We start from the raw sequence: 224,754 nt of genomic DNA on the forward strand, positions 1-224,754 counted from the left end.
GGAAAACGACCGAAGACACTGCACTAAATTCAAACCAGGCTGATAAAACCGCGACACACCACAGGGGCGGCACGCCACGGCACTTTCAACCAATAAATAATTGGTATCAACAAACTTGGCACACTATTGAGTTCTCAAACAACAGGAGCACCCGGCACCAGGACGACCCTCTCAGGCCCTCCATCGCTCCGGAGCAACTTTTCTAACTTACCCGCGCCGGCAGTCCTTGTCAAACTGCCCTGTCCGTTCCTCCCGTTGGCGAGTGCCTTCGGTCGGTTCCGGAGGGGCGGCCTTACCGCCCTGCGCGGCTTTAAACTCTAGCACCGGTCGGCGCGGATGTAAATTCCACTGCCGTTCATCTTTCCGCCACCCGGGGCCGACCACCGACCGACGGCTTCAGGTACACCACCCCCAGCGGGGGCACCCGCAGGGTCGCCGAAGCGGGGCTGTCCTTCCAGCCGCCTTCCACGGCTGTGACGGCACCACCGTTGACGACTCCGGATCCGCCGTATTCGGCCGCGTCGGTGTTCAAGGCCTCGTCCCATTCGCCCGCCCACGGCATGCCGAGCCGGAATCCTTCGTGCGGGGCGCCGGAGAAGTTGGCCACGCAGACCAGCGGGTTTCCCTGCTGGTCCCAGCGGATGAAGGACAGCGTGTTGTGCGCGCCGTCGTTCTCATCGATCCACTGGAAGCCGGCCGGCTCATTGTCGCGCTCGTACAAAGCCGGCGTGGAGCGGTAAATCCCGTTGAGGTTGCGGACCAGGTGCTGCAGCCCCTTGTGCGGAACGTTTTCGGAGAGCCACCAGTCCAACCCATGCTGTTCGGACCATTCGGACTCCTGGCCGAACTCGGTTCCCATGAAAATCAGCTGCTTGCCCGGATGCGCCCATTGGAATGCCAGGTAGGCGCGCAGATTGGCCAGCTGCTGCCAGCGATCGCCCGGCATCTTGCGCAGCATCGACCCCTTACCGTGGACCACTTCGTCATGGCTGATCGGCAGCAGGAAGTTCTCCGTGTAGGCATAGACCATCGAGAAGGTGGCCTTGCCGTGGTGGTACATCCGGTTGACCGGGTCCTCGGCGATGTATTCCAGGGTGTCGTGCATCCAGCCCATGTTCCACTTCAGCCCGAAGCCGAGGCCGCCCGCGCTGGTCGGGCGGGTCACGCCGTCGAACGCGGTGGACTCTTCCGCGATCATGACGATGCCCGGCACCCGCTTGTACGCGGTGGCGTTGACCTCCTGCAGGAAGGAAATGGCCTCCAGGTTTTCGCGGCCGCCATGGATGTTGGGGAACCACTCCCCCTCCTTGCGCGAGTAGTCGCGGTACAGCATGGAGGCCACCGCATCCACGCGGAGTCCGTCGATGTGGAATTCCTCCAGCCAGTACAGCGCGTTCGCGACCAGGAAGTTGCGCACCTCGCGGCGGCCGAAGTCAAAGATCAGCGTGCCCCAATCCGGGTGCTCGCCCAGCCGGGGGTCGCCGTGTTCATACAGCGGCTGGCCATCAAACCGGGCCAGCGCCCACTCGTCCTTGGGGAAGTGCGCCGGCACCCAGTCCAGGATGACGCCGATGCCGGCCTGGTGCAATCGGTCCACCAGGTACTTGAAGTCGTCCGGGTGCCCGAATCGCGAGGTCGGCGCGTAATAGGAGGTGACCTGGTAGCCCCACGATCCTCCGAACGGATGCTCGGCCACGGGCATGAACTCCACGTGCGTGAAGCCCTGCCAACTGACGTATTCGGCGAGCTGGTCGGCCAGCTGCCGGTAGTCCAGCCCCAGCCGCCACGACCCCAGGTGCACCTCGTATACGCTCATCGGCCCGTTGTGCGGGTCGCGGGCGGCACGCCGCTCCATCCATTCCTGGTCGCCGAAGCGGTAGTGCGATTCGACCACGCGGGAACCGGTCAACGGGGAGACCTCGGTCCAGCGGGCCATCGGGTCGGCCTTCTCCCGCCACTGGCCGTCCTGGCCCAGCAACTCGTACTTGTAGACGGCACCCGCCTCGACGCCGGGAATGAACAGTTCCCACACGCCGGATCCGCCCATCGAGCGCATCGCGTGCCGGGCGCCATCCCAGTGGTTGAAGTCGCCCTTGACCCGGACGGCCCGGGCATTCGGCGCCCAGACTGCGAAGCTGGCCCCGGACGTGTCGCCCAGCGCGGAGTTATAGCGCCGCACGTGGGAACCGAGCGCGCTCCAGAGGGTCTCATGCCGGCCCTCACCGATCAGGTGCAGGTCGATTTCGCCCAGGCTGGGCAGATAGTGGTATGGGTCGTCGCTGATGGCGGGTGCACCGCCGTCGTACGCTACCTCGAGGCGGTAATCCGGAACGCGTCCCGGATCGTCGGCCGGAAAGACCGCCACCCAGATGCCCTCGTGCTCGTGTTCCATCGGCACGCGCAGGGACGGCGTGATCACGGTGACGGAATCGGCCAGCGGGCGCCGGGTGCGGACCGTGACGTGTCCGTGGTCGTCCAGGTGGGCGCCGAGGACGGCGTGCGGCTGGTGGTAGGACCCGTGCGCGACGGCGGAGAGCACCTCCTGCTCGACATGCACCGGGGTGCCGGATCGGCTGCCCGCCGGCGATGCCGGCCCGGGCCGGGACGGCTCCGTGGCGGTGGAGTGCACGGGACGGGCCCGCCGACCGGAACCGGTGGCCGCGCCGGAGGTGTTGGCGGCGGCGGTGGTTCCGGCCGCGGCTGCGCCGGCGGCGGCGAAAGTCCCGCCGTTGCCCGCGGCCTGGTCCCGGTTGCCGGCTCCGGGCCGGTTGCCGGTGCCCGCGGCAACCTTGTCCTTGTTGCCGGTCCCGACCGGGGTGCCGGCTCCCGCCAGCGGTGCCAGCGCCTCGCGGACCCCGCGGACCGGCACCTGCACCCAGCGCGGGCGGTTGCGCTGTTCGTACACGACTTCGTAGAGGGCCTTGTCCAGGAGCAGCGCCCGGAAGAGCGTGGACGACGTGTCCACCGGCTCGCCCGTCCCTTCCCGGTAGCCGTCCAGGAACGCGGAGCTGGCCTGCGCCGCCCAGTTGTCGGCGGCGGCGCCGGCTGCATCGTCGGGCTCCGCGAGCCGGGCAACGCCGGCGGCGTAATCGAACGAGCGCAGCATCCCCACCACATCGCGCAGCGGCACGTCGTCGGTGCCGCGCTCCCCCATGGGCCGCAGCGGCTCGCCCTCGAAGTCAAGCACCACCCAGCCCCGCTGTGCCGAGAACAGCACCTGGCCCAAGTGGTAGTCGCCGTGGATCCGCTGCAGCTCCGGCAGCTCAGTCACCTGGTCCAGCCGGTCCAGCAGTTCCTGCACCGCGTCGTCCAGGGGCCCCACGGACGCACCCGCCTGGGCCCAGCCCCAGCGGATCCGTTCCGCCAGCGCGGTCTTGAAAGCGTCGACGGCCTTGGCATCCGCCGGGTAGGCGCCGGCCGCGTCGCGCAGGCTGCGGTGGATCCGTCCGGTGACGGCTCCAAGCTCGCGGGCCTGGGAGCTGAAGTCCGTGCCGTCCAGGGCGGAGCCCGACGCGGTGCGCCAGGCATCCTGGCTGTCCGGAATGAATTCCCGCAGCACGCTCAGGTGGCCGGTATCCCACAGGCGGTCGCTGCCGTCGTTGTCCTGTCCGGGAGTGTGCCACCCGCCGGTGACCCACCCGTAGGTGACCGGGACTTCACGGCATCCGGCCTCCGTGAGCAGCACGCCGACTTCGACGTCCGGATTGGTGCCGGCTTCCAACACCCGGAAGAACTTCACGATCAGCGGGCCTTGGTCGGACTCCACCACCACCGAAGTGTTCGACTGCTCACCCAGCAGCACGGAGGCCTGCAGCCCGGTGGTGAACTCCGGCCAGGATTCGAACCCGGCCCCGGCGTGGCCCCGGGTATGCCCGTCGCCGGTCACCAGCTGCCGCCGCATCAGCTCCAGCCAGGCGGCCACGAACACCGGGTCGTGGGCGCCGTCGTAGATCCAGCGCTCCCCGGAATCGCCCGCAGCACCGCCGGCCGCTTCCGCGGCGGCGCCCGCGCGGTCGTCCGCCCCGGCGGTCTCGCCCTCGTGGCTGGTTGCCGCCCAGGTGTCCTCGGTGCCCTGCTGCGCGCGCCCCAGCAGGGCCGCCTCACCACCGGCCATGGGCTCCCGGCGGTAGCTCAGCGGCACGTTGACCACGTGGACTGCGTCGGCGGTGTGCACGGCCACGATGTGCACTTCCAGTCCCACCGCTCCGGCCGGGTCCTGCAACCGGATGCCGCCCAGCCGGTGCAGGACCGACTCTTGGCCCTTGGCGGGGAACCAGCGCTGGACGGGCAGCCACTGGTGCAGCAGTTCGGGAAGGCTCGGCGTGATTTCAGGCATGTGTTGCCACCTCTGTTCCTTCAGTCGCGGGTTTGATGACTGGGAGTGTCTCGGTCTGTGGAGATGCCAGGTTGGACGCGGCCGAACGCAGCCGCAACCAGAAGAAGTCGTGGCTGCCCAGCGTCAGCGTGAGCTGGCCGGCGTCGTCAAAGGCGGGGAACGGGACGCCTCCGAACGTGTCGCGCAGACCGCGGCCAGCGAATTCGGGCAGCCGCAGCGGTGCCGCCACGGGGTGCTGGGACAGGTTGAACACGCACAGCAGCACCTCTTTCTCCAGGCCCTCGGCATTGCCCTCCGGCACTTCCCGCAAAAAGGCCAGCACCGATTCCGAGTCCACCGGCACGTTCCGGTAGGTACCCAGGCCGAAGGCGGGATGGGCCTTGCGGACCGCGAGCATCTGGCGCACCCAGTGCAGCAGCGAGCTGTTGTGCGCCAACTGCGCCTCAACGTTGACGTAGTTGTAGTGGTAGACCAGCGACTGCACCACCGGCAGGTACAGCTTGCCGGGGTCCGCGGTGGAGAACCCGGCGTTGCGGTCGGGGTTCCACTGCATCGGCGTGCGGGAGGCATCGCGGTCTTCGAGCCAGATGTTGTCGCCCATGCCGATCTCGTCCCCGTAATAAAGGAACGGGCTGCCCGGCAGCGACAGCAGCAGCGCGTGAATCAGTTCGATCTCGGCGCGCGAGTTGTCCAGCAGCGGGGCCAGGCGGCGGCGGATTCCGATGTTGGACCGCATCCGGGAATCCGGTGCGTACCAGCCGAACATCGCCTCACGCTCTTCGCGGGTGACCATTTCCAGTGTCAGTTCGTCGTGGTTGCGCAGGAAGGTTCCCCACTGCGCTCCGGCCGGGATGGCAGGTGTTTGCTCCATGGTGGCAATGATCGGGGCGGCCTTTTGGTCCCGGAGGGCGTAATACAGCCGGGGCATGATCGGGAAGTGGAAGGCCATATGGCATTCGGGGCGCAGCCCGCCGTCGCCGTCCGGCTGGCCGAAGTATTCCACCACCTCGTGCGGCAGCTGGTTGGCTTCGGCGATGATCACGCGGCCGGGGTATTCCGTGTCCACCAGTGCGCGCAGGTCCTGCAGGAAGGCGTGCGTGGCGGGCAGGTTTTCGCAGTTGGTCCCGTCTTCCTCGAACAGGTACGGGATGGCGTCCGCGCGAAAACCGTCAATCCCCTGGTCCAGCCAGAACCGTACGACGTCGAACAGTGCCTCGATCACCCTGGGGTTTTCGAAGTTCAGGTCCGGCTGGTGGCTGAAGAAGCGGTGCCAGTAGAACTGACGGCGGATCGGGTCGAACGCCCAGTTGGAATCCTCGCTGTCCACGAAGATGATCCGCGCGTCCTGGTATTTCTCGTCGGTGTCGGACCAGACATAGAAGTCTCCGTACGGCCCCTCCGGGTCCCGCCGGGACTGTTCGAACCAGTCGTGCTTGTCCGACGTGTGGTTTATCGGCAGGTCGATGATCACCCGGACTCCGCGGGCATGTGCCTCGGCCACCAGGCGCTTGAAGTCGCCGATGGTGCCGAACTCGTCCAGCACGTCGAAGTAGTTCGCGACGTCGTATCCACCGTCGCGCAACGGGGAGGTGAAGAACGGCGGAATCCACAGGCAGTCGACGCCCAGCCACTGCAGGTAGTCGAGCTTGTCGATCAGCCCGGAGAAGTCTCCGGATCCGTCCCCGTTGGAGTCCGCGAAGCCCCGCAACAGCACCTCGTAAAACACTGCCTTGCGGTACCAGTGCGGGTCATGCGGCAGCCCCGGAGCGTGCAGCTGGAAGGGGCTGGCCATCAGCGGTTCCTTCGGATGTGCAGGATGTGGGCGGGTTCCACGTGTGCGTCCAGCCGCACATAGTTGTGTTCGCCCCAGCGCCAGCTCTGCCCGCTGAGCAGGTCGTCCACCCAGAACGTGCCGTCGTCGTTGAAGTCCTCGTCCCGCAGCCCCAGCGCCGCCAGATCCAGCGAGACCGTCGACTCGCGCGCGCTGTGCGGGTCCACGTTGACGACGACGATGATCGTGTCCCGCCCGCCGCCGTGGCCTTGGGGCAGGTGCGCCTTGTGCTTGGAGTACACCACCGTGGCCGGGTCGGTGCTGCGGTGCACGGTGAGGTTGCCCAGGTCCCCCAGCGCCGGGTGGGCCCGCCGGATGGTGTTCAGCCGGGTCAGGTACGGCGCGAGCGAGCGTCCCTCGGCCTCCGCGGCGGCGAAGTCGCGGGCCTTGTACTCGTACTTTTCGTTGTCGATGTATTCCTCGGCGCCCGGCCGGGCCACGTGCTCGTACAGTTCGAAACCGGCGTACACGCCCCAGAGCGGGCTGGCCGTGGCCGCCAGCACCGCCCGGACCTTGAACGCGGCGGGGCCGCCGTACTGCAGGTACTCGGTGAGGATGTCAGGGGTGTTGACGAAGAAGTTTGGCCGGAAGAACGGTGCCGTCTCGTGGCTGACTTCGGTGAAATACTCTTCGATCTCTTCCTTGGTGTTGCGCCAGGTGAAGTAGCTGTAGGACTGCTGGAAGCCGGCGCGGCCCAGCGCGTGCATCATGGCCGGGCGGGTGAAAGCCTCGGCCAGGAAGACCACCTCCGGGTGGTCGCGGTTCACCGTTCCGATCAGCCATTCCCAGAACCACAAGGGCTTGGTGTGCGGGTTGTCCACCCGGAAGATTTTGACTCCGTGCGAGATCCACAGCTTCACGATCCGCAGGACCTCTTCGGAAAGGCCGCGCGGGTCGTTATCGAAATTCAGCGGATAGATGTCCTGGTATTTCTTCGGCGGATTCTCCGCGTAGGCAATCGTGCCGTCGGCACGGGTGGTGAACCATTCGGGATGCTCGGTGGCCCACGGGTGGTCCGGGGCGGCCTGCAGGGCCAGGTCCAGGGCCACCTCCATGCCGAGCGCCTCGGCAGCGGCCACAAAGGCGTCGAACTGCTCGAATCCGCCCAGGTCGGGGTGGATGGCGTCGTGCCCGCCGTCCTTGGATCCGATGGCCCAGGGCGATCCGGGGTCGCCGGGACCGGCGGTCAGCGTGTTGTTCGGCCCCTTGCGGTTGACCTCGCCGATCGGGTGGATCGGCGGCAGGTACACCACGTCGAAGCCCATGGCGGCAACGGCCGGAAGCCGCTCGGCCGCCGTCGTAAAGTCGCCGGACGTCCAGGTCCCGTCCGCCGGGTTGTAGTGTGCACCCTCGGAGCGCGGGAAGAATTCGTACCAGGCGCCGCGGCCGGCCCGTTCACGCTCCACCAGGATGGGGTACTGCTTCGAGGGGCTGACCAGGCTGCGGATCGGGTGGCTGTTCACGGCGTCCAGCACGGCGTTCGAGGTTCCGGCGGCCAAACGTTCCTGCACGGCGAGCGATTCGTCGCCGAGCGCGGCGGCAGCATCGCGCAACACCTGCGCATTGCCTTCCGGCCGCCCGCCCTGCCCAGCGGCCTGGTCCAGCAGCAGCCGGCCCTCGGCGAGCATGAGTTCCACGTCCACGCCGGCGGCAATCTTCACCTCGGCGTTGTGCCGCCAGGTGGCGTAATTGTCTCCCCAGCCTTCGACGTGGAAGGTCCACAGGCCGGTGCCGGTGGGCCGGAGCGTGCCGTGCCAGCGGTCGGTGCCGGGCGCGCCCGGCGAGAGTCTTGCCCGCTGGACGGGCTGGCCGTCCGGGTCGAACAACACCGCGGTGGCGCCGATCTTGTCGTGCCCCTCGCGGAAGACGGTAGCGGCTACCTCTATGTCCTCGCCCGGGATCGCCTTGGCCGGAAACTCGCCGCCGCCGACGACGGGCCAGACGTCGACAACCGGTATCCGGCCAAACTTCAGGCGCGCGGCTGGCTGGGTTGTACTGTGCTCCTGCATCGAAGTCGTCACAAGACAGACGTTAGCGAGATTCCTTCCCGATTGCGAAGGACCCTTACCCCTTGCGACCGTGTTGACGGCCAGTTCGGCGGGCATTCACCCGCCGGCCATCACCGGCGCAGGGATGTGCGCTAGCCTAGGCCGGGTGAAGGCAATCCGCAGATTTACTGTCCGAACTGTCCTCCCCGAGAGCATTGCTCCGTTGGCCCGCTTGGCGGGCAACCTCCGCTGGTCCTGGCACCGGCCCACCCAGCAGCTGTTTGAACAGCTGGATCCGCAGGCCTGGGCCGAGGTGCGCGAGGATCCCGTCGCCCTGCTGGGCTCCTTCACCCGGGAACGGCTGCGCGCGCTGGCCGACGACCGGGACGTGGTGGCGCGGGTGCGCGAGCTGGACGCCGACCTGGAGCAGTATCTGGCCGAGGACCGCTGGTACCAGACGCTGGGAGCGGACGCACCGGCGTCGATCGCTTACTTCTCCCCCGAGTACGGCGTCTCCCATGTGCTTCCGCAGTACTCCGGCGGCCTGGGCATCCTGGCCGGCGACCATCTGAAGGCCGCCTCCGATCTGGGCGTGCCGCTGGTGGGCGTGGGCCTGCTCTACGCCGCCGGCTACTTCATGCAGTCGCTGAGCCGCGATGCCTGGCAGCAGGAGACCTACCCCGTGCTGGACCCGGACGGTTTGCCGTTGACGCTGCTGCGCGAGGCGGACGGGCAGCCGGCCCAGGTCACGCTGCCGCTGCCGAACGGGCGCAGGCTCGGCGCCTACATCTGGCGCGCCGACGTGGGCCGGGTGCCGCTGCTGCTGCTGGATTCCAACATCCCGGGCAACGACGAGGCCGCCCGCGGCATCACCGACCGGCTGTACGGCGGAGGCGGCGACCACCGCCTGCAGCAGGAGCTGCTGCTGGGCATGGGCGGTGTGAAGGCGCTGCGCATCCACCAGCGGCTCACCGGTGCCCCGGCCCCGGAGGTCTACCACACCAACGAAGGGCACGCGGGCTTCCTGGGGATCGAACGCATCCAGGAGCTGGCGGCCGCCGGGTTGACGTGGGACGAGGCATTGGCGGCAGGCCGCGCCAACACCGTGTTCACCACGCACACGCCGGTGCCCGCGGGCATCGACCGGTTCGACAAGGCACAGATCCAGCACTTCTTCAGTGCGGGCCTGGCCCCGGATGTACCCACCGCCAAGATCCTGGAACTCGGGGACGAGAATTACGACGGCGGAGATCCGTCCAAGTTCAATATGGCCGTGATGGGCCTGCGGCTGGCGCAGCGGGCCAACGGCGTGGCCAAGCTGCACGGTGTGGTCTCCCGCGGCATGTTCTCGGGGCTCTGGCCGGGCTTCGACCAGGAGGAAGTGCCGATCAGCTCGGTCACCAACGGCGTGCATGTGCCGACCTGGGTGGATCCCCGGATCGCGGAGTTCGCGCGGTCGGCGTTCGGCGACGAGACGGTCATCGCCCGCCAGTGGGACCGCGTTTACGACGTGTCCGACGAGGACATCTGGGCGCTGCGCCGGAGCCTGCGGACGGCCCTGATCGAGGATGTCCGCCGCCGGCTGCGTGCCTCCTGGAAGAAGCGGGGGGCCGCGGATGCGGAGCTGGCGTGGACCGACGCCGTGCTGGACCCGGACGTACTGACCATCGGTTTCGCCCGCCGGGTGCCGACCTACAAGCGGCTGACCCTGATGCTGCGCGATCCGGCCCGGCTCAAGGCGTTGCTGCTGCACCCGGAACGGCCGGTCCAGCTGGTCATCGCGGGCAAGTCCCACCCGGCGGACGAACAGGGCAAGCGGATGATCCAGGACCTGGTCCGCTTCACCGACGACCCCGAGGTGCGGCACCGGATCGTGTTCCTGCCCAACTACGACATCGCCATGGCGCGCACGCTCTTCCCGGGCTGCGATGTTTGGCTGAACAACCCCCTGCGCCCGCTGGAGGCCTGCGGGACGTCCGGCATGAAGGCCGCGATCAACGGCGGACTGAATCTCTCCGTGCTGGACGGCTGGTGGGACGAGATGTACGACGGCGACAACGGCTGGGCGATTCCGACGGCGAACCCTTCCACCGGCCCCCGGACGGCCGACATGTTCACCCCCGACGAGCGCGACGATATTGAAGCCGCCGCACTCTACGACCTCATTGAGCACCACGTGGCACCCCGTTTCTATGCCGCCGAGGTCTCCGAAGGCGCAGGCGCTGCCGGGCCGTCCGAGCCGGTGGCGAACGATACCGTCCCGCACCAGTGGATCGCGATGATCAAACACACGCTGGCCAATCTGGGACCGGCGGTTTCCGCCGAACGGATGCTGCACGACTACGTGGAGCAGCTCTACCGTCCGGCCTGGGCATCCGGCAGGACGGCCCGGGCGGACGATTTTGCGGCGGCGAAGGAACTGGCGGCATGGACCAGCCGGGTCCACGCCGCTTGGGACGACGTGTCGGTGGAGCACGTGGACTCGATGGGCATCACGGACGAGCCGCAGATCGGCGAGTCGCTGACGGTCAATGCCTACGTCCGGCTCGGATCCCTGGCGCCGGACAGCGTCACCGTCCAGGTGGTGCACGGCCAGGTCACCGAAAACGACGACCTCGCGCAGACCTCCAGCGACGAACTGGCCGTCAGCGACCAGTTGGGCGACGGCCGTTATCTCTTCACCGGCCCGGTGACCATCGACCGGTCCGGGTCGTTCGGGTACAGCGTGCGGGTGCTGCCCAAGCACCCGGCGCTGGCGAACCAGGCCGAACTCGGTTTGGTTTCCAACGCCACCGGCTGAGCCACGCCAACGTCGCCCCCGACGCCGCTCGCGTCCGCCGCCGGCGCGAGCGGCGTTCGGGGAGGGCCGCGGAACGGCTGAAACGTCACTATCCGGCAGTTTGTTTAATTCCGCTAAAGACCGCACGTTCATGCCGATTTCGAGCGGAAATAAGCGCCTTCGTACGTCCTTCTGTGTGTCTCACCCCTTTATTATCAGCATGCTGACTAATAGCATGAGGGTGTTCCGTCCGAACGGACTACGAAGGAGGCGAACATGGGCACGAGCACCGACCGGGAGGCACCACCGCCGGACCACGAGGACAAGCCGCAGCAGCCGCAGCAGGTAAAGAAGGCTTCGTGGAAGTACATCCTCCGCAAGACCATTCGGGAATTTTCCGATGACAACTGCACCGATCTTGCGGCGGCACTGACGTACTACGCAGTGCTGTCCCTGTTCCCCGGCCTGCTGGCGTTGGTTTCCATCCTGGGGCTCGTTGGACAGGCGGAACAGACCACCAACGCCATGATGAGCATGCTCGGGCAGGTAGCACCGGCCCAGGCAGTGGAGGTCATCCAACAGCCAATCCAACAACTGGCCAGCGCCCCGGGAGCCGGGCTCGCGTTCGTCGTCGGCCTGGTCGGTGCCCTCTGGTCGGCCTCCGGCTACGTCAACGCCTTCGCCCGGGCCATGAACCGGATTTACGAGGTCGAGGAAGGCCGGCCGTTCTGGGTACTTCGCCCGGTGATGCTGCTGATCACCGTCGTGGTGCTGCTGCTGGCCGTGCTGACGCTGCTGATGCTGGTGGTGTCCGGCCCGATTGCGGAGGCGATCGGATCGGTGATCGGACTCGGCGAGGCGGCGGTGACCGCCTGGAACATCGCCAAATGGCCGGTCGTCGTCATCTTCGCCGTGGTGATCGTGGCCGTGTTGTACTACGCGACGCCCAACGTGAAGCAGCCAAAGTTCCGCTGGATGAGCCTTGGCGCCCTCCTGGCGCTGATTGTGCTGGCCCTGGCGACCCTTGGCTTCGCCTTCTACGTAGCCAACTTCGGCAACTACAACGCGACCTACGGAGCCATCGGCGGCGTGATCGTCCTGCTGCTGTGGTTCTGGCTGGCGAACCTCGCCCTGCTGTTCGGCGCGGAGTTTGATGCCGAGACGGAACGCGGCCGCGAACTGCAGGCCGGCATGGCTGCCGAAGAAAACATCCAACTGCCGGTCCGCGATAGCCGCAAGATCGACAAGAAGGCTGAGAAGGAAGAGGAGGACATTACACGGGGGCGCGATCTGCGCCGCAAGTTCGCGCATTCCGAGGAGGAATCCCGTGACAGTAGTTGATCAAGATCAGGACTGACAGGAAGAACCCGACAAGGAAAAGGAATTGCCATGACCACGAATCCACATTCCGGCAGTTACGACGAGGGCGCTCCCGTTTACCCGACAGGGGGCACGGCCGTCCCGCCACCCTCGAATCCCCCGTCCACCGGCCAGTCCAAGAGCGAGACAGCCAAGACCGAGGCGAGGGAAGTGGGGCGCGAAGGAGCCGAAGCGGGCCAGCAGGTTGCCGAGACTGCCAAGGACGAGGTTAAGCACGTAGCGCACGAAGCCAAGGAAAAGGCCCGCAACCTGATGTCAGAAATGGGCGATGGCATTCACAGCCAGGCCAACACGCAGCAGCAGCGCGTGGCTTCGGGGCTGCGGTCGATCGGGGAGGAGCTCAACTCCATGGCCCACAACTCCGAGCAGTCCGGGCCGGCGACCCGGTTGGTCGGCCAGGTGGCAGGCCGAGCCGACTCCGTCGCGGGGTGGCTGGAGAACCGCGATCCGGGATCGCTGCTCGACGAGGTCAAGCGTTTTGCCCGGCGCCGTCCCGGTGCCTTCCTTGCGATCGCGGCAGGAGCCGGCGTCCTGGCCGGGCGGCTGACCAAGGGGCTCACCGCCGACAGCGGATCAGCCAGCGGCTCCATGACGGGCAGGCAAGTGGGCACGCACCGTGCCACCACCGGTTCGGTCTATGGCACGGCCGGGGCCGGCAGCTATGAAGCCCAAAGCGCCGAAGGTTTTGCGGCGCCCGGGGCGCAGACTGGTTCCGCCCTCGGCGGTGCACCGGCACAGCCTGAAACCACCTACCCCGTGGGCGAACCGCCCGTCGGGGGCCGCGGCACCGCGATCCCGGAGCGGAACCCCTATGAGGACGGAGGGACTCGATGAGTCACCAGCAAGTGCCCGGTGCGGATTCCGGCGAACCTACGCGGGTGCCCGGCCAGGATGCCGCCCAACCTACCCGGGCGGAAATTAAGGCCGAAAACGAATCCTTGGGCGACCTGCTCAGCCAGGTGAGCACGGACATCTCCGTCCTGATGCGCCAGGAACTGGAGCTGGCGAAGGCCGAGCTCAAGGAGACCGGCACCAAGGCCGGCAAGGGGGCAGGCATGCTGGGTGGAGCCGGCGTGGCCGGCCACTTCGTCCTCCTGTTCCTGTCCCTGGCCCTGTGGGCGCTCATCGCCGACGGGATCGGGTGGGCCTGGTCCGGCCTGATTGTGGCAGTCCTCTGGGCCATCATCGCTGCCATTCTCTATTCGCTCGGCCGCAAGCAGCTGAAGACGGTCGAAGGGATGCCCCAGACCACCGAGTCAGTAAAGCAGATTCCGGAAACATTGAAGCCAAGTGAGGAAGCGCTATGAGCCAGTCACCCGAAGAAATCCGAGCCGACATCGAACGCACCCGCGCCCGGCTGGGCACGGACGTCGACGCCGTGGCGGAGAAAGCGTCGCCGTCGAACATCGTCCACCGGCAGACGGACAGAGTGAAGGATTCCGTGGGCCGCGTCAAGGATAAGATCATGGGCGCCGCTGACGACGCCACCGGCGGCACCCGCTCCATGATGCACGACGCCGGCGAAATGGCCAGCGACGCCCCGCACCAGCTCGCCCGCAAGACCGAGGGCAACCCGGTAGCAGCCGGCCTGATCGCCTTCGGCGCCGGCTGGTTGCTGTCCTCGCTGTTCCCGGCCAGCCGGGTGGAGCAGCAGGCAGCCGACAAGGTCAAGGAACAGGCCGAACCGGTGGTGCAGGAAGTCAAGGACTCCGCCCGCCAGGTGGCCCAGGACATGAAGGAGCCGGCCCGCGAGGCAGCCGAAGACCTGAAGTCTTCGGCCCAGGACTCGGCGGGCAGGGTGAAGTCCGAAGGAACGTCCGCCGCCGAGGATGTGAAGCAGCGGGCACAGGAGGCCCGCGGCAACGTGCAGGATCCGCCCCGGCAGATCTAGGCCCTTCGTCCACGCTGCCTGACGGCCAGCATGCCGGCGCCGGGAGAGCCCTTGAGGCACTCCCGGCGCCGGCGCGTTTGCCTAGGAGCGGTAGATGGAGATGGTGCTCGCGCCAGCCACATCCATGTCGCCGCTGCGGACCTTGGCGCCGTGCCGGTGTTCCCCGTCGTGGGACGTGGTGTAGAGCAGCTCGAAGAGGTGCTTCCCGCCGCGGTGTTTGCCGAAGTCCTGCAGCGACTGCGGGGTGGGCATCACGATTTTCTGCGGCTGGCCTCCGCCGTTGATCACCACCAGTCCGTCGATCATGCCCTGGGGCGACCCCATCAGCAGCTGGACCAGGCGGCAGTCCGGGTTGTTCCAATCATCCGGGGTCATCGGTTCGCCGTCGGCGTTGAACCAGAGCAGGTAGGAACTTTCCGTCCGTGCCGGGTAGTTGTACGGCTGGTGCGCCAGGAAGGACCGGCGGAGTTGGATGAGCCGGCGGGTGGCATCGAACATCCGGTGTTCGCGCTCGTCCAGCTGCCAGTCGGTCCAGGCCAGCTCGTTGTCCTGGCAGTATGCGTTGTTGTTTCCCTGCTGGCTGCGGCCGATCTCGTCGCCGGCGCAGATCATGGGCACCCCGAGCGACAGCAACAGGGTAGCCATCAGGTTCCGGGCGCTCCGGTCCCTGGCGTCGAGGACCTGGCTGTCCCCCGTGTGCCCTTCGATGCCGTGGTTATAGCTGCGGTTATGGTCGTGGCCGTCGCGGTTTTCTTCGCCGTTGCCTTCGTTGTGCTTGCGGTCGTACGACGTCAGGTCGGCCAGTGTGAAGCCGTCATGGGCGGTCACGAAGTTCAGCGAGGCCAGCGCGGTGCGGCCGGAGCCGGCGAACAGTTCGGTGGATCCGGCGAGGCAGCCGGCCAGCCTCGCCACCGTCCCGGCCTGCCGGCCCGCCGCCAGCGCGGCTTGGTCCGCCAGCCAGAAATCGCGGACGGTATCGCGGAAGCGGTCGTTCCAGTCGGTCCACCCTGGCGGGAAGTGCCCCGTCTGCCAGCCGCCGTCGCCCACGTCCCACGGTTCCGAGATCAGCTTGGCTCCCGACAGCACCGAATCGGCGCCGACGGCCACCAGGAACGGGTGGCGGGGATTGAAATGGTTGTTTCCGTCGCGGGCCAGCGACACCGCCAGGTCGAAGCGGAAGCCGTCGATGTGGAACTCCTCCACCCAGTAACGGAGCGAATCGAGGGCCAACTGGATCACGCGCGGCTCGTTGAAGTTCATCGTGTTGCCGCAGCCGGTGGTGTCCAGGTAGTTCCCGTGGCCGTCGTGCCGGTAGTAAACGTGGTCCGCCAGCCCGCGGAAGGAGTAGGTGTCCTGGTCTTTGCCGCCCTCGGCCGTGTGGTTGTAGACCACGTCCAGGATCACCTCGAGGCCGGCGGCGTGCAGCTGCTTGACCATGGTGCGGAACTCGTCCTGCACCGCCCGCGGCCCGTCGGCCTGGGCGGCAGCGGTGGCGTACCCCGGCCAGAGGGCGAAGAAGCCGAGCGTGTTGTAGCCCCAGTAGTTGGCCAGTCCAAGGTTTTGCAGGTGCGGTTCGTCCAGGTGGTAGTGCACCGGCAGCAGCTCCACCGTGGTGATCCCCAGCTCCAGCAGGTACTGGATCATCACCGGGTGGGCAAGGCCGGCGTAGGTACCGCGCAGTTCCTCCGGGATGTCGGGGTGCAGCATCGTCTGGCCCTTGACGTGGCACTCGTAGACCACCGTGTCCCGCCACGGCACGTGCGGGCGGGCGTCGTTCCCCCAGTCGAAACCGCCGGTGACGTACACCGAGCGTAGGACGCCGCCGTCGTCGTCGATGGCACGGCCGTAGGGGTCCAGCAGCAGCTGCCCGGACGCGGGCAGCTCTTCGCCGTGCGGCCAGAAGGCGTACCGGCTGCCGGCCTCCAGACCCTTGACCGTCCCGTGGTGGACGCCGTCGGTGAGTGCCGTCAGCTCGGCGCGCTGCCAGGCGCCTGCAGCGTCCTCGAAGTGCACGTCCATGGTCCCGAACCCCGGGGCGAAGACCGCCACATTCACCGCTCCGGGAATCGGCGGCATGCCCGGGGCGGTGTCGCTGACGCCAAGCGGGAAGGCACGCGAAAGCTGCGCCTGGCGCGCGGGCGGCTCAGGGGAAAGGCTCTTGGCGTGACGGGCCAAAACGGTCCACCTGCTCCTAGCGCGCGCGCTGCCGCGAGATTTCGTACAGGCTGATGCCCACGGCCATGGAGGCGTTGAGCGACTCCATGGCCGAGTCGATCGGGATGGAGACGATCTGGTCGCAGTGTTCGCGGACCAGCCGGGACAGGCCCTTGCCCTCGGAGCCCACCACCAGGCACACCGGCTCGGTGGCCAGCGACAGGTCCGGCAGCGAAACGTCGCCGTCGCCGTCCAGACCGAGCACGAAGATGCCCAGCTGCTGGAATGCCTTGAGCGTATTGGTCAGGTTGCCCGCCTTGGCCACCGGCACGCGCACCGCCGCGCCGGCGCTGGTCTTCCACGCGGAGGCCGTCATCCCGACCGAGCGGCGCTCGGGCACGATCACGCCGTGGCCGCTGAAGGCCGAGGCGGAACGGATGATGGCACCGAGGTTGCGCGGGTCGGTAATGCCGTCCAAGGCAACGAACAGCGGGGCGTTGTTGATGTAGCCCTTCTTGAACTTGGCCATCGTGTCCTCGGCCAGCTCCAGGGCGTCCTGGTAGTCGTACGGCGGGATCTGCAGCACCAGGCCCTGGTGGACGGCGTCATCGGTCATCCGGTCCAGTTCCGGCTTGTGCGATTCGAGCACCGGAATGCCGCGTTCGGCGGCGATCTTCAGGGATTCCCTGACGCGGTCGTCCATCTCGATCCGGACTCCGACGTGCAGTGCCTTGGCGGGGACGCCGGCGCGCAGGGCTTCCACCACGGAGTTGCGTCCGGTCACCATCTCGCCGGCGGACTTGCCGCGGCGGGGGGCCGTGCCGCGCTGGCCGCCCGGGCGCTTGGCGGCCGAGCGTTCGGAGAGCTGCTTGGTGCGGTACGCCTTGTGGTACGGGCGGTCTTCGGCCTTCGGGGTCGGCCCCTTGCCTTCGAGCGCTTTGCGCCCGTGTCCGCCGGTTCCGGCGGTGGGTCCCTTTTTGGACTTGCGCACCGCTCCGGGGCGAGGTTTGTTGGCCATCGAAAAACTACCTTTGTGTTGGGGAAGATACGTTCCCACGTGCGGCACACCGGCTGTGCGCGGCAAGCCCGACGGGAATCGTCTGCTTTAAAGGGTACCGCCCCACGGTGCGGGCTGCCGTCAGCCGAGACTCCAGCTGGCGCCCTCGGGCGAATCCTCCACCACGATCCCGGCGGCCGCCAGGGTGTCGCGGATGGCATCGGCGCGGGCCCAGTCCTTGGCCTCGCGGGCCAGCCGGCGTTCCTCCAGCTGGGCGCCCACCAGCACGTCCAACGCCTGGTGGGCCGCGGGGTCCGCGCCGCCGCTGCTCCAGTGCGGATCCAGCGGATTGATGTACAGCACGTCGGTCATCGCCATGACCTGGTGCAGCGCGCGGGTGGCCGCCTCCTTGTCCCTGGTGTCCAGCGCGGTGTTGCCGGCACGGACCGTATCGTGGACCACGGCCAGCGCCTGCGGCACGTTCAGGTCGTCGTCCATGGCCGCGGCAAAGGCCTCCGGCACGCGTTCCGTCACCACGAACCCGAACTGCTCGCCGTAGAGGAACTTCAGCGCCCGCTGCAGGAACCCCTCGATCCGCTCCACCGCGGAACCGGCCTCCGCCAGCGACCCGGGGTTGTAGTCGAGCGCGGACCGGTACTGCGCCTGGCCCAGGTAGTAGCGGACCACCAGCGGCCTGGCGTCCTGAAGCATTTGCGCCGGGGTGATGATGTTGCCGATGGACTTGGACATCTTCTCGCCCTCGAAGGTGACCATGCCGTTGTGCATCCAGAAGTTGGCGAAACCGTGCCCGGCGGCCCGTGACTGCGCCACCTCGTTCTCGTGGTGCGGGAACCGCAGGTCCAGCCCGCCGCCGTGGATGTCGAATTCGGTGCCCAGATACTTGGTGACCATGGCCGAGCACTCCAGATGCCAGCCCGGCCGGCCTGCTCCCCACGGGCTGGACCAACTGGCGGTCTCCGGCTCGCCGTCCTTGTGCCCCTTCCAGAGCGCGAAGTCGCGCGGGTCCTTCTTGCCGCGCGGGCCGGCGTCGGGCGCCGCCTGCATGTCCTCGATCCGCTGATGCGTCAGCGAGCCGTATTCCGGCCACGAGCGCACATCGAAGTAGACGTCGCCGGAATCGTCCAGCGCCGGGTAGGCGTGGCCGCGGTCGATCAGCTGCTGGATCAGGCGGTGCATTTCCGGGATGTGGCCGGTGGCACGCGGTTCGTAGGTGGGCCGTTCCACGCCCAGGATGTCGTAGGCCTTGGCGAATTCCTGCTCGTAGCGGTAGGCCAGCGCCCACCACGGCTCGTTCGGCACCGGCACCATCGGGTCTTCGGCCGCATCGGGGCGGAAGGATTCGGCGGACTTGACCAGGATCTTGTCGTCGATGTCCGTCACGTTGCGCACCACCGTGACGTCATAGCCGCTGTAGCGCAGCCAGCGGGTGAGCTGGTCGAACGCGATGGCCGAGCGGATATGGCCGACGTGCGGGTCGCCCTGCACCGTGGCTCCGCAGTAGTAGAGCCCGACCTTGCCCGGGGCCAGCGGGACGAAGTCGCGTACTTGCGCGGTGGCGGTGTCATAGAATCTCAGGCTCACCGCTCTAGCCTAGCGGCGGCCGCCGTGCCGGTGCGAACCGCTGCACGTGCGCAGCGCACTCCGTTTGGGGCACCTGCTCCGGTTATTTTACGGAGCAGGCACCCGAAGTGGAGCGCGGCGCAGCAACTCGGCCTAACCACTCGGTCCATCGGCGGCACACCCGCATGCGGGGCAGGGCAAGCTCGGGCGCTGCCCTCTCCTAGCGCATGGGAACGACGACGGCGGTGGCCACCGCCGCGATCCCCTCGCCGCGGCCGGTGAATCCCAGCCCGTCGCTGGTGGTCGCCGAAACACTGACCGGCGCCCCGGCCGCCTCGCTGAGCACCGCCTCGGATTCGGGCCGGCGCGGCCCGAACTTGGGGCGGTTGCAGACCAGCTGGACCGCGATATTGCCGATCTCGAACCCCGCCTCGCGGACGATCCGGGCGGCTTCGGACAGCAGCCGGACACCGGAGGCGTCCGCATACTCCGGACGGTCGGTGCCGAAGTGCGTGCCCAGGTCCCCGATGCCGGCCGCGGAGAACAGCGAGTCCGCGGCGGCGTGCGCGGCAGCGTCGCCGTCGGAATGACCGGCCAGGCCCCGTTCCCCCTCCCACAGCAGGCCGCCCAGCCACAGCGGCTGCGGGTCGGATTCCGGGGCGAAAGCGTGGACGTCCACGCCGATTCCGGTGCGCGGGAGGGGATACGGGAATTCGGGCACGGTCAGCCTTCCAGGACGGGTCGGGGCTGGCCGGCGGCCAGCAGGGCCTCCGCCACGGCCAGATCCAGCGGCGTAGTGATCTTCAGGGCCCGCGCGGAGCCCGGCACCAGCATCACTTCGATGCCGTGGCGCTCCATCAACAGGGCTTCGTCGGTAATGGCCGCGGCCTCCTCGGGGGCCATGCCGGCCAGGCTCCGGTGCGCCCGGGCCAGGGTTGCCGCGTCGAACCCTTGCGGCGTCTGGACGGCGCGCAGCTGGGCGCGGTCCACGGTTGCGGCTACTTTCTCCGGCGCGATCGCGGCCTCGGCACCGGTGCTCGGCGCCGCCGTCTTGATGGTGTCCACCACCGGCACCACAGGAACGACGGCGCGCGCGCCGGCCGCCAGCGCGGCGGCTACCCGCTCGAAAACCTCGGGCGGGGTGAGTGCCCGGGCCGCGTCGTGCACCAGGACGCCGGACATGCCGTCGCCCAGCCCGCGGAGCGCGGCGGCGACCGAGGCGGCGCGGGTGGCACCGCCGTCGACCGTGGAGACAAGAACGTCGGGGTACTCCGCGGCGAAGCCGGCGCAGAGCTGCCGCAGGGCGGTGTCGCCGGAGGGGACGGCTACACAGATCCGTGACGCGATGCCGGCCGCCAGCACGCCCCGGAGGGCGTGGACGAGGATCGGTTCGCCGGCCAGCGGGACCTGGGCCTTGGGCAGGCCGTAGCCGAGGCGGGTGCCCGAGCCCGCCGCCACGATGATCACGCCCAAAGACGTGTTTGCTGTGCTCACTCCTTTAGCCTACTGGGCCACGGCCGGGCGGTTCGGCCACGAAAAAGCGGCCGGCATCCAGTGCTGGATGCCGGCCGCTTGAAGCGCAATCAGGAGGCGAGAACCTCGTCGAGGACCTCGGCAGCCCTGTCTTCGTCGGTCTTCTCTGCCAGGGCGAGTTCGGAAATCAGGATCTGGCGCGCCTTGGCCAGCATCCGCTTCTCGCCCGCGGAAAGGCCACGGTCGTGGTCCCGGCGCCACAGGTCGCGGACAACTTCCGCTACCTTGATGACATCGCCGGAGGCCAGCTTTTCCAGGTTCGCCTTGTAACGGCGGGACCAGTTGGTCGGTTCTTCGGTGAACTCGGCACGGAGCACATCGAACACATGCTCGAGGCCTTCCTTGCCCACCACATCGCGGACGCCGACCAAATCCACGTTCTCTGCTGGAACTTCAATAGTCAGATCGCCCTGGGCAACCCGGAGCTTGAGATACATCTTCTCTTCACCTTTGATGGTGCGCATTTTGATCTCTTCGATCTTTGCTGCACCGTGGTGAGGGTAAACAACCGTCTCGCCGACCTCAAATACCATCTGTAGTATCCCCTTTCCCGACCTCTAGTTTATCACGGATGGTTTGGGCACTTCCGCGAGTTTGCGGGCCTGGACGCCCGTCGGCACGCTAGAATGCCCCGTTTTGACCCCTTGACGGATCCCGGATTTGGTGCTTCGTCCGCGGCTTCTTACGGGCGTCGAATCCAACTTTTGACCGGTTTGCGGATAGGCTAGGCGAGGCAAGCTGCCGAGATCTGCAGCACCGCACCTGATTTTGACTGAGGAGTTTCCGCCGTGAAGATTGCGCCGAAGAACCGCGTGCAGCGCACCCTTGTAGCAGGCGCCGCCGCGCTCACCCTGCTCGCATCGACCGGATGCGGCGCAATCAACGAACAGGCCACCACCAAGTCCTACTCCGCCAGCGACGGCATCGTGGCCAACGTCGGCTCGATCGGACTGCGCAACCTGTTGGTCGTCGCAGAGTCTGCCGACGCCCCCGCCCGTATCCTCGGCACCGCCTTCAACACCTCGGACTCTCCCGTGCAGTTGGCCCTGACCGGCCCCGGCAGCACCGCCACCGTCACCGTCCCGGCAGACGGGAAGGTAATTTTCGAAGAGGACGAGAACGAGACCATCGTCGGCAGCCCGGGTGCCGCTCCCGGCGCCCTGGTGGACATCACCGTCCGCGTGAACAACGAGTCCGCCGACGTGCTGGTGCCGGTCCTCGACGGTACGCTCCCGGAGTACCGGGACTTCGTTCCGTCCGCTGAGCCCGTCGAAACCGCGGCGCCGACCGAGACCGCCGCTCCGACAGACGGCGCCACCGAAGAGCCGACCGAAGAGGCCGGCGCCTAACCGACCGTCGCTTCACAAGAGGCCGGGCCGCTTCCCGTTCAGGAAGCGGCCCGGCCTTTTGCTGTGGTGGCGCCCTCGGTTTACGGTTCGAACTTGTAGCCCAGCCCGCGCACGGTGACCAGGTAGCGCGGCGCTGAGGGATCGGGTTCGATCTTGCTGCGCAGCCGCTTCACGTGCACGTCCAGGGTTTTCGTGTCGCCCACGTAGTCGGACCCCCACACCCGGTCGATCAGTTGCCCGCGCGTCAGTACCCGGCCGGAGTTCCGCAGCAACATCTCCAGCAGTTCGAACTCCTTCAGCGGCAGCGACACCGGTTCGCCGTCCACGCTGACCACGTGCCGTTCCACATCCATTCGCACCGGTCCGGCGGAGACGGCGTTCGGCACCAGTTCTTCCGGTTCGCCCTGGCGGCGCAGTACCGCACGGACCCGGGCCACCAGCTCGCGCGAGGAGTAGGGCTTGGTGACGTAGTCGTCGGCACCGAGCTCGAGTCCCACCACCTTGTCGATCTCCGAGTCCTTGGCGGTGAGCATAATGACCGGAACCGCCGAGCGCTGCCGCAGCTGCCGGCACACTTCCGTTCCGGACTGTCCCGGCAGCATCAGGTCCAACAGGACCAGGTCCGCGCCGGCCCGGTCGAACGCCACAATGGCGTCCAGCCCGTTGTCCACCACCTCAACTTCGAAGCCCTCTTTGCCCAACAGATAGCTCAACGGATCGCTCAGCGATTCTTCATCTTCGACGACCAGAATGCGGGTCAAGCACCGACTCCTTGTTCATGCGCCACACCGGCGCCCTTCGTACGCGGCTCCACGGATTCTGTGGTGCCGCCGTCTTCCTGCTCCATTTCCGGCAGCCGCACGGTGAAGGTGGAGCCCTGTCCGGGCTGCGACCACACCGATACTTCCCCGCCGTGCTGGGAGATGACGTGTTTAACAATGCTCAGGCCCAGGCCTGTTCCTCCGGTCTGCCGCGAGCGGGCATCGTCGATCCGGTAGAACCGTTCGAAGATGCGGTCTTGTTGGTCGGCGGTGATGCCCGGTCCCTGGTCGGTCACCGAGACGGTGGCCAGTCCCTCCCGCACCCGCAGCCCGACCCCCACCTTGCTGCGTTCGGGCGCGTAGCGGATCGCGTTGTCGATCAGGTTCCGAAAGGCGGTGGTCAGCAGTTCGTAATCGCCGAAGACCGGCGCGTCGACCTTCCCGCCCACCGACAGTTCTACGTGGCGGCTTTCGGCCATCAGCTTGTTGCGGTCTACGGCCTCGGCCACCACGGCGTTCAGGTCCACTTCGGTGCCGCCCTGCACCACGTCCGCGCCCTGCAGCCGGCTCAACTCGATGATGTCCTGCACCAGGGCGCCCAGCCGGCGCGATTCCTTGTGCATGCGGCCGGCGAAGCGGCGCACTGCTTCCTCGTCGTCGGCGGCGTCGTCGATGGCCTCGGCCAGCAGCGAGATTGCTCCGACCGGCGTCTTCAACTCGTGGGACACGTTCGCCACGAAGTCGTTGCGCATCGCTTCGGTGCGGGTTATTTCCGTCCGGTCATCGGCCAGCAGCAGGATGTATTCCTCGCCGATCGGCGCCACGCGCACCTGGACCACAATGGTGCCCTGGCCCAGCGGACCGCGCGGCAGCTCCAGCTGCCGCTCCTCGATCACGCCATCGCGGCGCACCCGGGCGGTCAGGTCGAGCAATTCGGAATGCACCATCGTGTGTCCGCGGACCAAGCCGAAGGCGTAGGCGGCCGGGCTGGCCCGGACCACGCCGTCGATCGCGTCCACGACCACGTAGGCGCGGCCGACGACGGACAGCACCTCGGCGGCACCGTCCGGCAGCGTCGGTTCGTCCACGTCCTGCAGGCGCCGCCGCTGACGATCGCTCAGGCCGAAGGCGAGCACACCGAAGCTGCCCAGCACCAAGCCAACGAGCCCTGCCAGCAAGCCGAATATCAGTGGATCCACGCCTCTAGCTTAGGCGCAGCCAGCCACGGCCGTAGGCCGTTCCAGTAGCAATCGCCCCTCCGTTCAACTAACGTTCACTTGAGGTGGCGTAATAGTTAACCGCGGGCTGAGACGGTATGAAGCCAGTGGGATGCTAGGACCCCTATGCTCCACGTACACAAGCGAAAGGACGCCAGTGCGCAAGGTTTTCCAGGCCGAGCTCCATCAAGTCGGAGAGCAGCTGGTAGAGATTTCCCGGTTGGTCACCGAGGCGATGCAGAAGGCAACCACGGCGCTCGAAACCGCCGACATCGATTTGGCCCAGGAAGTCATTGCCGCCGACGCCCGGATCGATTTCCTCCAGACGGACCTGGACGAGCGTTCCATCGACATCCTGGCGCTGCAGGGGCCGGTCGCCTCGGACCTGCGGATGATTGTCGGCGCCCTGCGGATGAGCGCCTCGCTGGAGCGGATGGGCGACCTCGCCCGGCACATCGCGCAGCTGGTCCGGCTGCGGTATCCCGACCTCGTGATCCCCGCCTCGCTGCGCGACACGTTCCGGGAGTTCGCCGAGAAGGACATCGCGATCTCGGAGAAGCTGACCGAGCTGCTCGAGACCCGCGACCTTGACCTCGCGGCCCAGATCGACACCTACAATTCCCGCATCAATGAGCTCCATGCCGGCGTCTTCAAGGCGATTGCCGATCCGGCGTGGAACTCCTCCGCGCCGACCACCGTGGACGTCTCGCTGGCGAGCCGTTACTTCGAGCGGTTCGCCGACCACGGGGTCTCCGTGTCCCGCAAGGTGACGTACCTGGTCACCGGTGAGTGGCGCCCCAACGGTCAGTCTGTGTGACGCAAGAACCTCAGCAGGAAGGCCGGCTCCCCGCGGGGGCCGGCCTTCCTGCTTAAGCGTGTGCCTACTTCTTGCCCTGGTTCGCCACGGCCTGGATGGCTTTCGCCGCGGCGGCGGCGTCCAGGTAGGTGCCGCCGGCGGTGACGGGCTTCAGGTTCCCGTCCAGCTCGTACACGAGCGGGATGCCGGTGGGGATGTTCAGCCCGGCGATGTCTTCGTCGCTGATGCCGTCCAGGTGCTTGACCAGTGCCCGCAGCGAGTTGCCGTGCGCGGCCACCAGCACGGTCTTGCCCGCCTTGAGGTCCACGGAGATGTCCGATTCCCAGTAGGGCAGGAAGCGCTCCAGCACGTCCTTGAGGCATTCGGTCCGCGGGACGGCGTCGCCCAGGTCGGCGTAGCGCGGGTCGTTGGCCTGCGACCACTCGCTGGCATCGTCCAGGGCGGGCGGCGGCGTGTCGTAGGACCGGCGCCAGACCATGAACTGTTCCTCGCCGAACTCGCTGCGGATCTGCGCCTTGTCCTTGCCCTGCAGGGCGCCGTAGTGGCGCTCGTTCAGCCGCCAGCTGCGCTTGACGTCGATCCAGCTGCGGTCGGCGGCCTCCAGCGCGAGGTTGGCCGTGACAATGGCCCGCTTCAGCCGGGAGGTGTACAGGACGTCGGGAAGCAGATTGTGCTCGACCAGCAGTTCGCCGCCGCGGTGCGCTTCCTTGCGTCCCAAGTCGGTCAGCGGGACGTCGACCCAGCCGGTGAACAGGTTCTTTTCGTTCCAGTCGCTCTGCCCGTGGCGCAACAGGACCAGCGTGTATTTCGAGGTGGAAGTCATGGCTGCCATCCTAGCGGAGCACCGCGTGGCGCCGGCGGCGCCGGCAGGACATTACGCAGCCAAACAGGGGACAGCCCGGAAATTCCTGCGCGTGAGCTTGGGCACACTCGGCCCGAAGCGGCCGGTGCGGGGCCGCCGTGCCCTTATTCTTTTTTCTCGTGCCCCAGACCACCGCGACCGCAACCCGGCCAGTCCGTCGGCCCATCGGCACGGTCACCCGCGGCACCACGAATCCCAATCGGCTGCGCCGCATGGACCGCTGGCTGGCCGGTCCCGCGGTCAGCTGCCTCCGCCGGTCCGCGGACCCGCTGGTCATCGACCTGGGCTACGGGGCGGCGCCAACCACCGCCGTCGAACTCCACCACCGCCTCTCCCGGGTGCGCCTCGATATCGAGGTAATCGGGATCGAAATAGAGCCGGCACGCGTCGCCTCGGCCAAACCGTTGGAGCGGCCGGGCCTGACCTTTCGGCAGGGCGGCTTCGAAATTCCGGTGGCGGGCCGGCGGCCCGCGGTGGTCCGCGCGTTCAATGTGCTGCGGCAGTACCCGGAATCCGAGTATGGCGCGGCGTGGGACACGGTGCGGGGACGGCTGGCGGCGGGCGGGTTGTTCATCGACGGCACCTGCGATGAGATCGGCCGCCGCGCCACGTGGATCGCGGTGGCGCCGGAAGGGCCGCTCTCGCTGAGCATCTCGCTGCGCTTCGGCGCGTTCTCCCGGCCCTCGGACGTGGCCGAGCGGCTGCCCAAGGCGCTGATCCACCACAATGTTCCCGGCGAGCGGGTGCACCGCTACCTGCAGGCGCTGGACCGGGCCTGGGCGGACGCGGCTCCGCTGGCTTCGTTCGGAACCCGGCAGCGCTGGCTGGCCATGTGCCATGCAATGCACGACGCCGGATGGCCGCTTCTCGACGGGCCGTCGCGATGGCGGCTGGGGGAAGTCACCGTGGCGTGGCACGCCGTCGCGCCCGCTCGCTGAGCGACGCCGAGCCTACCAGGGGTAGGCCGACCCGCCGCCCTTGACCTCGATCAGGGCGGGCTTGACGTCCGCCAGGTACACGCCGGCAGCGGCAACGGCGGCCAGCTGGAAAATCATCCACGTGCCCAGGCCGCCCGCGCCCAGCGCAGCCAGGGCACCGACCGCGGTGGAGGCTGCCAGCACGCCGACCCAGAAGCCCTTGGTCTTCTTGAACGCGGCCTGGAAATAGTCGGCCTTGCGGCCCACGCAATCCGCCAGCGCCCATATCTCGATAACCAGGGCGATCAGTCCCAGGACCGTATATAGCCAGTATTGGATGTCGTAGGCGAGTAGCACGGGTTAAGCCTAACCGGTGGGGGTGCGTTTCGGCAGTCTCATACGTCCGCCGCGGCGAGTGCCTGGTCCAAGTCCGCCCAGAGGTCCGCGGGGTTCTCGATTCCCACGGACAGCCGCAGCAGGTTCTCCGGGACGCTCTCGGGTTCGTTGACATGGCGGCGGCGCCGCTCGATCAGCGATTCCACGCCGCCCAGCGAGGTCGCCGGCAGCCACAGCCGGAGCCCGTCAATGACCTTGTCCGCGGCCGCCGCCCCGCCCTTGACCTGAATCGCGATGATGGAGCCGAAGCCGTCCATCTGGGCGGCGGCACGGGCGTGCCCCGGATCTTCCGGCAGGCCCGGGTAACGGACGGCCTCCACGGCCGGGTGCCGCTGCAGTTTCCGGGCCAGCTCGCCGGCGGTGGCCTGGGAGCGCTCCACCCGCAGCGCCATGGTCCGCACCCCGCGCAGTGCCAGCCATGTCTCGAACGGTCCGGCGATGGCGCCGCGCAGCGACCGGTGCACGAGCAGCTTGGAGCGCAGTTCCTCGTCGGACGTCACGAGGGCGCCAAGCACCACGTCGGAGTGGCCGGCCAGGTACTTGGTCACCGAATGCACGACGACGTCGACCCCCGCCGCCAGCGGACGCTGGCCCAGGGGCGTGGAGAAGGTGTTGTCCGCGACCACCAGGGCACCGGCCGCGTGTGCGGCGCGGGCCAGCACCTCCACCTCGGCGATCTCAAGCATCGGGTTGGTCGGGCTTTCCAGCCAGAGCATGTCGGCGCCGCCCAACTGTGCCGTCACGGCAGCGGTGTCCGCGATGTCCACCGTGCGCAACTGCACTTCGCCGCGTGCGGCCAGCTGCTCGGCGATGGCCAGGCTGCCCTGGTAGCTGTGCCGCGGCATCACCAGCACGCCGCCCGGCGGGATCAGCGACAGCGCCGCGGAAACGGCAGCGAGCCCGGACGCGAAGACCAGTCCGGGCCGGGACGCGCCTTCCAACTCGGCCAGGGTCTGTTCGAACGGGTCCCAGGTCGGGTTGGAGTAGCGCCCATAGGCGCGGTCCCCCTGCACCACTTCGCCCCGGCCAAAGAACGTGGAGGACAACACCAGCGGCGGATTGACCGGTGCGTCGTGGTCGCGTGGCGGCCGTCCGGAAGAAACCACAACGGTGTCCGGAGCAAGATGCTCGGCATGCTGGCGGCCGTGGGAGAAGGCGTCGGTCATGACAGCACACTAGTACCGCCGCCATCCACACGCTAACTGTGACCGTCCCGCGTGCACGGGCGATTCCAGCTAGGCTAATCAGGTGAGTTCCGACCGCCAGCCCGCCGCCGCCCGCGGCCTCTTTATCGCATTCGAAGGCGGGGACGGGGCCGGAAAATCAACCCAGGCCGCCGCCGTCGAACAACGCTTGCAGGAGCTGGGCCGGACGGTGCTCCGCACCCGCGAACCCGGCGGCACGCCCGTGGGCGAAAAGCTGCGCGCGCTGGTGCTCGCACACGGCAACGGCGAGATCGATGCCCGCACCGAGGCCCTGATCTTCTCGGCCTCCCGGGCCGCCCACGTCGAACAGGTCATCCGGCCCGCACTGGAGCGCGGCGAGGTAGTGGTTTGCGACCGGTTCATCGACTCCTCGGTGGCGTACCAGGGTGCCGGCCGCGGCCTCGGCCTGGCGGCGGTTCGGGAGCTCAACCTGTGGGCCACGGACCGGCTGCTGCCCGACCTGACCGTGCTGCTGGACGTTGCCCCGCAGCAGGGCCGCGAGCGGCGGACGGCCGGAGATGCCGCCGAGGACCGGCTGGAGTCCGAATCCGACGACTTCCACTCACGGATCCGGGACGCGTTCTTGGAACTGGCCAGCGCTGCCCCGGAGAAGTACCTGGTCCTGGACGCCGCCGCCGGCCGCGAAGAGCTGACCGGGGCCATCATGGCCCGGGTGCGGGAGCTGTTGGCATGAGCGTCTGGTCCGACCTGCCCGGCCAGACCGCGGTGATCGAACAGCTCAGCCGGGCGGCCGCCGCCGAACGCCCCGCGCACGCCTGGCTGTTCACCGGTCCCCCCGGCTCCGGCCGCAGCAACGCCGCCAAGTCCTTCGCCGCTGCGCTGCTGTGCGACCATGCGGATCCGGCCGAACGCGGCTGCGGAGCCTGCCATGCCTGCCGCACCGTGCTGGCCGGTTCCAATGCGGACGCCACCCTCGTGGCTACCGAAAACGTGACGTTCTCCATCCAGGAGATGCGCGACCTTGTCGGCAAGGCACAGGACAAGCCGTCGTCGGGCCGCTGGCGCGTGATCATCATCGAGGACGCGGACCGGATGACCGAGCGCACCACCAACGTGTTGCTCAAGGCCATCGAGGAACCGCCGCCGCGGACCATCTGGATCCTGTGCACCCCCAGCCCGGCGGACGTCCTGGTGACCATCCGCTCGCGGTGCCGCCCGGTGAGCCTGCGCATTCCACCGCCCGACGACGTCGCCGCCCTCCTGATCCGACGGGACGGTGCGGATCCCGAGCTGGCAGGCTTCGCCGCCCGGGTCTCGCAGAGCCACATCGGCGTGGCCCGCCGCCTGGCCACGGACGCCGATGCCCGCCACCGCCGCGACACGATTGTGCGGTTGCCGCTGCGGCTGCGCGGCGTGGCCGATGCCGTCACGGCCGCCGGCGAGCTGGTGGAAATCTCCAATGCCGACGCCGCGGCCGCCTCCGAACAGCGCAACGAGGCCGAGCGCGAAGCGCTGCTGATCGCGCTCGGGGCACCCGAGAAGGGCGCCATGCCGCCGGCCATCCGCAGCCAGCTCAAGCGGCTGGAGGAAGACCAGAAACGCCGCGCCAAGCGCAGTGTCAGCGACTCGCTGGACCGGGTGATGATCGACCTGAGCACGTTCTTCCGCGACGTGCTCACCCTCCAGCTGGGCACCGGCACCGAGCTGGTCAACGAATACCTGCGCCCGGACTTGACCGCGTATGCGGAACGATCCACCCCCGAACAGACGTTGGGCAGGATGGACGCCATTGCCCAGGCCAGGCAGCGCCTGGGCACCAACGTTGCCCCCGTCCTGGCCATGGAAGCCATGGCCGTCAGCCTGCTCTGAGTCCGCCCCGGACCCGCACGCAGCACTATCCAGGAGCCGCCCGCATGCCCCGCACCCGCCCCAGGCACCCCGCTTCCACAGCGCGCCGTTCCGCAGCAGCGGTGCTGGCCGCCGTCGTCCTCCTGCTGGGCTCCGGCTGTTCGGTGATCGCCCCGGAACAGGAGCGCGAGCCCGCGGACCCGGCGCAGGTCACCAACGGCGTGGCCGAAGAACTGATGCCGTTCTACACGCAGGACGTTGACTGGCAGCCGTGCGAGAACGGTTTGGAGTGCGCGGACGTCGACGTGCCGCTGGACTACTCGGATGCCGGCGGCGAACGAATCCAGATTGCCACCATCCGCAGCGACGCCGGCGGTTCGGCGCAGGGGTCGATCCTGGTCAATCCGGGCGGACCCGGCGGTTCCGGCTACGACCTGCTGCGCGACGGCCTCCAGACGATGTTTTCCGAGCAGCTGCGGAGCGAGTACGACCTGGTCGGCTTCGATCCGCGCGGCGTCCAGCGCTCGGCGCCGGTGACCTGCCAGACCGACGCCGAACGCGACGAGGCCCGGCAGGCGGAGTACGACCGCGACTCGGCCGAGGACCTCCAGCGGGCGATCGACGATGCGGCCGAACTCGCCGCCCAGTGCGCGGAGAAGACCGGCGAGGTCCTGGGCCATGTGGACACCGTCAGCGCCGCCAAGGACATGGACATTATCCGGGCCGTCGTCGGCGACGAAAAGCTGAACTACCTGGGCTTCTCCTACGGCACGTTCCTGGGCGCCACCTACGCCGGGCTGTTTCCGGAGCGGACCGGCCGGATGGTGCTGGACGGTGCGCTGGATCCCTCGCTGAGCAACGAACAAATCACGCTGGGCCAGGCGGCCGCCTTCGAGGACACCATCCACGCCTACGCGGAGTCCTGCCTGGAGAAGGACGGCTGCCCGATGAGCGGCAGCGTGGACGACGCCGTGGCCCAGCTGCGCGACCTGATCCGCTCGGTCGAGGAGAGCCCGCTCACCGCATCCGACGGCCGCCTGGTCCCGGTCGGCACCTTTGTCTCCGGCCTGCTGGTGCCGCTGTACGACGACGCCAGCTGGCCGATCCTCACCCAGGCGCTGACCAGCGCGTTCCAGGGCGATCCCAGCACCGTGCTGCTGCTGGCGGACAGCAGCGCCGGACGCGATACCGACGGCCGCTACACCAGCAACAGCACGTTCGCCTTCATGGCGGTCAACTGCCTGGATTACCCGATGGAGACCGACTTGGCCGCCATGCGCGAGGACGCCAAGGAACTGGAGCAGGCCTCCCCCACCCTCGGCCGCTACCTGGCCTACGGCGGGGCGAACTGCAAGCACTGGCCGTACGAGCCGACCGGTGAACGCGCCCCGATCCACGCCGAGGGGGCCGCGCCGATGCTGGTGATCGGCACCACCGGCGACCCGGCCACCCCCTACGAGTGGGCCGAATCGATGGCCGAGGGCCTGGCGTCGGCCACGCTGCTGACCTACGAGGGCGAAGGCCACACGGCGTATGGGCGCGGCAACACCTGCATCCGCGATGCGGTGGACAGCTACTTCGCCGACGGCACGATGCCGGCCGAGGGCACCGTCTGCTCCTGAGCCACCGCGGGCCGGTCGTTTTGACCGGCCCGCCACGGCTCCCATATAGTTGTTCTTCGTGGATTCGGCCCGGAAACGGTGAAGATCCCGGCCTCCTTAGCTCAGTCGGTAGAGCGTTTCACTCGTAATGAAAAGGTCGCCAGTTCGATTCTGGCAGGGGGCTCTACTGAAAACCCCTAGAATACGCGCGATTCTAGGGGTTTTTCATGTCTAGCGCAGGGGGTCGGATTCTCCGGAAATCCCGCTTTGGAGGCCACTTTCTCCAGCTTGATGTCACTTTCTCGTCACCTGACACTGATGTCAGCCCAATGGGTCATGGGGCTACTCCTACATGGCGGTCTCGATGAGCTGTTCGCCGAGGGGGAGGTTTGCTCCGCACGTAGGAAGAACGTTGATGTGCCCTGACACCCCAAGCCCGATGCCGTCGTTCTTGTCCGCTGTAACTCGCGCCGTCGTTGCAGGGTCTTTTACCGCAACGTCGTAGGCTGCCATGTCCAGCCCCATGTCTTCGGCGTATCCGCGAACGTCGCTGCCTTGGCTTCCTGGCTGTGTGATCACTCCGTCTGTGTTTCGAACATGCGGTGGTACATCTCCTCGAACTTTCCCGGCGCACAGCGCCTCCTGCCCCCGTATCTGGTCCTACTCCAGAAGCAGAGAGAGACGGGCGCCAGCCCGTCCCGTTCCTGCGCCGTCTACTAGGAAAGCGTTAGCCGATGCCGCTACTTACGGACCAGCCATCTACCCGGCGGTGGTGGTCGTCCATCTGGACAAGAACGGCGATCGGTCTTGCGTTAGTTCCTGCATACGTGCTCCTCTTACACCGGTTCGCATATCTGTCTGAGAACGCCATCCTGACGGATTCCCAGACGATCGGTGCTGCGGTGGGTGACGTTGCGCTGTGGGGGGCAGCTACGATGACAGGCTTCGGACTGTTCGGGGTCCTGGCCACGCTCTACTTCCGCAACGGACGCGCCGTTGTACCCGCCTGGGCGCTCGTACTATTGATGCTGCTTGTCCTGCCGGCAATCTGGCTCAATGCAGCACTGATGCAAACTGCGATGACTCTTCACGACGCCCCCGTCCACCCATCGGTTGGGACATGGGTGACCCATATGTATCTACCCGTGACGCTACTCGTCACAATCGTGACGCTGGTCCAACGGATGACGCAGCAGCCGGAACATCGGCGGTGGCGTTGGACGGCGTTGACGCTCGGCGTGGGTCCCGTCCTGGCAACCACCATCCTGCAGATAGTCGTGATAGCTGCGGAATTTGGATGACGGGTGCCGACCTTTGTTGGACCGGCAGCAGTCGGGAACCGGGTTACTGACCGACAGCGGCGTCCTGCGTCCTGATCTCGCTTTCGGGCATGCCCATCGCGCGCATTTCCGCCGGCGACACCACGATACTGTTCTCCGCGCCGATCATGTTCCGCTTATCCAGATCGGCGCGCCCACAACCATTCCTGCCGTCAACAGCAAAACAGTGGTCAGTCCGACCGATGATCTCTTCAAGCTGAACCCCCAACATCAGGCCCCGCTGATGTGAGCGGGGCGACTATTATCAACGTCAGACTACGGCAGAGAGCGCTATAAGCTCTTCCAGCAGCCCGTCCTGCTCTATCTCTGGAGGGCGCGCCGCAGCGTGACCGAGTCCAACACTGACTCCGGATACAGAGAAGGACGGGCACGCCAGCCCGTCCCATTCCTGCGCCGGCTCCTCGGCGTTAGAGGAACAGCCGGCCGGCCACTCAAATGGTGGCCGCAGGCGCTCTGCTTGTTTGGGCACGGATTGCCGTGACCAGCCTGCGCTGATGGCCCCGGGAGCGTCCTTCCGGGTGAAGCGTCCGGTAGCGGGTCATACAGGCAAGCCCCCGACTTGGCCCGGTCAGCCCGCTTCCGCCTGCCGGCAAGAGCGCCGACCAAAGACTGACGCCGATGTGGTTCATGCTCGGCGACAAGGCCGCCAAACGCCAGAGGTTAGGACAGATTGCCTACGAATAAAGCAATGCCAAGCCCAATGCAAAACAGTCCGAATAAGACACAGGCGGCGGTCAGAAGTTTCCTTACGCTTTCACCGTGTTTCTTCATGATGCTGAGTTCGACGAGAACCAGCACCTGAAACTTCGCCACGAACCGCCTAAATATGATCAGCCCCAGGCCAACAAAAATTATGAGGATAGCATTTACGATAGCCATTTACTGCCTAACTGCCATTTTCTGTCAGCCATGGACTTCACCGCTAATAGCCTCCGATGCCATCGTTGCGCAAATCTTGGTCGGCCGCACCTCCGTTGCAGCATCATGTCCCGGCAAGTCTGCCTCCCGCCAAGGACCAAATTATGAGCACCAAACCAGCGGCAACGAACACAAGTCCAAAAACAGATGCGTATATGACTTGTAATCGCTCGTATCGTTTCGCATTACGGTCAGGGAAGAGTGCTGAAAAAATTCTCGCAGCGTGTCTAGATAGGAATTTTCGCAATGCCAAGGCAATGACTCCAAGGAGAGAGATCCATACCCCGAAGAGCATTGTGGGTTCCATCGTTCTCCTCTATTAGGATATCTGTGAATACTTAGTGTGCATCAGTGAACATCCGCCTCCCAATCCTCCATACAAGTCTGGGGTGTAATACCTATTCATCTCCGAGGGCACGCCGCAGCGTGACCGACTCCAGCACCGCCTTCACGGTGGATGCGTGCCACGCCTTGCCCGTGGGTGTGGTGATGCCTTCGGAGGTGAGAGCTTCCGCGATCTTCCGAAGGGGTAAACCGCGCTCGCGGGACTGAGACGCTGGAAAAGGTTCAACCCAGCCAGAACCCGTGGTTAGCCGATAGGCCCGAAGACAGGCACGCAGCGCCTCCTGCGCCTGCCTCTCATCCGGCTCCAGATACAGAGAAGGCGGTTTCAACCCGCCATTCCTGCGTCGACTGCTTGCTGTTAGAGGAACTGGCAGCCGGCCACCCGAACAGTGGCCGGCCGCCCCCCGGTTGCGCGGATCCTTACGGTGCTGAATTGACCACGGAGGTCTTGACTGAAGTCCAGCTTGAAACGGTCCCGGCGGGGAAACCGGGGTAGTCCTTCAGCAGTACATCCTGTTCTCCAATCACCAGCCCCGAAGTCGGGTCGATGATGATGTCCGTCCTCGCGACTCCATCGGGAGAGGGGATGCCGATTGCGATGCCGGTCCTGTCGTCGACTGTTGCAGTCTTGTCCCCCACGGTCACGCCGGGGATAAGGGCAGCTGCCTTGTACAGGGCGGCGCGCAGGTCGGCAGGGACGACTCCGGTGCGCAGGCCGTCCGCGATCGTGACAAATGCCCCGTGTTCCGGTGATTTACCGGAACCGTCCGTCCGCTCGTAGATGACGTCCAGCAGAGCCTTAGGATCCCGGGGCAGACTGTCGGCTTCCGCGAGGGGAGTGCCTTTCAGGACTTCTGGCTCGTTTTCGTAGAAGGCTCCTCCTGGTGCACGCAGAGTCCCGACCATCTGGGCCTGCACTTCCGCCGGCCGTGCTTTCGCTAGCTCGACTGCCGCAGCCTTGGCGTCTTCGCTGGAGGACCCAACCGGGACTGGGTCTTCACGATTCCAGACCCACTCCCCCTCCCTGTCTGCCGGAACATAAACCTGCCCGCCGGTCATCTCCTGCCAGGAAATATCACTTCCATCGGCGGCTTGCTGGCCTCCCCATGTGATGGATGTCGTTTCGATTTTCAGGTACTGGCCGGGTCCCACCACCGGGTCGGAGGTCCGAATGGTTGCTGCCGCTGCATCGTTCAGCACCTCGGCAGCCTCGGCGGTTGCCCCGCCGTGGATGCCAGGGGCAAGGGCGTCGGCGGCCACAAAGGCTCCAACGAGCAGGGCGGCAGCTGCTGAGCCGAGGGCAACACGCCGCGATAGGCTCCGGGATCGCGGAGCATCGGACCTGATCGGTTGACCCTTGTCGACGCCTATGTCCTTCATCAGTTTGTTCCGCCCCCGTGCCAGTGTGGCTTGCGGCGCCGAGCCGACCTCGCTACGCATTGCGCGCAGCAGCGTTAATTCGTCCATGATCGTTCTCCGTTTCTTCAAGTTGTTCCGGCAGGGCGTCGCGCAGCGTCTTGCGTGCGCGGTTCAGACGGGAGCGCACGGTCCCTACAGGGACGTCCATCGCATCGGCAATGCCTTCGTACGTCAGGTCAGCCCAGGCATAGAGCAGCAAGGTCTCCCGGTCGATGGCCGGCATGCGTTTCAGGATCAGCGCAATGCGGCCTGTGGCGACCGTGGCGTCGACCTGCGCGGAAATGCGGTCGGCGCTGTCGTCCGTTGCTTCCCGGGCGGCGGACTTTGCCAGGACTTTCAGTGTCCGGGCCTCGGCACGGTGGTGCCGGCGCAGGAGGTTCGTTGCGATGCCAAACAGCCAAGGCCGCGCATCTTCTCTGGCGTGATCGAAGGTATCCAGCCGTTCGAACGCGACCAGGAAAGTTTCCGATGTGACATCATCGGCCACGAAGTCTCCGGCGCGTCTGGCGGCATACCTGTAAATGATTGACGCGTGTCTGTCGTACAGCTCCCCAAAATCTGCGGGGCTGTCCCGAGACCGCCTGATGATGTCGCTGTCTGTGTTCACACTATGTATTGCCCGCTGGCCGAAAGAGGGTTCACGGACCCTCCCCTTCTTCCCGCCCAAAGGATCTCCATCGAAGCGTACCGGCGGTGGACCAGCCCCTATAGCTGGCACGCGGCAGGGGGACCGGCTCCAACGCTGCCTTTACGGTGGATGCCTGCCACGCCCTGCCCGTAGCAGTCTGGATGCCTTCCGCTGTCAGAGCTTAAACGTCTTCCGGAGGACAGACCGCGCTCGCGGTCGGCGTGGATGCGCAGCATGACCTCCTCCGGCAGGACGGCAGTCCTGCCCATGCCTTCCCCTTGGGCTGGTTTCTCTTAGGAGCTACAGGTTGCCACAGTCCGCAGGCAGGCCGCGCACCTTCAGCGGAGCGGACATGGGCTAAGCCGCTATCTACCGATCCCAGCGTGGGGCCTGCACGGCAAGCCGAAGGGGAAGCGCCTTGGCTGCCAACGTGACGCAACCTGGAACCCCCTGACGCGCAGAGGCTTTATATGCGCCCATGTGACGTTGCGCCGGCGCAGTCGCTAACCTCACCAAGTCCCCTACAACCGGCATCATATGTGCGCCCGCCGGCGCTCACATCAGACGGCCATCCAACTGCATCCGCTCCTGCTGAAGTAGAATCGGACGGACTTAGAAGGGGATTCCATTTGGCTGTCGCATTCAGGAAGTATGTTCGGATCAGTCCCGTAGATCCGGCTGAGATAGCAGCAATCCGCCTTGAGAGGGAACTGCCAAAGTTGTTCCCAGGTGGAGATTCTTTCCACGAGTGGAAGCGTGGCGGATACGGCGAATGGTGTCTTAAAGACAGCTCTGGCAGCGAGACCAAGGGCAGGTCGGTACGTGGTGTCTTCCAGGAATTTAGGGATCAGCATCTCGAGCCACACACGCGCTACGGATATAAGCGCGGAGATGCGGGCGTGTTTGGTGAAACGTCCTTTACTGTCTATATCTATTTCCTGATCGACGATGGAGCCCTGAGCCTCCGGATTAGCGGGAAGGACCGGATAACCGTTGATGGGGTCAAAGCCATCTGTGAACGGATCAAGGCTGAGCCTGAGGCACCGTCGACGGAAGACTTCTCTATCGCCCCCCGCGAAAAGCCTTCGTGGTGGTCGCGCATGATGACAGATCATGTGCCCGCATTGGTGATTGTAATCTTTGGTGCTGTCGTGGCGGCTGTGATCGTCAGTTGGATTACCTGATCCGAACGTCCCCACTATTTTTGCAAGCCGAAAGGACGGGCAGAAGCCCGTCCTTTTCTATTCCCCTGCAGAGTCAAGCTAGATGCTGCGAAGCTCCGTAATCTTGGTAGCCCACCAAGGCGCCGATCATTTCCCGACCAGTGCCCACTGAGCAGAGCGCGAAGCCGTCGCGCTGTTCATTCAGCTTCCCCGGCATCATCGCCAGCACTCCAACAACGAGTTCCAGCCATTCATCCAAGGATGCCGTGATTTCGCCGCTGCCCTGATTTTCTTCTGCAACTGCGTCTCCCCGGTGGGTCACAGTGCGCTTATTAGTTTGTTCGGATTATGCCATCGTGTGATTCATGTCCCTTGCGGTACCTGCCGAAGTGTCGCCCCTTCAGGACAGCACCAGCGTCTCATTGCAACCTGCGATCGCCTCAAGACTGTCCCCTCCGCCGAACTTCAGTCCTACGCCCTCGCCTTGAGTTCGTTTATCCGGCGGTAGAGCGTCGCTCTACCCATGCCCATGTTTCGGGCCACTTGGACTGCTGACTCTCCAGCGTCGACTAGCCGCATGGCGTGCCGGAAGAAGTCTTGACGAGCATTGCCCCGACCGTTTCGCTGCGACCGGGCGGGTGTTCCTGGCCGGTTCGCTGCTGGCGGGATGGGCGCTCTCCGCTGTTGCGGCACCCACGGGCACGCTGGCCGTGGCAGTGCTGACGGCTCCTGGCCGGTTTCGTACTGCTTGAACGTTTTCAAGGAAGAACTGCCCTCCAGCGGGGGTTCCAGGTTCGGCTGGTTCAGCGCAGGCCTGGCCTGCTGGCGCTCGTCACGGTTCTGGAGGCATGACGGGCGGGGCTGCTGCGTCGGTGACCGCCCGGAGGAGCTGCCGGCGTTCCGTTTGGGTGTAGGTGCCGGCTTCGATGGCTTCGCGTATCTGAGCAAGCTGCTCGCGGATAGCCGACCGGTACCGGCCTTCCTGGTCGCACCATGAGACTTCCTTGAGCAGTTCCACGATCCGTTGGGCCACGGCCGGATCCTTTATCCCGTACAGCCTCGGCTGCCCCACCGCCAGGTTTAGGAGGTCTTCGAACGACGGCAGCGCTAACTCCACCCGGACCCTACCGCTATCATCGGTGAGCCTTCGAGGAGAAAGGTTCCGGGCAGCCAGTCGGCACAGCAGCGCAGACAGATGGCCCAGAGCGTGCACTGCGGTGGTGGGATCATTGATGCCCGGCGAGAGCGCGCGGGCGGCCACGTCGACGAGCTGGCGGAAACCGAAGCCGACGTCTTGGACGCTGGTGCGTTCGAAACCGGTGGTGACGGCAGCATTAACCTGCTGCAGCAGCCGCTCAGTGGCCTCGGCAGTGAGCTTCTTGGCCGGCTCCAGCGGCCATGCCCTCGCGAGCGGGACGCCCTCAATCAGGGAACTGCCGGGTGGGCAGTCTATTCTGAGTACTGCGCCGGCGGCCGTTGCGGCCGCTACCAAGGCTGCTTCGTCCACGGCTGTGAGAAAACCTGAGGACACGGCTCGAACGTGCACGGGTGAGCCTTCCATCCCCGGGTGCGGTGGCCGATCACGACGGTCCTCGGGGAAAACTCGGTCCAAGGTCGCCCTGGTCTCGGAGTGCACTGTCCGCATCATGGTTTCGACCCGGATTTCGCGTGTGAGATGCGCCAGGAAAAGCACCAGGGCCAAGACGCTGGCGACGGCCAGGACGAAGGCTACGGTAACGGAAATATCGGGGACGAAGGAACCGCTCTCCTGCCCTCCTGTCCTGACGCTTCTGAGCACAGTGAGGGCGAAGACGAACGTGGCCAGAAACAGGGCCAAGGTCGCGTGGACGAAGCGGTCACGGGTGAAGGTGCGCAGCAAGCGAGGTGAAAACTGGCTGCTGGCCAGCTGGAGCGTGACGACGGTGAGTGAAAACGTCAGCGACGTGACCGTGATCAGAGATCCCGCAATCGTCTCCAACAACGACCGTGCCGCTTCGGGACCGCCCCCAAACAGCAGCCCGGCCACGGACCGCGGCATGTCATCGTCTAGGGCCGCGTCCATAACGGGGAGCGCCACCCCCAAGCCCACGGCAGCGCCAACAGACAGAGCGGGCAGCGGCCAGAGCTGCGTGCGGTAGGCGTCCCACACCTGCAGCGCCCGCTGACCCACGGGTCTTACCCGTCACCCGGTGAGGTGAGGACCCATGTGCCCCTGCACCGAGTATGCGGACCCGGCGCACCGAGCCAAGAGCCTAGGGTCTTCGGCCCCAAAAGCAGTCCCGGAATGACCATGGATTCCCCCCTCAGCGAGTCGGCCCTCGCATCGTACTGCATCGCTTCCTGTCTGACACGCCGGCTGAGACTGACAAGAAAGCAATCGCCCGGCTACGGAAACAGCGCCTATCTGAACCGCGCCCCCGGTGGGCGCACTGTGCGAGGATCGTACATGATGTGGTGCTGGACAGGTCATGGATACAACGCCGTCGGGCCGGCAGGGACAATGGGTAAGGGTCGCGGAAGCGGTTCCGGTCGCGGCAGGGCAAAGCGGACGGCGCCCCCTGTTCCGTGGCTTGAGCGGCTCGTTGGCATCCTGACCGTATGGTTCGTTTTCTGTTACAGGTGGGGCCGAAGCCCCGGCTGTAACCGCCCCCGGGGTGGCAGGACGGCCGGCGCAGGCACCGGACACCTTGCCGGTTTCCTAGCCGCCGCCAAGGAGGGCCGGGGCCGTGGGTGAAGAACGTCAGCCCAAGCCCCGGAGTGAACAGCTCGGCCGTGCCGAAGCGCTGGCCGCGCGGCTCGACCGGCCTATGGGCATTCTGGGCGTGTTATTCCTGTTCATCGTGCTGGCCCAGCTACTGGCGACTGACCCGGTACTGCTTGCGGTCCTGGGCACGGCGGGATGGCTTTTCTGGGCGGTCTTCGTGGCCGAGTTTCTCCTGCGGGCGTTCGTTGCAGGCTTTCAGTGGAGTTTTTGGAAACGCAACTGGTGGCAGGTCATCTTTCTGCTGGTTCCTTTCCTGCGCTTCTTCCGGGCACTGCAGGCTTTGCGGATCTGGCGCGTGGCACGGTTGTCCCGTGTTGGCGGAATCCTTTCCGCCGGTGTGCGCGGTTCACGCTCGGCCGGGCGCTTGCTGTCAAACCGGATCGGGTGGCTGGCTGCGGTCACTGCGGTCGTCGTCCTGGTATCCAGCCAGCTCCTTTACATCAGCGGCTCCTACGGCAGCTACGCCGACGCGCTGCACGACGCGGCGATGTCGACAATCACCGGCACCCGCTTGGGTGCTGATGATGCCTTTGCCCGCCTGCTGCAGGTTTTTCTGGCCATCTACTCGGTCGCCGTTTTTGCGACACTCGCCGGCTCCGTCGGCGCCTACTTCCTGCGCGGCGATAATGAACCCCGGAACGGGCGGGAACAAACCGGAGTGACCGGCGATCCCCAACGCCTTGACGGCCCTGGTACCCCCACCGGCCCAGATACGGGAAATAATTGACGCCGCCGAGCCGATAGCTGCGTGAAAATCAGCGACCAGCCTCTCGCGGTTTCGTCATGTTGCTAAAGTGAGATCGTTACCCGCCATAGGGGCACGGGGGCGATTAAGAGCGGGGTCATGCCGCAGCGAGGGTGCGGGGGCACAATTCCCAGGTGCGGACCGGAACAGAAAACGCGATGTCTTTCTCCGCGGAGGGGCCATGGGCAGATTCACCCGGAAGTCGGGGCCACATCCATGGGTCGTGATCGGGGCAGCTCTCCTGTTGATCCTCATCGGCTTCGGGACTTACCTCTGGATTCACTACTTCGCTCCCATTGTGGACCAGCTGTACCCGGGACTGTGAGCAGAGGCCGACCCACAGCGCCGGCGCCGGTCAGTGCTTCAGGCCGGCCAGCACGCGCTCGGCATCGGCCAGGTCCGAGAGAACGACGGCGGCGCGGCGGCGCACGTTCTCGACGCCGGCTTCGTAGCCTTGGCTGCCGCCGAGCCTGACCATCGCGGCGGCCTGGGCGGCCGCCGCCAGGGAGTTGCCGGCCCTGGAGAGGCTGCGGTGGACATCTGACAGGGCACCGCCGGGGATGTCCAACCCGTCGGTGGGATGCAGCGACTGGGCGGTCGTGCAGCAGGTGCGCACCCGGGGCAGGAGGCCGGCGAGCTGGTCGGCTATCGGCAGCAGCTCGCCGTAAAGGCCGTCGTCCTCCACGCCCTCGAGGACCTGGTGGTAACGCTCCAGGGCACGCCGGAAGCGGTCGTGCGCGCGGCGCCAAATTCCCTTGCCGAGTTCCTTATCCTCCCGGCGGGCCTGCCGGGCAGCACCGAAGAGCGCCACCGGTCCTACAGGTACTGTCCGGGCCCGGTGTGCCGTTCGCCGCCCTGCACCGAGCCGGCATTCTCCCCCTCGGCTCCGGTGGCCCGGCGCGGTTCTCCGTCGTCGCCAATCACGACGCCGGGCGCGATCATGGTGCCGGGCGGCAGCTGGCGCATTTGCATGCGGGCCGCCATCTGCTGGTTGAGGGCCTGCTGCGCCGCGATCGCGGTCTGGATGCCGTGGAAGAGGCCTTCCAGCCAGCCGACCAGCTGCGCCTGGGCGATGCGCAGCTCGGCGTCCGACGGCGTGGAGTTGTCGGTGAACGGCAGGTTGATCCGGTGCAGTTCCTCGATCAGCTCAGGTGCCAGCCCGTCCTCAAGCTCCTTGACGGACCGCTCGTGGATTTCGGCCAGGCGGACGCGGGCGGCGTCGTCGAGCGGGGCGCTGCGCACTTCCTCGAGCAGTTGGCGGACCATGGTGCCGATCCGCATGACCTTGGCCGGTTCATCGACCAGATCGGCCAGCGCGGAATTGCCGCGGCCGGATCGCCGCGCAGCGGGACCGGGCTCCGGGTTCACGGGCTCTCCGGCGGCCGGGCTGTGGCCGCTGGGCAGCGCGGGGAGGATGACCGGTTCTGCGGGCTGCGGCGTCTGCTCTTCGCTCATGTTTTCATCTTGCCAGAGACGACCAGCGGGCGCAGATCATATCCAGCCCCCGGTCAGCAGCAGCGTCCCTGCGGGTTGTTCTCCTGCCGGTCCGTTTTGTCCCGCCAGAACTCGCGCTCGCTCATCGGCTCCGTGCCGGGATGTGCCCGCCGGTGGTGCCGAAGATAGTCCTGGTAGGCATGCTCGCCCATGACGCCTTGGAAGTACCAGGCGAACCTCTGCCAGCCGCTGCGGGCCCGGGGCCAGATGACGCCGGACATCAGTGGCCCGCCTTGGCGCGCCCGGTGTCCGCTGGCAGTTCGTTCCATTGCCTTTCCAGTTCCTTCTCCGGCCGGGTGGCCAGGAGACCGGACGGCGCGTAGATGGAGGAGACGACCGCCGGGTCCTCGTGCGAGGGTTCTCCGCCCAGCCGCCAGGACTTGTAAGTGGCGATGAGGGCGGTGGCGATGACGATGATGGTCAGCACCACGAACACGATGGACAGCGTGCCCTGCACCGCGGTGTTGCGGACCACCGCCTCCATTTCTGCCACCGAGGCGGCGTTCCCCAGGCTCGTTTCGCCGGCCGCCAGGGCCTCGCGGTGGGCGATGTGGTTGGCCCAGTAGCCCACCTTCACATCCGAGCTGAAGATCTTCAGGATCGAGGCCCAGATGGTGATGACGGCGGCGAAGGCCAGCGGCAGCCCGATGATCCACAGATACTTGAACGCCCCGCGCTTGGCCGCGATGGCCAGGCAGACCGCGAGCGCGATGGCCGCCAGCAGTTGGTTGGCGATGCCGAAGAGCGGGAAGAACGTGTTGATGCCGCCCAGCGGATCGGTGACGCCCAGGATCAGGATGTATCCCCAGCCCGCCACCATAATGGCCGTGCAGATCCAGACGCCGGGACGCCAGGACATGTTCTTGAACTTCGGCAGGACGTTGCCGACGGTGTCCTGCAGCATGAAGCGGGCCACGCGGGTACCGGCGTCGACCGCGGTGAGGATGAACAGCGCCTCGAACATGATGGCGAAGTGGTACCAAAAGCCCATCATCCCGATGCCGCCGATCAGTCCCTGCATGATGTGTGCCAGGCCGACGGCGAGGGTGGGCGCGCCGCCGGTGCGCGATACCACCGATTCCTCGCCGACGTTGCTGGCCAGGTCGGTGAGCATGTCCGGTGTCAGGTTGACGCCGGCCAGGCCCAGGCCGTTGACGAAGGCCACCGCGCCTTCCACAGTGCCGCCGGTGGCCGCTGCCGAAGCGTTCATCGCGAAGTAGATACCGCGGTCGATCGAGATGGCCGCGACCAGCGCCATGATGGCCACGAAGGACTCCATCAGCATTCCGCCGTAGCCGATGAAGCGGGTCTGCTTCTCCTTCTGCACCATCTTCGGCGTGGTTCCCGAGGAGATCAGCGCGTGGAATCCCGAGAGTGCGCCGCAGGCAATGGTCACGAAGAGGAAGGGAAACAGCGACCCTGCCACCACGGGTGCGTCTTCACGGCCGGCGAACTCGCTGAACGCCGGCACGTTGATCTCCGGGCGCACCAGCACGATGGCCAGCGCCAGCATCAGGATGGTGCCGATCTTCATGAACGTGGAGAGGTAGTCGCGCGGGGCCAGCAGCAGCCACACCGGCAGTACCGCCGCGATGAAGCCGTAGATGATGATGCCCCAGGCGATGGTGGTCCTGTCCAGCGTGAAGACCGCCGCGCCCCACTCGGTGTCCGCGATCATACCGCCGCCGATGATGGCGGCGATCAGCAGCACGAAGCCGATGAGGGAGACCTCGCTGACCTTGCCCGGCCGGAGGAAACGCACGTAGATGCCCATGAAGATGGCGATGGGGATGGTCATCGCCACCGAGAAGACGCCCCATGGCGATTCGCCCAGGGCGTTCACCACGACCAGGGCCAGGATCGCCACGATGATGATCATGATGGTCAGCGTGGCGATCAGGGCCGCCGTGCCGCCGATGACACCGAGTTCCTCGCGGGCCATCTGGCCCAGCGAACGGCCGCCCCGGCGCATGGAGAAGAACAGCACCAGGTAGTCCTGGACCGCACCGGCCAGGATCACGCCGACGATGATCCACAGGGTGCCCGGCAGGTAGCCCATCTGCGCCGCAAGGATGGGTCCGACCAGCGGGCCGGCGCCCGCAATGGCGGCGAAGTGGTGCCCGTAGAGCACGCGGCGGTCCGTCGCGACAAAGTCTTTACCGTCCGCGTTGTACTCCGCCGGCGTCGCCCTCAGGTCGTTGGGGCGGGTGAGCTTGTTCTCGATGAACTTGGAGTAGAACCGGTAGGCGATGAAATACGTGCAGACGGCCGCGAAGACGAACCAGATCGCGTTAATGGTTTCTCCCCGCGAAAAGGCAAGGATGCTCCAACTAACGGCCCCCAGCAGGGCGATGGCCACCCAGATCACGATCTTGGTCGGGGTCCACCTCCGGGCATCGGCCTCCGCGGCCGGATCCAGCGCTACCGGCGGCAGGGTCGGATCCTGCACCAGCACGTCGGATGTGGGACCATTCCTCCCGGATTGCCCGGGCCGGGGTCCGCTGAAATTCCCGCTCATGATGCTCCCCTCATCGAAGGCCGATCGTTTGTACGCAGCACCGTAGCAGCGACGCCCGTGGGAGGGAACGGTAAAGCCGGTTTCAGGAGGCAGTGAGCAGGATCTTGCCCGTGTGTTCGCCTGAATCGAAGTACTCGTGGGCCGCCGCCGCCTCCGACAGCGGGAACGTGCGGTGCACCTGGGGTTTGACGTCGCCGGAGACGACCAGCGGCCAGACATGCTCGGCGACCGCCCGCACGATGGCAGCTTTCTCCTCCGCCGGCCTCGCCCGCAGGGTGGTGCCGATGACCGCCCCGCGTTTGGCCATCAACTGGCCAAGGTTCAGCTCGGCCTTGGCCCCGCCCAGCAGCCCGATCACCACCAGCCGCCCGGAGGTGGCGAGCGCGTCCACGTTCCGCTGCAGGTACTTGGCGCCCACTACGTCCAGGATGACGTCGGCGCCCCGGCCTCCGGTGGCGTCCTTAATCCGCTCCACGAAGTCTTCCTCGCGGTAGTTGATCAGCACCTCGGCACCCAGGGCACGCGCGACGTCGAGCTTCTCCTGGCTGCCGGCGGTCACCGCGGGAATCGCGCCGAAAGCGGCAACCAGCTGTACGGCCATGGTGCCGATGCCGCCGGCGCCGCCGTGGATCAGCACCGTTTCCCCGGCCTGCACGCCCGCGGTCATGAAGAGATTGGAAAAGACGGTGGCCGCCACTTCCGGCAGGGCCGCGGCCGTCACCACGTCGGTCCCCCGCGGGACCGGCAGCACCTGGCCTGCCGGAACCACCACCTGCTCGGCGTAGCCACCGCCGGCCAGGAGGGCGCACACTTCGTCGCCCACCCGTAGGCCGCCGACGCCTGCACCGACCGCGGCTACCCGGCCCGATACTTCCAAGCCCGGGATCTCGGATGCGCCCGGCGGCGGCGGATAGACGCCGAGCCGCTGCTGGACGTCGGCGCGGTTCACGCCTGCGGCAGCTACGTCGATGACCACCTCGCCCTCGGCCGGTTGCGGGGCTTCGGTGTCCCGCACGCTCATGACCTCGGGTCCGCCTGCTCCGTCGTAGAAAACCGCCTTCATACCAGCCTTTCGCCTTGTCCGGACATCAAAACCCCCGGTGCTGCGCGCTTTGCCCGGGTAGACCCCTCCGTGTCAGACTACAAGGTGAGGAAGGTTGTCCGAGCGGCCGAAGGAGCTGGTCTTGAAAACCAGTAGGCGGTAACCCCGTCTCATGGGTTCAAATCCCATACCTTCCGCTTCGCAGCAGGTGTCTTGGCCGCATGGCCCGGGCACCTGCTGCATTTGTGCTCCCACGCCTGCTGCAGTCCCAGGTTCTTCGCACCGCATGTTCCGGTCGCCGGCCATCCGGCGTCAAGTATTCTGACCCGGCGCTCCCCCGGTATACCCTCGGCTAGGAGCCGTTCGCACTAAAGCTTGAGGAGTCCCCCGTGCCCAGCCAGCCAGCACCTGTCCGCCGCCCGCTCAAGGCGGCCGCCGCCGTCGTCCTCGTGGCGTTGCTCAGTGGCTGTGGCGGTGGAACGGAGGAACCGCCGCGGGACGAATCCGGTGCCGTGACCGAAGCCGCCGCCGCCGGCGCCTACGCCATCAAGGTGGGCGACTGCCTGAACAACCCGGACACCGACCGCCTGACCGAGGTGGAGTTCGTGCCGTGCGACCAGGCCCACGAACTGGAGGCGTTTGCCGCCAGCAACCTGCCCGAGGGCGATTTTCCCGGCGACGAGGAAGTGGCGGCCAAGGCCGAGGAGTTCTGCGTGGCCGAGTTCGAGGCCTTCGCCGGCATCCCCTACGACGATTCGGCCCTGGAACTGACCTACCTGAACCCGACCGAAGCCAGCTGGACCGGCGAGCAGGACCGGGAGCTGCTGTGCCTGCTGGGCGAGGAAGGCTCGAAGCCCGTCACCGGCACGCTCAAGGACGCCCGGCGGTAGCTGCCCGGCGCTAGCCCCAGGCCCTTCCTGTCAAGGGTGGGGGGCGTTCCGCCCGCCCATTTAAACGTTCTTTCTCAGAAGTCTTCCGCTGCTGATGGCCCTCGGGTAACCTCCCGTTCATCCATGCCCGCTGGACTGGGGGCGGTGCGCCCTGTGCACCGTGCAACCAGCTGTGCCGCAGCCCTTCCCTGCGGTGCGAGGATCATCACTTCCACCTGAGAGATAGGGCCACATGGCTACTTCATCACCGAGGACCGCGCTGGCAGCGGTCCTGACGGCAGGCTTGGTGGCGGCGCCTTTCGCCGCGATGCCTGCGCACGCGGCCGACCCGGTCGAGCTTAACCTGCTGAGCATCAACGATTTCCACGGCCGGATTGACGCGAACACCGTCAAGTTTGCCGGCACGGTGGAACAGCTCCGCGCGCAGAACCCCGAGGGGACGCTGTTCACGTCCGCCGGCGACAACATCGGCGCCTCCGTCTTCGCGTCCTCCACACAGCAGGACCAGCCGACCATCGACGTGCTCAACGCCCTGGAATTGGCGACGACGGCGGTGGGCAACCACGAGTTCGACGGCGGCTTCGCCGACCTGACCGACCGTGTGGCTGCCGCGTCCGACTACCCGCAGCTGGGCGCCAACGTGTACCGGGCCGGCACCACGGAACCGGCCCTGCCCGAGTACGAGCTGGTCACGGTCAACGGCGTGGACGTCGGCGTGGTCGGGGTGGTCACGGAAGAAACCTCCTCGCTGGTGTCCCCGGGCGGGATCGCGGACCTGGAGTTCGGCGACCCGGTGGACGCAGTCAACCGGGTGGCGGCCCGGCTGACCGACGGCGAAGGCGACGAAGCCGACGTCATCATCGCGTCCTTCCACGAGGGAGCGAACACCAACACCGATCTGGGCGGCGCGGCAGGCGCCAGCGCGGTGTTCAATCGGATCGTCAACGAGACCAGCCCGGACGTGGACGTCATTTTCAACGGCCACACCCACCAGGCCTACAGCTTCGACGCCCCGGTCCCGGGAGCGGAGGGCAAGACCCGGCCCGTGGTGCAGACCGGCTCCTACGGCGAGAACATCGGCCAGGTGCAGCTGAGCTATGACGCCGGAACGGATCAGGTCGTGGCGCACACCGGAGCCGTGGTGCCGCGGACCAAGACCTCGGACGGTGACCTGGTGGCCGCCTACCCGCGGGTGGCCGAGGTCTCGTCGATTGTCCAGGCCGCACTCGAGCACGCCGCGGAGATCGGCGCCCAGCCGGTTGGCTCCGTCACCGCCGACATCACCACCGCGTTCCTTCCCGACGGGCCGGATGCGGGCACGGAGCCGGACCGCGATGACCGCGCCTCCGAATCGACGCTGGGCAACCTGGTGGCGGACTCGCTGCTGGCGTCGCTCTCCTCCGCCGAACGCGGCGGCGCGGAGATCGGCGTGGTGAACCCCGGCGGCCTGCGCAACGAGCTCTACTACGCGCCCGACGGCACGGTCACCTACGCCGAGGCCAACGCGGTGCTGCCCTTCCTGAACAACCTGTGGACCACCACGCTGACCGGCGCGCAGGTCAAGACCATGCTGGAGCAGCAGTGGCAGCGCACCGGCGCCGGTGACGTGCCGAGCCGCGCCTACCTGCAGCTTGGCCTGAGCAAAAACGTCAACTACACCTACGACCCGGCCCTGCCCGAAGGCGAGCGCATCACCGGCGTCTGGGTCAACGGCGAACCGCTGGACCCGGAGCGCGGCTACCGCGTGGGCACCTTCAGCTTCCTGGCCCAGGGCGGCGACAATTTCCACATCTTTAACGACGGGACGGACACCCGCGACTCGGGCCTGGTGGACCGCGACGCGTGGATCGCCTACCTCCGGGGCAACAGCCCGCTCTCCCCGGACTTCGCCCGCCGCAGCGTGCAGCTCACCGGCGCGCCGGAAGCCGTCGGCCCCGGCCAGCAGGTCAGCGTGCAGGTAACCAAGCTGGACCTCACGTCGCTGGGCGCCCCCGTGACCGCCCAGGTGTCGCTGGCCTACGTCGACGCCTCAGGCACCAGGACCGCGCTGGGCACCTTCCCGGTGGCCGACGGCGCTGCCTCCGTCGAGTTCAGCGCACCCTCGGCGCTGGACGGCGGCTACTTCGAACTGACCGCGGACGCGTCCGGAACCACTTTCCGGCTGCCGGCCGTCCTCGCTGCCGGTGGCACCGGCGCCGACCATGTGGTCATCAACGAGGCCTATTTGTCCGGCGGCAGCGCCGGTGCGGCCTACCGGAACAAGTTCGTGGAGTTGTACAACCCCACGGACGCGGACATCAGCCTCGACGGCTGGTCGCTGCAGTACCGCTCGGCCACCGGCTCCGGAAACCCCAGTGCCGTGGCAGAGCTGTCCGGCAGCATCCAGGCCGGCGGACACTATCTGGTGCAGGCCAACTCCAACGGCAGCATCGGCGAAGAACTGCCGGCCCCTGACCTGGTGACCGGCATGGCCCCGTCCGGCACGAGAGGCACGCTGGTGCTGTCGAACCAGGCCGGTGCTGTGGCGGACCTGGGCACCGGCTCGGTCGTCGACCGCGCCAACGTGGTGGACCTGCTGGGCTACGGCACCTCGAACACCTTCGAAACCGAAGCGGCCCAGTCGCCGGACAACAACCAGGACGTCCGGTCGCTGAACCGCGCCGGGGGAACGGACACCGACAACAACTCCGCGGACTTCAGCCTCAGCGAAGACATCACCCCGCAGGGCACCGGCGGGGGTGACGGCAGCGGTGATCCCGAACCGCAGCCGCAGTCCGTGGCCATCGCCGACATCCAAGGCACCGGCACCCAGTCCCCGCTGGCCGGCAAGACCGTGACCACCCGGGGCGTGGTCACCGCCGCCTACGCCACGGGCGGCTTTGACGGCTACTACATCCAGACGGAAGGCACCGGCGGCGACACCGACGCAGCAGCCCGGACGGCGTCCGATGCCGTCTTCGTCTACTCCCCGGCCACGGTCGGCCAGGTGAAGGCTGGCGACTTCGTGGAGGTCACGGGCAAGGTCAGCGAGTTCCACGGCCTGACCGAGCTCACGGTGGCCGCCGACGGACTCAAGCTGCTCACAGAGGCAGCCGCCGCTCCGAAGGCGGCCGCCATCGGTTGGCCCGCCACCGACGAGGAGCGCGAGAAGTTCGAGGGCATGCTGCTGGCCCCCCAGGGCGGCTTCACCGTCACCGACAACTACTCCCTGAACCAGTACGGTGAAATCGGCCTGGCCGCCGGGAACTCCCCGCTGGTGCAGCCGACCGCCGTCGGGACCTACGGATCGGACGCCTTCTGGGCCGAAACCGAGAAGAACGCCGCCCTGGCCGTCACGCTGGACGACGGCTCAAGCGTCAACTACCTGGGCGCCGACGCCAATAAGGACATCCCGCTGCCCTACCTCTCCGCCGACGATCCGGTCCGGGTGGGATCCCCCGCCGAGTTCACCACCAGCGTGGTGCTGGACTACCGCTTTAACCTGTGGCGGCTCCAGCCGCTGGGCCACCTGACGGTGGAGAACGCCGGAACCGTCCAGCCGGCGTCGTTCCAGAACACCCGCACCACCTCCCCGGAGAAGGTGCGCGGGGACGTGAAGGTCGCGTCGTTCAACGTGCTGAACTACTTCACCACCACGGGAGACCAACTGGCGGACTGCAATGCCTACCTGGACCGCGACGGCAACCCGATCACGGCCCGCAACTGCGACGCCCGCGGCGCCTGGGACGCGGAGAACCTGCAACGCCAGCAGGCCAAGATCGTTGCCGCCATCAACGCCCTGGACGCGGACATCGTGGCGCTGGAGGAAATCGAGAACTCCGCCCGATTCGGCAAGGACCGCGATGCGGCCCTTGCCGCGCTGACCGACGCACTGAACGAAGAGCTGGGCGACACCCGCCACCACGGAAAACACACCGGCCAGGGCAAGCATGGCGGCTGGGACTACGTCCGCTCGCCGAAGGATCTACCGGCCCTGGCGGATGAAGACTTCATCCGCACCGCGTTCATCTACCGGAAGGACGCGGTGAAGACGGTCAAGGAGTCGGTGATCCACAACGACACCGAGGCCTTCGCCAACGCCCGCAAGCCGTTGGCCCAGGCCTTCAAGGCCAAGAACGGCGCCTCGGATACCTTCATCGTGATCGCCAACCACTTCAAGTCCAAGGGTTCGGGCCCCAACTCGGGCGAGAACGCCGACCACGGCCAGGGCGCCTGGAACGCTGCCCGCACCGCGCAGGCGCACTCCCTGGTGGGCTTCGCGGACCGGCTGCAGGAACAGTTCCGGACCGACAAGGTGCTGCTGACCGGCGACTTCAACGCCTACGCGAAGGAGGACCCGATCAGGGTCCTGACCGACGCCGGGTACGTCGACCAGGGCGCCAAGACAGGCGAGCACAGCTACAGCTTCGGAGGCATGGTCGGCTCGCTGGACTACATCTTCGCCTCGCCAGCGGCGGACGCGAAGGTCAAGGGCGCCGACATCTGGAACATCAACTCGGTGGAGTCGATCGCGCTGGAGTACAGCCGGTACAACTACAACGCCACCGACTTCTATGCGCCGGATCCCTACCGGGCCAGCGACCACGACCCGATCATCGTGGGCCTGGACATGGGCAAGACAAAGGACGGCGGCAACGCCCGTTAGAAACGACCGCGTGGGCCGCTCCCCACCGGGGAGCGGCCCACGCGCCGGCTACGCCCGTTAGAAGCCAGAGCGTAGGCCCTCCCCCAACCGGGGAGGGCCTACGCGCGTCCATGGCCGGGTTAGGACCCCGGAACCCCGCTGGCGACGACGTCGGTGCTCGCCTGCGCCGGGTCGGCCAGGCTCCTGTTGTCTGCCGCGGCCAGGATGGCGCGCGCTATCCGGTCCGCATCCTGCAGCGTGCGGCCGCCGGTGTCGCCCGGCGCCCCCGCCTCGGCGGCGATCGACGTGCCCCACTGGACCGAGGACAGCTGCAGTCCGATCACATACAGGCTGCGGGCCGGCTGGCCGTTCCGGTTCAGCGGACGGTAGGGCGGCAGCGTCACGTCCAGGCCCGACGCGGTCACGGGCTGTCCGTTGGGCCCGATCATCAGCTTCGGCCGGACCAGGCCGTCCTCGAGCATCCGTCGCAGCAGCGGAGACCGGTTGTGGGCCACCCGGTTGGCCGGCATCATCGCCTCCACCAGGTACGCGCCGGTGTACTCGGCGCCGTCGATCCACGGAGACGTCACCCGGAACCGGCCGCTGTCCGGGTCCACCTCGTAAACCGGTTCCGGCCCGGCGAACCGGACGATGCCGGCCCGTGCCAGGGCGGCCAGCTGCTCGATGCGCTGGGCAGGAGGTCCGCTCGCCAGCCCTTCGACCAGCGGTTCGAACCAGCCGCGCAGTTCGGCCAGCCAGGATTCCTCGGTAATGCCGCCGTCGGCCACGATCTTCTTCAACAGCGACCGCCCGGCGTTGAGCGCCCCGATGGCCATCTTGAGCGGATCGTCGGTACCGCGGGCAGAGCCCTCCGCATCGGCATCCAGATAGTCCAGCACCGCGTGCTGGCAGTCCGCGGCGGAGGCGAACTTCCGCCCGTTGAACGGCTTGGCCAGGGCCTCCACATCCAGCAGCCGGTGCCCGGCGACCCGTTCGGCGAGGTAGGCCCCCGCCCGCATCTGCAGGGTGCGGCTGCCCGGCTCCGTTTTCTCCGCCAGCAGCTGCCCCAGTCCGGCCAGCAGCTCCTCGGGCGGCACGCTCAGGCACTCCGGTTCCACCCGCGCGAGCGTGGAGTAGTAGGCCCAGTAGACGTCGCGGTGCAGCATCGGCCACAGGTCGTGGTCGAAGCCCGGCTGCACGCCGGCTTCGGCGTACAGGCGGGCCGCCTGCGTGGTGAAATGCCGCAGCTCCACACCGGCCGGAATATACGTGTCGATCCTGGCCTTCGCCCGGTACGGCGTGCCGCGCCGGGAGCCGGCCACCAGCCGCGGTTCCTGACCCGAAGGTACGTAGCGCAACGGCTCGGTGTCCGTCGCCGGGAGGAACTGCCCGCCGCGGCCCTCGGTGACCTGCACCATCAGGTCGAAGAAGTTCAGCCCCATGCCGCGCACCAGCACCGTGCGGCCGGGCGGGAGCCGATCCCAGTCCACGTCGGCCGGCACATTGGGCGGCAGGTAGTTCAGGCCGTGCCGGGCCGCGGCATCCTGAAGCTGTTGCTGCTCAGGATTCAGCGCCGCGGGGACGTGACCCAAGGCCAGCACCACGGCATCCGCCGCCACGGTGGCACCGTCGGTCAGCTCCAGCTGCCATTCGCCGTCGTGCTCGTTGAGACCGGTGGCCTCCGCCGGATGAACGGTGAGGGAGAAGTCCGCCCCGGTCCGGGCGGCCAACTGCGCGAAGGTCCAGGTCAGGTAGCGCCCGTAGAGCGCCCGGCTGGGAAAATCGGCCGGCCCCAGCGCCGCGGCTTCCTCGCGGTCCTCCTGCGGCACCTCGGGAAGGCCGCCGGCCGCCACGGCGGAGCGCCAGGCCTCGAAGGTCATCCCCGCCACCGGATCGGGGCCCACCTGCCCGGTCCCCGGAGCGGGCACCACCGTGGGGAACAGGCAGGGCGTGTTCATCAGGAACAACCGGGACTGGCCCGGCTGCCAGACATGCCCGGCGCCGGGCGGGTAGGGATCGACCAGGTGGATCCGCAGCGGCGCCCCGCCGTGTGCCCGGTGGTTGGACAGCAACCGCTCCAGCACGGAGGTGCCCCGAGGGCCGGCGCCCACGATCGCCACACGGTAACTGACCGGATTGTCCATGCCGTCTAGCCTACGGGTTGGCAGCCGGCTCCCCGTGGCGGCATGCCTAGGATGGGTCCATGGCCCAAGACACCCAGCATCTGCCCCAGGACGAGTTCATCTGGCTCGAGGACATTTACGGCGCCTTGCCACTGGAGTGGGTGAAGGCGCAGAACCAACGCACCGAGGCGAAGCTCGTGGACGACTCGTTCACAGCGCTGGAAGCCGGCATCCTGGAGGTCCTGGACGCGGAGGACCGGATCCCGGCCGTCACCAAGCGCGGCCCCCACTACTACAACTTTTGGCGCGACAAGGCCAACCCCCGCGGCCTGCTGCGCCGCACGAGCTGGGAGAGCTACCTGACCGATTCCCCGGACTGGGAGGTGCTGCTGGACGTTGATGCGCTGGCCGCTGCCGAGGGCATCGACTGGGTCTATGCCGGCTCTTCCTTCCTGCGTCCGGCCGACGGCACCAGCTACCGGCGCGCCATGCTGCGGCTCTCGCCCGACGGCGGCGACGCGGTTCGGCTGCGCGAGTTCGACGTCGAGGACCGCGCCTTCGTGCCCGGCGGCTTCGACATTCCGGTGGCCAAGAGCTACGTCTCCTGGCTGGACGAGGACCGCATCCTGCTGGGCACCGACTTCGGCCCCGGCTCGCTGACCACTTCCTCCTACCCGCGGACCAGCCGCATCCTGCGCCGCGGCCAGGCTCCGGAGGCTGCCACGGAGTACTTCGACGTCCCCCGGGACCACATGCTGGCCCAGGTGGGCCACGACTCCACCCCCGGCTTCGAACGGGACGTGGCGGTGGACGTGATCGATTTTTTCAACTACCGCACCTACCTGCGGCGCGACGGCGAGTGGCTGCCCATCAACGTTCCCACGGACGTGAACGTGGATCTCCACCGCCAGTGGCTGTTGCTGCGGCCGCGTGGCGACTGGGAGCTGGACGGCACCGTCCACCCGGCCGGCTCCCTGCTCGCCGCCGACCTGGAGGCGTTCCTGGCCGGCGACCGTTCCCTGCAGGTCCTCTTCGCCCCCGATGCGGCGACCTCGTTGCAGTCCTGGAGCTGGACCAGGAACTACCTGCTGCTCAACCTGCTGCAGGACGTCTCGTCCCGGATCCTGGTGCTGGATCCCGCCGCGCAGTGGGCCGCCTCCGAACTCCGGGACTGCCCGCCGCTGCACGCAGTGGATGCTTCCGGAGTGGACGACGACGAATCCGACGACTACTGGCTGGTGGCCACCGGCTACCTCACGCCGTCGACCCTCTCGCGCGGCACCATCGGCGGGCCGGCGCTGGAAGTCAAGGCATCGCCGTCGTACTTTGACGCCTCCGCCTACGAGGTCCAGCAGCACTTCGCCACCTCCAAGGACGGCACGCAGGTCCCCTACTTCCAGGTGGGCCCCAAGGATCTTGAGTACGACGGCGGCAACCCGGTGCTGCTCTCGGGTTACGGCGGGTTCGAAGTGGCCAGGACCCCCGGCTACAGCGGCACGGTGGGACGGGCCTGGCTGGAACAGCGCACCCCGGACGGCCGCGGCGGCGTGTACGTAGTGGCCAACATCCGCGGCGGCGGCGAGTACGGCCCGGGCTGGCACCGGGCGGCGCTGCAGGCCAACAGGCACCGCGCCTACGAGGACTTCGCCGCGGTGGCGCAGGACCTGACGGATCGCGGGGTCACCCGCCGGGAGCGGCTGGGCTGCGCCGGTGGCTCGAACGGCGGCCTGCTGGTGGGAAACATGTTGACGAGCTACCCGCACCTCTTTGGCGCAGTGTCGTGCGGGGTGCCGCTGCTGGACATGGCCCGCTACACCAAACTCTCCGCCGGCTACTCCTGGATTGCGGAGTACGGGGACCCCGAGGACCCGGCGCAGTGGGAGTTCATCCGCACGTTCTCGCCCTACCACCTGCTCCAGCCGGGCACCGAGTACCCCGACGCTCTCATCTGGACCGCAACCTCGGACGACCGGGTGGGCCCGGTGCAGGCCCGGAAAATGGCCGCGCGGATGCAGGAGCTCGGGGTCCGGAACGTCTGGTTCCACGAAGCCCTCGAGGGCGGCCACGCCGGCGCCAGCGACAACAAGCAGACGGCCCGGTTGCAGGCACTCTCGCACGCGTTCCTATGGCGCGCGCTGGCCGGCTAGCCCGTTCGCGGTTTTGCTCTTGGCCCCGGATTCTGGGTAGTCTTGTGTGGCTAGCAATAGCGTATGGAGACGTGCCAGAGCGGCCGAATGGACTTCACTGCTAATGAAGGGTCGGGGTTAAACTCGACCGGGGGTTCAAATCCCCCCGTCTCCGCGTCAACTCCCCCGGGAAACCGGGGGAGTTTTTGCGTCTCCTCGTCCTCGGCGTCACCGCGTCCATGGGCCCGTCCGAGGGCCTCGCCGTCCACATCGCGGGCGTTCTAAGGCCGCGCGGGCCCGAACCAGCGGGCCAGCGCGGCCACCAGCCCCCGCTGGGTCCCGTCTCCCGTCCACGCCACATGCCCGTCGGGCCGGATCAACGCCGCCGCAGGAGCGCTGACCGAACCGATCACCGGAAGCTCCCACCCGCCGTCGTGCGTGGCTTCCACCAGCTGCACCCGGTCCGCCCACGGCCCCGGCTCGATGCTGCCCGGCACGCCGAGGTTGAGCAGCACCCCGCGGGCTTCATGCAGGAGGGTGAACACGCGCAGCGGGCCGTTGGCGGTGACGACGTCGAGATCGGGCATGCGGCGCCCGAGCAGCGGATGCCCCTCGCCGAGGTCGTAGCGGACGTCCAGGCCGGAGATGAGTCCGCCCAGCCGCTTCCGGGCCTCGTCGATCGTCAGCAGGCCCGCCACCGTGTCGGCCAACGCGCCGAGGCGCGGGTCGGCCCGCTGCATCAGCGACTGCGCCATCGTGTGCTTGAGGGCGCGGGCCCCCGCGGGGTGCCGCTCGGCGTGATAAGTGCCCAGCAGGCTGTCCGGCGCCATGCCCCTGACCACCAGGGCGAGCTTCCAGGGTGGGCTCGGCCGCCGGCCCCAGTTGCTTCTCGGTCACAACCACCCGCACCGTCCGCCCGTCCTCCATCAGGTGCAGCCCGTGGACCCCCACCTCGTCGATGCGCATGCCCGCCGGCGTCTCCTCTGTCACCTCCACTTCGGCGATCAGGCTGCTTTTCGTCGCGTCCCAGCCGGGGAACCCGATGCCGGCCGCCTTCCGGACGGCGCTTCGTCCGCCGTCGGCGCCGACCAGATACAGCGCGCGCATCGGCCCGTCGTCGGCAAAATGCACGTCGAGCCCGCCGTCGACCTGGGCGAAGCCGGCCACCTCGACCCCGCGATGCACCGGCACACCCAGCTCCTCGATCCAGCCGGCCAGGATCCGCTCGATATGGTTTTGCCACAGGCCGAGCGTGTAGGGGTGCCGGGTGGGAAAGTCGCCCACGTCCAGCCTCGTGCTCCCGAAGAACGCGGCCTGGACGGGCTGGCCCTCGGCGAGGAAACGGTCGGCGATCCCGCGCTGATCGAGGATCTCGATGGTCCGCGAGTGGAAGCCGCCCGCACGAGAGCCCACCAGCTCCGGCGTCGGGCGGCGCTCCACAATGGCCGCATCCACACCCGCCAGCGCCAGCTCACCGGCCAGCATCATCCCCGTCGGGCCGCCGCCGGCAACGATGACTTCGCCCATCACATCCCCCGCCTCTCCGAGCCATTTCCGTGCGCCTCCTTGGGGACACGTCCGAGCCAGTTTGAGGCATGACGGTGGCCTTGCAGCAAGCCCCCTGCTGCGCGCTACATTGGAAGTGGCGGGGAACATGCAGTGTCTGCAGTCACGGCCGTCGTCCGGCCGGCTCAGCCGATTAGGCCGCCCCGTGTTTCCTGGCCCGCCCGCGGCCGGCCCCGCCCGTCAGGCGAAGCCGAAGACCGGCGGGAAGACCACGACGACGACGGCGGCCCAGGCACCATAGACCGGCAGGTACCCCGTCTGCCAGCGCTCAAGCGCGGCGAAGGGGCGCCGCCCGCGCAGGAACCCGACGGTAAGCCACGCTGCCCTCACGAGGTGCACCAACAGCAGCAGGTTCAGGCCGAGCGCGGCGACCTTGTTGGGGCTGGTACCGAATTCGGCGATCCGGGTCAGCATCGCCGTCAGCATGACCGCGTCGACCGCGACCGCGGCGGCGACGAGGACCAATTGCAGGCCGTCGAACAGGCCCGGCGGCGCCAGCGCCTCGCGGGCGGAGATCGCGTACAGCAGCAGGGCCAGGACGAGCACGAGGATCGCGTTCATGAGGATGAGCAGTCCCCGGTCGACGTCCACCAGGCCGCCGGCCGCCGTGAGCACTGCCAGCAGCGCCAGCAGCATCACAATGGTCAGGGGCGTGAAGACGCGGGTGAGCACCGGGGCGATGTTCTCAACAACGTTCTGCTTGGCCTCGACCAGCCAGGCTGCTACGACCAGCGCACCCGGAACGGCGAACGGCAGTATCCAGGCCTCCATCGCCGGCTCGAAGTCGACGCCGACAGCCTGCAGCGCCCCGAATGTGAGCCCAATCAGCACAGCCCCGCCGAGGGCCAGCAGCGTGAAGTAGATCGCGAGTTCCCCGGTGAACCGGACAAAGTCCATGCGCCGGTTGTGGTCCCGCCACCTGCCGCCAACGTACGCCACGCCCGCCAGCAGCCACAGGACGACCGGGGCGTGCAGCACGGCGAGCACCTCGGTGGAACCGGCGGCCGCGAACGGGTAGGCATTGAGCAGCACCGCCAGCGCGGCAAACGGGAGGAGCAGCGCCGCCGCCATGGACACCGTCAACCGGCGTTTCCAGGCGAAATACGCGGCAAGGAACGGGAAGACGAGGAGGCCGAGGTTCCGCGCCAGGGCCGCGCCATCGAGCCACACGGTGCCTGCCTTGACGGCCGCCCCTGCCCCAACGGCGAGCGCGAGGACCACAGCAAGCTCCCGCCACGGCGGCGCTGCGGTGTCGGAGTCCTGCGGGACGAGCACCAGCTGCTTCCACAGCCGGTCGGAGTGCTCGCGGGCGAACTCGCGCGAGACCGCATCCAGGTTGCCCAGGCGCTTGATCGCTACGAGGAAGGCCTCCTCGTCGTCCAGTCCTGATGCTTGCCGGTCGGCGATTTGTCCGCGCAGGTGGTCCTCCAGTTCATCGAGGTCCGCGGGTGAAATCGCCTGGCGCCGCCGGACGTACCCGCGCCACCGGTCTATCTGTGCTTCCAACTCGGCATGGGGTTCCATCAGGCCCACCCTTCGACCGGAGCGGCGGGCGGCGGCACCGCCTGCCACACCCGCCGCAGCGTCTCGGCGACAACCGTCCACTGTTGCTGCCGTTCGGCGAGCGCCTCGCGTCCTTGGGCCGTGAGCGCATAGTGTTTGCGCCGCCGCCCGGCCTCCGAGAGGCCCCACGAGGACGACACATACCCGAACCGCTCGAGTCGGTGCAGCAGCGGGTAGAGCATGCCGTCCGTCCACTCCAGCCCCCCGTCGGACAGTTCGCTCACGCGTTTGCTGATCGCGTAGCCGTACAGTTCGCCCTCCGCCAATATCCCCAGCACCAGCGGGGTGGCCGAAGCGGCGACCAGGTCCTTATCAATGCGCACCGGGCCTCCTCATACCTAGATCTGCAAGGTATAACCCTAGCAGTTCTAGGTATCAGGTCCGCGGAGTCGGCGGGAAGCTCAGGCCTTGAGGGCTAAAACGAAGGGCAGGACAGCTTCGGCCCCGGCCAGGCGGAGCGCGCGTCCGGCCACGGTGAGGGTCCAGCGGCTGTCGGCGACGTCGTCGACCAGCAGCACGGGGCCGCGGTTCTCTGCCAACCAGGCGTCACCGCCCTCGGGGACCTGGAACTGGTCCCACACGTCGGCCACCCGGAAGGCGCTGTTGCCGCCGGGTCCGCTGCGGGGTCCGCCGTGCGGGACGGTGAGCTCGCCCAGGTACGGCAGCCTGCCGATCTCGGACAGGCCGCGGGCCAGCGACTGCACCAGCAGTGGCCTGCTGCGCGAGGGAACGCTGACGATGCCGACCGGGCGCTGCGCCCAACCCCATTGCGCCAGCACCTGGACGCAGGCCTGCAACATGACAGGATCCACTTCGCGGTCCGGCGCCCCGTCCGAGAAGACTTCGCGCAGCTTTCCGCCCCAGCCCAGATCCGTCAGGCGTGCCAGGGCACGGCCGCTGCCAGTGGCCTCCGCCGGCGGGATCTTTCCCTTGACCGGCACGCCCAGCTTGTTCATGCCGCTTGGCCACATGGCCCGTGGCTCCAGTTCGACGCCGGCACGCTGCAGGGCGGCGCCCGCGCTTTCGGTGGCCTCGGCCGCGATGCTGTCCGAGTACCACGGTCCGGCGCAGTTGTCGCAGCGTCCGCAGGGCGCGGCGGCGGGATCGTCCAGGGCCTTGGCCAGGAATTCCATCCGGCAGCCGGAGGTGTTCTCGTAGTCCAGCATGGCGTTCTGTTCGGCCACCCGGGCCTGCGAAATGCGCCCGTAGCGCTCGGCGTCGTAGCTCCAGGGCTGGCCGGTTCCCTCCCAGCCGCCGCTGACCTTGCGCACGGCGCCGTCCACGGACAGGACCTTCAGTAAGAGTTCCAGCGGGGACCGTTTCAGGTTCACCAGCGTTTCCAGTGCCGCCGTGGACAGCACCGTCCCCGGGGCGGCGAGCTCCCGCAGCACGGCCGTGGCCGTCCCCTCGTTCGGCATCGACGCCGTGGCAAAGTACTCCCAGATGTCCCGGTCTTCGGTACCCGGCAGGAGCAGTACGTCGGCGTTCGGAGTTCCGCGGCCCGCGCGCCCCACCTGCTGGTAGTAGGCGACCGGGGAACTCGGCGCACCCAAGTGCACCACAAAGCCCAGGTCCGGCTTGTCGAAGCCCATGCCGAGGGCGCTGGTGGCCACCAGCGCCTTGACCCGGTTCTCCTTCAGCGCCGCCTCCGCCTGTTCCCGCTCGGCCGGGTCGGTGCGGCCGGTGTAGGCGGCCACTTCGTGGCCGGCCTCCCGGAGCAGCCGGGCGGTGTCCTCGGCGGCGGAAACCGTGAGGGCGTAGATGATTCCGCTGCCGGGCAGGTCGTCCAGGTGGGTGAGCAGCCATCCGAGCCGGGCGCGCGGGCTGGCCAGGCGGAGCACTCCCAACCGCAGGGAGGCACGGGCGAGCGGCCCCCTGATGGTGAGCACTCCGCCGTCGTGCCCGGTGGCAGCATGCACGCCGAGCTGCTCCTCGATGTCGTGGACCACGCGGGAATTGGCGGTGGCCGTGGTGGCCAGCACCGGGACCCGGTCGGGCAGCTGGGCGATCAGGTCCCGGATCCGCCGGTAGTCCGGGCGGAAATCGTGGCCCCAGTCGGAAATGCAGTGCGCCTCGTCGACCACCAGCAGGCCTGAGCTTTGCACCAGCTGCGGAAGCTGTTCGTCGCGGAAGCGCGGATTGTTCAGCCGCTCGGGCGAGACCAGCAGCACGTCCACCGTGTTGGCGGCCAGCTGCTCCTGGATCTGGCCCCATTCCAGCTGGTTCGCCGAGTTGATCGCCGCGGCCCGGACACCCGCGCGTTCGGCCGCCGCCACCTGGTCCCGCATGAGCGCGAGCAGCGGCGAGACGATCAGGGTGGGGCCGGCGCCGCGGCGGCGCAGCAGCAGGCTCGCCACGAAGTACACCGCCGACTTTCCCCAACCGGTACGCTGCACCACCAACGCCCGGCGTCCGCCGGAGACCAGCGCCTCGACGGCCTCGAACTGGCCCTCGTGGAACTCCGCTGTGTCGTTGCCCACCAGGGCACGGAGCAACGCGGTGGCCTCCCCGCGCAGCCCGCCGTCGTCCTGCCCCGGACCCGCCGTTCCCGTCGTCGCCGCGTCCATTGTCCCGTCGATCAGCTCAGCCATGCTGCCCAGTATTGCAGCCGCTGCCGACAACCTGGCCCTTTTCCACAGCGGCCCCTTATAAGCTGGTGAAGTGAGCAGCATAGATCTCGGCCTGTCCTTCAAGGCCTACGACGTCCGCGGGATCGTGGGCGAAACCATTACGGCGGCGACCGTCGAGGCGACCGGTGCCGCGTTCGTGGACGTGTTGTCCCTGGCCGGGCAGACCGTGCTGGTGGGCGGCGACATGCGTCCGTCCTCGCCTGAGTTCGCCGCCGCGTTCGCCCACGGCGCGGCCGGCCGCGGGGCCAACATCCGCATGCTGGGGCTGATCTCCACCGACGAGCTCTACTACGCCTGCGGGTCCTTGGACGCCGCCGGGGTGGTGTTCACCGCCAGCCACAACCCCGCGCAGTACAACGGCCTGAAGATGGCCAAGACCGGGGCGGTCCCGGTCTCCTCCGATACCGGCATGTTCGACATCCGCGACCTGGCGCAGAAGTACCTCGAGACCGGCATCCCCGACGGCACCGAACCCGGGACCATCAGCGAAACCAACGTGCTGGCCGGTTACGCCTCCTACCTGCGCTCCCTGGTGGACCTGGCCGGCATCCGTCCGCTGAAGGTAGTGGTGGACGCCGGGAACGGCATGGCCGGCATGACCACCCCCGCCGTGCTGGGCGACACCCTGCTGCCGGCGCTGCCGCTTCAGGTCGTGCCGCTGTATTTTGAGCTGGACGGAACCTTCCCCAACCATCCGGCCAACCCCTTGGAACCGGAAAACCTGGTGGACCTGCAGGCCGCGGTCATCGAGCACGGGGCGGACATCGGCCTGGCCTTCGACGGCGACGCCGACCGGTGCTTCGTGATCGATGACACCGGGGCGGTGGTCTCCCCCTCGGCGATCACCGCGCTGGTCGCCCGGCGGGAAATCGCCCGCGCCCGGGCCGCCGGCGAAGAAAGCCCGGCGGTGATCCACAACCTGATCACCTCCCGCGCGGTGCCCGAAACCATCACCGCCGCCGGCGGACGCCCGGTGCGCACCAGGGTGGGGCACTCGTTCATCAAGGCGCACATGGCGGAGGAGAAGGCCGTGTTCGGCGGCGAACACTCCGCCCACTACTACTTCCGCGACTTCTACAACGCCGACACCGGCATGCTCGCCGCCATGCACGTGCTCGCCGCCCTCGGCGAGCAGGAGTCGCCGCTGTCCGAACTGGCAGCCGAATACGACCCGTACCACGCAACCGGCGAACTGAACTCCCAGGTCGAAGACAAGGACGCCGCCATCGCCCGCGTGCTGGCCGACTTCGCCCCCGCCCTCGCGTCCGATCCCGCCGCGGCCGGAACGGACACCACCGCCGGTAACTGCCCGGCCGCCTATGCGGGCACCGGGGTAAGCGTGGACCGGCTCGACGGCACCACCGTGGTCGCCGACGACGGCTCCTGGTGGTTCAATCTGCGCCCCTCCAACACCGAACCCTTCCTGCGGCTGAACGCCGAAGCCACCAACCCCGGCCTCCTCGACACCCTCCGCGGCCACGTCCTGGCCCGCGTCCGGGACGCAGGATGAGTGCCTCGTGGCGGGACGGCATCCCCGCGGAGATACTGGCCGATATCGACACCCTGTTCGGAACGGGGCTCGGGGTGGCGCAGGAACAGTTGACCGAGCATGGGGCGTTCCTGCCCGCGGCCCTGGTCACCACGCACGACGGCGGACTGCGGCTCGTGGTCGTCTCCCCCGACGACCTGGACGCCGAGGCAGCCGAGGTCAACGTGGACGGCATGATTGAGGACCTGTACGCCACCCTGCGCCAGGATCGCGCCGATTTCCGCGCCATCGCCGTCATCAGCGACATCTTCCTGCCCGAAGAGGACGCCGACGCGATCCAGATTGCCGTGGAGCACTCGGCCGGCATCGCAGTCTCGGCCATCCAGCCCTATCATCACGACGACGACGGCACCTGGAGCTACCCGGACCCCTTCGTGGACCCGCAGGAACGCCTCGTGTGGCCCGATCAGGAACCCGACGAAGGAGCCGAGCCGCCCCGGGGCTGATCGGCCGGACCGTTCCCGGCGCACCGTGGCCAATTCCGGTCCGGGCAGGCCACTAAAATAGGCAGCATGCGTATCAATGCCTTCTCGGACGTGTGCCTGCGTGCACTGATGCTGCTTTCCGCGGCGCCGGAAGGCGAACTGATGACCACACAGGCCATCGCGGACGGCGTAGGCACCCCCTACAACCACGTCAGCAAGGCGGTGCTGAAGCTGCGCTCGCTCGGACTGGTCGACGCAGTGCGCGGCCGCTCCGGCGGCATCCGGATCAGCGCAGCCGGACGGCTGGCGACGGTGGGCGGGCTGCTGCGGACCCTCGACGCGCGGGAGGACCTGGTGGATTGCGAGTCCGCCAGCGGCGACTGCCCGATGAACAACAACTGCGCGCTGCGCGGAGCGCTGCGCCGGGCCCGCGAGGCCTTTTACCGCGAACTGGATCCCCTCGTCGTGTCTACGTTGCCACACCGGTCGCAGATGGAGCCCGTCTTCATGGCGTTGCTCACGCGCCGTCCGGCGTGATCCACGCCGGGCCGCGCCACCTTTGACCACTGCGGCGGTCGGTGGCCTCCGGGAACCGCCAGCCCGCGTCCCCGTGGAGCGGCCTGCCCGCCGGCTGCCCCTTGACCCGTCTCGCCTCAGCCGGTCTGGCGTCCCGAGAGCTTGTCGCGCAGCCGGTCCACCATGCCGACGCCGGGTCCCACGGTCTTGTGGAACAGCTCGGAGTGCGGGGCGCTGGGATGAGGCCTGGTCGGCGCGACCTTCTTGGCGCTCTGGACCTTTTCACCCAGATCGACGAGCTTGTCCTGGGGAATGTGGGCGCGCAGCTTCGGGAACTGATCAGTCTCTTCGTCGTTTGCGTGGTGGCGCAGCTGTCCTGCCAGTTCCCTGACCAGCTCCATGAAGGTCGGATCGGAAGAGTCGACGTCCTCCATCCGCTTCATGAGCCGAACGATTTCGTCGTGCTCCTTCTTGTCGTGCTCAACCTCTTCCTTGCCGTTCGGCACGTGTTCTTCAATCACGGGGTAAACAAGCATCTCTTCGGCGACGGCGTGGCGCATAACCTCGGCAATGACGGTATCGGCCAGGTCCCGGCGCTGGCCGGGGTCTGCGGTCTGCTCGATCTGGCTGAGCAGTTCGATCATTTCGCGGTGATCGGTCGTGAGGATATCGATGACATCCCCGCCCTGAGTATCGGCCATGGAACGCCCTCCTTTGGGTCGTTGCTCCTGAGCGTGCGTGGGAGGCCTCAACATACCAATGAGCGGCACCCGAATCCACGGTCCGAAGCGCTTTCGGGGTGCTGGAGCGCGAAATCATGGCGGCCGGTCTAGACCGGATGCCCGCGGGGCCATCCGGGGTCGAAGATCGGCCGTTAAGCGGATGAGGCCCCCGCGCAGCTGCGCGGGGGCCTCATCTCGGGAGCCTGTGCTGGCGTCCCTCCTTCAGTCAATCAGGCGAAGCGGACCTGGAGCTGCTTGAGTTCGGCATCCAGTTCCTCGGGCAGGGAATCGCCGAACTGTGCGTACCATTCCTCGATGCCCTTGAGCTCTTCCTTCCACTCCTCCGGATCCACCTTGACGGCTTCTTCCACCTGCTCTCGGGTCATGTCCAACCCGGTCAGGTCGATCGAATCGCCGGTCGGGATGTAGCCGATCGGGGTTTCCGTGGCGTCCGCGGTGCCCTCGATGCGTTCGATGGCCCACTTGAGCACCCGGGAGTTCTCCCCGAAGCCGGGCCAAGCGAAGCCGCCGTCGGCATTGCGGCGGAACCAGTTGACCAGGAAGACCTTGGGCAGGCGGTCCGGGTTGGCCTTTCCCTCGATGGTGCCCCAGTGCTTGAGGTAGTCGCCGGCGTTGTAGCCGATGAACGGAAGCATGGCCATCGGGTCGCGGCGGACCACACCGACGGCGCCGGAGGCTGCCGCGGTGGTCTCGGACGACAGGGTGGAGCCCATGAAGATGCCGTTGGTCCAGGAGCGGGCCTGGGTAACCAGCGGGATGGTGGTCTTGCGGCGGCCGCCGAAGAGGATCGCGTGGATCTCCACACCGTCCGGGCTGTAGTACTCCTGTGCCAGCATGTCGATCTGCGAGATCGGCGTGCAGAAGCGGGAGTTCGGGTGGGCCGCCGGCCGGCCGGACTCCGGTGTCCAGTCGTTGCCCTCCCAATCGATCAGGTGATCCGGCACTTCGTCGGTCATGCCCTCCCACCAGACGCCGCCGTCGTCGGTCAGTGCCACGTTGGTGAAGATGGAGTTGCCCTTGGCGATGGCGCGCATGGCGTTGGGGTTGGTGCTCCAGCCGGTGCCCGGTGCGACGCCGAACAGGCCGTACTCCGGGTTCACGCCGCGCAGTTCACCCTCCTTGCCGATGCGCATCCAGTTGATGTCGTCGCCGAGGGTCTCGGCCTTCCAACCGTCGATGGTCGGATCCAGCAGCGCCAGGTTGGTCTTGCCGCAGGCCGAGGGGAAGGCTGCCGCAATGTTGTACGCCTTGCCCTGCGGGCTGGTGAGCTTGAGGATCAGCATGTGCTCGGCCAGCCAGCCTTCGTCGCGGGCGATGACCGAGGCGATGCGGAGGGCGTAGCACTTCTTGCCCAGCAGCGCGTTGCCGCCGTAGCCCGAGCCGTAGGACCAGATGGACCGCTCTTCGGGGAAGTGCACGATCCACTTCTCCTCGTTGCACGGCCAGACCACGTCGGCCTCACCGGGCTCCAGCGGGGCGCCAAGGGAATGCAGCGCCGGGACGAAGAAGGCGTCCTCGGCCTCCATCTTGCGCAGCACGTCGGTGCCGATCCGGGCCATGATGCGCATGGAGGCGACCACGTAGGCCGAGTCGGTGATTTCCACCCCGTACTGCGGCTGCTCTGCGTCCAGGGGCCCCATGACAAAGGGAATCACGTACATGGTGCGTCCGCGCATGCTGCCGGCGAAGCGCTCCGTGAGGATCGACTTCATCTCGGCGGGGTCCATCCAGTTGTTGGTGAACCCTGCGTCTGCCTCCTTCTCGGAGCAGATGAACGTCCGCTCTTCGACCCGGGCGACGTCCTTCGGGTCGGAGAAGCCGACGAAAGAGTTCGGGAACAGCTCCGGGTTCAGCCGCTTAAGGGTGCCGGCCTCGACCAGCTGGTCGGTCAGGCGCGCGTACTCCTCTTCGGAGCCGTCCACCCAATACACGGAGTCGGGCTGCGTCAGCTCTGAAACTTCGGCAACCCAGGCCAGAAGCTTTGCGTGTGTAGTTGGGGCATCCATAAGTGTTTCCTCAAGAACCGGCTGACGCGTAATATCGCCCATGACTCATCCCTTTCCTGGGCCAGTGGTGTTTCTAGATGCTATGGGTCGATGGCTAGACCAGCTGGCTGCCGAAAAAGGGGATTTGCCCGGGTCGGATAGCATGGGCCCGGAATTCCGGGCTTTTTCTACGTGTCAACCGCCACCCGTGTGATTAAGGTCATATAGACCGGTCTAGTTCATATGTCCTTTGATGGGTCCGTCACACCGACTTCCCAGGCCCGGCAGTCCGTCCACGGGGATGAGGCACGACCGCCAAGAGCCGGGATGCGCGGAATTCCGGGGCGGAGGCCGGCGGGGCTCCCTCGATTTGGCGACTGTCCGGCAAACACGCTACAGTTGTATCCGGCCGCGAGGCCAAGCGCCCATAGCTCAGCTGGATAGAGCGTCTGTCTACGGAACAGAAGGCCGGGGGTTCGAATCCCTCTGGGCGCACCAACGAAATGCAGTCCGGTCACCGACCGGGCTGCATTTCTCTTTGCCGCCAATGTGCCGCAGCCCGGCGGTTTCTGAGGCTTGGACGTCCTTTGGGCCTCATGTCACACCCGCTGCTTCCGCGGTGTCTTCCTTGTATCCCCGCTCGCCGGGGCATCGACGAGGAGGACAGCATGGCACGGATACCCCTGGAGCACTCCCCCAGCCTGTTCCTGAGAATCATGTCGGGCTACAGCAAGCGGAAGTACGGCAAGGTGCTGGACCCCGGCCTGGCGATGCTGCACAACCGGCGGGTGCTGTTTGCCTGGCTGCGGCACGAAAGTTCCGTCGCCAGGTTCAACACCGTGCCGCCCGTGCTCAAGGCGTTGGCCGTGATGGGAGCGGCTTCCTCAATCGGCTGCAGTTGGTGCATTGACTTCGGCTACTGGGAATTCCATCACCGGGGCGTGGACCCGGCGAAGCTGCGGGAGGTGCCGCGCTGGCACACGGCTACCGTTTACACTCAGCTGGAACGCGATGTGCTCAGTTACGCGGAGGCCATGACCGCAACCCCACCCGCCGTCACGGATGACCTTGTGGATAGGCTGAAGCAGCATCTGGACCCGGCCCAGCTGGCGGAGCTGACCTATCTGATTGCGGTGGAAAACCAGCGGTCGAGGGTTAACGCGGCGTTGGGCCTGGCCAGCCAGGGCTTCACGGAAACCTGCAGCGTAGGAGGTTTGAGATGACGACGACCCAGGCAAACCTGGCCGTGTTCCAGCAGCACCGCGGGCTCCTCTTCGGAGCTGCGTACCGCCTCCTGGGCAGCGCCGCCGACGCCGAGGACGTCCTGCAGGAGGCGTGGCTGCGGTTCTCCGACGTGCCGCAGGACCATGTCCGGGAGCCGCGCGCCTTTCTCCTGCGGACGGTGACCAATCTGGCGCTGAACCAGATCCGCGCCCAGCAACGCCGCCGCGAGAATTACGTCGGGCCGTGGCTGCCCGAGCCTGTCAGCTCCCTGCCGGGTGCCCCGACCCCTCCCGCGCCGGACGACGCCGCCGTGCTGGCCGACGATGTCTCGCTGGCCATGCTGGTGGTCCTGGAGCAGCTCTCCCCCTTGGAACGTGCGGCCTACATCCTAGGAGAGGTCTTCGGCTACCCGGCACCGGAGATCGCCCGGACGCTGGGCCGCTCGCCCGCGGCGGTACGGCAACTGATGTCGCGCGCCCGTGACCACGTCGCCAGCCGGCAGGCCCGGAACCAGGTGGATCCGGCCCTGCACCGGCGGATCACCGAGCAGTTCCTGCACGCGGCCAACACCGGGGCCATCGAGCCGCTGCTGGGCTTGCTGGCTCCGGACGTCGTACTGACCAGCGACGGCGGCGGCCAGAAGTCCGCGGCGCTGCGGCCCATCTTCGGGGTCGAGAAGGTGCTGCGCTTCCTGCTCGGCATCACCAGCAAGCCGGGCGCCCCCTTCCATCTGCACGTCGCCGACGTCAACGGGCTGCCCGGGTTGGTGGCCGTGGACGAGGACGGCGCGGTGGACACGGTCGCGGGCTTCAGGGTCGATGACGGCTTGGTCCGGGAAATCTTTCTCATCCGGAACCCGGACAAGCTTGGCCGCATCAGCATCTAGCTGCACTGACCTCGTGGCGGTCATCACTGCCGGCCGAACCAGCGGGCATGAGACGGTTAAAACAGGCATCCGCGCCATCGCGCGTGGGCCTGTTGTGTTGGTCCCGGATTTAGGAGGAGTACCCATGAAGGTCACCGCCGCCGTCGTGCGCGAGACGGGCGCACCGCTTTCAGTTGAAGAGCTGGAGCTTGCCGAGCTCCGGCCCGATGAGGTGAGGGTCCGCATGGTCGCCACCGGTATCTGTCACACGGATTCGACCGCCCGAAATGGGGCTTATCCCCTCCAGTGGCCGGCGGTGCTCGGTCACGAGGGCGCCGGTGTTGTGGACGGTGTGGGAACCGCGGTGACGAGCGTCGCGGTCGGTGACCACGTGGTGATGGCGCCGGCATCGTGCGGTACGTGCAAGCAGTGCCGCCGCGGGGAGATGGCGTACTGCGAGCACTACATCGCCATCAATCTCAGTGGTCGCCGCACCGCGCTCTCGGCCGACGGCGAATCCGTGGCCTCGCACTTCTTCGGCCAGTCATCCTTCTCGTCCTACGCGAACGTGCTGGAGCGCTGCGTGGTCAAGGTCGATCCCGAGGTTCCGCTGGAGATGCTCGCCCCGCTGGGCTGCGGGCTGCAGACCGGGGCCGGGGCCGTGCTCAACGATCTGCGGCCGGAGGCGGCGACATCGCTGGCGGTGATCGGTGCGGGCGCGGTCGGCTCGGCCGCGATCATGGCCGCCAAGATCGCCGGCTGCACCACGGTGGTCGCGGTGGATCTGCACGACAACCGCCTGGAGACGGCGCTTGAACTCGGCGCGACCCACACCATCAACTCCGCCAAGACGGACATGGGCGAGGAACTGGACCGCATCACCGGCGGGGAGGGGGTGGACTACATCGTCGACACCACCTCCGTGCCCGCGGTGCTCAACCAGGCTGCCCGGGCGCTGGCGTTCCGCGGCACGCTGGTGGCCGTGGGCAACACGACCTTCGGCACCGAGGCGCCGTTCGAGATCGGCGAGTCCCAGGTCAAGGGATGGACGTTCAAAATGAACGTCCAGGGCAGCTCGGTGTATCAGGTCTTCATTCCGCGCCTGATCGAGCTATGGAAGCAGGGACGGTTCCCCTACGACAAGCTGGTCAAGACCTACTCCTTTGCCGACATCAACCAGGGATTCGAGGACTCGGCCAACGGTTCCACGATCAAACCGATCCTTCTCTTCTGATCGGCGGAGTCCCCGCCCGGGCAGGCGCGGCCGTGGCCAGTCCTGGCCGCTGGGCTTCGGGCCAAGGCGCACCGCCCGGGCAGGCGCTGGATGACGCGCGTCAGCGCAGCACCACGAAATCGGTGACCGCGGCGTCGCGCCCGTCCAGCTCCGCCCAGCTCTTGCCATGCCGCAGCACCGTCAGGCCTGACGTCGGATAGTGCGTGGCCATGTCCACCACGGCCTCCTCGTCGGAATCCACCGACGCCAACCGCATCGCCAGGTCCTGCACCGCCGGCATGTGGGCCACCACCAGCAGTGACGTGATGGTGTCGGGCAGCTGGTTGATTTCGGACAGGACCCGCACGGCCGGCGCGTCGTAGAGTTCGTCGGACAGCATGGGCGTTGGCGCCTTTTCCCCCAGCTCGCTGCACACCCAGGTGCAGGTCTGGCGGGTGCGCAGTGCCGACGAGCACAGGATGAAGTCCGGGATGCAGTCGTGCTCCACCATCCACCGTCCGATCTGCGGTGCCTCGTCGTGGCCGCGCTGGGCCAACGGGCGCTCGTGGTCCTCGACGCCCAGCGGCCACGCGGCCTTGGCGTGGCGCATGATCATCAGCTTCTTCAGGTGGTGGTCGTTCACACCACGAGTGTAGTGCGGGCCCTTGCCTCCGCCTCCTCCCGGTGCAAGGCTCGGAACATGGCAGAGCGGACGCTGGAAGCGGATGTCGTGGTACTCGGGGCAGGGGCGGTCGGTGAGAACGTGGCGGACCGAACCACCCGCGGCGGGCTCAAGACCATCCTGGTGGAATCGGCGCTGGTCGGCGGCGAGTGTTCCTACTGGGCCTGCATGCCCTCCAAGGCGCTGCTGCGTCCCGGCACGGCCCTGCAGGCCGCACGCAGCGTGAAGGGCGCGGCCCAGGCCGTGACCGGCGGCCTGGCGGCGGAGGCGGTGTTGGCCCGCAGGGATTCGTTCACCTCCGGCTGGGACGACGGCTCGCAGGTGGAGTGGGTAAAGGGCGCCGGCATCGAATTGGTCCGCGGCACCGCCCGGCTCAGCGGTCCGCGCGAAGTGACGTCCACGGACGACGACGGGACCGAGACCCGCATCACCGCACGGCACGCCGTCGTGCTGGCCACCGGTTCAGCGCCGAACGTTCCGCCGCTCGACGGGCTGGACGGCATCGATTACTGGGGAACCCGCGAAGCCACCTCCGCCCGGGAGGTCCCGGAGAGCCTGCTGGTGCTGGGCGGCGGTGTTTCCGGCTGCGAGCTCGCGCAGGCGTACGCCCGGTTGGGCACCGACGTCACCTTGGTGGCACGCGGGGACCTGCTGACGAACGTCCCCGAACCCGCACGGCGGCTGGTGGAAGCCGGGCTGCGCCGCGACGGCGTGCGGATCCGGCTCCACACGCCGGCGGCACGGGTGGATGCGCACGACGGCGGCGTCACCCTCACCCTGTCCGCTGCGGGTGCCGACGGGGAGACGGGTGCGGCTGACACCGTCACGGGTGCCAAGCTGCTGGTCTCCACCGGACGACGGCCGGCCCTGTCGGGACTTGGCTTGGAGGAGCTGGGACAGGATCCGAAGCGGCTGGAGGTGGACGCCAGCGGGCGCGTCGTCGGAGTTGACGGGGGCTGGTTGTACGCGGTGGGCGACGCGGCCGGCAAAGCCCTGTTGACGCACCAAGGCAAATACCAGGCGCGGGCCACCGGGGATGCCATAGCCGCCCGGGCAGCCGGCGAGCTGGACGGCGACCCGGAACCGTGGAGCCGCTTTGCCAGTACTTCCGACGAGGCGGCGGTTCCCTCGGTGATATTCACCGATCCGGAGGTCGCCGTCGTCGGCCTATCCGAAGGCCAGGCAAGGGATCGCGGGCTTAATGTGTCCGCCACCCAACTGCCGATCGCCGTCGCCGGATCGTCCCTGTATGCCGACGGCTACCAGGGCTGGGCCCAGATGGTGGTGGACGAGGACCGCAAGGTCGTCGTCGGCACGACGTTCACCGGGCCCGGCGTCAGCGAATTGCTGCACTCGGCGACCATCGCCGTCGTCGGCCAGGTCCCGCTGGGCCGCCTCTGGCACGCAGTGCCCTCCTACCCCACCATCAGCGAAGTCTGGCTCCGCCTCCTCGAAGAATACGGGCTCTAGCTGAGGCAGCGCAGGCAGGTAGAACCTAGATGGAGTACTCCGGCGCGGCCCAGACCACTACTTCCGGGTGCTCGTAGAACCGGTAGCCTTGGCCGCGGACGGTACGCACGGTGTTGGCCAGGCGGCCCAGCTTCGAGCGGAGCCGGCGGATGTGCACGTCGATGGTGCGTTCGTTCGGAACTTCCTCGGCGTTCTTCCACAGCCCGGAGAGCAGCTCTTCACGGCCGACGGTGCGGGTGGCGTTCTCCACGAGGTAGTTGAGCAGCTCGAATTCCTTGAACGTCAGGTTCAGGGTGTCCCCGTCCAGGTGCACCTCGCGGCGGGAAAGATCGATCAGGACGCCGCTGGGGCGGTTGGCGTGCGAGGCCGGCTGCGGCTGCCGCTGGATCTCCACGGCCGGGGTCCGCGGACGGCGGCTGACGGTCGGATCGCCCAGGGCCTGGCGCACCACGTCAATGTTTTCGCCCGGGGCGTCGGCCGGAGCCAGGGCCACGGCCCCGTGGGTCTGGGCGTCCGGAGCCAGCGACTGCACGTAGCCGCGCACCTGGGAAGCCAGTTTGCTCAGCGTGGTTCCCTGGGCGGCGGCGGCTTCCTCGTCCAAGCCCACATAGAGAACAAACCCGCGGGCAACAGTGTCATTCGACACCGCCTGCGGGCCGGGAATTCCATTGGGGGTGACCACGGGGGTCGGGGCAGTGGTCGGGTTGGGGGCAGCGGCGTCGAACTGGCCGGGAACAGCGCGCAACACGCGGTAGGCCTGCTGGTCCCCCGGGTAAGCCGGCTGCCCGGCGAACTGCGGGTGCTGTCCGGCTGCCTGCCGCTGGGCGGCGGCCGCGCGGTTCTGGGCGTTGCGGACGGAGATGTGGACGTATCCGGATGAAACTGACATTAGAACCTCATGTGTGAAAATGGCCGTCATCGCGGCGCGAATGCATGGGTGTGCCCGCACGGGATGTTTCTGGTGCCCGCCATTGGACAGATGAATTGCCTGAATAACTCGAGGGGTGGTGAGTTAGGCCTGCATTCGGCAACAGTCCGCCAGTCCGCCGGGATACGTCCCGTAACTGAAGGCTGCGGCTGCAGATGCTGTTGCGTTGTTGTTCACAACCATGAGTTTGCTCGTAACAAAGCTTACGTGCAAGTAATATAAGCCTGCTTGTCTCACATAGTGAGAAGAAGCAGTGGTTTTGTGCCACACATCACACCATCGATGTGCATAAATATCAGCCAACGGTCGGCCTTGCGGGCAGCTGCTGAATAATTATTCATCGAGGCGTTTGGTTCGACCTCGGACGCGCCGGGTGCAAACCGCGGGAATTTGCAAGCCATCCAAAGTGTGGACACCCCTGGTTCTTGCGGGCCACCGTGTGGCAGCCCAAAAAACCCGTCAGAGGTGCCCGTGGTCGGCAGCGTCAGCCGGCAACGCCGTAGAGCCGGTCGCCGGCGTCGCCCAGGCCGGGCACAATGTAGGCCTTTTCGTTCAGCCGCTCGTCGATGGAGGCCACCACGATGGAGACGTTCCGGTCCTCGAGCTCATCGCGCAAGGCCTGCAGCCCTTCCGGTGCCGCAAGCAGGCAGATGCAGGTGACGTCGGCGGCGCCGCGGGCGAAGAGGAACTTGATGGATTCGCGCAGCGTGCCGCCGGTGGCGAGCATGGGGTCGAGCACGAACACCTGGCGGCCGGTGAGGTCGGCCGGCAGCCGCTCGGCATAAGTAATGATGTCCAGGGTTTCCTCGTTGCGCGCCATGCCCAGGAAGCCCACTTCGGCGGTCGGCACCAGCTTGGTCATGCCCTCGAGCATGCCCAGGCCGGCGCGCAGGATCGGCACCACCAGCGGCGTGGGCTTGGTGAAAGCCGTCCCGATGGTCCGGGTCACCGGTGTCTCGATCTCCACCGGCTCCGTGTGGACGTCGCGGGTGGCCTCGTAGGCCAGCAGGGTCACCAGTTCTTCGGTGAGTTGGCGGAAGACGGGCGACGGAGTGGTCTTGTCGCGGAGAACGGTGAGTTTGTGGGCAACAAGGGGATGATCCACTTCGAGTACGCGCATTCCACAAAACTACCGGCAGCCGGATAGCAGGGACAAACACCGGGCCTGCCAGAATGATGGCATGGGCCCGATTGATCCGCAGCACCACCAGTGGATGGGCCTTGCCCTGGACCAGGCCCGCTTGGCCCTGGAGACCGCCGATGTGCCCATCGGCGCCGTGGTGATGGGGCCCGACGGCGCGGTGCTGGGTTCCGGGCGCAACGAACGGGAGGCGCTGCACGACCCGACCGGCCATGCCGAAATGGTGGCCATCCGGGAGGCGGCCCGCAAGCTCGGCTCCTGGCGCCTGGACGGCTGCACGCTGGTGGTCACGCTGGAACCGTGCGCCATGTGCGCAGGCGCCATTGTGCTCGCCCGCATCCCCAAAGTGGTCTTCGGGGCGTGGGATGAGAAGGCCGGCGCCGCCGGCAGCGTTTTCGACGTCCTGCGCGAACGGCGGCTGAACCACTGGGTGGAGGTTTACCCGGAGGTCCGCACCGACGAGTCGGCAGCCATGCTGCGCGCGTTCTTTGCGCGCCACCGAGGCGAACTTCCGGAGGACTAACACTCTCCTTCCGTCGTTGCACGTGCGCGGCCGCTCCCGCTGGCTTCGGCGCCAGTCCCGGCCTCACGATAGGGACTTAAGCCGGCCAGTCCGGCCGCCCCGCCGGACCGTTTTGGGGCTGAGGGCCAACAGCGGGTAAAGTTGACGCGTTGGTGACGTGTCCGAGCGGCCGAAGGTGCAACACTCGAAATGTTGTTTGGTGAAAGCCAACGTGGGTTCAAATCCCACCGTCACCGCCAACTGAGAAGGCCCCGGTTCCCTTGTAAATAAAGGGAACCGGGGCCTTTCGCGTATGCGAGGGTTGCGCTCTTGGCAAAGAATTGGCAAAACTTTGTAATCCGCTGGCACCCAGTCCGGCCACCATTGGCACGCCGAGGGATGACCAGCTCACAGCCGTACCCCTTTGGATGCAGGTCCCGGTCGAACGGCCACCTCGGAATGGGCACCAAGCGATGCGCAGGGTCAGCGGGTTCCTTCGCGCCGTGAGCCGCGGTGCAAGGCCGTGCAGCGGCACGGCCTTTCCGTGCCCTAGCGCGCGTAAGCCGGTCCCCTACCGCGCAAAGATGAGCGAGGACTTATGCCAGTGCCTGGATAAGTCCGGTGCGCCATTTGAGCATTCTTCATTGAGGCGCCTGTCCGGACATACTCACGGTTATCGGCCCTTAAAAACGGGCAGAGGGAGTGGCTGCTCAAGGGCTCCGCGACTTGGAGGAGAGTGCTGGTCTGGACTCAGGGCGTGAAGGTGCGCGCCGGGGCGGCCCAGGGTTAAAAGCCGATTTGGAAGCATCGCTGGTCGCGATCATTAGATGACCCTGGCATACTCCCTCGGCGAAATCCCATCGGGCCGCTAGTCGGACTGGTCCAGTCAATGATTGCCCCGTTATCAGGGGACCTGCAGGATCTGGGTTCAGGCGAGTTTGGTTACCTGGTAAGTGTGGCCGGCCGCACGGAGTCGCTGCATGAGCACGTTGCCGAGTGCAGTGGCCGGTGTTAGCGACCCTTTCGCAGTCGGCAGCCGGTCACCGTCGAGGGCAAGAGCGAGTGCAGTCTCCCCTGCCATCACGGCGGTGGCGGCATAGCCGGGATCGCCGGGGCCAGCAGCAATCGCCTGGTATCGGTGCCCGTTCTCGGCGCGGGCGGTTACCTGGGAGTGGAACCAGCCCGCGCGCTGCGTGCTGGTGCTCGGACCCGAACCTGGTGACGGAAGACAGCGGTCGAGCACTCCTCGGGTCGGCGGGAACGCCATCGCGCCCGTGAATGCCCGGAGCCCGAGTGCCATTGCCCTTGCGATGACCGCTCCTGCCGGTCCGCGGGCTACCCCCATCACCTCGCCGTACTGAAGGGAGCGGCCGTAGGCCCAACCCTGCAATGCGTTGCTGCGGCGCACTGTCCGAGTGTTGACCGCGGCCATGATGAAAGGCGCGGTCCAGGTGCCGTCATCGGAACGGCGCACAGGACCGGCGTCGGGAGGCTGTTGTGTCGTCGGCTCCCGTGTGCGGTCGGGGCTCAGAGCGTAGGGGTCCGCGGCTAATGACCGCAGGGCGGTGCTCGATCGCATGGCGTCGAGCTGCCCGCGCATCGACTCGAGCGTGCCTCCGCTGATGCCACCCTTGGCCGTAGCAACGAGTTGGACCTCGACCAAACCGCCAGCGCCATCGGCTTCTGCTGCCTGATGAAGCAGCAATACAGCGAGGTCGGACGGCACGGAGTCGTAGCCGCAGGAGTGCACAATCCGGGCCCCGCTCGTCCTGGCCAGAGTGTCGTAGCGATCGATCGCCTCCCGGACGAAGGACACCTCACCCGCGAGGTCGGCGTAGTGGGTACCGGCCCGTGCGCAGGCGTCGACGACAGGTAATCCGTGTTTCGTGTATGGACCGACGGTTGTGAGAAGCACGCGCGTGCCCGCGGCCAGGGCAGCGATCGAGTCCGCGTCCTCCGAGTCGGCTTCGATGAGGGCCCATCCGTGTGCCGCGACCGGCAACTGCGACCGAACCGCCTCGAGTCTGGACCTCGACCGGCCCGCGAGTCCGACTCGCATGCCGGTCGGTGCATGCTCCGCGACGTAGCCGGCGATCAGTCGGCCAACGAAACCCGTCGCTCCGTAGAGAACGAGGTCATGTTCCCGGGATGAGTTGTCCATAACTGCAGCCTTTCACAGCGGCAACTCCAAGCTGACACACGGCTCCTTGCTTTGGTCCTCGGGTACCGTGAGTGGTCCTGCTTGGGAGACTGGCTCGCGTTCCGTGTGTTCGCCAGTTCAGGTACACATCAACCTGACGTCAGCTGAGTCGCCGGAATCCGTCAGAGTAGAGTGCCATCTCGCATTTTCTGACGCTCTCTGGCTACAGTCTTAGATTTCACTCTGACGAGATGAATCCCGCCGTGGCCCGTGATCAGGGCTTCCAGGGAGATCCGCAGGGCTGCTGTCTCGGGTCCTGCCAGCTTGGCGAACTGCTTCTGGTCCAGCACCGCGTCGATGCGTTCTTCGGTAACCGTGAAACTGAGCTTAAGTGGACGCTCGACGGTGATGGTGCGGTAGAAGAAGTCGGTGACGTCGAAGATTTTCGACTGCTCGTTCTCCTCAAACTGACCGTAGAGCTTGACGATAGCTTCGATGTCCTCGGGGCCAAGCTCATTGCGCTTGGAGCCTAGGCTTTTGCGCATCTTCCGGAAGTACGAGGTGCCGTCGATCATCTGGACCTTGCCGGTCCGTTCGCGTGCCTTGTTCTTGGACAGGACCCAGACGTAGGTGCTGATGCCAGTGTTGTAGAACATGTCGGTGGGCAGGCCGATGATCGTCTCAAGGTAGTCACGCTCCAGGATCCATTTGCGGATCTCCGATTCCCCGGACCCGGCGCCACCGGTGAATAGGGGCGAGCCGTTCAGCACGATGGCCGCCCGGCCACCGGCAGAGGTATCAGTCTTAGGGCGCATCTTGGAAATCAGGTGCATCAAAAACAGCAGGGACCCGTCCGAGACGCGGGGCAGACCGGGTCCGAATCGGCCGGCGAAGCCGCGCTCGGCGTGCTCCTCGCGGATCGCCTTCTCCTGCTTCTTCCAGTCCACTCCGAACGGTGGATTGGATAGGCAATAGTTGAAGGTCGTGGCGTCGTGTCCGTCGTTGAGCAGGGTGTCCCCGAAGACGATGGCGTCCACGGACTGGCCCTTGATGACCATGTCAGCCTTGCAGATGGCATAGGACTGAGGGTTGATCTCCTGCCCGGCCAGGGTCAGGGTCGCCTTCGGGTTCATGGCCCGGAGGTGGTCTTCAGCCACCGAAAGCATGCCGCCGGTGCCGGCCGTGGGATCGTAGATGCTACGGACAACATTCGGCTTACGCAGAGCTTCGGTATCGGCATCGAAGAGAACATCGACCATCAATTCGATGACCTCACGCGGAGTGAAGTGCTCACCGGCGGTCTCATTGGAGGATTCAGCAAACTTCCGGATCAACTCCTCAAAAACATGACCCATCCTGGCGTTGTCGACCACGTCCGGATGAAGGTCAACTTCGGTGAAGCGCTGGATGACCAGGAAAAGCAGGTCGGCCGCTTCCAGTTCCTCGATGCGGTCCTCTATCTTGTACTTCTCAAAGATGTCCCGGACGTTCCCGGAGAAGGAGTTCACATACTGGAGCAGGTTCTCGCGGACGTTTTCCGGATCCCCGAGGAGCGATTTCAGGTCAAACCGGCTGGTGTTAAAGAACGAGTGCTTGTGCCCAGCGCGCTGGGCCAACAGAACCGGACGAACCGGAAGTCCCTTAGCCTTTGCATCGGCCACAACTTCCAGCACCGCATCTTTGGTCTCCTCTAGCACGCAGTCCAGACGTCGCAGCACAGTGAACGGCAGGATGAAGTCGCCGTACTGGTGAGCCTTGAAGTTGCCGCGGAGCAGGTCCGCGATAGACCAGATAAAGGATGCGTAGTTCATAGCTGCTTCCAGGAACACGGGCAGGGTCTCCCCCAACCAGACCGATGTTTACTGGATCCACCTTATGGGCAGGAACCGCGAGCGAATGTGTCCTCGGCTGAACCTTTAAGCTCCCGGAGCCGATAACAGCGCATACGTCTGCCCCCTTATCGCCCTACGCTTCTCTCCCCTCCGAGCAGATGCTAGGCCGCAAACACCAGGGAGGCACCCCCAGCCAGAGCTGGAGGTGCCTCAAAGGGCTTGCGGGAAGCCGGGAACAATCTGCCCTCAGTCGATCATGGCGACCAACCTGCCGATAACTTCCCCGCGGGCCAGCCTGCCGACACCTTCTGCGATCTCGTCGAAGGAAATTCGGGTGATATGGGATGACAGTTTGCCGTCGGCCACCAGTTGAAGCACATCCGCGCAGTCCTGCAGTGTTCCTGCCTGGGAACCGACAAGCTCTACCTCGTTCAGCGTGAGCTGCTGAAGGTTGATAGTGCCCTCACTTCGTCCCAGCCCCACCTGGACAACGCGACCGCCGCGGCGCACCGTCTCAACAGCACCAGCAGTTGTGGTGCCGAAACCGGCAAAGTCGACCACCAGATCCAGCTGCTTATCAGAAAAGTCCCTGATGTCCTTTGACACTGCCACGGCGCCTATTTCGAGCGCCATCGGGTGCACCTTTTCGTTAACTTCGGCGACGTAGAGCTCTGCACCGTTGGCGACTGCCGTTTGTGCGCCAAGAGAGCCCAAACCGCCCAGTCCGATAACGCCTACCTTCATCCCCGGCTTGAGCCTGCCTTGCACCATCATTGCGTGGTAGGAGGTCATGCCGGCGTCGGTCGCTGCGGCCGCCTGGTCGAAGGGAACGCCATCGGGCAGCAGAGCCACCAGCCGTGCGGGAGCCACGACCTTCTCCGCGAAGCCTCCGTTAAGCGAGGTGCCGGGCCCTTCGATCGCGGCGGGGATGACGGCTTGGTCCCCCACTTTGAACGCGGTGACATCGGCACCTACTGCAGAGATGATGCCGGCGATCTCATGACCGAGGGTGATCGGCCGGAAAGGAAGCAGGGGCGTCAGTGTTCCGTCCATAAACCCGACATCGCTGTGGCACAGTCCGGCAGCCTTGACGTCCAAGACAACCTCATCCGCCGCAGGCTCGGGCGCAGGAACCTCGTTCAGGGAGAGCGGTGCATCGATTTCAGTAAACTGCCAAGCCTTCACTACATTCACTTCCTTACACGGTACGCATACGCATATATGCGAATGCATCTACTCTATCTTCTTCTATACTTCCGGACAAAACACCAAGCCGTTGCCGGCACGGGGTCAGGTGCGCAAACAGGAGCAATTGACCTCGGCCGACGCGGCCTCCGATGGCGGGCGGATCGAGATGACCGCCGGCCTCCGGACCGTCGGTGGAGACCTTCCATCTCTGAGGTCACGGGCGGCTCAGACCGGGGCCAAGCCGCCCGTGTTGGTCCGGTGTTACTTGGCCGGGGTGATCAGCGCGGAGGCGCCGGCGCGGGCGCCGTCGAAGCGGGCGGCGACGTCGGCCCAGTTGACGATGTTCCAGAACGCCTTGACGTAGTCGGCCTTGACGTTGACGTAGTCAAGGTAGAAGGCGTGCTCCCACATGTCCAGCATGAGCAGCGGGATGGTGCCCACCGGAATGTTGCCCTGCTGGTCGTAGAGCTGCTCGATGACCAGGTTGCCGCCGAGGGGTTCGTAGGCCAGCACGGCCCAGCCCGAGCCCTGCAGGCTCAGCGCGGCAGCGCCGAAGTGGCCGCGGAACGCGTCAAAGGAGCCGAAGTACTCATCGATCGCGGAAGCGAGTTCGCCGGTGGGTTTGTCGCCGCCTTCCGGGGAGAGGTTCTTCCAGAAGATTGAGTGGTTGGTGTGGCCGCCGAGGTGGAAGGCCAGGTCCTTGGACAGCTTCGGCACGTTGCCGAATTCGCCCTTGGAGCGGGCCTCGGCCAGCTGCTCCAGCGCGGTGTTCGCGCCGGCCACGTAGGTGGCGTGGTGCTTGGAGTGGTGCAGCTCCATGATCCTCGCCGAAATGTGCGGCTCCAGGGCCGCGTAATCATAGTCGAGTCCGGGCAGTTCGTACTTACTCATGGTTGTCTTCCTTCTTTCGTGTGGGTGTGGGCTATTTGGCGGCCAGGAGGCGCTCGACGCGGGGCTTTACCTCAGTGGCCAACAGAGTGAGGGATTCGAGGAAGTGCTCGTGGGGCAGCCCGCCGATGTCCATCTGCAGGAAGTGCCGCATGTGGCCCAAGTAGCCGTGCAAATGGACAATACGTTCGGCCACTTCGTCCGGGTCGCCGATGTAGTAGGCTCCGGGCGCATCGGCCTGGGCGAGGTAGGCCCGCTTGTCGGGGGCGGGCCAGCCGCGCAGCCGGCCCATCTCGACATTGAGGTTGTGCCAGCCGGGGTAGAACCGGTCGAGCGCCTCTGCTTTGGTAGGTGCGACCAGCCCGATGGCGGCGACGGAGACCTTGGTGGTTTCCGCTGGGTGTCCGGCCTGGGCCGCGGTGGCCCGGTAGAGCTCGGCGAGCGGGGCGAAGCGGTGCGGGGCTCCACCGATGATGCCGTAGGAGACGGGCAGGCCCAGCTGGCCGGCGCGGGCGGAGGATCCGGCGTTGCCCCCGGTGGCCAGCCAGATCGGCAGCCTGCCGTTCACCGGGCGGGGCACGACGGCAAGGTTGTCCAGGGACGGGCGGCGGGAGCCGGACCAGCTCACGTATTCGTCGTCGTTGCCATTGATGGTCATGAGCAGATCGAGCCTTTCGGCATAGAGCTGGTCATAGTCGGTCATGTCGTAGCCGAACAGGGGGAAGGTTTCGACCGAGGACCCACGGCCGGCGGTAATCTCGATCCGCCCACCGCCGGATACCGCGTCGGCGGTAGCGAACTGCTGGAAGACCCGGACGGGGTCGTCAGTGCCGATGATGCTTGCGGCGCTGCCGAGGATGATCTGTTTGGTCGCGGCGGCGGCCGCTGCGATCAGCGCACCGGGTGATGAGGCCGGCATGCTCGTGGTGTGGTGTTCTCCGACGCCGAAGTAGTCGAGTCCTTCCCTGTCGGCGTGGACGATGGCCTCGAAGAGGTTGCTGACGGCTTCGGAGGTGGAGCGTGGTGTGCCGTCGGGGTTCAGTTGGGTGTCGCCGAAGCTGTAGGCGCCGATTTCCATGGTGTTTCCTTTGGGGTTAGTCAGTTGGGGTCGGGAGGGAATGGCCGGGATCTAGCTCCGAGCTGGTGCGGTGGCCTCGGCCAGCAGGTTTTCGAGTTCTGCGGCAGTGTGGGATCCGTTGAAGATCACAGTGCCGGGCTGGAAGGCCCGTCCCGCCGCGAGCGGGCCGGCGTCGACCGGGTCGTAGCCCAGGCGATTCAGGAATCCGGCAACCGCGGTTTTGGCCTCGTCGTTGTCCCCGGCGAGGGCCAGGGCGCGGCGGCCGGAGGCCCCGGGTTCCTGGCCGTCTTCTTCGAGTTCGTGGTAACCGATGTGGTTCAGCGACTTGACCAGTCGGGCTCCGGTGAGGAAGTCCTGGATGATTTCGCTGCTGGTCCGGGGGTCGTTTTCGAAGTCGTCGACTTCCCCGTCGGTGGGAGCCCAGTAGTTCATGGCGTCGATCACCGTCTTCCCGGTCAGGAGGCCTGGGTCGATGGTGCGGTATTTGTGCAGGGGCACCGCGACAACGACCAGGTCCGCGGCCGCGGCCTCGGCGGCGTCGACGGCAGCCGCGCCGGGGGTGATGATCTCCACGAGCAGGGCGATCTCCTGCGCCGGCTTCGAGGTGGCGATTTTCACCTGGTAGCCGGCTTTGAGGGCTTGGCGGGCGACGGCGGTGCCGACGCGTCCGGCGCCGAGGATCCCGACTGTTTGGATGGTCTTGGCCTGCGGGCTCATGCGGGTGCTCCTTCAGGGGCAGGTTCGGTGGTGGGCGTTGTCGTGGCCGGTGTGGTGCCGAGTTCGGCGTCGACCAGTGGTTTGACCTTGGTGCCGAGCAGTTCGATGGAGTGCAGCAGCTCCTTGTGCGGGACGTGCCCGTAGTCCATTTCCAGGATCTGGCGGTCGTGGCCCATCACCCGGTGCAGGTCGACGATGCGTTCGGCGATTTCCTCCGGGTGCCCGACAAACAGTGCCCCGCTGCCGGTGGCGGTCTTCTGGTAGCGGTCGCGGCTCATCATCGGGAAGCCGCGCTGGGCGGAGATCATTTCCATCCGCGTGCTCCAGTGCCCCCACCACATGGCCCGGGTCTTCTGCCCGTCATCGCCGATGAACCCCGGGGTGGCGATGCCCACCCGGATCTTCTCGGCCGGGGTGTTCGACTGGGCCGCGGCCTGCCGGTACAGGTCGGCCAGCGGGGCGAACTTGGCCGGCTCGCCGCCGATGATCCCGTAGGCCACAGGCAGTCCGCGACGGCCGGCGCGCACCGAGGAGCCCGGGCTGCCGCCGGTGCCCAGCCACAGGGTCAGTTCCCCGTTTTCCGGGCGCGGGACCACCAGCGCGTCCTCCAAGGCGGGCCGGTACTCCCCGGACCAGGTCACGGTTTCGTGCTCATTGAGCAGCTGGAGCAGGTCCAGTTTCTCCGCGTACAACCGGTCGTAATCGGCCAGATCGAAACCGAAAAGCGGGTAGGACTCCTTCGAGGAACCCCGCCCCGCGGTGATCTCGGCCCGCCCGTTCGAGAGCGCGTCAACCGTGGCGAACTGCTGGAACACGCGCACCGGGTCATCGGTGGACAGCACCGTGACCGAGCTGCCGAGCCGGATGTTCGATGTCACGGTCGCCGCTCCGGCCAGCACGACGGCGGCCGCGGACGCCGGCATCTCCCGTGTGTGGTGCTCGCCCACTCCGAAGTAGTCGAGCCCGGCCTCATCCGCGACCCGGATCGCCTCGACCAGATTGCGCATTGCCTCGGCCGTCGACCGGAGTTTTCCGGTCGACGGATCTTTCTGCACGTCGCCGAAGCTGTAAACGCCTAGTTCCATAACGGTGGACTCCCAGCACTAAAAGTATGTTGCTCAACAGACTATATTGGCAACAGATCATCTGCGCAAATGCATACATGCGGTAGGATGGAACCATGAGTAAAAGCGTCCAAGCCGTCCGCAACAGTCCCGCCTCCGCACCGCCCGGAGACCTGGGCTGGCATCTGGGCATGGTGTTGCGCGGGTACCAGGCCGGCTTCGAGGAGGCCGTTGAGGGGATGCCGGGAGGAGTCCGCGGCTATCAGGTGCTCTCCACCGTCGTGCACCGCGACCCGCCCAACCAGCAGGCCCTGGCCTCCCATCTGGTCATCGACCGCACGGTCCTGACCTACCTGCTGGACACCCTGGTTGAAGCCGGCGTTGTCGAACGCGTCCCTGCCCCCTCCGACCGCAGGTCGCGCAAGATCGTCGCCACCCAAAAAGGCCGGGAAAGTCTGGCCCGCTATGAGGAACGGGTGGCCGCCGCCGAATCCCGGCTGCTGTCCGGGCTCAAGGCGCCCGAAGCGGACACCCTGGCGGCGCTGATCGCCCGCCTGGCCATGGACGTCCACCGCTCACAGCCCGGCTCCAGCCCCTGCGAAGCAATGGACCACCTGCCCTAACACCGATTCGCTGCCACGAGCAGGTGATCGCGCGGCGGCGGCTCGCCTGCGCGGAAGCAGATCGCAGGAACAAGTCCGGGGTGTTCGATGCCGGGGCGAAGGGAGCCGCTTGGTGGACCACCTCACACTTAGTTGACATTTCAACTTAACGGGGTCAATGTAAATGCATACGCATACAAAATGCGTGATTGCGGGGCACACAGACAAGCGAGCTACAGCCCGCCTGCTTCTGTCCCCGCCTGCCATGATCGAAGGAGAAGACAATGTCACAGCGGGTTCTGATAACTGCCGGAGCAAACGGGATCGGCCTGGCCGTCGCCAAGGCCTTTGCGGCCAGCGGCGCGCGTGTCCACATCGCAGACATCAATGCTGACGCGGTCGCATCGGTCACAGCCGAAAACGCGAACATCACCGGCACGGTTGGCGACGTGAGCGTACCGGGCGACGTCGAGGCGCTCTTCGCCGACGTGAAGTCCCAGCTCGGCGGCCTGGACGTGCTGGTCAACAACGCCGGCATCGCCGGCCCCACCGCGCCGGTCGAGCAGTACGACGCGGGCGCCTTCGCTGCCGTCATCGGTGTCAACCTGCAGGGAACGTTCAACGTCACCCAACAGGCCATTCCCTTGCTGAAGGATTCCGAGGCTGGCGCGATCGTCAGTATGTCCTCCTTGGCCGGGCGCTTCGGCTACCCGAACCGCATCGCCTACTCCACCACCAAGTGGGGCCTGGTTGGCTTCGCCAAGACCCTCGCCATGGAACTGGGCCCGTTCGGCATCACGTCCAACACCATCCATCCGGGCGCGGTGGACGGCCCGCGGATCATGAGCGTCTTCGAGGGCCGCGCGGCGGTTTCCGGGCGCACTGTCCAGGAAGAGATCGACGGGGCGATGGCCAACCAGTCCGTCAAGAAGTTCATTGACCCGAACGACATCGCCGCACTGATCCTGTTCCTCGCCGGCCCGCACGCACGCACCATCTCCGGCCAGATGTTCCCCATCGACGGCGACTCCAAGGCAGCGGTCTGATGAGCACCCGATCGCTTTCCGCCCCGGCCTCCGGCGCGGGAGAGTCCGTCTCCACGCCTGCTACCCCTGCTGCGGCCGCCGCCACGTCCGGGCCTGGCGGCCTGTGGCGCGGGCGGGTCCTACTCATCGTCGGCATCGTCCTGCTGGGCATCACCCTGCGGCACGCGGTCACCGGCCTGTCCCCACTGCTGCCGGTCCTGCGTGAGGAACTCGGTATCGGGGTCGCCGGCGCCAGCTTTCTGGGCATGCTGCCGACCCTGAGCTTCGGCCTCGCCGGCTTCCTCGCCCCCGTGCTGATCCGTGCCCGCGGACCGGAACTGGCCGCGGCCCTGGCCATGCTGCTCGCCGCCGCCGGCACGTTCGGCCGTTCCCTCACGGAGAGCGTTCCGCTGTTCTTCGTCCTCAGCGTGGTCGCCCTGATCGGCATGGGCTTTGGCAATGTCGTCGGCGCGCCGCTGGTCAAGAAGTACTTCCCGGACCGTCAGGCGGCCATGCTCACCGTCTTCGCGCTGCTGATGCAGGCCGGTGCCACCCTGCCGGCGATGACCGCGATGCCGATCAACAACGCGGCCGGCTGGCGCGCCTCCATCGCGTCCTGGTCGCTCCTTTCCCTAGCGGCGGCGCTTCCTTGGATCATCCAGCTGATCCGCCTGCGCAGGAACAGAACCGCAGCAGCTGCGGCGGGAACAACGCCGGCATCACCGGCCGCCGCATCGGGACCCAAGCTTGGGCTGGCGCAGCTGGTCACCAGCCGGATCGCCGTCGGCACCGCCTTGTTCTACGCCATGGCGTCGTTGAACACTTACGGCATGCTCGCCTGGCTGCCGACCATCCTTAAGGATGGCGGCATGGACCTGGACGCGGCCGCCGGCGCGTTTTCCGTCTTCACGTTCATGACCTTGCCGATGGCTTTCATCGTCCCGATCCTGGCCGCGAGGCTTAAGCGCGTGTTCCCGCTGGCAGCAATGCTCAGCCTCGTGGCGCCCATCGGTTACTTCGGCCTGATCCTCTCTCCGGGAACGCCGATGTTGTGGGCCTTCATCATGGGCGTAGGCGGGGGCGCCTTCCCGCTGGCCATCACGATGTTCAACCGGCGGACCCGCACCGCAGCTGGTTCCGCGGCCCTGGCCGGGTTTGCCATGGGCGTGGGCTACCTCTTCGGTACCCTGGGCCCGCTGCTCGGCGGCGCCCTGTTCTCGGCAACCGGAGGCTGGACCGCCGCGTTGTTGGTCTTCGCGGCCACCGGCATGCTGATGCTCGCCGGCGGATGGATGATGACCCCCAAGGACAGCTACCTCGAGGACAAATTCACCCCGGATTCGACCAAGACCCCGATCCGCTAGCACCAGTGTGAACGGATGGCACCGCCTGCAGCCCGAACTCCTCGGAGCCGCAGGCGGTGTTTGTCGTGGCCTTCTTTGCACTGCCAGGACTCCTAAGTGACACGTCCTCCGGTGACGGGACTGTCTACGATGTGGGCCCGAAGCAGGCAGCCGGCCGCCCGCAGGGCTGGGGTGCAAGGCCTTTCCAGAGGGTGCGATTACGTCCAGTTCACCTGGACCCTTCGCCGCCCCCTGTTTTTGCCATTCTGGGGCGAAGAAGGGCTGCCCCTCGTCGGTACGCCGCCTTCGCCCAGCGCGTCCTCGGCACCAGTGCGGCCGGACACCTCGGGGTCGCCGAGTCCGGCAAATGACGCCCGATAGCAAATGCCCTGACGCCCGGCTTAAGCAGAGCGCACAGGCTCCTTGGAGCGGGGTACCTCCCCTAGGGAGTAGTAATGCGTGCCTCATGGCCGAGATGCTTGGCGTCTCGCCCTCGACTTGTTGCCGCCCATCTGTGTCACTATGATCGGAGCTGACGTGATTGACGTCACCCGGGTCGTCTTCTTCTGCGACCGCCACGTTTGTTTGTTGGCAGTGTTCCCGTTCGCTCTTCTCGCAAGCACCCGAACGGCGAAAAAATCAAGAAGTCACCGTGGTGGCAGGTGCTTTGCAAGCCCGCGCGAGGCAGCCGGAGCGGCACGCCACCACCCCATAGTTTCGCGGAGGAAACTATGCGCACGTCCATATTTTTGAAGCGTTCTTCAATCCCGGTAGCTCTGCTGTTGTCCATGTCCCTGCTGCCGGGTTCGACCGCTGTCGCCTCGCCGGCGCCCCTGGTCACGGCGCCTGCCGAGCAGGACCAACCCGGCGATCGGCATTGGATCAGAGCCGAGGAGCTGCCCCCGCCGGTAAACGAAGGGGACCCCGAAGCACCCGACTTCGAACGGCAGCCCACGGTGGTCGATCGGCCGGCCGGGGTGATGCCGGAGGTTCCGGAGGGCTTTGAGGTGGAGGAATTCGCCAGCGGCTTCAACCAGCCCCGCGTCATGCGCCTCGCCCCCAACGGCGACGTCTTCTTGTCCGAGAGCGGCGCCGGGCGCGTCCTGGTCTTCGCCGCCGACGCCGATGGAGAACTTTCGGCCGAGCCCGAAGTCTTTGCCGAAGGCCTTGATCGGCCCTTCGGTATCGCGTTCTACCCCCAGGAGGACCCGGAGTATGTCTACGTGGCCGCGGCAGACCAGGTCGTGCGCTACCCCTACAGTGAGGGCGACCGCGTGGCCGCCGGGCCGGCCGAGGTGATCATCTCGGACATCCCCACCGAGCGGCACTGGACGCGGGATCTGGCCGTGGCCCCGGATGGGGAGCACCTCTTCGTCTCGATCGGCTCGGCCTCCAATGTCGCCGGTGACATGCCGGAGAAGACCGCCGAGGAAATCCAGGACTGGGAGGCCACCCACGGACGGGGCGCTGCCTGGGCCGATGAGGAGGACCGGGCCGTGGTCCGCGTCTTCGACCCGGAGGGCGAGAACGTCCGGAACTACGCCACCGGGCTGCGCAACTGCTCAGGCATGACCATCCAACCGGCCACCGACGAACTGTGGTGCACGGGCAACGAACGCGACCATCTCGGCGCCGATGTCCCGCCCGACTTTCTGACCACCGTGCAGGAGGACGGGTTCTATGGCTGGCCGTGGTTCTACACCGGCGGCTTTGAGGATCCCGCCCACGCCGGTGAGCGCCCGGACCTGCAGGACGAGGTCATCGCGCCCGAGGTATTGATCCAAGCCCATTCCTCCACCCTGCAAGTCCAGTTCTACGACGCCGAAGCGTTCCCGCGTAAGTACCACGGTGATGCCTTCGCCACACTGCGCGGGTCCTGGAACCGTGAACACCGGACCGGGTACAAAGTGGTCCGGGCCGTCATGGTCAACGGCGAGCCGACCGGGGAGTACGTGGACTTCATGACCGGGTTCGCGCTGGATGAAGAACGGGTTTTCGGCCGCCCCACCGGCATCACGGTCACCCAAGACGGCGCCATGCTGGTCAGCGAAGACGCCAACGGAACCATCTACCGGGTCGCCCCGGACCCAAAGGAACACGATCATCATGGGCACGACGGCAAGCACAACCACTGAGAGGACAAGGACACAGCTGGCCCGAGGTCATGACAGGTGTTGACATGTGGTGGCCCGGGCCAACCCAGCCCTGCGGCGACCAGCTCACCATTTCCTAGCAGACCGGCGATCCTGCACCGCGACCGAAGGACGTGAGCCCACATCACCGGGCAGGAAGAGGCCCCGCTGAGCGCACGCTCGGCGGGGCCTCCCAACCAGTGAGAGATATTTCCATCAGGATGAACCGTCTGCGGGCCCGCATCACGCGGGTCCGCAAGGATGGCAGCTCAGGTTGTGCCTCCACTGCGGAACGAACCAGCCCGGTCAGTGCTTTGCTTATGCGGAACCATCGTGTGGGGACGGTGGTGTCATCGACCGCGCAAGAGCCCGGATCCCGCTTCTCTTGAGTCTCTGGAACTGCGTCCAGGGCACTCTTGTATTGCCCGCCTGTGAGCCACCGCAGCGCCTCCGCGTCCTTGGTGAAATACGTGGCAGGGTAAGTCGGCCGGTGAATCGTGCGGAAGAACTGCACAATCGTTTGCTCAACCGGGGAAGTTCCGACCAGTGCCATCCTTGTCGCGGGAAGGCCATTGGCAAATCTTGTCATCGCTGCGGAGCTGGCAGAACGCATTCCCTGCATGTCGACCAGCATCGGCCTGGGCTCGTCCCCGCCCAGCCCTTCAATGAGAGATATCGCCGCCAAAGCATCAGGCTCTTCGATCGTTGCATGCGAAGGCCAGCGAACGAAGACGACGCCGTCGGGGAGGAACTCGACCTCTGGACTACAAAGGACACCGGGTCTCAGCACGGGCTGATCGGCGCCCCGCGTGATTGTTTGGGATACAGGATGCATGGCGACCTTTGGGAAGTTTTTGGTAAAGCTTCCATCAAGAACCTTGACGAATCATATTCCCGTGGACGTCATTACTTCAACTTTCAACTATTCAGCAGCCTTACTTTCTTTGATGCGATCTCGTATTTCTTTCAGGTCATATCCCGAGGAACTCCTCTGCCTAATAACCATTTCGCAGAGCAGAAATTGTCAGGTAGTAAAACGCTTTGCCCGACCCCAACGCACTCCTGGTGGTATGTGTGTGGTCGTGAAGAACCTGACAGCCGACACAGCTTCTGCTGGCTGTGGGGGTGTCCTTAGTGTGGAAGCTGATGCCGCTGGCGTGTACCGAGCGCAGAATGATCGCCCGCTGGTGTCTCGATGTGGCTTTAGCCGCGGAGTGCTCTACGTTTTACCGAAGTCAGTCAGGACCCGAGAAAAGAGAACCCCACACCTCCCGCAGCAGCCACCGGGATCCTGACGCGCTCACCCGTAGAGCTGGCGATCCTGTTTCTCATGCAAAGCAATATATACACAGCACCGAGTGCAGTAGCTGCTTGCTTAAGGAAACTACTTGCAATATTGACCGTTCGCAGCGTCGGGGCTTCGGTCGTGGCCAAGCTTAGAGCGGGCGGATATTCTCGGCCTGCAGCCCCTTCTGTCCCTGGGCGACGTCGAACTCGACCCGTTGGTTCTCTTCCAGTGAGCGGTAGCCGCTGGATGCGATCGCCGAGAAGTGTGCGAATACATCCGGCCCGCCATCGTCCTGGCTGATGAAACCGAATCCCTTTTCGGCGTTGAACCACTTGACGGTGCCTGTTGCCATGCTGATCTCTTCCTCCTGGAACGGCAGCGCCGACTCCCCCAACGGGAGCCCGCCCGCGGCAGTCCACCTTCAACCTAAGCGAGGGCTGAACCTGCAGCAAGAGAGCCAGCGTGCCCCACAAGGAACACTGCCGGAATCCGGGAAAGGACTGGCCCACCACACGCGGCATGACTCGTTTAACTGGCCGCCTTCTGAAAGACTGGTTTCGGTGCCCGCTCCAAGCAGCGCCCCGGCGTTCCCCCAACTGCCGGTGCGGCGCCGAAGGCACCCAGCGAGAGGAACAGCCCCGCAATCCCCCCAACCGCGGGGCTGTTCCCCGCCTCCCTTCCACCGCGTTCCATGGCGTCCAGGACTTGTCCCAGCAGGGACGGTTGTTAGTTGTCGGGCAGTCGGTCCAGGGCGGCGGTGAGCTTGTCTTCCCCGGGCACCAAGGCCTGGTCTTCGGCGGGCAGCTGCTCGTATGTGTACGCGGACACCGCCATGGGCGAGGTCGTGCGGCCGAGCGCGTAGCGGACGGTGTGGTCGTTCTTGCTGCCGCAGATGAGGATCCCAACCGTTTCGTGGTGGAAATCGCGCTTGAGCAGGTCATCGACCACGGCGACGTAGAAGTTCAGTTTCCCGGCGTACTCGGGTTGGAACCGGCCGGTCTTCAGCTCGAATACGTAGTAGCGAAGCTGTTCGACGTGGAAGAAGAGCAGATCGATGTAGAAGTCGTCTCCCCCGACCTCCAGATGCACCTGCCGGCCGACGAAGGAGAAGCCGGGGCCGAGTTCGCGCAGGGTCTCCACGATCCGGTCGGTCAGCCGTTGCTCCAGATCCCGTTCAGCGACTTCACCGGACAGGCCGAGGAACTCGAAGTTGTACGGGTCTTTCGCTGCCTGTTGTGCCAGCTCCGAACCTGGCGCGGGCAGCAGTTCGGCGAAATTCGACGGCGCGGAGCCGGTGCGTTCCATGGTCTGGCTCATGATCATGTTCATCAGCACGTTCCGGGACCATCCGTGCTCCACCGCTGCGGCCGCGTACCAGTCCAAGGATTCACGATCGCTGAGCTTATCGACCAGGACCATCAGATGGCCCCAGGGCAATTGCGCAGCAGGCTGCTGCGCAATTGCATCAGGCCAGGCTTTGGCAACGGTGGCCATGTACTGCAGGTTTCGCTGGGAGAAGCCCTTCATCTCCGGGAACTCTGCCCTGAGGTCTTCGGCAAGCCGGGCGATGACGCCACTGCCCCAGCCTTCGGCATCCTGACGTTGCAGGATGTCCCGCCCGATCGACCAGTACAGCCCGATCAACTGGGAATTTACCGTCCGCACCGCTTGTGCCCGGGTCCCGCGCACCCGCTCCTTCAGAACCTTCAAAAGATCCTGGTAGTCATCGGGCAGGGCAATCTCACGGCTGGCCATGGCCATTACTCTATCTCCGGCCTCACCGCGTCCTGGGCGCGGACACCGATTCCGGATCCAGCTCCGGCCTGGCCCTCAGGAAGCGGACTGCATGGCGGAAGGATGTCCCGGACATCGCGGTGTCGGCTGACACTTCCACGACGAGCGGTTCCACCAGGGTCAGCTCGGTTTCGCCGGCGTCGGCATTGAACCGGTCCATGGCCGTGGATTTCACCCGGTGCGGCCAGGGATGATCCCGGCCGGCCGCCTGCAACTGGGATCCCAGCAGTTTCGCGGCCGCCGCCTTCAGCGGCGCGGAACGACCGACAATCCGGAGTTCCCCGTCGATCGGCAGTCCGGCGACGATGGCTTCGGGCCGGGTGAGCGGACCGATGACTGCTGCGCATACAACGTCGACGGTGTCGCGGTGTTTGATTTTTTGCCATTGCCGTTGCCCTCCCTCGTAGGGTTGGCCGGCGCCCTTGATGACGAGTCCTTCGATGCCGGTGGCGGGCAACTCCTCGAACCAGGTGGCGGCGGTGTCCGGGTCGGTGGTGCCCGGGGATAGTTCGAGGGGTCCGTCCCAGTCTTGGCTGAGTTCTTCGAGCAGCTCCCGCCGGGTCAGAAACGGTTCGCTGCGGATGTCGTGCCCGGCGGCGGCGAGCAGGTCGAAGGCGACGAAGTGGGCCGGCACCCGGCGCACCAGCGCGGGCAGCGATTTCACCGACGCACTCATGCGTTGCTGGAGGGCGGAGAAGTCCAGCCGCTCCCCCGACCAGACCACCGCTTCCCCGTCGAGCAGGCAGCCCGGCGGCAGCTGCTCCCCCGCCGCCTCAACCAGGTCGGGGAAGTACCGGGAAAGGTTCTTGCCCTGCCGGGACCAGATGGACGTCTCATCCCCGTCGCGGCTGATGACCGCGCGGTAGCCGTCCCATTTGGGTTCGTACCAAGCTCCCCCGGGCAGCGCGCCGCGGCCCGGCATCTTTTCCACCGCGCGGGCCAAGGCCACCTTGACCGGCAGGCTCAGCGCCGCCGGCAGCTTGGCATCCATGAGCCCACGATACAAGGCACACCTTGGACTCAATGGCCGGGGCAAAGACGCGGGCATCTGTCGTTCCGTCTCTTCGCTTTATTAGAATATGTGTTCTATTTTTAAGGGATGGATCGGGACGCGCTGGCGAAGCTGGCGGCCCGTTACACCAGGCGGGCCGAGCCGGTGTCGCTGACCCCGGAGGAACTGGACCTCGAGCACTGCAAAGTGACCCGGGTGGTGCCCGGGGTGCCGGTGTGGGCGTGGATCCGGTTCCCGGGTTCGGCCGAGCTGGTTGCCGGTGAGGCGTTCGGCTGGACGTCCCGGGCGGTGCAGGTCACCTGGACGGACGCAGGGGTCCGGCGGGTGACCTGGGTGTGGGCATCCGCGGTGCGGCGGCGGAACGATCAGGTACGGAACACGGCTTTGGGAGACAGGACGGGACAGGCCAATGACAGCGGTACAGGAACACACAGGCCAGCGAACGCTCAATGAGCCGGTCGAACTCCGCTTCACGCCCCACGGGGTGCCGTTGGCGGTGCGCTGGCGGGGCCGGCTCTGGCCGGTAGCGGCCGAGCCGCTGCACTGGTTCAGCCGGTGGAATTGGTGGGAATCCAACCTGCCCGCCGGGCGCGGCCAGGGCAACATTGTTGACGTCGAATTTTGGCGCCTCCAGGTACAGGCCACGTCGACGTCGCCGTTGCGAACACTGGAAGTTCGGAAACATCCGGGCTGGGACGGCTGGCATCTAGTACATGTTTCCGACGATGAGTAGCGCCTGAGGAAGGCCCTCGGTATGCGCCTCACTGGGCATGTAGGAGTTTATCCGTCGCGATCGAATGCACCGCGATGTCGTATCTCCTGTCACGCTGCTTCGATAGTCGAGGGCGGCAAGGCGTACGAATCACGTCCCTGTACCGATGGACGGTTTACTGGCAAGTTGTCGGCGTCGATACAGCAAATCGGCGCCGCTTCACTTACATCTGCCCGGAACGAGTCGATACCTACAAGGGAGGTAGAACCGCTTCGACAGGCCCTTTGGTGTTCTCATCAAGCGCTGCAAGTTCCGAGGTTATTTTTCGTGAAGGTTCTGTCTCGCCCATCCATCTAGAAGTAGGGCAGGTTTATCACCTTGAAATTCAGAAAAGGATTGTCGCTGGTCCTGGCGGCCGGCGTCCTGTTGTCCGGCGGCGGCGTTGCCGCCACTGCCCTGACGGCTGCGCCGGCCTACGCCACGCCGGTCGCCCCGGAGGTGCCGCCCGCTGCACCGACCAATGTCAAAGTCTCCAAAGTCTCCTTCGATTCAGCAACGCTGACCTGGGCGATACCGGCCGGTTATCGAGGGCTGGGTTATACCTACAACTTCATCATCGAACAGGAGGGCCGGGAAACCCGCAACGTGGGAACCGGGTCCGACGAATACACTTCTGATCCGGTAGGGGAATTCCGCGCCCATCGCTTGAGCGAAAACACCGAGACCCGGATCGGAATTTGGGTGGGAGGGCGCGAGGGCGGGCTTAACCCATCCCCGGTCACCTGGGTGAGCTTCAAGACCGGCATCGAGGCCGACACCGTGCTCGCGGATCCCGTGCGCGATCTCAAGATCCGGGAGCTCACCAACTCCCACGCAGTCTTGTCCTGGTATGAACCGCGGTTCTACGTCGGCAAAATCGTGAACTACACCCTGACGCTGAAGAGGGGCACGGCCCTCGTAAGGAATGTCGTTGTACCGCACGCGTCTATCGAGTTCCTGTACGGCCTTCTGCCCGATACGGCCTACACCGCCGAGGTCCGCGCCAACGCGGTATCCCCGAACGGCCTGCACAAGATCGCCTCCGCCCCCGTGACGGTCGACTTCACGACCCGGAAGGACTCCACGGCGGAGGTGACCTTCCCGCCTTCCACTTCCCTCACCATGAGCAAGGTCGGCTTTGACAGGGTCACCGTCAACTGGCCGAAGCCTCTCGTACGCGGCACCCCCGCCGGCTACCGGATCCGGGTTGAGGGAGCGGGCGGCGACCGATGGATCAATGCCGGTGCCGGGGCCACCTCCCTGACCGTCACGGGACTGAAGCCGGAAACCAAGTACCTTATTTCGGTCCACGGCGACGCGATCGCTGACGATGGCAGGCGACACACCGGAATCATCCAGAAGGCGGTTACCACCGCGAAGGACCCCGCCAACATCGTCAGTGTTGCTTCTCCCAAGTCCGTGAATGCGTCCGCTACCACGGATTCAATCACCGCTTCATGGGGCAAGCCTGCCGTCACCGGCAAGCTGACGAACTACACGGTCACACTGAAGCAGGGCTCCAAGACCGTGAAGACGTTCGTCACCACGAACACTTCGCAGACTTTCACCGGTTTGAAGGCCGGCACCAGCTACAGGCTGTACGTGACAGCGAACGCCGTCTCTCCCAACGGCAAATCCCGGAAGGCTTCCTCCACGGTCTCCAAGACCGTGAAGACGGTTTCGGCTTCGGTTGTGAAGGTTGCCGCACCGGCGTCTGTCAAGGCGTCGGCAGGTAAGGGCAGCGTCACGGTTTCCTGGAAGAAGCCGGCTGTCACCGGCAAGCTGACCGGGTACACCGTCACGCTGAAGCAGGGCAAGAAAACGGTGAAGGTCTACACCACCACCGGCACCACGGCGACATTCACGAAGCTGAAGCAGGACACCAAGTACACGGTGTCCGTGAAGGCGAACGCGAAGTCCGTCAACGGGAAGGTCAAAAGGTCCTCTTCCACTGTCACTAAGACTGTGCGGACGAAGAAGTCGGGCGGTGGTGGTGGCGGCGTTATCGGCGACCGCAGCTCCATGGGCGTCTGCTGGACCGTTGACAAAAACGGCGCACAGATCCGCTGCCCGTAAGCCCTGCGGCCACGCCAGGCAACACAAAAGCCCCCGGGGAGCATTACGCTCCTCGGGGGCTTTTCCGTCCCACCACTACTCACGACTGAAAGGCCGACCATGGCAGACACCAGCTCGACCACTCCGTGGCAGCCTGATCCGGAACCAACGCGCCTCACCGAAGCCGAGGTCGAGGAGCGAATGGCGTACATCGACGGCGTCAACGGCTCGCCCGGACATTATCTTGACGACCCGCACCTGCGGGACCTGCTGTGCAAGAACATCGCCGGAGAGATCACCTGGCGATCGTTGATCAATTCTCGATTGTCGTCTACAAAGACCGGCGATGGCGGAGACGCGGGCGGACCGCCACCTTTGTGGCAAGGAAGGTGGCGGACCGCCACCTTTGTGGCAAGGAAGGCGGCTGAGCCGGTCCAGCTCAGCTCTTCGGATCTTCCTCCGTGGAAGGTCGCTTCCGGCCCTTGATGAGCTCCTCGCGGTACTTGTCGACTTCCCGCGCCTTCTTATTGCCGAAGTATCCGCCGATCCAGGGCCCCAGCCCTGCACCCAGGCCGAGGATCGAGTATTCCCATCCGAAAATTGCCCCCACCACAACAGCGACACCGATTCCGATGGCAACGAAAACAAGGATCATTTTCCCCGTCACGCTCTTTTTCTCTTGCACGCTAACCCCCATATTCAGCTTGCCGAACGAACACTTCTGGGCTGATTCGGCCGCGTCTCACGGTGAGAGATCAGCGCCGGTTTCCTTCGGTGCGGCTCTTGGCTATGCGCGACGCCACCAACATGAGTCCGGCGCCGACGAAAAATACTGTGGAAATGAGCAGGCTGTCGAGAAGGGACTCACCGTTCGCCAGGCGCAGCACAGCGGTAGCAATACCGCCGACCATCCAAATAGCAGCCAAGAGCAGCGCTTGTTTTTGTGTCAGAGCGCCGAACCTGCCGACCGGCTCTTTCCCCATGCGGGTAGCCTAGCGCCCATCAGCCCATGTCCCCATGAAAACAGAAGGAACGATGCGCAGATTCCGTTGGATTCTCGCCACAGGCGCCGGAGTCGGCCTTGTGTGGTCTCTGATCCTCGTAGCCCAGGGCAACGTCGGATTTTGGGGCACCGCGGTAGGTCTTTCTGCTGATCTCTGTAGCTGCTTTGGCTCAGGCAGATCGCAAGAGGAAGAAGTAAACGAGGCGTGACAGTGGCGCCCGCCCCATTGGGGATGCGCACATCATCAGGCGCGCCGCTCCGCTGGCGCTACGCGACCCCATCGAGTTTGATATGACACATGGGGATCCCGGTTTACGTTCCGGTTCTGTTGGCCGCTGGTGCTGTCGTCAGCGTGGGATTGGTGATGTTTCTGGGCCGCCGGACTCGCATAACGAACGAAGCCTCGCGCAGCAAAGGGGTATCGGTGAGAGGGGCATCGGCAGTCGGTTCTTTCGATTGGCACGGCGATCACGATGCTCTTCGCCATAAGATCTTCACGATTGCCGAGAGCCATGCGAAATACGTCAAGGTCCAGACCCAGCATTCAATGATCAAGGTATACATCCGGCCCAATATCTGGACCTGGGGAGAAGTCATCTCAATTCGCCTGCCCGAGAACACGCCTGCACGTATTGACGCGCAGTGCTCACCGCGCATGGAAACGACGGTCTATGACTACGGTCAGTGCGGCAAGGACCTGGCTGAATTCATCGAACGCGTGAAGTGACCAGAGGCGGAGCGATGGGAGTATGGGCCCATGCATCCCGAAGCGCTGATCCTTCTCATCGTCGGCCTGGTACTGGTTGGGATCTCATCCGTCTTCGCCATTGCACATCCCCGACGAGAAGGGGAGCCGTTCGGGCCGCAACGAAAGATGATGCTCGCGCTGTGCCTTACCGGAGGTCTGTGCATTGCGGCGTTCGCCATCATCTTCTTGATAGCTCTAACGGTTTGGAAGACGCCAGCTTAGAGCGCGACGGAAGAAGCTATTGGAGAGATGCTCCGCGTCTTCGTAATAGGCCCTCATACGAGGGGCTACCCCCACCCTTCTACTTGGGCGGGCGCCCGCCTTCGGCTTCCCTCTGCCGCTCTTCATAGGCCCTGAGACCAATTCCGGCGGCCCAGTAAGTCACGATCATCGTCGGCAGTCCCATGACGAGCAACTGGTGTAAGTGGCCCGTGAGAACAGCTGCGACTGCGGCGACAGCATACAAAGCAGCCAAGGCGATCCGTATCTGTTTTTTCTTCACCGGGACTAGTGCCGCTGTTCGGCTCGATTTCGGAGCCACCTGCGATAGCGCAAGCCCGCCATGGCACCAATACCCGCAGAGATCATCGCCCAAAACGACGCATAGCCCGACGCCACCAGCACGAGTGTGAACCCTAGCCATAGAACGGCTCAGAGTATTTTTCGCGCAGTCTGATCTCCTGAGTCGCGCTCGATGTCAGTAAGAACAGCGATACCGAATCCGATGAGGGCCGAGCCAAAAATCAGAACCTCCGTCATGGCCCAAGCCTAGGGGTGGCCTGGGAGTTGGGCTAACGCTTGCCGAACAGACACCCGGGGTCACCACGCCGGCGTAGTCGTCCTGCTGCACAAAAAGGGTTGCTTGCCCGGAGCGGCTAGCGGGCGTCGGGGTCAGGAGAACGTCCTAGCTTTCGCCATGTCATGAACTGGGACAAACCGCTCACCAGAAGTAACACCGCACCCAAGCCCAGCCAGAAGTTGTAGAGCGCAGCAAAGATCACATAGAGGGCGAAGACCGTTTGCACAATGGCGACCAGCAGCAAAAGAAACCGCGGGGCAAGCTTGGACCTCGGCGGCTGCTCCGACATGCTCCCAGCGTAGGGACTGTTGGCCATTCCGACTACCAGGCTCCGCCGGGTAGAGCCCCGGGGCCTGGGATCTTCTCCACCGCATGAGCCAGTGCGACCTCCACAGGCGGCCACAGACCGGCCGACAGGCTGGAAGTCATGAGACCACGATACGGTCTCCCCAAGGTCGCGGTGCAAGGATGGGGCCATGCAGCAGCAGGCACTGGTGCTCCTCATCACCGGTTTGATCCTGATTCTAGGATCGGCCATCTACAACATCGCACGGCCACGGCGGGAAGGGGAACCGTTGGGGTCTCAGCGGACAGCACTGCTTTCCCTGGGTTTGGTCGGTGCGCTCTGCATCGTCTGTGCGGCTGGCCTTTTCGTCGCTGGCGATCGTTGACCAATTCTCGATCGCAGTGGGGGCCTCCCTGTACTTATAGGCGAAAGGACGGCAGGGTGTGGCCTAGAAACGGGGGTGCTGGTTTGAGACAAAGACTTAGTTGGGGCCGCATTGTGATTGCTGCCAGCGGTTCAGCGGCCTTCTTCGGCGTCGCCTCGCTTCTGATTTGGGGCTGGCCGGCGGTGCCCGTGTGGGCATCTATTGCAGCGATTGTCTCGGCGATCAGTAACGCAATTCAGCAGGTGATTGCTCTGCGGAGAAAGCAACACGGAGCTGCTTCGCCGACCTAGCGTCATTAAAATCGGCACAACAATTGCGAACGTGCAGACAGCCAGGCCAAGCATGATCCAGAGGGCTGTGCCGAGTACCTTCCATGAGGCGGTGGCCTTGAGGGATTGACTCACCGATACACCTGACCCGCCCAGCTGGGCCACGTTCCGGCCTGTGCATCAAGGTCGATGCCGCGAAGACGTACATGGCAGACGTGGCCTGGCGATCGAACCACTGCCCAGAGGCTGTGCGAGCGTCCCTCGGATCGAGTTGGAATCCACTCCAGGACCTCATCGAGGTCAGTGCTGGTCAGCTCCCACTCTTCACTCGCGGCACCGTCGTCTGTCCAGAAATAGACGCGGTATGTCGGACTGGCGACCTCCGAAGTCTGATCACGGGGATCTATCAGGTGAGCTTCCATGTGCTGACCGTACTCTTGCGGCCCTCAACGCTGAAGCCACCTTGTTAAGCCAGCGGCTCACTGCGTCGATTGTGCGGGGAGTGGTCAGCTGGAGCACTCGGCTGAGGAAACAAGCGCATGTCACCCTGAAATGTCGGGTGTTGAAGGACTAACTCCGGTTTCTTTCGGCGCGGCTCTTGGCTATGCGCCACGCCACCAACATGAGTCCGGCGGCGACCAAAAATCCTGAAGAAATGAGCAGGCTGACGAGAAGGGACTCACCGTTCGCCAGACGCAGCACAGAGGTAGCAATACCGCCGAGCCTCCAAACAAAAGCCAAGAGCAGCGCTTGTTTTTGCGTCAATGTGCCGAACCTGCCCACCGGCTCTTTCCCCATGCGGGTAGCCTAGCGCCCATCAGCCCATGTCCCCATGAAAACAGAAGGAACGATGCGCAGATTCCGTTGGATTCTCGCCACAGGCGCCGGAGTCGGCCTTGTGTGGTCTCTGATCCTCGTAGCCCAGGGCAACGTCGGATTTTGGGGCACCGCGGTAGGTCTTTCTGCTGATCTCTGTAGCTGCTTTGGCTCAGGCAGATCGCAAGAGGAAGAAGTAAACGAGGCGTGACAGTGGCGCCCGCCCACCTTGCTGGTAGCTGTCCTCGGCGTTGCCTTCCCGAGATGGGATGAGGCTATTGCACAGATGCGCCGTTCTCGTAAACGGCCCTCACCATGTAGCTGACATCGGTATCGCTCGTCACTTCAAAAGAGGTTTGGTCGAGTGACAGGTCATATGACGAGAATGCGCGGGTTGTACCCTCATCCGGATCCGCGCAGGTTATTTCGTCGATGTCGTGCAAACGGAGAGTCCCGGCACTGAGACAAGTCAGCTCCACATAAATGTGGGTGGCTTCCGCGGGCGGATCGCCCAGCTCGATCGTCTGTGTCCCCGTAAAAGTACCGAAGACCGGATCTGAGACTGCTGTGGCAGTACTACCCGGGTAACCGGTGGGTGACTGGCTTCCAGGATCCACAGCATTCTCCGCCCCGCATCCGGTGAGCAGGGCAGCCGAGAGCAGTCCCGCAGTTGCTAGAACCGGCATTAGTCGTTGCTTCATTCGCTGAAGCTAGCAGGCTGGCTAAGAAATCAGCCTCAGATCGAGCAGTTTGTTATTGGAGCGTTGCCTGGGCGTTTTACTCCGGGGTCATCGCAAGCGTCGATCCCGAGATCACCCTCGACTTTGAGTTCGCAGGGTAGAGGCCCGCAGCGCCCCGTCCTCGTCTTTACCGAGTTATAGGGGGTTATTGGTTTTTTCCTATAAGTGGCTATAACTGCCTATAAGTGGCAATAGTTGGGCAGGAACTGTCTCAACGCGGTACTAGATTGGCTGACGATGACGGGTTTGGATGGCGCTGTCCTCCGAGGTGGATGCTGAATAACACTGATCAGCGTCAGGAGCACGGGCCCATCCGCATCACATCGTGCCACGTGGGCTTGTTCCGAGCCGGCACCGTGCTAGATGACACCCTCATGGACAGCCGGTTGCGGCGCGCTCCTGACACGCGGTTTCGAGGTGGCGTTGCTGGCAGCCTCGAAACTGCTCTCGGCCACGGCGGCGGGAGAATCCTTGACCAGCCGATCAAAGCGGTGGGCCACCGTCATGGCGGCTTCGCTGGTTTCATGGCAGTGATCTTCGCGGGTGTACGTGGACACGCCGGGCCTTCGCAGCCGTCGGCGGCCCTCCGGTGCTATTCGGACTTCTTGCCTTTCTCGCCCAGGTGCCCCGGCGCACAGCAACCGATTCGGCTTTTTCCAAGGGCGTGGGGCTTGGCTGGAGCTATGCCCAATCGTAATGCTCTAATTGCCCTGATGGTTCGGGGAATCCCCATCGTGCTGGTTGTGGTCTGCTTTGGTTGGTTGGGGCACCGGAGTGGGAATTCTTGGCTAGTGGTGCCGGTGGCTGTTACGGCGACCGGCGTCGGATTGTTCAGTGCGTGGAAGCGAAAACGACCTAACAAGCAGTACGCCGCGCGTTCCCAGTTCGAAGGGTTTCTGCGCTTTTCGACCGAAACAAAGTGGCGGTTCGGGCTCGTGACCCCATCACAGGGAAGTCTGGCATTTCAGCCCCGCTGGAAAAACAGCCGGCAGGATAAAGGAGACGTCCACGTCTTGTCCGTCAAGGAAACGGGAAGCAACCGCGCGCCTACACTGACCGAGGCAGTTTTCAGCATCTATCCCACGGCCGAGGTCGTGGAACTGCGAACGTCCACCGGCTTGGTGGAACTTGCTGGACACCCGGAGAACGTGCAGAAGACGTTGGAGATCGTGGCCTCCTCCTGAAGGACCCGAAAGACGGTTCTCCGCAAGGGACAACGATTCAGGGATATCAAAGGGTGCTGTAATGGGCCTCGGCATAGCCGGAACGTCGCTGAGGCCAAGTACTAGCATGTGTTCTACAACCAGGAGGCAGATATGGCCCTTACCGCGAGCGAGGCCCGGCGCGACCTTATCCGCCTCATCGATCGAGTCAACCTCGACCGCACCGCCGTTGAGATCGTGTCAAAGCACGGGTCCGCAGTGCTGATGTCGAAAGCCGAGTACGACTCGTTGGTGGAGACACGCTACCTGCTGGCGTCACCTAGGAACGCGCAACGTCTCCTGTCCGCTCTGGAATCGGTGCGCGAGGTCGAAATCGACGAGACCGGACACAAGCGTTGACCCTATGCGTGCCAGGTTCGCAATTCGGGGCGCGTGCGCGCATTGAGTGAACCTTTAGTGCCGGAGATTGACACTGGGCCCGCGTCTGGATTCCTCAGTTCCTGAGGCAGCTCCGATGATGCTCTGGCTCTGTGCGAGTGCCTCAGGCGAGCGTGTGGCAGACTCCCTGTATGAGTCAGGTGGAGCGCGAGCAGCTCGAACATGAACTGCACATTCTTGAAGGCATCTCTGTATCCACGCTCCCGCACCGACAGCTTCAGTCCTAGCTGAAGTCGTCCGAGCCGCGGAGCACCTAGCAACAGATGCGGAATCCTCTCGGCACTCAGCTGTTGTTGAAGCTGCGGCTTGGCGACGTACTTGGGCAAATGCTCGAAACGTCATGGTGGCTTGGGACGAAGACGGGAATCCTTTATATGCCGAGCCCTCGAGAATGGAGACAGAAAGGCACAAGGGCGCCCTCATTCACGCCCTCCGAGAGGCGGTGGACTCCCTCAAACCAAATCTACGGCAGCTGAGGGCGGAAGCAGCCGCTGCTCAAGCAATTAAGTCGAACGCTGCGCCGTGGTGTGACTGGCTGACGCGAGCAGCCAACGGTGTAGTCAAAGCCGCCGGAACTTGGCCTGGGCCTCCTCCTGCGGAAGACGATGGCGCGCTAACGACGGCCATCGCTGAACTACGCCAAGCCGCGCAGTCGGTTGCTGCTGTGCTACGCGGTGACCATGTGGCGCCTCCTCCCGCCGCCCCTCCCGAGCCCGCTTCATCCGGTACAGAGGAGGTGCAAGATGACGCACTTACACGACATAAGCACCTTCTTGATCGTGCGAGGCCGTTCTCACGGGTGGATCATCTCCCTTACAACTCCGAACTGCGCGCGCAATTGGCTGAAGCAGCCAAGGAAGCGGCAACAATTCCTCCGGTTTTTGAAGCCATCAGGATCAATTTGGATATGACGGCCTACCTTGCCGGCGTCGTAGCCCGAAACGCTGAAGCGACCGAATTCGCCCTCCTGATCGATCAAGACCGAAATCTGCGCCCTCTGTGCGTGACCGCCGCTCTGCTCAGAGAACTCTCAAACGTTCTCGACGAGCAGGGACATGAAGACCTCGCACGCCGAGCTCGTGAGGCGCTAGTGACGGAACTAGAGCACGCGGATTGGACGAGCAATGAGGCTTGGGAAGGCAACGAAAACTACGGCTCGAGAATGTTCGCCACCTGGGCATCGTTCACGTCAATGAGCGAGCCCCGCAACCGACTCGCTGCTGCACTGGAGGTTCAGCCGGATCGCGTGCGGGAGCTGCTCCTCTGCTGCGCTCACTGGATGCAGACAGAAAATCCGAACTCAGGTGCAGTGAGCTTTGAGCGCGTCTATCGCGAGCTGCCTGAATGGTTTCCAACGGCGGCAGTGGTCACTGCCGCCGCCGCCACATTTCCCGACGTCAAGCAGGCAGCCAACCCCTTCGACCACGGCCGGACAGACGAAATCGAACGAATGCTTTCACACGTCTTGCGGCTAGCTCATTCCGGCCAAGCGTCTCGGGATCAGGAGAACGACCGGCCTGGCACCGAGGCTGGGGTGAGTACGGACTCAAATGGATCGTGAACAATGCTGCCCGGGCAACAGCGTGAAAGCCTCCCGTAAGGTTGCCCGTGCACAGTTCTGCAAGGCCGCGTCCTTCAGCGTCCAGGCAGGAACCGGCACCCGGAGCCGTACGTGCCTGGGCCCGGGAGCAGAGTCTGGAGGTCAACGACCGCTGCCGGACCCAAGCGTCCATCGTCGAAAAGTACAAGGCGGCCCAGCGCGGCTGCGCATTTCTCATAGCCCTGGCGTGAACTGTGTGGCGTACTCCGAAGCCGATAAGCTCCGTTATGACAAGTAAAACAGTGATTATTGCATCCGATGCATGATCGGCCCTCGCGAATAATCACCGTTACCTGGGTTTGTGCAGATACTGTCTGCACTTTCAGGCAATAAGAAAGCCGGGCAGGATCCCCTGCCCGGCTTTCAAGTTCCGTCAGGCTCCCGACGCGGCAACCATGCCGCCAATCAGGACGATGAAGACGATGATCCCGATAACGCCGAAGATGGTGTCGATCCAGCCGAGAACCTTGCCGGCGGTGGCCGGGATGTTCAGATGCTCGGCCTTCTTCGCGTTGACGATGGCCAGCGGGCCGAAGACGATGCCGAGGAAGAAGAATCCGACGATGCCGAAGATCAGGGAGGACTGGGCGGCCTTCTGGCCCTCAAACATTTCCCGCGACTGCATGGTCTGCGTGGGCGGGCCCTGCGGCGGATAGTAGGACGGGCTGGGCTGCTGGTGCTCGGACATGGCTGTCCCTTTCGTAGTGGTGCTGTGATTACTTGTCATGCGTAGATCGCCATGGCTCCGCCGCATCCCCCATTGGCCGAGATGGCTGACAGCACCGGCACTCCCCCTTGGCAGGGCCAAGGGAAAGACCGCCGGGCACGCATGGACTGCCCGGCGATGTGACGATCATAACGTTTAAGCCTGACATTTGAGCATGTCCAGTCCCGTGTCCACAGCCGGGGCATGTAGGTTGCTAACCGGCCGGCCGAGGCGTCACCGATGCCGGGTCCCTCTCCGGCCTTGCCCGGAGGGAACGAAACGCATGGCGAAAGGATGCACCGACCATCGCCGTGTCAGCGGAGACTTCCGTCTCCTTGGGGCATGAGGATCAGCCCCTCATGGGTCACGGTGGACCCGATGATCGTCCCGCTTCGGTCTAGGAAGGAGACGTCGACATTGCCCAGTGCGGTGAACTGCACGCGATCACCGGACGGGGACGGAATGTGCTCAAAGAGCCCGCCCAGTCCGTCCAGGGCCTGAAGGATCGTCCGGTCGTAGGGGTATCGGTGCAGCACGGCCGCTGGCTGTGGCAGCTGGTAGCCTGGACGTTCGCCGACGCCGACCTGCCGAATCGGGGCCAACCATGCCAGCGCGTCGGTCAGTGGGTGGTCAGTGTCGCCGTCAAGGAAGACGAGCTCGATGCTGGCGGTCCGCGGCCGCAGGGACTGCATCCACTGCCGCTGGGCGTCCCGGTCAAAGTCGGCGAAAACGTCGAAATCCTCATGCTGACTCATGGGTGATCGCGTCCTTCCGGTCCGGGCCGCTGGGGGCGGTCAATCCCACCCTAGCGGCCGAGTGGCGCAGAATTGACCGACGCTGTCGGCACAACTAACCGCGGCTGGTATTCGTCCCGGAATGGGTGCAGCTCGGGCCATGGCGCTTGGTGCCCAAACTCAGGCCGGCTGTGTCGTTTGTTTTCTGTACCGCCAGGCGAAGTAGGCGGCTGATACCGCCAGGGCAAACAGGGAGCCCGACGCGATTCTGGCAGCCACGGTACCGGGAGGCAGGCCCCAGAACGCCAGCGCGGTGGTAAATCCTGTGGCCGCGGTGATCAGCGCGCACTCGATCGCCGACCGGGCCATAAAGGAAAGCTGCGGGAACAGGATGAGGTCCAGTTTCCAGACGACCGCCCCAAGAATCAGACCCGCGAGGCCACCGGCACCCGCACCGACGATCCCTGCGATGACCATCAGCCCGACCACGCGGGCAGGAAGTTCGGTGCCGATGACGAAGCTGAGTACGGCAATGACCGCCCCAACAGCAGCGCCCAGGACAAGCCCGGCGAACACCGCGGTTCCGGAAAGGGGCTTGTTGCCTTCTGTCATCGGGGTCCTCTCGGCATTCCTTCGAGCCCGTCAGCAGGGCGGCTCGACTGCGGCTGGATCCAGTTCCGGCCTGGCTCTAATGAAGCGTACAGAGTGTCTGAAGGATGTCCCGGACATCGCAGTGTCTGCTGACACCTCGACGACGATCGGTTCCACCAGGGTCAGCTCGATTTCGCCTGCGCGGAAGGAGCTCCGAAGGAACCAGCGGGTGGTGAGTATCCGGACCAAAGACGGGGGTGTGGAACTGGCAGCGGATGAGATGAGCCTCAAATTCTTGGACAAGCTCGTCTACGGAACAGACCATGGCTATTAGGTCGACTTCCGCCAGCGGGCGCCGCACTGTTGCTTCGACCGCCCGTCTTGACGACCACCTGTACGGGCCGAGCGCCTTGAGCACCTCGCTTTAGGGGCTAGCAACGAGCTCCACCGAGTAGCCTTCCGCTTTTTCATAAAGCTGCCTTAGGTATCCGCCATGCCATTCCAGCCACAACGCGTCCGCTGCCCGCGTCACCTCTTCGACACGGCCTTTCCGGACTGGCTTCCCATCCTTTCGGATCTGAACGTGCTGGCCCGTCAGTTCTTTCCAGTTGTCTACCGTCATGGGAGACCTTTCCTCTCAATGTTGTGCAGTTTTCTTGACTCATACCGGGTTTTAGGAGGGGCAAACCAAAAGACTTCCGTCGCTTAGGGGATGTCGCCCTCGTTCGGCAACATCCCCTGCTGGCCACGTCCCTGATGCCGGGCGTGCCGGACCCGCCGATAACTGCGCGCAGTAAGGATCAGGGGTAGAGCCCGCGGGTCAGGTGCGCCTGTGCCACACGCTCGACGGCCGTCACTGTAGCGGCTTCGCGTAGTTTCAGGCCGCGCTTTGACGCAATGGACAGGACGTTCTCCCACGCCGCCAACATTCGGTGTTCCAGCTTTTCTTCAACTTCGGCAGCAGTCCACCAGTAGGCTTGATTGCCCTGCACCCACTCGAAGTAGGAGACAATGACGCCGCCGGCGTTGGCGAGAATGTCCGGGACAACGAGCACGCCCTTGTCCTGCAGAATGATGTCCGCTGCCGCCGTGGTGGGGCCGTTGGCGCCTTCCACGATGACCTTGGCGCGCACCTTGTCGGCGTTTCCGCCGTGCAGCACGCCTTCTACTGCTGCTGGGACCAGCAGGTCTACCGCAAGCTCCAGCAGCTCATCCGAAGCGATGGCACCTGCGCCGGCGAAGCCGACGACGCTGCCCGTCTCCTTAACGTGGTCTTGCAGGGCACGGATGTTCAGACCATCAGCATTGTGGATGGCCCCATACTGGTCGCCCACAGCCACCACCCTGACTCCGGCATCGGCAAGGAACTCTGCAGTTCCGGCTCCCACCTTGCCAAAGCCCTGAACAGCCGCGGTGCTCTGCCTGGGATCAAGCCCGGCGTGGGCAAGCGATGCCAGAGCGACGTGCACGACGCCCTTGGATGTGGCGCTCGAACGGCCGAGGGAGCCGCCAACGCTGACAGGCTTGCCCGTCACTACGCCTGGAACCGTGTAGCCGACGTTGACCGAATAGGTGTCCATCATCCATGCCATGGTCTGCTCGTCGGTTCCGATGTCGGGCGCCGGCACGTCCTTCTCAGGGCCGATGATGGGCAGAATTTCACTGGTGTAGCGGCGCGTTACCCGCTCCAGTTCCTGCTGTGAGTAATTCCGTGGATCAATAGTGATCCCACCCTTGGCACCGCCGTAAGGGACGTCCAGCAGCGCGCACTTCCACGTCATCCACATCGCCAGTGCACGCACTTCGTCCAACGACACGTGCGGGCTGTACCGCAGTCCCCCTTTGGCGGGTCCGCGGGAGAAGTTATGTTGCACGCGGTAACCGGTGAGAACCTCAACGGTGCCGTTGTCCCGGCGCAAGGGAATGCTCACGGAGAGCTCCCTGCGCGGCTGGGCCAGCAGTTGGTGCAGCCCTTCGCTGTATCCCAGCGTTCGGATTGCTGAAGCAAGCTGCCTATGGGCGTTCTCCAGTGGTCCCGCGTCCTGGCTGGGAGCCGGCGCGCCTTGCCCGGACTGTGCGGCTGAGGGAGATAAGACAGGCGTCGTCATTGACAGATTCCTTCTTGGCGTAGGTGTTCGAAGAGTGCGTATGTGACGCTACAAGGGCACGCGGGGGCCGTCAGTGTGCGACTGCACAATGCAGCGTGACGCAACTAGCAGCTTCGACAGCGCCCACGGCCATACGACTGGACTGAACGGTCAAACGATGCCCACACCGCTTCACCGCCTGCCTGAACCAGATGAACGGCGCGGCCTGGACAACTCACATCGTCTTGAGCTCAGCACCGCCAATGCAATCGTGACCTTGCTAGCGGGCAGCTCCATGGTGGTCGTCGCCGGAGAGTGAGAGGGGTTGGAGGTCCGCTCGTCCAACCCCACTCAAATCCGGGGTCACTTACCGGAAGCGGTCATGGACGTGGTGGTGCAACAGGAAAGGGTACAGCGAAGGCCCGGCAAATCTGGGAGTCCTTTTACCGGGTGCATCCTCGGACCGTGTCACTGATCCGGGCTCGGATTGGCGTGCGAAACCCTGTGAGCTACACCCTGCCAGGGGGAACTTGACCGTTTAAATCTTCTGCGGGAGCTCCGGCGGTCGGTGCAGTCACCGATTGTCGCGGGTTTGGAATTCCTCATCGAGCTCAAAGTGCCGGAACTCCGTCTCTGGGTTGGGTTCGCCGTCAGCAATAAACTCGTAGTCGAGCTGACGCTGGATCTGGCTGTCCAGAACCTGTAGCTGCCGATCCATGACCACGGCCAAGTCCTCGGGAAAGTGTTCCTCTGGGGTTAGGTGCAGCTTGTCAGTCATGGTGCCTCCGTGCCGGGGTGTGAGATCTGGGCTGCAATAGTACTACGGGTGGCGGAACGGCCCGCCCCCTGCCGGTGGCACGGAGGATGGTGGCGGTGACGGCGTGCTCGTTCGTCAGCGAGGTCGCACTGCTAGCGGAGGAGGGCGTTCTTCTGTCGGGACTTCGTTTTGGAGCTCTGTCCGCAGTTTGTGCAGGTGATGATCAAGTTCTTGGATGTTGTGAAGACGGGAATGAAGAACACGGTGAGTTTGGTGGCGCGTTCCTGCAGGTGATGGTGGACGAACCGGCCGCAGTACTGGCACGTCGCCATCCGTCCGGGCAGATCGCGAAGGGCGGTCTTAAGACCGAAGAGAAGAAACATGGTGTGTGCCTTTCAAAGGTTGTTCCCGGTCTGTCCCGGGTGGTGTGGGCACCGCGAGGTGGTTCTCCTTATCTCCTGGCAGACGTAGCCGCCCTTCCCAAGATAGTAAGCATACTTGCTGATTACCTGCTGTGCGCAGACCGAAAGGGATTCGAGCGCTAGACACGCCCAGCCTGGGCGGTTCGCGGTCGGCTATATGGCAACGCCCCGCACCTTCGGAGTGCGGGGCGTCGGTTTGAGCAAGTGTTAGAGCGGGTGAATGTTCTCGGCCTGCAGTCCCTTTTGTCCCTGGACGACGTCGAACTCAACTTTCTGGTTTTCTTCCAGGGAGCGGTAGCCGCTCGCGGCGATGGCCGAGAAGTGTGCGAACACGTCCGGCCCGCCGTCGTCCTGGCTGATGAAGCCAAACCCCTTTTCGGCGTTAAACCATTTGACGGTGCCTGTTGCCATGCTGATCTTTTCCTTCTGGAACGGCAGCGCCGACTCCCCCAACGGGAGCTGCCCGCGACCGCCCACCTTTAACCTAAGTGAGCGCTGGACTCGCAGCAAGAGCCAACTACGGGCCGGCAACTGCCATCCGTATCTTTCGAGATCCTGGAAGGTGAACCGGAGCCACTGACCCCCGGGACAATGGACCGCCCCGAAGACGATCACCTGGGCCGATAAAGCCCCGTCAGTACACGCCTCCGTCCACTACTAGTGCTTGGCCGGTCATATAGGTGGAACCGTCCGAGGCGAGGTACACCACGATGGGCGCGATTTCCTCCGGTGTTCCCTGACGGCCCATGGGTACGACCTGTTTGACGATGCGTTCCTGCTCCTCCGCACCACCCATAAACTCGATTGCGGGCCGGTTGAACGGAGTGTCGATCCATCCAGGGCAAACACTGTTAACTCTGATGCGGTAAGGCGCGAGCTCCGGGGCTAATGCCTTCGTGAAAGCCACTATGGCGCCTTTGGAGGCGGAGTAGGCAGTCAAGCCGGCACCTCCCTTCACGGCAGCCAGCGACGCCATGTTGATGATCGACCCGCCTCCCTGTTCGCGAAGGACAGGTACGGCATGCTTGACTCCGAAGAAGCATGAACGGGGGTTGACCGCCATGAGCAGGTCCCACTGATCCTGCTCGAAGCCGGTGATGGCCCCCGAGCGTTGGGCACCGGCATTGTTGAACAAGACGTCGAGACCACCCATCGTCTCTGTGCCTTGTTTTACGAGCGCCGCTACGTCGCTCTCTCTGGTGACGTCAGTGCGGACGAACTCTGCTGTGCCGCCCTGACTGCGGATCTCCTCGACCACACGCCAGCCGTTGTCCTCGTTGATGTCGGCCACAACGACGGCCGCACCTTCTTGAGCAAACGCTCTGGCGGTGACCGCCCCGATGCCCGTTGCTGCCCCTGTGATAATCGCCTTTTTCCCCTGGAGCTGCATGCATTCCTCCTAGGAGGTGAGAGCCGCGAGCGCGGCGGCTGCAATCTCGTCGTCTTGGTCAACGGTTCCCCCGGCGACTCCGACGCCACCTACGACGTCCCCCGCGATCTCCAGGGGCCGTCCCCCACCGAAGGTAACGAGTGGGCGCTGGTGTGTGTACTCAAGCCCGTAGAGGGGTTGACCTGGCTGGGTCAAAGGTCCGATGTCCTTCGTAGCCATCTTCATCGAACACGCCGTGTAGGCCTTCCCCACCGAAATCTCGGTGCTAGCCAGGAGCGCTCCGTCCTGCCGCGCGAACGCAATCAGTTCACGTCCGGAGTCGACGATGGCCACGCTGGAGGGGGACCCGATCTCCGTGGCCTTGTCAAGCGCCGCTTCCAGCGCCTGCCGTGCTTGCTCGTAACTCATTCCCATCGGTTTCTCCTTGTCATCGATTGAGGTCACTGCCATGGGCCGCAGCCCGGGGGCGAGAGGATGACGTCTTACTCCTGGGGCAGTCCCGGACGCACATGGGTGCGCTCACGGGAGACCAGTGCCCGGTCACGGTCCTTAAACCGACCCACCGTCTCGCGCGTGAACAGTGCAATGATGATTGCCGAAATGATAGCGACCGCCACCAGGAAGTAGAGGCCGTAGAAGTATCCGGTTTCACTTTCAAACCCGCCGCCGAGTCCAATCAGCCATCCGAGGACGAGCGGGGAGACGCCTCCTACATAAAGGAAGAACAAAAGAATCGAGTTCGCCGTCCCCATGGCACCCGGCTCTGCCGAGTCCGAGCCGAAGGCGTAAAGGACGGGGAAGATGGCATTCGTCGCAAGACCTGCGATGAGCTGCACCACGATCAATACGGTCAGGCTCACTGCCGAAAACCGCAGAAGGTAAAGGCCGATCGCCAGCCACACAAATGCGATGATGAGGCTCAGCTTTCGGCCGATGTAATCGGAGACAACACCCCAGAAAATCTGCCCTATACCGCCGGTGATCGTGAACACCGCACTGTACGCGGCGGCTTCCGCGAAACTGAAGCCCCCTACGAAGGCGATGTACTGCGGCAGCCAGAAGCTGATCCCGGTATAGATCATGATCCCGAACATCGATGCCAGCGCGGGAACCAAGATGTTCGGATTGGCCAGGCTTCGGCGCAGCGCACCGGGTTCGGCGTGACGCTGCTCGGCGCCGGCCCCACCGGCCAGAGGCTTCGTCAGCCCGGCGGCCTGGGTGTCGTTTTCGAACTTTTGATAGCGCTTCGGAGAGCTATACCACCACCAGCCGATCCAAATGGGGATCATCGCCAGCGGAATGATGAGGAATACATACCGCCAGTTCTCCGGACCGAAGGTGGCCAGAATCGCGCCGGTGGCGATGGCCCCCAGGCCGGTTCCCCAAGGGTACGCCGCATGCTGTATCCCGAGCGCCAGGCCCCGTTTTTCCACGGGGTACCACTCGACCATAGACGTGACCTCGACCGCTTCGCCAGCACCGCCGAAGGCGTTCTTGATCGACTGGATGACGACAACGTGCCAGATCGTCTTCGTGAGGGCGACTATGCCCGTGAGAATGGAGAACACGAAGTATCCAGCCGCGACGATCGCGTTGCGGTACTTGCGTGCCCAGCCATGCCCGCCCCGATCGAACCAGGCGCCGGCGGGAATCGCGACCAATGCCACAGCTACCGTCACGATCGTACTGACGACGCCGGCCTCCTCCGGCGTTAGGTCGAACTCTTCGACCATCGGGGGCAGGACGTAGTAGAAGATTTGGCGCGTATTCGCGTTCATCGCATATACGAGCCACAGGAAAATGAGCGCTCCAACTGCTGTTGCCGGAACGCGGCCCCGATTCCTGGGACCTTCCTGCGCCGGCCGGGTGGCCGACTGGTCCTTGTCTGCCATTTCGCCTTCTCCTCTCCAATCAGGCTGTCACCGTAGTGGTATTGGCGCTTTGCAATGGCCTTGGTCCTGGGAGGCCGCCAAGGCAGCGGACGTGCAGTGGGTAGCCTCGGTTTGCGGCAGGTAGCGGGCCGCAAGGCTGCGCCGTCTGGGTTTGTTGTTCATGCCGGCACCAGAGCCAACGGGCGGACCGGTGATCCTGTCACGCCGACCATCTTGAGCGGAAGGCACAAGAAGATGAATTCCTGATTGCCGGAGGCAGCGAGCTCCTCGAGCTGCAGGTTCTCGATGATGTAAATCCCGTTGTGGACAATGAGGACCACGTGTCCCGGCAGGCTCCCGTGCTGCGGGTCCGGTTGCACGGTGTCCCATGCAACGTTGTCAGCTCCTACAGCCTGCACCCGATGATCCGCGAGCCACTTTGAGGCTTCGGCGGAAAGGCCGGCGCTTTTGAGATATTCCTCCGGTTCGTTCCATAGAGACCCGCTGCCCGTGCGGACGAGGACGACGTCGCCCGCGCTCACCCAAACATGCTGCTCTGAGGCGGCCGCCTCCAGCTCATCCGCCGCAACGACTGTGCCGGCCGGAAGCCGGTCCACTCCGCGATGCCGCGGGATGTCCACCAGCACGCCGCGGGCGATCATGGGGGCTATTGTCTCCACCCCAAGTTCCGTGAAACCGGTCGAGGTCTGCGTGGTGGCGTCAGCCCGCTGGCCTCCGAACATTCGCATGTCGACCGCCTGGTGGCAGAGTGCATCGATATGTGTGCCGGCGTGCTCTGCGGTGATGATCAATCCGGAGGCACTGGTCCTGGCCTCGCCCAGCCCGGTTTCATGGCGTCGGTGGAGTGTGTAAACGAATCCGGGACGGTGCGCGGCAAAAATTGGCGCACCGGCATAACGGGGCTGTTCAAGGTCGTAGAACGTGGCCTGATTAAGCGTCGCCAGCAGCGAAGCCACCGGGGAAGCAATCATGTCATCGCCCGCCCTGTGCCAGGTTCCGAGCTACGCAACCGTGCCGGAAAATCGTTCACCAGACAGGACATGGGAGCCACCCATCACGTCTTCTCCGATAACTCGTCAGCGAGAAGCCGGCCCCCCTGACCCCAGCTCCCCGGATCGATCTCATCCAAGAGGACCACTACTCTTTCCCTCTTTGAGCCCAAAACATCCACCACGGCGTCGGTTATGGACTCGATGAGCCTGCGCTTGTCCTCCGCGGACCGGCCCGCCCGCATATGGACCTGTACGACCGGCATCTTTCCAACCTTTCAGCGATGAGGAACTTCGGCGCCCGCCTTCACCCCGGTCTCCGCCCGAAGATGATCAGCAGCCATATAGGCCAGCGCATAGATCGTCAGCGTGGGGTTATAGGCGCCGTACGTGGGGAACTGTCCTCCACCGAGAACGAAGAGGTTGGGCACGGAGTGGCATTGGCCGTAACGGTCCACAACCGAGGTGCCCGGATCGTCGCCCATCCGATGGGTACCTACCTCGTGGGTGGACACATGGTAAGGCGGCGCGGTCGGCGCCTCCCACCACTCAAGCATTCCCATCTCACGTGCGATTTCGCGCTTCTTGCCGATGATGAACTCCACGTCCTGTTCGTCGCGCGACGTCCAGTCGTGGGTGATCCGCAGCGCCGGCTGACCGAACGCGTCTTTAACCTTCGGATCCAGGTCGCAAAAGAACTCTTCACGGGGGAACGTCGCGGTCTGGTGGTACATGCTGAAAGTACGCCGGTAATTTTCCCGCATCCAGTCCTTGAACCCCTGCCCAAATTTCGGTGCCGAGTCCGGCATATTCCGGGTGGCTTCCACCGGCTGCACATCCCCGCCAAAGCCGATAATCGGGCTGCCCCAGACCGCACCGTGACCGGAGACGAGCTCGGAGGTGTAGTCATCAACCACGCTGGTCGCAACCGCCGGACCGGCGAACGGGTTAGTCCAGTCCGGAAGCGTGCCGGTAAACCAGCCGTAGTTATGCGTCATGAAGTACTTGCCGACGACGCCGTTTCCGTCGATGCCCGAAGCCAATAGCAGCCGGGTGTTCTCCAGGGCGTATGCCGAGAGCACGACGTAGTCGGCGTCGATTTCGCGTTCCTGTTCCCGCACGAGATCGATGTATCGCACACCGGAGGCCCGCCCGGTCGCATCCCGCTTTACCTCAAAAACCCGCGAATACGGGCGGATCTCGAGGTTGCCCGTTTCGAGAGCCTGCGGAAGGAGGGCGACCGCACTGCTGGACTTTGCGCCAACGTGGCAGGGGTAGTCCCGGCAGAATCCGCAGTACACGCAAGCGCTTCTTCCCTGGTACTCCACGGAGTTGACTGCTGCAGGAGCAGGGAAGGGGTGCAGGCCCAGCCGCTTCGCTGCCTCCGAAAATGGTTTGTCGCCCGCCGTCATGCGCAGCGGCGGCATGGGATATTCCCGCTTCCGCGGCGGTTCGAACGGGTTGCCGCCCTCCTGAATTTCCCCGTTGAGATTACCTGCCTTGCCCGCGACTCCGATCTCGTACTCGGCGCGCTCGTAATACGGTTCAAGTTCGTCATAGCCCATCGGCCAATCAACGATGGCGGTGTCCGCCACAGCTTCCGCGCCTAAACGCTCGGTCAGCGTAGTCCGCAGGCGCAGCTCCGCGTCGCGGAACCGCCACGCCCACGCGGCCCAGTGGATCGTCCCCCCGCCGACCCCGATGGAGGGAGGCACGAACAAAGGGCCGATCGCGAGTGGTCCGGCCGACCATGGTAAAACGCTTGCGGCACCCTCCTTGGAGGGCCGCCACGTCACCGGGTCGCTGACCATATTGGGGGAAATTTCCTGCCGGACGAAGTACCGCAGCTCGTCGTGCTTGACCTCGACATCTTCATCCACGTAGCGCGGGCCCTTTTCAAGGGCCACAACCCTCATGCCTGCTTGCGCCATCTCTTTGGCCATAACCCCGCCGGCTGCCCCAAGGCCGACGATCACAATGTCCGCACGCTCAGCCATGGTCCGGCTCTCCTTTACGCTGCTCTCGCTCATGCCGCAGGTCCTGAAGGGTCACGACAGGCAGGGCCGAGGCATCAAACCCGTATTCCATCTCGCCTTCGCCGTACCCCCAATGGGCGCCCGGAAATCCCAGTAAACGCCACCCGACGGCGTTCCTGTTGCCCCCGTAGACGGGGTCTCCGAATGTCCCCTCAACCACATGCTGCCTCACCACCGCGAAAAAATACGGCAGCAATCCGAGGTCGGTCGTCTCCGCCCCGTCGGATTCCGCGCGTTCTGCACCCACCGCGCTATCCAGCCCGCTCCCTGCAAGCTGTTCCAGGACGGCATTCTGCTCTCCGTCGTCAAGCTCGACAAACGTACGCCCCTGTCGCTGGACGCAACTGCCATCAAGGGCAGCCAGGCCGGCACGGTACAACTTCTGCAGGTTCCGGTAAGGGCCCGCCAGAGCGCGGTCAATATAGATAACCGCTCCGGCTTCCTGAGCCCCCGGATCGTCCTCCGACCCCGGTATTATCAGTCCGGCCAGCGCATCGATGGTCTCCGCCTCATGCGTGTTGAGGAAGGTAACCGCGCCCCGAGATCCATCCTTCGCGTCCATAGAACGCCTCCTTCGGCGTCGCCCGCGTCAGATCGCGAGATGCGCCAACGCGATGGTTGCCTCAGCGCCACCAGGGAAGACCCGGACGAAGGTTTGCGCCGCTGCAAACAACATCCCCGCAACTGCGCACCTATCGGTATGTCCAGAATTTTCCACCCCCTAATTACCCAGTGTCAACGGGAGTGCTTCGGCTCCTCAAAGGTGCCCGCATAGCGGCGCGTCGGCGCGGTCTACGCTCGGCTTTTGCAGCAGCGGGAAGAGGGCAAAGGAGATGGAACGCCGAGCGGCTTGTCCGGGTCGGCGCCTGTCATCAGTCGTGCTCGGGCTGCCCGGGCGTGGTGTGGCCAGCGTGGTTGACGGCTTCCTGAATCAACCGGTTCAGGTGGTTGTCGCTAATCGAATAAATGACTTTGCGCCCTTCCTTGCGGGCATTGACAAGGCCGCTGAGGCGCAGCTTTGCCAAGTGTTGACTCACGATGGTGCGGGCAGATCCCGTCGCCGCAACCAGCTCCGCAACACACGCTGGTCCGGCGGTCAGGACCAATAGCAGGTGCAACCGCGTGGGTTCTCCAAGCATCCGCAGTGTCTCAGCGGCACCCTCAAGCTGGTCCCGGTTTAGTGCGACCGGGTGCCCGTGACTCGGTGCCCGCACGGAGTCGATCATGGTGCTTGCTTTCCTCAAGTCAAGGCGGCTGCCTCAATCCCTGAGAGGCGGACCTGCTCCTGATAATGCCATTATCTCAACCAGGGACTTCGGTGGCGGGCCGCCGAGCGATGCAGCAGCCTCACGGTCGACGCCACATCGGTTGTCGGCGCCAGATTGGTCGCCGTAGCTCCGGGCTGCTGTTACTTGGGCTGCTCGACCGTCCCTGAGCGTGCCGCAGGTTCTTTACGGAGAGTCGCCGGGTCCTTCGTCCTGCACCTGGTCGCGGGATTCGTCCGCCCGCTCGGCGTCCTCGTCCGCGGCGACGGCGTTGGCAATGAGGTCCATGCGGTCGGCCGGGGTAAGACTGTCATCCTGCTGATACTCTTCGATGTTTTCGCTGACGGCGCCTTCGTCGGCAGGCTGAACGTTTTCAGTCATTACTGCTCCTGATCCGGAGATTCTTTGGTTACGGATTACCAGGGAATCGTCAGGCGGTCCTGAACATTGTCCGCATCGTCGGCGTCGACGGCCAGCACTTCACCGGCGCCCTCATCCGGCGCGTACGGATTCCTATCACTGTCGCCTATCCGGCACACGTCCACAACCCCTTCGCCGCGAGCCCACACCAACCCGGACTCAGCTGGGCGGTTGTCGCGCTGAACGCCCTACTGAAGCGGGGCAGCGGGCGTAGCCTTGGCCCATACACTTCCCTGGCTTCAGAAGGTAAGACAATGGCCATTCCTGCCAAGACGTTAAAGCCCGCCGCCATTGGCCGGGTTGTTTCAGTGACCACGGCCGACGGGGACGAGCATGTCGGCGTCCTGACCGCATTCCACCGGAAGCAGGACGGCGATCATTTCCTGGTTTACCTGCAGGGAGTTCCGCAACCGGTGTTAGTACACGCCGAAGGGTCGGTCTCGGTTCACCAGCGGGTGGTCTAGCAGCCGCCCTGCGAACAAGCGGCACAGCGACCAGAGTATTGGCTTCGATCTGAAAACCGGGGCGGCTGGATACCTTGCACCAGTTGGCCACCGTCAAGGCCTACCGCGGGCGCGGTCCCTGCGCCCGACGGCACACACGTAACTCTCGCTCAGAAGCCTCGACGGGACAGCTTTCGCTAGTGCCGGAGAGCGGTCCTGTCAATGCTTTCGGGCGCATTCCGGCCTCTCACATCCATCACAAAATGATGCCCGTGTCACATTTCGACAGCGATCGAAAAGCGTCGGAAAAAGGGGTTGAGTCGTGGCCGATTAGCCGTACGCTAAGACCACCTCACTGGTCGCGGCGGCGCACGAAAGCCGCCTCCTTGAGGTAATTCGTCTGCAGGTTTCCAGTGGTGGCGTCGGGGGACGTCCGGGCCCTGCTGAGGGGGACGGGGGCTACGGGTGGAGCAAGAGGGTCGTGATCCAGGGGGCGGCGGGATCCGCGACGCCCGAACACCAACTGCCGGGCAAACACCGGCTCCTCCGGGCCGGGTCGCCGCCCACATGCGGAGCGGGGCGAAACCGTGGTGGCGCCGTCGGAAGGACACCGTCGGGCTGGACGAGCTGCTGCAGCAGACGGGCCAACCGGAGCGCAGGCGCGGCGTCGTTGTACGTTTCGCCGGGTGGATCGGTGCGGTCGCGGTCGTTGCGCTCAGCGCCGGATCCTTGATGGCCCCGGGAGCCATCGCCTTCTCGGCAGCCACGGATTCCGTGCTGGACCTGTGGGAAGGCCTGCCCGCCGAGCTTCCGCTGGACACCGCCTTGCCGCAGCATACGGTCCTGCTGGACAAGGACGGCAAGGAGTTTGCCCGCTTCTACAGCGAGAACCGGATCGACGTGGGCCTGGACCAGGTCTCGCCGACGTTTTTGGACACGCTGCTCTCCACCGAGGACTCCCGGTTTTACGAACATCACGGCGTGGACCCCATGGGCGTCACCCGCGCGATGGTGAGCAACTCGGTGGGCGGCGAGCGCCAGGGCGGCTCCACCATTACCCAGCAGCTGGTACAGAACATCCTGGTCAACAATGCCCGGGATGAAACCGAGCAGTCGGTGGCGGTGGGCGAAACGTATAACGCCAAGATCCGCGAGGCCAAGTACGCCGTCCAACTGGAGAAACGCCTGAACAAGGACCAGATCCTCAACATGTACGTCAACGCCGTTTACTTTGGCAACCGCGCGTACGGAATCCAGGCGGCGGCGCGCATCTATTTTAATACGACGGCGGCCAAGCTCACCCTGCCCCAGTCGGCCCTGCTCGTGGGACTGCTCAAGGGACCGGTCCACTACGATCCGGTGAAGTACCCGGATCGCGCGCTCGACCGCCGCAACACGGTGCTGAATGTGCTCGAGCGGCACGGTGCGATCACGGCGGAAGAAGCCGCAGCGGCCCGCGAAGGCGGGCTCGGCCTTGACCTGGGATCGGTGCCCTCGGGCTGCGGTGGCTCCGAGTACCCGTTCTACTGCGATCTGGTCCGGGATGAAATCCTCACCGACCCTGCCTTCGGCAAGACCCAGGAAGAACGCGGGGACCGGCTCTCCCGCGGCGGCATGACCCTGACCACGGCCTTGGACCGCAGGGCCATCGACGCGGCGGAAAAAGCGGTGCGCAAAGCGATGGGCAACAAGAACCGCGCGGCGCTGGGCACCGCCGTCGTCGAACCCGGCACCGGGCACGTTACGGCAGTGGCGCAGAACCGTTCCTGGGGCGAGGGCAAGGGCAAGACCGAGGTGGTCTTCGCCGACAGCGCCTTCCAGGTGGGGTCGTCGATGAAGCCGATCGTGCTCGCCACGGCGCTGTCCCAGGGAATTTCGCCGCGCCAGAAGCTGCTGGCCAACGGCCCCTATTACTCGGCGCTGGATAACCCGCCGGGCGGCTTCCACAACTACGGCTACGAGAATTACGGCTCTATCGACGCCTATCAGGCCGTGCGCGCTTCGGTGAATATCTACTTTGTGCGGTTAATCGAGCGCACCGGTGTAAAGGAAGTCGCCGAGTTCGCGGAAACCCTGGGCATCACCTCGATTCCCGCCAACAAGCTGCATGGGCGGGAGGCATCGCTGGCGCTCGGCTCCTACGAGATTTCCCCGCTGGAGATGGCCAACGCCTACTCCACCTTCGTCAGCGGCGGGGTGCTGTGCCGCCCGGTCACCATCACCGCCGCCATCCGCAGCGATACCGGGGAGAAGCTCCCGGTCCCCGCCTCGAATTGCCACCAGGCCATCGATCCGTCGGTGGCGGCCACGGTGGCCGACGCGCTCCAGGAACCGTTTCACCCGGCCGGCACGCTGGGCGCCTTGGGCATGCCGAAGGGTCGCCCTGCCGGAGCGAAGACAGGCACCACCAATGACTTCGCCGCGAACTGGATCGTTGGTGTCACCCCGCAGTATGCGACGGCGGTGTGGCTCGGCGACCCCCGCGGCGGGGCCCAGTACCCGCTGAAGAAGGTGCATGCCTACGGCAAAACCTTCTACGACCTCACCGGCTCCGAACTGGCCGGCCCGGTGTGGAAGGACACGATGGAAGGCCTGCACAAGGGCCTGCCCGCCGAACCGATGCCCGAGGCCGACCAGCTGACCACCAGCATTGCCGCGTCCCGGTCCATGCCCGACCTGCGCGGACTGGGCGTCAACGAGGCGATCACGGTGCTACTGCGCAACAATCTGGTGCCCGTGATCGGGAAAGAAACGGCCAAGCCGGACCCCCGGGTGGGTAAGGACGTGGTCACCGCACAGTCGGCACCGCCGGGCAGCAGGCTGACGTTCCGGCAGGAAGTGACCGTCACGCTCAGTGCCGGCAGCAACACCGCCATCACCGTTCCCGACGGGTCGTAAGGAGCCACGATGTCTACCTTCGAGAAACATCCGGCTCTTGCCCTGGCGACCGGTGCGCTCTGCCTGGCTTCGCTCACCGGGTCCGGGCTGGCGGCGCTGCAGGCATCCGGCATGCCGATGTTCTTTACCAAGGAGCAGGCTCCGGCGGTTGCCGAACCTGCCTCGCCGGCGGCGATCAGCGCGGTGCTCACCGACAGCCCTGCCTCCACCTCATTGACCGGGCTGCTGGGCGAACCGCCCAAAAAATGGAAACCGGAGGGTCCGCTGGAGCGCGGAGTTGCGCTGCCGGTGCCCTATGCGTGTGACATCGGTACGGCTCCCTCGGTCGCGTTATCGCGTTCATTCAGGGTGGGCAACGAGAGCGTGCAGGTGCTCGCGGCCGCCTACACCGCCGGCCTTGGCGCCGAAGCGATGGACAAGCTGGTGGACAACGCGGCCGACTGCGCCGGGCCGGCGATCGGTGTCCGCGGCGAGGAACTGGACGGCCCCGGCGTCCAGGCCCACCGGGCCTACACCACCAAGAACGGCCGCGGCGCCATGCAGGTGCTCACCTTCCGGCGCGGGGACGTGCTGGCCTTCGTGGTGGGAGAGGCAGCCGCGCCGCTGGAGAAACTGGCCAAGCAACTGGACAAGAAGCTGGCGGGCGCGCTCGCGGACGTCTGCGCCGACCAGGAATCCACAGCCGGCGACGCCGCCCGGTCCCCCTGGTCGACGGCCGGTTACAAACCGCTCACGGTCACCAGCACTGTGTCCATCCGCGCCATCCCGCTGCCGAAGGCACCGGCCGACGCCGACTACGAAGCCGTCTCCTTCCCGGCGCCCGATCTGAAGGTCAAGCCGGCCAAGCCGGCGGCCGTGCCGGTCTATCCGGTCTGGCCTCTGATGCCGGAGGCGCGGGAGCTCCCCCGGCCGCCGAAGAGCCCCGCGGAAGAGCCTGCCAGGTCGGCGAAGGTCCACCTGCTGACCGAGGACGCCACCGGGCCCGGCTGCGGCTGGGAGTTCACCGGCATGTCCCCGGTGCCTTTCGACGCCAGAGAAGCAGCCGCCGCCAACCGGGAGCGTGTCCACGCCACGGAGTCGAAACTCGCCGCCGGCGCCAGGAAATGGCAACAGAGCGTGCTGGACTATTGGGCCGCCTACGACCGATACCGGACCGATGTGAAGGAGTACAAGGACTACGCCGCCGCGGTCGCCAAGGTGAACAAGGAGTGGAACAAGATCGCGGCGCGGTGGAACGACTACTGGGCCGAATACGCCGTCTACCAGCAGGCGCTGGCGGAGCGCTCGGCATTCTTTACCCAGCAGGACAATGCGCGGGCCGATTACCGGAACGCGCTGGCGCAATGCGAAGCGGACAACCGGAACGCGGAGCAGGAGTACAAGAACGCGCAGCAGGAGTACGAAAAGGCGCAACAGGAGTACAAGAAGGCGCTGGAAGAGTACCGGAAGGCGGTGGAAGAAGCCGAAGAGAACAGGGGCAACGAAGACAAGGAGGAGCAGCAGCCCGAAAAGCCCACGCCGCCCCAGGAGCCCTCGCGGCCCGAGCCCGCTGATTGTGACGCGATAGGCGCGCCCGCCATCCTGAATTGGGCGCCGCCGGCCAAGCCGGTTGCCCCGACACCCCCGGCCGATCCCCGCCCTGTGGGCCAACGCTGATCCAAGGGCACCGGTCCCGGCATGGCCGCGTTGAGCCCGCTGTGCCGGAAGGGAAGGCTCCCGCTGGCTTTGGCTAGAGTGGTGGCATGGTTGATTCCACCGCCACCGCCGCCACTGCCACCACTGCTCGCGCTGCCGCCACGGAGCACCTCGGCGCCGATGGAAGTGCAGTTCCGGACGCCTACTACGTCCGCCTGGACGGCGGGCGCTTCCATTCCACGCTGCATTCCCAAGGCGCGTGGAACGACCACGAACAGCACATGGCACCGGCTTCCGGCCTGATCGTGCATGAACTGCTGCGCAACCATCCCCGCCCCGAGATGGTGATGAGCCGGATCAGTTTCGAGATCCTGGGCATCATCCACGGCGGCGAGTTCGAGATCCAGACCCGGGTCCTTCGACCGGGCAAGACAATCGAACTCTTGGAGGCCACCTTCACCGCGCAGGGCCGCACGGCCATCCGCGCCCAGGCTTGGCGGCTGGTCACCGGCGATACGGCCGATGTCGCCGGCAACTTCAGCCGGCCTCTTCCCGGCCCCGATGGCTGTCCCCCGGCGCCCATGACCAGCGTCTGGGACGGCGGCTTTATCCGGGCCACGGAGTTCCGCACCGCGGCGGACCTCGGTCCCGGCAACCGGACAGTCTGGGCGCGGACCCTGCACCCGTTGGTGCAGGGCGAGGACAGCCACCCGCTGGCCCGCTTCGTCAGCATCGTGGACACCGCCAACGGCATCGCGGTGCGGCAGGACCCGCGCGAGTACATGTTCCCCAACCTTGACCTGACCATCCACCTGTTCCGCCAGCCGCAGGGCGACTGGACGGGCCTGGACACCCGCGTGACCTTCGGCGCCGACGGCGTCGGCCTGACGGATACCGAACTGTTCGACGAACAGGGTCCGGTGGGCCGCGCCGCCCAGATCCTGACCGTCCGCAAGTTCCCCGGGTCAGCCGGATGACCCTGCGCATCCTGACCATCGGCCGCAAACACGAGTCATGGGTGGCGGAGGGAATCGACCGCTACGAAAAGCGGATGAAGAAGCCCTTCGACGTCACCTGGCAGCCGATCCCGCATTCATCCCGCGAGCATGACGCGGCGCGCAAGGAAGAATCCGAAACCCTGCTGGCCAAGCTCAGCGGCAAGCACGCCAACGACTTCGTGGTGCTGCTGGATGAACGCGGCAAGAACATCGATTCGCCCACGCTGGCGCGCACGCTCCAGCAGCCGCTGGACAGCTCCCGCAACGTCACCCTGATCATCGGCGGGGCGTACGGGGTGGACGACTCGATCCACCAGCGGGCCGACTTCGTTTGGTCCCTTTCCAAATTGGTCTTCCCGCACCAGCTGGTCCGGCTGATCCTCATGGAGCAGCTCTACCGCGCCCAGGAGATCGCCGGCGGGAGGCCCTACCACCATGAATGACCGGCGAGCGCAGTGCCCTTCGGCCGGTGGACGGCAGTCGCCGCGACCCTCCCCTGCGAATCCGGCCGCGGCCCGGCGCCTCCTGAAAGGCACTCCATTGACTACCATTCCCCGCACTGCCCTTCGCTCCGTACTGGCCGCCGGCGCCACGGCGGGCCTGCTGCTTGTTGGCGCCGGCGCAGCCTCCGCGCATGTCGGCGTCACGCCCGAGGACAACGCCGCCGGCAGCAGCTCTGTGCTGACGTTCTCCTTCGCGCATGGGTGTGAGGGTTCTCCGACCACGAAGGTTGCGATCTCGCTGCCCGAGCAGTTGGTGGACGCCACGCCCACCGCGCACCCCAACTGGGAGGTCGAAAAGGTGACCGAAACCTTCGATGCCCCCAAGACCTTGGACAGCGGAGCCACCGTCACCGAACGGGTCAGCCAGATTGTTTACACGGCCAAGGAACCGGTGGCAGACGGGCTGCGCGACACGCTGCAGCTCCAGGTGCTGCTGCCCGATGCCCCCGGCGAGAGCCTGGCCTTCCCCACGCTTCAGACCTGCGAGAAGGGGGAGACCAACTGGGCCGAGCTGCCCGCGGAGGGCCAGGATCCCCATGAGCTCGACTCCCCGGCGCCGTCGTTCGTGATCGGCGAAGCACCCGTCAACAGCCACGGAGGGCACGACGACGGCGGTGCGGCTCCCGACGCCGGGACCACCGCGGCATCAGGCAGCGGCGCGGCAGCGGTGGCCGGTTGGGCCGGGCTCGGCGCCGGAGTGCTGGGTCTGGCGGCCGGTGTGACCGCTCTTGCCCGCACCCGCAGGAAGGCCTGACCTTGAAAGCCCGGCATCGATCGTCAGCGGGCCGGCAGGAGTCCCAAGCGATAACCGACTGGGCGGGTGTTTAATATTATCATGATGAATCGTTTCGGGATACGCCCGGCCGCCGCGGCACTGTTCGTTGGATCCGCCCTGCTGCTGGCCGGATGCGGGCAACCGGCTCAGGAACCCGGCACCCAGCCTGCGTCTTCCGCCCCCGCGGACAGCGCACCGTCGTCGTCGGCTGCACCCGCCCCGGAAGCCGGAAGCACCGCCGAAACCGGAAGCGCCACCGCGTCCCCGGAGGCCGGCGGCAGCGCCGCCGACGATTCCTGCCGGGCCGGCCAGCTGGAGGCGGCCATCGAAACCAAGGCCGGCGCCGGGGCCGCCGGGAGTGTCTACCGCACGCTGGTACTGACGAACACCGGCGGCGAGTCCTGCACGCTCCAGGGGTACCCGGGCGTCTCCTATCTCGACGCCGACGGCGAGCAGGTGGGGGCACCGGCCGACCGGGACCCGGAGGCAGAGGCGGTGGCCGTCACGCTGCAACCGGGCGGAACCGCCGGGGCGCAGCTCCAGCAAACCAACGCGCAGAACTACGGCGAGGAATGCGGGCTGACGGACGTGGCGGGGGTCAGGGTCTACCCGCCGAACCAAAAGGAATCGGTCGTCGCGAAGCAGGAGACGGTCGGCTGCTCGGACGACTCCGTGGTGCTGATGACCGTGGGCACCTTCCAGGCCCCGTAGCCGCCTCTCCACTCTTCGAACTGCACACCGGGAACTGCACACCGTCGGTGCCGGCCGCTAGGCTCAAGACATCGGTATGACGACGTCTGTGCTCGAACGCTTCAGTCCGGCCACCCGCGAGTGGTTCGCCGGTGCCTTCGCCGCGCCCACCAACGCGCAGGCCGGGGCGTGGAACGCCATTTCCGCCGGCTCCCACGCCCTGGTGGTGGCGCCCACCGGTTCCGGCAAGACCTTGGCGGCCTTCCTCTGGGCGCTGGACACGTTCATCTCCAGGGCCCAGACGCAGGCCGAACTTCCCGTCGCGGTTCCGGAAGCGGCACCCAAGCGGGGACGCGCCGCCCGCGAGGAGTCCAGCGGCACCCGGGTACTGTACATCTCGCCGCTGAAGGCGCTGGGTGTGGACGTGGAGCGGAACCTGCGCGCGCCGCTGATCGGCATCACACAGACCGCCAAACGGCTCGACCTGCCGGCCCCGTCCATCACCGTCGGCGTCCGTTCCGGAGACACCCCAGCCAACGAACGGCGCCGGCTGCTCACCCACCCGCCGGACATCCTGATCACGACGCCGGAATCGCTGTTCCTGATGCTGACCTCCAGGGCGCGGGAGACCCTGGCGTCGGTAGACACCGTGATCATCGACGAAGTGCATGCCGTGGCCGGGACCAAACGCGGCGCACACTTGGCGGTCACCCTGGAACGGCTGGACGCCCTGCTGCAGCGGCCCGCCCAGCGGATCGGCCTCTCCGCGACCGTCGAACCGCTGGATACCGTGGCCCGGTTCCTGGGCGGCAACTCCCCGGTGGAGGTCGTTGCCCCGCCCGCCCGCAAGTCGTGGGACCTGACGGTCACGGTGCCGGTGGAGGACATGACCGCGCTGGCCTCGCCGAGCCAGGAGGAACTGGGGCCCGGCGCGCAGCCGGCCTCCATCTGGCCGCACGTCGAAGAGAAGATCGTGGACCTGATCGCCGAGAACCGGTCCACCATCGTCTTCGCCAACTCCCGCCGCCTGGCCGAGCGGCTTACCGCCCGGTTCAACGAAATCTGGACCGAACGCGAGTCCCTCCCGCTGTCCGGCGGAGATGTCTGGGGCGCCGCCGCCGCCGATGACGGTCCTGCGGAAAACGGTCCCGCTTCCGACTCCGGCTCCCGCACCCAAACCAAGCCGCCGGCCCAGATCATGGCCCAGGCCGGTTCGGTGTCCGGCGCGGACGCCGTCCTCGCCCGCGCCCACCACGGCTCGGTCAGCAAGGAGGCCCGCGCCCAGATCGAAGACGACCTCAAGTCCGGGCGCTTGCGCTGCGTGGTCGCGACGTCGAGCCTGGAGCTGGGCATCGACATGGGTGCCGTGGACCTGGTGGTGCAGGTGGAATCCCCGCAGTCCGTGGCCAGCGGCCTGCAGCGGGTGGGCCGTGCCGGGCACCAGGTCGGCGAGGTCTCGCAAGGCGTGCTGTTTCCCAAGCACCGGCAGGACCTGGTCAACACCACGGTGACGGTCGAGCGGATGCTCGCCGGCCGGATCGAGCCCCTGTACATCCCCGCCAATCCCCTGGACATCCTCGCCCAGCAGACCGTGGCCGCCACTGCCCTCGGCGCCGTCGATGTGGAGGAATGGTTCGACGTCGTGCGCAGATCCGCGCCCTTCGCCACGCTGCCGCGCTCCGCCTACGAGGCCACCCTGGACCTGCTGACCGGGCGCTACCCGAGCGACGAATTCGCCGAGCTGCGCCCGCGGATCGTCTGGGACCGGATCGCCGGGACCATCACCGGCAGGCCCGGCGCGCAGCGGCTCGCCGTGACCTCCGGCGGGACCATCCCGGACCGCGGGCTGTTCGGCGTCTACCTGGTGGGCTCCGAGGACGCGAAGAACCGCGGCGGCCGCCGGGTGGGCGAGCTGGACGAAGAGATGGTCTACGAGTCCCGCGTGGGCGACGTCTTCGCGCTGGGCGCCACCAGCTGGCGGATCGAAGACATCACCTACGACCGCGTGCTGGTCTCCCCCGCCTTCGGGCAGCCCGGCAAGCTGCCGTTCTGGAAGGGCGATTCGCTCGGCAGGCCGGTGGAACTCGGGCGGGCGCTGGGCCGCTTCGTCCGGGAACTGTCCGGCACGGCCGAGGAGCCGGCCCGCGAACGGCTCGCCGCCGCCGGGCTGGACGACTGGGCTGCGGGGAACCTGCTGGCCTACCTGGCCGAGCAGCAGCAGGCCACCAACGATGTTCCCAGCGACCGCACCCTGGTGGTGGAGCGCTTCCACGACGAGCTCGGCGACTGGCGCGTGGTCCTGCACAGCCCGTTCGGCATGCCCGTCCACGCGCCCTGGGCGCTGGCCGTCGGCGCCCGGCTGCATCAGCGGTACGGGCTGGACGGATCCGCCATGGCCGCCGACGACGGAATTGTGCTGCGGGTGCCGATGATGGAGGACGAACCCCCCGGCGCCGAATTGTTCCTCTTCGATCCCGAGGAACTGGACCAGATCGTCACCGCGGAGGTGGGCGGTTCCGCGCTCTTCGCCACCCGCTTCCGGGAATGCGCCGCCCGCGCCCTGCTCCTGCCGCGCAAGAACCCGGGCAAGCGCAGCCCGCTCTGGCAGCAGCGCCAGCGCTCCGCCCAGCTGCTGGACGTTGCGCGCAAGTACCCGACGTTCCCGATCATCCTCGAGACGGTGCGCGAATGCCTCCAGGACGTCTACGACCTGCCCGCGCTCAAGGAGATTGCCGCCGGGATCGACCGCCGGGAGCTGCGCCTGGTGGAGACCACCACCCAGCAGCCGTCGCCGTTCGCCCGCTCGCTGCTCTTCGGCTACGTGGCCAGCTTCCTGTACGAAGGCGACTCCCCGCTGGCCGAGCGCCGGGCCGCGGCGCTGTCGCTGGACCCGGGCCTGCTCAACGACCTGCTGGGCCGGGCCGAGCTGCGTGAACTGCTGGACGAAGGGATCATCGAACGGACCGAACAGGAGCTGCAGCGGCTGACCGAGGACCGCAAGGTGCGGGGCCCGGAGGGCATCGCCGACTTGCTGCGGCTGCTGGGACCGCTGACGACGGCGGAGATCGCCGCCCGCGTCCGGCCCGCCGAACCGGTGAACGGCCCGGTTGCCGGTTCGGCGGACGGATCGGCCGACGGATCGGTCCCCGCGGCCGGCGCGCCCGTCGCGATCGGCGACGTCGAACCCTTGGTCGCCGAACTGGCGAGGGCCAACCGCGCCCTGAAGGTGGGCGTCGCCGGCGCCGAGCGCTGGGCGGCGGTGGAAGACGCAGCGCGGCTCCGCGACGCACTCGGCGTGCCGCTGCCCGTGGGCGTGCCGCTGGCGTTCATCGAGCCGGTGGCCGACCCGCTCGGCGACCTGGTCAGCCGCTACGCCCGCACCCATGGCCCCTTCACCGCCGCCGAATGCGCCCGGCGGCTGGGTTTGGGCACTGCCGTGGTGCATACCGCGCTGCTGCGGTTGCTCAAAGACGGCCGGGTGGTCGAAGGCGAGTTCCGCCCCGGCGGCGCACCGGCCGCTCCAGAGGGCGGCGCCCAGGGTACGGCCGATGCGGCTGCACCGGTCCCGGCGGAACAGCGCCAGACCGAATGGTGCGACGTCGAGGTGCTGCGCAAGATCCGCCGCCGGTCATTGGCCGCCCTGCGCAAGGAAGTCGAACCGGTTGATCCCGCCACCTATGGCCGGTTCCTGCCGACCTGGCAGAACGTGGGAGCGAAGCTGCGCGGACTGGACGGCGTGGTCACGGTGGTGGACCAGCTGTCCGGGGTACCCATCCCGGCGTCGGCTTGGGAGCCGCTCATCCTGGCCTCGCGCGTGAGCGACTACGCCCCCGCCATGCTGGACGAGCTGACCGCCACGGGCGAAATCCTGATCGCCGGCGCCGGGTCGATGCCCGGCAACGACGGCTGGATCAGCCTCCATGTGGCCGACGCCGCCCACCTGACGCTGAACCCGCAGCCGGATTTCGAACCCAGCGTGCTGCAGTACGAACTGCTCAACGCGCTCTCCGGAACCGGGGGCTACGGCGGCGCCTACTTCTTCCGGCAGCTCACCGACCTGCTCGCGGCCAACGGCACCCAACCGGGGGACAACGCCGTCAGCAGCGCGCTGTGGGACCTGCTGTGGGCCGGACGGATCACGAATGACACGTTCGCCCCGGTGCGTTCGCTGCTGGCCGGCGGGACCACCTCGCACCGGCAGCGCAATGCGCCGCCGCGGGCACGGTCGGCGCGGCTGGGACGGATCGGACGCCTGCACGGACTGCACGGGACCGGCCTGCAACCCGGCGGCGCCGGGGCGGGTACCGGCAAGGGTCCCGGCCAGCCGCGCAGCGCGCCACCGACCGTTGCGGGCCGCTGGTCGCTGCTGCCTGCCCCGGAGGCCGATGCCACCGTGCGCGCCCATGCCACCGCCGAACTGCTGTTGGACCGCTACGGCGTGGTCACCCGCGGCTCGGTGGCCGCCGAGTCCGTCCCGGGCGGCTTTGGACTGATGTACAAGGTGCTGGGCAAACTGGAGGAAACCGGCCGCTGCCGCCGCGGTTACTTCATCGAACACCTCGGGGCGGCCCAGTTCGCGGTCTCCCCCACCGTTGACCGGCTGCGTTCCTTCAGCCGCGATGCGCAGCTCGGTGAGCAGCCGCCGTCGGCCGTGGCGCTGGCGGCGACCGACCCGGCCAATCCGTATGGGGCCGCCCTGCCGTGGCCGCCGCAGGACTCCGGCCACCGGCCCGGCCGCAAGGCGGGCGCGCTGGTGGTCCTGGTGGACGGAGAGCTTGCCCTTTACGCGGAACGCGGCGGCAAGACGCTGCTGGCCTTCACCGAGGACGAGGAGGCGCTGGCGTTGTGCGCCCGGGCCCTGGTGCAGGTGATCCGTCGAGGTGCCGCGGACAAGATGGCCGTCGAAAAGGTCAATGGCTCCACCATCCTGGACACGCCGCTGGCCCGCGCACTGATGGACGCCGGTTTCTATTCCACTCCGCGCGGGCTGAGGTTCCGTGCCTGAGGGCGACAACGTCTGGCGGTCGGCTCGGCGTTTGCACGGCGCGCTGGCCGGGCAGCAGCTGACCCGCAGCGATTTCCGGGTGCCGCGCTACGCCACGCTGGACCTGTCCGGGCAGACGATTGACGACGTCCGGTCACGCGGCAAGCACCTGCTGATGCGGGTGGGCGCGCTGACCGTGCACTCTCATTTGGGCATGGACGGCAGCTGGCAGATCTACCAACCCGGCGAGCGCTGGCGCAAGCCCGCCTTCCAGGCCCGCCTCATCCTGACCACCGGGACGACGACGGCCGTCGGCTTCTTGCTGGCGGCGCTGGACGTGGTGCCGCGGGCCGACGAGGACACGCTGGTGGGGCATCTTGGTCCGGACCTGCTCGGGCCGGACTGGGACGCGGCGGAAGCGCTGCGGCGGCTGCGGCAGGAGCCCGACCGCCCGATCGGACTGGCGCTGCTCGACCAGCGCAACCTCGCCGGGATCGGCAACATCTACCGCTGCGAGGTCTGCTTCCTCGCCCGGGTGCATCCGTCGACCCCGGTGGCCCAGGTGCCGGATCTGCCCGGCATGGTGCAGAAGGCCAAGCAGCTGCTGGAGGCCAACAAGGACCGCGGCATGCGCAGCACCACCGGCGCCCCTGCCCGGGGCGGTTCGCTCTGGGTCTACGGCCGGGCGCGCCGCCCCTGCGCGCGCTGCGGTACGCCTATAGCCCACGACCTCCAGGGCAACACGGGCGCGGACCTCCGAGACATCTACTTCTGCCCGCACTGCCAGCCGCTGGCTCCCTGACGCGACCCCTTGCCGCCGCGTGCCCCCGTCCTCGAGGACCCCGCCCGACATGACCCCTTGGCATCCAGATCAGGGGTCCTCGCGACCTGCCGCCAGGTCCCGCAGGCCTGCCCCGACGGCGGTCGGGCAGCACAAACCGTAATATGGTGACGATAACCGACGAAGGGGGCCCATGAGCTGGCTGCAGACGATTCCGGCCGCGCTGCTGGCCATCGTCCTCGTCTTCGGACCCGGCCTGCTCTGGGGTGCAGTGCTCGGCCTGCGCCGGTTATCCCTGGTCGCACTGGCCGGCCCGTTCGGCGTCACCGCCATCGTGGTCGCCGCCGAGCTTGGCCGCCTGCTCGGGCTGGATTGGGCCTGGCCGCAACTGCTGGCCGTGACCGTGCTGGTGGCCGTCATACTCTGGCTGCTCCGCCGCAGCGTTGGACACCGCCTGCACCGCGATCCGGAAGCACCGGACCTTCCGGCGCCCTGGCGATCGGTCGTGCAAGCCTGGGCCGTGTCGGCGGTGCCGCTGGCGGCAGCCATGATCTGGATCTTCGGCGCCCCGGACAACATCGCGCAGTCGCACGACAACATCTTCCACCTCAACGCGCTGCGCTACATCTCCGACTCGGGCAACGCCTCCTCGCTGACGCTGGGCTACCTGGGCACCACCGACCGGGGCACCTTCTACCCCGCGGGCTGGCACGATGTGGTCTCCCTGGTGATGATCACCGCCGGGCTGCAGCCCGCGGCCGCCATCAACATCACCAACCTGGTGCTGATCACCGGCATCTGGAGCAGCGGCTGCCTGTTCCTGGTCAGCCGCATCACCGGTGAACGCACCATGCCCCTGCTGGTCGCCGCGGTGCTCTCGCTCGCCTACAGCAGCTTCCCTTACCTGCTGCTGGAGTTCGGCGTCGTCTATCCCTTCATGCTCTCCATCGCCATGCTTCCGGCCGCCCTGGGAGTGGTGCTTCAACTGCTCCGGGTGGGCGTGCACACGCGGGTGTCAACGGAAGGCAACGTGCTGCTGCTGATCGGGCTGTTGCCGGGCATGGCGTTGTCCCATCCCGCCACCATCATGGGGCTGCTGGCGCTCTCGGTGCCGCCGGTTTTCGCGGCCGCCCACCCGGCGCTGCGCTCCGGAGAACAACGACGGCGGCGGCGCGCCTTGGCGGGCACCGTCGCCTACCTCGTGGTGCTGGTCGGGCTCTGGATTTCGCTCCGGCCCGCCCGCAGCAGCAGCACCAACTGGGACAACCTGGGCAACGCCGCCGCGGCCCTGGGCGACGTCGTGCTGCATTCGCCGCTCGAGCGCCCCATCGCCATCCTGGCGACGGTCCTGACGATCGTGGGCGCAGCGGTCGTCTTCAACCTGCGCAAAAACCGCTTCGCGCTGGCAATGTACGCGGTTGCCGCCGCACTCTACGTGATCGGCAACTGGCACCAGATGCCCGGCCTGCGCTGGTGGGTGACCGGCATCTGGTACAACGACTTCTTCCGCATCAGCGCCATGCTTCCGGTGGCCGGACTGCTGATCGCGGCCATCGGCGGCGTCGCGCTGGCGGGGACTGCCCGGTCCTTCTTCCGGGCCTCGCTGGCCCGTCGCGAGAAGAAGCAGCCGGCGTGGTTCCGGCCGGCCGCCACCGCTGTGCTGGTGGTCGTCAGCCTGGCAGTGGTACCGCTGTTTGCCGTGCAGCGGGGCATTTCCGAAGCCGCCGCCAAGTACCGCTTTACGGACAGCTCCCACTTGCTCACCACCGACGAGCTGACGCTGATCAACCGGATTCCTGACAGCGTTCCGGAAGACGCGGTGATCGCTGGCGACCCGCTGACCGGAGCCTCGCTGTCCTACGCCTACACCGGACGTCCCGCGTTGGTCCCGTCGGGTACCACTTCGCCGCGGGTGGACGGCAAGCTCATCATGGACAAGCTGGACGAGATGCGGACGGATCCGGCGGTCTGCGCGGCCGTCGAGGCGCAGAACGTGCAGTTCGTGCTGGACTTCGGAAACCACTCGGTGCATCCCGGCGAGACAACCTCGGTGCCGGGCCTGCAGGAGCTGACCGAGGCCAACGGATTCGAGCTGGTGGACTCCGAAGGTGAAGCAAAGCTCTACCAGGTCACCGGCTGCCCCTGAGCGTTGCGGTTCCGGGTGGCGGCCAACCGGTACCCTTGATGGGTGATGGAATCCCCGCTACCGGTGCGCGACGGCGTCAACGCCACCCGCCTGCGCCTGCCCGGGGAGGGGCCCTGGGACACGGCGCTGGACTACATGCTGCATCGGTGGGGCCATGTGGATCCGGACGGCATCAGGGACCGGTTCGACCGCGGCGAGATCGTCGGCGAAGGCGGAGCGGTGCTTGACCGGACCACCCCGCTCGATGCCCACACTTTCATCTGGTACTACCGGACCTTGCCCCGGGAGAAGCGGCTGCCGGTCGAGATCAGCATTCTCCACCAGGACGAGAACATCCTGGTGGTGGACAAGCCCCATTTCCTTCCCACCACCCCCGGCGGCACCTACATCCAGGAGTCAGCGCTGGTCCGGCTCCGCCGCCGGCTAAACCTTCCGGATCTGATTCCCATGCACCGGCTGGACCGGCTCACTGCCGGTGTCCTGCTGTTCTCCACCAACCCGGCGACCCGCGGCAGATACCAGGTGCTGTTCGAAAAGCGCCAGGTGCACAAGGAGTACGAGGCCGTAGCACCGGTGGATCCGCGGCTGCAGTTCCCCCATACGGTGCGCAACCGCATGGTCAAGTCCCGCACCTACCTGCTGGCCGAGGTCGTCGATGGAGAACCCAACGCCGAGACCCGGATCCAGCTGCTGGAACGGCGCGGACGGCTGGGCCGCTACAAACTGGAACCCCACACGGGGAAGACCCACCAACTGCGCGTGCACATGGCGTCGTTGGGTATCGGGATCCTGCACGACCCGTTCTACCCGGTGCTGCTGGACCAGGCTCCTGACGACTTCGAACGTCCCCTGCAGTTGCTGGCCCGCGGCATCTCCTTCACCGACCCGATCAGCGGCCGCCCGGTGGAGTACCACAGCCAACTGGAACTGTCCGAGTGGGCAGCGCCAAGTGCCGCCGGCGCGAGTTACGCCAGCGGCGCCTGAGCGTCCACACGGGCCTAGTCGGCCACGGCCTACGGCGCCATCAGGCGCGGCCGGCAGCGGTCCCGCGTGCGCTGGTGTCCCGCCGGCGGTCGAGCAGCAAGCCCAGGGCAATCATGACCACGCCCAAAACCAGATGGAGCCAGTTGGCGGCCGTGTTCACCGGCACGAAGTTGGCTGCGCTGTTCTGGTCGATGAACAGGCCGTACAGCCAGATGACCAGATAGATCGCGCCGCCCCAGATGAAGTAGTTCCGGGCAGTCGGGACACTTCGGGCCAAGACGATACCTGCGATGCCATACAACAGATGGACGAAGTTGTGCAGAATCGAGACCTGGAACACACCCAGCAGCATTGCTTCGGACTGATGGCCGGCGAATGCCATTTGGCCATAGTTCGAGGTGACGCCAGGGATGAATCCCAGTATTCCCACCAAAACAAGAACGGCACCAAAAACAAGCGCCGCCGTCTGGATCGGAGCCCTTGCGGTGCTTCGGGCCTGGATGTTGCCTTCTCGTGCCATGGCGATCTTCCCATCTGACGCCACGGCAGGTGCGTGCCTCGGCGCCGTTCGATATGGACCCTGATCAATTCACTCTACAATAAGCTTGCTTACTAGTTAAGCCCCACAGTCGGGCTGCAGCCGAATTTCGTCCGTCTTGGCTCGGGTGGCCGAAGCGGCCACGTTCGGCAGCTCATTGCCGACCGCGCGGTTCCGGCCCGGCCGGTTGCCTGGAAGGTCGGGTAGCCCCGGTTGCACGCTACGGCTCCTAGCCAGGCCGGGTGCCGCGGTCTACGCTGATGCCACCTCCGATGGAGGACCAGTTGAGGAGGAGCCTTGGCAGAACAATCGCCCCGCGGCCGGGCCCGCGGCCCGGTCACCGTGATCACCGGAGCCTCCAGCGGAATCGGCAGGGCCACGGCCCGGAGCCTGGCCAAGCGCGGAGCGGCCCTGGTGCTCGCCGCGCGCAGCGCCTCCAGCCTGGACGAAGTGGCAGCTGACTGCGCGCGGGTGGGTGCACAGGCGATCGCGGTGCCCACCGACATCACGGAGGAGGGCGGCCCCGAGAGGCTGGTCCAGGCTGCGTTGGACCGGTTCGGGCGGATCGACGTGTGGATCGGAGCGGCCTCCGTGTATGGCTACGGCACGTTCGAACAAACGCCGGCCGACGTCTTTAGGAAGATGGTCGAGACGAATCTGCTGGGCCAGGCCGGCAGCATCCGGGCCGTGCTGCCGCAATTCCGCCGGCAGCGGCATGGAGTCCTGATCCTCGTCGGCTCGGTCTACTCCAAGATCAGCACGCCCTACGTGTCCGCGTACGTGGCCAGCAAGTCGGGACTGCTGGGGCTGGCCAACGCGCTGCGGCAGGAACTATTGGACGAGAAGGACATCCACGTGTGCACCGTGCTGCCCGCCACCGTCGACACTCCGATCTTCCAGCATGCGGCGAACTACACCGGGCGCAGGGTCCACCCCCTACCGCCGGTCGTCAGCCCCTACCGGGTGGCCCGGGTCATCACCCGGATGGCCTTCAAGCCCCGTCGCCAGGTGGTGGTCGGCCGGCTCCAGCACGCGTTCATTCCGTTCCAGCACTGGTTCCCGGGCCTGCACGACCGCGTGTCGGGGCCGCTCATGGACACCTTGGCGCTTCGGGGGAAGGGCGTAGCACCGTCGGCAGGGACGGTCTTCGCCCCGGATCCGCCGTCGAACAGGGTCAGCGGGAAATGGCGTTCGGGAAGTGCCCGAGTACTGGCCGGCGGACTGGCCGGGCTGGCCGGGCTGGCGGTGGCCGGTTACCGGAGCGCCCGGAAAGCGCCCAAGCGGCGAGCCAACCGACTTCGACCACGGCGTCGAAAAGATAGATCCTGCTGATGCGCCCGGGCACCGCGGTGAACACATCGACGGCTGCAAAGGTGGCAGCCGAGCCCATGCCGATCCGCCGGGCAGCGGCTACGCCGTCGGCAGTCCGAGCACCCCTGATCTGTGCATGCCCCGCCGCCACCATCAGGCCGCCCACGGTCTTGACCAGCCAGGGCTCCGCTTTCGGCCCGGTGACCGCTTCGAAGCTGCGGTAGTGCAGCAGCGGCCACACCCCGAAGGCCGCATTGAACACGCCGTGGGCGATGGCCAGACCTGCCGCGCGCATAGGGGATACCTCTCGCCGTCGCAGTGAACCCGGGGCAGTGGATCTGGGGCAATTGTGCCGCACGGGACACTGGAAAACCATGCCTTGGCGCCGCAACCCGCCGGCCGCCGGAGGACTATTCCCAATCGGGGTCGGGGCACCCCAAGGCCGGTCACTAAGCTTGCTTATTAAATCCCGCGTGCCTAGCGTGGGAGGCATCCGGCCCGCACGTGGGCCAACCCAGACCGATGAGTTGGCAGTATCGGCGGCGGGCCCTTCTCGCGGAGGTCACCGCACATGTTCTTCCATAAACAAGAGCTCCAGTACAAGGCCGAACCAAACCAGCCGGACGCCGTCTACGCCAGGAAACTGCAGGAGGTCCTGGGCGGGCAGTACGGTGAAATCACCGTCGCCCTGCAGTACAGCTTCCAGGCCTGGAACATCCACATCCCGGGCAAGTACAAGGACCTGCTCTTCGGCATCGCCGCGGAGGAGTTCGGCCACGTGGAAATGCTGGCCAAGATGATCGCGCAGCTGCTGGAAAAATCCCCGCTTGGCATCACCGACGAAGCGGTCCAGTCAGATCCGACGATCGCCGCCGTGGTGGGTGGGACGGACGTCCAGCACGCCATCGTCGCGGGCGCGGGCGCCCGGCCGGTGGACAGCAACGGAAACCCCTGGTCCGGAAGCTACATCACCGCCAGCGGCAACTTGCTCGCGGATTTCACCTCCAACGCCAACGCGGAGATGCAGGGCCGGCTGCAGGTGGCCCGCCTCTACCACATGACCGACGACCACGGCGTTCGCGATCTGCTTTCCTTCCTCCTCGCCCGGGACACCATGCACCAGAACCAGTGGATCGCCGCGGCTCGCGAACTCCAGGAGGAGGGCTCCGAGACCCTGCCGGTGCCGAGCAACTTCCCGCTGTCGAAAGAGAACCGGGACGTGGCCTACCAGTACCAGAACTTCTCCGACGGCGCCGCGGCGGCGGAAGGCTCCTGGGCCAGCGGACCTTCCCCCGACGGCAAGGGCGAGTTCACCTACCACGACTCGGCCACCACCAGCGCCCCGATGCCCAAGCCGAGCCACCCGGACACCCGCTTCTACGGGACCACCGAGGTTCCGAACCTGGTTGAAAAGACCGCCGGGGCAGTCCAGGACAAGCTCCGCAAGGAATAGCAGGCCACGCATCCCCGCGGCCGTAACGCCGCGGGGATCCTCGCTCTCCGAGAGGAAAACATGTTCCAGCGCAACGTCGCCGAAAACCTCCACCGCGTCGCCCATGCCGATGTGAACCTTTACATCGTGGAGGACGGCGACGGGATCATGCTGGTCGACGCCGGACTGCCGGCGATGTGGAAGATGACCGTGGCAGCCATCCGGGAGTTGGGCCGTTCGCCCCGCGACATCAGTTCCCTGGTGCTGACGCACGCCCATTTCGACCACGTGGGGTTCGCCGCCCGGCTGCAGCATGACCTCGACGTCCCGGTGTACTGCCATCCCGGCGACTACTACATCGCCGCCCACCCGTACCGGTACAAGCACGAGAAAAGCCGCCTGCTCTACCCGGTCAAATATCCCCGGTGCATTCCGATCCTGAGCCGCATGACCGCCGCCGGTGCGCTCATTGTCAAGGGTGTCACGGACCTGCGGACGCTCGACGACGGTGCTGCCGCAACCTTGCCCGGCTCACCCACCGTCGTGCCGACTCCCGGACATACCGCCGGGCACTGTGCCCTGCACTTCCCGGAGCGCGGAGCCTTGATCACCGGCGACGCACTGGTCACACTCGATCCTTATACCGGCGCCCGCGGCCCGCACATAGTATCTGCCGCGGCCACCGCCGACACCCGGCAAGCACTGCAGTCGCTCCAAGCCCTGGCACAGACGGATGCACGCATCGCCCTGCCCGGCCACGGGGAGCCGTTCGCGGGCGGCATTGCTTCCGCCGTGCAGCAGGCCATCGAACGCGGACCGTCCTGATGGCCGCAAACGGCCCTGCGCCTGCGGGAGGCGGACAGGAGTCCGTCGTCCACGCGGACGGCGACGACCTGTTTGGCCTGATCGCCGCCCTGACTGAAAGCCGCTGGCAGTCCTCCCAGGGGAAGTTCAGGCCGACGGTTGCCTACCGCGGCCACACCTCCGCCGCCCGGGAGCTTTCCACCGGGCTGGTCCGGCTGCGCGGGGAGTCCGAAACCGCCGTGGAACGGCATATCCTGCGCAACTTCCGCAAGTACGCCCACCGGGACACCTCACCCGGGGACTCGGACTGGAATTGGCTCAGCGTGGCCCAGCATCATGGCCTGCCGACCCGCCTGCTGGACTGGTCGCATTCGCCCTATGTGGCGTTGCACTTCGCCACCCGGGACACCAGCAGATATGACGAGGACGGCGCCATCTGGTGCGTCGACTATGCGGCGGCCCACCGCACGCTGCCCGAGGAACTGCGCGCGGCGGTCGAGTCATTGGGCGGCGGCCTGTTCACCACCGACGTCCTCTCCCGGGCGGCCTTCACCCTGGATGAGTTCGACCGTTTCACGGACGCGGACGGGCGAAGCGTGCCCTTGTTCTTCGAACCGCCGTCGCTGGACGAGCGGATCGTGAACCAGGCGGCCATCTTTTCCACCATGTCGGATTCATCGGCGGGCCTGGACGAATGGCTGGAGCGCCACCCCGGCATCTACCGCAAGGTCATCATCCCGGGCACGCTCAAGTGGCGCATCCGGGACCACCTCGACCAGGCGAACGTCAATGAACGCGTGCTCTTCCCGGGCCTGGACGGTCTCTCGCTGTGGCTGCGCCGCTACTACGGCCTTCGCGATAAAGGCTAAGCGCCCAGTTCCGCGTGGACGGTGCGGAAGGTCTCGGCCAGCCCAGCAGAGAACAGGACAAATTCGACCACCCGGATCCCGCCGCCGTCGTACTTTAGAACCTCGCCGATGCCACGCCGGGCGACCGTCTCCGCATCCCAGCCATAGACGCCGGCACCGATCGCCGGGAACGCCAGCGTTTCAGCCCGCAGCTCATCGGCCACGCGGAGGGATTCCCGGAAGCAACTGGCCAGCGTCTCCGGGTCGGTCTGGCCGGCGCGGCGGTTGGGCCCCACGGTGTGGATCACCCACTTGGCGGGCAGGAAGTAGCCCTCGGTGGCCGCCGCGTGGCCCGGCGGCAGCCCGTCCGGCAGTTCGGTGGCGCGCAGCCGGCGGCAGGCTTCCAGTAGCTGCGGTCCCGCGGCGGCGTGGATGGCGCCGTCCACTCCCCCGCCGCCCAGCAGGCTGGAGTTGGCGGCGTTCACTATGGCGTCCACCTGGCGTTGGGTGATGTCCCCTTCAAGGATGCGGATTTCCATCTTTTCCAGTCTGCCACCGGGCCTGAATTCCCGATAGATTGGGCGGATGGAGATTCCCGAGGGGCCGCTGCAGTGGGTGTACTACCCCATGACGCTGCTGCTGGTCGTTCTCGACGCCGCGATGCCGGCATCTCCGTCGGAAGTGATGGTGATCGGCGGTGGCACCCTGCTGGCCAACGGCGAGCTGATCCTGCCGCTGGTGGTGCTGGCCGCAGTGCTGGGCAGTTGGCTGGGCGACCTCCTGCTCTTCCTGCTCTTCCAGCGGGGCGTCAACGCCTGGCTCAACCGTTACAGCTGGGGCCGGATGATCGACCGGGGCGTGACGCTGGCGCTGAGCAAAGCGGGCGAATCCTCCACCTATGCCGCGGTGGTGGCGGCCCGTTTCATCCCGGGCGGCCGCACGGCGGCGGTGGCGGCCTCCGGGCTGGCAGACGTACCGTTCAAGCCGTTCCTGCTCGCGTCGGCGGCCGGCTCAGTGCTGTGGGCCGCTTGGATGATCGGGCTGGGCTTCCTCGCGGGCAGCGTGTCCGCCTTCCCGTTCTGGGTCAACATCCTGATCGGGACAGGGGTAGGCGTCCTGGTGGCTTCGGTGACCGCGGCCGTTATTGGCCTCCGCCGGCGGGCCTACCGGCCTGCCGGGGGCGCTGCCGACGCCGTGGTCCCGCGCCCCGCCGCATCTCCCGCCGCCGATCTGGGAGCAGAGTGAAACCTGCTCCTGCCTTGGAACCCTTGATGAAAGCCGCACTGCCCCCGACCCGGCAGCTTCGTTCCGTGCTGGCCACCGACCTGGCACGCCAGTGCGCGGTGACCGCCGCTTTGGTAGTTTGCCTGCTGGCAGGCTTCAGCAGCGTGGGCCTGCTCGGCGGCACTCCGGTCCATGATGCGGCCGGCGGGTCGCTCTCCCCCGACGTGACCCTGCTGTCGCTCGATGCCCGGGCAGAGGAGATCTGGTCGCTGATCTACCTGGGTCTCTTCGGCTACACGATCTTCCAGTGGTGGCCGGCAGTGCGCGAGTCGGCGCGGCAACGCGCCACCGGGTGGCCGGTCGCGGCGGCGATGCTGCTGAATGCGGCCGGCGTCGTGGCCGCGCAGGCCGGACACACGGGGCTGACGCTGATCCTTACCCTGCTGGTGCTGGCAGCCCTCGGCCGGGCGGTCTACGGACTGACCCGCCATCCCGCCCGAGAGCCGGCGGAAGCCCTCCTGGCGGATGCTCCGATCGGTCTGTTCACCGGCTGGACGCTGCTGGCAGCGGCGGTCAATGCCGCGGGCTGGCTGACCGGTCGCGGCGCCGATTTGTTTGGCTGGGGCGCCGAGGCCTGGGCCGTGCTGGCGGTGGCGGCGGTGTCCTTTGCGGCAGCAGTGGCGGCCATGACCGGCCGCGGTCGGATGGCGGTGGTGCTGGCAGTCTGCTGGGGCCTGGGCTGGCTGCTCTACGACCGTTTCCTGGGTGATCCGCCATCCGCGCCGGTGGCCATGGCGGCCGGCTTCGGCCTGTTCTTCGTGCTCGTGTGCGGCATGTCCCGCCGCTTCCAGGTGGGGCATGCCGAGCGCCTCGCGATCCGCCGGGGCGAACCGCTGGACTGACCCGGCACGGCGGCGGTTCCCCTTAGCGGACCGGATTCCACTTGCCGCGTGAGCGGCGCAGTACGGCCAGCCCGGCGGTGCTGGCGACTTCTTCAACCGCGTGGCGCATGTTGGCTCCAGCCTGCAAGGCCTGGCGGTTCTCCGCGGCGTAAGCGTTGGCGTCCACCGTGAAGCGGACCGTGATCCGCGGGACGCCGGCCACCACGTCCAACTGGTTTGCTTCCACCACGTGGGCGGAACCGACGGCTGCCGTTGCTGCCTCCATCACCGCTTCCGGCCGGTGACCGGGCCGCAGTCCGGTGATGTTCAACTGGGCGCGGAAGGACGGCATCCCTCAACTTTAGCTGCGTCCGGGCCTGCCGAACCGGCGGTCAGCGGCACGTCTCCGTGTTGCGGGCAGGCGTCACGGCGAACCCAGTTCGATCAGAAGCACGCCGGCGCCGATGCACACGATTCCGGCCGCCATCAGCTTGGTGAGCGGTTCGTCGAAGAGGAACTTGCCGGCCAGCGCCGTCAGGGCAACGCCGCAGGCGGTCCAGATGCCGTAGGCAATTCCGATTCCCAGCCCGTGGCGCAGGGCGAAGGACAGGCAGGTAAAGGCGACGAGGTAGCCGGATACCACGGCCACCAGCCACGCTTTGTGCCCGTCGATGCTGGCCCGCAGCGAGAGGGTCGCCGCTACCTCCACAACGATCGCGATGGCGAGGAAGACCCAGGCCGTCACGTACGCGCCTGCTCGGCCCGGCGCACCGCGGCCCGGTGCCCTCCCCATTGCACGAGCACCACTCCGGCCACGGCGAGCGCCATGCCGGCAACCATCATGGTCGTCAGCGGTTCCTGGTACAGGACTGCCGCCAGGACCGCCGTGAGGGCGACACCGAGCGCGCCCCAGATCCCGTAGGCGACCCCGACGGGCACTCCCGCGCGCAGGACGGCGGCGAGGAGCGCGAACGACGTGACGTAGCCGACGACCACCACCGCGTACATCGCCGGCGCTTCCAAGGCTGCCTTCAACGACAGGGAGGCCACCACCTCACAAACAATCGCGCCCGCGAGGAGCAACCAGTTCTTCATCTTTTCGACCTCCTCCCCCACCAGCACAACAGGTTCCGCCGTCCATTGCACGCTCGGAGCAAGGATCGGCGCGGGAGATGTGACGCACATGGTCCGGGTCCACGTGCCAAAAGGCACGGCGAACGGGAATCCTGGAGCCGCCATCTTGACGTACCAATCCGGCAGAACATCAAATATAGAGAAACCGCTGGAGGCGGGCTGCAAGAGCAGCCTCTTCAGCAGCCGGTTTCAGCACCAGGGTTCCGCTGTGCGCAGTTCAAGAGAGTCAACTGTGAAAAAGCAATCGATCACCCCTGCATCCCCCGAACAAGAAAGCGCCCCGCCGAAGCAGGCGCCGTCCGACAGTGGCTGGAATGCCGATACCGCGGCCGGGCCGATGGGTGCCGGCGGCGCCGTGACGGTGGTGGAAGGTTCGTCCTTCTGTATCTCCTCGGCCGGCGGCGACATGTATCCCGGCCTGACGCAGGGCGCCTTCTACCAGGACACCCGGATTTTGTCCGGCTGGTGCCTGACCGTCAACGCGCTTCCCCTCGAGCCCCTGCTTTCCCGGGTTTTGGAGCCGTACCGTGCGCTCTTCGTCGGGCGGGCCCGGCGCGCGGACGGGCTCGCCGACTCCCAGCTGGTGGTGGAACGCGAACGGCTGGTCGGGGCCGGCCTGCGCGAGGACCTTGTGGTGACCAATCACTCGGCCCTGCCGGCGAAGTGCGTGCTGGAGCTGCGGGTGGAGGCAGATTTTGCCGACCTCTTTGACGTGAAAGGCGGGCGGGTGGCGCCTGTAACACAGCTGGTCCGGCAGGTCCACGGTGATGAGCTGCAGCTCGAAGCCGTTCGCCGCGGCCGCCGGCGCGGCATCCTCGTGCACGGGCGCGGCGCAGCGGTGAACGAGGACGTGCTCCACTTCGAGGCAATCATCCCGGCGCGCGGGAAGTGGTCCACGAGCGTCATCGTGACCCCGCTGGTGGAACAGGACCGGCCCGCGGAGCCGTTCGCCGCCACCGGGTCCGTCGCCGACCTTGAAGCGGCACGCCGCCACCGGGCCTGGGGTGAATCGACGCCGCAGCTGGACATAGCCAATGCCGACATCGAGGCGGTGCTGCGGCGAAGCCACGAGGATCTCGGCGCGCTGCGGATCTTCGACCCCGCCCATCCGGGGCGCGCCGTGGTTGCGGCCGGAGCCCCATGGTTCATGGCGCTCTTCGGCCGGGACTCGCTGTTGTCCGCCTACATGGCGCTGCCCGTCGACCCCTCGCTGGCACGCGGGACGCTGCAGACGCTCGCCGCACGGCAGGGCACCAAAATCAATCCCGACACCGAGGAGGAGCCCGGACGGATTCTCCACGAGGTGCGCCTGGGCGTGGCTGCCGGAGTGGTTCTCGGCGACCACGCGGCGTACTACGGGACCGCGGACGCGACTCCCCTCTTCGTCATCCTGATGTCCGAGCTGAACCGCTGGGGGATGGAGCAGGACGTCCTCCAATCGCTGCTGCCGCACGCGGACCGGGCGCTGGACTGGATCCGTGACTTCGGCGACCGGGACGGTGACGGTTTCGTGGAATACAACCGTGCCGTTCCCCATGGCCTGCTCAACCAGGGATGGAAAGATTCCTGGGACGGCATCAACTTCGCCGACGGCAGGATGGCCGAGCCGCCGATTGCCCTGTGCGAGGTGCAGGGGTATGTGTACAGCGCCTACATTGGCCGCGGTCTGCTGGCCGCCGCGGCCGGTGATCAGGACCTGGCCGCCGAGTGGGGGCGCCGGGCGGAAAGGCTGAAAGAGGAGTTTAACGAGCGCTTTTGGCTCCCCGACCTGGGGTACTACGCCGTGGCCCTGGACGGGAAAAAGCGGCCGGTGGACGCCTGTGCTTCCAACATGGGGCACTGTCTGTGGTCGGGCATCGTCGACGACGACAAGGCACCGCAGGTGGCCGCCCGGCTGATGTCCCCCGAGATGTTCACGGGTTGGGGGATCCGGACGTTGGCTTCGGACATGGGCGCCTACAACCCGGTCAGCTACCACAACGGCTCCGTGTGGCCCCATGACACCACCCTGGTCGCCAGCGGGCTGATGCGCTACGGGTTTGTCGAGGAGGCCCGCAGGGTGGCCGGCGGGCTCTTTGATGCGGCGGTCTGCTTCGGCGGACGGCTGCCCGAACTGTTCTGCGGTTTCGATCGGGGTGAATACGACGTGCCGGTGCCCTACCCCACGTCCTGTTCGCCGCAGGCCTGGGCCGCCGCCTCGCCGGTCCATCTAATGCGCATGCTCCTTCGCCTGGACCCGTACCTCCCGGCGGACGAACTGTGGCTCGCTCCTGAGATTCCGGCAGCCTTCGGCTCGTTCCGGGCGGACAACCTGCTGCTCGGGAAATCCCGGGTGTCCCTGGCCGCCACAGAGAAAACCTTCACGGTGGAGGGCCTGGCTCCCGGGGTCAAGGTGCGTCACGGCGCACGGTCTCCGCTGGCGGAACTGCTGGTGCTCGGCGGCCGGGAATCCGAAGGGTCGGAAAGCTCCGCAGGCGACAGATGAGCTGCCTTCTGGCCGGCTCTGGCGGCCGCGCCACTCGCGGCTGCCGACACGCCGCCGCTGGGCAGGGCCGCGGGCGTCGCGGATGCGCCTCGCCAACCCGCGTCGCCGTGTCGTACGCTGGACCTCCTCCGGGAGAATAGGCCAACGATGCGTATCGGGCTGATCGCACCACCGTGGTTTCCGATTCCGCCATGCGGCTACGGCGGTATCGAACAGGTCGTTGACATCCTCGCCCGCGGCTTCGCGGACGCGGGGCACGACGTGCTGCTGGCCGCCGCTGCCGACAGCAAATGCCCCGTTCCCCTGGTGCCCGGCATGGAGCCGTCTGATCCGGAGGCCATCGGAACGAGCTGGTCGGAGCTCAACCACGTCATCCGGGCCTATGAGGGGCTCCACGAGGTAGATCTCATCCACGACCACACCCTGGCGGGGCCGTTCTACAGGGACCGGCCGTCCGGGGTTCCCGGGGTCATGACGATCCACACCGGGCTGACCGCGCCGCTCACCGGTATCTACCGCGCCGCCGCACGGCATGTCTCCCTCGTCGCGATCTCCCACCAGCAGGTCGCCGGCACCGGCCTCGACGTGGCCGCCGTCATTCACCACGGCATCGATACCGCCGCGGTGCCGGTGGGCGGGGGCCGGGGTGGCTACGCCTGTTTCCTGGGCCGGATGTGCCCGGACAAGGGCGTCGCCGAGGCCATCCGGATCTCCCGCTTGGCGGGGATGCCGCTGAAAATCGCCGCCAAGATGCGCGAGCCCGAGGAGCTGCGGTATTTCCATGACGTCATCGAACCCATGCTCGGGCCGGATGAGGAGTTCCTCGGCGAAGTCGCCGGCGGCGACAAATACCGGTTGCTGGGCGAGGCGGTGGCCCTCTTGAATCCTATCCAGTGGGCCGAACCTTTCGGCCTCGTCATGATCGAGGCCCTGGCCGCCGGGACCCCCGTGGTCGCCACGCCGCGGGGAGCCGCCCCGGAAATCGTCGAGCCGGGCGCCACCGGGCACCTGGCCGAAGACCACCGGGAGCTGGCGAAGCTGCTGCCGCGGGCGGCCTCGCTGGACCGCAGCGCCTGCCGCGCCGCCGCGGAGGATCGCTTCAGTGCGGCACGCATGACGGCGGACCACCTGGATTTCTACGCCCGGCTGCTGGCCGGACAGTCCTAGCGGCGGTGGATGGACTTGTAGCTGACGTAGGCGTTGAGTCCCTCAATCCCGTACTCGGTGCCGAGGCCCGAGTCGTGCCTGCCACCGAACGGGGCGGAGTGGTTGGAGGCGAAGAAGTTTATGCCCACCGAGCCGGTGTCCATCCGGTCGGCTACGGCGAGCGCGGCATCCTGGTCCTGGCCGAACACGAGTCCGCCCAGGCCGAACCCGGTGTTGTTCGCGAGCGCCACGGCTTCGTCCACGTCCGTATACTTCAACACGGCCAGGGCCGGTCCGAAGACCTCCTCGCGGGCGATACGCATGTCCGGGGCCACGTCGGCAAACACGGTGGGCTCCACAAAGTAACCGCCCTCGAGCCCGCCGCCGAGCCGCGCGGCCCGCCCGCCGGTGGTGACCCGGGCTCCCTCGGCCCTGGCCGCCTCCAGATGGTCGAGCACTGTCCGGTACTGCGACTCGGTGGCGGACGGGCCGAAATCGGTGGCCGGGTCCAGCGGGTCGCCCTGGACGCCGGCGGCGATGGTCGCCGTCACCATGTCCACGACCTGGTCATAGCGCGTGGCAGGGGCGAGGATGCGGCTGGAGATATAGCAGGTCTGGCCCGTGTTGCGCATGCTGGAGCGGATCAGCACCTTCGACATCTCGTCCAGGTCGACGTCCTCGAGCACCACCGCGCTGGACTTGCCGCCGAGTTCCAGCGTGACGGGACGCAGCAGTTCGCCGCAGGCCGCGGCGATCCGGCGTCCCACCGGGGTGGAACCGGTGAAGGCGACCTTGTCCACGCCGGGATGCCTGACCAGGGTGTCGCCGAGCCTGCCGGATCCGGTGACCAGGTTGACCACGCCGGCCGGCACTCCGGCGGCGGCCACGGCGTCGACGATGAGGCGGAAGGACAGCGGCGTGGGCGAGGCCGGTTTCATCACCACGGTGCAGCCGGCCAGCAGCGCCGGCGCCAGCTTGATGACCATGAGGTTGATCGGGAAGTTCCATGGCGCGATCAGCCCGCACACCCCCACCGGATCCCGGCGCACCACTGATTCGCCGCCGCCGTGCGGGAACGGGCGCACATCTTCATGTTCCAGATAGTCGGCCAGCGTGGCGAAGTATCGAAAGATTCCCGCAGCGTTGCCGGCGGCACGGGAGGACTCGGACACCGGCGAGCCGTTTTCGCGGGTGTTGGTCAGCGAGAGCTCGTCGGCCCGCTTCTCCACCTCGTCGGCAATCCGCAGCAGATACGCCGCGCGTTCGGACGGCGCCAGCGTCGGCCACGGACCGGAGTCGAAGGCCCGCCGCGCCGCGGCCACGGCGGCGTCCACGTCTTCGGGGGTGCCGTCCGGCACCGATCCCCAGACCTCGCCGGTAGCCGGGTCGGTCACCGGGTTGCGGCCGGTGCCGCGGGCGGGAACCCACGCGCCGTCGACGAAGACATCGTCGACGTGCGTGTAGGGCAGGTGCAACGCGGCGCGCGCGGCGACGGCAGGCCGTGCGGACGACGCCGGTGCTCCCCCGGGTGCGGGGGTTGTGGTGCCTGGGGTGGTGGTCATCGGATGACTCCTGTCTTCAGCAGGGCCTTGGAACGCTCCAGGTCGGCCGTTCCCATGGCACGGGCGGCCTCGGTGATCAGTTCCGGAATGATCTCGGCGCCGAGCCGGTCGGAGTAGACGGCCGGCGTCATACCGAACCAGGACGCTGCCACCGCGATGCCGGCGTGGTCGAACCGCCACAGCCGGTCAGAGTCGCGGACCAGTGCGTCCTCCAGTGAGTACGGCACGTGGCGGGTGTCGTGGCCGTCGATGATGTCGCAGACGCGGTCGATGAACTCCTCCGAATACCCGAGGCCGGGCAGCACCCTGCGCGCCACCTTGCAGCCCTCGGCTTCGTGCTCGAACCGGATGGCCGCCTTGCGCCAGTCGCCGGTGAACCCCTCGGAAAGGATCCGTTCCTCGTCCACGTGCGCCCAGCCGGTGTCGTGCAGCAGGACCGCTACCCGGACCAGTTCCGCGTCGGCTTGCGGGTAGGCCCGGCACAGCCGCTCGGCGAAGGCCAGTGAAATCGGCAGGTGGATGTCGTTGGCGCGGGTGCGGGTCTCCTGCACCACGGCCTGCCAGATCGGGTCCAGGTCGGCGGCGGCCGCCGGGGTGGTGGAAATGGGCGCGGTGTCGATGTCGCCCGTGGCCGGCAGCGGCCTCACCGGGTAGGCGGCCGCGAAGGCAGCGGCGCGCGGATCGTCGGCGGGGTTGGGTTGGCCGCCGGGAGCCCACGCTGGGGCATTGCCTTTGGCCTCCGGGGTCTGTGTCTCGGGGGTGCTCATGGGGTGGGTCTCCTTGTCGTGCGGCCGCGCACGGCGGGCGGTCAGTCGTCCGTCGCGATGGTCTTGAGGACGACGGCGGGGTCAGCCGCGGCGTCCGCGGGAATGTTCTGGCTCTTGGCCAGCGCGTTTTTGACCGCCATGAAGTCCAGCGGGGCGTTCACGCAGTCGGCGGCGATGATCCGGCCGTCGCGGTAGTAGAGGACGGAGAACTTGCCGCGCTCGTCGTCGCGGCGGACGACGGTCCGGTCGTAGCCCAGCGTCAGGCCGGCAATCTGCAGTTTCAGGTCCGCCTGGTTGGACCAGAACCACGGGATCCCGGCGTACTCCTCCCGCCGGCCCATCAACGAATAGGCGGCGACCTTGGCGTGTTCGATCGCGTTGTTTACGCTTTCCAGCCGGATCCGCTCGCCCTCCGGTGAGCCGGGCAGCGGGTTGGGCATGTTGGCCACGTCGCCCACCGCCACCGTGGTTGCGTCGGAGGCCAGCGCGTGCCGGTCGACCACAATGCCGTTGTCCACCTCCAGGCCCAGCTGCTCGGCCAGCTCGGTGTTCGGCACGACGCCAATGCCCACCAGCACCAGCTGGGCGGCGACCATGGTGCCGTCTTCGAGTCCGACGCCGCCCACTCTGCCCCCGCCGTCCGCCGGCACCAGTTCCCGGATGCGGGAATTCAACCGGATGTCGAGGCCCCGTTCGCGGTGCGCGGTCAGGAAGTAGTCGCTGGTTTCTTCGCCCACGGCCCGGCCGATCAGCCGCGGCCCGTACTCGAGCACGGTGACGTTCTTGCCCATCTTGTGCAGGCTGGAGGCAGCCTCCAGCCCGATGAAGCCGCCGCCGATCACCACCGCGTCCCGCACGTCCTCGAGCTGGGCCTTCAGCGCCAGCGCGTCGTCGGCGTTGCGCAGGTAGACCACCCCGTCCAGCTCGGCACCGGGGACCTGGAGCTTGCGGGCGCGGGCGCCAACGGTCAGCGCCAGCCGGCGGAACGGGAACTGTGCCCCGGAGACCGCGTGGGCGACCCCGGAGCCGTCCGCTTCCTTCTCGATCCGCTCGATCCGCTCGCCCTTGACCAGGGCCACATTGTGGTCCTCCCAGTACTGGTTGGACCGGAAGATCAGCGATTCGCTTTCCACCGTGCCCTGCAGGAATTCCTTGGACAGGGCCGGGCGCTGGTAGGGCCGGTGGTTCTCCTCGCCCAGCAGCGTGATGTGCTCGGTGAAGCCGAGCGCCCGCAGTGAAACGGCCAGCTGGACGCCCGACTGGCTGGCACCGATGATCAGCAGCCCGGTTTGCACGGCGCCGTCCGCTGCCTCGGCAGGGACCGCCGTCGTCGTCGTTGTGGTTGTGGTTTCCATGATCAGATCTGCGTTTCCGGAGTAGTGACGTAAACGTCCTGGCCCTCGCAGAGCTTGAGCTGGCAGGACAGGCGCGAATTCTCCTGGCGGTCCACGGCCGTTCCGTAGAGCATTTCGTCTTCCATGTCTTCCATCTCCGGAAGCTGGTCCAGGGTGTCCTCGCGGACGAACACGTGGCAGGTGGCGCAGGACAGCGAGCCGCCGCATTCGGCGACGATGCCCGGCACGCCGTTGCGCACCGCGGTTTCCATGACCGAGTCGCCGGGGTTGCCTTCGACGTCGCGGACGGCGCCTTCAGCGTCGGTGAAATGTACCGTAGGCATGGTTCTCCTTCGGGTTGCAGTGGTTCAGATGAACTGGCGGCCGCCGTCGACCACCATGGTTTGTCCGGTGATGTAGGAACTGTCCGGGCCGGCCAGGAACAGCGCCGCGCCCACGATGTCCTCGGGCTGGCTGGCGCGCTTGAGCGCGCCGCGGTCCACCCCGTAGTTCTCGGCGTTCTCCATCAGCCCGTAGCTGGCCTCGGTGAGCGTGAAGCCGGGGGCGATCGCGTTGACGGTGATGTTGCGCCGGCCCAGTTCCTTGGCCAGCACCCGGGTCATCGACACCACGCCGCCCTTCGAGGCGACGTAGTGCAGCCACTGCTCCGAGCCGGAGTAGATGGTGGCGGAGGAGAGGTTGATGACGCGGGCGCCGTCGGGCAGGTAGGGGCTGGCGGCGCGGGTCACCAGCCAGGGGCCCTTAAGGTTCACGTTCATCACCAGGTCCCATTCGGCCGGGTCGATCTCCTCGAACGGGGTGCGGGTCACCGTGGCGTAGATGGCGGCGTTGTTGAGGACGACGTCGATGCTCCCCTGCCCGAAGTCGGCGCACCGCCGGGCGAGGGCCTCGGTGGAGGCCACGTCGGTGACGTCGGCTTCGAAGGCCTCGGCCTCCGCGCCGGTTTCGCGGACCAGCGCGGCCGTCTTTTCGGCACCGGCCAGGTTGGTGTCGGCCGCTGCCACCCGGTACCCGCGGGACGCGAAGCCCAGGGCGAAGGCGCGGCCCAGACCGCCGGCGGCGCCGGTGATCAGAACGGTCCGGGTGCCGGCCCCCTGGTCGGGGTTCAGGAAGCCTGGACCGGCGGTGGCGTCGGGGGGAGGCTGTGTCATCGTCACGCTTTCATGTTGGGGTGGTGTGCCGGGCCGGGACCCGCCAGGGAAGCGGGCTTCGCCCGGCCCGGCACCGAATTCGCCTGAGACTGCGGAGATACCGGAGTGCTCAGGTGTGGCTGTGTGCTCCCGGCCCGGCGACGGCCGGTTCGGTGGATTCTTCGGCGTCCAGGATCTGTACGGTGCCCTTGGTGCCGTCCACCCGCAGCCGCTGGCCGGTCTTGATGGTGGTGGAGGCCGAACCGGTGCCGGTCACCGCCGGCAGCCCGTACTCGCGGCAGACAATCGCGGCGTGGCTCATCATGCCGCCGATGTCCGTGACGGTGGCCTTGATCTTGCCGAAGATCGGCCCCCAGCTTGGCGCGGTCACCGTGGCCACCAGGATCTCGTCCTGCTGGACCTCGGAAAGCTGGTCCGAATCGTGGACCACCCGCGCGTACCCTTCGACGACGCCCGGGGACGCGGCCATGCCGCGCAGCCCGCCGCCTTCCACCTCTTCGCCTTCGCCCAGCCACTGCTGGACCTGTTCGGTGGTGATGCCCCAGAGCATCCGGGTGAACGGTTCGGTGATCGAGGCCGGCGGGGTGTTCAGCGCCGGTGCCGGACGCGCGGTCTTCAGCGCGTCCACGATCTTGCGGCGGCCCTCGATTTCCTCCGGCCAGTAGGTGGGGCCGATCGGCTCGGCACCCACGCCCCAGCCGGTGACCAGGTCGAAGAGGGCGTCGCGGACTTCGTTCCGGTTCAGGTACAGCAGGTCGTCCGGTTCGGTCCAGAATCCCTCGGCGTGCATCATCCGCGAAAGCTCGCGGATCTTGCGCCAGAAGACGCCCATAGTCCAGTGCTCGATGTAGAAGTTGTGGTTTTCCACGTACGGGTAGGCGGTGGCGGCCAGCTGGCGCTTGGCATCGAAAACCGCCTGTGCGTCGCCTTCCAGCAGTTCGCGGTATTCCTCCACGATCCGTTCCTTCTCCGCCACCAGCTCCTCGACGGGCCGCATGATCTGCTGGCCTTCGTCCAGCCGGCGGATGTAGTCGGCGATGTAGCCCAACGGGATTTCCTGGTATTCGTTCCAGTACTTGTCGTGCCCGTAGAAGCCGTTGCCCACGGTGAAGTTGAACCACGGGTCCTTGGCTTCCTCGTAGCGGGCGATCCAGCGGTCGCCGCCCTCGGAGGCGCGGACCGCGGCCAAGGTGGCATCGACGTCGTCCGTATTGCCGAAGGCGGACTGCAGGCCGAGCTCCACGGCGAGCACGGCGAGGTGTTTGAGCTCGTCGTCCGGGCGGAAGAGCTCCATGTCCACGCCCTGCACCATGGTGGCGATCGACTGGTCGGGGATGTTCGGGAAGACTTCCTTGCAGAAGTTGAAGAAGTCCAGGTAGGCGATGTAGCCCAGGTTCAGGAACTCGAAGTGGTACTGCCAGTTCTGGTAGGCCAGCTGGATCAGCCGGTCGTAGTTTTCCAGCAGCACCTCGGAGCCGTCCATCGCCTTGCCCGTGGTGATGTCATCCATCGGCACCATGTCCGGCAGCTTCTTGAAGGAGAGGGTCTCCATCTCGTCGATGGTGCCGCGGACCTTCGCATGCCACTGCTGGAGCAGTTCCTCCCAGTTCTGGAAGTAGTGGCCCACCCGCTGCTCGAAATGCGGGACGCGCGCGGCGATCTGGTCCTCCGGAACCGGGATCGGGGACATGTACAGGTAACCCAGATGCACGCGGAACTCGATGCCGTTGGCGTTGGGAATCATCAGGTGGCGGGCGTTGTACTGGCCCAGGCACTTGACCGCGAACTCACCGCCGATCGTCTCGAACGGCTTGTAGACAGTCGGCCAGTGCTGGCTGTCGCAGAACCAGAACTTGGCGTCTTCCTGTTCCTTGAGCTTGTCCTGGAACACGAGATAGTACGGGTAGATCTTCTCCCAGCCCTCTGCGCCGGCGGGCACCGGCAGTTCGGAGGGCTTCGGGAAGGACTTCATAGACATGGCGGTCCTTTCGGTGGCGGCTCTGCGTTGAGCCTGCGGTGGGCGGTTCGGTGGAACGGTGGATCCTTGCGGTGGAGCTGTTGGAACCTTGCTACCTTGCGGTGGAACGGTGGAACAGTTCAGGGCAGGAACGGTCAGGCGGAGGGTTTCAGCAGCGAGGCAGTGATGCTGCCCAGGCTGAAGCCTCCGGTGGCGGGGCCTGCGTTCCCGGCTCCGGCGGGCGCCGCTCCGGCGGGTGCCGCTCCGGCGGGCGCCGCCGTCGTCGTCGTGGGAGCGGCACCGAGGGCCGCGGCGTATCCGCCGCTTCCCGGTACCGCGGACGAAGATGCCGACGGCTTCTTCGAGGAGTGCACGGTTTCCGGCCGGGACTGCAGCAGCAGCAGGTTCTCGCCGTCGGGCAGGTCCCTGTCCAACGCCCACTCGATGTCCTGCGGGCACTTGTAGTGTTTCTCGGCCCGCTTGGCCATCCGCGCCACCGCGAGCAGTTCGTCGTCGTTCAGGCTGCGCCGGGCCCGCCGCTCGGCGTCGACCTCCCGCTCCACCAGGGTGCGCGCGGCGGCATCGGGCACCAGCTCGGCGTGCTTGTCGCCCAGGTGTTCGGCGACCGGGGCCAGGGTGACCTTGTCCAGCACGATGTTGTCCGGTGTGACCTGCCCCGAAACCACCATCTCGCCGACGCCGTAGGACGCGTCGATGGTGATCTTGGAGCGGTCGCCGTTGGCCGGGTCCAGGGTCATGGCGACGCCGGAGACCCTGGCATTGACCATCTTCTGCACCACGACGGCCATCGACAGGCCCTCGTCCGGGATGTTGTTCTTCAGCCGGTAGATGATGGCGCGCGAGGTGTAGAGCGACCCCCAGCAGCTGCGGATGTGTTCGCCGACGGCCGCGAAGCCTTCCAACCAGAGGTAGGTGTCCTGCTGGCCCGCGAAGGAGGCATCCGGGAGGTCCTCGGCGGTGGCGGATGAACGCACTGCCACCGGAACCGGCGCGTCGAAGCGGGACATCAAGGCGTCGTAGGCCTCGACGGTCTGGGCCCGCATGTCGGCGGGAACCGGGCGGGAGCAGATGTTGTCGCGGATGGAGGCGGACACTGCGTCCACTTGGGCGATGTCTTCCGGGTCAAGGCCGGCCAGCAGTTGGTTGATGTGGTCGGTGATCCCGGCTTCCTGCATGAAGCGGTCAAACTGGGCGGTGGTGACGACGAATCCCGGGGGCACCGGCATGCCCGCAGAGGTCATGGTGACCAGCGAGGCGCCCTTGCCGCCGAGGTTCTCGAGCCTGGGCTCGATGCCGCCGTCGAAAAACTGGATGAATTCGTTGCTGCGCATGGGCTCAGGCCTCCCAGCTGACGGGGACGGTTTCGGGGACACGGAAGGAGATGTTCCCGCGGAACTCGATGCCCTCGGGGTTCTCCAGCTTCAGGTTCGGTGCCAGCCGCGCCACCTCTTCCAGCGCGATCTTGGCCTGCAGTTTGGCCAGCATGTTGCCCAGGCAGTAGTGGATGCCGAAGCCGAAGGACAGGTGTTCGCGGGCGTTGCCGCGCGAGATGTCGAACTCCTCGCCGTCTTCGAAGCGGGCGGCATCGCGGTTGGCGGAGCCCATCAGCAGCAGCAGTTCGCCGCCCTCCGGGATCTTGACCCCGCCAACTTCGGTGTCCTTGAGCGCCTTCCGGCGCCATCCGACGATCGAGCCGGAGAAGCGCAGCACCTCGTCGATGGCCGCCGGGATTTTCCGGGGTTCCTCCACCAGTTGCTGCCATTGGTCCGGACGCGCCAGCAGCACGCGCAGGGAGTTGGCGATCAGGGTGGTGGTGGTTTCGTGTCCGGCGAACAGCAGGGAGTAGAGGATCGAGGCGATCTCGTGGTCGCTGATCTCCGCCCCGTCCTGCTGGGCCTTGACCAGGTCGCCGGTCAGGTTGTCGCCGCCTTCCTCGTGGGCGACGCGGACCAGGCGCAGGCATTCCTGCCAGTACTCCACCAGGTTGTGGGCGTGCGGGATCTGTTCCTCGTCGCTGAGGTCGCCCCAGGTCATCGCCGCGCGGGAATCGGACCAGCGCTTGAAGGTGTCCACCTGGGAAACATCGGCGCCGATCAGCGTCAGGATCGTGACCGTCGGGACGGTGTAGGCCAGGTCCTTCACCAGTTCCCCGCGGCGATCCGGGTGGGCCAGCATGGCTTCCAGTTGGTCGACGACATTCTGCCGGATGAACGGCTCCAGCGCCTTGTAGCGGCGCGGGGTGAAAGCCTTTTGGGCCACTGCACGGATCCGGGTGTGCTCCGGCGGGCGGCGGGCCGAAAGCCCCGAATAGGCGGTGAAGCCGCCCTCTTCCATGATCTTGGTGGCCTGCGGGCCGCGCTTGCGTACCGGCGCCTGGGCGTTCTCGCTGGAGAAGGTCTCCCAGTCGTCGAAAACAGCCTTGATGTCGTCGTAGCGGGAAACCACGTAGTAGCCGACGCGCTCGTCAAACATGACGGGCTGTTCGTTCCGCAGCTCGGTGTACGCCGGGAACGGGTCCTTCATCTGGAACGGCTCATAGCCATGGTGTCCTGCGGGGGCCTCGGCACCGTGGCCGAACGGACAAGCTGCCGTTTCGGTCGAAGATGACATCTGGAACTCCTTGGGGTTTGCTCCCGCCGGTGGCCGTTGTCGGTTGGCGGGCTGATTAGACTCCAGTGTTGCCCACGTCACTCTCCGGAGCCTAAACCGTTCTTCCACTGAGTGGAAACGAATAGTGCTTAGCATCTCTTGGCATGCGCCGGGCGCTCCGGCCGTTGCTCGTGGGTGTGGCTGCCCAGCAATTAACCCGGGGATGTGGGCCGGGGCGCTCCGGCCTTGCACGCGATGTGGCTTCCCAGCAACGACTCGCCGGGCATACGCCGTAGCGCGTGGTGCGGCTGGCCGGCAATCTGGGCCAGGGCGCTCAGGCCTTGCGCGCGATGTGGCTGCCCAGCAACGACTCCAGCGGGATGTGCGCGGTGGCGCGCTCGATCTGCGTCGAGACGCCGCGCAGCGCCGGCAGGTGCCGCGTCATCGTCGCGGCCTGCGTCGTCAGCAGCACCAATCCCAGCCCCGCACCTATCCGACCGGTGTGGAAGACCGGCACGGCGATGGAGCAGGAGCCAAGCCGGACTTCCTCCAGCGTGGTGGCGTAGCCCTGCTCGCGGATCTGGACCAGTTCCTCCGCCAGGCGCCCGGGAACAATGTGAGTGTGGGCGGTGGGACGCTCCAGTTGCCGGTTCAAGTAGGCGGTGCGCACCCACTCCTCCTCGTACGCCAGGATGACTTTCCCAACGGCCGTGGCGTGCATCGGCAGCCGGCCGCCGACCCGCGAGGCACGCGGCACGCGCTTGGTGCCGTAGATGCGCTCGATGTAAAGCACCTCGTGGCCTTCCCGGACCGCCAGCTGTGACGTCTCGCCGGTGAGCGAGAACAGCTCCTGCACGAACGGGCGCGCGGCATCGCGCAGTTGCCGGCCGGCATTCTGCGCCAGCTCCCAGAGGCGGATACCCAGTTGGTAGCGACCGTTGGCGCCGCGGGAGAGGAAGCCCCATTCCGTCAACTCCGAGACCAGCCGGTGCGTGGTGCTCAAGGGCAGGCCGGACCCCTCGGAAATCTGGGTCAGGCTCAGCGCGCTGCGGGATTGTTCGAAGGCTTCAAGGATGGCCAGCACACGGGACGTGACCGTGCGTCCCGGATCTCGGCTACCGCCGGCCATAGTTGCCTCCCACATTCCGCCCGCGGTCTCGTAAAGCCGGACACCGCCGTCGTCGTCCGGACAAAGCCGGGCACCACCGTCGTCCGGGCAAAGCGGGCACCGCCGTCGTCCTCCGGGCAAAGCCGGGCACCGCCGTCGTCAGTGCCGCGGTACTTCGCAGCCGGTGCCCATTCGGCACACGGCCGAGACCGAGTCTAGCCGTCGGCAAGCAGCGCCCGGCGCTGCGGCCACAACGTCACCGATTCCAGCGCGGACAGCGCGCGCGCCATGGCCTTGGCCTCCTCGGTGAAGAGATGGCCCAGGACGCGCTGGCTGCAGAGCCGGAGGGCCTGGCCGCGGTCCAGCCCGAACCACTCCATCACGGTGTCGACGCCGTGCGGACTGAGCCGCCACGTTTTGTCTGCGTCCTTGACGATCGCGTCCTCGATCGAGAGGGCCTCCTTCCGCGAGTCGTGCCCGTCGATGATCTCCAGGATGCGCGGAATGAGCTCCGGCTCATGGCCGGCCTCTTCGAGGATCCCGGCTGCCAGGCGGGCGCCTTCCTTCTCGTGCAGCAGCACGAGGTCGGGCCGGCCGCCGCCCGGGGCGATCGCGGAGAGGACCTGGTCCGGCGGCACCTGGGACCAGCCGATGTCATGAAGCATGATGGCCGGAAGGACGACGCCAGCGTCGGCCTCCGGGTGGGCCGCCAGCATGGCCTGGGCCAGGCCGTAGGCGTAGAGCGTGTGGGCGTCGTTGTCGCGGACGGCCAGCAACGGTGCCGCGTGTTGCCAGATCCGGTCCAAGTGCGCGTCCAGATGCACCACGCCGTCCGGCTGGGCCTCGATGGCGGCGGCGACGTCGTGGCCGAACAGGTTGGCGGCGGGCAGCAGCTTGGTCATGCCCACAGCATGACGAGCAATCGCCGGGCGGGCAACCGCCGGGTTCCGCTGGGCGGAAGCTCGGCGCAGGTGGGGGGTGCTTAGGGCGGGTTGCTTTGGCGGGTTGCTGGCGGGCCGAGGCCGTCGCCGCGGAAGTACCGCCCGGCGGCATTGCCGGAGGGCGCACATCCCCGGGTGGTGCGGTTTGGTAAGGGAACGGCACCAAAACTGTCCATGTTTAACCGGATGCTTAAGTATCATGCCTAGTCAGACGCGGGGTGGGTCGGGTGAAACATGGACAGTTATCGCTAAATATGGACAGCTGGGCGCTGGGGATGCACTCGCCGGGCTCCGCGCAGCCCTCCAACCCCGCGGATGCCCCGCAGACAGCCATCCGACGCCCGGACGACTACCCGGGCGGCCGCACACCCGCAGCACGCCGCGCACGCACGCAGCCCGGGGCCCATCGCCGGCCCGCGTTAGCCGGTGTTCCGCAGGCCCGCGGCGATGCCGTTGACGGTGATCAGCATGGCCCGCTGCAAGGCTTCATCCGGCTCCGACGTCCGGATGCGCCGCAGCAATTCCACCTGCATGTACGAGATCGGGTCCAGGTACTGGTCGCGGATGTGCAGCGAGCGCTGCAGCACCGGCTGGTTGTCGAGCAGTTCGTTTTCGCCGGTCAGCTTCCGGATTTCGGCCACGGTCAGCTCGAACTCGGCGCGGATGTCGTCGAACAGGTGCCGCAGCTGCGCAGGCACCAAGGTGGAGACGTAGTGCGCCGCGATCTCCAGATCGGTCTTGGCCAGCGTCATCTCCACGTTCGAGATGAAGGACTGGAAGTAGTGCCAGTTGCTGATCATCTCCCGCAGTTGCGGCTGCAGTCCGGCGGCCCGGGCGGCGCGCAGGCCGCTGCCCACGCCGTACCAGCCGGGAACGATCTGCCGCGACTGGGTCCAGCCGAACACCCAGGTGATGGCCCGCAACTTGCCGAGTCCCGGACCCGCAGTCGTGTCCGCGTCGGTCCGGTCGGCCGGCCGCGAACCGAACTTCACCGTGCTCAGCTGCTCCACCGGCGTCGATGTCCGGAAGTACTCCGGCAGGTCCGGATGCTCCACCAGCAGGCGGTAGCGCTCATAGGCCGCGCCGGAGATTACCTCCATCGCCGCATGGTACCGGCCGCGTTCGGCCTCGGAGGTCCGCGGCTCCTGGTGCAGCGCGGAGGCCTGCAGCACGGCCGCGAGCGCCAGTTCCAGGTTTTCCCGGGCCAGCTCCGGCAGGGTGTATTTGTCGGAAATGACTTCGCCCTGCTCGGTGAACTTGATCTCGCCGGCCAGCGCACCGTTGGGTTGGGCGAGGATCGCGTCGTAGGTGGGCCCGCCGCCGCGGCCGACCGACCCGCCGCGGCCATGGAAGAAGCGCAGCCGCACCCCGTGCCGGGCGGCCACGTCGCGCAGCACCAGCTGGGCCTTGTGGATTTCCCACTGGCTGGTGGCGACGCCGGCTTCCATGTTGGAGTCCGAGTAACCGAACATGACCTCCTGCAGGTCGCCGCGCAGCCGCACGATCCGGCGGTACTGCGGGTCCGAGAGCAGGTCGTCGAGGATCTGCCCTCCGCTGCGCAGGGCCTCCACGCTTTCCAGCAGCGGTGCGAACCCGATCAGCGCCTTCGGCTCGGGCCCATCCAACGCCAGCAGTCCCGCCTCGCGCGCCAACACGGCGGCGGCCAGCACGTCGTCGGCGCCGCGTGCCCGGGACACAATGTAGGTCTCCACCGCATCCGGGCCGTACTGGCGCAGGGCCTCGGCGATCGCGCCGAACACCTCCAGCGTGCGCGCGCGCTTCTTTTTCAACGACGACGGCGGTGCCAGCGGTCCCGGCGAGAGCAGCAGCGAGGAAAGCAGTTGCTGCCGCGGACCGCGCGCCAGGTCAAGGTAGTCTTCCGGCGCAGCAGCGTCGGCCGCGGCGTCCGTGCCGCCCTCGGCTGTCGCCACACCCGCCGGAGCAGCGCCGTCCGCCGCTACACCGGCCACCGCGTCACCGCCTGCCCCCAATCCGGCCTCAGCGCTCCCCGCCGGCCCCAAGTGCGCCGCCGCGCCACCACGCGCACTCCCCAAGGACGCCGTCGCCCCCGCCGGCGTTCGCGCCGCATCGCGGGCAGCCAGCAGCGCCGCGACCGCCTTGTGGTGCTTTCCAGCGTTGTCCCGGAAGTCCAGGGTGGCCAGGTGCAGTCCGATGGTGGAGACCGCCCGGCGCACGGCGGCCAGCGAACCGTCCGCCACCAGCGACGCGGTGTGGGCGCGCAGGGACTGCTCGATCGGCGCCAGGTCGGCCAGCACCTCCGCCGTCGAGCTGTAGTCCCGCCCGGGCTCGTGCGGGAGCCGGCGCTGGATCCGGGCACTGGTGTTGAGCAGCTTGGCCTTGATGCAGGTCAGCTTCAGCCGGTAGGGCTCGTTCGCGTTCAGCTCGCGCACCCGGGCGTCTAGGCCCGGCAGGTTCTCCAAGTCCCTGGCCACGGAGTCCAGCAGCTCGTCGCTGGCGGCCACGATCGTCGTCGAGTTGGACAGCACCGCGATCAGGCTGTCCACAAAGCCGATGTTGATCCGCACCGCGTGCTGGTTCTGCAGCTGGAAGACCTCATGCGTCACGTCCACGGTGACCAGCGGATTGCCGTCCCGGTCGCCGCCGATCCAAGACCCGAAACGCAGCGGCGCCCCGTCGGCGGGCAGCGTCACGCCATGTTCGGACAGCAGTTCGGCCAGGTCCCCCATCAGCTCCGGCATGGTGTTGTTGAGGATGTTGCCCAGGTAGTAGACGGCGTTGCGCGCCTCATCCACCGGGCTGGGCCGCACGTGCCGCAGCTCGTCCGTCTGCCACATCTGGTCGATGATCTCGGCCAACCGCCGGTCCTGCCGCCGCCGCGCGGTGCTGCCCTCCGCCGTCGTGGTGGACAGCAGGTCGGAGATGGCGCGCAGCTTGTCCAGCACGGTCCGCCGCGATGCCTCGGTGGGATGCGCGGTGAAGACGGGGCGGACGTCCAGCTGGTTGACGGCGCGCTGCAGCGCCTCGGGCCCCGCTTCCTCGGCAATCTGCGCCACGGTGCGCAGCAACTGCCCGTCTTCCTCCGGCCGGGCACGCAATTGGCGCACCCGGTGCACCTGTTCGGCGGCGTTGGCCAGGTGGAAATAGAAGGCAAAAGCCCGCACCAGGTCGGTGGCCTCGCCCACGTCCAGCCCCGCGAGCAGTTCGCGGACCTGGTCGATCACCTCGCGGGCGGTCCACGGTCCGGTGGCCTCGCCCTCGCCGCGGGCCGCTTCCTTGGACTCCTTGGTCAGCAGCCGCACCTGCTCCACCAGGTCGAGCAGCTCCGGCCCGTGCTGGCGCGCCAGCGATGCCCCCAGCAGTGTGCTCACCCGGCGCACGTCGGCGCGCAGGCTCGCGTCGAGGTCCCGGTCGCGGGCGGCGTGCGGCATGGGTGCGTCCTTTCGCGTCCTGCGGGCGGCTGCGGCGGGCGTGCCGTTCCCGGGGACTCCAAGCGTCGGCACGGTCCACCTCAAGCGTACGACGGCGGCGCCTCGCCTTTCGCCGAGAGCGTCCGGGAGGCGCCGGTTGTCTGGGCGCCGTCCGGGACCCATCGGTTGCCTCCCGCCTACCGCGCCGGCCGCCTGACGGGACCGCACGGTTACTTGGGCGCCGTCTTCACCCGACTACCGGACCGTTCGGTTACTTGGGGGCCATCCGGATCGCGCCGTCCAGCCGGATGGTTTCGCCGTTGAGCATCGAGTTGGCCACGATGTGCGCGGCCAGCTCCGCGTACTCGGCCGGCCGGCCCAGCCGGGACGGGTGCGGCACCTGCTGGCCCAGCGATTCCTGCGCCTGTTGCGGCAACCCGGCCATCATCGGCGTCTCGAAGATGCCCGGCGCGATGGTGACCACCCGGATCAGCGAGCGCGCCAGTTCCCGCGCCAGCGGAAGCGTCATGGCCGCCACCCCGCCCTTGGACGCAGCGTAGGCGGGCTGGCCAATCTGGCCGTCGAAGGCCGCCACGGAGGCGGTGTTGATGATGACGCCGCGCTCCGGCCCGCCCAGTTCGGTTTCCACCGGTTCGGTGGCGGCCATGGCGGCGGCGGCCAGGCGGATCACGTTAAAGGTGCCGACGAGGTTGATCTGTACCACCTTGGCGAACGCTTCCAGCGGCAGCACCCCGTCACGGCCCAGCACCTTGCCCGGCGTGGCGACGCCGGCGCAGTTCACCACGATCCTCAGCGGTCCCAGCGCCGCGGCCTGGTCCACCGCCGCCTGCACCTGATCCTCACTGGTCACGTCCGCGGGGGCAAACACGGCCCGGTCCCCGAGTTCGGCGGCGAACTCTTCCCCCTTCGAGCCGGGCAGGTCCATCAGCACCACCGACGCTCCGGCGGCGCGCAGCCGGCGGGCCGTCGCGGCTCCCAGCCCCGACGCTCCGCCCGTGATCAACGCTACGGTTCCGGCAACCTCCACTGGATCCTCCTCAAGGTCCTCAACGCTTGTCCGTGCCGCCGGCCTCCGGCGGCACTGCACACCTCAGCCTAGTGTGGCCCGGCACACAGCTCGGTCACCGGCGGTCCGGTCGGGCAGATTCCCGGCCTGCGCCTCCCCCGCTCCGCCGCTAGGCTGGTCCACATGCCCACCCTGCCCGGCGGTGGCGGAGCCTTCCGCCCGCCCAACTCCGCCCTGGCGGCAGGACGCGCGAACGAGGCCGCCATCGCCGTCGTCCGCCATTTCGGCCAGCGCTTGCTCGGCCTTCCGTTCACCGTGCTGGGCGCGGTCCGCCGACCCTCCCCCGGCCGCTCCGGGCCGTGGCACTACTGGTGGCAGGCCCACTTCCTGGACTGCCTGGTGGATGCCGGGTGGCGGGAGCTGCGCCGGGACCAGCATTACGACGGCGGCGACGGGCCGAGCGCCGGCCGTCTCGCGGCGCGGCTGCTGCGCACGATCCGATGGCGCAACGGTTTCCGCTTTCCCAATGCCTACTACGACGACATGGCCTGGCTGGCCCTGGCCGCACAACGGCTGGACACGCTGGCCGCCGAGGCACACAAGCCCCGCTTCCGGAACAGGGCCGCCGCACGCCGCCTGCTGCCCGAGCTGGAATCGGCCCACACCCCGGACCTGGGCGGCGGCCTGTTCTGGAACACCGCCAGGGACTTCAAAAACACACCCGCCACGGCACCGGCGGCCCTGTACCTGGCCCGCGCGGGCGACCGGGAGCAGGCCGCCCGGCTCTTGGACTGGCTGGACGCCACCCTGTATGCGCCCGGGCAGCGGCTGTACCTCGACGGCGTCCGGGTCTCGGGCGGGCAGCCGGTCTTGGTGGACGGCATCTACACCTACAACCAGGGGCCGGTGCTCGGGGCACTGCTGGAAACGGGCAGGGACGCCGATCTGGTGCGGGCCGCCGAACTGGTGCACGGCATCGCGGCCGGTCTGGTCCAAGGGCCTTCGACGCCACCGGATGCAGCCGCGGACAGCGGCCCTGCCACCGCAAGCCCGGCCACCCCAGGCCAGGCCACCGCAGGCCAGGCCACCGCAGACCCGGCCGCCGCGGCCTCAGGGCCGGGCGGCCCCGGCGGCCAACTCGTCCTGCGCACGCACGGCGCCGGCGACGGCGGCCTGTTCACCGGGATCCTGGCCCGGCACCTGGCCTTGGCCGCCCGGTCCGACCGCCTGCCGGACCCGGCGCGCGAACTGGCCGCGCGGATGGTCTTGGATACCGCGCAAGGCTTTTGGGACGGGCGGGCCATCGAAAACCACCGCAACTGGGAGGTACTGGTCTTCTCCCCCGACCCCGCGGTTCCGGCCGCCGCGCCGGGCGGGCCCGGCGCCGGCGTCGAACTGTCCACCCAACTGCAGGCCTGGATGACCCTGGAGGCCGCCGCCACGCTGGCCGAATGACGGGCGGCCGGGCCGCGCGTTCGGCCAGCCGTCAGGCCGGGGTCAGGACGGCTTCTTCTGCTGCGGATACGGCGCTTCATGCCGGGCCAGCATCTCCACGAAGCCGGCGATCTTGCGCTGCCGGCCGGCGTCGGTCTTCAGCTGGGCCAGCCGGTGGATCAGCGCAAAGCGGTTCTGCGACGTGAGCACCTCGAACATCGCCTGCGCTTCCGGGACGGCGGCGATCGCCGTGGCCAGGTCCTCGGGCACCTCGGCCGTGGCCGGCCCGGCGTAGGCCTTCTCCCAGCGGCCGTCGGCCTGCGCCGCGGCCACCGCCGCCCGGCCGGCCTCGTGCATCTTGCCGGCCTGCTCCAGCCGCTCGATGTACCCGACGTTCCGCAGCGACCAGATGCTGCGCTTCGTCCGTGGGGTGAAGCGTTGGAAAGAGCTTTCCGCGTCGCGCCGCCTGGCCTGCCCGTCAATCCAGCCAAAACACAACGCCTCGTCCAGCGCAGCAGCATAATCGAGGGCGGTCACCGTGCCGCCCTTCTTGCGCAGGATCAGCCACACGCCGGCCGACGAGGCGTGGTTTTCCTCCAGCCAGGCCCGCCACGCGGCGGCGTCTGGGACCAGCAACTCCGGAAGCTCAGCAGGCATGCCCTTATGGCAGCACGGCAGCGCCGCGTCGTCCAGTAGTTTTTTGGTATCGTCGCGTGCCGACCCAAAGGAGAACTCAGATGCTGCGCGTCCGCCCCGTGTTGACCACCCGCCACGGCCGATGCCGGTGACGCCGCCGACGGCCGCGTGGAACTGGGCTTCGAAGTCCGTGACCTGGACGAGTTTGTCCGCCGCACCGTGGCCGACGGCACGCGGGCGGAGATCGAGGAGGGCGCCCACGGCCGGGCCGGGCGGATCACCGCACCCTCGGGCCTCAGCTTCCTGGCAAAGGCAGCCGCGCCGTCGTCCGGGCCCATTGCCGGGCAAAACCCGCCGGATCCGGCGCTGTCCGTCATGCCGGTCTGGGTGACGCCGGACGTGCGGGGTGCCGCGGCCACACTCCGCGGGATCGGCGCGCGTCCCCGCTTCGGCGGCGATGCCGGCGACCGGGCGGACTTCGCGGCGAAAAACGGCGGGCTGGTCGCGGTGCAGCACGGCGGGGCGGAGCAACTGGGGCTGGCTTTTGAGTACGACGACGACTTATCCGCCTTGCGGGAACGCCTCACCACGGCCGGTTTCGGCTGCTCCTTGGCGGACGAGGCCGGCCGGCACATCCTGCTGGTGGAGCATCCGGACGGCGCGAACCCTGCCGGCGGAGGCTGCCTGCGGTTCAGCGCCCCGCGAAACGACTCGGCCTGAAATTGCCCGCTGCCGCCGACGCATCGGTCCTGATGGGACCGGCGGTTCCGCGGTTCGGGCGGGTCCGGCCGTGGTTGCCCTCTAGTGGAATGGACGCGCCGTGGAAGGCGGCCGGCGTGACTGGCGTCGCAGCGGTGCGGTAGAACAAGTACATGAGCGTACGCACTCCCGACCCGTATCCCGGCTGGCTGTCCCACGAGGATCTCCACGAGGCGCGGCAACGCCTGCCGATGCTCTATGTAGAGGCAGTGCCGGTGCGGCTGGACTCGCTGGGGTACGTGACGGAGATCGGCCTGCTGCTGCAGGCTTCGGCCGAAGGCGAGATGGTGCGCACGTTCGTCTCGGGACGGGTGATGTACCGCGAGACGGTCCGTGCTGCGCTTTTGCGTCACTTGGAGAAGGACCTGGGGCCACTGGCCTTACCGCAGCTGCCGGCCAGCCCGGTGCCGTTTACGGTGGCGGAGTACTTCCCGTCGCCGTCGGAAACGGGGCTGACCGATGACCGGCAGCATGCCGTGGCCCTGGCCTACGTCATCCCGGTCACCGGGGAATGCAACCCGCGCCAGGATGCCCTGGAACTGAGCTGGATGACCCCGGAAGATGCGCTGAGCCAGGCGGTCCAGTCCGAATTCATCGGCGGCCGCGGCAACCTGCTGCGCCAGGCGCTGGCGCACGCGGGCTGGTGCCGCTGACCGCCGGTCCTGCCTGGGCGGGAACGGGTTGACCGCCGGCATCGGCGGGAACGGGTGGACCGTTGGCCTCGGCGAGGACGGGTGTACCGCCCGCCGCTACTTCGGCAGCATCCAGGCGTACATCTGGGCGGCCAGGTCCCGGGACTGCTCCCGGTGCTGGTCCTGGTAGCGCAGCCGCTTTAGCGGGACCGGCCGCTGGCTGCGGCGGTTGGCAAGATCCGTCAGGACCGTGCCCGCGGCCCGCAGCAGCACGGTCAGGCGGCTCCTGCTGCGGAACTGCTCGGGATGAACGGGGGCGTGCGTCGGCACTTCGCCAAGGCGGGCCTCCGGGGCAAGAATGATGCTCATGGCTGGATTCAGCTTTCACAAGAATGTAGGGCTGCTGTGCGTGAGGTACTTCGTCGCAAGAACTGACGAGGCACGGTTCCGGAAGGAACTTTTCGATATCTTGGACGCTATCGGCGATCGCGGTCATCTTCGGTCCTCGATCCCGAGCCGGACACCGATTTTTTTGGGCCCGCGGTATCCGATGCCGAAACCAACGCCGTGGCGCGCCATCCCTATTCCCACGATTCGAAGCGCGTGAGACTCCGCTCACAATCCATCGTTTCATCACGTCGGCACACTGGACACCGGGCCCCGCCTCCCCCCGGAAAGATAACGGATTCATATACTGTTCAGACGATCGCGAGCGTGACTAAGGATTTACCCATGACGGAACAGCAGGCCGAGACATACATCCACCATGTCAAGGCCGAGGCAGTAGCCGCCGGCTCCCGTTTTCTGACCCGTTCCGGCGAGCACTCGGCGCCGGTGGCAAGCACCGCCGTCGTACCCGACGATTTCGGCACACCGGCGCTGGTGGTGGCCACGCTGGAAGACGGCAGCAAGGTGCGCATCGCCCACGGTTCGCGCATCCGCGTCGCTTCCGCCCGCAGGCCCGCCCCGTTGCCCGGCGCGCTGGCACTGGCTGAATTGGAACTGATTCCGGCCGAGGAAGGTACTCCCGAGGCGGTGGTGGTGGAGGTGGCGCGCGCACACGCACGCAACGCCCGGGTCCAGGGGCTGGCCGCCCGCTTGAGCCGCGGCCTCAACACCAAGGCCGGCAGCCACCTGCAGGATGTGCGGGACCTGGCCCACACCCTGTTCGTGGAGCTGGACGACCGGGAACGCGCGCTCACGGTCTGCCGGCTGATCATCGACCAGCCCTTCGACGGGAACTTCGGCCGGTGGAAATGGATTGAGTCGGCGCTGGCCATGGCCGCCCACATGCTGCGGGAGTCCGACGACGAGGATGACCAGCACGAAGCCCTGCGGTTGGCCGAGGCGTTGCGCACCCCGGACGACTCGGACGAGGACCCCTTCCGCGCGAAGGTCAACGCGGAGGTCCGCCAGCGCCAGCTGAACGAGCCGAACCTCTACGACAAGGAGATCCACCGCGCCATGGCCGCCGCCGACCGCGACGTGGAGCGGGAGTGGCGCGAACTTCGATTGAGCTCGTTGTTGTACCTGCGCGCGCACGGCGGATCCGAGACCCTGGAGCCGGTCGAATTGGACCGCCGGATCAGCAACGAACTGGTGGCGATCCGCGCGCTGGACGCCCAGCAGCGTAACTCCTAGGTACGTAGGGCCACACTCTGGCCACCCCTGCGGCCCGCGGGTAAAGTCGGCCGCATGACGGATAGCGGCGTTGGACCGGCGACCGGTCCCCTGAGCGTCCACATCAATGCGGACGCCCGCCAGGTCTGGGTCATGCTGCGTGAGCCCAAGTCCATCGCGCAATGGCACGGCTGGGACATGAAAGGTCTCGACGAGGAGATCCGCGAGATCTACTTCACCGGTGCCACCGAATCCGAAGACCACAAACGGCTCACCCTGAGCAACGGCGATGCCTTCATCCTGGATCCGGTGGGCGACGGCGTGCGGCTCACCCTCGAGCGCGGCCGGGAGTCCAGCGAGAAGTCCGACGAATGGTGGGAGGACGTCACCGAAGGCTGGCTGACCTTCCTGCAGCAGCTGCGGTTCGCGCTGGAGCGGCACCCCAACGACTCCCGCCAGACCACCTACCTCGGCGCGGACTCGCTGCCGCCCGACGGCCTGCTCGCCAGCCTGGGACTCGACAACCTGCCGGAGCCGGACGAGCCGTACTCCACGACGCTGGCCACCGGCGAGACTTTGTCCGGCAAGGTGTGGTTCCGGTCGGAACGCCAGCTCGGACTGACCGTGGATTCCTACGCCGACCATGGCGGCGGCCTCCTGATTGTTGCGACGACGCCGCCGCATCCGGAGGGCCGGCCCGAGGGCGGCTGCCAGGTGCTGATCAGTTGTTACGGCCTGGGTGCCCGGCGGCTCGCGGAGATCCGGGATGCCTGGGAGAGCTGGCGCAGCGCCACGCTGCCCGGCGCCGACCCGCTGGTGCCCGGCAGCACCGCGGGGCCCGGCGGCGAGTAAACCACCCCGCACCCGGCCGGACGGCGGCCGGGCGAACCGGTCATCCCTCGCCGCGGTGCTTGCGCTGGAAGCGCCGCCGGTTCTTCATGCGCACGGTGCGCTGGTGCATCAGGTACACCAGGCTCAGCCCGACCAGCGCACCGATCGCGGTCTGCAAGGCCCGGTCCACCATCAGCTCCTGCGGATCCGTGGGGGCAGCGAGCTCGGTCATGATCAGGGCCAGCGGCGTGATGAAGATCAGCGCGAGGGCATAGTGGCGCAGCACGAACATCTCGGCCGCGAACTGCAGCACCATCACCATCAGCACCAGCACCCACGGCGCCGGGCTCGGGGCCAGCAGCACCCCGGCTACCGCCACGCCCGCAAAGGTGCCCAGGATGCGGTGCACGCCCTTGTTCACCCGCTGGGCCAGGCTGGGGCCGGCGATCGGGGCCACCGCGGCCACCATCGCCCAGTAGTTGTGCCCCAGCCCCACGATGGTGGGGTCCCGGCCGCCAACACCGCCACGGCATTCGCGGCGGCCTCCACCCCGAATTCCCGCCAGTGTTCGGCCGTCAGTTCCCGTTTCGGCGGCGGCGCCATGGAAGTCCGCCAGGACGGCACCAACCGGCTGCTGATCCCGATCAGCATGGCAAGCACCACGCTCACCAGTCCGGTCAGCACGGCCTGCCACAACGGCGCCGTCAGCGGAATCGAGCCGATGGCGGCATAACCGAAGGTGAAGAAGATGACCCCGGCCGGCCGCAGCCGGAAGTAGTTGACTGCCAGGGACCACAGCCCGGCCACCACGGTGGTGCCGAACACGATCCCCCAGGGCCCGGGGTCGGCCCGGGCAGTGAGCGCACCGAGGAACATGACCAACAGGATCAGGACGCCGAACTGGCCTTGATGCCGCAGCCTGGAGCCGTGTGCTTCGCCGCGGCCGTAGATCCCCGTGAAGGCGCCGAAGGCGGCGAAAACCATCAGGTCGAACCGGCCGAACGCCAGCAGGGCAAGCAGCGGCAGGCCCACGCTGAGACCGCACCGCGTGGCCACGATATGGTCCTGGCGTGCCGGGCCCACCCGGAAGAACTCGCGCACGTGCTGCTTCAGCATTCTGCCCGCCCTTCGGTTGCCCACTGTGTATCTACGTTGCAGCAAGGCCTCTTCTCAACCCTAGGACGCTTGCCCGAAGCAACCATCATCCTGCGGGAGACCAGACATACAGGTGTTCGCCCGGCCACACGGTCTGCAGAAGATCCAACGCGAACGGCGGCGCAGTCTCGGGGCAGCCATGCCGCCGCCCCCGCACGCAGCACCCCGGAGTCCGGCGGCACCGCCCCGGAGTCCGTCCGCCGCCCGGTAAGGCAAAATGGTGGGGTGCCCCAGTCAGATTTTTCCTTCCGCGTCGGCAGCCGCCTGGCCGATACCGCCCGCCCCTCCCCCGCCCAAGTGGAGGACAACGGGGGCGGGTTCCAGGGCCGCACCGGAACCATCACCACCCCGCACGGGGAGATACAGACCCCGGCCTTCATCGCCGTCGGCACCAAAGCCACGGTCAAGGCCGTGCTTCCCGAGTCGATGAAGGAGCTCGGGGCCCAGGCGTTGCTGGCCAACGCGTACCACCTGTACCTGCAGCCCGGGGCGGCGGTGCTCGACGCGGCCGGCGGGCTTGGCCGGTTCATGAATTGGGACGGACCCACCTTCACCGATTCCGGCGGCTTCCAGGTGATGAGCCTGGGTTCCGGGTTCAAGAAAGTCATCAGCATGGACGCGGCCGCGGCAGGCAGCGGCTCCGATGACCGGGTGGCACCGGGCAAGGAACGCCTGGCCCATGTGGACGACGACGGCGTCTGGTTCAAGTCGCATCTCAACGGCGACAAGCACCGCTTCACGCCGGAAATCTCCATGCAGGTGCAGCACCAGCTGGGGGCCGACATCATGTTCGCCTTCGACGAGCTGACCACGCTGATGAACTCGCGCGGCTACCAGGAGGAGTCGCTGGAACGCACGCGGCGGTGGGCCGAGCGGTGCGTGACCGAGCACGAGCGGCTCACCGAGGAACGCTCCCACCGGCCCTACCAGGCGCTCTTCGGCGTGATTCAGGGGGCCCAGTACGAAGACCTGCGGCGCAAGGCCTGCCGCGACCTCGGAGCGATGAACTTCGACGGCTTCGGCATCGGCGGCGCGCTGGAGAAGGAGAACCTGGGCACGATCGTCCGCTGGTGCACCGAGGAGCTGCCCGAGGACAAGCCCCGGCATCTGCTGGGCATTTCGGAACCAGACGACATCTTCACGGCGATCGAGAACGGTGCCGACACCTTCGATTGCGTCTCCCCCACCCGGGTGGCGCGCAACTCCGCGTTCTACACCCCCGACGGCCGCAAGAACCTGTCCAACCGGCGGTTTAAGTTGGACTTCGCGCCCTTGGTGGACGGCTGCGACTGCTACACCTGCGCGAGCTACACGCGCGCCTACATCCACCACCTGTACAAGGCCAACGAGATGGTCAGCCACACCCTGATTTCCATCCACAACGAGCGCTTCACCGTGAAACTGGTCGACGATGCGCGGCTGGCCATCGACAGCGGTTCCTTCTTTGATTTCAAGGCCGAGGTACTGGGCCGCTACTACGCCTGATCTGCCCGGACTGGCCCGGGACAGTGCCCCGGGAGGCAGGGGCAGGCAGGCAGGGGCGGGGCAGTTCCCGGCACGCGGAAGGCCGCCGTCGTTTCCGTGAGGACGACGGCGGCCTTCCGCGTGTGGGCGCGTGCCGGTGTCAGGCAGCCAACGCCACGTCGGACAGCTCCGTGCTCGGAGCCAGGATCTTCAGCCGGCAGTCGGACTGCCCGGGATCGGCATGGGCGGGCAGCGTTCCGGCCTCCGCGCATTCTTGCAGGCATGCCAGGACTGCCCCGTCCACGGAGGCATTTTGCAGGTCAATGGTTATCTGAAGTCCCGCGGCCAGCGAGTTCGCCCGCTTGGCGAGTGAGTAGACGGCCAAAACGTTCCGCTCGTCGACGCGCCCGCGTACCTCGATGTGCGCGGCTGAACACTCCAAGTCGACCCGGACCGTGACCTTGAGTTTGCCACTCATCGGGCCGCAGCCTTCGGCGCCGCGGAACTTCGCACTGAACCGGTGGAGGCACGGCGCCGACGACGGCCGGCCTTGCCCTCCAGGGCCCATGACTTGTGGAACCGGCTGCGCTGTTCCTGCGGTACCAGCCGGAGGAATACGGGATGGTTGAACACTTGCTGCCTGGCTTCCTGGCAGAACGGCAGCACCCGGAGCCGGCGGCGGTGCGCTTCAACGAGTGCCCGGCGGACCAATTCGCCGGCGAGGCCCAGCCCGCGGTGCCAGCGGTCTTCGTCAATCTGGAGGAGCCACATTTCGCCGTCTTGGATCTTGTACTGCAGCGACGCGGCCACTTCCCCGTCCACATAGGCGTCGAAGCGTGATGCGTCGTAGTTGTTGCGTATTACCTGCATGCCTCTCCTCACTTAGCGTCTCCAACCGGAGGTGCGGTCGGGACGCGACCGGCTCCCTGGCTGGGAACCTCAGACCCGGCGGTGCCGGACTGAACGGTAATCATGCTTACGATGTAAGCAAAGCATGCTTATTATCAATCTGCAAAGTGGCGCAGCTAAATCGCTCTACCGCAGACGCGATAGAGCACGTCGGCGGAAGCGCCGCGGCACGGTGGCCTAAGGGCTAAGTGCACGGCAGCGGAAGCGCCGCGGCAGCGAGGTGCAGACCCTGTGAGATATCAGGCCAGCTGACTGTCCAGGCGCTCAAGCAGCCAATCCAGCGAGGCTTCGAATTCCTGCTTGGCGCGGTCCTGGGAAAGCAGGCCCTGCAGTTTCTGCAGCAGCGGATAGTCGGTCAGGTCTGTTTGCCCGGGCGGCGGTGGCGTGCCCTCCTCGACCGGCCCTATATCGGCACCGAGCGCAGCCACCTCCAGCAGCAAGTGGCCAATGAGGAAACTGCTGAAGGCCCGGTAGGCCTCCACCGCCTGTTCATTGCTGAACCCCGCGCCGGTCATGGCCTTGAGGAACGATTCGACCCACTTCAGGCTGCGCAAGGGCGGCTGCACCCAGGGGGCCTCGGTGGGGCGCGTGGCAATCAGCGGGAACACCTGCGGATGCTGAACGGCAAGCCGGCGCAGTCCGTGGGCCAGCCGCAGCAGGTAGTCCTGCCACCCGTGGCGGGGTTCCACATACACTTCCGGGTCGCTGTACAGCTCGTCGACAACTATCTCCACGATGCCGTCAAGCAGATGCTCCCGCGACGGCACGTAGCGGTAGAGCGACATGGCCTCGACATCCAGCTCCGCACCGAGGCGCCGCATGCTCAATTGCCGGACCCCGTGCTGCTCGATGAACGCTGCGCCAGCCTCCAGGATTCGCTGTCGATCCAGTCGCTGCCTGTCGTGGCCGCCGTGGCCCGCTTCAGCCGCCGAAGAATGTTCGGGTTCGACCATTGACCGCTCCCTCCCTGCATTCGCGCCCCAGCCTACGCGCCGGGCTTCGCCCTGTCCTCCCGCCCGCCGGCCCGAGCCCCCTCAGCGGCCGGTTAATTCGGCACCGGACGTACGTGATTTTCCGCGGTAACCCGCGGTTTTGCCGCCGTTGGCCGAAGTATGAAAAGTTTTGGGCGCCAGACGCCAAAAAATCGACGGCGGGACTCGATTCCTTAGGCCTTACATTGTAAGCTGGGGCTTCCGGGGCCCCGGACTCCGCATCACCGATGCTGACATGCCCTGCGGGCGGGATTCGTCCCTCGGCAAGATAGGAAGTAGAGCAATGGATGAGCACTTGAAACAGGTCTGGACCGCCTCGGCCGCGGTAGAAACGCTGCAGGGCGAAATGGATCAGGCTGAGACGGTTCTGGACTCTGCGATCGACGAAGCGCTCAAGGCCGGGGCTGCCCCGGAGGAGATCGGCGGAGCAGCGAACTTGTCTCCGACGGAGCTCAGTGAACGCGTCCCGGCGCTCGCCGCCGAGGATCAGCCTGCGGAAGAAGACGGCGCACCCGTGTAGGACGGTTCGCGTTTCTTCACCCGCCCGATGACGGCGGAAGTGACGGGAACGAAGAGGAATTCCACCGCTGTCTTGTAGATGAAGCCGACGGCCACGTAGTTAACGAACGTGGGAACATCGCCGATGCCGATCACCGAGGCGGCGATGGAACAAAAAATCAGCGTGTCCGCGAATTCTCCGACACCGGTCGAACCCATCAGGCGCGCCCACAGCCGGCGTTCACCCCAGCGCTCCTTCATGCGCACCAGCACCCAGGAGTTCAGCGTCTGGCCCACGAGGAAGCCCAAAAGGCTGGCCAGCACGATCAGCGGCACCGGGCCGAGCGCACCTTCAAGAGCCTCTTGTTTCATCTGCCCGAACTCGTCGTCAAAGCCGGGCAGCGCGATGATCACCCAGTAGCACAGCGAGGCGAAGACCGACAGCGCGAAGGTGGTGAGGATGGCTTTCCGCGCCACCTTGAAGCCGTAGACCTCGCTGATCACGTCGCCCAGAATGTACGCCAGCGGGAACAGGAAAAATCCGCCGTCGGTGACGATGGGACCCAGCGCAACGCCCTTGGAAGCGCCGATGTTGGACAGGATCAGGACCACTGCCATGACGGCAAGCATGATGCCGAAGTAGGGGCTGCCGATCGAGGCAAAACGCGCAGGCGCGCGGGATTGCAGTTCAGTCATGATGGTGTTCACCCTCGTAGTAGTGGTTCGCGCAACGTTTCGCACCTCCCGGTGACCTGGTGAAACGTCCGCTGTATTAGCACTAGTGGTCCGTCTGCCACCCGGACCGCCAACCATTCTCCCATGCGCGCGGGGGCTTTCCTGCACGAGCATGTTCCCCCGGCGCATTCTCCCGCACCTGCGCCGCCCGGCTGCTCCACGGCCGCCGCCGTCCTATTCTGGCTGTATGAGCGAGGTGCCCGAACCCGACGACTTCGAGGACAACAACCCGCGCCACCGGGTGACGTTCGGGTTCGCGGCCTTCGTGGTCGGATTCCTCGTGGCCGTCTCCGTGTTCGCGCTGGGCGCCCTGCTGCTCACTCTGGCCGGTGGTCCGCTTAGCTGGCACCAATTCGCCTCGGCGGCACTCCTGGCGCTGGTCGTCGGGTTGTATGCCGGCGGCGTCGGGCTGGTCATCGGTGCGCCCATCGCCTTTGTGCTGGGCATGTTGCTCCGGCCGGTGGCCAACCAATGGCTGCACGTGCTGGCGTTCTTCGCGGTCATGACGGCGGCTTCGTTCCTGATCCTGGTCTCGCTCTCCAGCGGCGACCCGCTCGGCACGCTGGAACTGGCGGCACTGATCGGGTTGGCCGCGGCGATCGGCCGGTTCAGCGTGTGGCGGATGGTGGACATCCGCTGAGCCGGCGCGAACCCAAGGGCGTCCCCCCCCTGCTCCCCTGTGCGTCCGCACGTTCGCCCGGCGGTGAGCGCCGCCGTCGTTATTAGGAGCCTGAGGGTGTGTCAGTGGAAAATAGCCGCATGTCTGTTTCCACTACCGAAACCAACCGGCCCGCCATCACGCTGACCATCGCCGGCTCCGAAGCCACCGGAGGCGCGGGAGCGCAGGCGGACCTGAAGACCTTCCAGGCTTTAGGCACCTACGGCATCACCGCCCTGACCTGCATTGTGTCCTTTAATCCCAAGGACAACTGGAACCACCGCTTCGTCCCGGTGGACGCCGGCGTCATCGCCGACCAGTTGGAGGCCATCCAAACCTGTTATGAAGGGTCGCTGAGGACGGTCAAGCTGGGCATGCTCGGCTCGCCCGCGACCATCGACACCGTCGCGGCCGCGCTGCAGAACCAGGAATGGGACAACATCGTGCTGGACCCGGTACTCATCTGCAAGGGGCAGGAACCCGGCCACGCGCTGGACACGGACCAGGCGCTCAAGGCGCAGGTGTTGCCGCTGGCCACCTTCGTCACCCCGAACCACTTCGAAGCCGAGTCCCTCTCCGGGATCACGATCAACGACGTCGAGGACCTGAAACAGGCCGCCAAAATCATCCACGAGGCCTCAGGCGCCGCGGTGCTGGCCAAGGGCGGCGTGCGCCTGGCCGGCCCGGACGCGGTGGACGTCTTCTACGACGGCGAGACGCTCGAAGTGCTGTCCGCGCCGAAGGTCGGCGAAGTGGCCGTCTCCGGGGCCGGCTGCTCGCTGGCCGCCGCGGTGACGGCCGAACTGGCCAAGGGCGCCACCCCGCTGCAGGCGGCCAAAACGGCGAAGGACTTCGTCACCGAGGGCATCAAGGCCCGGGTTTCCTCCAACGCCCCGTTCGACGCCCTCTGGCAGGGCGGCGCCGCGCTGTCCTGACCTGCGCCCCCGGCGCGCGCCCGCTTCCGGGCCAGGTGGCCTTCTTAAACGCCGACGGCGGTGCCCTCCCCGGGAAGCTCGCAAGCCTCCGGTGGGTGGGCACCGCCGTCGTCAGCGGTTGACGGGATCAGACCGTCTGGACGGCGATCTCCGCGTCCAGGCGGGGCAGCCGCGGGAACCAGGGGTTCTCGCCCGGGGTGCCGACGTTGACCACCATGAACGTGCGGTGGGAGGTACCGGCGTTGAAGTCCTCGTCGATGCCGGCGGCGTCGAACGCGCCCATCGGGCCGGCGTGCAGGCCCACGGCGCGGACGGCCATGATGAAGTAGCCGGCCTGCAGCCACGCGTTGTTCTTGGCGACCTCTGCACGCATTTCGGCGTTGTCGTCGAACATTGCCTTGCGCTCGGGAGCGTGCGGGAAGAACGTCTCAAAGTGCTCGTGCCAGTCGGCGTCGTAGCTGAGCACGGCGACCATCGGAGCCGTCAGCGTCTTGGCGCGGTTGCCTTCCGCCATGCGGGCGCCCAGCTTTTCGCGGGCCTCGGCGGAGCGGACCCAGGTGATGCGCAGCGGCTGGTTGTTCATCATGGTCGGGCCCATCTTGGCCAGCTCATAGATGGCTGCGAGCTGCTCGTCCGAGACCGGCTCGGTGGAGAAGGTGTTCGCGGTGCGGGCTTCCAGGAACAGCTGGTTCGCGGCCTCGCGGTCCACGGACAGTTCGTTCTCCAGGCTGACGTCAACGGTTTCGACGCTCATGTGACTCCTTAGTTGAGGGATGGGTCTACAGGGTTGAACACCGCCTCTCCACGCCGGAATTTCCTGCCGGCCTGTGAGGTTCGTTACGCCCCGGTCCTCTGAGCCGCGGCACGGCGATGCGGACACGCCTGAATGGGGGCCGCCCGCGGGAGGGCCGCCCGCGGGAGGGCCGCCCGCGGGAGTGCATGCCCCGTTCCGTGCGGCCTTTGCATAGGCAAGAGCCCAGCCCGCCACTAGGGTGGAGCGAAACAGGAAGGCGGCATCCGTTGGTTAAGACCATGCAGGCCATGACCTACTCCCGTTACGGCGGACCGGAGGTTTTGGAGCAGTCAGAGGTTCCGCGGCCGAAGGTGGCACCGGGTTCCGTCCTCATCCGGGTCAAGGCAGCCAGCGTGAACCCGGTGGACTGGAAGGTGATGTCCGGCGGACTGGACTCGATGCTGGACGTGCACTTTCCGGTGATCCCGGGCTGGGACGTGGCCGGAGTCGTCGAGGAGGTGGGACCGGATACCCCCGAATTCACGCCCGGCGACGAAGTCTATGCCTACGGCCGCCGCGACACCGTCAGCGGCGGAACCTACGCGGAGCTCGTGGCGCTGCCGGTATCAATGGTGGCGCGCAAGCCGGAATCGCTGGGCTGGGAGCAGGCCGCCGGCCTGCCGCTTGCAGGGATGGTGGCACAACGGACCCTGGACGCCATGGCCCCCGCAACCGGCGAGACGCTCCTGATCCACAACGGTTCCGGCGGCGTCGGTCGGATTGCGATCCAGCTCGCCGTCGAGCGCGGCCTCCGGGTCATCGCCACCGCCTCGAAGCAACACCACCAACGGCTGCGGGACCTGGGGGCCGAGCCAGTGGAATACGGCGACGGGCTGGTGCACCGCGTGCGCGGGCTCGCCCCGCAGGGCGCGGACGCCGTCGCGGACTTCGTGGGAGGCGTCCTGGAGGAAACCTTGGCCGTGCTGCGCAACGGCGGACGGCACGCGTCGATCGCCGATCCGACCGAAGCCAAACGTGGCGGCCACTATATCTGGGTACGTCCGGACGGTGCCGAGCTCGCACGGCTGAGCGAACTGGCCGACGCCGGCAAGCTCACCGTGGACATCGACCGCACGTTTTCAATGGACCAGGCCGCGGACGCGATGCGCTACAGCCAGGAAGGCCACGCCTCCGGCAAGATCGTGCTGACACCGTTCGCGGGACACGCCGGCTAAGGCAAGGCCGGCTCAGGCAAGGCCGGATAAGGGGTCACGCCGCAGAAGGCAGCGCGGCCGCGACGCGACGGACGCATGGACCCTCACTGCCACGGGCCCGCCCCAGCGGTTAAGCTGCGGGCGGGCCCGTCGGCGCTGTCAGCCCTTCGGTGACGCCTGTCCCTTGGGCGCCAGCTCGGCCAGCAGTTCCTTGAGCCGCGCGTCGGTCAGGTACGTCATGCCGGTGAGGACGTCGGTGATCCGGCGTCGGTCCTCGGGCCGGAACCGCGTGCTGTCCAGCATGTCGGAGACCCACAGCCCGTCCATCGCCAGCCTGACGATGATCCCGATGATGCCAACGGGCTCGCGCGGGTCAAGATCCTGCCGGTCCAGCCGCTGGTTCAGGTAGACCAACGATTCGGCCAGGTTCGGTTGCCGTATCGCCGTGGACAGCAATGCCGTCTGGTTGCGGTCGTTGTTGGCCTGGGCGTCGGAAAACGCCGCGATGTAGGCGCGCTCCTCGGCGCCCAGCGGCTCCGGATCGGCGTCGGCACGCTCGCCCAGCTCGTGAACCAATTCCATGATGATCGCTTCGACGTCGCGCTCGACCTCGTCGATCGGCGCCCCAGGTTCGAACATGTTGCCCTCCCGTAGTTCCCGGCGGGTTTGCCGCCTTGGCCAGTCTATCCACCCCGGCGCGGCACTGCCGCCCCTCGGTTTGGTCCGCCGCTCCTGCCCGCTCCGCCCACATCGTAGTCAACTATTACGACGCCGGAGCCCGTCTTACGTGCCGCGCGTCACCCCCTCTCCCGCCATGGATAGTCTGTACAGGCAACTAATCGAAACCCGCGGGGAAGGAGCAGCGTGGCCACCACCAGCGCCACCCGGCCGCGGGGCGATGCGGCATGGATCGTCGTCGTTCTTGCCGGCGTAACAGCCGCGATGCACATCTGGAAGCTGCCTTCCGCCATTCCCGTCATCCAGGACGAGCTCGGCATGTCCCTGGTGCAGGCCGGAGTGCTGCTGGGGGTGGTGCAGGTGGCCGGCATGGTGGGCGGCCTGGCGGTTTCCCTGCTGGCGGAGATGATCGGCGCGCGCCGGTGCCTGCTCGCCGGCCTCTGGCTGCTCATCCTCGGATCGGTCATCGGGGGCTTCGCCGACTCGGCCGCCCTGCTGATGGCCTGCCGCGCCCTCGAAGGCGCGGGCTTCCTGCTGACCACGGTGGTGGCGCCGGGACTGATCCGGGCGAACACTCCCGGCGTCCGGGTCAACCTGGCGGTGGGCTTCTGGAGCGCGTACCAAGGCTTCGCGACCTTCGCCGGACTGGTGGCCAGCGCGCTCATCCTGCAGGCCACCAGTTGGCACACGTGGTGGTGGATCATGGCCGCCCTGACGCTCATACCGATCCCGCTGGTGCTGAAGTTCGTGCCGCAGGACCCGGCGCGCGGCCGTTCCGGCCTGCCTGCGGCCACCCGTCGCATCGGCCGCACCGTCCGGTCCGCCAAGCCGTGGATCGCCGGCGTGGTGTTTGCCTGCTACACCGTCCAGTGGATGGCCGTGGTCGGCTTCCTGCCCACCATCTACGAGCAGAACGGGGTCACCGGCATCTGGCCGGGCATCCTGTCCGCGGTGGTGGGCGGCCTCAACGCGGTGGGGGCCATCGGCACCGCTCCCCTGCTGCAGCGCGGCGTCCCTCCCCGCCTGCTGATCATCCCCACCTTCATCCTGATGGGCACGACGACGGTGCTCACCTTCGGCATCGACTGGACCGTGGCGCCGGGCGGCATGGCCATCCAGTTCGCCTGCGTGGCGCTGTTTTCCATGGTGGGAGCGGTGATCCCGTCCACCCTCACCCGCATGGCCGTGGACCTGGCGCCGGCGGACGGGTCGCCCCCGGCCGCCATGGGATTGATGCAGCAGATCTTCAACGTCGGCAACTTCACCGGCCCGGCCATCGTCGCCTGGCTGGCCACGGTCACCGGCGGCTGGCAGTCCACCTGGTGGATGACCTGCACGTTCGCGGCCCTTGGCATCGGCCTGAGCCTGTACTTGAGCGAGAAACGCCTGGGGCTCAGCTTCGCCCACCGGTAGAGGGTGCCGGAGTGCTGAGGCTTCGCTCCCAGGTATCGGACTATCTGCCCATCTTTGGCGACCGGTAAAGCGCGCTGACTAGGCAAAACGCCAGGAGCCGCCGCCTATACGTGGGAGCGAAAAGCACCGCCCCCGGCCACTCCCCGCGAAGCTCGGCCGCACCGCCGTCGGACTCTTGCCCTCGCCCCGGCCGAGGAGGAAGCTGGAATCACGGCAAGCGGCCATCCCCTATTTCCCTAGGAGTGATCAGCCATGACCGATGCGGCCCAGTCCCCGGACCAGCCCCTGACCAACCGCCAGGGCCACAAGGTCTACGACAACCAGAACACGCGAACCGTCGGCGCCCGCGGCCCGGCGACCCTGGAGAACTACCAGTTCCTGGAGAAGATGAGCCACTTCGACCGCGAGCGCGTGCCCGAACGCGTGGTGCATGCGCGCGGCATCACGGCCTTCGGCTACTTCGAGGCCTACGGCAAGTGGGGGGACGAACCGATCTCCAAGTTCACTCGCGCCAAGCTGTTCCAGGAAGCGGGCAAGCGCACCGACCTGGCCATCCGCTTTTCCACCGTGGCCGGCGGCCGTGATTCGTCGGAGGTGGCCCGCGACCCGCGCGGGTTTGCCGTGAAGTTCTATACCGAGGACGGCAACTGGGACATGGTGGGCAACAACCTGGGCGTGTTCTTCATCCGCGACGCGATCAAGTTCCCCGACTTCATCCACTCGCAGAAGCCGGATCCGGTGAACTTCGAGGCGTCGGTGCCGAACCGGGCGATGGACTTCTTCAGCCAGTCCCCCGAATCCATGCACATGGTCATGCTGGTCTTCAGCCCCCGCGGGATCCCTGCGGACTACCGGCACATGCAGGGCTTCGGCGTGAACACCTACAAGTGGGTCAACGCTGCCGGCGAGACGGTGCTGGTGAAGTACCACTGGATGCCCAAGCAGGGCGTGAAGTCGCTGACAGCCGAGGACGCCGCCAACGTGCAGGCTCAGACCCTCGGCTCACACACCAAGGACCTGTACGACGCCATCGAAGCCGGCAACTACCCCGAGTGGGAGCTGGTGGTGCAGATGATGTCCGACGACGAGCATCCCGAACTCGACTTCGACCCGCTGGACGATACCAAGGTATGGCCCGAGGAACAGTTCCCTCCCCAGCCGGTCGGCCGGATGGTGCTGGACCGCACCGCCCAGAACTTCTTCGCCGAGAGCGAGCAGATCGCGTTCGGCACCGGCGTGCTGGTGGACGGCCTGGACTTCTCCGACGACAAGATGCTGGTGGGCCGCACGTTCTCCTACAGCGACACCCAGCGGCACCGGGTTGGCCCGAACTACCTGCAGCTGCCGGTCAACAGCCCGAAGGTGCCGGTAGCCACCAACCAGCGGGACGGCCAGTTGACGCACTTTGTGGACACGGCGCCGGGCCAGAACCCGCACGTGAACTACGAGCCCACCATCACCGGCGGACTTCAGGAGGCGGAGAAGGATTCCGGCTACCACCACGCCATCGGGCCGGAGATCAGCGGCCGGCTGACCCGGGAACGGATCGAGCGGACCAACGACTACCTGCAGGCCGGCCAGCGGTTCTACCTGCAAGAGGCCTGGGAGCGCGAGGACCTGATCACCAATCTGACCAACGCCTTGTCCCAGTGCGACAGGCCCGTTCAGGAGCGCATGCTCTGGCACCTCTACATGATCGCGGACGAGCTCGGCGCGGGCGTGGGCGGCGGCATCGGCATCTCGCTGGACGAGGTGAAGGACCTTGGGCCATTGGCCAGCCAGAATCTCTCCGAAGCGGAGCAGCAGTGGATGGCCAACCTCGGCAAGAACGGGCCGCGGGACGTCTCCGGGCTAACCATGACGCACTGCGTGCCCAACGAACGCGTCAAAATGGAGCGCTAGCCTTCACCCTGCAACTTACAGCTTCAAGCGCCTGCTGACCTGCGGCGATGCGTGAGGCAACGCTGAATCCTGCGCAGATTCCGGCGGCCAGCCGCCGCACCGGCCCTCGCCAAGCCGTGGTATCCGCGGTAGCGTCTGTGCATGCGAGTCGCGGTGGTCGGAGCCAGCGGAAACGTCGGTACAGCAGTGCTGCGCCGGCTGCAGAAGGCGCGGGGCGAACGTGCTGACGACGTGGAAATCGTAGGCATTGCGCGGCGCGTGCCCGATGCCACGACGGAACCTTACGACGGCGTCACGTGGGTTTCAGTGGACATCGCCTCCCGTGATGCACAGGAAAGGCTCGCCCAGGCTTTCAAGGGATGCGACGCCGTCGTCCATCTCGCGTGGCTGCTGCAGCCGAACCACGATGAATGGCAGTTGCGCCGGGTGAACGTGGACGGCACCTCGAACATGCTTGCCGCTGCCACCAACGCCGGCGTCGGGCAAGTGGTCTGCGCATCGTCGCTCGGCGCGTACAGCCCGGGTCCGAAGCACTCCCGGGTCCGCGAGGATTGGCCGGCCAGAGGCATCGCCAGCTCGCACTACAGCCGGTTCAAGGGCCAGCAGGAAGCGCTGTTGGACCAGTTCGCCGACGACCACCCGGAAATTAAGGTGGCACGGCTGCGGCCCGGCCTGATATTCCAGGCCGAGGCCGGCAGCCAGATCGGCCGCTACTTTGTGGGCCGGTGGATCCCCAAGTTCTTTATTAATCGGCTGCGGCTGCCGCTGTTCCCGTTTCCCGAGGAGTTTATCTTCCAGGCATTGCATGCCAATGACGTGGCGGACGCGTATTGGCGGGTGCTGGACCAGGGCGCGAGGGGCGCCTTCAACGTCGCGGCCGAGCCGGTGGTAACGCCCGGCCTCGTCGCCTCCCTGTTCGGCGCCCGGCGCTGGCTGCCCGTTCCCGTGCCGCTGGTGCGACAGTTGGTCGGCGCTGCGTGGTCCGTCCGGCTGTTGGCCAGCGACCCCGGCTGGGTGGACATGGCCCGCTACGCTCCGGTCATGGACACCAGCCGGGCCAGGGATGAACTCGGCTGGGTGCCGCAGGTGGATTCGTTGGCGGCGATCCGTGAAGTCCTGGCGGGAATGGCCAGGGCCGGAGGGGTTACGGAATCCCCCGCGATGCGCCCGCGCAGCCGCTGGACCCGTGCGAAGCCGAGGACCGACGCGTAGTGTGGCCCCATGGGCATGCCGCGCGATGAGCGCCATTGCCCGGGCTGATCCCACAGGACGACCCGCTCGAGAAGGAGGACCTGATGAATCCGAACGAGAATCCGCGCCCGGAACACCCGGACGACCTGGATGACGAAAATCTGAGCCAGCCCGCCGGCGCAGGCGGCACCAACGACGACGACGACAAGGAAGCCGACGAGGCCCACATCCCGGTCCACGGCGATGAGAAGCTCGCCGACGACTTGGTCAAGAAAGCGTACGGAGAGGACCCACCCAACGCGCCTTTCCCCGGCTGACTTGGCAACGCCCACCAACGGTCTACCTAGCACCGCCCACCAACCGTCTACTGACAGGAGCACGCTGTGAAAGGGAAACTCACATTCGGCACCGGCATAGCCCTCGGATTCGTCCTCGGCTCGAAATCCGGAAGGTCCGCCTACGATTCGCTGAAGGCCAAGGCCCAGGAGTTCTGGCAGAATCCGGCGGTCCAGGAAAAAGTCCACGAAGCCACCGGCATGGTCAAGGAGAAGGCCCCGGGAGTCGCTGACCGTGTCACCGAAGCGGCCAAGAAGGCCGGGTCTGTGGCGTCCGCCAAGCTGCCCGGCAACCACGGAGCAGGGAAGGACGGCGGCGGCACCACTGCCACCACTGGCCCGACGACCACCCTCGGCGACACCGTCTCGGATCCGGCGCACAGCGACGAACTCGGGCAGAGCTGGACGGGCGAGGGAGGCGCCATGCCGGGCGGACCCGCCACCAGTAACAGGGACGACGACCTGCGCCCGCCTGGAGTGTGACCTGCCCGGGATATCGGCAAGCGAGTTTCTCCCCGGGCTTGGCTTGCAGCAACGGCAGAAGGAAGGACTGGCATGACCGAGAACGACAACGGCCAGGTCAAGGGTCCGCGGGACCAGTCGGGCACCGGGGCAGATCCGTCGGCGCCTGACATTCAAGAGGAGGCGGCTGATTCGGCCCCCGAGCCCGAGGGCAAGGAGGGCATGAACATCGCGCCCGGACCGGCTGAAGAGAAGGACCGGGAAACCCCGGACGACCGCGGGCTCACGACCGACACCAGCCCGAGCGACTGATCCGCCGCGGGCATGGCAGCGGCCGCAGAGATCCCGGCCGCTGCCATGCCCGTTTCGTTCGTGGATCAATCCGCCTTGACCACCGGCAGGTCGCTCCACTCGGTGGTGTAGCGCGGCGAGGAGAACTCGCGTTTCATTGACCACGCCGCCGGGGCGGCCAGCCCGCCCTGACCGAGACCGATCGCGGCTTCGCCGAACTTGGAACGCACGGCGCCCAACAGGTCGCCGATGTGCCGCTGTTCCAAATCGCTGACGAAGGGGTCGAAGGTCTGCTGCCCGGCCGCGGGTTCCAGCCCCGACAACAGCACCGCGGCCCGGACATAGTGGGCGCCGGGTACCAGGCAACCGCGCATGGCAGCCACGGCAGCCTTGGTCAGCTGGATTGGGTCCTGGGTAGGCGTCGACAAGTTGACGCTGGCCGCGGGAAACGCTCCCTCGCCACCGGCGAACCTGCTGGTCCCCGCCGTCACCGTCAGCACCGAGGCACGCAGTCCCTCGGCTGCCATCCGGGCCGCCCCGCGCTGGGCGTAAACCGCCATCACCTGGTCCATCTCCTCGAGCGTGGTCACCGGCGTGGAGAAACTCCGCGAGAACATGATCTGCTGCTTGTCGGCCCGCTCCTCCGTGTGCGGGATGCAGGGCGTCCCGTTCAGTTCCAGCACGGTTCGCTGCAGCACCACGGAGAATTTCTTGCGGATCGCCTGCGGGTCCGCGGCCTTCAGGTCTGCGATCGACTCGATCCCGAGGGCGTTCAGCCGTTTCCCGGTCCGTCCGCCCACGCCCCATAGCCCGGTGACCGGCACGCGCGACTGGATCCATGCGATGTCGGAAGCGGGCATCGAGCCCAGCGAGCACACCCCGGCCATCTGCGGATTCCGCTTGGCAACGTGGTTGGCAAACTTCGCCAGCGTCTTGGTCTGGGCCACGCCAACGCTGACCGGCACGCCCACCTGCCGGATCACGGCGGCCCGGATCCGGCCGGCAGTTTCCAGCAACTGGGTTTCATCGCCGGGCAGGCCCAGGAAAGACTCGTCGATCGAATAGACCTCCTGCCAGGTCCCGAACCGGCCGAGCACTTCCATCACCCGGGCGCTCAGGTCTCCGTACAGCTCGTAGTTGCTGGAGCGCGCGACCAGCCCCCACGCCTTGGCCCGCGGCGCCACCTGGAACCACGGCGTCCCGGTTTTCAGCCCCAGCTGTTTGGCTTCCTCGGAGCGCGCCACCACGCAGCCGTCATTGTTGGAGAGCACGACGACGGGGCGCCCCTCGAGGGACGGATCGAAGACCCGCTCGCAGGAGACGTAGAAATTGTTGACATCCACCAGCGCGATTCGTTCGCCGGGCCGGGATTCGGGCGGTTGGCCGAAGGTTGTGTTGCCGGACCCTGACGGCTGGCCGGAGGCCGCGGCGCCGGACCCCGATACGGGGCCGCTAGACATGGTGCAGGCAACGGGTGGCGACGCCCCAGATGCTCAGGTCCGCGAGTTCGCCCACCTCGGTGGGGACACCGCCGTCGTCCGCCTGCAAGCGCACGCCGTCCGCGGTGAGATGCAGGCGCCGGACCACCAATTCCCCGTCCAGCACCGCGATCACCACCGAACCGTCGCGCGGGGTCAGCGAGCGGTCCACGATCAGCTCATCGCCGTCGCTGATCCCGGCGGCGGCCATCGAGTTCCCGGCCACCCGCATCACAAAGGTACTGGTGCGGTCGCGGATCAAGTGCCGGTTCAGGTCGATGCCGCCGTGGAAGTAGTCCCGCGCCGGTGACGGGAAACCGCGCGCATCCTCGGGCGTTCCGGTGCCCATTTCCGGGCCGGCCGACGCATCCGACGGCTGCTCCAAACCGAACATCCCGGACCCCCGTCTTCGAACAAAGCTTCGAAGACAACACTAGCACCGGCCCTCACCCGGGCCCATGCACCGGCAGTCCAGCAGTCCGGCCGCCCTATTGGATCCGACGATTCGGGCACAACAAATTCGCCCGAAATGAACGCCCCGCGCCACAACCCCAGGCAAGAGTGAGCCGACTTCACTCAAGTTTGCGGAACTTCTGGAATAATCTTCACCCGAAGGCGTTAACATGAGTCGAAGGCACTCACGTTCCACAGGAGGATCATTCATGCCACTGTTCTTCGGACCAGCTTCCGGCAACGGTTCATTCGACGAGTTCCTAGCCCGCTACCTGCAGGGCCAGCGGGCTGCCCAGTCGCGCACCGTTGACCTCACCCGCCTGCTCAGCCGCCGCACCCATGAAGTGCTGGCACAGGCGGCCCGGTTTGCCGCGGGCCTCGGCCACATCGAGGTGGACGCCCTGCACATTTTGCACGTCATGGCCCGTCAGGAGCCGGCCGCCAGCCAGATCAAGCTGACCGGCGCCGACCCGCAGGCCATCGCGCGCTCCGCCGAGCAGGGCCTGCCGGAAAAGACCGCCCCGACCCGCGAAACGCCGTCGCTGACGCCGTCCGCGCAGCGTGCCCTGCTGGACGCGCACCAGGTGGCCCGCGCGTTCGGTTCCACGTACATCGACCCCGAGCACCTGTTCGCGGCTTTCGTCCTGAACCAGGAGACCCCCGCCGGCCAGATCCTGGCCGGCTCGGGCGTGACCCCGATGGCGCTGCAGCAGGCGGCGGAGAAAGCTGCGGCGCAGGCCGGCGGCCCCAACACAACCGCCGGCCCGCAGCCGGGCGCGAACCCTCAGGCAGAAACGCCGATGCTGGACCAGTTCGGCACCGATCTGACCGCCCAGGCCCGGGAGGACCGGCTGGACCCGGTGATTGGCCGCGCCGACGAGATCGCCCAGACCATCGAAATCCTCGCGCGCCGGACCAAGAACAACCCGGTCTTGATCGGCGAGGCCGGCGTGGGCAAGACCGCCATCGCCGAAGGCCTCGCGCAGGCCATCGTGGCCGGCGACGTCCCGGAGCAACTGCGCGGCAAGCGTGTGGTCTCGCTGGATTTGCCGGGCATGCTGGCCGGCACCCGCTACCGCGGCGATTTCGAGGAACGCCTGACCAAAACCCTGGACGAGATCAGCGCCGCCGGCAGCGAGCTGATCGTGTTCATCGACGAACTGCACACCGTGGTCGGTGCCGGCGGCGGCGGCGAGGGCGGCATGGACGCCGGCAACATCCTCAAGCCCCGGCTGGCCCGCGGTGAACTGCACCTGGTCGGCGCCACCACGCTGGGCGAGTACCGCAAGGTGGAGAAGGACCCCGCCCTGGAGCGGCGCTTCCAGCCGGTCATGGTCGGCGAGCCCTCGATCGAAGACGCCGTGCAGATCCTGTCCGGGCTGAAGGACCGCTACGAGGAACACCACCAGGTGGCCTACACCGACGAAGCGATCCGCGCCGCCGTCGAGATGTCCTCCCGCTACATCACCGACCGGTTCCTGCCGGACAAGGCGATCGACCTGATCGACCAGGCCGGAGCGCGGCTAAGCCTGCGGCGCGGCCCGCGCGTTGACGTGGAGGCTTTGCGCGGCCGGCTGGCAGAGCTGGAATCGGCCAAGAACGGCGCCGTCGCCGAGGAACGCTACGAGAACGCTTCAAAGCTGCGCGACGAGATCGAAGAGCTGCAGGCCAGGCTGGCAGCCGCCTCCGCCAACCAGCCAACCTCCGGTGCCGACGAGGACCACGACGGCGGGGCCCGCCCCGGCGTCGCGCCCTCCGATGTGGTGGGCGAGGCCGAGATTGCCGAGATCATCTCCCGCGCCACCGGCATTCCGGCCGCCCGGCTGACGGAGGGCGACCGGCAGCGGCTGGCCCGGCTGGAGGAGGACCTGCACGCCCGGGTAATAGGCCAGGACGATGCGGTGACCGCTATCGCCAAGTCGGTGCGGCGCAACCGCACCGGCATGGGGGACGAGGGCAGGCCCGTCGGCAGCTTCCTGTTCCTGGGTCCCACCGGTGTGGGCAAGACCGAGCTGGCCAAGGCGCTGGCGGAGTCGCTGTTCGGCGACGAGGACGCCATGATCCGCTTCGATATGAGTGAATACGGCGAGCGCCACACCGTCTCGCGGCTGGTCGGCGCACCTCCGGGCTACGTGGGCTACGGCGAGGCCGGCCAGCTGACCGAGCGCGTCCGCCGGCACCCCTACTCGGTGGTGCTGCTGGACGAGGTGGAGAAGGCCCATCCGGACGTGTTCAACCTGCTGCTGCAGGTCCTCGACGACGGACGCCTCACCGACGGGCAGGGCCGCACCGTGGACTTCCGCAATACGGTGGTGATCATGACCTCCAACCTCGGGTCGGAGTTCCTGGCCAGCAAGGGCGGAGCGCTGGGCTTCACCGCCAACAACGGAGTGGACGGCTTCGGGAGCGAGCAGGATCTGCGCGCCCGGGTGATGGGCCGGCTGCGCGAAACCATGCGGCCGGAGTTCCTGAACCGGATCGACGAAATCGTGCTGTTCCGCAAGCTGGAGCAGGAGCAGCTGCGTTCCATCGTGCGGCTGCAGTTGCGCAAGACCGAAGCCCGGCTGGCGGCCCAAGGCATCGCGCTGGAGGTTGGCGAGGACGCCGTGAAGTGGATCGCCGATGCCGGCTACGAGCCCGAATACGGCGCCCGGCCGCTGCGCCGGGTGATCCAGCGAGAGCTGGATGACCGTATCGCGGACCTGCTGGTGGCCGAGGCCGTTGCCGAGGGCGGGCGGATCCGCGTCGCCGCCGGCGACGATGGGCTGCGGGTCGCAGCGGCCAGCATGGCCGCGGCGGCATAGCGGCGGCGACCGCACGACGGGGGCAACCGACCGCGACAGAGCGACGGCGGGGCACTCCAACGGATGGGGCGTCCCGCCACCGCTGCCTCCGGCTCACGCCAGCGACAGTGCGTAGGACAAAACGAACCCCGCGGCCGTGCTCATGGCGACCGCCGGGCCACCGTGTTCGTAGGCCTCGGGCATGAGGGTGTCGGCCAACGAGGCAATCACTGCCCCGGCCGCGAAGGCCAGCGGCAACGAGATGGATTCCGGGTCGCTGCCGGACAACGGGCCCGCACCAATGATGACGGCGATGACCAGCAGGGCTCCGCAGGCGCTCCAGAGCCCGATAATCGCGAGCGCCGACTTGCCCTGGCTGCGCATGGAAGCGGCTCCCACCAGCGCCTCGGGCAGGTTGGAGACGAAGATCGCAGCGAGCAGGGCCAACCCGCCGGTTCCCTCGCCCAAGGCCACACCCATCGCAAGGTTCTCCGGCACGCCGTCGAGCGTGACCGCGGCCAGCAGAGCCAGTCCGGCAGTGCCCCGGGTGGTCTCAGCCGTAGGAGCATGCTCCGCGGCAGCCGCATTGGTATCCAGCTTGGCACTGCCTTGGTACTCGTCCGCCGGCGTGGAACGGGACGACGGCTGCGCCCAGCGGTCCAGCAGCGCGCTCAGCGCCGTGAATACCGCAGCCCCAACACCCAGGCCGATCACCGCCCGCCAGATGCCGCCGCGCTCGTAGGAGTCTTCAAACAGTTCAAATGCCAGCGCCGTAATCAGCGCACCGGCCGCGAAAGACAGAAGGATCGCCAGCACACGCTTGGGCAGCTCGAACTTCACACCGATGAACGCGCCCAGCACCAAGGCGCTGGAAGCCACGACGCCGAATAGCACCGGCATTCCCATCCCGCCAGTATAGGAAAACGGCGGCAGCCGCGGAACATTGGCGGGGCACCGGCGGCTCCCCGGCCTCGGATCAGGGTTCCCCGGCATTAGCCGCTACGGCTTTCCCGCGACCCATGGTTCAGGGCGAGGGCGCTTCCGCCCTCTCCGTTGATTCTTCCCCGGGCCCGGGGCCGTGCAGGGACGCTGCCAGGCCGCCGATAATGAGGTCGAGGCCGAAATCGAACTCGTCGCTGAATTCGTATCCGGGCTGCAGCACATGCTCCACGGCCAGCTCCCGCAGGTGTGGATAGTCCTGGGCGGTGAACATCTCCACCATCGGCCCGGCGACTTCCGCCAAGCTGTCCGGGCCGTCGAAAGGCAAGGACGCTTCCTGAAGAGCCGTCCCGTAAACGTATGCATCCAACAGCGCATAGGCGTGGGCCGCCAGCGGCAGCGAGAATCCGGCGGCACGAAGGGCGCCCAGGGTTGCATCGTGGTGGCGCAGGTTTGCCGGTCCGGGCGTCGTGCGCGATTCCATCAAGGCGATGGCCCACGGATGGCGTCGCAGCACGTCGCGGGCCGAGGCTGCACGCCGCTTCAACTCCGCCTGCCATTCTTCCCCGGGCACCGGCAGTTCTATCTCTTCGAAGACGGCATCGACGATGCCGTCGAGGATCTCGTCCTTGTTGCGGACGTGGTGGTAGAGCGACATGGGTTTGGCGTCCAGCGCGTCGGCCAGTGAGCGAATGGTGAGGCGGGCCAGCCCGCCGCCGTCGGCGATCTCGATGGCGGCACGGAGCACGCGCTCCCTGCTGAGCGGAACGCGTTCTGCGGGGGCGCTGCCTGGTTTTTTGATCATTGTTCCCGCGACTATAGCATTCCCGTACTTTGTACGGTACCTTCGTACTTTGTACGGCAATACTTGGGCTCCACGTCATCCACATCCTCGAGAAGGAAGTCCCATGGAACCATCAGATTCCCCGTCGGCGGCCAACACGGAGCCGCTGCGTGACAGCGCCTCCCCCGCCCCGGCAAAACCCACCATGCGCGCAATTGTGCAGACCCGGTACGGAATTACCGATGCCTTGCACCCGGCCGATATCGCAGTACCGGAGGTCGGCGAAAGCCAAGTCCTCATCAAGGTCCGCGCCGCCGGCCTGGACCGCGGCACGTGGCACATGGCCACCGGCCTGCCGTATCCGGTCCGCGCTGTGTCCGGGTGGAAGTCCCCTAAGAATCCGATCCCCGGGCTTGACGTCGCGGGAACGGTAGCGGCCGTAGGCAGTGCCGTCACGAAATTCTCGATCGGGGACGAGGTCTTCGGTTTCGGCAAAGGCTCCTTCGCGGAATTTGCGGTGGCAGCGGAGTCGTTGCTGGCCCCCAAGCCCGCAGAACTCACTTTTGAGCAGGCCGCGGCCCTTCCCGTCTCCGGCGTGACAGCACTGCAGGCGCTGCGGGACATCGGCCGTGTCCAGGCTGGGCACCGGGTACTCATCACCGGAGCCTCCGGCGGCGTCGGCACCTACGCCGTGCAGATAGCCACGGCCCTGGGCGCGACGGTGACCGGCGTGTGCAGCGCCGCCAAGGCGGAGCTGGTGCGAAGCCTCGGCGCTGAGACCGTCATCGACTACGCCCGCGAAGACTTTGCGGCAGGAGGACACCGGTACGACGTGATCGTGGATATAGCCGGGAACCCGTCCCTGTCGCGCGTGCGCCGGGCCCTCGCCCCTGCCGGCACGGCGGTTATTGTCGGCGGCGAACACGGCGACCGCTGGACCGGCGGCCTGTTCAGGCCGCTGGGCGGAATGTTCCTGTCCCTGTTCAACCGGCAGCGTGTTGTCATGTTCATGGCGCGCCAGACCTCCTCCGATCTCGAACGGCTGAGTGAGCTGACCGTCTCGGGGCAGCTGAAACCAGTGCTCGACCACACCTATCCGCTGGAGCAGATGCCGGAAGCACTGCGCCGCCTGGAGGCCGGCGAGGTGCGGGGCAAGGTGGTCATCACGTTGTAGCCGGAGCATCAGGGCGCTAGCTGGCCAAGGATCCGGGGCCGGCCGGCCCCGGATCCCAGGGACCTGCGCGCTTAAGGGGAGCCGACACACAACGCCAAATAGTGGTGCTCCGCGTGGCCGGGTCGCAGACTGGGAGCGTCACCAGTTCAGGCAGACCGCGAAGGAGCCACGGCCATGCTCAAGACCCATCTGCGTCTCAAACCCGTCCTCGAGATTCTGGCGGCCGCAGCCGCGACCGGCACCCGGCCGGACGCCAGGGAAGTCATCAGCGAGGCGCTGCGGCGCGTGCCGCCGACCGCGCACGCGCAGGAGTTGCTCAGCGGCGGCGTGCCCCGCGGATTCAAAAACCTGACGACGGCGACCGCCCGGCTGGTGAAAGCCGGCTGGATGTCCAAGGGCCGCGGCGGGTGGGCCATCACCGAGGACGGGCTGCTGGCCGTCACCGCGTTTCCCGACGCGGCGGACCTGGCCACGGCCCTCGCCGCGGGGACCCCGCTGCCGGAACCGTCGCCGCCGGCAGCGGAGCCCACGCTTCCCGCCGGACAGCCTGCGGGAGTCGCCGTAGTTGGCGACTTTGGCGTGCTGCTCGGCGCCGAACGCGATTGGGAACCGGCCGACGGGGCGGTGCAAATGCTCTTCGATGCCTCCGACGGCCTGTGGAAGCTGGACGCCGAGCTGCCCGCCGGCCGGTATGCCTTCAAGTTCGCGCTGAACGGCTCGTGGGAGGAAAACTACGGGGCGTATGGCCTCCCGGACGGCTCCAACCACGAGTTCGAGCACGACGGCGGTGCGCTCACCATCGCGTACGACCACGCCACGCATGACCTGGCCGCGGCATCCCGGCTGGTCCGCGCCTGACGCCGTCGTAACCCGCGCCTGACCCGTCGCGAGTCGCGCCTGCCCCGCGGCCGTCGCACCGTCGTCGTGCGCCGTCGTCGTGTGCCGTCATGCGCACCGCCATGCGCGCCGTCGTTCAGGCGCTGGCGGCCAGCTCCTCCGCCGCCGGCACCGGGCAGGTCGCCACGGCATCGAGGATCTCTTCGGCTTCCTCCAGCCCGATGCCTTTGGACAGGGCAATCTCCGTGACGAGCGGCTTCTTGGCGTACTGCAGCATGTCCTTCTCGGCGTGGGACATCGTGCCGTTGGCGTGCAGCCGCCGGGTGAGGTCGCGGACCAATCCGGCGATCACAAAGATGTCCCCCGTGCGGAGCCGTTCCTGGTTGTCCTTGAAGCGCCGGGACCACTGCGGATCCTCTTTCTGGGAGGGGGCGCGCAGCACGTCGAACAGTGCTTCCAGCTGTCCCTCGTCGAAGACTGCCCGCAGGCCGACTTGCTCGGCTTTCTCGACCGGAACGCCGACCGTCAGGTTCGAGTTCTTGACCTCCAGCATGACGTAGCGGCATTCCGCGTCCTGCCGCAGGGGCCGGGTCCTGATGCCTTGGACAATGGCCGGACCGTGGTGTGGGTGAACAAGGGTTTGACCTTCAGCAAAATGCATTCAAGAGTCCTCTGATTCGCACGAGCGCCACACTCGACATCAGTGGACGGAGGGCCGCAGGGCCCTCGCGCCAGACGGTCGTCCCACCTCCGAACCTGCGGTGCAAAACCGGGGATTCGGTATCAGTGAGCACGCGGACCGGTTCGAGACCATGCGGATGGACCCGCCCCGAACCCGCGAGCTTGGCTGTCTCAATTATCTCACGCGTGCGGCCTATGTACCCGGGAATCCCGGCTGGTGGAGCCCCTCGCGGAGGCTTGGGCCGCCCCGCGGATGGGACACAGCGGCGGCGGGCAAGCGGTCGGGGCTACCCCTTGACTCCCCGGTGGCGCGACTGCCACGATGGCAGTCTCACATGGCGCAAAGTTGCGCACCATGCGCAACTTACTTCAGGTCCGGCTGGCGCCAGAACCTCGAAGGAGGAAGCCCACATGTCGGAGATTCTCGATTCTGGCTCCGCCCAGATCAACGGCACCGATTCATCCCGCGTCAACCCCAACCCGGCCATCACGCTTTACACCCGGCTGCGCAAGTCGCCCTACTTCTGGAAGTCGCGGGAGCACGGCGTCGCGGCGTACAGCGTTTACAACCACACGTACCACCCGCGCCACTACGGCGACCCGGTCAGCGAGTACTGGTCACTCCTGAATGACGTCACCTTGTGGGACGTCGGCGTGGAGCGGCAGCTGCAGATCAGCGGCCCGCAGGCCTTCGACTTCACCAACATGCTTACCCCGCGGGACCTGACCAAGTGCGAGGTGGGCCAGTGCAAGTACGCCTTCATCACCGCGCCCGACGGTGGCATCATCAACGACCCCATCCTGCTGCGCGTCGAGGAAAACAAGTTCTGGCTCTCGCTGGCGGACAGCGACGTGCACCTATGGGCCATGGGCCTGGCGCACGCCGGCGGCTGGGACGTCACCGTGGAAGAAGTGGATGTGGCGCCCGTCCAGATCCAGGGCCCCAAGGCCAAGGGGCTGATGTCCGACCTGTTCGGCCCGCAGATCCTGGACATGCCGTACTACTACATGCAGCACCACACCCTGAACGGCATGGACGTGGTGGTCAGCCGGACCGGCTACACCGGCGAGGTCGGCTACGAAATCTACCTCTACAACGCCACCGAAAACGCCGGCCGCCTTTGGGACACCATTTGGGAAGCAGGCCAGGCGCACGACCTGCGGGTCATCGGGCCCTGCCACATGCGCCGCATCGAGGCAGGCATGCTGGCCTACGGCTGCGACATCACCCTGAGGACCAACCCGCTGGAAGTTGGCTACGACTACAACTGGATGGTGGATCTGGACCAGGAAGCGGACTTCGTGGGCAAGGAAGCGCTCGGCCGCATCCGGGAGAAGGGCATTGACCGGCTGATGGTCGGCGTGGAGTTCGGCGGCGAACCGCTGGGCAGCTACAACGACGGCTCCATGATCGAGCCCTTCCCGGTCTCGATCGGCGACGGCTCCCCCGTGGGCGAGGTCACCAGCGCCTGCCACTCCCCGCGCCTGGAACGCAACATCGGCCTGGCCATGGTGCCGATCAACCTCAGCAGCGAAGGCACCACGCTGTCCATCCACACGCCCCAGGGAGTCCGCGAAGGCCAGGTCGTCCAAAAGCCCTTCGTCGACCCCGCCAAGTCCACGCCCAAGGACTGAAACCGTAAGGCCACAACGACGGCGGAGTCCACCTCCCAGAGGCGGGCTCCGCCGTCGTTCGAGGCTACGTCCAGGCGACGGCGCGGACCGGAGCTCCATCTGTTCCGGTCAGCTTGAGCGGGAAGAAGCCGACCCGGCAGCGGACGGGCAGCGTGGTGGCGTGCCGAATGTTTTCCACGATCAGGCCGTCGGATCCCAGCACCAGCTCATGCACCGGGAGGCTGAACGTCTCGGCAGGCTGCAGGGTGCGATCGGGATTCAGCGTGTCCACGGCCAGCACGCGCATGCCCCGGTGGCTGAGTTCATCGGCTGCCGCCCGGGACAGCACAGGGTGGTCCAAGTAGGCCTCGGTGCCGAAGTGGCGGTCCCACCCGGTAGCCACTACGACGATCGCGGGCACGTTTCCCTGCACCTGGCTGGCCAGCTGGTGCCAGCGGATTTCTTCCCCCGCGGCAAGGCGCGGAACCTGCAAAACCAGGGCTTCACCGACAAGTTCGTCGAGCGACACCTCGGAGGTGGTCCGGCCGCCTTCGATGCTGTGGCATGGAGCATCGAAGTGGGTGCCGGCATGGCTGCCCAGCTGCAGTTCGGAGACTTCCACTCCGTTCTCCCTGATGGTCAGCGCACGGGCGATCTTCACCTGCGGGTCCCCGGGAAAGACCTGCATCCCCGAGGAGACGGGATGCGTCAGGTCCACGCACCTCACGGCCCGCTCAGTCTCCCCCGGCGCTGGGCAATTCGGCGCCGGGCACCGCTCCCGGCTGTTCAGCCAGGTGGCCGGCCCGTTCGCCGGCGAAGCGTTCTCGGCTCCTGATGGACAGGGCCAGGTACAGCAGGAAACTGAGCAAGAAGGCAGGGATGGTGGCACCGACCGGGCTGGGCCACAGGTAGGTCAGCACGTAGGAGGCCGCGGCGCCGATGACCCACACCGCGATGGCCGCCCAGTTCACCCCGCCGGTGTACCAGTACCGTCCGCCTCCCTCGCTCAGGATGTCGCGGTTGTAGCTCCGGCGCTTGATGATGTAGTAGTCCACGATCATGATCGCGAACACCGGCACGAAGAACGCGCTGATCGTGACCAGGAAGTCGGTGAACTGGTTCAACAGGGCCAACCAGGTGGAACCGGCTATCGAGATGACGCCGACCACCAGGGCTGTAGGCAGGAACCGGAGCTTCCACCGGGACTGGGCGTTCACGATCGTGGTGACCATCCCGTAGACCACCATCGTGTTGGTGGCCATGACGGACATGAAGATCACAATGGCCAGCGGCGTGCCGAAGGCAGCCACAATGACGGTGGGATCGAACTCGGCGGCCGGCTCGCCTGAGAGAATCACGTAGCCAATGGCGGTGGCGCCCAGCGACATGGCCAGAACCGTGGAAACGGTGTAGCCGATGCCGGAGCCAAGGATGCCCGCGCGGCTGGATTTGGCCAGGCGGTTGAAGTCCGCGGACAGAACGGTCCAGGAAATGGCCGTCGCGATCACGATGTCCAGCACCACGAAGCTGGTGTAGCCGAGCGACGCGTCGACGCCGATGCCGCCGAACTCTGCCGGGCCGAACGTGGTGAAGGCGGTGGTGAAGACGTACACCATGATCGCGAGAATGACGACGGCGAGCCACGGTTCTACCTTCGCGATGCCTTCGTGCCCGAGGATGGCAAGGCAGACGACCAGGGTTTGGCACAGCACGGCGAACAGGATGGGGTTGGAGAAGCCGGTCAGCTGCGCCACCACGTAATTGACGGTGACTCCGGCAAGCATGGCCTGCACCCAGCTCCAGCCCATCAGGATGATCACATTGGCGGCCACCGGCAACAGGCTGCCGCGGGTGCCGAAGGCCCCGCGGGTGATGGCCATGGTGGGCAGGCCGGTCAGGGTACCGATGTTGCCGATCAGCGTCAGCACAACGGCGCCGGCCAAGGTGCCAATGACGATCAGCCAGATGGCGGAGCCGAAGTCGATGCCGGGGATGAACAGCGTGCCTGTCAGCAGGGTGGTGACCACGAAGTTGGCGGCCAGCCAGATCATTCCGATGCGGGGCGTCGACAATGTGCCGCGGATGGGACCGAAGCCGTCCGCATTCTGCTGCAGGTGGGTATCGAGGCGCTGGTAGAGGTTCATGATGGTCCTCGGGACGAAATGAATTTAAGGAGGCGGGGCTTGGACTTGCTCCGCGGGCGGCATCGGCGAGAGGTGCTCGTGCACCGCGATTAGACCGCCGTCGCCGTAGCGGAAGACGATCGTTTCACGCTCACGGTACGAGTCCTCGCCGCCCGGCAGGGCAACGGTCGTTGCCACATCGTGCACGAAGACCGCGCCGCCGGGGAAGGCCGTCACGTGCTGGTTCGTGGATCCGCAGGCGAGCACGCGCCACCCCTCGGCGAGCCACCCCGCCCACAACGCCTCATACCTGTCGCGACTGTCCAGACGCGCCGGTTCCGTGTGGAAAACGAAGCTGGCATCCGGGGCGAACGCCGCGAAGTAGCGATCGGTGTCTGTAGCTGCGAAAGCCCCGACAATGCCCGCCGCGGCCTCAAGGACCTGATCATTGGAGGGAGTATGCAGTGCGGCGGCGCCCATGGCGGCCTCCTTGTTGCAGCATGGCCAACTGCGACGGGGAGTTTCCCCGGTGAAACAAGTGTTGCCAAGAGTAAACTCCGCCGCAAGGGGCAGCGGACGCTCCCAAAGGGGTCACGGCTCTTGCCGTGCGCCAACGGTGGTGCTTTGGTTGCTGGCGTCAGCGGCTTCGAGTTCATTTTCCCGGGGCGGTCCGGCGACGGGCAGAGTAAGAGTGAACGCGCTGCCAACGCCGCGCTCGCTCTCGCACGTAATCGTCCCGCCATGGCGTTCCACGATGTCCTTGGACAGCGCAAGCCCCAGGCCCAGTCCAGGAATGGAACTGCGGCGGGCCGCGGCGCTGCGGAAAAAGCGTGTGAAGACGTTGTTGCCTTCCTCAACGTCCATGCCCATGCCCCGGTCCGCCACCCTGCACTGCACCACTCCGTCGACTCCGGTGCAGCTGACCGTGACGTCGCCGCCCTGCGGGGAATACTTGATGGCGTTCGAGATCAGATTGTCCAACACCTGCCGGATCCGCGCCGGATCGCAGACCACGTCCAGGTTCCGCGGCAAGTGCGCGGACAGCTGGACTCTGCCGGCCGCAGCCCGGGGTTCTGCCGCCGCCACCGCCTGACCGGCAATTTCCCCAAGGTCCGCCGGCACCGGCTGCAGCTCCGACACGCCTGCCGCTGTGCCCAGCAGATCGTTGACCAGTTTGAGCAGTTGGTCCGAATTTCTGGTGATGGTTTCCAGCCCTGAGACCATGTTTGGCGGCAAGTCCGGCTTCATGGCCAGCAATTCGGCATACCCCTGGATGGAGGTCAGCGGCGTCCTCAACTCGTGGGAAACGTTGGAAAGGAATTCGTTTTTCGCGTCCATCGCTGCCGCCAGTTCGGTAACGTCGCTGAAAGCCAGGACGGTTCCTTCTCGCCGGCCGCTGTCGTCAACCATTGCTTGGGCGGACGATGAGAGCACGCGCTGCCCGGGCGGCCGGCCCATCCACACGAGGTACTCGGAGAACGATTCGCCCCGCACTGCGCGGGAGATGGGCCGATCCTGGGCTGGGATGACCGTGGTGCCGCCGTCGGTGTAGAGCTCGAGCCGGGACTCCGGTGCGTCCTCGTCGCCATGCGGCAGCACCAGGCGTCGCAGCTCTTCCTGCCGGCGGTTGCGCAGGATCGTATTGCCGTCTTCATCGACCGCGAGGACCCCCACATCCACCGCTCCCACGACGGCGGAGAGGAGCCGTTCACGCCGGCCACTGGCTTCCAGCAGACTGCGCAGCTCGGCGTCCTTGGCCTCGACCACCCGCTGCTGTTCCATCATGCTCGCCGTCATCACCCGCACCGTGATTCCGATGGCCAGCATCATGAACGGGATGAGCAGCGGGTGAATTAACGCTTCGACAGTGACGGCAGGCTGCTTGAGGAACACCGGAATCCACACCATCGCCAGGGCGGCCAGCGCACCGCCGATCACGGACAGCCGCGGGAGTTGACCGGAGGCTGCCAGCCAAATCACGGGGAACGCGGCAAGCAGTCCCACCCCGGTCAGGAACGACCCGGCGCCCTCGCGCAGCAGGCCGATGGGAATGAAGTCCAGCAGCGGAATGATCAGGAAGGACGGGTAGGGCAGCTTCTCCCACGGAACGAAAAAACACGCCGCCAGCAACACGGCGTTGAGACCCATGCTGAGACCGAACAGCGGGTTCGCTAGGAGCGGGGAAGAAAAAAGCCAGGTGCCCACCCCTAGAAACAGCATGGTGATAGACAGCGGCAACTGGCTCATCACGACCCGCCCGCGCAGTGAGAGGGCGTGGAACTTCACCCGATGCAGGGTCAGCAGGTCGAGGACTTTATCCACGGCGGCGAAACTCCAATGTGGTGGTCGCGGACGGGTTTCTGCAGTGATGGATGTGACAAATGGGAGGATTGACGCCTTAATGAAAACATGCCTGCAGTCCCGAGCAACCGCCGTGCCGTCATAGTCGAGGACAATCCCGACATTCGCAGGCTGTTGACCCAGATTGTGGCCGACCAGGGCTTCACCGTCGCGGAGGCGGAAACCGGGCAGGAGGGGCTTGACCTCATCCGAGACGGCGGGGCGGACCTCATCACCTTGGACCTGAACCTGCCGGATCTCGACGGCATGGAAGTCTGCCGGCAAATCCGCGCGTTTTCGGACGCCTACATTCTGATGGTCACCGCCCGCGTGGACGAAATCGACCGGCTCAACGGATTGGAAACCGGCGCGGACGACTACATCAGCAAGCCGTTCAGCCCTCGTGAGCTGCAGGCGAGGATCGGAGCGCTCTTCCGCCGTCCGCGCAGCCAACCTGCCGACGCGGCCCCAAGCAGCGCCGACCAGGAACGCGCCGCCGAGGTCCAGCGCAGCCTGCTGCCCGGTGAGCCGCTCCGCCTCCCTGACTATGAAATGGATGGCCGCTGCCGGCCGACCCGGAATGTGGGCGGTGATTTCTTCGACTGGTGCGCCACGGAAAACGGCCTGCAGCTCACCGTTGCCGACGCGATGGGCAAGGGCATGGGCGCCGCCCTCATCGCGGCCACCGTCCGCGCGGTCTTGCGCTCCTCAAATCGGCATGCGGACCTCAACCGGGCGTTCGACGCGGCCAGTCAAGCGCTGGAGTGGGACTTGGGGCAGTCATCCTCGTTTGTGACAATCTTCCACGCGCGGCTGGACTCCGACAGCGGAACCGTGGAGTACGTGGACGCCGGCCACGGTCTCGGGCTGCACCTGTACGCCGACGGACTGCGCCGCCTGCCCTCGGGCGGTCCGCCAGTAGGTGCTGTACCTGGCAGCACGTGGACCGCGTGCAGCCTGGTGCTGGCCCCCGGGGATTCGCTCCTGGTTCTCAGCGACGGACTCCTGGACGCCTTCGATTCGGTGGATGCGGCTATGGACGCGGTGGCCGACGTCGCGGCGGTCCACGACTCCCCGCGGGACGTGTGCGAAGCCGTACTGGACTTGGCGGGCACAGCTGTGGCCGACGACGTCACTGCGGTGATGTTGCGCCGTTGCCCGCCAAGCATCGCCGAAGTTGGGTCATAGTGAAAGCTTTCGCCACGCGGGTGCTCGTCGTCCTGACTGTCATCTTGGGCACCAATTATCTGACGTGGCGTTGGCTGGACTCGCTGAACTGGTCTGCCTGGTGGATTGCCGTCCCCTTGGTTCTGGCCGAAACGTTCAGCTTGATCGACGTCACCCTCTTCGGCCTGACAGTTTGGCGGATCCGAGAGCGCAAAGCGCCGCCGCCACCGCCTGCGGACGCCACCGTCGACGTTTTCATCACCACCTACAACGAGCCGCTGGGCCTGGTCATGGCTACCGCGCTGGCGGCGCGGGACATCCGGTATCCCCACAGCACCTGGATTCTGGACGACGGCGCCAGGCCGGAACTCGGCGAACTCGCCGCCAGTCACGGGCTGGGCTACCTGACCCGCACCGGCGACTGGGCGGACAAGCCGAGGCACGCCAAAGCCGGCAACCTGAACAACGCGCTGATGATGACCCGCGGGGAATTCATCTTGATCCTCGACGCCGACCAGGTCCCTCAGCCCGACATCCTGGACAAGACGCTGGGGTATTTCAACCAGCGCCGGGTCGCCCTCGTCCAGACCCCGCAGTACTTCAGCAACGTTCCAGTCGACGATCCGCTGGGCAGCCAGGCCCCCCTGTTCTACGGGCCCATCCAGCAAGGCAAAGACGGCTGGAACGCAGCGTTCTTCTGCGGCTCGAACGCCCTGCTCAGGCGCGAAGCTTTGATGCAGCTGGGCCTGGCCGGTTACGTGTCCGAAGTGGACCGCGGGGTCCACCGTGCCTTGACAGGAGCCCGAAGAGCCATCCGCAAGGCCCGAAGGTCCCCGGAAGCGGCAGATCCGCTGGTGGCAATGCTGCTCGACGACGTGGAGGCGGCCACCGACACGGCCCGCTCCAAGCTCCGCGGCGGCGGATCGCTCAGTGAGATCACCTATGACCTCCGGAAGAAGGTCGACAACGCCGTGCGGTCCTTGGTCGCAGAGAACTTCGCGGCCGTGGAAGCGGACCTGGCAGAGATCGCCGCCCTGGAGCTCGGGGGCACGGTGGGTGCGCCCGAGCCGGACGAATTGGACGGCGCAGTCGAGCGGATGTCCCGGCGGGATTGGTCCCCGCTGGGGGCGCTGGGATCAGTGCAGGCCGTGCTGGACGCCGTCTCCATAGAACGCCCCGACGAAGCCCAGCCGGTGATGCCGCTGGCCACTATCTCCGTGACAGAGGACATGGCGACCTCGATGCGGCTGCATTCGATGGGCTGGCACAGCGTCTACCACCACGAGGTCCTCGCCCAGGGTCTGGCCCCGGAGGACCTCAAGACCATGCTCACCCAGCGGTTGCGCTGGGCCCAGGGCACCGTCCAGGTCATGCTGCGCGAGAACCCGCTGGCGCAGCGGGGACTGAAACTCGGCCAACGGCTGATGTACTTCTCCACGATGTGGAGCTACCTCAGCGGCTTTGCCGCCGTGGTCTACTTCGCCGCGCCGATCATCTACCTCACCTTGGGCATCCTCCCCGTCAACAGCCTGAGCACGGACTTCTTCATCCGGTTCATCCCGTTCATGGTGGTCAACCAACTGCTGTTCGCCGTCGTCGGTAAGGGCGTCAGCACCTGGCGCGGGCAGCAGTACAGCCTTGCCCTCTTCCCCACTTGGATCCGGGCGTGCACGACGGCGGCCCGCAATGTGTGGCTGGGACGCCCCCTCGGCTTTGCCGTCACTCCCAAGGCCCGTCAGTCCGAGGGGAGCAGCTGGAACCTGATCACACCCCAGCTGGTCATCATGGCGTTGCTGGTTGCTGCCCTCCTGACGGGAGCGGCAAGACTGGCCGCCGGGCTGAACGAACCCGTGGGCACGCTGGTGAACGTGGCCTGGGTTATCTTTGATTTGCTGATCCTGAGCGTGCTGGTCAAGGCCGTCAGGTACAAAGGGTTCAAGCCCGACGAAAGGAACGTGGATGCAGTTCACCGTTGAGACCACGCCCGCCTACGCCGAAGTCAACGGGAGCGGCCGGCTGAACATGGTCGCCGCACCCCGCCTCCGGGAAGTGGTTGCGGCCGTCGTGGCCGAAGGAAACCACCATGTGGTGGTGAATATGGCAGGCACGGAATTCATGGACTCGTCCGGTCTGGGAGCGCTGATCGGCTGCCTGAAGATTGCCCGCCAGGCCGGAGGGGACCTCCGCATCGCGAACGTGCAGCCGCAGGTCCAGATGGTGCTTGAGCTGACCAGCATGCACCGCGTGCTGACTCCGTACCAGAGCGTCGACGCGGCGTTTTCCGATGACTGAGGTCCTTGCCAGAACCGCACGCCAGGGGCTGGCCACGGCAGAAACCGTCGAGGCCCTGCACGAGGACTTCGAGACGCTCTGGCTAAAAGCCGGCTTCGTCCCCGAGCTGGACCGCATGGCCTTCTCGACTGCCGTCATCGAGGCCGCCACCAACGTGGTCCAGCACGCCGTCCCTGCTTCCGAAACTCCCCTCCAGCTCGGCGTCGAAATCACCGTCTGGTCCCGCCGGTTGGAAGCACGTATTTCCGAAATCGGTGCGGCACCTTCCAGCCCCGGCATCTCGAACCCGCATGGGCATGACGTTGACGCGGAGTCGGAGTCCGGCCGGGGGCTCAACCTGATCCATGCCCTGGTCAGCACTGTCACCTTCGAGCGCCACGGCGAGGACAACGTCTGGGTTCTCCGCCGCAATGCTTCGGAGGACAGCCCCTAATCGCGCCGGAGTGCTATTGCGCTGTGAGCTCCCCGCGAACCAGCCGCCGCGCGACTTCGGTCAGCAGCTCCACGCCGCGCAGGGCGTCGTCATCCCGGGTGAATTCGGCTTCGTTGTGCGAGATGCCCTCGACGCTGGGGACGAAGAGCATGACCGTCGGCACGACATCCTTCATGTTGGTCGAGTCGTGCCCGGCCACGGTCATGATGCCCGTATGGCTGAACCCGAGCCGCTCGGCGCTGGCGATGCCGAGCGTCACGCCCGCGGGCTGGTAGGACACCAGTCCCCACCGGTGGGTCAGCTCGAGGGCGACCGTCGTGCGGGAGGCCGCCTCCGCCTCGGCGATCCGCTTGTCCAGCAACTCCATGGCGCGGGCCAGGACGTCCTCGTCCGGCGACCGCAGGTCCAGGTTCATGACTGCCTGGCGCGCAATGGTCACCGGCGAGTTGGGCAACACGTACATCTCGGAGACCGAGGTGTGCAGTTGCCCGGGGGCGAACTCCGCGGCGAGATCGCGGGCGGCGGAGATGACCAGCGCGGCTCCGTAGAGGGCGTCCCGGCGGTCCTCCATCCGGGTGGAGCCGGTATGGGACTGCTCCCCGTCGACCGTAACGCGGTACTTGCTGGCCGCCCAGGTACGGTCCACGATTCCGACCTGTGTGCCGGTCTCCTCGAGGCTCCGGCCCTGTTCGATGTGGATTTCGGCGTACCGGGCCACATCGGCCAGCCCGGGGGCGCCGTCATCGGCAGCGCGGTGGCCGGCGGCCAGAGCCGCGGCGACCGTGGTCCCGGCCGGATCCGGGGTGGCGAGCGCCTGTTCCAGGGGCAGCTTCCCGGTGAAGACGGAGCTGCCCATCATGCTGGGCGCGAAGCGGCTGCCTTCCTCGTTGAACCAGTTGACCACGGCCACGTTGTAGACCGGCTCGACCCCGCCGGCGGCAGCTTCGCCCGCGACGCGGGCCGCGGCGTGGGCACCGGCCAGCACACCGTAGGCACCGTCGTAGCGCCCGGCCAGCGGCTGGGAGTCCAGATGCGATCCGAGCAATACATAGGGAGCACCGGGCACAAGTTCAAGGGTGCCGAACTGGTTTCCGGCGGCGTCTACCTTTTCCGTAAAGCCATGCCGTGACAGCCACTCGCCGAACCACCGGCGGGTGGCGTGATCCGCCGGCGTTCCGGCCTGCCGGTCCACGCCGCCGCCGTCGGTCGCGCCGAACCCGGACATGGCGGCGAAGTCGTCAAGAAATTCCTGGCCGGTCGTGCTCATCGGGTTTCCTCCCCGGTCGATGCCATGGCCGCATCCGCGGTTTCGTGGGCCGGGAAGTTCTCCGCGCCGAAGCGGATCTCGCCGCCCACCATGGTGGCCAGCACCTGCGTGGCGCCGATGCGCGATGGCTCGACGGCGGTGGGATCCTGGTTCAGGAAGACGAGGTCGGCCAGCATGCCCGGCACCAGCCGGCCTTTGGTGTCCCCGGTTCCCGTTGCCGCCGCGGAACCGGCGGTGTAGGCGGCCAGCGCCTCGGCCGCGCTGATCCGCTCGTCGGGACCGTACACCTCGCCGGACGGGGTCAGCCGCTGCACGAACGACTGCATCACGTCGAGCGGCCGGCCGTTGGACACCGGTCGGTCCGAGCTGCCCGGCAGCGTGGCGCCGCGCTGCAGCAGGCCGTTGGCCGGGTAGGACGTGGCCGTCCGTTCCGGGCCAAGCAGCCTGGCCATGCCGTCGCCGAACTCGGTGATGAAGTGCGGCTGCGGGACCAGGACAATCCCGGCCGCGGCAATGCGGTCCAGCTGCTCCGGCCTGATCACGCCCCCGTGCTCAATCCTATTGGGCACCGCCTTGCGGCCGTAGGTTTCCTGGGCTTCGGTAATGATGTCGATCGCGTGGTCGATGGCGTGATCGCCGATCGCGTGCATGGCGATGGACCAGCCGGCCCGGTACGCCTCGAGCGACGATGCTCGCAGCACTTCGGCGTCCATTTGCAGGTAGCCGTGGTTATGGGGACAGCCAACATACTCTTCGGTGACGTAGGCGGTGCTGCCCAGCAGCGAGCCGTCGCTGAAGATCTTCACCGGTCCCAACCGGAGCCAATCGTCCCCCAAACCGGTGCGGATGCCGGCGTCGAGCCCGCGCGAAACCGGGTCTGCCGCGTGCCCGGGAACCTGATGCAAGGCATCCAAAACCAGCATGGGTTGCATTCGGACGCTCAGCAGCCCCTTGTCCCGCGCGCTCTGGTAGGCGGCGAACTCCCGCGGCGAGTAGCCGATCCAGCCGCCGGCGATGCCTGCGTCGGTGACGCTGGTGATGCCCTCGGTCAGATAGTGCGTGGTCGCAAGGTCCAGCGCGCGTTCGATGGTCGCCAGCGGGTAAGGCAGCATGATCTCCTGCACCAGCCGCATGGCGTTCTCTTCCAGCAGCCCGGTGGGCCGGCCCTGGGCATCCGTGACAACGACGCCGCCATCAATCGGCGCCGCAAGGTCGGCACCGTGTTCGGTGATCACATTGAGTGCGACGCCGTTAACATTGCAGGCGTGGCCTGAGGAGTGCTTGATCCATACCGGGCGGCCGCCGGAGGCAGCATCGAGCCGGTCACGGTCAGGCTGGGCGCCGCCGTGCAGCAGCGGGCTGTACCCGGAGGCCACCACCCATTCGTCCTCCGCCAGCGTGGACGCGGCGTCAGCGATGACCGCGTAAGCCTCTTCGAGGCTCGCGACGGTCCCCAGGTTCGCTTCCATCAGGCCAAGCCCGAACCACACGCTGTGGGCGTGCACGTCATTGAAGCCAGGCACGATGACCGCTCCGGCGGCGTCGACGACCCTCCGGGCGCCGGGGATGGACTGCGGGTCGACGTCGAGTGCCAGCACCTTCCCGTCGTGGATCAGCAGGCTTTTAGCCACCGGTTGTCCGGGGTCCTGGGTGAGAATGCGGGCGTTGCGGATCAGGAGATCGACGAGCATGAGTCCTCTTCGTGCTTTCGCTGCGGCGTGCCCGGAGCGGTAAAAGGCGCACCGGAAGGTGCCGGGCGCCGTCTCCATTTCAACACTGGAACAATGTCACGCTCAATCGACAAAAGACGCCATATTCTCCGGAAGAATTAGGCGATTGCATAAGATAGGTAGATGAGCGAGCCGCGCGTAGAACCCTTCCCCGCCAGCGCCAGCCAGCCGCGGGACTTCGATCCCGACCCGTCTGCCGAGCCCGAGTGGACCGGCCTGATCCGGCGCTTGTGGCAGGAACGCGACCTACTGGTCAGTGACTTCCTGGAGCGCTTCGCCACCATCTCCTATGAGGGAGCACTGGTTCCGGATGAGGACGTGCGCCAGACGGCGGTCGACACGATGGAAATGTTCCTGTTTCAGATGGCCGGCCTGGAGCTGCCCCCCGATCTTCGGTCGCTACCGAGGGACGTGGCTGCCCGCCGGGCGCGCCAGGGGGTTCCTCTGGAGGCCTTTCTCAGCGCGGTGCGCAATGACTTCAGGGTTTTGTGGAAAGGGCTTGAACGCGTTGCGCGGGGGGACGGCACCGATGTCCTCGTTGCCAACATGGACCGCGTCCTTGACACGGTGGAGAGATACGTCAGCAGCATCCAGCAGGCATTTTCGGAAGAGGAAGCCCTGCTGGCCCGCGACAAGCAGTTGCACCGGCAGCGGCTCCTTTCGCGGCTCTTCAACACCGACACGCGAAACACCGGCGAAGTCTCCGACATCGCTGCCGGCTTGGAAGTAGAGAGCTCGGACGTGTTCGAACTGATTGCGGCCACCAAGGAGACCGTGGCGAAGTTGCAGCTGCAGCCCGCGGCCGACCGTCAGACCTTTTCCTACGAACGCGCCGGCGCCCTTTATTTCTTCCGCGTAACCCGTGCAGGACGAACCTGGCAAGACGATCCGCCCGAGTTTCCGGCAGGTTACATGCCCGGGGTGGAAGGCCTGGCCGCGATTCCGCAGGCGGCAGCCGCGGCCCTGGTGCTGGCGGCCAAGCACGGGGCCGATCCGGGGCTGGCCACCGTTGCGGGCACCTGGAGGTCCATAGCCCGGGACCTCCTGGAGAACGCGCTCCCCGGATTCTCCCTCCCCGTCACTACGGCACTGGACCACTGCACGCCGCATGAGCGCCAACGGTTGCTGCAGGTGGCGCAGAGCTACGGCCGCACGGGGTCGATCAAGGAAACGGCGGAGGAACTGTACTGCCACCGGAACACGGTGGTCAACCGGTTGCATTCGCTGCAGGAAGTCATCGGACTGGATATGACGGTTCCGGCACAGGCCGCGCTGGCACTCGTCGCGCTCGCGGACTACCAAAACGGCCACAAGTTGTGAAAAAGCACAAGTGAGCATTGTCAAGCCGGTGTGTATTGTCATTGTTCAGGGGAATGGCACTACCTTACAGTCGAGAGGTACTTCACAGCTCTACCTCGGGATGTCCTCCGTTCAGGGCCATAGGAATTACGGGCTGCCGCTGCCTCCTCCAACGGTGCCGGCCCCGCACAGCTTGAAAGGCAACACGTGACGACGCCGCAAACTCTCAACACCCCCGGTGCCCCGCCCAAAGTCTCCGGCAAAGACGCAGGCAAGATCGCCCGGGCCGCCTTCGTCGGGACGGCTCTCGAGTGGTACGACTACTACCTCTTCGGCACGGCCGCAGCTTTGGTGTTCAACCGCCTGTTCTTCACGGAACTGGATCCCACGGCCGCGTTGCTGGCTTCGTTTGCCACCTTCGGTGTCGGCTTCGCCGCCCGTCCGATCGGCGCAATGCTCTTCGGCTACATCGGCGACAAGTACGGCCGCCGGCCCGCCCTGCTGACCACCATCGTCATGATCGGCGTGGCCACCGGCCTGATCGGTTTGCTGCCCGACTTCGGCAGCATCGGCCTGGCGGCCCCGATCCTGCTCGCCGTCCTGCGGCTCGTCCAGGGACTGGCCGTGGGCGGCGAATGGGGTGGCGCGGTCACGATGGCCGTCGAGCACGCCCCGGCCGAGAAGCGAGGCCGTTATGCCGCCATGGTCCAGATCGGCTCGCCGGTGGCGACCCTGCTGGCCTCCACGGCGTTCACCCTCGTGCTGCTCTTCCCCTCCGACTTCTTTGACGCCTGGGGCTGGCGCATTCCCTTCCTGCTGGCCTTCCCGATGCTCCTGATCGCCCTGTGGATCCGGCTCAAGGTGGAAGAATCACCGATCTTCAAGGATCTCCTGGCCCAGGAAGAGACCTCCAAGGTTCCGGCGTTCGATGTCTTCCGCAATGCCGGCGGCCGCCTGGTGGTTGCCGTGCTCGCAGCCCTGCTGGGTGTGGGCGGCTTCTACATGATCACCACCTTCGTGGTCAGCTACGGCGTCAACACCTTGGGTGTGGACCGCAACGTGATGGTCAACGCCACCCTGATCGCCGCCGTCGCGCAGATCATCGTCACCATTCTGATGGGCCGGCTCGCGGAAAAGATCGGCCCCGGCAAGGTCACCATGTGGGGCGGCATCCTCACCGCCGCCCTGGCCTTCCCGTTGTTCGCCATGATCGACACGAAGTCCCCGCTGCTGATCACCCTGGCCATCACGCTGGGCATCATGCTGATCGCTGTAGCGTACGCGGTCAACGGCGCGCTGCTGACCGAACTGTTCCCGGCGAAACTGCGCTACTCCGGCGTGGCCCTGGGCTACAACATCGCCGGCGCCACCAGCGGCTTCATGCCGATGATCGCCACCGCCATGCTCGGCGTCTCCGGCAACCAGTCCTGGGGCGCGGCCATGATCCTTGCCATCATCGCGCTGCTCACGGCCGTTGGCGGATTCCTCGGCGAGCGGCTGCGCGTCCAGGACAAGCAGATCGTCGCCGACAGCTAAACCCCCACGCCCGCCCCCACCCGGGGCGGGCTCCGGCCTCCGGTGGCACCGCCGTCGGAAGCAAGACTCTCCAACACCTCGCGGGGGAGCCGTCCAGCCGGGCGGCTCCCCCGCGCCATATCAAGGAGCATTCGGATGATCAATGACGAACAGTCCCAACGCATTCTCGATGCCGTCGACGCCGCGTTCGACGCGCAGCTGGCCTTCACCCAGGAACTGGTGAAGCACCCGTCGCTGCGGACCCAGGAGGGCAGCGCCCAGGACCTGCTGCACACCGCGATGGCGGCACGCGGGCTGGAGATGGACCGCTGGCAGCTTGACCCCGACGAGCTCGCGACGCATCCGGGCTTCGGCCCGGTCACCGTCTCCTACGACGACGTCACCAACGTCGTCGGCACCTACCGGCCGGCCGCCGAAACCGGCCGCTCGCTCATCCTGAACGGGCACGTCGACGTGGTGCCGGAAGGGCCGGAAGAGGCGTGGTCGCGCTCCCCCTGGGATGCCCCCATCATCGACGGCTGGATGTACGGCCGCGGCGCCGGCGACATGAAGGCCGGCCTGGCCGCCAACCTCTTCGCGTTCGACGCCGTCAAGGCCGCCGGTCTCGACCCTGCCGGCCGCATCCACTTCCAGTCCGTCGTCGAAGAGGAATGCACCGGCAACGGTTCCCTGTCCGCACTCATGCGCGGTTACCGGGCGGACGCGGTGATCATCCCCGAGCCCGAAGAAGACATGCTGGTCCGGGCCAATGTCGGGGTCCTCTGGTTCAAGGTGCGTGTCACCGGCAACCCGACCCATCCGCGCGAGATGGGCACCGGGTTCAACGCCATCGACGCCGCCTATACGGCCATCACCGCCCTGCGCGAGGTCGAGGAGAAGTGGAACGCGGACCGGGGCCGGCACCGCTACTTCGAGGACCTGGAACACCCCATCAACTTCAACTTCGGGCAGATCGTCGGCGGCGATTGGCCCTCCAGCGTGCCCGCTTGGTGCGAATTCGATGTGCGGGCGGCCATCTACCCCGGGATTCCGGCGGAGCAAGCCTGGACCGAACTGCAGGAATGCCTCGCCCGGCTGGGGACCGGACCGGCGTCGATCCACGCCGTCGCCACCAAGACCGGATTCTTCTCCGAAGGTTACGTGCTGGAGCCCGGCAGCGAAGCGGAGTCCCTGCTGGAGAGCACGCACCGGCAGGTCTTCGGCAAGGAGCTTGGCAGTTTCACCACTCCCGGCTACCTGGACGGTCGCGTCTTCGCGCTCTACGCCGACACGCCCGCGCTTGTTTACGGCCCGGTCTCCGAAGCGATCCACGGATTCGACGAGCGCGTATCCATCGAGTCGGTCCGCCGGATCACCAAGAGCATCGCGCTGTTCATCGCCAACTGGTGCGGCGTGGCAGAGCGGGCCTGACGCCCTGTCGCCGGCACCTGCGCTTGTGGCCGGTGCCGGCGGCCGCCTACTGGCCCCGCTTCTGGATGGACACCGTCCGTTGCCGGTTGTCCCACCACGTCACCGTGTGGTTGATCAGCGATCCCAGCACCAAGGACGCGGCGATGGCGAGCAGCACCGCGAATTCGGTGGACAGCTGCGGCCAAACGCCCGACACGGCGCCGATGCCCACCGAGTAGGCGGACCACAGCACACCGGCCAGGGCGGAGTGCGCCAGGAACCGGCGGCCGGGCTGGGGAATCATCGCGGCGGCCACATTGAGCGTCACCCGCCCCATAGGCACAAACCGCGACGTCAGCACCAGCGGCAGCCCCTTGCGCCCCAGCCCGGTGCGGGCCTTGCGGAAGCCCGACTGCCAGTGTCGCCCGGAGAACACCTTCCGCTCCGCGAGGTTGAAGCGGCGCACCAAGAAGAACGTGCCGGCGTCACCCGCTACCGCGCCGGCCAGCATGGCGGCCGCCAAGACGTAAGGGTTGAGGTGGTCCGAGTGCACCGAGAGCGATCCCAGTGCGACGAACAGCGTGGTGCTCGGCACCGGAGGAACCAGCGCGGAAACGGTCACGAAGAGCGCACCGGCAGGATAGATCCACCAGTAATCCAGGCTGCGCAGCAGTTCGCCGAGTTCGTCCATCCCTCCATCCTCCCCGATGCACCGTGGTGGTGGTGCAACGGTGCATCGGGCGGCACGCCGTTGGCGCCCGATCTAAACTTGGGCCATGAGCAACTTGGAGGCTGCACCGAGGGAAGTTGCCTGCTCACTGGAAGCAGAGTCCGCCGACGTGGAGGTCCTGACGCCGCGGGACGTGCCGCTGGGCGGCGTCCGGGCCATGAACGTCCGCCGCACCCTGCCGCAGAAACGGCGCAGCCTGATCGGATCCTGGTGCTTCCTGGACCATTACGGGCCCGACCTGGTGACCGGTACCGGCGGCATGCAGGTTCCCCGCCACCCGCACACCGGCCTGGCCACGGTCAGCTGGCTGTTCTCCGGAAAGATCGCGCACCGCGATTCCGCCGGGTTTGAAGCCATCGTGCGGCCGGGGGAAGTGAACCTGATGATCGCCGGCCGCGGCATCTCCCATCAGGAATTTTCGACGCCGGACACCACCGTCCTGCACGGCGCGCAGCTCTGGTTCGCCCTTCCGGACTCGACCCGCAACATGCCGCCGACCTTCGAGCATTACGCACCGGAACCCGTCGTCGGCGACGGGACCGAGTTGCGCGTCTTCTTCGGTTCGCTGGCCGGCTCCACGTCGCCGGTCAACACCTACACCCCTCCGCTGCTCGGCGCCGAAGCGACGCTGCGTGCGGGTTCCCGGCTGGAACTCGACCTGGACCCCGATTTCGAACACGGAATCCTGCTGGATACCGGCGATCTTCGGCTGGACGGGGACGAGGTCCCCGTGGACCACTTGGTCTACCTCGCGCCCGGACGAACGCATCTCGTCCTCGAGGCCGGGGACGGGCCGGCCCGGCTGCTTCTCATCGGCGGCCAGCCGCTGGGCGAGCAGATCATCATGTGGTGGAACTTCGTGGGCAGGAGCCATGAAGAGATTGTGGCGTACCGCGCCGCCTGGCAGGCGGAGATCGACGTCGACCCGGCGCCGGAGCCCGCGGGCGGCACATATCCGGACGGTGCCCCGTATCCCCGGTTCGGCCCCTTCCCCGACGGGATGCCCGCGCCGCTGCCCGCCCCAACGTTGCCGACCGTCCAGCTGCGACCCCGCGGCTGAGCACTGCCAGACCACTCCCAGGAGGATCCGTGCAATCCGACGCACCCATCACCGTCCGCCTCAATACCGAACGGCGCCGCTACAAACTGGTGGACGGCGGCAAGGTCATCGGCAAGGCCCACTGGTTGCCGTCCGAGGGGACGGCCGGTCCCGAACGGATTTTCTTCCACACCACCGTCGACGAGGAGTATGCCGGCCAAGGACTGGCCGGGCGCCTGGCACGCTACTCGCTTAATGACACCGCCGCTGCCGGGGTGTCCGTGGTGACCGTCTGCTCTTATTTCAAGGCCTACGTCGAAAAGCGCCCGGAGTACTTGGCCCAGACCACCCCGGTGCGGCCCGGACACGTGCAAGCGGTCGAACGCGTCGCCGGTTAGGGAACCCGCCGGAACTCTCTGCGGTCGCCAACAGTTCTTAACGGGGAGAGATGACCCGTGCACCGGCTTCCACCGGGCAGGCAAGGAGCGGAACCGTGGGAATGTTCGACAAGCTGGTCCAAAAGGGCAAGCAAAAGGCGGTCCAGTACGCCAAGGAGCAATTGGCCCAACGCACCGGGCAACAGCGCCAGCCGCGGCCCCAGGACTCCGGCCGCGAACCCGGCTACGGCCAGGATGCAGGCTACGGTCGCGGCCAAGACCGCGGCTACGGCCAGGACCGAAGTTACGGACAGGACCGGGGTTATGGACAAGATCGTAACTATGGCCAGGACCGTGAGTACGACGGCGGGTACAACTCCGGCGGTCGTGACGGCAGCCAGCGGTATCCGTCCCGGCCGCAGCGCCGTGACGGCAGGCCCGGGCAGACTGCCGGGCAGGACGCCGACCAGGCGGCCATCGCGAAATACAAGTACATGCTGCAAACGGCACCGCCCCAGGACATGGAGCGGGCCCACGCCGAAGCCTTCAACCGGTTGACCCCGCAGCAGCGCGCCATGCTCCGGGACGAGCTCAACAGCCAACTTCCCGCCGCCGAGCGGGCAGCCTCCGACCGGCCCGAGACGTTGGCCAGGACGGCCACCCGCGCCGAACTGGCGCAGCCGGGCTTCATGGAGCGGATCCTCGGCCGGACCGGAACGGGCCGGGGCGGCGGTCGCCTGGCCGCCGGAGCCGCCGGTGCCGCCGGAGGCCTGGGCGCCGGGCTGCTGGCCGGCGTGGCTGCCGGCTTCGTCGGCTCGGCCATCGCCGGCCCCCTGCTGGAAGGGTTCTCCGGTATCGGGGATGGACTGGCCGGCGCCGCCGAAGGATTCGGCGATACCGTCGCCTCCGCCGGTGAGGGCTTTGCGGAAGATGCAGGTTTCGGCGGCTTCTTCGGCGACGGCGCCGAGGGCCTCGGCGACTGGGAGATCTAGCCGCTCAGACGCCCTCCTGAGGGGCATAGCCGTCGTCGTCGGCCTCGGCGACCGGCGGCGTGATCAACAGGGCGGTGCCGGCGTAGGGTCCCAGGTGGAGATAGAAGCTGTGCAGGTCGTCCACCGTCCCGATGGTCTCGCCGCTGAACGCGTCGGTCACTTCGGAGCCCAGTTCCAGTGCCTCGGAGCGGACGGTACCGGCGATCTCCTGGCCGGAGAAGTTCAGGACCGTGACCTCCTGCCCGCCGGAGACCAGCTGATGGACCATCACCAGCATGCCGCGGTGGGAGACGTCGGGAACATCGATCAGGGCGCTCTTGGCGATGCCATGCTCTTCCCGGACTGCCAGGATCCGTGCCAGCTGCCGGGCGAACGACGATTCGTCCTCGAGCTGCTCGGGCAGCGTGCCGTACAGGGCCTTGGCCATGGGCATGCCGGAGGTTGACGTCTCGGCGGTCGGATCAAATCCCATCAGGTCGTGGGCGCTGCGGTTGATCCAGCGGGTATCCCCCCGCGACATCAGCCGGGCCACCCGGCTGCGCTCCAGTGGCAACATCCCGCACAGGTCCCAGCCGGAGAGCGCGAAGACCCCCGGCTGCAGCGCGTTGTACATGGCCAGCAGCAGGTGCACCCGGCGGATCTCCGCCGACTGCTCTTCGGTGATCGTGTCCAGGTCGGTGATGCCCAGCACCGCGGTGATCACGCTTGCGGTGGTGCAGGCGATGCCGTTGGCGGTGAAGACCAGGTTGTAGGGGGCTGCTTCCCCGGTGATCCCGTCCCGCAGGGTCTGCTGCACCTTGTGGGCCAGCTCCGCGCCGGTGAGCTCCTCGCCGTCGAGCTCGTAGACGTCGTCCTTGTGCTTGGTGGTGAAGTGCACGAGTTCATAGGTCAGCTCGTCGTGGTTCTGCAGCGCGTGCACCAGCGACGCCTGGTCCACACCGATCTCCATGGCCAGGCGCAGCGTCAGCCGGAGGAACTCGGTGTCGGCGGTGACCAGGGCGTGGTGGTATGCCGGACGCGTCACGAAGTCGTAGGACAGGTCCGGACCGGTTTCGGAGGTGGCCTTGATGTCGTCGATGCTGAGGTTCAGCTCCTGGAAGGTGAAGCCGCCGACCTTGCGGACCATGCTGCCGATGATCTGGTTGGCTGCGGCCGAGAGCGGATGCCCCTCGGACCAGCCCGGCGTTTCCTCGGCACTCTTCTCCACGCCCAGGAAGCCGTTGGCGTCCAGGCGGAGCGCCCCGGTCCCCAGGTCCACCAGCGAATGCAGGGCATCCCCCATCACCAGGCGCATGCCGGAGAACGTGGGATCCAGCCAGTTGATCGACGGCTGGCCGGCCTTGAAGTAGTGCAGATACACCCAGCGGTGGGCCTTTCCGTCTATGTCCAGGACCGGCGGGGTGGCGCTCCAGTTGGTTTCCTTCACGCCGGGTTCGTAGAAAATGACCCGCTGGAGTTCGCCGATGATGTAGCCCGCCTGCTGGAGCCGGCGCTCGGTCGCGACGTCGATGTTGACCGCATCCTCGCCCTCGGGGACATCCGGCAACAGGTCCCAGTCGGACTCCGGGATGTCGATCATGTGGTAGATGCCCGGGTAGTCGCGGAAGTTCATCTCCGCCAGCCGGAAGTCCGCGCCCTTGCCCGTGTGGCCGGGCACAATATCGTCCACGATCGTGCCGCCGTGTTCGGCGGCCACCTCGCACATGCTCCGGAACTCGTCCTCGGTGCCGAACATTGGATCGATCGCCATGCTGATGCGGTCGAAGTGCCCGTCCACGCTGGGGGTATGGTTCCAGCCGGTCAGGCCGCCGGCCAGCTTCACCGGCCCGATGTGAATGGCCTTGATGCCGATCTGCTGGAAGGCCTCCCAGAGCGCGGCATCGCCCAGCGCCGCCAGGAACGTCTGCCCGGGCCGGGTGATCAACGACAGCGGGTAGGCCGTGAACCACACCGAGGCCCGCTCCACCGCCGCCCGCGGGTTCGGATACGCGAACGGGTTCTGCCACATGCTGGCCTGCCCGGAGAGCTGGCGCCCCAGCACCTTCGCGTCGCCGAGCATGGACTGGTTGCGCAGCCACTCCACATAGACCTTGTTCCGGGCGTCGGGCTCGAACGGCGGGTGGCCGGGCACAAAGTGGCGGCGGCGGGCCCTCGGGCGCAGCGAGCGAGGACGGGCCGGGTAGAACTGCTCGTCAAAGCTGATGTCCGGCACCGGGGGTTCGGCGAGGGGCTCGACGGCGGTGCTCCCACCGTCTGCGCCCGCTACGGCACCCTCGTCCGTGCCTGCTACGGCACCCCCGTCTGCGCCCGCGGCAGCACCGTCTGCGCCTACGGCAGCACCCCCGTTTGCGCCCGCGGCGGCACCGCCGTCGTCATAGTTGGTGCGGTCAAGGACGGGCTCGTGCCCCAGAACCGAATCGTTCATGGCGTCATCTCCTTCGTGCTCGACTGCTGGATTCTCCAGACGGGCTTCACCCCCAACATTGCCAGACGGCCGGGGCCACCACTACCCCGCGCCACGGTCACCGGGCAGTTCCAGCTCTTCCATCCGGCGCTGCAGGTGGCGGCGCTCCACCTCGTTCCGGCAGAGTTCCAGTGCCAGCCTGTAGTGCTCGGCGGCTTCGGCATCGCGTCCGCAGCGGCGCAGCAGTTCGGCGCGGACTCCCGGCAGCCGGTGGTTTCCGCCCAGCTGGGCTTCCAGCCCGCCCAGCAGTTCGAGGCCGGCCAACGGTCCGTCCGCTTCGGCGGCAGCCACCGCCCGGTTGAGCCGGACCACGGGTGAACCGGTGAGGGCGTCAAGTCTGGCGTAGAGGTCGGCGATGCTCGTCCAGTCCGTCTCTTCGGCGGTGGCGGCCGAACAATGAGCGCCGGCGATCAGTGCCTGCAGCCGCACTTCCTCGGCATACCCGCTGTCTGGCGGCTGGTCGATGAGCAGTCCGAGCGCCTCGGAGATTTCCCGGTGGTGCCACCGGCTGCGGTCCTGGTCCGGCAGCAGCACCAGTTCCCCGTTCCGGATGCGCGCATCCCGCCGTGCATGCTGCAGCATCAACAGCGCCTTCAGGCAGCGCAGCAGCGGCGTGTGCGGCATCAAGTCGTCCAGCAGTCCCGCCAGGCGTACCGCTTCCCCGGCTTCTTCGACCCGCAGCAGATCGGCGCCGTCGCCCGGGAGGTAGGCGCTGGTGAAGGCCAGATAGACCGTTCGTGCCGCGTTTTCCAACCGGCCCGGAAGGTCGCCGGCGTCCGGCAGGGCGAACGGTAGGCCGGAGCCGGCGATCTTCTTCTTCCCGCGGGTTATCCGGGCTGCCATGGTGGCGTCGCTGACCAGGAACAGTCGCGCAATCCGCGCCGTCGGCAGGCCCATGACGAACCGCAGGGCCAGCCCGGCCTGCACCTCGGGTACCAGCGCCGGATGCGTGGCCAGGAAGATCATCGGCAAACGCTCGTCCGGATACTCCACGTCACCGGCGCCGTCGGCGGAACCCGCGCCATCCGCCGCCTGTGGCCGGAGCCGGTCGGTGACGAGCAGCGGCAGTTTCCGGTTGGCCACCTCCTCATGCCGCAGTCCATCCAGCACGGTGCGCTCTGCGCTGCGGTAGAGCCAGGCGGGCGGGTTCTCCGGGGTGCCCTCGGCCGGCCACCGGGCAGCAGCCCGGGCGAACGCCTCGGCGAGCGCATCCTCGACCAGGTCCAGCCGCTGGAAGCGTGAGAAAAGCAGCGCCAGCAGCCGGCCCCATTCTTCCCTGTGGATCTGCTCCAGCCGCTCCATAACTCAGGCCGAGTCCGGGGCCACCATCGCGCGGACCTCCACCGGGGCGTCGCCGGCCAGCAGGCCGCAGATCGACACCAGATCGTCCAGGTTGTCCGTCTCCACGGTGTAAAAACCGCTCAACTGTTCCACCGACTCCGCATAGGGCCCGTCCGTGACCACCACCCCGTCCGGGGTGGCCCGCACGGTCTTCGCCGTCCGTGAATGCCGCAGCTCTGCGCCGCCGGTGATCGTGTGCCCGCGTTCCTTCAGCAGGGCGGCGAATTCCCCGTGCCGCGCATAGGCCGCCTCGCGCTGCTCCGGCGTGCTCTGCTCCCAGCTGTCCTCGTTATCCGGCAACAGCACCATGTACTCGGTCATTTCAGCGTTTCCCTTCGCCGGCCGCGCATCCTCTGCGCGGCGCCCGTGTCGACGTGATCGGTTCGACACTATGATGACGCGCGGCCTGCTGCGGATTCGACAACCCTGCCGCGTCACTTCCGTGACGGCACACGACGGCGGGTCCACCTGCGAACCTGTCAGCTGGCGCGGACGTTGCGGTTCTCGTCGACGTATTCCGCCGTCACCAGGATCGGCAGGTGGTCGGACTGGCCGCGCGGCAGGGTTTCCACGCTTTGAATGTCCAGGCCCAGGGAGGTGGCGAAATCGAAGTGGCCGCGGAAAAGTTTGTAGCGCGTGTAGGTCCGGCGGTTGCTCAGGGTGAGTTCGTAGCCCGTTTCCTTCAGGTGCTCAATGAGGTTCTTCGTAAAGAAGGGGTAGTTGAAGTCCCCCACCATCAGCGTCATCTGCTCGCCGTTGCCCCCCATGCCCAGCAGCGCTTCGTGGCCGGCCTTGATCTGGTGCCGGCGCAGGGAGTTGGTGGCGGTCAGCGGCGCGGCGTGAAAGTCACCGACGACGATTTCGTGTTTGCTCTCGTTGTCCACCATTTTGACGCCGAGCAGCCGCTCGTGGGCCGGTGCCAGCACATAATCGTGCAGCGACTTCTTGAGTTCGAAGGTGTTGGTATCGAGGGCGGAGAACCTGTTCTCGTCGTAATAGACGGCCAGCCCCAGCCTGTTTCCCTTGGTCGAATTGGCCAACCGCAGGTGTCCCAGCGTGTGCGGAAGTTTCTCTGTGTCCGCTTCCTGCAGGCACATGACGTCGACGTCGTAGCGGTCGGTCAGCTCCTCGAGCTCCTCGCTCGCACTGTGTTTCCGCAGGTTGTAGCTGATAGCTCTCAACAAAGAATCACCCTTCCATCGCGGTCGCTGTAGCTGCGCCCATACTACAGAGCCAGCCTTGCGGTTACATTCGGCGGCCGCCTGCCAGGGCGGCCGAAAGGGCGGATTCGCCCCGCAAGGACGCCGGGAAACCGGGCGCGGATTTCCTTCGACGGCGGGTGCCGGCCGCGACCATCGGGGTGCGTCCACGGGCAACGGCACCCGTCCCCTCTTGGCCTTAAGGGCGTGCGGGCCCTCAGGTTCCGCAGAAAGTCCGGTAGCTGCCGAAGTCGTCCGGCGCGGCGGCGGCGTAGCGCTCCAAACCGGGACGCTCGTCGTAGGGGCGCGTCACCGCCTCCAGCAGGCGGTGCAGCGGGTCCAGGTCTCCGTGCGTGGCGGCGTCAAGGGCCTCCTCGACCAGGTGGTTGCGGGGAATGTAGACGGGGTTGACCCGGTCCATCAAGCCGGCGTCCGGTTCGAGTGGACGCCATCGCGCCACCCAGGCATCGAAGCCTGCGGGGTCCGGAAACAGGCGCCGCGCCGCTTCGGTTTGGCCCCGGGCGGCCGCGCCGAGGCTGCGGAAAAACGCGGTGTGGTCTACCTTGCCCTCCTGGAGCAGCGCCAGCAGGTCATTCACGAGCGGCGAGGCCGCGGCGGCATCGACCTCGCCGTCCAAACCGATCTTGGCCTTGGCGCCGGCCAACCAGGCGGCGCTGTACTCGGTCCTGAAGGCGCCGAGCGCTTCCGACGCCAGTGCGGCCGCCTGCTCCTGATCGTCGTGCAGGAGCGGCAGCAGGGCCTCGGCGAGCCGGGCGAGGTTCCACTCGGCGGCAAGCGGCTGGTTGGCATACGCGTAACGCCCGCCGTCGTCGATGGAACTGTAGACGGAGGCCGGGTCGAAGGCGTCCATGAACGCGCAGGGCCCGTAGTCGATGGTTTCACCCGAGATGGTCATGTTGTCGGTGTTCATGACCCCGTGCACGAATCCCACGAGCATCCACTGCGCCACCAGCGAAGCCTGGGCGCCGATCACGGCCTGGAACAGCGCCAGATAGGGGTGCTCTGCCTCGGCAGCGGCCCGATGGTGACGGGCAATGGCGTGGTCGGCGAGCCGGCGCAGGAGGCCCGTGTCGCCCGTGGCCCGGGCGTACTGGAAGCTTCCCACGCGCACATGGCTCTCGGCGACCCGCACCAGGACGGCTCCCGGCAGTTCGGCGTCGCGGTAAACCGGCAGCCCCGTGGCGACGACGGCAAGGGAACGCGTCGTGGGGATGCCCAGGGCGTGCATCGCCTCGCTGACCACGTATTCGCGAAGCATCGGACCCACCGCGGCCTGGCCGTCACCGCCACGGGCGAACGGCGTGGGCCCCGAGCCCTTGAGGTGGATGTCGCGAAGACGGCCGCCCGCATCGGTAAGCTCGCCCAGCAGGAGGGCCCGCCCGTCGCCTAGCCGGGGCGAGTACCAGCCGAACTGGTGCCCGGCGTAGGCCTGCGCCACCGGGGTGGCGCCACCGGGGACCAGGTTGCCCGTCAGCAGAAGCAGACCGTCGGGACTGCGCAGGGCGTCCGGCTCGATTCCCAACTCGATGGCCAGCGGTTCGTTGAGAACCAGCAGCCGCGGGTCGCGGACCTCCTGTGCCCGCCAGGGGACGGCCAACTCCGCCAGCTCGCCGGCGAAGCGCCCATCAAAAGCGACGGTTGATTGTGCTGGAGCACTCATCCTCCAAGAATAACTAGGACACCACGGTCGGCGTCACCCCCAACCCGCGGGTGCCCAGAACCCCCAAGGAAAGACCACGATGAGCACGCACATCCACAACATCCTGAACCGGGCCGGAGAAGAGATGGTGTACATCGGACCGGACCACCCCTCGTACGAGCTGCTGGCCGGGCTGGTGGCTTCCGTACATCAAGCCTGGCAGGAAGGCTATGACCAGGGGCGCAACGGCGGCGCTGACGAAAACCCGTACCGCGGCTACTGAAGCCCGGGACCGCTGGCAGCCGCCAGTAGCAGCCCCGCCCATCCCGCACACGGGTGGGCTCGCCTCGGGACGGCACCCCAGCCGGAAAATTAGGCGCCCAACCCCTAGCACTCCCTCCGCGGATAGGCAAAGCTGAAGGCAGGGGAAACTGGCGCCCGCCATGCTTCCGGTTGTTCGCCGTGAACCGGCCGGGGCGCCGACGCTGAAGAACGTCGCTCCTGCAGTTCCGGCATGGGACCGGAACGGTCAAAACACAGAGAGGTGTTGCGAGATGACTGACGTAGCAAGCACTACCGGCGAGACCGGCCAGGTCACCACCGGGCTCTATATCGGCGGCGAAGTCCGCGATTCCGGCGAAAAATACCCGGTAGCGGATCCCGGCAAGCCGGATTCAGTGGTCGGCTATGCGGCGGCCGCCACCAAGCAGGACGTGGCCGACGCCGTCGGCGCCGCGAAGTCCGCGTTCCCCGCGTGGGCGGCGATGGGTGCCAAGGAACGCGCCGACAAGCTCGCCGCGGCGATCGAAGGCATCGCCGATCTCCGTGACGAGGATGCCGCGATCCTGTCGCAGGAAAACGGCAAGATCCGGATGGAGGCCTGGGTGGACGCGCTGGTCTTCGAGATCCGCTTCCAGCTCGCCCTGGCGCTCGCGGACGAGGTGGAGCAGGGCAAGGTCCTGGAACCGGCGCCGGGGATCCCGGTGACCACCTCCGTGGCGTACCAGCCGCTGGGCGTGGTCACGGTGATTGTTCCGTTCAACTGGCCCATCGCCATCCTCGGCGCCTCGCTGCCGCACGCCCTGCTGGCGGGCAACACGGCGATCGTGAAGCCGCCGCCCACCACCCCGCTGGCGATCACCCGGGTAGTGCAGCGCGTGGCAGAGAAACTGCCGCCGGGTGTGCTGAACATTGTCACCGGCCAGGACAGCGAGATGGGCGGCCTGATCCAGAACGACGACGTGGCAAAGGTCTGCTTCACCGGCAGCGTTGGCGGCGGCAAGAAGATGATGGAGATGGCGTCCAAGAGCCTGACCCGGGTCACCTTGGAGCTCGGCGGCAACGACCCGGCGGTGGTCCTCGAAGACGCCGTCCTGGACGACACGCACCTGGACCGGCTGTATGCCGCGGTCTTCGACACCACCGGGCAGATCTGCATGGCCGCCAAACGCATCTACGTGCACCGCTCCCGGCTGGACGAACTGGTCGCGGGGCTGTCCGAGCGGCTGGAGAAGGCCGTCGTCGGCTACGGCTTGGACGAGGGGACCACCATGGGCCCGCTGCACCAGCCCGCGCAGAAGACCTTCGTCGAAGAACTCATCGCGGAGGCAAAGGCCGCCGGCGCCGACGTCCGGGAATTCGGGGAACTTCCGGCGGACCCGGAGCTGCAGGGCGGCAACTTCCTGCGGCCGGCGCTGGTGGTCGATCCGGACCCCCAGCTGCGCGTGGTCACGCAGGAACAGTTCGGGCCGGTCATCCCGATCCTCCCCTTCGACACCGAAGAGGAGGCGCTGGCCCTGGCCAACGACACCTGGGCCGGCCTCTGCGGCTCGGTGTGGACCGCGGACACGGACAAGGCCAACGCCGTCGGCTCGCAACTGGTCTGCGGCTACGTCTGGGTCAACGACCACGGCGCCACCCGGCTGGACCTGCGCGCGCCGTTCGGCGGCATGAAGCACTCCGGCTTCGGCCGCGAACAGGGCATCGAAGGCGTCCGCGCGTTCCAGGACACCCGCTCCATCGCGCACCTGGATGAAGCGGCGGCGGCCGCCGGCCACTGACAACGACGGCGGAGGGGCGGCGGGCACCGCGACGTGCGCCGCCCCTCCGCCGCAGAGGAACGGGCCGCCCCAGCCTGAGGGGCGGCCCGTTCGCGCTAAGCGGGTCCGGATCAGGCTCTGTGCCTCCGGCTCAGACCGCTTGGGCGGTCCGCCAGCCGCCGCGGTATTCCTTGCGGGCGGTCACGGAGTAGGGTGCGGGGCTGACCACGGCCCGGACTTCTAGCTGCCGGTGCGGTTCCACGGTGGTCTTGCGGGTGCCGCCGTCGGGTTCGCCCCAGACCACGTTCACCTCGGTGCCGATCTCGACGTCGGGGTTGACCGTGGCCAGGGACAGCGCCCGCCGTTCGTTGGCGCTGTAACCGGTGAACAGGGACAGGCCCACGTTCGTGCCGCCGGCGTCGACGATCGAGTCGTAGTTCGAGGAGCCGTAGTTGGCGTTGGGCAGGTCGAAGTACTTGTAGGGCGTCCCCTCCGTGTCGAACAGCGAGGCGAAGATCTTGGTCATGTCCTCGGCGTTCCAGGCCAGCGTGACCTTCTTCCGCTGCGCCTGGGGGTCGATCTTCTCCAGCGCCTCGCGGCCGATGAAGTCGTGGTCGAACTTGACGAAGGATCCGTAGCCCAGCTCCCACGGGTTCAGGTAGTAGTCCTCGATATTGTTCGAGACGAAGCTGCCGGCCACGGCGTTGACGGCCTCGTAGCTGTCCGCACCCAGCCATTCCCGGTACGGGCGAAGCTCTTCCCCGGAGTAGATGGCCGGCAGCGGGGACGGAATCCAGCCCGATTCCAACGTATTGGACGAGTAGGCCCGGGCGCCGACGGCCAGCAGGCCGAACTCCCGGCCGGCGTCCAGGATGAACTCGCGGACGTGGTCGTAGGACTCGTACGGCCCCCAGAGCTCCAGTCCCGGAGCCCCGGCCATGCCGTGGCGCAGCGTGCGCACCTGTGCCCCGGCCACCTGCATGTGGTCCATGCTGAAGAATTTCAGCTGCTCCACGGTGCCGCCGTTGAGCTTCTCGATGACCTGCCACGCGTTGGGACCCTGGATCTGGAACCGCCAGTACCTGCGCTGTACCGGCTTGCCCATCGGCCGCGACGGCGACCGCCGGTCCACCTCCAGCTCCACGTCGTACCCGCCGGTCTGCCCGTGGAAGAGCAGCCAGTTGGCCGCGGGGGAACGCCCCACGTAGACGAACTGGTCCTCGGCTTCATGGAAGAGGATGCCGTCGCCGATGACATGTCCGGACGGCGTCGTTGGGACATACTGTTTGGCCCTGTTCACCGGGAAGGTGGCCACCGAGTTGATCGCGGTGTCGGAGATCAATCTCAGCGCATCCGGGCCCTTGATGAACAGGTTGTCCATGTGGTGCGACTGGTCGTAAAGGACGGCGGTCTCCCGCCAGGCCCGGACCTCGCTGCGCCAGTTGGTGAATTCGGGTGCCACCACCGGATAGACATAGGCCCCGAGCTGCGAATTGCGCAGCAGCTCCACCGTATTGCCGGCCTGGTCCAGGACGTCCTGCAGGTTCTGTGCACTCATGATTCCCCTATCCCCGCCGGCCGGGGCCGGCATCTCTTCCATGCCTCCGTTGGCGGAAGGCATGCTGGTCGATTGCGGGCGTCAGGGGAACCGGCGTTTCTTAGCGGCCGGGGTCCTCGGCCGCCCGCATGATGGCATTGGCAACGCTCTTGAGGTGCTTCTCCATGGCTGCGGCGGCCCGTTCCGGATCCTTGGCGCAGACCGCGTCCACAATTTCCAGGTGTTCGGGCAGCGATACGGCGGGCCGCCCCGGCTGCATGGCCAGCCGGAACTGGAAGCGAACGCTCTGGCCGCGCAGGCGCGCGATCAGTGCCGCCGCCGTTTCGTGCTGGCTCAACTCGACGATCCGGCGGTGCAAGGTCTTGTTGAGGTCCGAATACTTCAGCAGGTCGCCGGCGTCCACGGCCCGGCTCATGGACTCGCCCAGGGCCTGGAGTTCCTGCACGTCCTCGTCGGTGACCTGTTCGGCGGCCTTGGCCGCGCAGATGGCTTCCAGCGCGGCACGGACCTCGGTGATCTCCACCGCTTCCTCCACCGCGACCGCGCGCACCCGGGCGCCGCGGTTCTGGATGCGCTCCACGAGCCCCTCCAGCGTCAGCTCCGCCAGCGCCGCCCGGACCGTGGCCCGGCTGGCATGGTACTCGGCGCAAATATCCGCCTCCACCAACCGCTGGTTGGGCACGAGTTCGCCCCGGTCGATCGCCCTTTTGAGCCCGGCGACGACGGCGGCCGAATCGGTTGATCGGGGTACGGCAGTTTGGCTGGCGGTGCTCACGGGAGGTTGCTCCATGCTGGATAGTGTGCTGACAAAGTTGTTGCCAATAACCTAGCCCATCGGTTCTCAGTGCGTGTCCGGCACCTCGACGGGCGGTGTTCCGTGGGTATGGAACGTCGAGATGGTCTGCATGCCCCAGGCCTGGCCCTTCTTCCGTTCCGTCTCGGTCCAGACCACCGGCTCCCAATCCGGCGCCAGCAGGAGCCGCGCGCCGGCATTGGCGAACTCGATGCGGTTTCCGCCCGGCTCGTAGACGTACAGGAAGAACGTCTGGTTGATGGTGTGCTTGTGCGGGCCGGACTCGATGTGGATGCCGTTCTCCAGGAAGATGTCGGCGGCCTTGAGGATGTCTTCACGGGTGTCCGGGGCGAAGGCGATGTGGTGCAGTCGGCCGGAAGCCCCCAGGTTGTCGGCCGAGTAGACCAGGTCATAGGACTTCTGGCCGAACCGGAACCAATGGGCCGCGATGCGTCCGTTGTCCAGCCGGATCAGTTCGCTGTCCTTCAGGCCGAGCACTTCGGCGGAGAACTTCGCGTTCTCCTCCACGTTGGCGGCCAGGTAGTTGATGTGGTCGAGCCGGCGGGCGTTGACCCCGTGGCCGGGGAAGCGGGAGGCCTGGTTCTTCAAGGCCGGCTTGTCGTCCGTGGCCCGGTACCACTCGGTCTCGTAGTAGACGGACATCGGGTGGCCATCCGGGTCCGTGAAGTGGAACGACGGTCCGACGCCGAATTCCCCGTCCCGCCACTGACCGCCCTGCCCGGACTCCCGGATCGAAGCGACCAGCCGGTCCAGCGCCTCGGGTGAGGCCGCCCGGTGCGCCACCAGCCCGACGCCGGAGGCCTGGCGCGGGGTGAGCTTGATGCTCCAGTTCTCGTAGTCGTCCCACGTTCGCAGGAAGACCGAGTCCCCGGCGCGGCCGATCTCCCGCATGGCCAGCAGGTCGTTGAAGAACCAGTAGCTCTCGTCGAATTTATCCGTGAACAGTTCGATGTTGCCCAGGTGGGCGATATCGCGGTGGTGGGGTGTCATGGTCTTCCTTCACTTGGTTGCGGGGCCACCCGGTCTCGGGGAAATACGGTGCCGTCGAACAGCTTTCGCGCCGTCCGCAGCACCGTGGAGGAAGTGGTGGTGAGGCCGGCGGGGCCTTCGGCCAGTTCCGCGCCGACGTCCAGGTAGCCGGTCGGGTGTTCCAGCCGCAGCGGCCTCCCGTCCGCGGGGAGCCGGGCCAGTTCGTGTCCGACGGCGTTCGGCAGCTGGATGCCGGCCGCCACGGTGGTGCCGCCGAGC

Annotated in this window: 208 protein-coding genes, 5 tRNA genes and 1 pseudogene (1 of these 214 only partly in view); 96 read left to right on the forward strand and 118 right to left on the reverse strand. The window is 66.8% G+C overall.

The window, feature by feature from the left end:
• Nucleotides 1-355 precede the first annotated feature (355 nt).
• Genes glgB through AC5RUK_RS08610 form a run of 3 tightly spaced genes read right to left on the reverse strand, consistent with a single transcriptional unit; the run spans nt 356 to nt 8,176 of the window.
• Complete coding sequence (glgB, locus tag AC5RUK_RS08600; protein ID WP_494151928.1) at nt 356-4,336, reverse strand: 1,4-alpha-glucan branching protein GlgB; 3,981 nt, start codon at nt 4,334-4,336, stop codon at nt 356-358.
• The gene (gene treS, locus AC5RUK_RS08605) at nt 4,329-6,128 is read right to left on the reverse strand and encodes a maltose alpha-D-glucosyltransferase (protein ID WP_494151929.1); all 1,800 of its coding nucleotides are present in this window, start codon (nt 6,126-6,128) and stop codon (nt 4,329-4,331) included. The genes glgB and treS (AC5RUK_RS08605) overlap by 8 nt, the downstream gene beginning before the upstream one ends.
• Nucleotides 6,128-8,176, reverse strand: a complete 2,049-nt coding sequence (locus AC5RUK_RS08610) for an alpha-1,4-glucan--maltose-1-phosphate maltosyltransferase (protein WP_493988922.1) — start codon at nt 8,174-8,176, stop codon at nt 6,128-6,130. The genes treS (AC5RUK_RS08605) and AC5RUK_RS08610 overlap by 1 nt, the downstream gene beginning before the upstream one ends.
• 145 nt (nt 8,177-8,321) lie before the next feature.
• Between AC5RUK_RS08610 and glgP the strand changes: the two genes are divergently transcribed.
• The 5 genes from glgP to AC5RUK_RS08635 all read left to right on the forward strand — a co-directional run bounded on the left by glgP (nt 8,322) and on the right by AC5RUK_RS08635 (nt 14,205).
• Entirely contained in the window at nt 8,322-10,955 is a 2,634-nt protein-coding gene (gene glgP, locus AC5RUK_RS08615) for an alpha-glucan family phosphorylase (protein WP_494151930.1), read from the forward strand.
• 255 nt (nt 10,956-11,210) lie between these two features.
• Nucleotides 11,211-12,275: a YihY/virulence factor BrkB family protein gene (locus tag AC5RUK_RS08620; RefSeq protein WP_493988887.1), complete on the forward strand. Its 1,065-nt coding sequence runs from the start codon at nt 11,211-11,213 to the stop codon at nt 12,273-12,275.
• Between the two features lie 48 nt (nt 12,276-12,323).
• Nucleotides 12,324-13,148, forward strand: coding sequence for a hypothetical protein (locus AC5RUK_RS08625; protein ID WP_493988886.1), 825 nt, complete (start codon nt 12,324-12,326; stop codon nt 13,146-13,148).
• Complete coding sequence (locus tag AC5RUK_RS08630; protein ID WP_493988885.1) at nt 13,145-13,621, forward strand: phage holin family protein; 477 nt, start codon at nt 13,145-13,147, stop codon at nt 13,619-13,621. The genes AC5RUK_RS08625 and AC5RUK_RS08630 overlap by 4 nt, the downstream gene beginning before the upstream one ends.
• Nucleotides 13,618-14,205, forward strand: coding sequence for a DUF3618 domain-containing protein (locus tag AC5RUK_RS08635; protein WP_493988884.1), 588 nt, complete (start codon nt 13,618-13,620; stop codon nt 14,203-14,205). Before AC5RUK_RS08630 ends, AC5RUK_RS08635 begins: the two co-directional genes overlap by 4 nt.
• Nucleotides 14,206-14,286: 81 nt before the next feature.
• On the opposite strand, the gene glgX is transcribed toward AC5RUK_RS08635, so the two are convergent.
• The 6 genes from glgX to AC5RUK_RS08665 form a co-directional block, all read right to left on the reverse strand.
• The gene (gene glgX / locus AC5RUK_RS08640) at nt 14,287-16,281 is read right to left on the reverse strand and encodes a glycogen debranching protein GlgX (protein ID WP_494152268.1); all 1,995 of its coding nucleotides are present in this window, start codon (nt 16,279-16,281) and stop codon (nt 14,287-14,289) included.
• A 115-nt stretch (nt 16,282-16,396) separates the two neighbouring features.
• Nucleotides 16,397-17,377 (reverse strand): 23S rRNA (guanosine(2251)-2'-O)-methyltransferase RlmB, encoded by a 981-nt coding sequence (gene rlmB / locus AC5RUK_RS08645; protein ID WP_494111915.1) that lies wholly within the window; start codon nt 17,375-17,377, stop codon nt 16,397-16,399.
• Between the two features lie 120 nt (nt 17,378-17,497).
• Nucleotides 17,498-18,958 (reverse strand): cysteine--tRNA ligase, encoded by a 1,461-nt coding sequence (gene cysS, locus AC5RUK_RS08650; RefSeq protein ID WP_494151931.1) that lies wholly within the window; start codon nt 18,956-18,958, stop codon nt 17,498-17,500.
• A gap of 199 nt (nt 18,959-19,157) precedes the next feature.
• Nucleotides 19,158-19,658 carry a 2-C-methyl-D-erythritol 2,4-cyclodiphosphate synthase gene (gene ispF, locus AC5RUK_RS08655; RefSeq protein WP_494151932.1) on the reverse strand — a complete coding sequence of 167 codons (501 nt, stop codon included), beginning with the start codon at nt 19,656-19,658 and terminating at the stop codon, nt 19,158-19,160.
• Between the two features lie 2 nt (nt 19,659-19,660).
• Complete coding sequence (gene ispD / locus AC5RUK_RS08660) at nt 19,661-20,431, reverse strand: 2-C-methyl-D-erythritol 4-phosphate cytidylyltransferase (RefSeq protein ID WP_494151933.1); 771 nt, start codon at nt 20,429-20,431, stop codon at nt 19,661-19,663.
• An 89-nt stretch (nt 20,432-20,520) separates the two neighbouring features.
• Complete coding sequence (locus AC5RUK_RS08665; RefSeq protein WP_493988878.1) at nt 20,521-21,003, reverse strand: CarD family transcriptional regulator; 483 nt, start codon at nt 21,001-21,003, stop codon at nt 20,521-20,523.
• Between the two features lie 255 nt (nt 21,004-21,258).
• Here AC5RUK_RS08665 and AC5RUK_RS08670 point away from each other — a divergent pair, with 255 nt between their 5' ends.
• Nucleotides 21,259-21,819: a hypothetical protein gene (locus tag AC5RUK_RS08670; protein ID WP_494151934.1), complete on the forward strand. Its 561-nt coding sequence runs from the start codon at nt 21,259-21,261 to the stop codon at nt 21,817-21,819.
• 80 nt (nt 21,820-21,899) lie between these two features.
• Here AC5RUK_RS08670 and AC5RUK_RS08675 read toward each other — a convergent pair whose 3' ends face one another.
• Nucleotides 21,900-22,580: a winged helix-turn-helix domain-containing protein gene (locus AC5RUK_RS08675; RefSeq protein WP_493988876.1), complete on the reverse strand. Its 681-nt coding sequence runs from the start codon at nt 22,578-22,580 to the stop codon at nt 21,900-21,902.
• On the reverse strand, nt 22,577-23,779 hold the full coding sequence (locus AC5RUK_RS08680; protein ID WP_494151935.1) for a sensor histidine kinase: 1,203 nt from the start codon (nt 23,777-23,779) through the stop codon (nt 22,577-22,579). Before AC5RUK_RS08680 ends, AC5RUK_RS08675 begins: the two co-directional genes overlap by 4 nt.
• Before the next feature lie 175 nt (nt 23,780-23,954).
• Here AC5RUK_RS08680 and phoU point away from each other — a divergent pair, with 175 nt between their 5' ends.
• Nucleotides 23,955-24,614 carry a phosphate signaling complex protein PhoU gene (gene phoU, locus AC5RUK_RS08685; protein WP_494151936.1) on the forward strand — a complete coding sequence of 220 codons (660 nt, stop codon included), beginning with the start codon at nt 23,955-23,957 and terminating at the stop codon, nt 24,612-24,614.
• A 64-nt stretch (nt 24,615-24,678) separates the two neighbouring features.
• On the opposite strand, the gene AC5RUK_RS08690 is transcribed toward phoU, so the two are convergent.
• Nucleotides 24,679-25,437 (reverse strand): phosphoglyceromutase, encoded by a 759-nt coding sequence (locus tag AC5RUK_RS08690; RefSeq protein WP_494151937.1) that lies wholly within the window; start codon nt 25,435-25,437, stop codon nt 24,679-24,681.
• A 251-nt stretch (nt 25,438-25,688) separates the two neighbouring features.
• Here AC5RUK_RS08690 and AC5RUK_RS08695 point away from each other — a divergent pair, with 251 nt between their 5' ends.
• The gene (locus tag AC5RUK_RS08695; RefSeq protein ID WP_493988921.1) at nt 25,689-26,414 is read left to right on the forward strand and encodes a class I SAM-dependent methyltransferase; all 726 of its coding nucleotides are present in this window, start codon (nt 25,689-25,691) and stop codon (nt 26,412-26,414) included.
• A gap of 12 nt (nt 26,415-26,426) precedes the next feature.
• Here the strand turns inward: AC5RUK_RS08695 and AC5RUK_RS08700 are convergent, their stop codons facing one another.
• Both AC5RUK_RS08700 and AC5RUK_RS08705 read right to left on the reverse strand, forming a co-directional pair.
• Nucleotides 26,427-26,750 (reverse strand): DUF2516 family protein, encoded by a 324-nt coding sequence (locus AC5RUK_RS08700; RefSeq protein WP_493988872.1) that lies wholly within the window; start codon nt 26,748-26,750, stop codon nt 26,427-26,429.
• 38 nt (nt 26,751-26,788) lie between these two features.
• Nucleotides 26,789-27,955 carry a trans-sulfuration enzyme family protein gene (locus AC5RUK_RS08705; protein ID WP_493988871.1) on the reverse strand — a complete coding sequence of 389 codons (1,167 nt, stop codon included), beginning with the start codon at nt 27,953-27,955 and terminating at the stop codon, nt 26,789-26,791.
• Nucleotides 27,956-28,037: 82 nt separating this feature from the next.
• Between AC5RUK_RS08705 and tmk the strand changes: the two genes are divergently transcribed.
• The 4 genes from tmk to AC5RUK_RS08725 all read left to right on the forward strand — a co-directional run bounded on the left by tmk (nt 28,038) and on the right by AC5RUK_RS08725 (nt 31,588).
• Nucleotides 28,038-28,688: a dTMP kinase gene (gene tmk, locus AC5RUK_RS08710; RefSeq protein ID WP_494151938.1), complete on the forward strand. Its 651-nt coding sequence runs from the start codon at nt 28,038-28,040 to the stop codon at nt 28,686-28,688.
• Nucleotides 28,685-29,824 (forward strand): DNA polymerase III subunit delta', encoded by a 1,140-nt coding sequence (locus tag AC5RUK_RS08715; RefSeq protein ID WP_493988869.1) that lies wholly within the window; start codon nt 28,685-28,687, stop codon nt 29,822-29,824. The genes tmk and AC5RUK_RS08715 overlap by 4 nt, the downstream gene beginning before the upstream one ends.
• A gap of 44 nt (nt 29,825-29,868) precedes the next feature.
• Nucleotides 29,869-31,425 carry an alpha/beta hydrolase gene (locus AC5RUK_RS08720; protein ID WP_494151939.1) on the forward strand — a complete coding sequence of 519 codons (1,557 nt, stop codon included), beginning with the start codon at nt 29,869-29,871 and terminating at the stop codon, nt 31,423-31,425.
• A gap of 90 nt (nt 31,426-31,515) precedes the next feature.
• A tRNA-Thr gene (locus AC5RUK_RS08725) sits at nt 31,516-31,588 on the forward strand.
• Between the two features lie 164 nt (nt 31,589-31,752).
• On the opposite strand, the gene AC5RUK_RS08730 is transcribed toward AC5RUK_RS08725, so the two are convergent.
• A complete protein-coding gene (locus AC5RUK_RS08730; protein WP_494151940.1) occupies nt 31,753-31,983 on the reverse strand; it encodes a DsbA family protein in 231 nt (76 codons plus the stop codon).
• Nucleotides 31,984-32,339: 356 nt separating this feature from the next.
• On the opposite strand from AC5RUK_RS08730, the gene AC5RUK_RS08735 reads away from it, so the two are divergent.
• Nucleotides 32,340-32,705, forward strand: a complete 366-nt coding sequence (locus AC5RUK_RS08735; RefSeq protein WP_494151941.1) for a hypothetical protein — start codon at nt 32,340-32,342, stop codon at nt 32,703-32,705.
• Between the two features lie 16 nt (nt 32,706-32,721).
• Complete coding sequence (locus tag AC5RUK_RS08740; protein WP_494151942.1) at nt 32,722-32,973, forward strand: hypothetical protein; 252 nt, start codon at nt 32,722-32,724, stop codon at nt 32,971-32,973.
• Between the two features lie 1,087 nt (nt 32,974-34,060).
• On the opposite strand, the gene AC5RUK_RS08745 is transcribed toward AC5RUK_RS08740, so the two are convergent.
• The 3 genes from AC5RUK_RS08745 to AC5RUK_RS08755 form a co-directional block, all read right to left on the reverse strand.
• Nucleotides 34,061-34,336 carry a recombinase family protein gene (locus tag AC5RUK_RS08745; protein ID WP_494151943.1) on the reverse strand — a complete coding sequence of 92 codons (276 nt, stop codon included), beginning with the start codon at nt 34,334-34,336 and terminating at the stop codon, nt 34,061-34,063.
• A 91-nt stretch (nt 34,337-34,427) separates the two neighbouring features.
• Nucleotides 34,428-35,474 carry a CU044_5270 family protein gene (locus AC5RUK_RS08750; protein ID WP_494151944.1) on the reverse strand — a complete coding sequence of 349 codons (1,047 nt, stop codon included), beginning with the start codon at nt 35,472-35,474 and terminating at the stop codon, nt 34,428-34,430.
• Entirely contained in the window at nt 35,440-36,033 is a 594-nt protein-coding gene (locus tag AC5RUK_RS08755; RefSeq protein ID WP_494151945.1) for an RNA polymerase sigma factor, read from the reverse strand. The genes AC5RUK_RS08750 and AC5RUK_RS08755 overlap by 35 nt, the downstream gene beginning before the upstream one ends.
• A 650-nt stretch (nt 36,034-36,683) precedes the next feature.
• Between AC5RUK_RS08755 and AC5RUK_RS08760 the strand changes: the two genes are divergently transcribed.
• Nucleotides 36,684-37,238 carry a hypothetical protein gene (locus AC5RUK_RS08760; protein ID WP_494151946.1) on the forward strand — a complete coding sequence of 185 codons (555 nt, stop codon included), beginning with the start codon at nt 36,684-36,686 and terminating at the stop codon, nt 37,236-37,238.
• 73 nt (nt 37,239-37,311) lie between these two features.
• Here the strand turns inward: AC5RUK_RS08760 and AC5RUK_RS08765 are convergent, their stop codons facing one another.
• The 3 genes from AC5RUK_RS08765 to AC5RUK_RS08775 form a co-directional block, all read right to left on the reverse strand.
• Entirely contained in the window at nt 37,312-37,539 is a 228-nt protein-coding gene (locus AC5RUK_RS08765; RefSeq protein WP_494151947.1) for a hypothetical protein, read from the reverse strand.
• A gap of 149 nt (nt 37,540-37,688) precedes the next feature.
• Nucleotides 37,689-37,796 (reverse strand): helix-turn-helix domain-containing protein, encoded by a 108-nt coding sequence (locus AC5RUK_RS08770; protein WP_494151948.1) that lies wholly within the window; start codon nt 37,794-37,796, stop codon nt 37,689-37,691.
• Nucleotides 37,797-38,049: 253 nt separating this feature from the next.
• A complete protein-coding gene (locus AC5RUK_RS08775; protein ID WP_494151949.1) occupies nt 38,050-39,387 on the reverse strand; it encodes a DUF2254 domain-containing protein in 1,338 nt (445 codons plus the stop codon).
• A 556-nt stretch (nt 39,388-39,943) separates the two neighbouring features.
• On the opposite strand from AC5RUK_RS08775, the gene AC5RUK_RS08780 reads away from it, so the two are divergent.
• Nucleotides 39,944-40,708 carry a hypothetical protein gene (locus AC5RUK_RS08780; protein ID WP_494151950.1) on the forward strand — a complete coding sequence of 255 codons (765 nt, stop codon included), beginning with the start codon at nt 39,944-39,946 and terminating at the stop codon, nt 40,706-40,708.
• Between the two features lie 373 nt (nt 40,709-41,081).
• On the opposite strand, the gene AC5RUK_RS08785 is transcribed toward AC5RUK_RS08780, so the two are convergent.
• The 5 genes from AC5RUK_RS08785 to AC5RUK_RS08805 form a co-directional block, all read right to left on the reverse strand.
• Nucleotides 41,082-41,537 carry a hypothetical protein gene (locus tag AC5RUK_RS08785; RefSeq protein ID WP_493988864.1) on the reverse strand — a complete coding sequence of 152 codons (456 nt, stop codon included), beginning with the start codon at nt 41,535-41,537 and terminating at the stop codon, nt 41,082-41,084.
• 5 nt (nt 41,538-41,542) lie between these two features.
• Nucleotides 41,543-42,181, reverse strand: a complete 639-nt coding sequence (locus AC5RUK_RS08790) for a bacterial proteasome activator family protein (RefSeq protein ID WP_493988863.1) — start codon at nt 42,179-42,181, stop codon at nt 41,543-41,545.
• A 53-nt stretch (nt 42,182-42,234) separates the two neighbouring features.
• Nucleotides 42,235-42,441 carry a YbdD/YjiX family protein gene (locus AC5RUK_RS08795; RefSeq protein ID WP_493988862.1) on the reverse strand — a complete coding sequence of 69 codons (207 nt, stop codon included), beginning with the start codon at nt 42,439-42,441 and terminating at the stop codon, nt 42,235-42,237.
• Nucleotides 42,441-44,738, reverse strand: coding sequence for a carbon starvation CstA family protein (locus AC5RUK_RS08800; RefSeq protein WP_494151951.1), 2,298 nt, complete (start codon nt 44,736-44,738; stop codon nt 42,441-42,443). Before AC5RUK_RS08800 ends, AC5RUK_RS08795 begins: the two co-directional genes overlap by 1 nt.
• Before the next feature lie 82 nt (nt 44,739-44,820).
• Nucleotides 44,821-45,801 (reverse strand): NAD(P)H-quinone oxidoreductase, encoded by a 981-nt coding sequence (locus AC5RUK_RS08805; RefSeq protein WP_494106642.1) that lies wholly within the window; start codon nt 45,799-45,801, stop codon nt 44,821-44,823.
• A gap of 88 nt (nt 45,802-45,889) precedes the next feature.
• On the opposite strand from AC5RUK_RS08805, the gene AC5RUK_RS08810 reads away from it, so the two are divergent.
• From AC5RUK_RS08810 to AC5RUK_RS08820, 3 genes are all read left to right on the forward strand, one after another.
• Nucleotides 45,890-45,977: transfer RNA gene (locus tag AC5RUK_RS08810), tRNA-Ser, on the forward strand.
• A 192-nt stretch (nt 45,978-46,169) separates the two neighbouring features.
• On the forward strand, nt 46,170-46,670 hold the full coding sequence (locus AC5RUK_RS08815) for a septum formation family protein (RefSeq protein ID WP_493988859.1): 501 nt from the start codon (nt 46,170-46,172) through the stop codon (nt 46,668-46,670).
• Between the two features lie 232 nt (nt 46,671-46,902).
• On the forward strand, nt 46,903-51,315 hold the full coding sequence (locus AC5RUK_RS08820; protein ID WP_494151952.1) for an ExeM/NucH family extracellular endonuclease: 4,413 nt from the start codon (nt 46,903-46,905) through the stop codon (nt 51,313-51,315).
• A gap of 119 nt (nt 51,316-51,434) precedes the next feature.
• Here AC5RUK_RS08820 and AC5RUK_RS08825 read toward each other — a convergent pair whose 3' ends face one another.
• On the reverse strand, nt 51,435-53,438 hold the full coding sequence (locus AC5RUK_RS08825; protein WP_494106644.1) for an FAD/NAD(P)-binding protein: 2,004 nt from the start codon (nt 53,436-53,438) through the stop codon (nt 51,435-51,437).
• 59 nt (nt 53,439-53,497) lie between these two features.
• On the opposite strand from AC5RUK_RS08825, the gene AC5RUK_RS08830 reads away from it, so the two are divergent.
• Together AC5RUK_RS08830 and AC5RUK_RS08835 are read left to right on the forward strand one after the other, a co-directional pair.
• Complete coding sequence (locus AC5RUK_RS08830) at nt 53,498-55,564, forward strand: prolyl oligopeptidase family serine peptidase (protein WP_494151953.1); 2,067 nt, start codon at nt 53,498-53,500, stop codon at nt 55,562-55,564.
• A gap of 65 nt (nt 55,565-55,629) precedes the next feature.
• Nucleotides 55,630-55,718 (forward strand) — tRNA-Ser (locus AC5RUK_RS08835).
• A 106-nt stretch (nt 55,719-55,824) separates the two neighbouring features.
• Here the strand turns inward: AC5RUK_RS08835 and AC5RUK_RS08840 are convergent.
• The 5 genes and pseudogenes from AC5RUK_RS08840 to AC5RUK_RS08860 form a co-directional block, all read right to left on the reverse strand.
• Nucleotides 55,825-56,373 carry an aromatic-ring hydroxylase C-terminal domain-containing protein gene (locus AC5RUK_RS08840; RefSeq protein ID WP_494151954.1) on the reverse strand — a complete coding sequence of 183 codons (549 nt, stop codon included), beginning with the start codon at nt 56,371-56,373 and terminating at the stop codon, nt 55,825-55,827.
• Nucleotides 56,374-56,536: 163 nt separating this feature from the next.
• Nucleotides 56,537-57,199, reverse strand: a pseudogene (locus AC5RUK_RS08845) (FAD-dependent monooxygenase); the annotation flags it as partial.
• Between the two features lie 90 nt (nt 57,200-57,289).
• The gene (locus AC5RUK_RS08850; RefSeq protein WP_494106646.1) at nt 57,290-58,633 is read right to left on the reverse strand and encodes a permease prefix domain 1-containing protein; all 1,344 of its coding nucleotides are present in this window, start codon (nt 58,631-58,633) and stop codon (nt 57,290-57,292) included.
• The gene (locus AC5RUK_RS08855) at nt 58,633-58,995 is read right to left on the reverse strand and encodes a PadR family transcriptional regulator (protein WP_493988854.1); all 363 of its coding nucleotides are present in this window, start codon (nt 58,993-58,995) and stop codon (nt 58,633-58,635) included. Before AC5RUK_RS08855 ends, AC5RUK_RS08850 begins: the two co-directional genes overlap by 1 nt.
• 78 nt (nt 58,996-59,073) lie before the next feature.
• Complete coding sequence (locus AC5RUK_RS08860) at nt 59,074-61,263, reverse strand: RecQ family ATP-dependent DNA helicase (RefSeq protein WP_494151955.1); 2,190 nt, start codon at nt 61,261-61,263, stop codon at nt 59,074-59,076.
• Between the two features lie 70 nt (nt 61,264-61,333).
• On the opposite strand from AC5RUK_RS08860, the gene AC5RUK_RS08865 reads away from it, so the two are divergent.
• The 3 genes from AC5RUK_RS08865 (at nt 61,334) to AC5RUK_RS08875 (ending at nt 63,813) form a co-directional block, all read left to right on the forward strand.
• A complete protein-coding gene (locus AC5RUK_RS08865) occupies nt 61,334-62,812 on the forward strand; it encodes a phosphohexomutase domain-containing protein (RefSeq protein WP_494151956.1) in 1,479 nt (492 codons plus the stop codon).
• The gene (locus AC5RUK_RS08870) at nt 62,809-63,297 is read left to right on the forward strand and encodes a hypothetical protein (RefSeq protein ID WP_494106649.1); all 489 of its coding nucleotides are present in this window, start codon (nt 62,809-62,811) and stop codon (nt 63,295-63,297) included. Before AC5RUK_RS08865 ends, AC5RUK_RS08870 begins: the two co-directional genes overlap by 4 nt.
• A gap of 66 nt (nt 63,298-63,363) precedes the next feature.
• Nucleotides 63,364-63,813 carry an RrF2 family transcriptional regulator gene (locus AC5RUK_RS08875; RefSeq protein ID WP_494106650.1) on the forward strand — a complete coding sequence of 150 codons (450 nt, stop codon included), beginning with the start codon at nt 63,364-63,366 and terminating at the stop codon, nt 63,811-63,813.
• A gap of 116 nt (nt 63,814-63,929) precedes the next feature.
• On the opposite strand, the gene AC5RUK_RS08880 is transcribed toward AC5RUK_RS08875, so the two are convergent.
• Complete coding sequence (locus AC5RUK_RS08880; RefSeq protein WP_494106651.1) at nt 63,930-64,493, reverse strand: hemerythrin domain-containing protein; 564 nt, start codon at nt 64,491-64,493, stop codon at nt 63,930-63,932.
• A 251-nt stretch (nt 64,494-64,744) separates the two neighbouring features.
• Complete coding sequence (locus tag AC5RUK_RS08885; protein ID WP_494106652.1) at nt 64,745-66,583, reverse strand: phosphoenolpyruvate carboxykinase (GTP); 1,839 nt, start codon at nt 66,581-66,583, stop codon at nt 64,745-64,747.
• A 358-nt stretch (nt 66,584-66,941) separates the two neighbouring features.
• Here AC5RUK_RS08885 and AC5RUK_RS08890 point away from each other — a divergent pair.
• The 4 genes from AC5RUK_RS08890 (at nt 66,942) to AC5RUK_RS08905 (ending at nt 69,843) form a co-directional block, all read left to right on the forward strand.
• Nucleotides 66,942-67,018, forward strand: a tRNA-Arg gene (locus AC5RUK_RS08890).
• A 170-nt stretch (nt 67,019-67,188) separates the two neighbouring features.
• Complete coding sequence (locus AC5RUK_RS08895; protein WP_494106653.1) at nt 67,189-67,743, forward strand: carboxymuconolactone decarboxylase family protein; 555 nt, start codon at nt 67,189-67,191, stop codon at nt 67,741-67,743.
• Nucleotides 67,740-68,630, forward strand: a complete 891-nt coding sequence (gene sigJ, locus AC5RUK_RS08900) for an RNA polymerase sigma factor SigJ (RefSeq protein ID WP_494106654.1) — start codon at nt 67,740-67,742, stop codon at nt 68,628-68,630. The genes AC5RUK_RS08895 and sigJ overlap by 4 nt, the downstream gene beginning before the upstream one ends.
• Nucleotides 68,631-68,754: 124 nt before the next feature.
• Complete coding sequence (locus AC5RUK_RS08905; protein WP_494106655.1) at nt 68,755-69,843, forward strand: NAD(P)-dependent alcohol dehydrogenase; 1,089 nt, start codon at nt 68,755-68,757, stop codon at nt 69,841-69,843.
• A 100-nt stretch (nt 69,844-69,943) separates the two neighbouring features.
• Here AC5RUK_RS08905 and AC5RUK_RS08910 read toward each other — a convergent pair whose 3' ends face one another.
• Complete coding sequence (locus AC5RUK_RS08910; RefSeq protein WP_493988844.1) at nt 69,944-70,465, reverse strand: SixA phosphatase family protein; 522 nt, start codon at nt 70,463-70,465, stop codon at nt 69,944-69,946.
• Between the two features lie 57 nt (nt 70,466-70,522).
• Here AC5RUK_RS08910 and AC5RUK_RS08915 point away from each other — a divergent pair, with 57 nt between their 5' ends.
• On the forward strand, nt 70,523-71,974 hold the full coding sequence (locus AC5RUK_RS08915) for a dihydrolipoyl dehydrogenase family protein (RefSeq protein ID WP_494106656.1): 1,452 nt from the start codon (nt 70,523-70,525) through the stop codon (nt 71,972-71,974).
• A gap of 25 nt (nt 71,975-71,999) precedes the next feature.
• On the opposite strand, the gene AC5RUK_RS08920 is transcribed toward AC5RUK_RS08915, so the two are convergent.
• Together AC5RUK_RS08920 and upp are read right to left on the reverse strand one after the other, a co-directional pair.
• Entirely contained in the window at nt 72,000-72,863 is an 864-nt protein-coding gene (locus tag AC5RUK_RS08920) for a winged helix-turn-helix domain-containing protein (RefSeq protein ID WP_494106657.1), read from the reverse strand.
• A 523-nt stretch (nt 72,864-73,386) separates the two neighbouring features.
• Nucleotides 73,387-74,022, reverse strand: a complete 636-nt coding sequence (gene upp, locus AC5RUK_RS08925; protein WP_493988841.1) for a uracil phosphoribosyltransferase — start codon at nt 74,020-74,022, stop codon at nt 73,387-73,389.
• A gap of 61 nt (nt 74,023-74,083) precedes the next feature.
• Between upp and AC5RUK_RS08930 the strand changes: the two genes are divergently transcribed.
• Together AC5RUK_RS08930 and AC5RUK_RS08935 are read left to right on the forward strand one after the other, a co-directional pair.
• Nucleotides 74,084-74,566, forward strand: coding sequence for a nucleoside deaminase (locus tag AC5RUK_RS08930; RefSeq protein WP_494106658.1), 483 nt, complete (start codon nt 74,084-74,086; stop codon nt 74,564-74,566).
• A gap of 151 nt (nt 74,567-74,717) precedes the next feature.
• Nucleotides 74,718-74,805 (forward strand) — tRNA-Ser (locus AC5RUK_RS08935).
• 668 nt (nt 74,806-75,473) lie between these two features.
• On the opposite strand, the gene AC5RUK_RS08940 is transcribed toward AC5RUK_RS08935, so the two are convergent.
• From AC5RUK_RS08940 to AC5RUK_RS08970, 7 genes are all read right to left on the reverse strand, one after another.
• Nucleotides 75,474-76,706 carry a saccharopine dehydrogenase family protein gene (locus AC5RUK_RS08940; RefSeq protein ID WP_494106659.1) on the reverse strand — a complete coding sequence of 411 codons (1,233 nt, stop codon included), beginning with the start codon at nt 76,704-76,706 and terminating at the stop codon, nt 75,474-75,476.
• Nucleotides 76,707-76,867: 161 nt separating this feature from the next.
• Nucleotides 76,868-78,496, reverse strand: a complete 1,629-nt coding sequence (locus AC5RUK_RS08945) for a type I restriction-modification system subunit M (RefSeq protein ID WP_494106660.1) — start codon at nt 78,494-78,496, stop codon at nt 76,868-76,870.
• 267 nt (nt 78,497-78,763) lie between these two features.
• Complete coding sequence (locus tag AC5RUK_RS08950; RefSeq protein ID WP_494106661.1) at nt 78,764-79,750, reverse strand: zinc-binding dehydrogenase; 987 nt, start codon at nt 79,748-79,750, stop codon at nt 78,764-78,766.
• Nucleotides 79,751-79,966: 216 nt separating this feature from the next.
• Nucleotides 79,967-80,596, reverse strand: a complete 630-nt coding sequence (locus tag AC5RUK_RS08955; RefSeq protein WP_494106662.1) for a superoxide dismutase — start codon at nt 80,594-80,596, stop codon at nt 79,967-79,969.
• Nucleotides 80,597-80,627: 31 nt separating this feature from the next.
• A complete protein-coding gene (locus AC5RUK_RS08960; RefSeq protein ID WP_494106663.1) occupies nt 80,628-81,671 on the reverse strand; it encodes an LLM class flavin-dependent oxidoreductase in 1,044 nt (347 codons plus the stop codon).
• 51 nt (nt 81,672-81,722) lie between these two features.
• Nucleotides 81,723-82,388: an NADPH-dependent F420 reductase gene (locus AC5RUK_RS08965; protein WP_494151957.1), complete on the reverse strand. Its 666-nt coding sequence runs from the start codon at nt 82,386-82,388 to the stop codon at nt 81,723-81,725.
• The gene (locus AC5RUK_RS08970) at nt 82,385-83,473 is read right to left on the reverse strand and encodes an LLM class flavin-dependent oxidoreductase (RefSeq protein WP_494151958.1); all 1,089 of its coding nucleotides are present in this window, start codon (nt 83,471-83,473) and stop codon (nt 82,385-82,387) included. The genes AC5RUK_RS08965 and AC5RUK_RS08970 overlap by 4 nt, the downstream gene beginning before the upstream one ends.
• A 95-nt stretch (nt 83,474-83,568) precedes the next feature.
• Here AC5RUK_RS08970 and AC5RUK_RS08975 point away from each other — a divergent pair, with 95 nt between their 5' ends.
• The 4 genes from AC5RUK_RS08975 (at nt 83,569) to AC5RUK_RS08990 (ending at nt 88,557) form a co-directional block, all read left to right on the forward strand.
• Nucleotides 83,569-84,075 (forward strand): MarR family winged helix-turn-helix transcriptional regulator, encoded by a 507-nt coding sequence (locus AC5RUK_RS08975; RefSeq protein ID WP_494106666.1) that lies wholly within the window; start codon nt 83,569-83,571, stop codon nt 84,073-84,075.
• Between the two features lie 263 nt (nt 84,076-84,338).
• A complete protein-coding gene (locus AC5RUK_RS08980; protein ID WP_494106667.1) occupies nt 84,339-85,100 on the forward strand; it encodes an SDR family oxidoreductase in 762 nt (253 codons plus the stop codon).
• Entirely contained in the window at nt 85,100-86,443 is a 1,344-nt protein-coding gene (locus AC5RUK_RS08985; protein ID WP_494106668.1) for an MFS transporter, read from the forward strand. The genes AC5RUK_RS08980 and AC5RUK_RS08985 overlap by 1 nt, the downstream gene beginning before the upstream one ends.
• Nucleotides 86,444-87,153: 710 nt before the next feature.
• The gene (locus AC5RUK_RS08990) at nt 87,154-88,557 is read left to right on the forward strand and encodes a PQQ-dependent sugar dehydrogenase (protein ID WP_494129189.1); all 1,404 of its coding nucleotides are present in this window, start codon (nt 87,154-87,156) and stop codon (nt 88,555-88,557) included.
• Nucleotides 88,558-88,699: 142 nt separating this feature from the next.
• Here AC5RUK_RS08990 and AC5RUK_RS08995 read toward each other — a convergent pair whose 3' ends face one another.
• The 4 genes from AC5RUK_RS08995 to AC5RUK_RS09010 all read right to left on the reverse strand — a co-directional run bounded on the left by AC5RUK_RS08995 (nt 88,700) and on the right by AC5RUK_RS09010 (nt 92,627).
• Nucleotides 88,700-89,389 (reverse strand): DUF7793 family protein, encoded by a 690-nt coding sequence (locus AC5RUK_RS08995; protein ID WP_494151959.1) that lies wholly within the window; start codon nt 89,387-89,389, stop codon nt 88,700-88,702.
• Nucleotides 89,390-89,990: 601 nt separating this feature from the next.
• Complete coding sequence (locus AC5RUK_RS09000) at nt 89,991-90,194, reverse strand: cold-shock protein (RefSeq protein WP_493950230.1); 204 nt, start codon at nt 90,192-90,194, stop codon at nt 89,991-89,993.
• A gap of 374 nt (nt 90,195-90,568) precedes the next feature.
• Entirely contained in the window at nt 90,569-91,597 is a 1,029-nt protein-coding gene (locus tag AC5RUK_RS09005; RefSeq protein ID WP_494106671.1) for a PDDEXK nuclease domain-containing protein, read from the reverse strand.
• A 22-nt stretch (nt 91,598-91,619) separates the two neighbouring features.
• Nucleotides 91,620-92,627: an ATP-dependent DNA ligase gene (locus tag AC5RUK_RS09010; RefSeq protein ID WP_494106672.1), complete on the reverse strand. Its 1,008-nt coding sequence runs from the start codon at nt 92,625-92,627 to the stop codon at nt 91,620-91,622.
• A gap of 108 nt (nt 92,628-92,735) precedes the next feature.
• On the opposite strand from AC5RUK_RS09010, the gene AC5RUK_RS09015 reads away from it, so the two are divergent.
• Together AC5RUK_RS09015 and AC5RUK_RS09020 are read left to right on the forward strand one after the other, a co-directional pair.
• Entirely contained in the window at nt 92,736-93,101 is a 366-nt protein-coding gene (locus AC5RUK_RS09015; protein ID WP_494106673.1) for a hypothetical protein, read from the forward strand.
• A 637-nt stretch (nt 93,102-93,738) separates the two neighbouring features.
• Complete coding sequence (locus AC5RUK_RS09020) at nt 93,739-95,475, forward strand: fibronectin type III domain-containing protein (RefSeq protein ID WP_494106674.1); 1,737 nt, start codon at nt 93,739-93,741, stop codon at nt 95,473-95,475.
• A gap of 418 nt (nt 95,476-95,893) precedes the next feature.
• On the opposite strand, the gene AC5RUK_RS09025 is transcribed toward AC5RUK_RS09020, so the two are convergent.
• On the reverse strand, nt 95,894-96,121 hold the full coding sequence (locus AC5RUK_RS09025; protein WP_494106675.1) for a hypothetical protein: 228 nt from the start codon (nt 96,119-96,121) through the stop codon (nt 95,894-95,896).
• Between the two features lie 88 nt (nt 96,122-96,209).
• The gene (locus tag AC5RUK_RS09030; RefSeq protein WP_494106676.1) at nt 96,210-96,437 is read right to left on the reverse strand and encodes a hypothetical protein; all 228 of its coding nucleotides are present in this window, start codon (nt 96,435-96,437) and stop codon (nt 96,210-96,212) included.
• A gap of 318 nt (nt 96,438-96,755) precedes the next feature.
• On the opposite strand from AC5RUK_RS09030, the gene AC5RUK_RS09035 reads away from it, so the two are divergent.
• Both AC5RUK_RS09035 and AC5RUK_RS09040 read left to right on the forward strand, forming a co-directional pair.
• Nucleotides 96,756-97,184, forward strand: a complete 429-nt coding sequence (locus AC5RUK_RS09035) for a hypothetical protein (protein WP_494106677.1) — start codon at nt 96,756-96,758, stop codon at nt 97,182-97,184.
• Between the two features lie 30 nt (nt 97,185-97,214).
• Nucleotides 97,215-97,427, forward strand: coding sequence for a hypothetical protein (locus AC5RUK_RS09040; RefSeq protein ID WP_494106678.1), 213 nt, complete (start codon nt 97,215-97,217; stop codon nt 97,425-97,427).
• 79 nt (nt 97,428-97,506) lie between these two features.
• Here the strand turns inward: AC5RUK_RS09040 and AC5RUK_RS09045 are convergent, their stop codons facing one another.
• Both AC5RUK_RS09045 and AC5RUK_RS09050 read right to left on the reverse strand, forming a co-directional pair.
• Nucleotides 97,507-97,707, reverse strand: coding sequence for a hypothetical protein (locus AC5RUK_RS09045; RefSeq protein ID WP_494151960.1), 201 nt, complete (start codon nt 97,705-97,707; stop codon nt 97,507-97,509).
• Between the two features lie 373 nt (nt 97,708-98,080).
• Nucleotides 98,081-98,293 carry a hypothetical protein gene (locus tag AC5RUK_RS09050; protein ID WP_494106679.1) on the reverse strand — a complete coding sequence of 71 codons (213 nt, stop codon included), beginning with the start codon at nt 98,291-98,293 and terminating at the stop codon, nt 98,081-98,083.
• Nucleotides 98,294-98,480: 187 nt separating this feature from the next.
• On the opposite strand from AC5RUK_RS09050, the gene AC5RUK_RS09055 reads away from it, so the two are divergent.
• Nucleotides 98,481-98,675 carry a hypothetical protein gene (locus AC5RUK_RS09055; protein ID WP_494151961.1) on the forward strand — a complete coding sequence of 65 codons (195 nt, stop codon included), beginning with the start codon at nt 98,481-98,483 and terminating at the stop codon, nt 98,673-98,675.
• 839 nt (nt 98,676-99,514) lie between these two features.
• On the opposite strand, the gene AC5RUK_RS09060 is transcribed toward AC5RUK_RS09055, so the two are convergent.
• Together AC5RUK_RS09060 and AC5RUK_RS09065 are read right to left on the reverse strand one after the other, a co-directional pair.
• On the reverse strand, nt 99,515-99,742 hold the full coding sequence (locus tag AC5RUK_RS09060) for a hypothetical protein (RefSeq protein WP_494151962.1): 228 nt from the start codon (nt 99,740-99,742) through the stop codon (nt 99,515-99,517).
• Nucleotides 99,743-100,859: 1,117 nt separating this feature from the next.
• On the reverse strand, nt 100,860-101,057 hold the full coding sequence (locus AC5RUK_RS09065) for a hypothetical protein (RefSeq protein WP_494106681.1): 198 nt from the start codon (nt 101,055-101,057) through the stop codon (nt 100,860-100,862).
• Nucleotides 101,058-101,183: 126 nt separating this feature from the next.
• Between AC5RUK_RS09065 and AC5RUK_RS09070 the strand changes: the two genes are divergently transcribed.
• From AC5RUK_RS09070 to AC5RUK_RS09085, 4 genes are all read left to right on the forward strand, one after another.
• Complete coding sequence (locus AC5RUK_RS09070) at nt 101,184-101,684, forward strand: hypothetical protein (protein WP_494106682.1); 501 nt, start codon at nt 101,184-101,186, stop codon at nt 101,682-101,684.
• 132 nt (nt 101,685-101,816) lie between these two features.
• A complete protein-coding gene (locus AC5RUK_RS09075; RefSeq protein ID WP_494106683.1) occupies nt 101,817-102,062 on the forward strand; it encodes a type II toxin-antitoxin system Phd/YefM family antitoxin in 246 nt (81 codons plus the stop codon).
• Between the two features lie 838 nt (nt 102,063-102,900).
• Nucleotides 102,901-103,662 carry a hypothetical protein gene (locus AC5RUK_RS09080; protein WP_494106684.1) on the forward strand — a complete coding sequence of 254 codons (762 nt, stop codon included), beginning with the start codon at nt 102,901-102,903 and terminating at the stop codon, nt 103,660-103,662.
• A 47-nt stretch (nt 103,663-103,709) separates the two neighbouring features.
• Nucleotides 103,710-103,892, forward strand: coding sequence for an Lsr2 family DNA-binding protein (locus AC5RUK_RS09085; RefSeq protein WP_494106685.1), 183 nt, complete (start codon nt 103,710-103,712; stop codon nt 103,890-103,892).
• A 182-nt stretch (nt 103,893-104,074) separates the two neighbouring features.
• On the opposite strand, the gene AC5RUK_RS09090 is transcribed toward AC5RUK_RS09085, so the two are convergent.
• The 6 genes from AC5RUK_RS09090 to AC5RUK_RS09115 all read right to left on the reverse strand — a co-directional run bounded on the left by AC5RUK_RS09090 (nt 104,075) and on the right by AC5RUK_RS09115 (nt 108,597).
• Nucleotides 104,075-104,389, reverse strand: a complete 315-nt coding sequence (locus AC5RUK_RS09090) for a hypothetical protein (RefSeq protein ID WP_494106686.1) — start codon at nt 104,387-104,389, stop codon at nt 104,075-104,077.
• A 332-nt stretch (nt 104,390-104,721) separates the two neighbouring features.
• Entirely contained in the window at nt 104,722-105,162 is a 441-nt protein-coding gene (locus AC5RUK_RS09095; protein ID WP_494151963.1) for a hypothetical protein, read from the reverse strand.
• A gap of 159 nt (nt 105,163-105,321) precedes the next feature.
• Complete coding sequence (locus AC5RUK_RS09100) at nt 105,322-105,753, reverse strand: hypothetical protein (RefSeq protein WP_494151964.1); 432 nt, start codon at nt 105,751-105,753, stop codon at nt 105,322-105,324.
• A gap of 403 nt (nt 105,754-106,156) precedes the next feature.
• Nucleotides 106,157-106,354 carry a hypothetical protein gene (locus tag AC5RUK_RS09105; protein WP_494106700.1) on the reverse strand — a complete coding sequence of 66 codons (198 nt, stop codon included), beginning with the start codon at nt 106,352-106,354 and terminating at the stop codon, nt 106,157-106,159.
• Nucleotides 106,355-106,532: 178 nt separating this feature from the next.
• A complete protein-coding gene (locus AC5RUK_RS09110; RefSeq protein WP_494151965.1) occupies nt 106,533-107,840 on the reverse strand; it encodes a Glu/Leu/Phe/Val family dehydrogenase in 1,308 nt (435 codons plus the stop codon).
• A 553-nt stretch (nt 107,841-108,393) separates the two neighbouring features.
• On the reverse strand, nt 108,394-108,597 hold the full coding sequence (locus tag AC5RUK_RS09115) for a hypothetical protein (RefSeq protein ID WP_494151966.1): 204 nt from the start codon (nt 108,595-108,597) through the stop codon (nt 108,394-108,396).
• A gap of 86 nt (nt 108,598-108,683) precedes the next feature.
• Between AC5RUK_RS09115 and AC5RUK_RS09120 the strand changes: the two genes are divergently transcribed.
• Nucleotides 108,684-109,121 carry a hypothetical protein gene (locus AC5RUK_RS09120; RefSeq protein WP_494151967.1) on the forward strand — a complete coding sequence of 146 codons (438 nt, stop codon included), beginning with the start codon at nt 108,684-108,686 and terminating at the stop codon, nt 109,119-109,121.
• Nucleotides 109,122-109,205: 84 nt separating this feature from the next.
• On the opposite strand, the gene AC5RUK_RS09125 is transcribed toward AC5RUK_RS09120, so the two are convergent.
• The 10 genes from AC5RUK_RS09125 to AC5RUK_RS09170 all read right to left on the reverse strand — a co-directional run bounded on the left by AC5RUK_RS09125 (nt 109,206) and on the right by AC5RUK_RS09170 (nt 116,951).
• On the reverse strand, nt 109,206-109,409 hold the full coding sequence (locus AC5RUK_RS09125; RefSeq protein ID WP_493976944.1) for a cold-shock protein: 204 nt from the start codon (nt 109,407-109,409) through the stop codon (nt 109,206-109,208).
• A gap of 223 nt (nt 109,410-109,632) precedes the next feature.
• On the reverse strand, nt 109,633-110,388 hold the full coding sequence (locus tag AC5RUK_RS09130; RefSeq protein ID WP_494151968.1) for an SDR family NAD(P)-dependent oxidoreductase: 756 nt from the start codon (nt 110,386-110,388) through the stop codon (nt 109,633-109,635).
• A gap of 9 nt (nt 110,389-110,397) precedes the next feature.
• Nucleotides 110,398-110,802 carry a GlcG/HbpS family heme-binding protein gene (locus AC5RUK_RS09135; RefSeq protein WP_494151969.1) on the reverse strand — a complete coding sequence of 135 codons (405 nt, stop codon included), beginning with the start codon at nt 110,800-110,802 and terminating at the stop codon, nt 110,398-110,400.
• A gap of 68 nt (nt 110,803-110,870) precedes the next feature.
• On the reverse strand, nt 110,871-112,280 hold the full coding sequence (locus tag AC5RUK_RS09140; RefSeq protein ID WP_493976947.1) for an MFS transporter: 1,410 nt from the start codon (nt 112,278-112,280) through the stop codon (nt 110,871-110,873).
• Between the two features lie 158 nt (nt 112,281-112,438).
• Nucleotides 112,439-113,251, reverse strand: coding sequence for a cyclase family protein (locus AC5RUK_RS09145; RefSeq protein WP_494151970.1), 813 nt, complete (start codon nt 113,249-113,251; stop codon nt 112,439-112,441).
• 83 nt (nt 113,252-113,334) lie between these two features.
• Complete coding sequence (gene thmT, locus AC5RUK_RS09150; RefSeq protein ID WP_493976949.1) at nt 113,335-113,535, reverse strand: 2-hydroxymuconate tautomerase; 201 nt, start codon at nt 113,533-113,535, stop codon at nt 113,335-113,337.
• Nucleotides 113,536-113,547: 12 nt separating this feature from the next.
• Nucleotides 113,548-115,299 (reverse strand): GMC family oxidoreductase, encoded by a 1,752-nt coding sequence (locus AC5RUK_RS09155; protein WP_493988804.1) that lies wholly within the window; start codon nt 115,297-115,299, stop codon nt 113,548-113,550.
• Entirely contained in the window at nt 115,259-115,867 is a 609-nt protein-coding gene (locus tag AC5RUK_RS09160; RefSeq protein WP_493988803.1) for a gluconate 2-dehydrogenase subunit 3 family protein, read from the reverse strand. The genes AC5RUK_RS09155 and AC5RUK_RS09160 overlap by 41 nt, the downstream gene beginning before the upstream one ends.
• A gap of 310 nt (nt 115,868-116,177) precedes the next feature.
• Nucleotides 116,178-116,531, reverse strand: coding sequence for an ArsR/SmtB family transcription factor (locus tag AC5RUK_RS09165; RefSeq protein WP_493988802.1), 354 nt, complete (start codon nt 116,529-116,531; stop codon nt 116,178-116,180).
• 225 nt (nt 116,532-116,756) lie between these two features.
• A complete protein-coding gene (locus tag AC5RUK_RS09170) occupies nt 116,757-116,951 on the reverse strand; it encodes a hypothetical protein (RefSeq protein WP_493988801.1) in 195 nt (64 codons plus the stop codon).
• Between the two features lie 293 nt (nt 116,952-117,244).
• Between AC5RUK_RS09170 and AC5RUK_RS09175 the strand changes: the two genes are divergently transcribed.
• The 11 genes from AC5RUK_RS09175 to AC5RUK_RS09225 all read left to right on the forward strand — a co-directional run bounded on the left by AC5RUK_RS09175 (nt 117,245) and on the right by AC5RUK_RS09225 (nt 133,827).
• Nucleotides 117,245-117,454: a hypothetical protein gene (locus AC5RUK_RS09175; protein WP_493988800.1), complete on the forward strand. Its 210-nt coding sequence runs from the start codon at nt 117,245-117,247 to the stop codon at nt 117,452-117,454.
• Nucleotides 117,455-118,000: 546 nt separating this feature from the next.
• On the forward strand, nt 118,001-120,331 hold the full coding sequence (locus AC5RUK_RS09180; protein ID WP_494151971.1) for a transglycosylase domain-containing protein: 2,331 nt from the start codon (nt 118,001-118,003) through the stop codon (nt 120,329-120,331).
• A 9-nt stretch (nt 120,332-120,340) separates the two neighbouring features.
• Nucleotides 120,341-121,987, forward strand: coding sequence for a hypothetical protein (locus AC5RUK_RS09185; protein WP_494151972.1), 1,647 nt, complete (start codon nt 120,341-120,343; stop codon nt 121,985-121,987).
• Nucleotides 121,988-122,073: 86 nt separating this feature from the next.
• The gene (locus tag AC5RUK_RS09190) at nt 122,074-122,943 is read left to right on the forward strand and encodes a thioesterase family protein (protein WP_493988797.1); all 870 of its coding nucleotides are present in this window, start codon (nt 122,074-122,076) and stop codon (nt 122,941-122,943) included.
• Nucleotides 122,940-123,407, forward strand: coding sequence for a 23S rRNA (pseudouridine(1915)-N(3))-methyltransferase RlmH (gene rlmH / locus AC5RUK_RS09195; RefSeq protein ID WP_494106708.1), 468 nt, complete (start codon nt 122,940-122,942; stop codon nt 123,405-123,407). Before AC5RUK_RS09190 ends, rlmH begins: the two co-directional genes overlap by 4 nt.
• 97 nt (nt 123,408-123,504) lie before the next feature.
• A complete protein-coding gene (locus tag AC5RUK_RS09200; protein WP_494106709.1) occupies nt 123,505-124,221 on the forward strand; it encodes a YcnI family copper-binding membrane protein in 717 nt (238 codons plus the stop codon).
• 81 nt (nt 124,222-124,302) lie between these two features.
• Nucleotides 124,303-124,953 (forward strand): DUF4232 domain-containing protein, encoded by a 651-nt coding sequence (locus tag AC5RUK_RS09205; RefSeq protein ID WP_494151973.1) that lies wholly within the window; start codon nt 124,303-124,305, stop codon nt 124,951-124,953.
• Nucleotides 124,954-125,029: 76 nt separating this feature from the next.
• Entirely contained in the window at nt 125,030-129,937 is a 4,908-nt protein-coding gene (locus AC5RUK_RS09210; RefSeq protein ID WP_494151974.1) for an Lhr family helicase, read from the forward strand.
• Nucleotides 129,930-130,718 (forward strand): Fpg/Nei family DNA glycosylase, encoded by a 789-nt coding sequence (locus tag AC5RUK_RS09215; RefSeq protein ID WP_493988792.1) that lies wholly within the window; start codon nt 129,930-129,932, stop codon nt 130,716-130,718. Before AC5RUK_RS09210 ends, AC5RUK_RS09215 begins: the two co-directional genes overlap by 8 nt.
• Before the next feature lie 172 nt (nt 130,719-130,890).
• Nucleotides 130,891-132,843 carry a DUF6541 family protein gene (locus AC5RUK_RS09220; protein WP_494151975.1) on the forward strand — a complete coding sequence of 651 codons (1,953 nt, stop codon included), beginning with the start codon at nt 130,891-130,893 and terminating at the stop codon, nt 132,841-132,843.
• Between the two features lie 45 nt (nt 132,844-132,888).
• Nucleotides 132,889-133,827 carry an RluA family pseudouridine synthase gene (locus tag AC5RUK_RS09225; RefSeq protein ID WP_494152269.1) on the forward strand — a complete coding sequence of 313 codons (939 nt, stop codon included), beginning with the start codon at nt 132,889-132,891 and terminating at the stop codon, nt 133,825-133,827.
• 40 nt (nt 133,828-133,867) lie between these two features.
• Here AC5RUK_RS09225 and AC5RUK_RS09230 read toward each other — a convergent pair whose 3' ends face one another.
• Entirely contained in the window at nt 133,868-134,347 is a 480-nt protein-coding gene (locus AC5RUK_RS09230; protein WP_493988790.1) for a DUF4383 domain-containing protein, read from the reverse strand.
• Between the two features lie 315 nt (nt 134,348-134,662).
• Here AC5RUK_RS09230 and AC5RUK_RS09235 point away from each other — a divergent pair, with 315 nt between their 5' ends.
• The 4 genes from AC5RUK_RS09235 to AC5RUK_RS09250 all read left to right on the forward strand — a co-directional run bounded on the left by AC5RUK_RS09235 (nt 134,663) and on the right by AC5RUK_RS09250 (nt 138,781).
• Nucleotides 134,663-135,697, forward strand: a complete 1,035-nt coding sequence (locus AC5RUK_RS09235; protein WP_494151976.1) for an SDR family NAD(P)-dependent oxidoreductase — start codon at nt 134,663-134,665, stop codon at nt 135,695-135,697.
• 550 nt (nt 135,698-136,247) lie between these two features.
• Nucleotides 136,248-137,129: a manganese catalase gene (locus tag AC5RUK_RS09240; RefSeq protein ID WP_494151977.1), complete on the forward strand. Its 882-nt coding sequence runs from the start codon at nt 136,248-136,250 to the stop codon at nt 137,127-137,129.
• 60 nt (nt 137,130-137,189) lie between these two features.
• Nucleotides 137,190-137,933: an MBL fold metallo-hydrolase gene (locus tag AC5RUK_RS09245; RefSeq protein ID WP_494151978.1), complete on the forward strand. Its 744-nt coding sequence runs from the start codon at nt 137,190-137,192 to the stop codon at nt 137,931-137,933.
• Nucleotides 137,933-138,781, forward strand: coding sequence for an FRG domain-containing protein (locus tag AC5RUK_RS09250; protein ID WP_494151979.1), 849 nt, complete (start codon nt 137,933-137,935; stop codon nt 138,779-138,781). Before AC5RUK_RS09245 ends, AC5RUK_RS09250 begins: the two co-directional genes overlap by 1 nt.
• On the opposite strand, the gene AC5RUK_RS09255 is transcribed toward AC5RUK_RS09250, so the two are convergent.
• Entirely contained in the window at nt 138,778-139,299 is a 522-nt protein-coding gene (locus tag AC5RUK_RS09255; protein WP_494151980.1) for an O-acetyl-ADP-ribose deacetylase, read from the reverse strand. The two genes, AC5RUK_RS09250 and AC5RUK_RS09255, sit on opposite strands and share 4 nt — an antisense overlap.
• Nucleotides 139,300-139,345: 46 nt before the next feature.
• Between AC5RUK_RS09255 and AC5RUK_RS09260 the strand changes: the two genes are divergently transcribed.
• Together AC5RUK_RS09260 and AC5RUK_RS09265 are read left to right on the forward strand one after the other, a co-directional pair.
• A complete protein-coding gene (locus tag AC5RUK_RS09260) occupies nt 139,346-140,005 on the forward strand; it encodes a DedA family protein (protein WP_493988784.1) in 660 nt (219 codons plus the stop codon).
• Between the two features lie 26 nt (nt 140,006-140,031).
• Nucleotides 140,032-140,886, forward strand: coding sequence for a TspO-related membrane protein (locus AC5RUK_RS09265; RefSeq protein WP_494151981.1), 855 nt, complete (start codon nt 140,032-140,034; stop codon nt 140,884-140,886).
• 22 nt (nt 140,887-140,908) lie between these two features.
• Here AC5RUK_RS09265 and AC5RUK_RS09270 read toward each other — a convergent pair whose 3' ends face one another.
• The 3 genes from AC5RUK_RS09270 to AC5RUK_RS09280 all read right to left on the reverse strand — a co-directional run bounded on the left by AC5RUK_RS09270 (nt 140,909) and on the right by AC5RUK_RS09280 (nt 141,960).
• Complete coding sequence (locus AC5RUK_RS09270; RefSeq protein WP_494151982.1) at nt 140,909-141,217, reverse strand: hypothetical protein; 309 nt, start codon at nt 141,215-141,217, stop codon at nt 140,909-140,911.
• A gap of 72 nt (nt 141,218-141,289) precedes the next feature.
• Nucleotides 141,290-141,610: a DMT family transporter gene (locus AC5RUK_RS09275; RefSeq protein ID WP_493988781.1), complete on the reverse strand. Its 321-nt coding sequence runs from the start codon at nt 141,608-141,610 to the stop codon at nt 141,290-141,292.
• Nucleotides 141,607-141,960 (reverse strand): DMT family transporter, encoded by a 354-nt coding sequence (locus tag AC5RUK_RS09280; protein WP_493988780.1) that lies wholly within the window; start codon nt 141,958-141,960, stop codon nt 141,607-141,609. Before AC5RUK_RS09280 ends, AC5RUK_RS09275 begins: the two co-directional genes overlap by 4 nt.
• Before the next feature lie 376 nt (nt 141,961-142,336).
• On the opposite strand from AC5RUK_RS09280, the gene AC5RUK_RS09285 reads away from it, so the two are divergent.
• Entirely contained in the window at nt 142,337-144,484 is a 2,148-nt protein-coding gene (locus tag AC5RUK_RS09285; protein WP_494152270.1) for an amylo-alpha-1,6-glucosidase, read from the forward strand.
• Between the two features lie 147 nt (nt 144,485-144,631).
• Nucleotides 144,632-145,651 (forward strand): glycosyltransferase family 4 protein, encoded by a 1,020-nt coding sequence (locus AC5RUK_RS09290; RefSeq protein ID WP_494151983.1) that lies wholly within the window; start codon nt 144,632-144,634, stop codon nt 145,649-145,651.
• Here AC5RUK_RS09290 and AC5RUK_RS09295 read toward each other — a convergent pair.
• The 12 genes from AC5RUK_RS09295 to AC5RUK_RS09350 all read right to left on the reverse strand — a co-directional run bounded on the left by AC5RUK_RS09295 (nt 145,648) and on the right by AC5RUK_RS09350 (nt 161,518).
• On the reverse strand, nt 145,648-147,192 hold the full coding sequence (locus tag AC5RUK_RS09295; protein ID WP_494151984.1) for an aldehyde dehydrogenase family protein: 1,545 nt from the start codon (nt 147,190-147,192) through the stop codon (nt 145,648-145,650). The genes AC5RUK_RS09290 and AC5RUK_RS09295 overlap by 4 nt on opposite strands.
• Nucleotides 147,189-147,959, reverse strand: a complete 771-nt coding sequence (locus tag AC5RUK_RS09300) for an HD domain-containing protein (protein ID WP_494106722.1) — start codon at nt 147,957-147,959, stop codon at nt 147,189-147,191. Before AC5RUK_RS09300 ends, AC5RUK_RS09295 begins: the two co-directional genes overlap by 4 nt.
• A gap of 41 nt (nt 147,960-148,000) precedes the next feature.
• Nucleotides 148,001-149,314: an NAD(P)/FAD-dependent oxidoreductase gene (locus tag AC5RUK_RS09305; protein WP_494151985.1), complete on the reverse strand. Its 1,314-nt coding sequence runs from the start codon at nt 149,312-149,314 to the stop codon at nt 148,001-148,003.
• Between the two features lie 2 nt (nt 149,315-149,316).
• Complete coding sequence (locus AC5RUK_RS09310) at nt 149,317-149,637, reverse strand: 2Fe-2S iron-sulfur cluster-binding protein (RefSeq protein WP_493988775.1); 321 nt, start codon at nt 149,635-149,637, stop codon at nt 149,317-149,319.
• 24 nt (nt 149,638-149,661) lie between these two features.
• On the reverse strand, nt 149,662-150,465 hold the full coding sequence (locus AC5RUK_RS09315; protein ID WP_493988917.1) for an SDR family NAD(P)-dependent oxidoreductase: 804 nt from the start codon (nt 150,463-150,465) through the stop codon (nt 149,662-149,664).
• A gap of 109 nt (nt 150,466-150,574) precedes the next feature.
• Nucleotides 150,575-152,443: a PEP-utilizing enzyme gene (locus tag AC5RUK_RS09320; RefSeq protein ID WP_494151986.1), complete on the reverse strand. Its 1,869-nt coding sequence runs from the start codon at nt 152,441-152,443 to the stop codon at nt 150,575-150,577.
• A 134-nt stretch (nt 152,444-152,577) separates the two neighbouring features.
• Nucleotides 152,578-153,774, reverse strand: coding sequence for a PEP/pyruvate-binding domain-containing protein (locus AC5RUK_RS09325; protein WP_494151987.1), 1,197 nt, complete (start codon nt 153,772-153,774; stop codon nt 152,578-152,580).
• Between the two features lie 4 nt (nt 153,775-153,778).
• Nucleotides 153,779-155,053, reverse strand: coding sequence for a cytochrome P450 (locus tag AC5RUK_RS09330; RefSeq protein ID WP_494151988.1), 1,275 nt, complete (start codon nt 155,051-155,053; stop codon nt 153,779-153,781).
• A 313-nt stretch (nt 155,054-155,366) separates the two neighbouring features.
• Nucleotides 155,367-156,161 (reverse strand): IclR family transcriptional regulator, encoded by a 795-nt coding sequence (locus tag AC5RUK_RS09335; RefSeq protein WP_493988771.1) that lies wholly within the window; start codon nt 156,159-156,161, stop codon nt 155,367-155,369.
• A gap of 194 nt (nt 156,162-156,355) precedes the next feature.
• Nucleotides 156,356-157,042 carry an HD domain-containing protein gene (locus AC5RUK_RS09340; RefSeq protein ID WP_494106727.1) on the reverse strand — a complete coding sequence of 229 codons (687 nt, stop codon included), beginning with the start codon at nt 157,040-157,042 and terminating at the stop codon, nt 156,356-156,358.
• A 458-nt stretch (nt 157,043-157,500) separates the two neighbouring features.
• Nucleotides 157,501-160,491, reverse strand: a complete 2,991-nt coding sequence (locus AC5RUK_RS09345) for a phosphoenolpyruvate carboxylase (protein ID WP_494151989.1) — start codon at nt 160,489-160,491, stop codon at nt 157,501-157,503.
• A 250-nt stretch (nt 160,492-160,741) separates the two neighbouring features.
• Entirely contained in the window at nt 160,742-161,518 is a 777-nt protein-coding gene (locus AC5RUK_RS09350; protein ID WP_494151990.1) for an SDR family NAD(P)-dependent oxidoreductase, read from the reverse strand.
• A gap of 162 nt (nt 161,519-161,680) precedes the next feature.
• Between AC5RUK_RS09350 and AC5RUK_RS09355 the strand changes: the two genes are divergently transcribed.
• Nucleotides 161,681-162,952, forward strand: a complete 1,272-nt coding sequence (locus tag AC5RUK_RS09355) for a glycoside hydrolase family 76 protein (protein ID WP_494151991.1) — start codon at nt 161,681-161,683, stop codon at nt 162,950-162,952.
• A gap of 42 nt (nt 162,953-162,994) precedes the next feature.
• Here the strand turns inward: AC5RUK_RS09355 and AC5RUK_RS09360 are convergent, their stop codons facing one another.
• Nucleotides 162,995-163,588, reverse strand: coding sequence for a YdeI/OmpD-associated family protein (locus tag AC5RUK_RS09360; RefSeq protein ID WP_493988766.1), 594 nt, complete (start codon nt 163,586-163,588; stop codon nt 162,995-162,997).
• 147 nt (nt 163,589-163,735) lie between these two features.
• On the opposite strand from AC5RUK_RS09360, the gene AC5RUK_RS09365 reads away from it, so the two are divergent.
• Nucleotides 163,736-164,287 carry a VOC family protein gene (locus tag AC5RUK_RS09365; RefSeq protein ID WP_494151992.1) on the forward strand — a complete coding sequence of 184 codons (552 nt, stop codon included), beginning with the start codon at nt 163,736-163,738 and terminating at the stop codon, nt 164,285-164,287.
• A gap of 152 nt (nt 164,288-164,439) precedes the next feature.
• Nucleotides 164,440-164,979 (forward strand): NUDIX hydrolase family protein, encoded by a 540-nt coding sequence (locus AC5RUK_RS09370; RefSeq protein ID WP_493988764.1) that lies wholly within the window; start codon nt 164,440-164,442, stop codon nt 164,977-164,979.
• Nucleotides 164,980-165,075: 96 nt separating this feature from the next.
• Here the strand turns inward: AC5RUK_RS09370 and AC5RUK_RS09375 are convergent, their stop codons facing one another.
• Nucleotides 165,076-165,327 carry a hypothetical protein gene (locus AC5RUK_RS09375; protein WP_493988763.1) on the reverse strand — a complete coding sequence of 84 codons (252 nt, stop codon included), beginning with the start codon at nt 165,325-165,327 and terminating at the stop codon, nt 165,076-165,078.
• A gap of 363 nt (nt 165,328-165,690) precedes the next feature.
• Here AC5RUK_RS09375 and AC5RUK_RS09380 point away from each other — a divergent pair, with 363 nt between their 5' ends.
• Nucleotides 165,691-166,599, forward strand: a complete 909-nt coding sequence (locus AC5RUK_RS09380) for a DUF6707 family protein (protein ID WP_493988762.1) — start codon at nt 165,691-165,693, stop codon at nt 166,597-166,599.
• Between the two features lie 54 nt (nt 166,600-166,653).
• Nucleotides 166,654-167,430 (forward strand): SRPBCC family protein, encoded by a 777-nt coding sequence (locus tag AC5RUK_RS09385; protein ID WP_494106731.1) that lies wholly within the window; start codon nt 166,654-166,656, stop codon nt 167,428-167,430.
• Between the two features lie 40 nt (nt 167,431-167,470).
• On the opposite strand, the gene AC5RUK_RS09390 is transcribed toward AC5RUK_RS09385, so the two are convergent.
• A complete protein-coding gene (locus AC5RUK_RS09390; RefSeq protein WP_493988760.1) occupies nt 167,471-167,866 on the reverse strand; it encodes an FUSC family protein in 396 nt (131 codons plus the stop codon).
• Entirely contained in the window at nt 167,827-168,525 is a 699-nt protein-coding gene (locus tag AC5RUK_RS09395; RefSeq protein WP_493988759.1) for a hypothetical protein, read from the reverse strand. The genes AC5RUK_RS09390 and AC5RUK_RS09395 overlap by 40 nt, the downstream gene beginning before the upstream one ends.
• Nucleotides 168,526-168,789: 264 nt before the next feature.
• Between AC5RUK_RS09395 and tgt the strand changes: the two genes are divergently transcribed.
• Nucleotides 168,790-170,049: a tRNA guanosine(34) transglycosylase Tgt gene (tgt, locus tag AC5RUK_RS09400; protein WP_494151993.1), complete on the forward strand. Its 1,260-nt coding sequence runs from the start codon at nt 168,790-168,792 to the stop codon at nt 170,047-170,049.
• A 139-nt stretch (nt 170,050-170,188) separates the two neighbouring features.
• On the opposite strand, the gene AC5RUK_RS09405 is transcribed toward tgt, so the two are convergent.
• The 3 genes from AC5RUK_RS09405 to AC5RUK_RS09415 all read right to left on the reverse strand — a co-directional run bounded on the left by AC5RUK_RS09405 (nt 170,189) and on the right by AC5RUK_RS09415 (nt 171,890).
• Nucleotides 170,189-170,506, reverse strand: coding sequence for a hypothetical protein (locus AC5RUK_RS09405; RefSeq protein WP_493988757.1), 318 nt, complete (start codon nt 170,504-170,506; stop codon nt 170,189-170,191).
• On the reverse strand, nt 170,503-170,898 hold the full coding sequence (locus AC5RUK_RS09410; RefSeq protein ID WP_493988756.1) for a GNAT family N-acetyltransferase: 396 nt from the start codon (nt 170,896-170,898) through the stop codon (nt 170,503-170,505). Before AC5RUK_RS09410 ends, AC5RUK_RS09405 begins: the two co-directional genes overlap by 4 nt.
• Nucleotides 170,899-171,176: 278 nt before the next feature.
• Nucleotides 171,177-171,890, reverse strand: a complete 714-nt coding sequence (locus AC5RUK_RS09415; RefSeq protein ID WP_493988755.1) for a TetR/AcrR family transcriptional regulator — start codon at nt 171,888-171,890, stop codon at nt 171,177-171,179.
• 322 nt (nt 171,891-172,212) lie between these two features.
• Between AC5RUK_RS09415 and AC5RUK_RS09420 the strand changes: the two genes are divergently transcribed.
• Nucleotides 172,213-172,449: a hypothetical protein gene (locus AC5RUK_RS09420; RefSeq protein ID WP_493988754.1), complete on the forward strand. Its 237-nt coding sequence runs from the start codon at nt 172,213-172,215 to the stop codon at nt 172,447-172,449.
• On the opposite strand, the gene AC5RUK_RS09425 is transcribed toward AC5RUK_RS09420, so the two are convergent.
• On the reverse strand, nt 172,416-173,123 hold the full coding sequence (locus AC5RUK_RS09425; RefSeq protein ID WP_494106736.1) for a queuosine precursor transporter: 708 nt from the start codon (nt 173,121-173,123) through the stop codon (nt 172,416-172,418). The genes AC5RUK_RS09420 and AC5RUK_RS09425 overlap by 34 nt on opposite strands.
• A gap of 226 nt (nt 173,124-173,349) precedes the next feature.
• On the opposite strand from AC5RUK_RS09425, the gene AC5RUK_RS09430 reads away from it, so the two are divergent.
• Both AC5RUK_RS09430 and thiD read left to right on the forward strand, forming a co-directional pair.
• Complete coding sequence (locus tag AC5RUK_RS09430) at nt 173,350-173,802, forward strand: hypothetical protein (protein ID WP_493988752.1); 453 nt, start codon at nt 173,350-173,352, stop codon at nt 173,800-173,802.
• A 119-nt stretch (nt 173,803-173,921) separates the two neighbouring features.
• A complete protein-coding gene (gene thiD, locus AC5RUK_RS09435; RefSeq protein ID WP_493988749.1) occupies nt 173,922-174,755 on the forward strand; it encodes a bifunctional hydroxymethylpyrimidine kinase/phosphomethylpyrimidine kinase in 834 nt (277 codons plus the stop codon).
• A gap of 127 nt (nt 174,756-174,882) precedes the next feature.
• On the opposite strand, the gene AC5RUK_RS09440 is transcribed toward thiD, so the two are convergent.
• Nucleotides 174,883-175,509, reverse strand: a complete 627-nt coding sequence (locus tag AC5RUK_RS09440; RefSeq protein WP_493988748.1) for a malonic semialdehyde reductase — start codon at nt 175,507-175,509, stop codon at nt 174,883-174,885.
• Nucleotides 175,510-175,787: 278 nt separating this feature from the next.
• Between AC5RUK_RS09440 and AC5RUK_RS09445 the strand changes: the two genes are divergently transcribed.
• Nucleotides 175,788-176,723: an NADP-dependent oxidoreductase gene (locus tag AC5RUK_RS09445; RefSeq protein ID WP_493988916.1), complete on the forward strand. Its 936-nt coding sequence runs from the start codon at nt 175,788-175,790 to the stop codon at nt 176,721-176,723.
• Nucleotides 176,724-176,861: 138 nt separating this feature from the next.
• Here AC5RUK_RS09445 and AC5RUK_RS09450 read toward each other — a convergent pair whose 3' ends face one another.
• Nucleotides 176,862-177,341, reverse strand: coding sequence for a TetR family transcriptional regulator (locus AC5RUK_RS09450; protein ID WP_493988747.1), 480 nt, complete (start codon nt 177,339-177,341; stop codon nt 176,862-176,864).
• A 225-nt stretch (nt 177,342-177,566) separates the two neighbouring features.
• Here AC5RUK_RS09450 and AC5RUK_RS09455 point away from each other — a divergent pair, with 225 nt between their 5' ends.
• The 6 genes from AC5RUK_RS09455 (at nt 177,567) to AC5RUK_RS09480 (ending at nt 182,995) form a co-directional block, all read left to right on the forward strand.
• Nucleotides 177,567-178,793 (forward strand): MFS transporter, encoded by a 1,227-nt coding sequence (locus AC5RUK_RS09455; RefSeq protein WP_494106737.1) that lies wholly within the window; start codon nt 177,567-177,569, stop codon nt 178,791-178,793.
• Between the two features lie 252 nt (nt 178,794-179,045).
• Entirely contained in the window at nt 179,046-180,695 is a 1,650-nt protein-coding gene (locus AC5RUK_RS09460; RefSeq protein ID WP_494106738.1) for a catalase, read from the forward strand.
• Nucleotides 180,696-180,836: 141 nt separating this feature from the next.
• Nucleotides 180,837-181,907 carry an NAD-dependent epimerase/dehydratase family protein gene (locus AC5RUK_RS09465; RefSeq protein WP_494106739.1) on the forward strand — a complete coding sequence of 357 codons (1,071 nt, stop codon included), beginning with the start codon at nt 180,837-180,839 and terminating at the stop codon, nt 181,905-181,907.
• An 83-nt stretch (nt 181,908-181,990) separates the two neighbouring features.
• A complete protein-coding gene (locus AC5RUK_RS09470; RefSeq protein WP_494106740.1) occupies nt 181,991-182,203 on the forward strand; it encodes a hypothetical protein in 213 nt (70 codons plus the stop codon).
• 66 nt (nt 182,204-182,269) lie between these two features.
• Nucleotides 182,270-182,704: a hypothetical protein gene (locus AC5RUK_RS09475; RefSeq protein WP_494106741.1), complete on the forward strand. Its 435-nt coding sequence runs from the start codon at nt 182,270-182,272 to the stop codon at nt 182,702-182,704.
• Between the two features lie 72 nt (nt 182,705-182,776).
• Complete coding sequence (locus AC5RUK_RS09480) at nt 182,777-182,995, forward strand: hypothetical protein (RefSeq protein WP_493988741.1); 219 nt, start codon at nt 182,777-182,779, stop codon at nt 182,993-182,995.
• A 65-nt stretch (nt 182,996-183,060) separates the two neighbouring features.
• On the opposite strand, the gene AC5RUK_RS09485 is transcribed toward AC5RUK_RS09480, so the two are convergent.
• Nucleotides 183,061-184,434 (reverse strand): Y-family DNA polymerase, encoded by a 1,374-nt coding sequence (locus tag AC5RUK_RS09485; RefSeq protein ID WP_494151994.1) that lies wholly within the window; start codon nt 184,432-184,434, stop codon nt 183,061-183,063.
• Nucleotides 184,427-184,801 carry a LexA family protein gene (locus tag AC5RUK_RS09490; protein WP_494107290.1) on the reverse strand — a complete coding sequence of 125 codons (375 nt, stop codon included), beginning with the start codon at nt 184,799-184,801 and terminating at the stop codon, nt 184,427-184,429. The genes AC5RUK_RS09485 and AC5RUK_RS09490 overlap by 8 nt, the downstream gene beginning before the upstream one ends.
• Before the next feature lie 313 nt (nt 184,802-185,114).
• Between AC5RUK_RS09490 and AC5RUK_RS09495 the strand changes: the two genes are divergently transcribed.
• On the forward strand, nt 185,115-187,709 hold the full coding sequence (locus AC5RUK_RS09495; protein WP_494151995.1) for an ATP-dependent Clp protease ATP-binding subunit: 2,595 nt from the start codon (nt 185,115-185,117) through the stop codon (nt 187,707-187,709).
• A 93-nt stretch (nt 187,710-187,802) separates the two neighbouring features.
• On the opposite strand, the gene AC5RUK_RS09500 is transcribed toward AC5RUK_RS09495, so the two are convergent.
• Together AC5RUK_RS09500 and AC5RUK_RS09505 are read right to left on the reverse strand one after the other, a co-directional pair.
• A complete protein-coding gene (locus AC5RUK_RS09500; protein WP_494106744.1) occupies nt 187,803-188,594 on the reverse strand; it encodes a ZIP family metal transporter in 792 nt (263 codons plus the stop codon).
• Between the two features lie 118 nt (nt 188,595-188,712).
• A complete protein-coding gene (locus AC5RUK_RS09505; protein ID WP_494106745.1) occupies nt 188,713-189,432 on the reverse strand; it encodes a TetR/AcrR family transcriptional regulator C-terminal domain-containing protein in 720 nt (239 codons plus the stop codon).
• A 103-nt stretch (nt 189,433-189,535) separates the two neighbouring features.
• On the opposite strand from AC5RUK_RS09505, the gene AC5RUK_RS09510 reads away from it, so the two are divergent.
• Nucleotides 189,536-190,585: an NAD(P)-dependent alcohol dehydrogenase gene (locus AC5RUK_RS09510; protein WP_494151996.1), complete on the forward strand. Its 1,050-nt coding sequence runs from the start codon at nt 189,536-189,538 to the stop codon at nt 190,583-190,585.
• Nucleotides 190,586-190,759: 174 nt separating this feature from the next.
• Nucleotides 190,760-191,443 carry a pullulanase X25 domain-containing protein gene (locus tag AC5RUK_RS09515; protein WP_494151997.1) on the forward strand — a complete coding sequence of 228 codons (684 nt, stop codon included), beginning with the start codon at nt 190,760-190,762 and terminating at the stop codon, nt 191,441-191,443.
• Nucleotides 191,444-191,558: 115 nt separating this feature from the next.
• Here AC5RUK_RS09515 and AC5RUK_RS09520 read toward each other — a convergent pair whose 3' ends face one another.
• Nucleotides 191,559-192,083 carry a CarD family transcriptional regulator gene (locus AC5RUK_RS09520; RefSeq protein WP_494106748.1) on the reverse strand — a complete coding sequence of 175 codons (525 nt, stop codon included), beginning with the start codon at nt 192,081-192,083 and terminating at the stop codon, nt 191,559-191,561.
• Between the two features lie 431 nt (nt 192,084-192,514).
• Between AC5RUK_RS09520 and AC5RUK_RS09525 the strand changes: the two genes are divergently transcribed.
• Complete coding sequence (locus AC5RUK_RS09525) at nt 192,515-193,738, forward strand: glycine cleavage T C-terminal barrel domain-containing protein (protein WP_494151998.1); 1,224 nt, start codon at nt 192,515-192,517, stop codon at nt 193,736-193,738.
• 64 nt (nt 193,739-193,802) lie between these two features.
• Here AC5RUK_RS09525 and AC5RUK_RS09530 read toward each other — a convergent pair whose 3' ends face one another.
• The 4 genes from AC5RUK_RS09530 to AC5RUK_RS09545 all read right to left on the reverse strand — a co-directional run bounded on the left by AC5RUK_RS09530 (nt 193,803) and on the right by AC5RUK_RS09545 (nt 198,162).
• Nucleotides 193,803-194,435 carry a cyclase family protein gene (locus AC5RUK_RS09530; RefSeq protein ID WP_494151999.1) on the reverse strand — a complete coding sequence of 211 codons (633 nt, stop codon included), beginning with the start codon at nt 194,433-194,435 and terminating at the stop codon, nt 193,803-193,805.
• A 16-nt stretch (nt 194,436-194,451) separates the two neighbouring features.
• Complete coding sequence (locus AC5RUK_RS09535) at nt 194,452-195,861, reverse strand: purine-cytosine permease family protein (RefSeq protein ID WP_494152000.1); 1,410 nt, start codon at nt 195,859-195,861, stop codon at nt 194,452-194,454.
• A 24-nt stretch (nt 195,862-195,885) separates the two neighbouring features.
• Nucleotides 195,886-196,320, reverse strand: coding sequence for a nuclear transport factor 2 family protein (locus AC5RUK_RS09540; RefSeq protein WP_494152001.1), 435 nt, complete (start codon nt 196,318-196,320; stop codon nt 195,886-195,888).
• A gap of 111 nt (nt 196,321-196,431) precedes the next feature.
• On the reverse strand, nt 196,432-198,162 hold the full coding sequence (locus AC5RUK_RS09545) for a sensor histidine kinase (protein ID WP_494152002.1): 1,731 nt from the start codon (nt 198,160-198,162) through the stop codon (nt 196,432-196,434).
• Between the two features lie 87 nt (nt 198,163-198,249).
• Between AC5RUK_RS09545 and AC5RUK_RS09550 the strand changes: the two genes are divergently transcribed.
• Genes AC5RUK_RS09550 through AC5RUK_RS09565 form a run of 4 tightly spaced genes read left to right on the forward strand, consistent with a single transcriptional unit; the run spans nt 198,250 to nt 202,072 of the window.
• Nucleotides 198,250-199,368 (forward strand): PP2C family protein-serine/threonine phosphatase, encoded by a 1,119-nt coding sequence (locus tag AC5RUK_RS09550; protein WP_494152003.1) that lies wholly within the window; start codon nt 198,250-198,252, stop codon nt 199,366-199,368.
• Nucleotides 199,368-201,323, forward strand: coding sequence for a glycosyltransferase family 2 protein (locus AC5RUK_RS09555; protein ID WP_494152004.1), 1,956 nt, complete (start codon nt 199,368-199,370; stop codon nt 201,321-201,323). Before AC5RUK_RS09550 ends, AC5RUK_RS09555 begins: the two co-directional genes overlap by 1 nt.
• On the forward strand, nt 201,307-201,639 hold the full coding sequence (locus AC5RUK_RS09560) for an STAS domain-containing protein (RefSeq protein WP_494106755.1): 333 nt from the start codon (nt 201,307-201,309) through the stop codon (nt 201,637-201,639). Before AC5RUK_RS09555 ends, AC5RUK_RS09560 begins: the two co-directional genes overlap by 17 nt.
• Nucleotides 201,632-202,072 carry an ATP-binding protein gene (locus AC5RUK_RS09565; protein WP_494152005.1) on the forward strand — a complete coding sequence of 147 codons (441 nt, stop codon included), beginning with the start codon at nt 201,632-201,634 and terminating at the stop codon, nt 202,070-202,072. Before AC5RUK_RS09560 ends, AC5RUK_RS09565 begins: the two co-directional genes overlap by 8 nt.
• Before the next feature lie 13 nt (nt 202,073-202,085).
• Here the strand turns inward: AC5RUK_RS09565 and AC5RUK_RS09570 are convergent, their stop codons facing one another.
• Both AC5RUK_RS09570 and AC5RUK_RS09575 read right to left on the reverse strand, forming a co-directional pair.
• Nucleotides 202,086-203,339: a M20 family metallo-hydrolase gene (locus AC5RUK_RS09570; RefSeq protein WP_494152006.1), complete on the reverse strand. Its 1,254-nt coding sequence runs from the start codon at nt 203,337-203,339 to the stop codon at nt 202,086-202,088.
• Nucleotides 203,336-205,030, reverse strand: a complete 1,695-nt coding sequence (locus tag AC5RUK_RS09575) for an amidohydrolase (protein WP_494152007.1) — start codon at nt 205,028-205,030, stop codon at nt 203,336-203,338. The genes AC5RUK_RS09570 and AC5RUK_RS09575 overlap by 4 nt, the downstream gene beginning before the upstream one ends.
• A 162-nt stretch (nt 205,031-205,192) precedes the next feature.
• On the opposite strand from AC5RUK_RS09575, the gene AC5RUK_RS09580 reads away from it, so the two are divergent.
• The 3 genes from AC5RUK_RS09580 (at nt 205,193) to AC5RUK_RS09590 (ending at nt 209,314) form a co-directional block, all read left to right on the forward strand.
• Nucleotides 205,193-206,389 (forward strand): helix-turn-helix domain-containing protein, encoded by a 1,197-nt coding sequence (locus AC5RUK_RS09580; protein WP_494152008.1) that lies wholly within the window; start codon nt 205,193-205,195, stop codon nt 206,387-206,389.
• Between the two features lie 186 nt (nt 206,390-206,575).
• On the forward strand, nt 206,576-207,904 hold the full coding sequence (locus AC5RUK_RS09585) for an MFS transporter (protein ID WP_493988721.1): 1,329 nt from the start codon (nt 206,576-206,578) through the stop codon (nt 207,902-207,904).
• Between the two features lie 135 nt (nt 207,905-208,039).
• Nucleotides 208,040-209,314 (forward strand): ArgE/DapE family deacylase, encoded by a 1,275-nt coding sequence (locus AC5RUK_RS09590; protein ID WP_494152009.1) that lies wholly within the window; start codon nt 208,040-208,042, stop codon nt 209,312-209,314.
• Between the two features lie 46 nt (nt 209,315-209,360).
• Here AC5RUK_RS09590 and AC5RUK_RS09595 read toward each other — a convergent pair whose 3' ends face one another.
• Nucleotides 209,361-209,984, reverse strand: a complete 624-nt coding sequence (locus AC5RUK_RS09595) for a DedA family protein (protein WP_493988719.1) — start codon at nt 209,982-209,984, stop codon at nt 209,361-209,363.
• A gap of 85 nt (nt 209,985-210,069) precedes the next feature.
• Between AC5RUK_RS09595 and AC5RUK_RS09600 the strand changes: the two genes are divergently transcribed.
• From AC5RUK_RS09600 to AC5RUK_RS09610, 3 genes are all read left to right on the forward strand, one after another.
• A complete protein-coding gene (locus tag AC5RUK_RS09600; RefSeq protein WP_494152010.1) occupies nt 210,070-211,083 on the forward strand; it encodes a pirin family protein in 1,014 nt (337 codons plus the stop codon).
• Between the two features lie 29 nt (nt 211,084-211,112).
• Nucleotides 211,113-211,460 (forward strand): GNAT family N-acetyltransferase, encoded by a 348-nt coding sequence (locus AC5RUK_RS09605; RefSeq protein ID WP_494152011.1) that lies wholly within the window; start codon nt 211,113-211,115, stop codon nt 211,458-211,460.
• A 101-nt stretch (nt 211,461-211,561) separates the two neighbouring features.
• Nucleotides 211,562-212,431 (forward strand): hypothetical protein, encoded by an 870-nt coding sequence (locus AC5RUK_RS09610; protein ID WP_494152271.1) that lies wholly within the window; start codon nt 211,562-211,564, stop codon nt 212,429-212,431.
• Between the two features lie 4 nt (nt 212,432-212,435).
• Here AC5RUK_RS09610 and treS (AC5RUK_RS09615) read toward each other — a convergent pair whose 3' ends face one another.
• From treS (AC5RUK_RS09615) to AC5RUK_RS09635, 5 genes are all read right to left on the reverse strand, one after another.
• The gene (gene treS, locus AC5RUK_RS09615; protein WP_494152012.1) at nt 212,436-214,856 is read right to left on the reverse strand and encodes a maltose alpha-D-glucosyltransferase; all 2,421 of its coding nucleotides are present in this window, start codon (nt 214,854-214,856) and stop codon (nt 212,436-212,438) included.
• Between the two features lie 81 nt (nt 214,857-214,937).
• Nucleotides 214,938-216,197, reverse strand: a complete 1,260-nt coding sequence (locus AC5RUK_RS09620) for an RNA polymerase sigma factor (protein WP_494152013.1) — start codon at nt 216,195-216,197, stop codon at nt 214,938-214,940.
• A gap of 3 nt (nt 216,198-216,200) precedes the next feature.
• The gene (locus AC5RUK_RS09625) at nt 216,201-216,557 is read right to left on the reverse strand and encodes a YciI family protein (protein ID WP_494152014.1); all 357 of its coding nucleotides are present in this window, start codon (nt 216,555-216,557) and stop codon (nt 216,201-216,203) included.
• A 158-nt stretch (nt 216,558-216,715) separates the two neighbouring features.
• The gene (locus AC5RUK_RS09630; protein WP_493988913.1) at nt 216,716-217,417 is read right to left on the reverse strand and encodes an endonuclease/exonuclease/phosphatase family protein; all 702 of its coding nucleotides are present in this window, start codon (nt 217,415-217,417) and stop codon (nt 216,716-216,718) included.
• Nucleotides 217,418-217,652: 235 nt separating this feature from the next.
• Nucleotides 217,653-219,116: a protein adenylyltransferase SelO gene (locus AC5RUK_RS09635; protein WP_494152015.1), complete on the reverse strand. Its 1,464-nt coding sequence runs from the start codon at nt 219,114-219,116 to the stop codon at nt 217,653-217,655.
• A 79-nt stretch (nt 219,117-219,195) separates the two neighbouring features.
• Here AC5RUK_RS09635 and AC5RUK_RS09640 point away from each other — a divergent pair, with 79 nt between their 5' ends.
• Both AC5RUK_RS09640 and AC5RUK_RS09645 read left to right on the forward strand, forming a co-directional pair.
• Nucleotides 219,196-219,378 (forward strand): hypothetical protein, encoded by a 183-nt coding sequence (locus AC5RUK_RS09640; RefSeq protein ID WP_494106767.1) that lies wholly within the window; start codon nt 219,196-219,198, stop codon nt 219,376-219,378.
• 271 nt (nt 219,379-219,649) lie between these two features.
• On the forward strand, nt 219,650-221,155 hold the full coding sequence (locus AC5RUK_RS09645; protein ID WP_494106768.1) for an aldehyde dehydrogenase family protein: 1,506 nt from the start codon (nt 219,650-219,652) through the stop codon (nt 221,153-221,155).
• 130 nt (nt 221,156-221,285) lie between these two features.
• On the opposite strand, the gene ligM is transcribed toward AC5RUK_RS09645, so the two are convergent.
• The 4 genes from ligM to AC5RUK_RS09665 all read right to left on the reverse strand — a co-directional run.
• Nucleotides 221,286-222,692, reverse strand: a complete 1,407-nt coding sequence (gene ligM, locus AC5RUK_RS09650; RefSeq protein ID WP_494152016.1) for a vanillate/3-O-methylgallate O-demethylase — start codon at nt 222,690-222,692, stop codon at nt 221,286-221,288.
• A gap of 100 nt (nt 222,693-222,792) precedes the next feature.
• Entirely contained in the window at nt 222,793-223,482 is a 690-nt protein-coding gene (locus AC5RUK_RS09655) for a GntR family transcriptional regulator (protein WP_494152017.1), read from the reverse strand.
• A gap of 51 nt (nt 223,483-223,533) precedes the next feature.
• A complete protein-coding gene (locus tag AC5RUK_RS09660) occupies nt 223,534-224,496 on the reverse strand; it encodes a VOC family protein (protein ID WP_493988708.1) in 963 nt (320 codons plus the stop codon).
• Nucleotides 224,493-224,754, reverse strand: partial view of a 4-oxalomesaconate tautomerase gene (locus tag AC5RUK_RS09665; protein WP_494152018.1) — the final stretch only. 908 nt of this gene lie beyond the right edge of the window; the window shows 262 of its 1,170 coding nt (coding positions 909-1,170); its start codon lies beyond the right edge, outside the window; it ends in the stop codon at nt 224,493-224,495. Before AC5RUK_RS09665 ends, AC5RUK_RS09660 begins: the two co-directional genes overlap by 4 nt.

The organism is Arthrobacter sp. Y3223065 (assembly GCF_059090885.1).

Excerpts from the sequence above, each read along its gene's own strand:
- AC5RUK_RS09290 (WP_494151983.1), top strand. The coding sequence starts at position 144,632 with ATGCGTATCGGGCTGATCGCACCACCGTGGTTTCCGATTCCGCCATGC.
- AC5RUK_RS09255 (WP_494151980.1), bottom strand. The coding sequence starts at position 139,299 with ATGGAAATCCGCATCCTTGAAGGGGACATCACCCAACGCCAGGTGGAC.
- AC5RUK_RS09645 (WP_494106768.1), top strand. The coding sequence starts at position 219,650 with ATGACTGACGTAGCAAGCACTACCGGCGAGACCGGCCAGGTCACCACC.
- AC5RUK_RS09525 (WP_494151998.1), top strand. The coding sequence starts at position 192,515 with ATGTCGGAGATTCTCGATTCTGGCTCCGCCCAGATCAACGGCACCGAT.
- AC5RUK_RS09620 (WP_494152013.1), bottom strand. The coding sequence starts at position 216,197 with ATGGAGCGGCTGGAGCAGATCCACAGGGAAGAATGGGGCCGGCTGCTG.
- AC5RUK_RS09425 (WP_494106736.1), bottom strand. The coding sequence starts at position 173,123 with ATGACTGAACTGCAATCCCGCGCGCCTGCGCGTTTTGCCTCGATCGGC.
- AC5RUK_RS08625 (WP_493988886.1), top strand. The coding sequence starts at position 12,324 with ATGACCACGAATCCACATTCCGGCAGTTACGACGAGGGCGCTCCCGTT.
- AC5RUK_RS09660 (WP_493988708.1), bottom strand. The coding sequence starts at position 224,496 with ATGACACCCCACCACCGCGATATCGCCCACCTGGGCAACATCGAACTG.
- AC5RUK_RS08950 (WP_494106661.1), bottom strand. The coding sequence starts at position 79,750 with ATGCATTCGCATATATGCGTATGCGTACCGTGTAAGGAAGTGAATGTA.
- AC5RUK_RS09250 (WP_494151979.1), top strand. The coding sequence starts at position 137,933 with ATGGCCGCAAACGGCCCTGCGCCTGCGGGAGGCGGACAGGAGTCCGTC.
- thmT (WP_493976949.1), bottom strand. The coding sequence starts at position 113,535 with ATGCCGGTCGTACAGGTCCATATGCGGGCGGGCCGGTCCGCGGAGGAC.
- AC5RUK_RS09230 (WP_493988790.1), bottom strand. The coding sequence starts at position 134,347 with ATGGCACGAGAAGGCAACATCCAGGCCCGAAGCACCGCAAGGGCTCCG.
- AC5RUK_RS09485 (WP_494151994.1), bottom strand. The coding sequence starts at position 184,434 with ATGTCTAGCGGCCCCGTATCGGGGTCCGGCGCCGCGGCCTCCGGCCAG.
- AC5RUK_RS09560 (WP_494106755.1), top strand. The coding sequence starts at position 201,307 with ATGCAGTTCACCGTTGAGACCACGCCCGCCTACGCCGAAGTCAACGGG.
- AC5RUK_RS08690 (WP_494151937.1), bottom strand. The coding sequence starts at position 25,437 with ATGACTTCCACCTCGAAATACACGCTGGTCCTGTTGCGCCACGGGCAG.
- AC5RUK_RS08970 (WP_494151958.1), bottom strand. The coding sequence starts at position 83,473 with ATGGAACTAGGCGTTTACAGCTTCGGCGACGTGCAGAAAGATCCGTCG.
- AC5RUK_RS08830 (WP_494151953.1), top strand. The coding sequence starts at position 53,498 with ATGGCCCAAGACACCCAGCATCTGCCCCAGGACGAGTTCATCTGGCTC.
- AC5RUK_RS09220 (WP_494151975.1), top strand. The coding sequence starts at position 130,891 with ATGAGCTGGCTGCAGACGATTCCGGCCGCGCTGCTGGCCATCGTCCTC.
- AC5RUK_RS09355 (WP_494151991.1), top strand. The coding sequence starts at position 161,681 with ATGCCCACCCTGCCCGGCGGTGGCGGAGCCTTCCGCCCGCCCAACTCC.
- AC5RUK_RS09170 (WP_493988801.1), bottom strand. The coding sequence starts at position 116,951 with ATGACTGAAAACGTTCAGCCTGCCGACGAAGGCGCCGTCAGCGAAAAC.
- rlmB (WP_494111915.1), bottom strand. The coding sequence starts at position 17,377 with ATGGCCAACAAACCTCGCCCCGGAGCGGTGCGCAAGTCCAAAAAGGGA.
- AC5RUK_RS08750 (WP_494151944.1), bottom strand. The coding sequence starts at position 35,474 with ATGGACGAATTAACGCTGCTGCGCGCAATGCGTAGCGAGGTCGGCTCG.
- AC5RUK_RS08695 (WP_493988921.1), top strand. The coding sequence starts at position 25,689 with ATGGACCGCTGGCTGGCCGGTCCCGCGGTCAGCTGCCTCCGCCGGTCC.
- AC5RUK_RS09570 (WP_494152006.1), bottom strand. The coding sequence starts at position 203,339 with ATGAGCACGACCGGCCAGGAATTTCTTGACGACTTCGCCGCCATGTCC.
- AC5RUK_RS09565 (WP_494152005.1), top strand. The coding sequence starts at position 201,632 with ATGACTGAGGTCCTTGCCAGAACCGCACGCCAGGGGCTGGCCACGGCA.
- AC5RUK_RS09270 (WP_494151982.1), bottom strand. The coding sequence starts at position 141,217 with ATGCCGTCCTTCCGCGCCCAGTTGAACATCACCGGACTGCGGCCCGGT.
- AC5RUK_RS09405 (WP_493988757.1), bottom strand. The coding sequence starts at position 170,506 with ATGAGTGGCAAACTCAAGGTCACGGTCCGGGTCGACTTGGAGTGTTCA.
- AC5RUK_RS09055 (WP_494151961.1), top strand. The coding sequence starts at position 98,481 with ATGCAGCAGCAGGCACTGGTGCTCCTCATCACCGGTTTGATCCTGATT.
- AC5RUK_RS08620 (WP_493988887.1), top strand. The coding sequence starts at position 11,211 with ATGGGCACGAGCACCGACCGGGAGGCACCACCGCCGGACCACGAGGAC.
- AC5RUK_RS09000 (WP_493950230.1), bottom strand. The coding sequence starts at position 90,194 with ATGGCAACAGGCACCGTCAAGTGGTTCAACGCCGAAAAGGGATTCGGT.
- AC5RUK_RS08990 (WP_494129189.1), top strand. The coding sequence starts at position 87,154 with ATGCGCACGTCCATATTTTTGAAGCGTTCTTCAATCCCGGTAGCTCTG.
- AC5RUK_RS08945 (WP_494106660.1), bottom strand. The coding sequence starts at position 78,496 with ATGAACTACGCATCCTTTATCTGGTCTATCGCGGACCTGCTCCGCGGC.
- AC5RUK_RS09035 (WP_494106677.1), top strand. The coding sequence starts at position 96,756 with ATGGGGATCCCGGTTTACGTTCCGGTTCTGTTGGCCGCTGGTGCTGTC.
- AC5RUK_RS09295 (WP_494151984.1), bottom strand. The coding sequence starts at position 147,192 with ATGACCACCACCCCAGGCACCACAACCCCCGCACCCGGGGGAGCACCG.
- AC5RUK_RS09120 (WP_494151967.1), top strand. The coding sequence starts at position 108,684 with ATGGTGGCGGTGACGGCGTGCTCGTTCGTCAGCGAGGTCGCACTGCTA.
- AC5RUK_RS09205 (WP_494151973.1), top strand. The coding sequence starts at position 124,303 with ATGATGAATCGTTTCGGGATACGCCCGGCCGCCGCGGCACTGTTCGTT.
- AC5RUK_RS09240 (WP_494151977.1), top strand. The coding sequence starts at position 136,248 with ATGTTCTTCCATAAACAAGAGCTCCAGTACAAGGCCGAACCAAACCAG.
- upp (WP_493988841.1), bottom strand. The coding sequence starts at position 74,022 with ATGCGCGTACTCGAAGTGGATCATCCCCTTGTTGCCCACAAACTCACC.
- AC5RUK_RS09145 (WP_494151970.1), bottom strand. The coding sequence starts at position 113,251 with ATGATTGCTTCCCCGGTGGCTTCGCTGCTGGCGACGCTTAATCAGGCC.
- AC5RUK_RS08665 (WP_493988878.1), bottom strand. The coding sequence starts at position 21,003 with ATGGTATTTGAGGTCGGCGAGACGGTTGTTTACCCTCACCACGGTGCA.
- AC5RUK_RS09175 (WP_493988800.1), top strand. The coding sequence starts at position 117,245 with ATGGCCATTCCTGCCAAGACGTTAAAGCCCGCCGCCATTGGCCGGGTT.
- AC5RUK_RS09460 (WP_494106738.1), top strand. The coding sequence starts at position 179,046 with ATGACCGATGCGGCCCAGTCCCCGGACCAGCCCCTGACCAACCGCCAG.
- rlmH (WP_494106708.1), top strand. The coding sequence starts at position 122,940 with ATGACCCTGCGCATCCTGACCATCGGCCGCAAACACGAGTCATGGGTG.
- AC5RUK_RS08630 (WP_493988885.1), top strand. The coding sequence starts at position 13,145 with ATGAGTCACCAGCAAGTGCCCGGTGCGGATTCCGGCGAACCTACGCGG.
- AC5RUK_RS09465 (WP_494106739.1), top strand. The coding sequence starts at position 180,837 with ATGCGAGTCGCGGTGGTCGGAGCCAGCGGAAACGTCGGTACAGCAGTG.
- AC5RUK_RS09395 (WP_493988759.1), bottom strand. The coding sequence starts at position 168,525 with ATGCTGAAGCAGCACGTGCGCGAGTTCTTCCGGGTGGGCCCGGCACGC.
- AC5RUK_RS08820 (WP_494151952.1), top strand. The coding sequence starts at position 46,903 with ATGGCTACTTCATCACCGAGGACCGCGCTGGCAGCGGTCCTGACGGCA.
- AC5RUK_RS09185 (WP_494151972.1), top strand. The coding sequence starts at position 120,341 with ATGTCTACCTTCGAGAAACATCCGGCTCTTGCCCTGGCGACCGGTGCG.
- AC5RUK_RS08870 (WP_494106649.1), top strand. The coding sequence starts at position 62,809 with ATGAGTGCCTCGTGGCGGGACGGCATCCCCGCGGAGATACTGGCCGAT.
- AC5RUK_RS09030 (WP_494106676.1), bottom strand. The coding sequence starts at position 96,437 with ATGGGGAAAGAGCCGGTCGGCAGGTTCGGCGCTCTGACACAAAAACAA.
- AC5RUK_RS09410 (WP_493988756.1), bottom strand. The coding sequence starts at position 170,898 with ATGCAGGTAATACGCAACAACTACGACGCATCACGCTTCGACGCCTAT.
- AC5RUK_RS09125 (WP_493976944.1), bottom strand. The coding sequence starts at position 109,409 with ATGGCAACAGGCACCGTCAAATGGTTTAACGCCGAAAAGGGGTTTGGC.
- AC5RUK_RS08975 (WP_494106666.1), top strand. The coding sequence starts at position 83,569 with ATGAGTAAAAGCGTCCAAGCCGTCCGCAACAGTCCCGCCTCCGCACCG.
- AC5RUK_RS08880 (WP_494106651.1), bottom strand. The coding sequence starts at position 64,493 with ATGGCCGATACTCAGGGCGGGGATGTCATCGATATCCTCACGACCGAT.
- AC5RUK_RS09375 (WP_493988763.1), bottom strand. The coding sequence starts at position 165,327 with ATGAGCATCATTCTTGCCCCGGAGGCCCGCCTTGGCGAAGTGCCGACG.
- AC5RUK_RS08905 (WP_494106655.1), top strand. The coding sequence starts at position 68,755 with ATGAAGGTCACCGCCGCCGTCGTGCGCGAGACGGGCGCACCGCTTTCA.
- glgB (WP_494151928.1), bottom strand. The coding sequence starts at position 4,336 with ATGCCTGAAATCACGCCGAGCCTTCCCGAACTGCTGCACCAGTGGCTG.
- AC5RUK_RS09180 (WP_494151971.1), top strand. The coding sequence starts at position 118,001 with ATGCGGAGCGGGGCGAAACCGTGGTGGCGCCGTCGGAAGGACACCGTC.
- AC5RUK_RS09305 (WP_494151985.1), bottom strand. The coding sequence starts at position 149,314 with ATGGAAACCACAACCACAACGACGACGACGGCGGTCCCTGCCGAGGCA.
- AC5RUK_RS09480 (WP_493988741.1), top strand. The coding sequence starts at position 182,777 with ATGACCGAGAACGACAACGGCCAGGTCAAGGGTCCGCGGGACCAGTCG.
- AC5RUK_RS08735 (WP_494151941.1), top strand. The coding sequence starts at position 32,340 with ATGACAGGCTTCGGACTGTTCGGGGTCCTGGCCACGCTCTACTTCCGC.
- AC5RUK_RS08720 (WP_494151939.1), top strand. The coding sequence starts at position 29,869 with ATGCCCCGCACCCGCCCCAGGCACCCCGCTTCCACAGCGCGCCGTTCC.
- AC5RUK_RS09550 (WP_494152003.1), top strand. The coding sequence starts at position 198,250 with ATGCCTGCAGTCCCGAGCAACCGCCGTGCCGTCATAGTCGAGGACAAT.
- AC5RUK_RS08960 (WP_494106663.1), bottom strand. The coding sequence starts at position 81,671 with ATGGAAATCGGCGCCTACAGCTTCGGCGACACCCAACTGAACCCCGAC.
- thiD (WP_493988749.1), top strand. The coding sequence starts at position 173,922 with ATGTCTGTTTCCACTACCGAAACCAACCGGCCCGCCATCACGCTGACC.
- AC5RUK_RS08940 (WP_494106659.1), bottom strand. The coding sequence starts at position 76,706 with ATGGACAACTCATCCCGGGAACATGACCTCGTTCTCTACGGAGCGACG.
- AC5RUK_RS09370 (WP_493988764.1), top strand. The coding sequence starts at position 164,440 with ATGAGCGTACGCACTCCCGACCCGTATCCCGGCTGGCTGTCCCACGAG.
- AC5RUK_RS08860 (WP_494151955.1), bottom strand. The coding sequence starts at position 61,263 with ATGGCTGAGCTGATCGACGGGACAATGGACGCGGCGACGACGGGAACG.
- AC5RUK_RS09430 (WP_493988752.1), top strand. The coding sequence starts at position 173,350 with ATGAGCGAGGTGCCCGAACCCGACGACTTCGAGGACAACAACCCGCGC.
- AC5RUK_RS09190 (WP_493988797.1), top strand. The coding sequence starts at position 122,074 with ATGGTTGATTCCACCGCCACCGCCGCCACTGCCACCACTGCTCGCGCT.
- AC5RUK_RS08635 (WP_493988884.1), top strand. The coding sequence starts at position 13,618 with ATGAGCCAGTCACCCGAAGAAATCCGAGCCGACATCGAACGCACCCGC.
- AC5RUK_RS09015 (WP_494106673.1), top strand. The coding sequence starts at position 92,736 with ATGGATCGGGACGCGCTGGCGAAGCTGGCGGCCCGTTACACCAGGCGG.
- AC5RUK_RS08805 (WP_494106642.1), bottom strand. The coding sequence starts at position 45,801 with ATGAAGGCGGTTTTCTACGACGGAGCAGGCGGACCCGAGGTCATGAGC.
- AC5RUK_RS09265 (WP_494151981.1), top strand. The coding sequence starts at position 140,032 with ATGAAAGCCGCACTGCCCCCGACCCGGCAGCTTCGTTCCGTGCTGGCC.
- AC5RUK_RS08915 (WP_494106656.1), top strand. The coding sequence starts at position 70,523 with ATGGCAGAGCGGACGCTGGAAGCGGATGTCGTGGTACTCGGGGCAGGG.
- AC5RUK_RS08840 (WP_494151954.1), bottom strand. The coding sequence starts at position 56,373 with ATGGCGCCGGACAGCCTGCTGGGCACTTATCACGCCGAGCGGCACCCC.
- AC5RUK_RS09500 (WP_494106744.1), bottom strand. The coding sequence starts at position 188,594 with ATGGGAATGCCGGTGCTATTCGGCGTCGTGGCTTCCAGCGCCTTGGTG.
- AC5RUK_RS09505 (WP_494106745.1), bottom strand. The coding sequence starts at position 189,432 with ATGATCAAAAAACCAGGCAGCGCCCCCGCAGAACGCGTTCCGCTCAGC.
- AC5RUK_RS08715 (WP_493988869.1), top strand. The coding sequence starts at position 28,685 with ATGAGCGTCTGGTCCGACCTGCCCGGCCAGACCGCGGTGATCGAACAG.
- AC5RUK_RS09115 (WP_494151966.1), bottom strand. The coding sequence starts at position 108,597 with ATGACTGACAAGCTGCACCTAACCCCAGAGGAACACTTTCCCGAGGAC.
- AC5RUK_RS09580 (WP_494152008.1), top strand. The coding sequence starts at position 205,193 with ATGAGCGAGCCGCGCGTAGAACCCTTCCCCGCCAGCGCCAGCCAGCCG.
- AC5RUK_RS08980 (WP_494106667.1), top strand. The coding sequence starts at position 84,339 with ATGTCACAGCGGGTTCTGATAACTGCCGGAGCAAACGGGATCGGCCTG.
- AC5RUK_RS09075 (WP_494106683.1), top strand. The coding sequence starts at position 101,817 with ATGGCCCTTACCGCGAGCGAGGCCCGGCGCGACCTTATCCGCCTCATC.
- AC5RUK_RS09300 (WP_494106722.1), bottom strand. The coding sequence starts at position 147,959 with ATGAGCACCCCCGAGACACAGACCCCGGAGGCCAAAGGCAATGCCCCA.
- AC5RUK_RS09490 (WP_494107290.1), bottom strand. The coding sequence starts at position 184,801 with ATGGGCACCGGAACGCCCGAGGATGCGCGCGGTTTCCCGTCACCGGCG.
- AC5RUK_RS09105 (WP_494106700.1), bottom strand. The coding sequence starts at position 106,354 with ATGACGGTAGACAACTGGAAAGAACTGACGGGCCAGCACGTTCAGATC.
- AC5RUK_RS08790 (WP_493988863.1), bottom strand. The coding sequence starts at position 42,181 with ATGAGCGAAGAGCAGACGCCGCAGCCCGCAGAACCGGTCATCCTCCCC.
- AC5RUK_RS08875 (WP_494106650.1), top strand. The coding sequence starts at position 63,364 with ATGCGTATCAATGCCTTCTCGGACGTGTGCCTGCGTGCACTGATGCTG.
- AC5RUK_RS09210 (WP_494151974.1), top strand. The coding sequence starts at position 125,030 with ATGACGACGTCTGTGCTCGAACGCTTCAGTCCGGCCACCCGCGAGTGG.
- AC5RUK_RS08800 (WP_494151951.1), bottom strand. The coding sequence starts at position 44,738 with ATGAGCGGGAATTTCAGCGGACCCCGGCCCGGGCAATCCGGGAGGAAT.
- AC5RUK_RS09535 (WP_494152000.1), bottom strand. The coding sequence starts at position 195,861 with ATGAACCTCTACCAGCGCCTCGATACCCACCTGCAGCAGAATGCGGAC.
- AC5RUK_RS09600 (WP_494152010.1), top strand. The coding sequence starts at position 210,070 with ATGAGCAACTTGGAGGCTGCACCGAGGGAAGTTGCCTGCTCACTGGAA.
- AC5RUK_RS09100 (WP_494151964.1), bottom strand. The coding sequence starts at position 105,753 with ATGACAGAAGGCAACAAGCCCCTTTCCGGAACCGCGGTGTTCGCCGGG.
- AC5RUK_RS09610 (WP_494152271.1), top strand. The coding sequence starts at position 211,562 with ATGTTCGACAAGCTGGTCCAAAAGGGCAAGCAAAAGGCGGTCCAGTAC.
- AC5RUK_RS09155 (WP_493988804.1), bottom strand. The coding sequence starts at position 115,299 with ATGAGCGAGAGCAGCGTAAAGGAGAGCCGGACCATGGCTGAGCGTGCG.
- AC5RUK_RS09340 (WP_494106727.1), bottom strand. The coding sequence starts at position 157,042 with ATGACCAAGCTGCTGCCCGCCGCCAACCTGTTCGGCCACGACGTCGCC.
- AC5RUK_RS09130 (WP_494151968.1), bottom strand. The coding sequence starts at position 110,388 with ATGCAGCTCCAGGGGAAAAAGGCGATTATCACAGGGGCAGCAACGGGC.
- AC5RUK_RS09060 (WP_494151962.1), bottom strand. The coding sequence starts at position 99,742 with ATGGGGAAAGAGCCGGTGGGCAGGTTCGGCACATTGACGCAAAAACAA.
- AC5RUK_RS09160 (WP_493988803.1), bottom strand. The coding sequence starts at position 115,867 with ATGGACGCGAAGGATGGATCTCGGGGCGCGGTTACCTTCCTCAACACG.
- AC5RUK_RS09070 (WP_494106682.1), top strand. The coding sequence starts at position 101,184 with ATGCCCAATCGTAATGCTCTAATTGCCCTGATGGTTCGGGGAATCCCC.
- AC5RUK_RS09285 (WP_494152270.1), top strand. The coding sequence starts at position 142,337 with ATGGGTGCCGGCGGCGCCGTGACGGTGGTGGAAGGTTCGTCCTTCTGT.
- AC5RUK_RS09135 (WP_494151969.1), bottom strand. The coding sequence starts at position 110,802 with ATGGGAATGAGTTACGAGCAAGCACGGCAGGCGCTGGAAGCGGCGCTT.
- AC5RUK_RS09095 (WP_494151963.1), bottom strand. The coding sequence starts at position 105,162 with ATGAGTCAGCATGAGGATTTCGACGTTTTCGCCGACTTTGACCGGGAC.
- AC5RUK_RS09420 (WP_493988754.1), top strand. The coding sequence starts at position 172,213 with ATGGATGAGCACTTGAAACAGGTCTGGACCGCCTCGGCCGCGGTAGAA.
- AC5RUK_RS08850 (WP_494106646.1), bottom strand. The coding sequence starts at position 58,633 with ATGGAACCCCATGCCGAGTTGGAAGCACAGATAGACCGGTGGCGCGGG.
- AC5RUK_RS09575 (WP_494152007.1), bottom strand. The coding sequence starts at position 205,030 with ATGCTCGTCGATCTCCTGATCCGCAACGCCCGCATTCTCACCCAGGAC.
- AC5RUK_RS08955 (WP_494106662.1), bottom strand. The coding sequence starts at position 80,596 with ATGAGTAAGTACGAACTGCCCGGACTCGACTATGATTACGCGGCCCTG.
- AC5RUK_RS09520 (WP_494106748.1), bottom strand. The coding sequence starts at position 192,083 with ATGCATTTTGCTGAAGGTCAAACCCTTGTTCACCCACACCACGGTCCG.
- AC5RUK_RS09385 (WP_494106731.1), top strand. The coding sequence starts at position 166,654 with ATGACGGATAGCGGCGTTGGACCGGCGACCGGTCCCCTGAGCGTCCAC.
- AC5RUK_RS08885 (WP_494106652.1), bottom strand. The coding sequence starts at position 66,583 with ATGGGCGATATTACGCGTCAGCCGGTTCTTGAGGAAACACTTATGGAT.
- AC5RUK_RS09140 (WP_493976947.1), bottom strand. The coding sequence starts at position 112,280 with ATGGCAGACAAGGACCAGTCGGCCACCCGGCCGGCGCAGGAAGGTCCC.
- AC5RUK_RS09310 (WP_493988775.1), bottom strand. The coding sequence starts at position 149,637 with ATGCCTACGGTACATTTCACCGACGCTGAAGGCGCCGTCCGCGACGTC.
- AC5RUK_RS08930 (WP_494106658.1), top strand. The coding sequence starts at position 74,084 with ATGGGCCCGATTGATCCGCAGCACCACCAGTGGATGGGCCTTGCCCTG.
- ligM (WP_494152016.1), bottom strand. The coding sequence starts at position 222,692 with ATGAGTGCACAGAACCTGCAGGACGTCCTGGACCAGGCCGGCAATACG.
- AC5RUK_RS08995 (WP_494151959.1), bottom strand. The coding sequence starts at position 89,389 with ATGCATCCTGTATCCCAAACAATCACGCGGGGCGCCGATCAGCCCGTG.
- AC5RUK_RS08985 (WP_494106668.1), top strand. The coding sequence starts at position 85,100 with ATGAGCACCCGATCGCTTTCCGCCCCGGCCTCCGGCGCGGGAGAGTCC.
- AC5RUK_RS09090 (WP_494106686.1), bottom strand. The coding sequence starts at position 104,389 with ATGTCCGAGCACCAGCAGCCCAGCCCGTCCTACTATCCGCCGCAGGGC.
- AC5RUK_RS09320 (WP_494151986.1), bottom strand. The coding sequence starts at position 152,443 with ATGTCTATGAAGTCCTTCCCGAAGCCCTCCGAACTGCCGGTGCCCGCC.
- AC5RUK_RS09595 (WP_493988719.1), bottom strand. The coding sequence starts at position 209,984 with ATGGACGAACTCGGCGAACTGCTGCGCAGCCTGGATTACTGGTGGATC.
- AC5RUK_RS09010 (WP_494106672.1), bottom strand. The coding sequence starts at position 92,627 with ATGGATGCCAAGCTGCCGGCGGCGCTGAGCCTGCCGGTCAAGGTGGCC.
- AC5RUK_RS09280 (WP_493988780.1), bottom strand. The coding sequence starts at position 141,960 with ATGAAGAACTGGTTGCTCCTCGCGGGCGCGATTGTTTGTGAGGTGGTG.
- AC5RUK_RS09445 (WP_493988916.1), top strand. The coding sequence starts at position 175,788 with ATGCAGGCCATGACCTACTCCCGTTACGGCGGACCGGAGGTTTTGGAG.
- AC5RUK_RS09470 (WP_494106740.1), top strand. The coding sequence starts at position 181,991 with ATGAATCCGAACGAGAATCCGCGCCCGGAACACCCGGACGACCTGGAT.
- AC5RUK_RS08895 (WP_494106653.1), top strand. The coding sequence starts at position 67,189 with ATGGCACGGATACCCCTGGAGCACTCCCCCAGCCTGTTCCTGAGAATC.
- AC5RUK_RS09640 (WP_494106767.1), top strand. The coding sequence starts at position 219,196 with ATGAGCACGCACATCCACAACATCCTGAACCGGGCCGGAGAAGAGATG.
- AC5RUK_RS09440 (WP_493988748.1), bottom strand. The coding sequence starts at position 175,509 with ATGAGCGTCGAAACCGTTGACGTCAGCCTGGAGAACGAACTGTCCGTG.
- AC5RUK_RS09005 (WP_494106671.1), bottom strand. The coding sequence starts at position 91,597 with ATGGCCAGCCGTGAGATTGCCCTGCCCGATGACTACCAGGATCTTTTG.
- AC5RUK_RS09450 (WP_493988747.1), bottom strand. The coding sequence starts at position 177,341 with ATGTTCGAACCTGGGGCGCCGATCGACGAGGTCGAGCGCGACGTCGAA.
- AC5RUK_RS09330 (WP_494151988.1), bottom strand. The coding sequence starts at position 155,053 with ATGTCATCTTCGACCGAAACGGCAGCTTGTCCGTTCGGCCACGGTGCC.
- AC5RUK_RS09335 (WP_493988771.1), bottom strand. The coding sequence starts at position 156,161 with ATGGCCGGCGGTAGCCGAGATCCGGGACGCACGGTCACGTCCCGTGTG.
- treS (WP_494151929.1), bottom strand. The coding sequence starts at position 6,128 with ATGGCCAGCCCCTTCCAGCTGCACGCTCCGGGGCTGCCGCATGACCCG.
- AC5RUK_RS09625 (WP_494152014.1), bottom strand. The coding sequence starts at position 216,557 with ATGACCGAGTACATGGTGCTGTTGCCGGATAACGAGGACAGCTGGGAG.
- AC5RUK_RS09225 (WP_494152269.1), top strand. The coding sequence starts at position 132,889 with ATGGAATCCCCGCTACCGGTGCGCGACGGCGTCAACGCCACCCGCCTG.
- AC5RUK_RS08920 (WP_494106657.1), bottom strand. The coding sequence starts at position 72,863 with ATGTCAGTTTCATCCGGATACGTCCACATCTCCGTCCGCAACGCCCAG.
- sigJ (WP_494106654.1), top strand. The coding sequence starts at position 67,740 with ATGACGACGACCCAGGCAAACCTGGCCGTGTTCCAGCAGCACCGCGGG.
- AC5RUK_RS09590 (WP_494152009.1), top strand. The coding sequence starts at position 208,040 with ATGATCAATGACGAACAGTCCCAACGCATTCTCGATGCCGTCGACGCC.
- glgX (WP_494152268.1), bottom strand. The coding sequence starts at position 16,281 with ATGCCGCCGATTCCCGGAGCGGTGAATGTGGCGGTCTTCGCCCCGGGG.
- AC5RUK_RS09635 (WP_494152015.1), bottom strand. The coding sequence starts at position 219,116 with ATGAGTGCTCCAGCACAATCAACCGTCGCTTTTGATGGGCGCTTCGCC.
- AC5RUK_RS08825 (WP_494106644.1), bottom strand. The coding sequence starts at position 53,438 with ATGGACAATCCGGTCAGTTACCGTGTGGCGATCGTGGGCGCCGGCCCT.
- AC5RUK_RS09040 (WP_494106678.1), top strand. The coding sequence starts at position 97,215 with ATGCATCCCGAAGCGCTGATCCTTCTCATCGTCGGCCTGGTACTGGTT.
- AC5RUK_RS09245 (WP_494151978.1), top strand. The coding sequence starts at position 137,190 with ATGTTCCAGCGCAACGTCGCCGAAAACCTCCACCGCGTCGCCCATGCC.
- AC5RUK_RS09325 (WP_494151987.1), bottom strand. The coding sequence starts at position 153,774 with ATGCGCAGCAACGAATTCATCCAGTTTTTCGACGGCGGCATCGAGCCC.
- AC5RUK_RS09110 (WP_494151965.1), bottom strand. The coding sequence starts at position 107,840 with ATGACGACGCCTGTCTTATCTCCCTCAGCCGCACAGTCCGGGCAAGGC.
- AC5RUK_RS09380 (WP_493988762.1), top strand. The coding sequence starts at position 165,691 with ATGACGGAACAGCAGGCCGAGACATACATCCACCATGTCAAGGCCGAG.
- AC5RUK_RS09315 (WP_493988917.1), bottom strand. The coding sequence starts at position 150,465 with ATGACACAGCCTCCCCCCGACGCCACCGCCGGTCCAGGCTTCCTGAAC.
- AC5RUK_RS09495 (WP_494151995.1), top strand. The coding sequence starts at position 185,115 with ATGCCACTGTTCTTCGGACCAGCTTCCGGCAACGGTTCATTCGACGAG.
- AC5RUK_RS09345 (WP_494151989.1), bottom strand. The coding sequence starts at position 160,491 with ATGCCGCACGCCGCCCGCGACCGGGACCTCGACGCGAGCCTGCGCGCC.
- treS (WP_494152012.1), bottom strand. The coding sequence starts at position 214,856 with ATGAACGATTCGGTTCTGGGGCACGAGCCCGTCCTTGACCGCACCAAC.
- AC5RUK_RS09540 (WP_494152001.1), bottom strand. The coding sequence starts at position 196,320 with ATGGGCGCCGCCGCACTGCATACTCCCTCCAATGATCAGGTCCTTGAG.
- AC5RUK_RS08965 (WP_494151957.1), bottom strand. The coding sequence starts at position 82,388 with ATGAGCCCGCAGGCCAAGACCATCCAAACAGTCGGGATCCTCGGCGCC.
- AC5RUK_RS09050 (WP_494106679.1), bottom strand. The coding sequence starts at position 98,293 with ATGTCGGAGCAGCCGCCGAGGTCCAAGCTTGCCCCGCGGTTTCTTTTG.
- AC5RUK_RS09655 (WP_494152017.1), bottom strand. The coding sequence starts at position 223,482 with ATGGAGCAACCTCCCGTGAGCACCGCCAGCCAAACTGCCGTACCCCGA.
- AC5RUK_RS08795 (WP_493988862.1), bottom strand. The coding sequence starts at position 42,441 with ATGTCCGGCGTCATCTGGCCCCGGGCCCGCAGCGGCTGGCAGAGGTTC.
- AC5RUK_RS08770 (WP_494151948.1), bottom strand. The coding sequence starts at position 37,796 with ATGCGGCTAGTCGACGCTGGAGAGTCAGCAGTCCAAGTGGCCCGAAAC.
- AC5RUK_RS08610 (WP_493988922.1), bottom strand. The coding sequence starts at position 8,176 with ATGCAGGAGCACAGTACAACCCAGCCAGCCGCGCGCCTGAAGTTTGGC.
- AC5RUK_RS09165 (WP_493988802.1), bottom strand. The coding sequence starts at position 116,531 with ATGATCGACTCCGTGCGGGCACCGAGTCACGGGCACCCGGTCGCACTA.
- AC5RUK_RS09260 (WP_493988784.1), top strand. The coding sequence starts at position 139,346 with ATGGAGATTCCCGAGGGGCCGCTGCAGTGGGTGTACTACCCCATGACG.
- AC5RUK_RS09360 (WP_493988766.1), bottom strand. The coding sequence starts at position 163,588 with ATGCCTGCTGAGCTTCCGGAGTTGCTGGTCCCAGACGCCGCCGCGTGG.
- AC5RUK_RS09510 (WP_494151996.1), top strand. The coding sequence starts at position 189,536 with ATGGAACCATCAGATTCCCCGTCGGCGGCCAACACGGAGCCGCTGCGT.
- AC5RUK_RS09415 (WP_493988755.1), bottom strand. The coding sequence starts at position 171,890 with ATGGTCGAACCCGAACATTCTTCGGCGGCTGAAGCGGGCCACGGCGGC.
- AC5RUK_RS09515 (WP_494151997.1), top strand. The coding sequence starts at position 190,760 with ATGCTCAAGACCCATCTGCGTCTCAAACCCGTCCTCGAGATTCTGGCG.
- AC5RUK_RS08705 (WP_493988871.1), bottom strand. The coding sequence starts at position 27,955 with ATGACCGACGCCTTCTCCCACGGCCGCCAGCATGCCGAGCATCTTGCT.